At 70.3% G+C, this 230686-nt stretch carries 186 protein-coding genes, 2 tRNA genes, 3 rRNA genes, 3 pseudogenes and 1 riboswitch (2 of these 195 cut by a window edge); of the genes and pseudogenes, 72 read left to right on the top strand and 122 right to left on the bottom strand.

All coding sequences use genetic code 11. The features are described 5' to 3' along the window. A protein-coding gene (locus OG257_RS23535) for a bifunctional glycosyltransferase/CDP-glycerol:glycerophosphate glycerophosphotransferase (protein ID WP_329210425.1) crosses the window boundary here: on the bottom strand, window positions 1-514 show its start. The gene continues 1517 nt to the left of window position 1, outside the view; 514 of the gene's 2031 nt are visible here — the first part of the coding sequence; the start codon lies at window positions 512-514; its stop codon lies beyond the left edge, outside the window. 101 nt (window positions 515-615) lie between these two features. Here OG257_RS23535 and OG257_RS23530 point away from each other — a divergent pair, with 101 nt between their 5' ends. Then, on the top strand, window positions 616-4023 hold the full coding sequence (locus OG257_RS23530; RefSeq protein ID WP_329210423.1) for a CDP-glycerol glycerophosphotransferase family protein: 3408 nt from the start codon (window positions 616-618) through the stop codon (window positions 4021-4023). A gap of 27 nt (window positions 4024-4050) precedes the next feature. Here OG257_RS23530 and OG257_RS23525 read toward each other — a convergent pair whose 3' ends face one another. Continuing rightward, window positions 4051-4656 carry a TetR/AcrR family transcriptional regulator gene (locus OG257_RS23525; protein WP_329210421.1) on the bottom strand — a complete coding sequence of 202 codons (606 nt, stop codon included), beginning with the start codon at window positions 4654-4656 and terminating at the stop codon, window positions 4051-4053. Between the two features lie 141 nt (window positions 4657-4797). On the opposite strand from OG257_RS23525, the gene OG257_RS23520 reads away from it, so the two are divergent. Together OG257_RS23520 and OG257_RS23515 are read left to right on the top strand one after the other, a co-directional pair. Next, on the top strand, window positions 4798-5739 hold the full coding sequence (locus OG257_RS23520) for an ABC transporter permease (protein WP_329210419.1): 942 nt from the start codon (window positions 4798-4800) through the stop codon (window positions 5737-5739). A 10-nt stretch (window positions 5740-5749) separates the two neighbouring features. Beyond that, window positions 5750-6529: an ABC transporter ATP-binding protein gene (locus OG257_RS23515; protein ID WP_329215315.1), complete on the top strand. Its 780-nt coding sequence runs from the start codon at window positions 5750-5752 to the stop codon at window positions 6527-6529. Between the two features lie 69 nt (window positions 6530-6598). Here the strand turns inward: OG257_RS23515 and OG257_RS23510 are convergent, their stop codons facing one another. From OG257_RS23510 to OG257_RS23500, 3 genes are all read right to left on the bottom strand, one after another. Then, complete coding sequence (locus OG257_RS23510) at window positions 6599-11611, bottom strand: NAD-glutamate dehydrogenase (RefSeq protein WP_329210417.1); 5013 nt, start codon at window positions 11609-11611, stop codon at window positions 6599-6601. A 423-nt stretch (window positions 11612-12034) separates the two neighbouring features. After that, window positions 12035-12715, bottom strand: a complete 681-nt coding sequence (locus OG257_RS23505) for an HAD family hydrolase (protein WP_329210415.1) — start codon at window positions 12713-12715, stop codon at window positions 12035-12037. 30 nt (window positions 12716-12745) lie between these two features. Beyond that, a complete protein-coding gene (locus OG257_RS23500; RefSeq protein ID WP_329210413.1) occupies window positions 12746-13252 on the bottom strand; it encodes a DUF6912 family protein in 507 nt (168 codons plus the stop codon). Between the two features lie 287 nt (window positions 13253-13539). Between OG257_RS23500 and OG257_RS23495 the strand changes: the two genes are divergently transcribed. Next, on the top strand, window positions 13540-13968 hold the full coding sequence (locus tag OG257_RS23495; RefSeq protein ID WP_329215313.1) for an Rv3235 family protein: 429 nt from the start codon (window positions 13540-13542) through the stop codon (window positions 13966-13968). A gap of 349 nt (window positions 13969-14317) precedes the next feature. Here OG257_RS23495 and secA read toward each other — a convergent pair whose 3' ends face one another. Next, window positions 14318-17143 (bottom strand): preprotein translocase subunit SecA, encoded by a 2826-nt coding sequence (gene secA, locus OG257_RS23490; RefSeq protein WP_329210411.1) that lies wholly within the window; start codon window positions 17141-17143, stop codon window positions 14318-14320. 240 nt (window positions 17144-17383) lie between these two features. Here secA and OG257_RS23485 point away from each other — a divergent pair, with 240 nt between their 5' ends. Continuing rightward, entirely contained in the window at window positions 17384-17959 is a 576-nt protein-coding gene (locus OG257_RS23485; RefSeq protein ID WP_329210409.1) for a GNAT family N-acetyltransferase, read from the top strand. Window positions 17960-18035: 76 nt separating this feature from the next. Continuing rightward, a complete protein-coding gene (locus OG257_RS23480; protein ID WP_329210407.1) occupies window positions 18036-19211 on the top strand; it encodes a winged helix-turn-helix domain-containing protein in 1176 nt (391 codons plus the stop codon). 30 nt (window positions 19212-19241) lie between these two features. On the opposite strand, the gene OG257_RS23475 is transcribed toward OG257_RS23480, so the two are convergent. The 7 genes from OG257_RS23475 to mtnA all read right to left on the bottom strand — a co-directional run bounded on the left by OG257_RS23475 (window position 19242) and on the right by mtnA (window position 27756). Then, window positions 19242-19994 (bottom strand): response regulator transcription factor, encoded by a 753-nt coding sequence (locus OG257_RS23475; RefSeq protein ID WP_329210406.1) that lies wholly within the window; start codon window positions 19992-19994, stop codon window positions 19242-19244. Window positions 19995-20180: 186 nt separating this feature from the next. Then, the gene (gene hpf / locus OG257_RS23470) at window positions 20181-20870 is read right to left on the bottom strand and encodes a ribosome hibernation-promoting factor, HPF/YfiA family (protein WP_329210404.1); all 690 of its coding nucleotides are present in this window, start codon (window positions 20868-20870) and stop codon (window positions 20181-20183) included. A gap of 330 nt (window positions 20871-21200) precedes the next feature. Further along, window positions 21201-21920, bottom strand: coding sequence for a ComF family protein (locus OG257_RS23465; RefSeq protein ID WP_329210402.1), 720 nt, complete (start codon window positions 21918-21920; stop codon window positions 21201-21203). Window positions 21921-22041: 121 nt separating this feature from the next. Then, a complete protein-coding gene (locus OG257_RS23460; protein ID WP_329210400.1) occupies window positions 22042-23868 on the bottom strand; it encodes an LpqB family beta-propeller domain-containing protein in 1827 nt (608 codons plus the stop codon). A gap of 28 nt (window positions 23869-23896) precedes the next feature. Beyond that, a complete protein-coding gene (gene mtrB / locus OG257_RS23455; protein WP_329210398.1) occupies window positions 23897-25915 on the bottom strand; it encodes an MtrAB system histidine kinase MtrB in 2019 nt (672 codons plus the stop codon). 1 nt (window position 25916) lies between these two features. Next, a complete protein-coding gene (mtrA, locus tag OG257_RS23450; protein WP_187281934.1) occupies window positions 25917-26606 on the bottom strand; it encodes a two-component system response regulator MtrA in 690 nt (229 codons plus the stop codon). Window positions 26607-26610: 4 nt separating this feature from the next. Continuing rightward, on the bottom strand, window positions 26611-27756 hold the full coding sequence (gene mtnA / locus OG257_RS23445; RefSeq protein WP_329210397.1) for an S-methyl-5-thioribose-1-phosphate isomerase: 1146 nt from the start codon (window positions 27754-27756) through the stop codon (window positions 26611-26613). A gap of 140 nt (window positions 27757-27896) precedes the next feature. On the opposite strand from mtnA, the gene OG257_RS23440 reads away from it, so the two are divergent. From OG257_RS23440 to OG257_RS23420, 5 genes are read left to right on the top strand one after another with little or no spacing between them, the layout of a single operon-like run. Beyond that, window positions 27897-29114: a glycerophosphoryl diester phosphodiesterase membrane domain-containing protein gene (locus OG257_RS23440; protein WP_329210396.1), complete on the top strand. Its 1218-nt coding sequence runs from the start codon at window positions 27897-27899 to the stop codon at window positions 29112-29114. A gap of 4 nt (window positions 29115-29118) precedes the next feature. After that, window positions 29119-29811 (top strand): DUF4129 domain-containing protein, encoded by a 693-nt coding sequence (locus OG257_RS23435; protein ID WP_329210395.1) that lies wholly within the window; start codon window positions 29119-29121, stop codon window positions 29809-29811. Continuing rightward, window positions 29808-31049: a DUF4350 domain-containing protein gene (locus tag OG257_RS23430; RefSeq protein ID WP_329210393.1), complete on the top strand. Its 1242-nt coding sequence runs from the start codon at window positions 29808-29810 to the stop codon at window positions 31047-31049. Before OG257_RS23435 ends, OG257_RS23430 begins: the two co-directional genes overlap by 4 nt. Next, window positions 31046-32065 (top strand): AAA family ATPase, encoded by a 1020-nt coding sequence (locus tag OG257_RS23425; protein WP_443054470.1) that lies wholly within the window; start codon window positions 31046-31048, stop codon window positions 32063-32065. Before OG257_RS23430 ends, OG257_RS23425 begins: the two co-directional genes overlap by 4 nt. Window positions 32066-32075: 10 nt before the next feature. After that, complete coding sequence (locus tag OG257_RS23420) at window positions 32076-33389, top strand: DUF58 domain-containing protein (RefSeq protein ID WP_329210391.1); 1314 nt, start codon at window positions 32076-32078, stop codon at window positions 33387-33389. A gap of 103 nt (window positions 33390-33492) precedes the next feature. Here the strand turns inward: OG257_RS23420 and rrf are convergent. The 4 genes from rrf to OG257_RS23400 form a co-directional block, all read right to left on the bottom strand. After that, a 5S ribosomal RNA gene (rrf, locus tag OG257_RS23415) occupies window positions 33493-33609 on the bottom strand. Window positions 33610-33688: 79 nt separating this feature from the next. Further along, a 23S ribosomal RNA gene (locus OG257_RS23410) occupies window positions 33689-36813 on the bottom strand. Window positions 36814-37109: 296 nt separating this feature from the next. After that, window positions 37110-38635: ribosomal RNA gene (locus tag OG257_RS23405) — 16S ribosomal RNA — on the bottom strand. The 16S, 23S and 5S rRNA genes sit together here, the layout of an rRNA operon. 715 nt (window positions 38636-39350) lie before the next feature. Beyond that, entirely contained in the window at window positions 39351-40358 is a 1008-nt protein-coding gene (locus tag OG257_RS23400; RefSeq protein ID WP_329210390.1) for a stage II sporulation protein M, read from the bottom strand. 119 nt (window positions 40359-40477) lie between these two features. Between OG257_RS23400 and OG257_RS23395 the strand changes: the two genes are divergently transcribed. Then, a complete protein-coding gene (locus tag OG257_RS23395; RefSeq protein WP_329210387.1) occupies window positions 40478-41425 on the top strand; it encodes an RDD family protein in 948 nt (315 codons plus the stop codon). Here OG257_RS23395 and OG257_RS23390 read toward each other — a convergent pair. From OG257_RS23390 to OG257_RS23350, 9 genes are all read right to left on the bottom strand, one after another. Beyond that, window positions 41422-42039 carry a hypothetical protein gene (locus OG257_RS23390; RefSeq protein WP_329210386.1) on the bottom strand — a complete coding sequence of 206 codons (618 nt, stop codon included), beginning with the start codon at window positions 42037-42039 and terminating at the stop codon, window positions 41422-41424. The two genes, OG257_RS23395 and OG257_RS23390, sit on opposite strands and share 4 nt — an antisense overlap. 123 nt (window positions 42040-42162) lie before the next feature. Next, entirely contained in the window at window positions 42163-43620 is a 1458-nt protein-coding gene (gene ahcY, locus OG257_RS23385; protein WP_329210383.1) for an adenosylhomocysteinase, read from the bottom strand. A gap of 272 nt (window positions 43621-43892) precedes the next feature. Next, window positions 43893-44936: a cation diffusion facilitator family transporter gene (locus OG257_RS23380; RefSeq protein ID WP_329210381.1), complete on the bottom strand. Its 1044-nt coding sequence runs from the start codon at window positions 44934-44936 to the stop codon at window positions 43893-43895. Between the two features lie 87 nt (window positions 44937-45023). After that, on the bottom strand, window positions 45024-46190 hold the full coding sequence (gene manA / locus OG257_RS23375; protein ID WP_329210379.1) for a mannose-6-phosphate isomerase, class I: 1167 nt from the start codon (window positions 46188-46190) through the stop codon (window positions 45024-45026). A gap of 70 nt (window positions 46191-46260) precedes the next feature. After that, window positions 46261-47397, bottom strand: a complete 1137-nt coding sequence (locus OG257_RS23370; RefSeq protein WP_329210378.1) for an SIS domain-containing protein — start codon at window positions 47395-47397, stop codon at window positions 46261-46263. Window positions 47398-47437: 40 nt separating this feature from the next. Further along, entirely contained in the window at window positions 47438-47620 is a 183-nt protein-coding gene (locus OG257_RS23365) for a Trm112 family protein (RefSeq protein ID WP_329215309.1), read from the bottom strand. A 280-nt stretch (window positions 47621-47900) separates the two neighbouring features. Further along, the gene (locus OG257_RS23360) at window positions 47901-49268 is read right to left on the bottom strand and encodes a phosphomannomutase/phosphoglucomutase (RefSeq protein ID WP_329210377.1); all 1368 of its coding nucleotides are present in this window, start codon (window positions 49266-49268) and stop codon (window positions 47901-47903) included. A 62-nt stretch (window positions 49269-49330) separates the two neighbouring features. Continuing rightward, entirely contained in the window at window positions 49331-50947 is a 1617-nt protein-coding gene (locus OG257_RS23355) for an L-lactate permease (RefSeq protein WP_329210376.1), read from the bottom strand. A 164-nt stretch (window positions 50948-51111) separates the two neighbouring features. Next, window positions 51112-51489, bottom strand: coding sequence for a DUF3499 domain-containing protein (locus OG257_RS23350; protein WP_329210374.1), 378 nt, complete (start codon window positions 51487-51489; stop codon window positions 51112-51114). Window positions 51490-51808: 319 nt separating this feature from the next. Between OG257_RS23350 and OG257_RS23345 the strand changes: the two genes are divergently transcribed. Beyond that, the gene (locus tag OG257_RS23345) at window positions 51809-52237 is read left to right on the top strand and encodes a metallopeptidase family protein (RefSeq protein WP_329215307.1); all 429 of its coding nucleotides are present in this window, start codon (window positions 51809-51811) and stop codon (window positions 52235-52237) included. Window positions 52238-52261: 24 nt separating this feature from the next. Here OG257_RS23345 and OG257_RS23340 read toward each other — a convergent pair whose 3' ends face one another. The 3 genes from OG257_RS23340 to OG257_RS23330 all read right to left on the bottom strand — a co-directional run bounded on the left by OG257_RS23340 (window position 52262) and on the right by OG257_RS23330 (window position 58199). Further along, the gene (locus OG257_RS23340; protein WP_329210372.1) at window positions 52262-53824 is read right to left on the bottom strand and encodes a DUF5719 family protein; all 1563 of its coding nucleotides are present in this window, start codon (window positions 53822-53824) and stop codon (window positions 52262-52264) included. After that, window positions 53821-57678, bottom strand: a complete 3858-nt coding sequence (locus tag OG257_RS23335) for a glycosyltransferase family 2 protein (RefSeq protein ID WP_329210370.1) — start codon at window positions 57676-57678, stop codon at window positions 53821-53823. The genes OG257_RS23340 and OG257_RS23335 overlap by 4 nt, the downstream gene beginning before the upstream one ends. A 257-nt stretch (window positions 57679-57935) precedes the next feature. Further along, window positions 57936-58199, bottom strand: a complete 264-nt coding sequence (locus tag OG257_RS23330) for a WhiB family transcriptional regulator (protein WP_031093859.1) — start codon at window positions 58197-58199, stop codon at window positions 57936-57938. Window positions 58200-58850: 651 nt separating this feature from the next. Here OG257_RS23330 and OG257_RS23325 point away from each other — a divergent pair. Genes OG257_RS23325 through OG257_RS23315 form a run of 3 tightly spaced genes read left to right on the top strand, consistent with a single transcriptional unit; the run spans window position 58851 to window position 61723 of the window. Further along, the gene (locus OG257_RS23325; RefSeq protein WP_329210368.1) at window positions 58851-59393 is read left to right on the top strand and encodes a cysteine dioxygenase; all 543 of its coding nucleotides are present in this window, start codon (window positions 58851-58853) and stop codon (window positions 59391-59393) included. A gap of 57 nt (window positions 59394-59450) precedes the next feature. Further along, window positions 59451-60407 carry a 2-phospho-L-lactate transferase gene (gene cofD / locus OG257_RS23320; RefSeq protein ID WP_329210366.1) on the top strand — a complete coding sequence of 319 codons (957 nt, stop codon included), beginning with the start codon at window positions 59451-59453 and terminating at the stop codon, window positions 60405-60407. 50 nt (window positions 60408-60457) lie between these two features. Next, a complete protein-coding gene (locus tag OG257_RS23315; protein ID WP_383803549.1) occupies window positions 60458-61723 on the top strand; it encodes a coenzyme F420-0:L-glutamate ligase in 1266 nt (421 codons plus the stop codon). Between the two features lie 29 nt (window positions 61724-61752). On the opposite strand, the gene OG257_RS23310 is transcribed toward OG257_RS23315, so the two are convergent. The 3 genes from OG257_RS23310 to OG257_RS23300 form a co-directional block, all read right to left on the bottom strand. Beyond that, complete coding sequence (locus OG257_RS23310; RefSeq protein WP_329210362.1) at window positions 61753-62751, bottom strand: DNA-3-methyladenine glycosylase family protein; 999 nt, start codon at window positions 62749-62751, stop codon at window positions 61753-61755. Window positions 62752-62806: 55 nt separating this feature from the next. Then, window positions 62807-63898, bottom strand: a complete 1092-nt coding sequence (locus OG257_RS23305) for an NDP-sugar synthase (protein ID WP_329210360.1) — start codon at window positions 63896-63898, stop codon at window positions 62807-62809. Window positions 63899-63977: 79 nt separating this feature from the next. Next, entirely contained in the window at window positions 63978-65381 is a 1404-nt protein-coding gene (locus tag OG257_RS23300) for a peptidoglycan recognition protein family protein (RefSeq protein ID WP_329210358.1), read from the bottom strand. 139 nt (window positions 65382-65520) lie between these two features. On the opposite strand from OG257_RS23300, the gene OG257_RS23295 reads away from it, so the two are divergent. From OG257_RS23295 to OG257_RS23280, 4 genes are all read left to right on the top strand, one after another. Continuing rightward, entirely contained in the window at window positions 65521-66273 is a 753-nt protein-coding gene (locus OG257_RS23295) for a TIGR03089 family protein (protein ID WP_329210356.1), read from the top strand. 176 nt (window positions 66274-66449) lie between these two features. Beyond that, window positions 66450-67853, top strand: coding sequence for an LCP family glycopolymer transferase (locus OG257_RS23290; protein WP_443054469.1), 1404 nt, complete (start codon window positions 66450-66452; stop codon window positions 67851-67853). 222 nt (window positions 67854-68075) lie between these two features. Further along, a complete protein-coding gene (locus OG257_RS23285; protein WP_329210352.1) occupies window positions 68076-69785 on the top strand; it encodes an LCP family protein in 1710 nt (569 codons plus the stop codon). 49 nt (window positions 69786-69834) lie between these two features. Continuing rightward, window positions 69835-71520 (top strand): LCP family protein, encoded by a 1686-nt coding sequence (locus OG257_RS23280; protein WP_329210351.1) that lies wholly within the window; start codon window positions 69835-69837, stop codon window positions 71518-71520. 58 nt (window positions 71521-71578) lie between these two features. On the opposite strand, the gene OG257_RS23275 is transcribed toward OG257_RS23280, so the two are convergent. Continuing rightward, a complete protein-coding gene (locus OG257_RS23275; RefSeq protein WP_329210349.1) occupies window positions 71579-72601 on the bottom strand; it encodes a glycosyltransferase family 2 protein in 1023 nt (340 codons plus the stop codon). A gap of 190 nt (window positions 72602-72791) precedes the next feature. Between OG257_RS23275 and OG257_RS23270 the strand changes: the two genes are divergently transcribed. Then, window positions 72792-74294, top strand: coding sequence for an LCP family protein (locus tag OG257_RS23270; RefSeq protein WP_443054468.1), 1503 nt, complete (start codon window positions 72792-72794; stop codon window positions 74292-74294). A gap of 64 nt (window positions 74295-74358) precedes the next feature. Here the strand turns inward: OG257_RS23270 and OG257_RS23265 are convergent, their stop codons facing one another. Further along, a complete protein-coding gene (locus OG257_RS23265) occupies window positions 74359-74907 on the bottom strand; it encodes an acyl-CoA thioesterase (protein ID WP_329210348.1) in 549 nt (182 codons plus the stop codon). Window positions 74908-75026: 119 nt separating this feature from the next. Here OG257_RS23265 and OG257_RS23260 point away from each other — a divergent pair, with 119 nt between their 5' ends. Further along, window positions 75027-76310 (top strand): LCP family protein, encoded by a 1284-nt coding sequence (locus OG257_RS23260; protein WP_329210346.1) that lies wholly within the window; start codon window positions 75027-75029, stop codon window positions 76308-76310. 77 nt (window positions 76311-76387) lie between these two features. On the opposite strand, the gene OG257_RS23255 is transcribed toward OG257_RS23260, so the two are convergent. Continuing rightward, on the bottom strand, window positions 76388-77545 hold the full coding sequence (locus tag OG257_RS23255) for an acyl-CoA dehydrogenase (RefSeq protein ID WP_329215303.1): 1158 nt from the start codon (window positions 77543-77545) through the stop codon (window positions 76388-76390). A 174-nt stretch (window positions 77546-77719) separates the two neighbouring features. Here OG257_RS23255 and OG257_RS23250 point away from each other — a divergent pair, with 174 nt between their 5' ends. After that, a complete protein-coding gene (locus OG257_RS23250; RefSeq protein ID WP_329210344.1) occupies window positions 77720-79063 on the top strand; it encodes a UDP-glucose dehydrogenase family protein in 1344 nt (447 codons plus the stop codon). Window positions 79064-79210: 147 nt separating this feature from the next. On the opposite strand, the gene OG257_RS23245 is transcribed toward OG257_RS23250, so the two are convergent. From OG257_RS23245 to OG257_RS23235, 3 genes are read right to left on the bottom strand one after another with little or no spacing between them, the layout of a single operon-like run. Further along, window positions 79211-80404, bottom strand: a complete 1194-nt coding sequence (locus OG257_RS23245; RefSeq protein ID WP_329210343.1) for a dipeptidase — start codon at window positions 80402-80404, stop codon at window positions 79211-79213. An 8-nt stretch (window positions 80405-80412) separates the two neighbouring features. Continuing rightward, on the bottom strand, window positions 80413-80949 hold the full coding sequence (gene purE / locus OG257_RS23240) for a 5-(carboxyamino)imidazole ribonucleotide mutase (protein WP_329210341.1): 537 nt from the start codon (window positions 80947-80949) through the stop codon (window positions 80413-80415). Then, complete coding sequence (locus OG257_RS23235) at window positions 80946-82097, bottom strand: 5-(carboxyamino)imidazole ribonucleotide synthase (RefSeq protein ID WP_329210339.1); 1152 nt, start codon at window positions 82095-82097, stop codon at window positions 80946-80948. The genes purE and OG257_RS23235 overlap by 4 nt, the downstream gene beginning before the upstream one ends. A gap of 165 nt (window positions 82098-82262) precedes the next feature. On the opposite strand from OG257_RS23235, the gene OG257_RS23230 reads away from it, so the two are divergent. After that, a complete protein-coding gene (locus tag OG257_RS23230) occupies window positions 82263-82781 on the top strand; it encodes a GtrA family protein (protein WP_329210338.1) in 519 nt (172 codons plus the stop codon). A gap of 5 nt (window positions 82782-82786) precedes the next feature. On the opposite strand, the gene OG257_RS23225 is transcribed toward OG257_RS23230, so the two are convergent. Next, the gene (locus OG257_RS23225; protein ID WP_329210336.1) at window positions 82787-84052 is read right to left on the bottom strand and encodes an ATP-binding protein; all 1266 of its coding nucleotides are present in this window, start codon (window positions 84050-84052) and stop codon (window positions 82787-82789) included. A gap of 15 nt (window positions 84053-84067) precedes the next feature. Continuing rightward, entirely contained in the window at window positions 84068-84745 is a 678-nt protein-coding gene (locus tag OG257_RS23220) for a response regulator transcription factor (protein WP_329210334.1), read from the bottom strand. Window positions 84746-85232: 487 nt separating this feature from the next. On the opposite strand from OG257_RS23220, the gene OG257_RS23215 reads away from it, so the two are divergent. Further along, complete coding sequence (locus tag OG257_RS23215; RefSeq protein ID WP_329210332.1) at window positions 85233-86723, top strand: oligopeptide:H+ symporter; 1491 nt, start codon at window positions 85233-85235, stop codon at window positions 86721-86723. Window positions 86724-86898: 175 nt separating this feature from the next. On the opposite strand, the gene OG257_RS23210 is transcribed toward OG257_RS23215, so the two are convergent. Together OG257_RS23210 and OG257_RS23205 are read right to left on the bottom strand one after the other, a co-directional pair. Continuing rightward, window positions 86899-87390, bottom strand: coding sequence for an ATP-binding protein (locus tag OG257_RS23210; protein ID WP_329210330.1), 492 nt, complete (start codon window positions 87388-87390; stop codon window positions 86899-86901). A 197-nt stretch (window positions 87391-87587) separates the two neighbouring features. Next, window positions 87588-87956 carry an STAS domain-containing protein gene (locus tag OG257_RS23205; protein ID WP_329210328.1) on the bottom strand — a complete coding sequence of 123 codons (369 nt, stop codon included), beginning with the start codon at window positions 87954-87956 and terminating at the stop codon, window positions 87588-87590. A gap of 291 nt (window positions 87957-88247) precedes the next feature. On the opposite strand from OG257_RS23205, the gene OG257_RS23200 reads away from it, so the two are divergent. From OG257_RS23200 to OG257_RS23190, 3 genes are all read left to right on the top strand, one after another. Next, complete coding sequence (locus OG257_RS23200; protein WP_329210327.1) at window positions 88248-89213, top strand: RNA polymerase sigma factor SigF; 966 nt, start codon at window positions 88248-88250, stop codon at window positions 89211-89213. A 181-nt stretch (window positions 89214-89394) separates the two neighbouring features. Beyond that, window positions 89395-90543: a DegT/DnrJ/EryC1/StrS family aminotransferase gene (locus OG257_RS23195; RefSeq protein ID WP_329215301.1), complete on the top strand. Its 1149-nt coding sequence runs from the start codon at window positions 89395-89397 to the stop codon at window positions 90541-90543. Further along, on the top strand, window positions 90536-92707 hold the full coding sequence (locus OG257_RS23190) for a lipopolysaccharide biosynthesis protein (RefSeq protein ID WP_329210326.1): 2172 nt from the start codon (window positions 90536-90538) through the stop codon (window positions 92705-92707). The genes OG257_RS23195 and OG257_RS23190 overlap by 8 nt, the downstream gene beginning before the upstream one ends. Here OG257_RS23190 and OG257_RS23185 read toward each other — a convergent pair. The 10 genes from OG257_RS23185 to hutU all read right to left on the bottom strand — a co-directional run bounded on the left by OG257_RS23185 (window position 92682) and on the right by hutU (window position 105313). Continuing rightward, window positions 92682-93833: a glycoside hydrolase family 26 protein gene (locus OG257_RS23185; RefSeq protein WP_329210324.1), complete on the bottom strand. Its 1152-nt coding sequence runs from the start codon at window positions 93831-93833 to the stop codon at window positions 92682-92684. The genes OG257_RS23190 and OG257_RS23185 overlap by 26 nt on opposite strands. Next, on the bottom strand, window positions 93830-94252 hold the full coding sequence (locus tag OG257_RS23180; RefSeq protein WP_329210323.1) for a hypothetical protein: 423 nt from the start codon (window positions 94250-94252) through the stop codon (window positions 93830-93832). Before OG257_RS23180 ends, OG257_RS23185 begins: the two co-directional genes overlap by 4 nt. 18 nt (window positions 94253-94270) lie before the next feature. Further along, entirely contained in the window at window positions 94271-96157 is a 1887-nt protein-coding gene (locus tag OG257_RS23175) for a hypothetical protein (protein WP_329210321.1), read from the bottom strand. A gap of 173 nt (window positions 96158-96330) precedes the next feature. Then, window positions 96331-97152, bottom strand: a complete 822-nt coding sequence (locus OG257_RS23170) for a polysaccharide deacetylase family protein (protein WP_329210319.1) — start codon at window positions 97150-97152, stop codon at window positions 96331-96333. After that, window positions 97149-98426 carry a glycosyltransferase gene (locus OG257_RS23165; protein ID WP_443054467.1) on the bottom strand — a complete coding sequence of 426 codons (1278 nt, stop codon included), beginning with the start codon at window positions 98424-98426 and terminating at the stop codon, window positions 97149-97151. The genes OG257_RS23170 and OG257_RS23165 overlap by 4 nt, the downstream gene beginning before the upstream one ends. A 189-nt stretch (window positions 98427-98615) precedes the next feature. Beyond that, window positions 98616-99719 carry a GNAT family N-acetyltransferase gene (locus OG257_RS23160; protein ID WP_329210317.1) on the bottom strand — a complete coding sequence of 368 codons (1104 nt, stop codon included), beginning with the start codon at window positions 99717-99719 and terminating at the stop codon, window positions 98616-98618. A 125-nt stretch (window positions 99720-99844) separates the two neighbouring features. After that, entirely contained in the window at window positions 99845-101017 is a 1173-nt protein-coding gene (gene hutI / locus OG257_RS23155; protein ID WP_329210315.1) for an imidazolonepropionase, read from the bottom strand. Window positions 101018-101046: 29 nt separating this feature from the next. Next, a complete protein-coding gene (locus OG257_RS23150; protein ID WP_329210313.1) occupies window positions 101047-102414 on the bottom strand; it encodes a formimidoylglutamate deiminase in 1368 nt (455 codons plus the stop codon). Next, the gene (locus OG257_RS23145) at window positions 102405-103619 is read right to left on the bottom strand and encodes an allantoate amidohydrolase (protein WP_329215297.1); all 1215 of its coding nucleotides are present in this window, start codon (window positions 103617-103619) and stop codon (window positions 102405-102407) included. Before OG257_RS23145 ends, OG257_RS23150 begins: the two co-directional genes overlap by 10 nt. Window positions 103620-103648: 29 nt before the next feature. Then, a complete protein-coding gene (gene hutU, locus OG257_RS23140) occupies window positions 103649-105313 on the bottom strand; it encodes a urocanate hydratase (RefSeq protein ID WP_329210311.1) in 1665 nt (554 codons plus the stop codon). A gap of 304 nt (window positions 105314-105617) precedes the next feature. Between hutU and OG257_RS23135 the strand changes: the two genes are divergently transcribed. From OG257_RS23135 to OG257_RS23120, 4 genes are read left to right on the top strand one after another with little or no spacing between them, the layout of a single operon-like run. Next, complete coding sequence (locus OG257_RS23135) at window positions 105618-106019, top strand: hypothetical protein (protein WP_329210309.1); 402 nt, start codon at window positions 105618-105620, stop codon at window positions 106017-106019. Then, the gene (locus OG257_RS23130; protein ID WP_329210307.1) at window positions 106016-106822 is read left to right on the top strand and encodes a transcriptional regulator; all 807 of its coding nucleotides are present in this window, start codon (window positions 106016-106018) and stop codon (window positions 106820-106822) included. The genes OG257_RS23135 and OG257_RS23130 overlap by 4 nt, the downstream gene beginning before the upstream one ends. Window positions 106823-106860: 38 nt before the next feature. After that, the gene (locus OG257_RS23125; protein ID WP_329210306.1) at window positions 106861-107325 is read left to right on the top strand and encodes a roadblock/LC7 domain-containing protein; all 465 of its coding nucleotides are present in this window, start codon (window positions 106861-106863) and stop codon (window positions 107323-107325) included. 50 nt (window positions 107326-107375) lie between these two features. After that, window positions 107376-107750, top strand: coding sequence for a hypothetical protein (locus OG257_RS23120; RefSeq protein WP_329210304.1), 375 nt, complete (start codon window positions 107376-107378; stop codon window positions 107748-107750). 10 nt (window positions 107751-107760) lie between these two features. Here OG257_RS23120 and OG257_RS23115 read toward each other — a convergent pair whose 3' ends face one another. The 4 genes from OG257_RS23115 to OG257_RS23100 all read right to left on the bottom strand — a co-directional run bounded on the left by OG257_RS23115 (window position 107761) and on the right by OG257_RS23100 (window position 111114). After that, window positions 107761-108300: a hypothetical protein gene (locus tag OG257_RS23115; protein ID WP_329215295.1), complete on the bottom strand. Its 540-nt coding sequence runs from the start codon at window positions 108298-108300 to the stop codon at window positions 107761-107763. 141 nt (window positions 108301-108441) lie between these two features. Then, window positions 108442-109290, bottom strand: coding sequence for a MurR/RpiR family transcriptional regulator (locus OG257_RS23110; protein WP_329210302.1), 849 nt, complete (start codon window positions 109288-109290; stop codon window positions 108442-108444). A 117-nt stretch (window positions 109291-109407) separates the two neighbouring features. Further along, complete coding sequence (locus tag OG257_RS23105) at window positions 109408-110217, bottom strand: SAM-dependent methyltransferase (RefSeq protein ID WP_329215293.1); 810 nt, start codon at window positions 110215-110217, stop codon at window positions 109408-109410. 90 nt (window positions 110218-110307) lie between these two features. Continuing rightward, window positions 110308-111114, bottom strand: coding sequence for a maleylpyruvate isomerase family mycothiol-dependent enzyme (locus OG257_RS23100; protein WP_329210300.1), 807 nt, complete (start codon window positions 111112-111114; stop codon window positions 110308-110310). Between the two features lie 154 nt (window positions 111115-111268). On the opposite strand from OG257_RS23100, the gene OG257_RS23095 reads away from it, so the two are divergent. Then, complete coding sequence (locus OG257_RS23095; RefSeq protein WP_329210298.1) at window positions 111269-111694, top strand: hypothetical protein; 426 nt, start codon at window positions 111269-111271, stop codon at window positions 111692-111694. A gap of 345 nt (window positions 111695-112039) precedes the next feature. Here OG257_RS23095 and OG257_RS23090 read toward each other — a convergent pair whose 3' ends face one another. Then, a complete protein-coding gene (locus OG257_RS23090; RefSeq protein WP_329210296.1) occupies window positions 112040-113443 on the bottom strand; it encodes a cystathionine beta-synthase in 1404 nt (467 codons plus the stop codon). A 155-nt stretch (window positions 113444-113598) separates the two neighbouring features. Here OG257_RS23090 and OG257_RS23085 point away from each other — a divergent pair, with 155 nt between their 5' ends. From OG257_RS23085 to OG257_RS23075, 3 genes are all read left to right on the top strand, one after another. Further along, entirely contained in the window at window positions 113599-114669 is a 1071-nt protein-coding gene (locus tag OG257_RS23085) for an SGNH/GDSL hydrolase family protein (protein ID WP_329215291.1), read from the top strand. Window positions 114670-114853: 184 nt separating this feature from the next. Then, window positions 114854-116074 carry an acetyl-CoA C-acetyltransferase gene (locus tag OG257_RS23080; RefSeq protein ID WP_329210294.1) on the top strand — a complete coding sequence of 407 codons (1221 nt, stop codon included), beginning with the start codon at window positions 114854-114856 and terminating at the stop codon, window positions 116072-116074. A 263-nt stretch (window positions 116075-116337) separates the two neighbouring features. After that, complete coding sequence (locus OG257_RS23075) at window positions 116338-117207, top strand: hypothetical protein (RefSeq protein ID WP_329210292.1); 870 nt, start codon at window positions 116338-116340, stop codon at window positions 117205-117207. A gap of 36 nt (window positions 117208-117243) precedes the next feature. On the opposite strand, the gene OG257_RS23070 is transcribed toward OG257_RS23075, so the two are convergent. Further along, entirely contained in the window at window positions 117244-117561 is a 318-nt protein-coding gene (locus tag OG257_RS23070) for a hypothetical protein (protein ID WP_329210291.1), read from the bottom strand. 100 nt (window positions 117562-117661) lie between these two features. Here OG257_RS23070 and OG257_RS23065 point away from each other — a divergent pair, with 100 nt between their 5' ends. Then, window positions 117662-117892, top strand: a complete 231-nt coding sequence (locus OG257_RS23065) for a DUF4287 domain-containing protein (protein WP_329210289.1) — start codon at window positions 117662-117664, stop codon at window positions 117890-117892. A 99-nt stretch (window positions 117893-117991) separates the two neighbouring features. Here OG257_RS23065 and OG257_RS23060 read toward each other — a convergent pair whose 3' ends face one another. The 8 genes from OG257_RS23060 to OG257_RS23025 all read right to left on the bottom strand — a co-directional run bounded on the left by OG257_RS23060 (window position 117992) and on the right by OG257_RS23025 (window position 127329). Further along, window positions 117992-118879, bottom strand: a complete 888-nt coding sequence (locus OG257_RS23060; RefSeq protein WP_329210287.1) for a Bax inhibitor-1/YccA family protein — start codon at window positions 118877-118879, stop codon at window positions 117992-117994. Window positions 118880-119024: 145 nt separating this feature from the next. After that, window positions 119025-119111, bottom strand: a tRNA-Leu gene (locus OG257_RS23055). A gap of 248 nt (window positions 119112-119359) precedes the next feature. Continuing rightward, on the bottom strand, window positions 119360-121765 hold the full coding sequence (locus OG257_RS23050) for a glycoside hydrolase family 2 protein (RefSeq protein ID WP_329210285.1): 2406 nt from the start codon (window positions 121763-121765) through the stop codon (window positions 119360-119362). Next, window positions 121762-122655, bottom strand: coding sequence for an ATP-binding cassette domain-containing protein (locus tag OG257_RS23045; protein WP_329210283.1), 894 nt, complete (start codon window positions 122653-122655; stop codon window positions 121762-121764). The genes OG257_RS23050 and OG257_RS23045 overlap by 4 nt, the downstream gene beginning before the upstream one ends. After that, the gene (locus tag OG257_RS23040) at window positions 122655-123599 is read right to left on the bottom strand and encodes an ABC transporter ATP-binding protein (protein ID WP_329210280.1); all 945 of its coding nucleotides are present in this window, start codon (window positions 123597-123599) and stop codon (window positions 122655-122657) included. The genes OG257_RS23045 and OG257_RS23040 overlap by 1 nt, the downstream gene beginning before the upstream one ends. A 4-nt stretch (window positions 123600-123603) precedes the next feature. Beyond that, complete coding sequence (locus tag OG257_RS23035) at window positions 123604-124512, bottom strand: ABC transporter permease (protein WP_329210278.1); 909 nt, start codon at window positions 124510-124512, stop codon at window positions 123604-123606. After that, window positions 124509-125504 carry an ABC transporter permease gene (locus tag OG257_RS23030; RefSeq protein ID WP_329210276.1) on the bottom strand — a complete coding sequence of 332 codons (996 nt, stop codon included), beginning with the start codon at window positions 125502-125504 and terminating at the stop codon, window positions 124509-124511. The genes OG257_RS23035 and OG257_RS23030 overlap by 4 nt, the downstream gene beginning before the upstream one ends. 91 nt (window positions 125505-125595) lie before the next feature. Then, complete coding sequence (locus tag OG257_RS23025) at window positions 125596-127329, bottom strand: ABC transporter substrate-binding protein (protein WP_329210275.1); 1734 nt, start codon at window positions 127327-127329, stop codon at window positions 125596-125598. 222 nt (window positions 127330-127551) lie between these two features. On the opposite strand from OG257_RS23025, the gene OG257_RS23020 reads away from it, so the two are divergent. From OG257_RS23020 to OG257_RS23010, 3 genes are all read left to right on the top strand, one after another. Further along, window positions 127552-128571: a LacI family DNA-binding transcriptional regulator gene (locus OG257_RS23020; protein WP_329210274.1), complete on the top strand. Its 1020-nt coding sequence runs from the start codon at window positions 127552-127554 to the stop codon at window positions 128569-128571. Window positions 128572-128694: 123 nt separating this feature from the next. Next, entirely contained in the window at window positions 128695-129516 is an 822-nt protein-coding gene (locus OG257_RS23015; protein ID WP_383803473.1) for an ABC transporter ATP-binding protein, read from the top strand. Between the two features lie 60 nt (window positions 129517-129576). After that, window positions 129577-132111 (top strand): ABC transporter permease, encoded by a 2535-nt coding sequence (locus OG257_RS23010; RefSeq protein WP_329210270.1) that lies wholly within the window; start codon window positions 129577-129579, stop codon window positions 132109-132111. Window positions 132112-132180: 69 nt separating this feature from the next. Here the strand turns inward: OG257_RS23010 and OG257_RS23005 are convergent, their stop codons facing one another. The 14 genes from OG257_RS23005 to OG257_RS22940 all read right to left on the bottom strand — a co-directional run bounded on the left by OG257_RS23005 (window position 132181) and on the right by OG257_RS22940 (window position 149247). Further along, the gene (locus tag OG257_RS23005; RefSeq protein ID WP_329210268.1) at window positions 132181-133479 is read right to left on the bottom strand and encodes a cyclopropane-fatty-acyl-phospholipid synthase family protein; all 1299 of its coding nucleotides are present in this window, start codon (window positions 133477-133479) and stop codon (window positions 132181-132183) included. Window positions 133480-133733: 254 nt separating this feature from the next. Beyond that, window positions 133734-135119, bottom strand: a complete 1386-nt coding sequence (locus OG257_RS23000; RefSeq protein ID WP_329210266.1) for an NAD(P)/FAD-dependent oxidoreductase — start codon at window positions 135117-135119, stop codon at window positions 133734-133736. 448 nt (window positions 135120-135567) lie between these two features. Next, window positions 135568-136509, bottom strand: coding sequence for a Ppx/GppA phosphatase family protein (locus OG257_RS22995; protein ID WP_329210264.1), 942 nt, complete (start codon window positions 136507-136509; stop codon window positions 135568-135570). A 141-nt stretch (window positions 136510-136650) separates the two neighbouring features. Then, entirely contained in the window at window positions 136651-137181 is a 531-nt protein-coding gene (locus OG257_RS22990) for a DUF501 domain-containing protein (protein ID WP_329215289.1), read from the bottom strand. 45 nt (window positions 137182-137226) lie between these two features. After that, window positions 137227-137697: an FtsB family cell division protein gene (locus tag OG257_RS22985; RefSeq protein WP_329210262.1), complete on the bottom strand. Its 471-nt coding sequence runs from the start codon at window positions 137695-137697 to the stop codon at window positions 137227-137229. A 109-nt stretch (window positions 137698-137806) separates the two neighbouring features. Beyond that, window positions 137807-139093, bottom strand: coding sequence for a phosphopyruvate hydratase (eno, locus tag OG257_RS22980; protein WP_329210260.1), 1287 nt, complete (start codon window positions 139091-139093; stop codon window positions 137807-137809). Window positions 139094-139433: 340 nt separating this feature from the next. Then, window positions 139434-140123, bottom strand: a complete 690-nt coding sequence (locus OG257_RS22975; RefSeq protein WP_329210259.1) for a transglycosylase family protein — start codon at window positions 140121-140123, stop codon at window positions 139434-139436. After that, a riboswitch (cyclic di-AMP (ydaO/yuaA leader) is annotated at window positions 140124-140294 on the bottom strand. Between the two features lie 290 nt (window positions 140295-140584). Further along, window positions 140585-141547, bottom strand: a complete 963-nt coding sequence (locus tag OG257_RS22970; RefSeq protein WP_329210257.1) for a transglycosylase family protein — start codon at window positions 141545-141547, stop codon at window positions 140585-140587. Between the two features lie 105 nt (window positions 141548-141652). Continuing rightward, a complete protein-coding gene (locus tag OG257_RS22965) occupies window positions 141653-142960 on the bottom strand; it encodes a cytochrome P450 family protein (RefSeq protein WP_329210255.1) in 1308 nt (435 codons plus the stop codon). Further along, complete coding sequence (locus OG257_RS22960) at window positions 142957-143943, bottom strand: nucleoside triphosphate pyrophosphohydrolase (protein ID WP_329210254.1); 987 nt, start codon at window positions 143941-143943, stop codon at window positions 142957-142959. Before OG257_RS22960 ends, OG257_RS22965 begins: the two co-directional genes overlap by 4 nt. A gap of 58 nt (window positions 143944-144001) precedes the next feature. Continuing rightward, window positions 144002-144658 (bottom strand): SurA N-terminal domain-containing protein, encoded by a 657-nt coding sequence (locus OG257_RS22955; protein WP_329210253.1) that lies wholly within the window; start codon window positions 144656-144658, stop codon window positions 144002-144004. A 162-nt stretch (window positions 144659-144820) separates the two neighbouring features. After that, a complete protein-coding gene (locus tag OG257_RS22950; RefSeq protein ID WP_329210251.1) occupies window positions 144821-146392 on the bottom strand; it encodes a serine/threonine-protein kinase in 1572 nt (523 codons plus the stop codon). Further along, window positions 146389-146988: a hypothetical protein gene (locus OG257_RS22945; RefSeq protein ID WP_329210249.1), complete on the bottom strand. Its 600-nt coding sequence runs from the start codon at window positions 146986-146988 to the stop codon at window positions 146389-146391. Before OG257_RS22945 ends, OG257_RS22950 begins: the two co-directional genes overlap by 4 nt. Window positions 146989-147087: 99 nt before the next feature. Continuing rightward, window positions 147088-149247 carry an N-6 DNA methylase gene (locus tag OG257_RS22940; RefSeq protein ID WP_329210248.1) on the bottom strand — a complete coding sequence of 720 codons (2160 nt, stop codon included), beginning with the start codon at window positions 149245-149247 and terminating at the stop codon, window positions 147088-147090. Between the two features lie 200 nt (window positions 149248-149447). Between OG257_RS22940 and OG257_RS22935 the strand changes: the two genes are divergently transcribed. Further along, window positions 149448-150323 (top strand): DUF4190 domain-containing protein, encoded by an 876-nt coding sequence (locus tag OG257_RS22935; protein WP_329210245.1) that lies wholly within the window; start codon window positions 149448-149450, stop codon window positions 150321-150323. A gap of 69 nt (window positions 150324-150392) precedes the next feature. Next, entirely contained in the window at window positions 150393-151106 is a 714-nt protein-coding gene (locus OG257_RS22930; RefSeq protein ID WP_329210243.1) for a hypothetical protein, read from the top strand. Between the two features lie 54 nt (window positions 151107-151160). On the opposite strand, the gene OG257_RS22925 is transcribed toward OG257_RS22930, so the two are convergent. From OG257_RS22925 to OG257_RS22910, 4 genes are all read right to left on the bottom strand, one after another. Continuing rightward, window positions 151161-151907 carry an N-acetyltransferase gene (locus OG257_RS22925; protein WP_329210241.1) on the bottom strand — a complete coding sequence of 249 codons (747 nt, stop codon included), beginning with the start codon at window positions 151905-151907 and terminating at the stop codon, window positions 151161-151163. Between the two features lie 91 nt (window positions 151908-151998). Further along, window positions 151999-152325: a hypothetical protein gene (locus OG257_RS22920; RefSeq protein WP_329210240.1), complete on the bottom strand. Its 327-nt coding sequence runs from the start codon at window positions 152323-152325 to the stop codon at window positions 151999-152001. 44 nt (window positions 152326-152369) lie between these two features. Beyond that, entirely contained in the window at window positions 152370-153050 is a 681-nt protein-coding gene (locus tag OG257_RS22915) for an HNH endonuclease family protein (RefSeq protein ID WP_329210239.1), read from the bottom strand. A gap of 113 nt (window positions 153051-153163) precedes the next feature. Beyond that, window positions 153164-154030 carry an SCO6745 family protein gene (locus OG257_RS22910; protein ID WP_329210237.1) on the bottom strand — a complete coding sequence of 289 codons (867 nt, stop codon included), beginning with the start codon at window positions 154028-154030 and terminating at the stop codon, window positions 153164-153166. A 104-nt stretch (window positions 154031-154134) separates the two neighbouring features. Here OG257_RS22910 and OG257_RS22905 point away from each other — a divergent pair, with 104 nt between their 5' ends. Then, the gene (locus OG257_RS22905; protein ID WP_329210235.1) at window positions 154135-154758 is read left to right on the top strand and encodes a TetR/AcrR family transcriptional regulator; all 624 of its coding nucleotides are present in this window, start codon (window positions 154135-154137) and stop codon (window positions 154756-154758) included. Here the strand turns inward: OG257_RS22905 and mfd are convergent. The 3 genes from mfd to OG257_RS22890 all read right to left on the bottom strand — a co-directional run bounded on the left by mfd (window position 154736) and on the right by OG257_RS22890 (window position 161839). Continuing rightward, window positions 154736-158266 (bottom strand): transcription-repair coupling factor, encoded by a 3531-nt coding sequence (gene mfd / locus OG257_RS22900; protein WP_329210233.1) that lies wholly within the window; start codon window positions 158264-158266, stop codon window positions 154736-154738. The two genes, OG257_RS22905 and mfd, sit on opposite strands and share 23 nt — an antisense overlap. Before the next feature lie 205 nt (window positions 158267-158471). Beyond that, the gene (locus OG257_RS22895; RefSeq protein WP_329210232.1) at window positions 158472-161054 is read right to left on the bottom strand and encodes an ABC transporter permease; all 2583 of its coding nucleotides are present in this window, start codon (window positions 161052-161054) and stop codon (window positions 158472-158474) included. After that, window positions 161051-161839 (bottom strand): ABC transporter ATP-binding protein, encoded by a 789-nt coding sequence (locus OG257_RS22890; protein ID WP_329210230.1) that lies wholly within the window; start codon window positions 161837-161839, stop codon window positions 161051-161053. The genes OG257_RS22895 and OG257_RS22890 overlap by 4 nt, the downstream gene beginning before the upstream one ends. A gap of 360 nt (window positions 161840-162199) precedes the next feature. Between OG257_RS22890 and OG257_RS22885 the strand changes: the two genes are divergently transcribed. From OG257_RS22885 to OG257_RS22875, 3 genes are all read left to right on the top strand, one after another. After that, window positions 162200-163864, top strand: coding sequence for an MFS transporter (locus tag OG257_RS22885; protein WP_443054464.1), 1665 nt, complete (start codon window positions 162200-162202; stop codon window positions 163862-163864). A 232-nt stretch (window positions 163865-164096) separates the two neighbouring features. Then, window positions 164097-164567 (top strand): DUF485 domain-containing protein, encoded by a 471-nt coding sequence (locus OG257_RS22880; protein ID WP_329210227.1) that lies wholly within the window; start codon window positions 164097-164099, stop codon window positions 164565-164567. Next, window positions 164564-166213, top strand: coding sequence for a sodium/solute symporter (locus tag OG257_RS22875; RefSeq protein WP_329210226.1), 1650 nt, complete (start codon window positions 164564-164566; stop codon window positions 166211-166213). Before OG257_RS22880 ends, OG257_RS22875 begins: the two co-directional genes overlap by 4 nt. On the opposite strand, the gene OG257_RS22870 is transcribed toward OG257_RS22875, so the two are convergent. The 3 genes from OG257_RS22870 to OG257_RS22860 form a co-directional block, all read right to left on the bottom strand. Then, window positions 166182-167075 carry a cellulose-binding protein gene (locus tag OG257_RS22870; protein ID WP_329210224.1) on the bottom strand — a complete coding sequence of 298 codons (894 nt, stop codon included), beginning with the start codon at window positions 167073-167075 and terminating at the stop codon, window positions 166182-166184. The genes OG257_RS22875 and OG257_RS22870 overlap by 32 nt on opposite strands. A 200-nt stretch (window positions 167076-167275) precedes the next feature. Further along, complete coding sequence (locus tag OG257_RS22865; protein WP_443054569.1) at window positions 167276-169840, bottom strand: SUKH-4 family immunity protein; 2565 nt, start codon at window positions 169838-169840, stop codon at window positions 167276-167278. 5 nt (window positions 169841-169845) lie between these two features. Beyond that, window positions 169846-170823 (bottom strand): SMI1/KNR4 family protein, encoded by a 978-nt coding sequence (locus OG257_RS22860; RefSeq protein WP_329210221.1) that lies wholly within the window; start codon window positions 170821-170823, stop codon window positions 169846-169848. 260 nt (window positions 170824-171083) lie between these two features. Here OG257_RS22860 and OG257_RS22855 point away from each other — a divergent pair, with 260 nt between their 5' ends. Beyond that, entirely contained in the window at window positions 171084-171608 is a 525-nt protein-coding gene (locus tag OG257_RS22855) for a YwqJ-related putative deaminase (protein WP_329210220.1), read from the top strand. Between the two features lie 10 nt (window positions 171609-171618). After that, window positions 171619-172137: an SUKH-3 domain-containing protein gene (locus tag OG257_RS22850; protein WP_329210218.1), complete on the top strand. Its 519-nt coding sequence runs from the start codon at window positions 171619-171621 to the stop codon at window positions 172135-172137. Window positions 172138-172186: 49 nt separating this feature from the next. Here the strand turns inward: OG257_RS22850 and OG257_RS22845 are convergent, their stop codons facing one another. Then, on the bottom strand, window positions 172187-173512 hold the full coding sequence (locus OG257_RS22845; RefSeq protein ID WP_329210217.1) for a sensor histidine kinase: 1326 nt from the start codon (window positions 173510-173512) through the stop codon (window positions 172187-172189). Between the two features lie 156 nt (window positions 173513-173668). Here OG257_RS22845 and OG257_RS22840 point away from each other — a divergent pair, with 156 nt between their 5' ends. The 7 genes from OG257_RS22840 (at window position 173669) to OG257_RS22810 (ending at window position 179315) form a co-directional block, all read left to right on the top strand. Then, entirely contained in the window at window positions 173669-174532 is an 864-nt protein-coding gene (locus tag OG257_RS22840; protein ID WP_329210215.1) for a hypothetical protein, read from the top strand. Window positions 174533-174547: 15 nt separating this feature from the next. After that, window positions 174548-174619: transfer RNA gene (locus tag OG257_RS22835), tRNA-Gln, on the top strand. Window positions 174620-174727: 108 nt separating this feature from the next. Beyond that, complete coding sequence (gene glmU, locus OG257_RS22830) at window positions 174728-176176, top strand: bifunctional UDP-N-acetylglucosamine diphosphorylase/glucosamine-1-phosphate N-acetyltransferase GlmU (RefSeq protein WP_329210213.1); 1449 nt, start codon at window positions 174728-174730, stop codon at window positions 176174-176176. A 121-nt stretch (window positions 176177-176297) separates the two neighbouring features. Further along, window positions 176298-177278 (top strand): ribose-phosphate diphosphokinase, encoded by a 981-nt coding sequence (locus OG257_RS22825; protein WP_329210211.1) that lies wholly within the window; start codon window positions 176298-176300, stop codon window positions 177276-177278. Window positions 177279-177479: 201 nt separating this feature from the next. Beyond that, complete coding sequence (locus tag OG257_RS22820; protein WP_329210209.1) at window positions 177480-178070, top strand: 50S ribosomal protein L25/general stress protein Ctc; 591 nt, start codon at window positions 177480-177482, stop codon at window positions 178068-178070. A 105-nt stretch (window positions 178071-178175) separates the two neighbouring features. Beyond that, a complete protein-coding gene (pth, locus tag OG257_RS22815; protein ID WP_329210207.1) occupies window positions 178176-178769 on the top strand; it encodes an aminoacyl-tRNA hydrolase in 594 nt (197 codons plus the stop codon). Between the two features lie 75 nt (window positions 178770-178844). Beyond that, window positions 178845-179315 (top strand): hypothetical protein, encoded by a 471-nt coding sequence (locus OG257_RS22810; RefSeq protein ID WP_329210205.1) that lies wholly within the window; start codon window positions 178845-178847, stop codon window positions 179313-179315. 27 nt (window positions 179316-179342) lie between these two features. Here the strand turns inward: OG257_RS22810 and ppc are convergent, their stop codons facing one another. After that, window positions 179343-182072: a phosphoenolpyruvate carboxylase gene (ppc, locus tag OG257_RS22805; RefSeq protein WP_329210204.1), complete on the bottom strand. Its 2730-nt coding sequence runs from the start codon at window positions 182070-182072 to the stop codon at window positions 179343-179345. A 351-nt stretch (window positions 182073-182423) separates the two neighbouring features. Between ppc and OG257_RS22800 the strand changes: the two genes are divergently transcribed. The 3 genes from OG257_RS22800 to OG257_RS22790 all read left to right on the top strand — a co-directional run bounded on the left by OG257_RS22800 (window position 182424) and on the right by OG257_RS22790 (window position 184795). Further along, window positions 182424-183410: an acyl-CoA desaturase gene (locus tag OG257_RS22800; protein ID WP_329210203.1), complete on the top strand. Its 987-nt coding sequence runs from the start codon at window positions 182424-182426 to the stop codon at window positions 183408-183410. Beyond that, window positions 183407-184093: a TetR/AcrR family transcriptional regulator gene (locus OG257_RS22795; protein ID WP_329210201.1), complete on the top strand. Its 687-nt coding sequence runs from the start codon at window positions 183407-183409 to the stop codon at window positions 184091-184093. The genes OG257_RS22800 and OG257_RS22795 overlap by 4 nt, the downstream gene beginning before the upstream one ends. Before the next feature lie 99 nt (window positions 184094-184192). Further along, window positions 184193-184795 (top strand): Uma2 family endonuclease, encoded by a 603-nt coding sequence (locus OG257_RS22790; protein ID WP_329215287.1) that lies wholly within the window; start codon window positions 184193-184195, stop codon window positions 184793-184795. 16 nt (window positions 184796-184811) lie between these two features. Here OG257_RS22790 and OG257_RS22785 read toward each other — a convergent pair whose 3' ends face one another. Beyond that, window positions 184812-185609, bottom strand: a complete 798-nt coding sequence (locus tag OG257_RS22785; protein ID WP_329210200.1) for a trans-aconitate 2-methyltransferase — start codon at window positions 185607-185609, stop codon at window positions 184812-184814. An 89-nt stretch (window positions 185610-185698) separates the two neighbouring features. On the opposite strand from OG257_RS22785, the gene OG257_RS22780 reads away from it, so the two are divergent. After that, window positions 185699-186196: a MarR family winged helix-turn-helix transcriptional regulator gene (locus OG257_RS22780; RefSeq protein ID WP_329210198.1), complete on the top strand. Its 498-nt coding sequence runs from the start codon at window positions 185699-185701 to the stop codon at window positions 186194-186196. On the opposite strand, the gene OG257_RS22775 is transcribed toward OG257_RS22780, so the two are convergent. Continuing rightward, complete coding sequence (locus OG257_RS22775; RefSeq protein WP_329215285.1) at window positions 186155-186928, bottom strand: response regulator transcription factor; 774 nt, start codon at window positions 186926-186928, stop codon at window positions 186155-186157. The genes OG257_RS22780 and OG257_RS22775 overlap by 42 nt on opposite strands. A gap of 280 nt (window positions 186929-187208) precedes the next feature. Here OG257_RS22775 and OG257_RS22770 point away from each other — a divergent pair. After that, window positions 187209-187646 (top strand): annotated as a pseudogene (locus OG257_RS22770) (GNAT family N-acetyltransferase); the annotation flags it as partial. Here the strand turns inward: OG257_RS22770 and galK are convergent. The 3 genes from galK to galT are packed head-to-tail and all read right to left on the bottom strand — an operon-like array spanning window position 187636 to window position 190837. After that, window positions 187636-188820, bottom strand: coding sequence for a galactokinase (galK, locus tag OG257_RS22765; RefSeq protein ID WP_329210196.1), 1185 nt, complete (start codon window positions 188818-188820; stop codon window positions 187636-187638). The pseudogene OG257_RS22770 and the gene galK overlap by 11 nt on opposite strands. Next, window positions 188817-189797 (bottom strand): UDP-glucose 4-epimerase GalE, encoded by a 981-nt coding sequence (gene galE / locus OG257_RS22760; protein WP_329210194.1) that lies wholly within the window; start codon window positions 189795-189797, stop codon window positions 188817-188819. The genes galK and galE overlap by 4 nt, the downstream gene beginning before the upstream one ends. Continuing rightward, window positions 189794-190837 carry a galactose-1-phosphate uridylyltransferase gene (gene galT / locus OG257_RS22755; protein WP_329210192.1) on the bottom strand — a complete coding sequence of 348 codons (1044 nt, stop codon included), beginning with the start codon at window positions 190835-190837 and terminating at the stop codon, window positions 189794-189796. The genes galE and galT overlap by 4 nt, the downstream gene beginning before the upstream one ends. Before the next feature lie 236 nt (window positions 190838-191073). Here galT and OG257_RS22750 point away from each other — a divergent pair, with 236 nt between their 5' ends. Beyond that, window positions 191074-192744 carry a sodium:solute symporter family protein gene (locus OG257_RS22750; protein WP_329210190.1) on the top strand — a complete coding sequence of 557 codons (1671 nt, stop codon included), beginning with the start codon at window positions 191074-191076 and terminating at the stop codon, window positions 192742-192744. A 15-nt stretch (window positions 192745-192759) separates the two neighbouring features. Further along, on the top strand, window positions 192760-193047 hold the full coding sequence (locus OG257_RS22745) for a hypothetical protein (RefSeq protein ID WP_329210188.1): 288 nt from the start codon (window positions 192760-192762) through the stop codon (window positions 193045-193047). 36 nt (window positions 193048-193083) lie between these two features. On the opposite strand, the gene OG257_RS22740 is transcribed toward OG257_RS22745, so the two are convergent. From OG257_RS22740 to OG257_RS22720, 5 genes are all read right to left on the bottom strand, one after another. After that, window positions 193084-193779: a helix-turn-helix transcriptional regulator gene (locus OG257_RS22740; RefSeq protein ID WP_329210186.1), complete on the bottom strand. Its 696-nt coding sequence runs from the start codon at window positions 193777-193779 to the stop codon at window positions 193084-193086. Window positions 193780-193999: 220 nt separating this feature from the next. Beyond that, window positions 194000-195901 (bottom strand): outer membrane protein assembly factor BamB family protein, encoded by a 1902-nt coding sequence (locus OG257_RS22735; protein WP_329210184.1) that lies wholly within the window; start codon window positions 195899-195901, stop codon window positions 194000-194002. 85 nt (window positions 195902-195986) lie between these two features. Continuing rightward, on the bottom strand, window positions 195987-197882 hold the full coding sequence (locus OG257_RS22730; protein ID WP_329210182.1) for an outer membrane protein assembly factor BamB family protein: 1896 nt from the start codon (window positions 197880-197882) through the stop codon (window positions 195987-195989). A 357-nt stretch (window positions 197883-198239) separates the two neighbouring features. After that, window positions 198240-199973: an outer membrane protein assembly factor BamB family protein gene (locus tag OG257_RS22725; protein WP_329210180.1), complete on the bottom strand. Its 1734-nt coding sequence runs from the start codon at window positions 199971-199973 to the stop codon at window positions 198240-198242. 131 nt (window positions 199974-200104) lie between these two features. Then, entirely contained in the window at window positions 200105-201916 is a 1812-nt protein-coding gene (locus OG257_RS22720) for an ABC-F family ATP-binding cassette domain-containing protein (RefSeq protein ID WP_329210178.1), read from the bottom strand. A gap of 158 nt (window positions 201917-202074) precedes the next feature. Between OG257_RS22720 and OG257_RS22715 the strand changes: the two genes are divergently transcribed. Beyond that, the gene (locus OG257_RS22715) at window positions 202075-202728 is read left to right on the top strand and encodes a lipoprotein (RefSeq protein ID WP_329210176.1); all 654 of its coding nucleotides are present in this window, start codon (window positions 202075-202077) and stop codon (window positions 202726-202728) included. Between the two features lie 76 nt (window positions 202729-202804). Here OG257_RS22715 and OG257_RS22710 read toward each other — a convergent pair whose 3' ends face one another. From OG257_RS22710 to rsmI, 6 genes are all read right to left on the bottom strand, one after another. Further along, window positions 202805-203710: a 4-(cytidine 5'-diphospho)-2-C-methyl-D-erythritol kinase gene (locus OG257_RS22710; RefSeq protein ID WP_329210173.1), complete on the bottom strand. Its 906-nt coding sequence runs from the start codon at window positions 203708-203710 to the stop codon at window positions 202805-202807. Next, the gene (rsmA, locus tag OG257_RS22705; protein ID WP_329210171.1) at window positions 203707-204579 is read right to left on the bottom strand and encodes a 16S rRNA (adenine(1518)-N(6)/adenine(1519)-N(6))-dimethyltransferase RsmA; all 873 of its coding nucleotides are present in this window, start codon (window positions 204577-204579) and stop codon (window positions 203707-203709) included. Before rsmA ends, OG257_RS22710 begins: the two co-directional genes overlap by 4 nt. Window positions 204580-204588: 9 nt before the next feature. Continuing rightward, the gene (locus OG257_RS22700) at window positions 204589-205143 is read right to left on the bottom strand and encodes a ubiquitin-like domain-containing protein (RefSeq protein ID WP_329210169.1); all 555 of its coding nucleotides are present in this window, start codon (window positions 205141-205143) and stop codon (window positions 204589-204591) included. A gap of 117 nt (window positions 205144-205260) precedes the next feature. After that, window positions 205261-206127 carry a TatD family hydrolase gene (locus tag OG257_RS22695; protein ID WP_329210168.1) on the bottom strand — a complete coding sequence of 289 codons (867 nt, stop codon included), beginning with the start codon at window positions 206125-206127 and terminating at the stop codon, window positions 205261-205263. Window positions 206128-206159: 32 nt separating this feature from the next. After that, window positions 206160-206537 carry a hypothetical protein gene (locus tag OG257_RS22690; RefSeq protein ID WP_329210166.1) on the bottom strand — a complete coding sequence of 126 codons (378 nt, stop codon included), beginning with the start codon at window positions 206535-206537 and terminating at the stop codon, window positions 206160-206162. A 190-nt stretch (window positions 206538-206727) separates the two neighbouring features. Next, window positions 206728-207606, bottom strand: a complete 879-nt coding sequence (rsmI, locus tag OG257_RS22685) for a 16S rRNA (cytidine(1402)-2'-O)-methyltransferase (RefSeq protein WP_329210165.1) — start codon at window positions 207604-207606, stop codon at window positions 206728-206730. Window positions 207607-207659: 53 nt separating this feature from the next. On the opposite strand from rsmI, the gene OG257_RS22680 reads away from it, so the two are divergent. The 5 genes and pseudogenes from OG257_RS22680 (at window position 207660) to OG257_RS22660 (ending at window position 213006) form a co-directional block, all read left to right on the top strand. Beyond that, window positions 207660-209426: a dolichyl-phosphate-mannose--protein mannosyltransferase gene (locus OG257_RS22680; protein ID WP_329210164.1), complete on the top strand. Its 1767-nt coding sequence runs from the start codon at window positions 207660-207662 to the stop codon at window positions 209424-209426. 193 nt (window positions 209427-209619) lie between these two features. Beyond that, window positions 209620-209849, top strand: a pseudogene (locus tag OG257_RS22675) (tyrosine-type recombinase/integrase); the annotation flags it as partial. Between the two features lie 20 nt (window positions 209850-209869). Next, window positions 209870-210487, top strand: coding sequence for a hypothetical protein (locus OG257_RS22670; protein WP_329210163.1), 618 nt, complete (start codon window positions 209870-209872; stop codon window positions 210485-210487). Window positions 210488-210768: 281 nt separating this feature from the next. Further along, entirely contained in the window at window positions 210769-212403 is a 1635-nt protein-coding gene (locus tag OG257_RS22665) for a penicillin-binding transpeptidase domain-containing protein (RefSeq protein WP_329210161.1), read from the top strand. Window positions 212404-212496: 93 nt separating this feature from the next. Continuing rightward, window positions 212497-213006, top strand: coding sequence for a YbaK/EbsC family protein (locus tag OG257_RS22660; RefSeq protein WP_329210159.1), 510 nt, complete (start codon window positions 212497-212499; stop codon window positions 213004-213006). Between the two features lie 142 nt (window positions 213007-213148). On the opposite strand, the gene OG257_RS22655 is transcribed toward OG257_RS22660, so the two are convergent. Both OG257_RS22655 and OG257_RS22650 read right to left on the bottom strand, forming a co-directional pair. Beyond that, window positions 213149-213823 carry a hypothetical protein gene (locus OG257_RS22655; RefSeq protein WP_329210158.1) on the bottom strand — a complete coding sequence of 225 codons (675 nt, stop codon included), beginning with the start codon at window positions 213821-213823 and terminating at the stop codon, window positions 213149-213151. A 345-nt stretch (window positions 213824-214168) separates the two neighbouring features. After that, window positions 214169-214606: a hypothetical protein gene (locus tag OG257_RS22650; RefSeq protein WP_329210156.1), complete on the bottom strand. Its 438-nt coding sequence runs from the start codon at window positions 214604-214606 to the stop codon at window positions 214169-214171. Between the two features lie 297 nt (window positions 214607-214903). On the opposite strand from OG257_RS22650, the pseudogene OG257_RS22645 reads away from it, so the two are divergent. Together OG257_RS22645 and OG257_RS22640 are read left to right on the top strand one after the other, a co-directional pair. Beyond that, window positions 214904-215002: pseudogene (locus tag OG257_RS22645) on the top strand (YbaK/EbsC family protein); the annotation flags it as partial. Then, window positions 214999-215850, top strand: coding sequence for a DMT family transporter (locus tag OG257_RS22640; RefSeq protein ID WP_329210154.1), 852 nt, complete (start codon window positions 214999-215001; stop codon window positions 215848-215850). The pseudogene OG257_RS22645 and the gene OG257_RS22640, both read left to right, overlap by 4 nt. 36 nt (window positions 215851-215886) lie before the next feature. Here the strand turns inward: OG257_RS22640 and OG257_RS22635 are convergent, their stop codons facing one another. The 7 genes from OG257_RS22635 to OG257_RS22605 form a co-directional block, all read right to left on the bottom strand. Next, the gene (locus OG257_RS22635; protein ID WP_329210153.1) at window positions 215887-216483 is read right to left on the bottom strand and encodes a hypothetical protein; all 597 of its coding nucleotides are present in this window, start codon (window positions 216481-216483) and stop codon (window positions 215887-215889) included. Between the two features lie 51 nt (window positions 216484-216534). Continuing rightward, on the bottom strand, window positions 216535-217029 hold the full coding sequence (locus OG257_RS22630) for a GNAT family N-acetyltransferase (protein WP_329210151.1): 495 nt from the start codon (window positions 217027-217029) through the stop codon (window positions 216535-216537). Window positions 217030-217061: 32 nt separating this feature from the next. Continuing rightward, window positions 217062-217895, bottom strand: a complete 834-nt coding sequence (locus OG257_RS22625; protein ID WP_329210150.1) for an SDR family NAD(P)-dependent oxidoreductase — start codon at window positions 217893-217895, stop codon at window positions 217062-217064. Next, window positions 217892-219055, bottom strand: a complete 1164-nt coding sequence (locus OG257_RS22620) for a serine hydrolase domain-containing protein (RefSeq protein WP_329215283.1) — start codon at window positions 219053-219055, stop codon at window positions 217892-217894. The genes OG257_RS22625 and OG257_RS22620 overlap by 4 nt, the downstream gene beginning before the upstream one ends. A gap of 77 nt (window positions 219056-219132) precedes the next feature. Further along, window positions 219133-219900 carry an energy-coupling factor ABC transporter ATP-binding protein gene (locus OG257_RS22615; protein ID WP_329210148.1) on the bottom strand — a complete coding sequence of 256 codons (768 nt, stop codon included), beginning with the start codon at window positions 219898-219900 and terminating at the stop codon, window positions 219133-219135. Then, window positions 219897-220658: a cobalt ECF transporter T component CbiQ gene (gene cbiQ / locus OG257_RS22610; protein ID WP_329210147.1), complete on the bottom strand. Its 762-nt coding sequence runs from the start codon at window positions 220656-220658 to the stop codon at window positions 219897-219899. The genes OG257_RS22615 and cbiQ overlap by 4 nt, the downstream gene beginning before the upstream one ends. 1 nt (window position 220659) lies before the next feature. After that, window positions 220660-221751, bottom strand: coding sequence for an energy-coupling factor ABC transporter permease (locus OG257_RS22605; protein WP_329210145.1), 1092 nt, complete (start codon window positions 221749-221751; stop codon window positions 220660-220662). A gap of 181 nt (window positions 221752-221932) precedes the next feature. Here OG257_RS22605 and OG257_RS22600 point away from each other — a divergent pair, with 181 nt between their 5' ends. Next, the gene (locus OG257_RS22600) at window positions 221933-222340 is read left to right on the top strand and encodes an SsgA family sporulation/cell division regulator (protein WP_329210143.1); all 408 of its coding nucleotides are present in this window, start codon (window positions 221933-221935) and stop codon (window positions 222338-222340) included. Between the two features lie 161 nt (window positions 222341-222501). Here OG257_RS22600 and OG257_RS22595 read toward each other — a convergent pair whose 3' ends face one another. Together OG257_RS22595 and OG257_RS22590 are read right to left on the bottom strand one after the other, a co-directional pair. Further along, window positions 222502-224712 carry an MMPL family transporter gene (locus tag OG257_RS22595; RefSeq protein ID WP_329210141.1) on the bottom strand — a complete coding sequence of 737 codons (2211 nt, stop codon included), beginning with the start codon at window positions 224710-224712 and terminating at the stop codon, window positions 222502-222504. Window positions 224713-224840: 128 nt separating this feature from the next. Further along, the gene (locus tag OG257_RS22590) at window positions 224841-225413 is read right to left on the bottom strand and encodes a TetR/AcrR family transcriptional regulator (protein WP_329210139.1); all 573 of its coding nucleotides are present in this window, start codon (window positions 225411-225413) and stop codon (window positions 224841-224843) included. Between the two features lie 190 nt (window positions 225414-225603). On the opposite strand from OG257_RS22590, the gene OG257_RS22585 reads away from it, so the two are divergent. Continuing rightward, a complete protein-coding gene (locus OG257_RS22585) occupies window positions 225604-228957 on the top strand; it encodes a S41 family peptidase (RefSeq protein WP_329210138.1) in 3354 nt (1117 codons plus the stop codon). A gap of 365 nt (window positions 228958-229322) precedes the next feature. On the opposite strand, the gene OG257_RS22580 is transcribed toward OG257_RS22585, so the two are convergent. The 3 genes from OG257_RS22580 to OG257_RS22570 all read right to left on the bottom strand — a co-directional run. Beyond that, entirely contained in the window at window positions 229323-229544 is a 222-nt protein-coding gene (locus OG257_RS22580; protein WP_329210136.1) for a hypothetical protein, read from the bottom strand. An 86-nt stretch (window positions 229545-229630) separates the two neighbouring features. Further along, window positions 229631-230515: an SDR family oxidoreductase gene (locus OG257_RS22575; protein ID WP_329210134.1), complete on the bottom strand. Its 885-nt coding sequence runs from the start codon at window positions 230513-230515 to the stop codon at window positions 229631-229633. Further along, a protein-coding gene (locus OG257_RS22570; RefSeq protein ID WP_329210133.1) for an alpha/beta fold hydrolase crosses the window boundary here: on the bottom strand, window positions 230512-230686 show its final stretch. Its footprint extends 767 nt past the window's final position; only the last 175 of its 942 coding nucleotides appear in the window; its start codon lies off the right edge, out of view; the stop codon is at window positions 230512-230514. The genes OG257_RS22575 and OG257_RS22570 overlap by 4 nt, the downstream gene beginning before the upstream one ends.

The raw sequence follows: 230686 nt of genomic DNA, 5'->3' as shown, positions 1-230686 counted from the left end.
CGTCGTACGGCCCTTCGGTGAAGCGCAGTCCGTGAGCGGTCCAGAACGCACGGCGGAAGAGCTGCTTGTGGGCCGCGGGAAGGGCGTCTCCCGGCCGTACCTCGCCCCACCAGTCGACGCGGTCGTGGCCGAGGCTCAGCACGTCCGGCCGGTCCGCCGCCACCCGTTCGGCGATCTCCGCCAGCGCGCCCGGCAGCAGCAGGCCGTCCCCGTCGAGGAAGAGCAGGTAGGTACCGCGCGCCTCGGCGGCCCCGGCGTTACGGGCGGCGCCCAGCGCCTCGGGACCGCCCGGGTCCCCGGGAGCGTCCGGCTCTCCGGGACGGTCCCGGAGCAGCACGCGCACCCGGGCGTCGCGCTCGGCAAACTCCTGTGCGATGGCCAGGCCGCCGTCCGGCGGGCCGGTGTCGACGGCGATCAGCTCCCAGTCCCGTACCGACTGGTCGATCACGGACTCCAGGGCCGCCCTCAGGTACCCCTGAACGCGGTGGACGGGCACGACAACACTGAGGAGCATGGCAGCCGAGCGTAGTGCGGACCCCACACCCGCCGGGACGAACATTCACCCGTTCGGGTCAGCGCCGGTGACCCGGGGCGCTCACCCGGGTTGAGCCGTACATGAAGCCACTCCTCAGCGTCGTCGTCCCCGTGCACAACGTCGAGGAGTACCTGGAGGAGTGCCTCGCCTCCCTGGCCGGCCAGACCCTCGACGCGCTCGAAGTGGTGCTCGTCGACGACGGATCGACGGACGCCAGCCGCCGGATCGCGGAGGACTTCGCCCGCCGGGACCCGCGCTTCCGCTGCGTCCACCAGCCCAACGCGGGGCTGAGCGCCGCCCGCAACACGGGGGTTGCCCGCACCACCCCTGGCGTCCCCTACCTGGCGTTCGCCGACAGCGACGACATCGTCGTGCACGATGCGTACGAACGGATGGTGGCCTCCCTGGAGTCGACCGGCTCGGACCTGGCGACGGGCAATGTGTGGCGGCTCAACGAGCAGGGAAGGCAGCAGGCCTGGCAGTACCGGTGGCTGACCGCCGACCGCCCCCGTACCCACATCTCCCGCGACTCCCGGCTGCTGTCCGACCGGGTCGCCTGGAACAAGGTGTTCCGCCGTTCCTTCTGGGACCGGCACGCGTTCACGTTCCCGGTGGGCAAGCTCTACGAGGACACCCCCGTGATGATCCCGGCGCACTACCTCGCCGGATCGGTGGATGTGCTGCGCGAACACGTCTACTACTGGCGGGTGCGGGAAGGGTCGATCACCCGGCGGCGTACGGACGTGAAGGGCGTACGGGACCGGATCGAGGCCTGTGAGCAAGTCAGCGCGTTCCTGGCGGGACGCGACCCCGTGCAGCAGCGGCGGTACGACGCGTCCTGTCTGCGCGACGACTTCGTCTACTTCCTGGAGGGGCTCACGATGGGCGGCCCCGCCTACCGCACGGCGTTCATGGCCGGCGCGGGCTCCTTCCTCGACCGTGCGGGCAGCGCCGCGCCGGCCGGGCTGCCGGCCGAGGCCCGCATCAGGTGGCAGCTGGTGCGCGAGCGCAGGCTGGACGACCTGCTGGCCGTCCTCGCCTTCGAACGGAACGACGGAGCGGGGACGTTCGCGGTGGAGGGGCTGCCGGGGAGGCGCCGGGCGGTCCACCCGGGGGTCGCCGGCAGCATCGGCGCACGGCTGGGCCGGGGCGATCTCCCCGCGGTGGCGCGGCTGGTGGAGGCCTCCTGGGGCGAGGACGGGAAGCTGACACTCCGCGGGTACGCGTACATCCGCAACCTCCCGGCCGAGGCGGCCCGGCACTCGCTGAAGACGGGAGTGCTCCGTACGGCCGGAAGCAGACGGCTGCGTGCCGTGCCCGTACGCACGGTCCGGATGCCCCGGGCGACCGCCGACTCCGGTCAGGAACTGCACTGTTACGACTACGCGGGCTTCGACATGGTCCTGGACCCGGAGCGGCTGGGGCCCGGCAGCCGGATGGTGGGCGTGGTGGTGGCCGGACACGGCGTCGTGCGGCGGGCGGCCCTGCGCGCGGTGGACGCCGCAGCCGCCCAGCCGCTCGTCCACGACCTGGGGGACGGGCGGCGGGCGGTGCTCGGCTACCGGGACGGCAGGCTCGAACTGACCGTGACGCGGCTGCCCGCCCTGGCCCTCGCGCACGACGGCGGGCGCGACGCCCTGGAGCTGACCGGGCGGCTGTACGGGACCGCCCGGCCGACCGCCCTCGTACTGACCCGGGACGGGGCGGCCGAGCGCAGCGTCCCCGTGCGGTGCGGGGACGGCGGCCTGTTCACCGTCCGCATCCCCCTCGCAGAGCTGGCCGCCGAGCCGGCCGGTGCGCACCGCACCCCTCGCGAGGTGACCCCGGAGCCGGGAACCCGGTGGCGCGCCGCCCTCGTGACGGGCGGCGCCCGGGTCCCCCTCGCCGCTGCCCCGGACCTTCCGCCCCCGGCCCTCGCGGACGCGGCGGGCCACCTGGCGCTCGATGTGACCGGTCACCCGCTCGTGGACCACGCGGAGCCCGTGCCGGGCGGCGGACTGGTCGTCGAGGGGTCCCCGTACGCCCCCGGGGCGCTCGTCCTGCGGCACGGCACCCTGGGCGAGACGGTGGCCGTCCCCGCCGAACGGCGGGGCGACCGGTTCGCCGCGCTGCTCCCCCGCCCGCCCCGTGAGGGCGACTGGGAGGTGCACCTGGACGGCCGGCCCCTACGTGTGGGGGCCGCGCTCGCGGCCCGGCTGCCGGTCCGAGCCGCCAGCGCCGGGGCCGCCCCCGGGCCGACGGCCGGGTCCACCCCCGGGTTCCGGCTCGACCGCCGTCACGGCGACCGGCTGACCGTGCACGCGGAACCGGCGCTCGGCGAGTCCGAGCGGGGCGCGTACCGCCAGGGCCGTCTGCGTACGGCGCACTACCCGGCGCAGCGCGGGCTGCCGCTCCGGGACGCCATCCTGTACACCGGCGGTGACTCCCCACGTGCCGTGCACGCCGAGCTCGTACGTCGGAGCACCGATGTCGAGCACCTCTGGGTCACCGACGGATCCGCCGCGGGCGCCGACCGGGTACCGCCCACCGCCGTGCCCGTCGTTGCGCACGGCACCGCCTGGTACGAGGCGCTGGCGCGGGCCCGCCGGATCGTCACCGACGGTCCGCTGCCCCCGTGGTTCGAGCGCCGTCCGGAGCAGACGGTCGTACAGACCTGGCACGGCACCCCGCTGGGCCGGTTCGGTCTGGACCTGGCCGACACCCTGTACGCCGACCACCAGGACCTCGCCTCGCTGGCGCACCGCTCCGCCCAGTGGTCGGTCCTGGTCTCCCCCAGCCGCTTCGCCACCCCGCACCTGCGGCGCGCCCTGGCCTACGGCGGCGAGGTCCTGGAGGCGGGTTCACCCGCCAACGACCTGCTGTTCGCGGCAGGCCGGGACAAGACCGCCGAACGGGTACGCCGACAGCTCGGCATCCCGGAGGGCCACCGCGTGGTGCTGTACGCCCCGACGTACCGCGACCATCTCGCCCACGCGCCGGGCAGCCTCCCGGCCGGCTCGCCCCGGCTGTACCGCTGGGAGCCCGCGCTGGACCTGCCGGCGCTGGTGCGGTCGCTCGACGGCCGCACCACGGTCCTGGTCAGCAGGCATCCGCGGGTGACGGGCAGCCTGCCGGCCGGCCCGGCGCTGCGCGACGTCTCCGCGCACCCGTGCACCGCGGAGCTGCTACTGATCGCCGATGTCCTGGTCACCGACTACACGGGCCTGGTGTTCGACTTCGCACTCACCGGCCGCCCGGTGCTCTTCCACACCTACGACCTGGAGCACTACCGGGACACCGTGCGCGGCTTCTGCCTGGACTTCGAGACCCGTGCGCCGGGCCCCCTGCTCGTCACCACGGACGAGGTGGCCCAGGCCCTGCGGGCCACCCCGGCGTCGGCCGCCCTGCACGCGGACGCGCAGGAGAGCTTCCGGCGGGAACACTGCGACCTGGACGACGGCGGGGCGGCGGGCCGGGTCGCGGACCGGCTGCTCGACAGCGGCGCCTGAGCTCTGCCGGCCGTCCGGGCGGCCTTCTCAGGCCTTGAGCGCCCGGACCGCCGATGCAGCGAGGTCGTCGAGGTACCCCTTGGGCAGATCGCCGCGGACCACGACGAGGCGCCAGTAGAGCGGCCCGACGATCAGGTCCAGCGCCCGGTCCGGATCGCTGCCCTCGGGCAGTTCGCCCCTGGCCACTGCCGCCCGTACGACAACGGCGGCCATGCCCTGCTGCTGGTCCAGCAGGGCGGCCTTGATGGCGTCCGAGATCTCCGGGTTGCGTGCCGCCTCGACCAGCAGGTCCGGGATCACCTGCGAGGCGACGGGGTGGCGCAGGGCGTACGCGGCGAGTTCGAGCACGGCGCGCACGTCCCCGTACAGCGAACCGGTCGCCGGTGCGGGCATCCCCTGCGCGGCGACCGCCGCGACCAGGTCCAGGACAAGGTGGAGCTTGGACTTCCAGCGGCGGTAGACGGCGGTCTTGCCGACGCCCGCGCGCCGGGCGATGCCCTCGATGGACATCCGCGCGAAACCCACCGCGGCGAGCTCCTCGAAGACGGCGCCGCGGATGGCGTCGGTCACGTCCTCGCGCAGCACAGCGGCGCCTGCCGGGGTGCGGCGCCTGGTTCCCCGTTCGGTGGTCATGGTTCGCATGATAGTCCGTAACGACGAAACGGTTGCGTTGCGACGTACAAACGTCCTAGTGTCAGCGTTGCGACGATACGGTGCCGTCCCATCCGCCGAATCCGCCTCGCCCTGTTCCTCCTGCCTCCGTCGAAAGCGATCGTGGTGAGCCAGACAGCAGCCCCGCCGGCCCCGGTGGACCCCGCTTCCCCCCTCCTCCTCCCCGTCCACGCACCCGGTGAGCTGGCCGCGCTCGCCGCCCGGCACGGGCTGACCGTCAGCGGGGCCCGGCCCTCGCTCGGGGAGTACGTCCGGCAGCTCTGGGGGCGCAGGCACTTCATCACCGCGTTCGCCACCGCCAAGCTGACCGCGCAGTACAGCCAGGCGAAGCTCGGCCAGATCTGGCAGATCATGACCCCGCTGCTGAACGCGACGGTCTACTACTTCATCTTCGGCGTCCTGATGAACACCAAGCACGGAGTCCCCGACTACGTGCCCTTCCTCGTCACCGGCGTCTTCATCTGGACCTTCACCTCCAGCTCGATCACGGCGGGCACCCGGGCCATCAGCGGCAACACCGGACTCGTGCGCGCCCTGCACTTCCCGCGCGCCTCCCTGCCGATCGCCCTGGCCCTCCAGCAGCTCCAGCAGCTGCTGTTCTCGCTGGGCGCGCTCTTCATGATCCTGCTCGTGTTCGGCCAGTACCCGCGGCCGTCCTGGCTGCTGGCGATCCCGGCGCTCGCCCTGCAGGCCCTGTTCAACACGGGGATCTCCATGGTCATGGCACGGCTGGCCGCGAAGACCCCCGACATCGCCCAGCTGATGCCCTTCGTCCTGCGGACGTGGATGTACGCGTCGGGCGTGATGTGGAGCCTCGACACACTGCTGACCGGCGACCGGGTCCCGCAGTTCGTCCTGCTGGCCCTCGAGTGCAATCCCGCCGCCGTCTACATCGACCTGATGCGGTACGCGCTCATCGACAGCTTCACCGGGGCGCAGCTGCCCCCGCACGTGTGGGCCGTCGCGACGGGCTGGGCGCTCGTCTGCGGGATCGGCGGTTTCGTGTACTTCTGGAAGGCCGAGGAGCGGTACGGACGTGGCTGACACCCCCGAAATGGACATGCGAGTTCCCACCGTCGTCGTCGACGACGTCCACATCACCTACACGGTCAACGGCGCCCGCACCGGGAGGGGCAGCGCCACCTCCGCCCTGAACCGGATCGTGTCGCGCGGGCAGCCGCGCGGCGCCCGCCAGGTGCACGCCGTGAAGGGCGTCAGCTTCGCCGCGTACAAGGGCGAGGCCATCGGCCTGATCGGTTCCAACGGATCCGGCAAGTCGACGCTCCTCAAGGCCATCGCCGGTCTGCTGCCCCCGACGAAGGGCCGGGTCCACACCCAGGGCCAGCCCTCGCTCCTCGGCGTGAACGCCGCCCTGATGAGCGACCTGACCGGGGAGCGCAACGTCGTCCTCGGCGGGCTGGCCATGGGCATGACGCGCGAGCAGATCCGCGAGCGCTACCAGGACATCGTCGACTTCTCCGGCATCAACGAGAAGGGCGACTTCATCACGCTGCCGATGCGGACGTACTCCTCCGGCATGGGTGCCCGGCTGCGCTTCTCGATCGCAGCCGCCAAGAGCCATGACGTCCTCCTGATCGACGAGGCCCTGTCCACGGGCGACGCGAAGTTCCAGCGGCGCAGCAAGGACCGGATCCTGGAGCTCCGCAAGGAGGCCGGCACGGTCTTCCTCGTCAGCCACAGCAACCGGTCGATCACCGACACCTGCGACCGGGCGCTCTGGCTGGAGGCGGGCACGCTGCGGATGGACGGTCCGGCCAAGGACGTCGTGGCGGAGTACGAGAAGTTCACCGCCCCCGCGAAGTCCAAGAAGTGACACGACCGCCGGACGGGCCGATGGGCCCGTCCGGCGGTCGTGGTCGTGGCGGCCTGCGGCCGCCCTCCCTCACGCGTGCGTACGCAGCAGAGTCCTCATCGTCCGCATGGCCACCGACAGGTTCGCCAGGTCGAAGGAGTCCGAGCCCTGGATCTCCTCCAGGGTGGAGCGCGACCGCGTCAGGATCGCCGCGTTCTTCTCCTCCCAGTCCTTGAACCGCTGCTCGGGCGTCGACGTCCCGTTGCCGGCGGACAGTACGTCCGACGTCAGCGCGGCGTGCGCCGCGTACAGGTCCTCACGGATGGAGGCGCGGGCCATGGACTGCCACCGGTCGGCGCGCGGCAGTTCGATGATCCGGTCCATCAGCTGAGTGATGCCCAGCCGGTCCGCGAGGTCGTAGTAGACCTCGGCCACCGACAGCGCGTCCTTGCCCGTACGGTCCGCGATCGCCACGATGTCCAGCGCCGGGAAGGCCGAGGAGAACCCGGCCACCCGCACCGCCAGCTCCTCGGGGACCCCCACCGAGGTGAGTTCGTCGAGGATCGACCGGTACCACTCGAGGTCGGCGCCCCTGAGCAGCTTGGGCAGCTCGTTCCAGACCCGCCCGACACCGTCGCGGAAGAACTCGACGGTCTGCGCGATCTCGACCGGCTGCGGCCGGTTGCCGAGCAGCCAGCGCGCACCACGCTCGACGAGCCGGCGGGAGTGCAGGCGGATCCGGGTCTGCACATCGGCGGCCACCTGGTTGTCGAGCGCCTCGACGGCGTCCCACACCTGGGAGAGTCCGAAGATCTCACGGGCGGCGAACTGCGCCCGCACGATTTCCTCCAGCGACGCCCCGGTCTCCTCCCGCAGCCGGTGCAGGAACGTCGAACCCGCGGTGTTCACGGTGTCGTTGACCAGCACCGTCGTGATGATCTCGCGGCGCAGCGCGTGCCCGTCGACGGCCTCGGGGAAGCGTTCGCTCAGCTGCTCGGGGAAGTAGGCGTGCACCAGCTTCTGCAGATGCGCGTCGTCCGGCAGGCTGGTCGAGATCAGCTCGTCGGCCGCCGTGATCTTGGTGTACGCGATCAGCACGGCGAGCTCGGGCTGGCTCAGGCCCTTGCCGTGGTTGAGCAGTTCACGGATCTGCCGGTCGTTCGGCAGGAACTCGAGCGCCCGGTCCAGGTGCCCGTCGCGTCCGAGCCTGCGCATGAAGCGCTGCTGGGCGTGGAGCAGTGACGGTGCCTGGGCACAGGCGTTGGAGAGGGCGATGTTCTGCGCGTAGTTGTTGCGCAGGACCAGTCGGCCGACCTCGTCGGTCATCTCGGCGAGCAGCTTGTTCCGCTGCTTGACGGTCATGTCGCCGTCCCGGACCAGGCCGTTGAGCAGGATCTTGATGTTCACCTCGTGGTCGGAGGTGTCCACACCGGCGCTGTTGTCGATCGCGTCGGTGTTGATCCGGCCGCCGGCCCGGGCGAACTCGATGCGGCCGAGCTGAGTGGCCCCGAGGTTGCCGCCCTCGCCGACGACCCGGGCGCGCAGGTCCTCACCGTTGACCCGGATCGCGTCGTTGGCCTTGTCGCCGACATCGGCGTTCGACTCGGCGGTCGACTTGATGTACGTACCGATGCCGCCGTTCCACACGAGGTCGACCGACGCCTTGAGGATGTTCTGCATCAGCTCGGCGGGCGTCATCTTGGCGACCTTCGACTCGATGCCGAGGGCCTCCCGGATGTGCGCGTTGATCGGGATCGACTTCGCGGTACGCGGGTGGATCCCGCCGCCTGCGGAGAGCAGGTCCTTGTTGTAGTCGGCCCAGGAGCTGCGGGGCAGGTCGAAGAGGCGGCGCCGCTCGGCGTACGAGGTGGCGGCGTCCGGGTTCGGGTCGATGATGATGTGCCGGTGGTCGAAGGCGGCGACCAGCCGGATGTGCTCGGAGAGCAGCATGCCGTTGCCGAACACGTCACCGGACATGTCGCCGACGCCGACGACGGTGAAGTCCTCGGTCTGGGTGTCGTGGCCCAGCTCGCGGAAGTGCCGCTCGACGGACTCCCAGGCACCGCGGGCCGTGATGCCCATGCCCTTGTGGTCGTAGCCGGCGGAGCCGCCGGAGGCGAAGGCGTCGCCGAGCCAGAAGCCGTACGCGACGGCGACGTCGTTGGCGATGTCGGAGAACTTCGCCGTTCCCTTGTCTGCGGCGACGACGAGATAGGTGTCGTCCTCGTCGTGGCGCACGACATCGGCGGGTGCCACGACCTCGCCCATCACCATGTTGTCGGTGATGTCGAGCAGCGCCGAGATGAACGTCTTGTAGGAGGCGATGCCCTCCGCCATCCAGGCGTCACGGTCGACGGACGGGTCCGGGAGCTGCTTGGCGACGAAGCCGCCCTTGGCGCCGACCGGCACGATCACGGTGTTCTTGACCATCTGCGCCTTGACCAGGCCGAGGATCTCCGTACGGAAGTCCTCCCGCCGGTCCGACCAGCGCAGACCACCGCGGGCGACCTTGCCGAAGCGCAGGTGGACACCCTCGACACGAGGCGAGTACACCCAGATCTCGAACGCCGGGCGGGGCGCGGGGAGGTCCGGGATGGCCTGCGGGTCGAACTTCATCGAGATGTAGTCGTGCGGCTCGTGGTCGTCGGCCAGCTGGAAGAAGTTGGTCCGCAGCGTGGCCTTGATGACGGTGAGGAAGGAGCGCAGGATCCGGTCCTCGTCGAGCGAGGCGACCTGGTCCAGGGCCCCGTCCAGCTCCTCCAGCAGCCCGTCGATCAGCTCCGTGCCGGCCTTCTGGCGGCTCGGCGACATCCGGGCCTCGAAGAGGGAGATCAGCAGCCGGGTGGTGTGGACGTTGTTGTGGAGGGTGTCCTCCATGTAGTCCTGGCTGAAGGTCGAACCCGCCTGGCGCAGGTACTTCGCGTAGGCACGCAGCACCATCGCCTGACGCCAGTCGAGCCCGGCGCCCAGCACGAGGGAGTTGAAGCCGTCGTTCTCCGCCTTGCCGGTCCAGACGGCGGCGAAGGCCTCCTGGAAACGCTCCCGCGCGTCGTCGGCGAGGTAGCCGCCGTTGCCCGCGGCCTTGGGCATGCGCAGACCGAAGTCGTAGACCCAGGCGTGCGTACGGTCCGCACAGCGCAGCTCGTACGGACGTTCGTCGACGACCTCGACGCCGAGCCGCTGGAGCGCGGGGAGCACGGCGGAGAGGGAGACCTGCTCGCCGATTCGGTAGATCTTGAAGCGGCGCTCGCCGGGGCCGACACCGACCGGCTCGTACAGGCTGAGCGCGAAGTCCTTCCGCTCGCTCTTGAGCGCTTCGAGGTGGACCAGGTCGGCCACGGCGGCGCGCGGCGAGTGGTCGGCCTTGTAGCCCTCGGGGAAGGAGTGCCCGTAGCGGCGCAGCAGCTCGGCGGCGCGTTCCTCGCCGCACTCGGCGTTCAGTGCTTCCTGGAAGCCGTCGGCCCAGGAGCGGGCAGCCTCGACGAGGCGGGCCTCGATGCGGTCGGCGTCCGCGTCGGTGAGGTGCTGCAGCTCGGTGCCCGGCGGGACCCGGATGACGAAGTGCAGCCGGGAGAGGATCGACTCCGTGTTCCAGGCGGTGAAGTCGACGTTGGTACCGCCCAGTTCCTCCTTGAGGATGTCGATCAGCCGGAGCCGCACACCGGTGGTGTAGCGGTCGCGCGGCAGATAGACGAGCGCGGAGTAGTAGCGCCCGTACTCGTCCTGGCGCAGGTACAGCCGCAGTCTGCGGCGCTCCTGGAGGTAGAGCACGGAGGTGACGATGGAGCGCAGCTGGTCGACGGGCGTCTGGAAGAGCTCGTCGCGCGGGTACGTCTCCAGGATCTGCAGCAGGTCGCGGCCGTCGTGGCTGTGGGGCGTGAAGCCCGCGCCCTCGAGCACCTCGGCGACCTTGCGGCGCACGACCGGCACCCGGCGTACGGACTCGGTGTACGCGGCGGACGAGAACAGTCCGAGGAAGCGGCGCTCACCGATGACGTTGCCGTCGGCGTCGAACTTCTTCACCCCGACGTAGTCGAGGTAGCTGGGACGGTGGACGGTCGCGCGGCTGTTGGCCTTCGTCAGGACCAGCAGCTTGTGCTCACGGGCCTTGGCTCGGGCGTCGGCGGGCAGCCGGTCGAAGGAGGGGCTCACCGGGTGCGCCTCGTCCTCGCTGTGCGGCGGGTCGGAGCGCAGGATGCCGAGTCCGGTGCCGGCGACGACGGTCAGCGCGTCGCTCTCCCTGAGCTCGTACTCGCGGTAGCCCAGGAAGGTGAAGTGGTCGGCGGCGAGCCAGCGCAGCAGCTCGCGGGCCTCCTCGACCTCTTCGTCACCGAGCTCGTCCAGGGGCTCGGCGGGGAGCTCGTCGGCGATCCGCAGGGCGGCGTCGCGCATCTTCTCCCAGTCCTCGACGGTCTCCCGCACATCGGACAGGACGCGGAGCAGATCGGCGGTGATCTGCTTCAGGTCGGCGCGGTCGGTCTCCCGGTCGATCTCGACGTGGATCCACGACTCGACGAGCGCGTCGTGCGGCAGCTCGGCCTTGGCCTCCTTGCGGCCCTTGCCCCTCTTCACACCGGTGGCCCGGTGCCTGTCGTCGGCGAGGACCTCGATGAGCTTGCCCGTGACGTCGCGGCGGACGACGACCTGCGGATGGATCACGAGGTGGATGCCCCGGCCCTGCCGGGACAGCTCGTTGGTGACCGAGTCGACCAGGAACGGCATGTCGTCGGTGACCACCTCGACGACGGAGTGGCTGGACGTCCAGCCGTTCTCCTCGACCGTCGGGGTGTGCACCCGGACGTTCGCGGTGCCCTGCGGGCGGTTCTCCGCGAGGCGGTAGTGGGAAGAGGCAGCCCCGAAGAGATCGACCGGGTCGCGGCCGGTGACGTCCTCCGGAGCGGTGTGCAGGTAGTAGCGCTGGAGGTAGGCGAGCAGCATGTCCTGGCCCGGCCGCTCACTCTGATCGGCCCCGCTGCCGGCCTCGGCAAGGCGCACCCGGGGGGTACCCACCGGGCCGCCGACACCACCGCCCGGACTGTTGTCAGCTACCCGGGCCGCCCGTGCGAGCAGCTCGGCCTTGGCTTCGTCCAGCTTGGTCTGCATGTCCTCTGGCTCCTGTCGCGCGCCGTTGCGTGACGTAGGTGAGAAAAGACGACGTACCGCCACGACACGGGGTTTCCGGTCTCGGTCGACGCTATGCCGCCATGGGAGATACCCGGGACCATATTGGCCATTTTTGGCAGTCGGCCCGGGGTTCGGAGATCGCGGATCGCCCGGGTGCTGTAGCACTCCGGGCGTAGGCCGGGGGCTTCGCTGCCCCCGAGGCGTATCGCGCTGATCACGGCACCAGGCTATCCCCCCGGCACCCACAACCGTCATGAGCCGCATATGTACAAAATACGAACCCGAACTTTGACACTCTGGACATCGCGCCGGGGCGTTCCGGTACGTACCGGCCGAGGCGTCACGCCCCGCCCGCCGGATCCGGCCGACCCCACAGGCCTCGCGGGCCCGTCGGTCCCCCGCTCAGACACCCATCAGTTCGGCCAGTGCGACAGCCTCCGCCAGGGTGTCCACCACCGGCACCCCCGCCGCCTCCAGGCTGCTACGGCTGTGCGAACCACCGGTGTAGAGCACCGCACGCGCCCCGACATGGGCCGCGGCCACGGCATCGTCCACCGCGTCCCCGATGACCACCGCGCGCTCGGGCGATATCCGGGCGGTCTCCTCCAGTGCCACGAAGTGCCGCTCCATGTGCTCGGCCTTGCTCCCGCCGGACGGCCCGGTGCGGCCGTCGACGCGCACGAAGTGGCTCTCGATGCCGTACCCCCGCACCACCGGCACCAGCTGCTCGTGGCCGTACATGCTGAGCAGCGACTGGCTGTGGCCCGCCCGCCGCCACTGCGCCAGCAGCTCCTCGACGCCCTCGGTCAGCGCGCAGGCGACGCGCTGCTCGGCGTAGTGGCGGTGGAAGATGCCGTCCATGCGGTCCCACTCCGCCTCGGTGGGCAGCCGGCCGAGCAGACGCTCGTAGAACTTGGGTATCGGCACGCAGTACATCTCGCGGTACTGCTCCAGCGTGATCGGCGCCAGGTCGATCTCCGCGAAGGCGGCGTTCGTCGCCCCGATGACCGCGTGGATGTCGTCGAGCAGTGTGCCGTTCCAGTCCCAGACCAGATGAGTGTGTTGCGTACCCGGAGTCGCCATGGAAAGAAAAATACTCGCCGGGTACGACACTCAGCCGATCAGGCCGGGGATCTCCTGGATCCCGAACCACAGCAGCTCGTGGTCCTCCGCACCGTCCACCGTGAACTGCGCGTCGTCGTCACCGAGGTCCGCGGCCCCCAGGGCTGCCGCTGCCGCCGCGACGTCCTTCTCGGCGTCGTCGGCGTCCACATGCACGGCGGCGGCCTTCGACAGGGCCACGGGGTCCGCGATCCGCACCTCTCCGAGCGACGCCGCGTCCAGGATGTGATCCGGATCGGCGACCGCTGCCCCGTCCGCCACGTCGAGCGCGACGACCACCCGGCGCCGGGGCTCGTCGGGCTTCCCGGCGATCAGCCGCAGGGAGGCGGAGGCGGCCCGGTTGAGCGCCGCGTACTCCAGCTCCTCGATGTCGTCGGAGACGTACCACTCACGCAGCCCCGGAGTCACCGCATAGGCGGTCAGCGGCCCGGGACCGACCTCGCCCGCCCCGTGTGCCGCTGCGAGACCGGAGAGGGTCAGAGGGACGTACACACGCATGGCTGACCGCTTTCGTAGTCGACGACGTCCTCAGGATACGTGGGAGGTCCCCCATCGGGGTTCGCGAGCCGCCCCCTCCTGTCCACCCCGCAACGGCCGTCACCCCCGCCGTTCCCCTTGCGGCGCGGGGCCCGCCACCCGGATAGGTGATCTCTCCGGCGGCCCGTCCCGGCCCGGGAGCGGGTTGCGGGCCGGGGGGCCGTCCCCGTAGAAGGTCCCCAACAGAAGTTACCGCCCGGTATCGATCGGTATGCGACCGGGCTCCGGACAGCACGGGGGCTATGACCATGAGCACGGACAAGACCAGGCCCGCCGGACGACGCGACCGGTCCAGGCCGGGCACCGTACCGCCGCAGCGGGCACCCCACCGGCCCCGGCAGCCGCTGCGCCCGCACCAGTGGTTCGCAGAGCGCCTGCTCGCCGTCCTCAGCGGCCAGCGCCCGGTGCACTGGATGCTCGGCCACACGATCGGCGAGGCCTACGACCAGCTGGCCGAACTCGCTCCGGGCGCCCCGCTCGGCGCGGGGAGCAGGCGTCCCGTCGTACGCACCTGCCACGGCACCCAGCCGGCCACGGGGGTGGTCGAGGCCTTCGCCAGCATCGCCACCGGAGAACAGGTCCGCGCCATGGCCTTCCGCCTGGAACAGGGCCCCGACCTCCGCTGGCGCTGCGCCGCGGTGGACCTCGGCGGCGAACGCCTCACGGCCGTCGGATAGCCCTCACCCGCACCCGAGGACCGGGCAGGAGCAAATCAAGCCCGTCCGGCGATTGAGGACACGACAACCGCGTGCAGGCTCCCGCAACCCAGCACCACAACGCCACCCGGACCGCGGGGGCCAGCACGGGCCAGCACGGGCCAGCACGGGCCAGCACGGGCCAGCACGGGCCTGGCACGGGCCTGGCACGGGCCTGGCACGGGCCTGGCACGCGGGCCTGGCACGCGGGCCTGCGGGCAGGCACGCATGGGCCAACAGGCCCGGCGGCCACAAGGCCTCCACCGGCCCGCAGAAACGGCCTGGGCCGGACACCACGTGGTGTCCGGCCCAGGCCCTTCAACGATGAGCGCTACTTCTTGCGGCGACGCCCGCCGCCGCCACCGCTCTTCTGCGCCTTGCGGCGCTCCGCACGCGTCATCCCGTCACCCTCGGACCGGTCACTGTCACCGTTGGAGAAGTCGCCCTCGACGATGCCGCCCTCCCCGTCCACCGTGGGAGCGGAGAAGTGCAGCCGGTCCGGACGCTGCGGGGCGTCCAGTCCCTTGGCCCGGATCTCCGGACGCGCGGCGGCCGCCACAGGTGCTTCCTGCTTCGAGAGGGAGGTCCGCTCCGCCGCGTCCTGCACCGGAACCTCCTCGACCTGCTGCTCGACCTGAACCTCCAGGTTGAACAGGTAGCCGACGGACTCCTCCTTGATGCCCTCCATCATGGCGTTGAACATGTCGAAGCCCTCGCGCTGGTACTCGACCAGCGGGTCCTTCTGCGCCATGGCACGCAGGCCGATGCCCTCCTGGAGATAGTCCATCTCGTAGAGGTGCTCACGCCACTTGCGGTCCAGGACGGACAGGACCACGCGCCGCTCCAGCTCGCGCATGATGTCCGAGCCGAGCGACTTCTCGCGCTCCTCGTACTGCTCGTGGATGTCGTCCTTGACCGACTCGGCGATGAAATCGGCCGTGACCCCGGCCAGGTCACCCGCGGCGTCCTCGAGCTCGGCGACCGAGACCTTCACCGGGTAGAGCTGCTTGAAGGCACCCCACAGCCGGTCCAGGTCCCACTCCTCGGCGAAGCCCTCGGCGGTCTCCTGCCGGATGTAGTCGTCGATCGTGTCGTCCATGAAGTGACGGATCTGGTCCTGCAGATCCTCACCCTCCAGGACACGACGACGCTCGCCGTAGATGACCTCGCGCTGCCGGTTGAGCACCTCGTCGTACTTCAGGACGTTCTTACGCGTCTCGAAGTTCTGCTGCTCGACCTGCGACTGCGCGGAGGCGATCGCGCGGGTCACCATCTTGTTCTCGATCGGCACGTCGTCGGGAACGTTCGCCATCGACATGACGCGCTCGACCATCTGCGCCTTGAACAGCCGCATCAGGTCATCGCCCAGCGAGAGGTAGAACCGGGACTCGCCCGGGTCACCCTGACGGCCGGAACGACCGCGCAGCTGGTTGTCGATGCGCCGCGACTCGTGCCGCTCGGTGCCCAGGACGTAGAGCCCACCGAGGTCCTTGACCTCGTCGTGCTCGGCCTTGACGGCCTGCTCGGCCTTCTCCAGCGCGGCGGGCAGCGCCGCGGCCCACTCCTCGACGTGCTCGACGGGGTCGAGGCCACGCTGGCGCAGCTCCGCCTCCGCGAGGTCGTCGGGGTTGCCGCCGAGCTTGATGTCGGTGCCTCGTCCGGCCATGTTCGTGGCGACGGTGACGGCACCCTTGCGGCCCGCCTGGGCGATGATCGGCGCTTCCCTGTCGTGCTGCTTGGCGTTCAGCACCTCGTGCTGGACACCCCGCTTGGAGAGCTGCTGCGAGAGGTACTCGGACTTCTCGACCGAGGTGGTGCCGACCAGGATCGGCTGCCCCTTCTCGTGCTTCTCGGCGATGTCGTCGACGACCGCCGCGAACTTCGCGACCTCGGTGCGGTAGATCAGGTCCGACTGGTCGGCACGGACCATCGGGCGGTTCGTCGGGATCGGCACGACGCCCAGCTTGTAGATCTGGTGGAACTCGGCGGCCTCGGTCATCGCCGTACCGGTCATGCCCGAGAGCTTGCCGTAGAGGCGGAAGAAGTTCTGCAGGGTGATCGTGGCGAGGGTCTGGTTCTCGTCCTTGATGTCCACCCCTTCCTTCGCCTCGATGGCCTGGTGCATGCCCTCGTTGTAACGGCGGCCCGCGAGGATACGGCCGGTGTGCTCGTCGACGATCATGACTTCGCCGTCGATGACGACGTAGTCCTTGTCCTTCTTGAAGAGTTCCTTGGCCTTGATGGCGTTGTTGAGGTACCCGACGAGCGGCGTGTTCACCGACTCGTAGAGGTTGTCGATCCCGAGCCAGTCCTCGACCTTCGAGACACCGGGCTCGTGGATGGCCACGGTCCGCTTCTTCTCGTCGACCTCGTAGTCGCCGGTCTCCTCGATGCCCTTCAGCGGGTTGCCCGCCTCACCCTTGGTGAGACGCGTGACCAGCTTGGCGAAGTCCCCGTACCACTTGGTGGCCTGGTCGGCCGGGCCGGAGATGATCAGCGGCGTACGGGCCTCGTCGACGAGGATCGAGTCGACCTCGTCCACGATCGCGAAGTTGTGGCCGCGCTGGACGAGCTCGTCCTGGGACCACGCCATGTTGTCGCGGAGGTAGTCGAAGCCGAACTCGTTGTTCGTGCCGTACGTGATGTCGCAGGCGTACTGCTCACGGCGCTGCGCCGGGGTCATGTTGGCGATGATGCAGCCGACATCGAGACCGAGGAACTTGTGGACCCGGCCCATCATCTCGGAGTCACGCTCGGCCAGGTAGTCGTTGACCGTGATCAGGTGCACTCCCTTGCCGGAGAGTGCGTTGAGATAAGCGGGCAGGGTGCCGACGAGGGTCTTGCCCTCACCGGTCTTCATCTCGGCCACGTAGCCGAGGTGCAGGGCGGCTCCGCCCATCATCTGAACGTCGTAATGGCGCTGTCCGAGGACGCGCTTGGCGGCCTCACGGACGGTCGCGAATGCTTCGGGAAGCAGGTCGTCCAGGCTCTCGCCGTCCGCGTACCGTTCCTTGTACTCGTCGGTGAGCGCCCGCAGCTCGGCGTCGGAGAGGTTGACGAAGTCCTCTTCGATGGAGCTGACCTGGTCCGCGATGCGGTGCAGTTTGCGCAGGATCTTGCCTTCGCCTGCACGCATGAGCTTGTTGAAGACGGACACTGAGGCTGGTCTCCTTGCCGGTCGGGCCTGGCACTGGGTCGTGTAATGGACTCTGGCGCGGGCACGGCAGGTCGGCCCCACCGCAACGGCCATCGTAAGCGAGGACCCCGCCGCGCCGGGAGGGCTGCCACAGCGTTGCCCCCGCCGCACCCTTCCAGGACAACGGCCCAGAGGTGCGGAAGGTGCCGGGAAGCCCCAAAAGTGCTCGCTTCCCGGGCTCCGGAACACCACAATCCCCGCATGGAACCGATCACCCTCACCACGGAACGCCTGGTCCTGCGGCCCTTCGGGCCCAAGGACGCGGACAGGGCGTACACCGCCTGCCAGGATCCGGACATCCAGCGGTGGACGGTCGTTCCTTCCCCGTACACCCGCGCCGACGCGGAGCTCTTCACCGGAAAACTGTCCCCGGCCGGCTGGCAGGAGGACTCGGCGTACAACTTCGCCGTGGTGCTGCGGGACGACGGCCCGCTCGTCGGCGCCCTCGGCCTCACCCGGCTGAGCCACCCGGGAACGTACGAGGTGGGCTACTGGACGGCCCGGGAGCACCGCGGCCTCGGCCTCACGACGGAAGCGGTGCTCGGCGGTGCCCACTGGGCGTTCACCGCCCTCGCCGCGGACCGCCTCGAATGGCGTGCCGAGGTCGGCAACGACCCGTCCCGGGCGGTCGCCCGGCGTGCGGGCTTCCGTATGGAGGGCGAGCAGCGGTCCGCGCTGGTCAACAAGGGGATACGGCGCGACACCTGGACCGGGTCGCTGATCCCGGCAGATCTGGGACTGCCCGGCACCCAGCCGTATCTGCCGGCCCGCTCCTGAACCGGTCCCCCTCCGCGGCACAAGCAGTCCCGAGGACCCGGGCGGGATGTCAGTGCGGCCCTCTAGGGTTCGATGCATGACGTCTGCGCCGCCTCCCGTCCTCGAACTCTCCGCCGACCAGGCGCGCCGGATCGCCCTGCGGGCCCAGGGCTTCCTGGGGGCCCCCGACCGCCGGGGCGGAGTGCCCGGGGTGCTGCGCCACCTCGGGGCCGTCCAGCTCGACACGATCTCGGTCCTGGCCCGCTCGCACGAGCTCGTGCCCTACGCGCGTCTCGGCGCCGTCGGCCGGCGCACGGTCGACGATGCGTACTGGTCGGGTGGCCGCTCGTTCGAGTACTGGTCGCACGCCGCGTGCATCCTGCCGGTCGAGGAATGGCCGCACTTCGCGTTCCGCCGCCGCGCCTACCGCGCCCGCCCCCACTGGAACCACGACCTGCCCGACGGGGCGTACGACACGGTGATCAAGCAGCTGCGCACCGAGGGACCGCTGACGGCCACCGAGCTCGGCGGCGCGAAGAACGGCGGGGAGTGGTGGGACTGGTCGGCATCGAAGGTCGCCGTCGAACGGGCCCTGATGTACGGCGAGGTGGTGTGCACGGAGCGGCGCAGCTGGAAGCGCGTCTACGACCTGGCCGAGCGCGCGATTCCGGAGGCCGTGCTCCACGACGACCTGGACGACGCCGAGTGCCTGCGCCGGCTGGTGGCCCTGGCGGGCCGTTCGCTGGGTGTCGGCACCCGGGCCGACATCGCGGACTACCACCGGCTCAAGGGCGAGCAGTTCGACGCCGTGGTGGCGGACTCGGGGCTGGTCCCGGTGTCGGTGCGGGGCTGGACAAAGCCGGCCTGGGCGGACCCGGAGGCACTGGCCTCCGAGCCCCGCGGACGGCACCGTACGACGCTTCTGTCACCGTTCGACTCGCTGATCTGGGAGCGGGCCCGCACCGAGCGGATCTTCGGCTTCACCCATCGTCTGGAGGCGTACGTGCCCAGGCCCAAGAGGATCCACGGCTACTTCGCGATGCCCCTGCTGGCGGGCGGCAGTCTGCAGGGCAGGGTCGACCCGGCACGTGAGGGCACCACACTGGTCGCCCGCCAGGTGTCGCTGGAGAGCAGGAAGACCGTGCCCGCGATGGCCGAGGCGCTCGTCGAAGCCGCGTCCTGGGTCGGCTGCACGGATGTCCGGCTGGAGCGGGTCGACGCCCCGGAACTGCGGGAGCCGCTCACGGCGGAAATCGCCCGCATCCTCGCGTGAGGTCTGCGGGCGGGAGCCCGGCGCCGACCGCTATCTGATCTCGAGGATCTTCTCCCGCATGGCATAGACCACGGCTTCCATCCGGGAGTGCAGCTGGAGCTTCTCCAGAATATTGCGGACGTGGTTCTTGACGGTGTTCTCGGAAATGAACAATTCCTTGGCGATATCGCGGTTGTTCATCCCCGTCGCCACGAGCTTGAGAACTTCGAGCTCCCGCTCGGTGAGCCGCGGTGCCGGTACCAGCCGGCGCTCGTCGGTGCGCTGAATCATCGACTTGAACTCGGTGAGCAGTTTGGATGCCATCGACGGGCTGATCTGGGACTGCCCGTCCGCCACCGCGCGAATGGCCGTGGCCACCTCGTCGGTGGAGATCTCCTTGAGGAGATAGCCGGTGGCGCCCGCCTTGATCGCGTCGTAGAGGTCGGCCTCCTCATCGCTGATCGTCAGCATGATGATCTTTGCACTGGGTGCCACCTCCTTGATGGAGGTGCAGGCCTCGATGCCGCCGCGCTTGGGCATCCGTACGTCCATCAGCACGATGTCCGGCAGCAGATCCGCGGCCTTGTCGACCGCCTCCGCACCGTCGCCCGCCTCGCCCACGACCTGGATGTCCTCCTCCTGGGCGAGGACGATCTCCAGACCTCTGCGGAACAGCGCATGGTCATCGACCACAAGAACCCGGATGGGTTCCTTGCGGGAACTGCCGCCGTCCGCACCGGCATCCGCACCGGCTGCGTCGTCGGCAGCGTTCGTATCACGCACGGGCCCGAAGGTGTCCGCCATCGTTCCTCCCCCTGAAGGCCACGGCCTGAGGTCACAGGCTGTCCGCCAACGGCACTTCGCAGAACACCGATTGGCTTGGGACGCCATGATTTCATGCCTGGGCGCCGGTGCGGTGATCCTGTCGTCGCACGCGGGTGCCCCCGGGTGCGCGCAAGCGCTTCCAGGGGCACCACGAAAGGGATGGCGTCAGCCGCCGAGCGCACCGCCCGCGCCGCCCGCTTCGTCAGAGGCCAGCGGGTCGGTCCTCAGATGAATGACACCGTAGTCATAGGCGTGCCGTCGGTAGACGACACTGGGCTCCTTGGTCTCGGAGTCGACGAACAGGTAGAAGTCGTGCCCGACCAGCTCCATCTCGTAGAGCGCCTGGTCGAGCGTCATCGGTGCTGCGACGTGCGTCTTCTCGCGCACCACGAGCGGTCCCTCGCCCTGAACCTCGAGCGAACCGATCCTGGTGGTGGGCACGGCCGACGGCGTCTCTTCGGGGATCAGCTCGCCGTCCCCGTTGAAGGATGCGGCGCCCGGCACCACCTCGCCCACCTCGGAGGCGGACAAGCGGCCGTTGCCGCGCCTGCTGTAGCGCTTGTCGTGCTCCTTGCGCAGTCGCGCGTCCAGCTTGTCGGTGGCCAGGTCCAGCGCAGCGTACGGGTCGCCTGCCGCAGCTTCCGCCCGGATGACCGGCCCACGCGAGCGGAGCGTGATCTCCACCCGTGCCGCACGGTCGGCCTGACGGGGATTCGGCTCCTTGGACACCTCGACGTCGAGACTGATCACCTTGCCGTCGAACTTCTGGATCTTGTCCAGCTTCAGCTTCTCGGCCACGTGCTTGCGGAACCGCTCGGGCACCTCGGTCTTGCGGCCCTTGACGACGATGTCCACGCAGAACTCCGTTCCCGGATCGCTCCGCTTCAGCGGCGGAGCATCTCCCTTTTGCACCAGGCCCCGGTGATCGCCGGAGCCTCGGACTCGGTGACTTTCACCTCCTCCTCCCCCGTCGGCAAGGTCTCCACCCCACCGAACTTCCGTGCTTCTGGCCTACCGGTGAGTTACCTGCCCGAAACCTGGTGGTGCATTCATCGAGGTGCGGCATTCACCGTTCCTCACAACCGAACATAGCCTGCCCACCACCGTGTCGGCACCCGCTACTCGCGCGTACCTCCGATCAGGGCCCTTTACCCACTCACTACCTGCAACGATGCAATTCTTCTGTCAGTTCCGGTTTATTTCGAAAGCAGACGGAGAAGCTGAGACAACCGCAGCCCGCAGGGCCGGCGCCGCACCGTGTCCGGCACCCCCCGCCGCACGCACGGCGCGTGCCGCCTCGGCCAGTGACGCCCCCGTCGTGAGCAGGTCGTCCACGAGCACCACCCGGCCGCCCGCGAGCAGTCGCCGCGCACCCGCGGCGGCCTCCAGCGCATCTGCCAGATTCACCTGCCGCGCCCTGGCTCCGAGCCCCGCCTGGTCCGCCACCGCACGCCGCTGCCGCAGCACCGCGAGCACCCTGGCCGCGGTCCCCCCGCGCCGCAGCTCCGCCGCGGCGGCCAGCGCGATCCGCCGCGCGGGATCGTGGCCGCGCGCAGCCGTGGCACGCCGCGCCGACGGTACGGGCACCAGCAGCAGGGGCCCCACCTCTCCCGATTGCCCCGTCCCGGCCCTCACAGCGCCCGCCAGAGCCCCGCCGAGTGCTCCTGCCAGCCCGAGTGCCCCTCGCTCCTTGTGGGCCAGCAGCATCGCGCGTACCGCGTTCTCGTAGGGCGCCGCGGCATGGACCACCGGCAGCCCCGCGGGCGCGGGATCGGGCCGCACGCGCCGGGGCACTTCGGCCAGCGCCGCGGCACACTGCTCGCACAGCTCCGTGCGCGGCCTGCCGCAGCCACCGCAGGCCACCGGCAGGACCAGCCCGGCGATCTCCCGCCACCATGCCCGCACGGCCCCACTGTGCCCGGGGCACGAACAACCGGCCAGGCCTGTGGACAACTTCTGTGGACAACTCGAACCGCGTGCGGGCCGGGGCTCCGCCCGGCCCGCGTGATCAGCCCGGCCCGCGCGGTCAGCCCGGGTAGACCAGCGAGGATCCGTCCTTGAGCACCGTCTGCCAGTTGTCGCCGGGCGACAGCTTCACTATCCCGTCGACCTCGGTGTCCGCCATCAGCGGCAACTGCTCGTCGTCGGCGGCCGCGATCGCCGTCACCTGGTTCACACCGGGCAGGACACCGGAGGCCGACGTCGAACCGTCCGCCTGCACGTAGCGGACCTGCTGCACACCGCCCTCCTCCCTGCCGACCACCACGAGGCGGCTGCGGCCGGACCAGGAAACGGCAGTCACATCGGCCAGCTGGGGCGCCGCCTGGCGCAGATCCTGCACCGAGACCTGCTCGGCCTCCCCGGACCCGGTCCGCTCGACCCGCCCGATCTTCAGCGTCGTGTGCCCGTCCTTGAACACCCGCAGTGCGATCCGCACCCCGTCGGCCGACATCCGCAGCGCTTCGATCCTCCCGCCGTCCAGGCCGGGCACCTCGACCTCCTGCGGTGTGCCTTCCCCGTCCGTCAGCCGCAGCAGCCTGGGGCCGGCCGGATCACGGTCGGCAACCCACAGATCGCCCCGGCCGTCCCAGCTCGGCGCGGACAGCCGGTCCTGGGCCTTCTTGGCCCGGCTGCTCACCACGGGATCGGCCGGTTCGCTCTCCGCGACGATGGAGGACACATAGAGATCCTGCTGATTGGCCGAGACGGCGGCAGCCTGCTGTTCGTCCCGGGCCACACCGACGGCGCTCATCGCCACCTGCCCGGCGCCGAACGGGCCGACCACCGGCTCCGGGTCGCCGCTGCCCTTGGTGTCCCCGGGGATCCGCTGCACGTGCCCCTTGTCGTCCACGAAGTACTGGCTGTCGGAGGCACCGGAGTCGTTGTCCGAGGCGAACTCGTCGGCCTCGTCCGCCCCCAGCGAGCACAGCGGGCCCCGCGCACCCTGCAGCTCCACCTGGCCGACCCGCGCAGACGTCAGGTCCCGCAGGGTGAAGAGCACCTGGGCCGCCATCATCCGGCAGGCACCCTGGCTGACCTTGTCGGCCTTCTTGTTGAGCGGCACCTTCAGGACGTTCTGGTCGTCGGGCGCGAGCGAGGTGACCCCGCGCTTCAGCGCCGTACCGGTCGGGAAGCGGGAATCGACGACCGGCCGCAACCAGTTGGACGGCCCTTCGAGCAGCGTCCGGACGGTCTGGGTCGCCGTGTCCATCCGCGTGACCGGATCCGTCCGGTTGCGTACGTAGACGGGGTCGGCGACCAGCGCGGAGTCGCTGTCCGCCCGTCCTGCGGCGAAGTAGTACTTGTTCACGGACCGGTAGAGCCTCTTGAAGTCGGACTGCCCGAGCACCAGACCGTCAGGCACGATGTCGATGCGCCACTCCTGCTTCCCGTCCGCCCCCTTCTCGCGCACCAGATGCAGCATCTGGGAGTAGTCCGTCGGCGCGAGCGGCCGGTAGGAACTCTGCTCGTCAACGGATGCCACCTGCTCACCCGTGAGGGTGTAGGCGGTCTCCGCGCTCTTGCGCTCCTTGTCGTGGAGCGAGGGTCCGTTCCGGTTGGGCGCCTTGGCGAGCACCGTGGTGCCGTGGCTCGGCTTCCAGGTGCGGGCCGCCTCCTCGGTCAGGTACTTGCGGGTCGTCCTGAAATCGGGGTCGTCGCTCGTCATCGACTCCAGGAAGCCGTCGACGACCTCGATGGGCGCGGCGCCCTCCCTCGGCGGCACGGCGTACACCTGCACCTGGGAATCACCCGGCTGCGAGGCATCGACCGCCTTGACGTCACCGGTGACCGGCATCGCTCCGCACGCGGACAGGACCACGATGCCGCAGCCCAGCAGCGCGGAAACCCGCACCGCACGTCCATGCCCACCCCGGCGGCGGTCAGTTTCCACGAGTCGTGTCCTCCTGGTCCGGATCCTGCGTCTCCTGATCGCCCCCGGCCGGACGCGACACCACGCGTGCGCCATTGCCCGGCAGGGCAGCAGGATGCACCGAAACGGGAGCCTGACGCGGCGCCACCGGGGCGCGCGCCGGCACGGGCAGCTGCGACCGCGCCGTGGACCCGGTCTGGTTCGGTACGGACATCAACCGGTGGTCGGCCGGCGGCGGGGCCGCCTCGGCCCGTTCACGGTTCTCCCGGTTGCGCCGCGAATCCTCCGGCTCCAGCGGTATCGGCGACCCGCGCAGCGGCTCGTCCGCCGTACGGGGCAGGGTGAGGCGGAACTGCGAACCGCCACCGGGCTCGCCCCATGCCTGCAGCCAGCCGCCGTGCAGCCGCGCGTCCTCGACGGCGATCGAGAGGCCCAGTCCGGTCCCCCCGGTCGTCCGGGCACGCGCCGGATCGGCCCGCCAGAAGCGATTGAAGACCCGGGTCGCCTCGCCCGGCTTGAGCCCCACCCCGTAGTCCCGGACGGCAACGGCCACGGCACCCTGGGCAACCCCCATGCGCACCACGACGTCCCGGCCCTCGCCGTGCTCGACGGCGTTGACGACAAGGTTGCGCAGAACCCGTTCGACACGGCGCGCATCGGCCTCGGCCACCACCGGCTGCTCGTCACCGATCACCCTGATGCGGCTGCCCTTGCGCTCGGCCAGCGGCTCGGCACCGCCGATCACGCGCCGTACGACCTGACGCAGATCTATCGGTTCGGCTTCCAGGGCCGCCGCACCCGCGTCGAACCTGCTGATCTCCAGCAGGTCGGACAGGAGCGACTCGAAACGGTCGAGCTGGTCACCCAGCAGCTCCGCGGAACGCGCGGTCACCGGATCGAAGTCGACGCGCGCGTCGTGAATGACGTCGGCGGCCATCCGCACGGTGGTCAGCGGGGTCCGCAGCTCATGACTCACGTCCGAGACGAAACGCCGCTGCATCCGGGAGAGCTCCTCCAGCTGCTGGATCTTCAGCTGCAGGTTCTGCGCCATCTTGTTGAAGGCCTCACCGAGCCGGGCGATGTCGTCCTCGCCGGTGACCTTCATCCGCTCCTGGAGCCGGCCGGCGGAAAGCCGCTCGGCGATCCCCGCGGCCATGCGCACGGGGGTGACGACCTGGCGTACGACGAACCAGGCGATGCCCCCCAGCAGCACGACCACGAACAGCCCGGCGGTGGCCAGAGTCGTCGTGACCAGCGTCAGCGACTTCTCCTCCTGCGTGAGCGGGAAGAGGTAGTACAGCTCGTACGGATTGTGGTCGATGTCGTAGAGCCGCTTGCCCACGACAAGTCCGGGCTGCGGATCCTTGCCGTACGAGTAGCGGATCAGGGAGTACGTCTGGAACGCGCCGGGCCCCTTGTCCACGGCCTCGCGCAGACTCTGAGGCACGCTGGACGCCTCCACGCTGCCCGAACCGCGCGGCGCGCGACTGGTCGCACTCTGCGCCGCGGAGTCGGCACTGAGCGCCACCACGTTGAAGGCGTTCGTGCCACCGCTCGCGAGCTGATCGACCAGCTCGGTGCGCCAGGAGGTGTTGGCCGTCATGCCGTCGGCGCCCTCGTCGCCCTGGCCGCCCGGGACGAGCGGCGCGTTCGCGTTCGCCTGAGCGGCCGCGAACCCGCCGGCCGCCTGCGTCTGCGCGGCCTTGCCCTTCGCGTCGAGCAGGCCGTTGCGGACCTGCCCGATCACGACGAAGCCCAGCAGCAGCACCACGGCGATCGACATCAGCAGGGTGCCGGCGACGACCCGCAGCTGCAGGTTGCGCCGCCACAGCCGCACGGCGGGCAGCAGCGGGCGCCGGATCCACCGCATGAAAAGGCGCAGCACGGGACCGCCGGGCGTCCGGTCCTGGAACAACCGGCCGCCCTGCAGGAACCGGCTGTACCGGGATGACCTCCGTGCCGGACCGGCAGCCCGCTCCGTACGGACTCCCGGCCCCCCGGGTTTCGGAGCAGCGCTGCCCAGGGTCATGTCAGCTCGGTCCGGCCTTGTAACCGACACCGCGGACGGTCACAACGATCTCCGGACGCTCCGGGTCCTTCTCGACCTTGGAGCGCAGCCGCTGGACATGCACATTCACCAGACGGGTGTCGGCGGCGTGGCGATAGCCCCACACCTGCTCGAGCAGTACCTCGCGGGTGAACACCTGCCACGGCTTGCGGGCGAGCGCGACCAGCAGGTCGAACTCCAGCGGGGTGAGGGCGATCGACTGCCCCTCCCGCTTCACCGAGTGACCGGCCACGTCGATGACCAGGTCCCCGATCGCCAGCTGCTCCGGCGCGGGCTCTTCGGACCTCCGCAAACGTGCCCTGATCCGGGCCACCAACTCCTTCGGTTTGAACGGCTTGACGATGTAGTCGTCGGCCCCGGATTCCAGGCCCACCACCACATCGACCGTGTCGCTCTTGGCAGTGAGCATGACGATCGGCACACCTGACTCGGCCCTGATCAGCCGGCAGACCTCGATGCCGTCCCGTCCGGGCAGCATGAGGTCCAGCAGCACCAGGTCCGGCTTGGCCTCACGAAATGCAGCCAGTGCCTTGTCGCCGTCCGCTACGAACGACGGTTCGAAACCTTCTCCCCGCAGCACAATGCCGAGCATCTCGGCCAGTGCGGTGTCGTCGTCGACGACAAGGACGCGTCCCTTCATAAACGACATCATCCCATTAGCTAATCGTTACCTGCGATGACCTGGCACACAGCTCTGCCAGTCCGACCCCCGTGACCGGGGAAATAATGCCCTCCTCCGTGACGATCGCCGTGACCAGTTCGGGCGGCGTGATGTCGAATGCGGGGTTGTACGCCTGGGCTCCCGGGGGTGCCACCGACTGCCCGCCCCCCTCACCCCCGGTCGACACGATCCCCCGAGATGTGAGCTCCGTCACTTCTACCGCAGAACGCTGCTCGACAACTATGGATGTGCCGTCCGCCGTGTCCAGATCAACGGTCGTGGTCGGCGCCACCACGATGAACGGCACATGGTGGTACTTGGCAAGCACTGCCAACGGATAACTCCCCACCTTGTTGGCCACGGAGCCGTCCGCGGCAATGCGGTCCGCCCCGATGAGTACGGCATCCACCTCCCCCGCGGCAAACAGCGAACCCGCCGCGTTGTCGGTGAGCAAGCTGTACGGCATGCCGTTGCGTGCCGCTTCGAACGCCGTCAGCCGGGCACCCTGGAGCAGCGGGCGGGTCTCGTCCACCCACAGCCGCCGCAGGCTACCCGCCCGGTGGGCCCCCAGAGCCACCGCGAAGGCCGTGCCCTCGCCCCCGGAAACGAGCGCCCCCGTGTTGCAGTGGGTCAGCAGCCGATGCCCGCCGTCCGGCAGGAGCTCCGCAAGCAGCTCCAGACCGTACTGCGCCATGCGCCCGCTGGCGGCCGCGTCCTGCCGGTGCAGGGCCCGCGCCTCCGCCAGAGCAGCCCCTGCGGCCTCCTGGGGGCCGGCACCGTTCACGACAGCCGCCCCGTGCACCCGCGCCACACGCCGCGCCCCGTACCCGAGATTGACCGCGGTGGGCCGCGCCGCCTCCAGCAGCTCCGCGGCCTGCGCCACGTCCTCACCCCGCGCAGCGGCCAGTGCCACCCCGTAGCCACCGGCAATGCCCAGCAGAGGCGCACCACGCACCGCCAGCGTCCGGATCGCCCGGACCAGCGCGGGCACATCGGCGCACACCAGCTCGACCTCCTCCGAGGGCAGCCGGGTCTGGTCGAGGAGCACCACCGCGGGACCTTCCGGTGGCTCGTCCCAACGGAGTACGGAGAGGGCCGGAGGCTCGATGCCCACCGGCGATTGCGCGTCCTGATCAGCCATCTGCCCAGTCTGCCCGCTGAGCCGCCCGCACACGAAGGCGAGAAGGAGATACAGCGCCCGGCCCGCACCGGAGCATCGCGTGGCACGATGGCTGCCAACCTGCCGCCCCGATGAGCGGTCAGGACCGTGAAGGAGCGACAATGAACGACTCTCCGGGCTGGGCTTCGCCCGGATCTGCACCCTCCGACGGCCAGGAGACGGGCATCCCCCGGCCTTCTTCGCCCGTCGACGGAAGCGGCCCCGGCGGACAGTGGTCCCCTGCACAGCCGCCTCCGGGGCAGTGGTCCCCACCGAGCGCTCCCGGCAGCGGACCGGGCGCACCCCCGCCCGCCCCGGGCTGGGGCGGCACGCCCCCGCAAGGCCCGGGCCCCGGATGGGGCCGGCAGCCCATGGCGGCGAAGCCCGGAGTGATCCCTCTCCGCCCCCTGGGCGTCGGAGAGATCCTCGACGGCGCCGTGTCCACCATGCGCGCCCACTGGCGCACCGTGCTGGGCATCAGCCTCACCGTCTCCGTGATCTCCGAGATCGCCGTCATCCTCGTGCAGCGCTACCTCCTGCCGGAGGCGAAGTCGGTCGACCCGAACGCCGTCGGCGCCGAGGCCATCCGCCAGGCCGCCGACTCGGCGCAGTCGACGCTGCTCGCCAACGCCCCGGCCACGCTCATCTCGATGATCGCCACGCTCTTCATCACCTCGGTGCTCACCGTGGTGATCAGCCGCTCCGTGCTCGGCCGCAAGTCGACACTCTCCGACGCCTGGACCGAGGCCCGGCCCCGGCTCCTGCCGCTCCTCGGGCTGACGCTGCTCATGAGCCTGATGAGCGCCGCGCTGTTGATGGTGGGACTGCTTCCCGGCATGCTGCTGGGAGGCGGCGCCGGGATCGCACTCGCCTTTGTCGGCTTCATCGCCGCCTGCGTCGTCGTCGTGTGGCTGATGGTCCGCTTCGCGCTCGCCGCACCGGCGCTGATGCTGGAGCGGCAGTCCGTCCTCACCTCGCTGCGCCGCTCCGCGAAGCTGGTCAAGGGCACCTGGTGGCGGACCTTCGGCATCCTCGCTCTCACGTACCTGCTGGTCGTCGTCGTCGCCCTGATCATCGTGATCCCGTTCGGCATCATCGCCGTGACCGTGGACAGCGACGGCCTCAGCGAGTTCCTCAACAGCAGCTCCACCGATTTCGGCTGGCCCTTCCTCATCATCACGGGCGTCGGTGAAGTGATCATCTCGACGCTCACCTATCCGTTCACCGCAGGAGTGATCGCCCTGCTCTACGTCGACCAGCGCATCCGCCGCGAAGCGCTCGACCTCGACCTCGCCCGGGCCGCGGGCGTGCCCGGCTACGACGACACCCCCAGGAGCTGATGCGGTGACGGGGGCGGGGGGCACCACAGCAGCACAGCGGTTCATAAGGTCGGGCGAGGACATACCCGTGGACATCCCACGCGTCCCCGCCCGCGAAGCGGCACAGGACGAACTGTCCGACCCGATGTACCACGAACACGATCCGAACCTTCTCCAGCGCGGCCTCGACCGCTTCTGGGAATGGGTCGGCGACCTCTTCGAGGGTGCCACCGGATCCGCGCCTGGCGGCCCGCTCGGGCTCGTCGTCATCGCCCTCGTCGTCATCGCGCTGGGAGCCGCCCTCTGGTGGCGGCTCGGCACACCGCAGCGCACCGTCCGTCCGTCGGAAGCCCTGTTCGGCAGCAGCGCCCGCAGCGCGGCCGAGCACCGCACCGCAGCCGAGGCGCACGCGGAGGCCCACCGCTGGACCGAAGCCGTCCAGGAACGCATGCGGGCAGTCGTGCGCTCCCTGGAGGACCGGGCCGTGCTCGACCCGCGCCCGGGCCGCACCGCCGACGAGGCAGCCGCCGAAGCCGGCCGGCTCCTGCCCGCCCATGCCACCCGGCTCCGCACCGCCGCACGGGTCTTCGACGACGTCACATACGGGGGCCGTACGGCCGACCGGGCGGCGTACCTGAGCCTGCGCACCCTCGACCAGGACCTCGAGGACACCAAACCCCTGCTGACCGCTCCCACGTCCCCAGGGGCAGCCGGATGACCGAGGCCACGACCATCGCCACCACCTCCGCGTCCCGCACACCGCACCAGATCTGGCTCCGGGTCCGAGGCCTGCTCCTCGCCCTCCTCATTCTCGTCGTCGCGGGCATCACCTTCGCCGCTCTCAGCTCCGGCGACCAGCACGGCCGTCTCGATCCCCGCTCCGCGGACCCGTACGGCAGCCGGGCCGTCGCCGAACTCCTCAAGGACCGTGGCGTCTCCGTCAGCGTCGTCACAACGCTCGACGAGGCCACCGACGCGGCAGGGCCCGACACCACACTCCTCGTCGCCGGCCCCAACCTGCTGACCACGTACCAGCAGTACCGGCTCCGTACGGCCACCGGTGACACCGCGGGCCGCACCGTCCTCGTCGCCCCCGGCCCACCGTCCGTTGCCCGGCTCGCCCCCGGCGTGCGCGCGGTTTCCGCAAGCCGGGTGACCCCGCGCCCGCCGGACTGCGAACTCCCGGCCGCACGCACCGCCGGAACAGCCGACACGGGAGGCATCCGCTACACGACGGACGCCGACGGAGCCAACGCCTGCTACCCGGACGACGGGCTCCCCACCCTCCTGGTCCTCCCCGGCAGGGAAACCGGCGACACCGTCCTGCTCGGCTCCCCCGACATCCTCCACAACGACCGTCTCGACGAGGAGGGCAACGCCTCCCTCGCTCTCCAACTCCTCGGTTCCCGACCGCATCTCGTCTGGTACCTCCCCTCGCTGACTGATCCCTCCGCCGCCGAAGGCGGTGCGGACGACGGCACTGACGGCGGAAGCGAAGGCGGGGAGGACGAGTCGGCCGGCGAGAGCGGGTTCATCGACCTCATCCCCTCCGGCTGGCTCTGGGGAACGCTCCAACTCGCCCTCGCCGCAGTCCTCACGGCCATCTGGCGCGCTCGGCGCCTGGGCCCCCTGGTCACCGAGCGGCTGCCCGTGGCCGTCCGGGCCTCCGAGTCCACGGAGGGCAGGGCCCGCCTCTACCGCAAGGCGAACGCCCGCGACCGGGCCGCCGACGCACTGCGCTCCGCCACCCGCAATCGCATCGCTCCACTCCTCGGGGTGTCCTCCCGCGACACCGAGTCCCCCGAGGTCCTCCTGCCTGCCGTCTCCGCACGTCTCACCACCACGGACAGCGACCTCCGCACCCTGCTCTTCGGGCCGGCCCCGGCCGACGACGCCGCACTTGTACTCCTGACCGCCCAACTCGACGCCCTCGAAAGAGAGGTACGCACTTCATGAGCGCCCCGACCCCGGAGCCCAACGAGCCCGCGGTACCCGCAGGGGCCCCTGTGGCCCCCGCGATGCCCGACAGCGCCCGCGCATCCCTGGAAGCTCTGCGTTCCGAGATCGCCAAGGCCGTGGTCGGCCAGGACCCCGCCGTCACCGGACTCGTGGTCGCGCTGCTCTGCCGAGGCCATGTGCTGCTCGAAGGCGTCCCCGGAGTCGCCAAGACCCTCCTGGTCCGCGCCCTTGCCGCCTCCCTCGAACTGGACACCAAACGCGTGCAGTTCACGCCCGACCTGATGCCGAGTGACGTCACTGGCTCGCTCGTCTACGACGCACGCACCGCCGAGTTCTCCTTCCAGCCCGGACCGGTGTTCACCAATCTCCTGCTCGCCGACGAGATCAACCGCACCCCTCCCAAGACGCAGTCCTCCCTTCTGGAGGCCATGGAGGAACGCCAGGTCACCGTCGACGGCACCCCCCGTGCGCTGCCCGACCCCTTCCTCGTCGCAGCCACCCAGAACCCCGTCGAGTACGAGGGCACCTACCCGCTGCCCGAAGCCCAGTTGGACCGGTTCCTCCTGAAGCTGACCGTGCCCCTGCCCTCACGTGACGACGAGATCAGCGTCCTGACGCGTCATGCCGACGGGTTCAACCCCCGCGACCTCAAGGCGGCAGGCATACGGCCCGTGGCCGGCCCCGCAGATCTGGAAGCCGCCCGCTCCGCCGTCGCCAAGACCACGGTCTCCCCCGAGATCGCCGCTTACGTCGTGGATATCTGCCGTGCCACTCGTGAATCCCCCTCGCTCACCCTCGGGGCCTCCCCCCGAGGAGCAACCGCGTTGCTCTCCACAGCGCGCGCCTGGGCCTGGCTCACCGGCCGGGACTACGTCATCCCTGACGATGTGAAAGCCCTGGCACTCCCCACACTCCGTCATCGCATCCAGCTGCGACCGGAAGCGGAAATGGAAGGAGTCACCGCCGACTCCGTCATCACCGCTGTCCTCGCCCACGTCCCCGTCCCCCGATGAGGCGGTGACCATGGCCCTCACCGGACGAACCGCGCTGCTGGCCGCCCTGGGGTCACTCCCCGTAGGTATTTTTGCCCCCAGCTGGACAGGCATGCTCGCGGTCAACGCCCCTCTCTCCTTGGCAATTCTGTGCGACTACGCCCTGGCCGCGCCAGTGCGTACGCTGCAGTTCACCCGATCCGGTGATACATCCGTTCGACTCGGTGACGGCGCAGAAGTGCAACTCACCGTAACCAATACCTCGCGGCGCCGCCTTCGCGCACACCTCCGCGACGCCTGGCCCCCCAGCACCTGGAGCACCGAAGCCGAACAGGCTTCGTCCCGGCACGTGTTCACCGTCCCCGCCGGCGAACGACGTCGTCTCACGACGTTCCTCCGCCCTTCCCGACGTGGCGACCGCCGGGCAGAACGCGTCACCGTCCGGTCCTTCGGGCCGATGGGACTGGCAGCCCGACAAGGGAATCACCACGTCCCGTGGACGGTCCGGGTCCTGCCTCCCTTCACCAGCCGACGGCACCTGCCCTCGCGGCTCGCCAGGCTCCGCGAACTCGACGGCCGCACCAGCGTGCTCACCCGGGGCCAGGGCACCGAGTTCGACAGCCTGCGTGCATACGTACCGGGAGATGACACCCGGTCCATCGACTGGCGGGCCACCGCACGCCAGTCCGCTGTCGCCGTCCGCACCTGGCGCCCGGAGCGCGACCGCCACATCCTGATCGTCCTCGACACCGGTCGCACGTCGGCCGGACGAGTGGGCGATGTGCCCCGCCTCGATGCGGCCATGGACGCGACGCTGCTCCTCACGGCCCTGGCCACACGTGCGGGCGACCGCGTGAACCTCCTTGCCTACGACCGGCGCATCCGCGCCCAGGTCCTGGGCAGGGCCGCCGGGGGCGACGTCCTGTCGGCGATCGTCAACGCCATGGTCCCGCTGGAACCCGAGCTCGTGGAGACGGACGCCCGTGGTCTCAGCACAACCGCGCTGGCGACTGCACCGCGGCGCTCCCTGATCGTCCTGCTCACGAGCCTGGACTCCGCGCCCATCGAGGAAGGCCTGCTCCCGGTGCTACCGCAGCTCACCCAGCGGCACACGGTCCTGGTGGCCGCCGTCGCGGATCCTCATATCGAGGCGATGACTCGCGCCAGGGGCACAGTGGACGCGGTGTACGACGCGGCGGCCGGAACACGTACTCAGGCTCAGCGCCGCAGGACGGCGGATCAGCTCCGTCGTCATGGCGTCGTGGTCGTCGATGCCACTCCGGATGCGCTCGCACCGGCGCTGGCCGACGCCTACCTCGCGCTCAAGGCCGCCGGCCGACTTTAGTGCGGTGCCCGTGGTACCCGCGGCCCCTCAGGGGTCGCGGGTACGGGTTCTGAACGCAGAAAAGCCCCGTGCCACAAAGGCACGGGGCTTTCCCGGAATAATTGTTCGGCGGCGTCCTACTCTCCCACAGGGTCCCCCCTGCAGTACCATCGGCGCTGAAAGGCTTAGCTTCCGGGTTCGGAATGTAACCGGGCGTTTCCCTAACGCAATGACCACCGAAACACTATGAAATTAACCAACACCGGATGAAAACACGGCCGTTCGTTATTTCAGAACTAACACAGTGGACGCGAGCAACTGAGGACAAGCCCTCGGCCTATTAGTACCAGTCAGCTCCACCCGTTACCGGGCTTCCACATCTGGCCTATCAACCCAGTCGTCTACTGGGAGCCTTAACCACTCAAGGTGGTGGGAATACTCATCTCGAAGCAGGCTTCCCGCTTAGATGCTTTCAGCGGTTATCCTTTCCGAACGTAGCCAACCAGCCATGCCCTTGGCAGGACAACTGGCACACCAGAGGTTCGTCCGTCCCGGTCCTCTCGTACTAGGGACAGCCCTTCTCAATATTCCTACGCGCACAGCGGATAGGGACCGAACTGTCTCACGACGTTCTAAACCCAGCTCGCGTACCGCTTTAATGGGCGAACAGCCCAACCCTTGGGACCGACTCCAGCCCCAGGATGCGACGAGCCGACATCGAGGTGCCAAACCATCCCGTCGATATGGACTCTTGGGGAAGATCAGCCTGTTATCCCCGGGGTACCTTTTATCCGTTGAGCGACAGCGCTTCCACAAGCCACTGCCGGATCACTAGTCCCGACTTTCGTCCCTGCTCGACCCGTCGGTCTCACAGTCAAGCTCCCTTGTGCACTTACACTCAACACCTGATTGCCAACCAGGCTGAGGGAACCTTTGGGCGCCTCCGTTACTCTTTAGGAGGCAACCGCCCCAGTTAAACTACCCATCAGACACTGTCCCTGATCCGGATCACGGACCCAGGTTAGACATCCAGCACGACCAGAGTGGTATTTCAACGACGACTCCACAACCACTGGCGTGGCTGCTTCAAAGTCTCCCACCTATCCTACACAAGCCGAACCGAACACCAATATCAAACTATAGTAAAGGTCCCGGGGTCTTTCCGTCCTGCTGCGCGAAACGAGCATCTTTACTCGTAGTGCAATTTCACCGGGCCTATGGTTGAGACAGTCGAGAAGTCGTTACGCCATTCGTGCAGGTCGGAACTTACCCGACAAGGAATTTCGCTACCTTAGGATGGTTATAGTTACCACCGCCGTTTACTGGCGCTTAAGTTCTCAGCTTCGCACACCCGAAAGTGCACTAACCGGTCCCCTTAACGTTCCAGCACCGGGCAGGCGTCAGTCCGTATACATCGCCTTACGGCTTCGCACGGACCTGTGTTTTTAGTAAACAGTCGCTTCTCGCTGGTCTCTGCGGCCACCCCCAGCTCAGGAAGCAAGTTCCCTCACCAGTGATGGCCCCCCTTCTCCCGAAGTTACGGGGGCATTTTGCCGAGTTCCTTAACCATAGTTCACCCGAACGCCTCGGTATTCTCTACCTGACTACCTGAGTCGGTTTAGGGTACGGGCCGCCATGAAACTCGCTAGAGGCTTTTCTCGACAGCATAGGATCATCCACTTCACCACAATCGGCTCGGCATCAGGTCTCAGCCTTAATGTGTGACGGATTTACCTACCACACGGCCTACACCCTTACCCCGGGACTACCACCGCCCGGGCTGGACTACCTTCCTGCGTCACCCCATCGCTTACCTAGTACAAGTCTGGTTCATCGGCTCCACCACTACCCTCAACTCCGAAGAGATCGGGCCGGCTTCACGGACTTAGCATCGCCTGATTCAGTATTGGGCGTTTCAAAGCGGGTACCGGAATATCAACCGGTTGTCCATCGACTACGCCTGTCGGCCTCGCCTTAGGTCCCGACTTACCCTGGGCAGATCAGCTTGACCCAGGAACCCTTAGTCAATCGGCGCACACGTTTCTCACGTGTGTATCGCTACTCATGCCTGCATTCTCACTCGTGAACCGTCCACAACTCGCTTCCGCGGCTGCTTCACCCGGCACACGACGCTCCCCTACCCATCCACACGGGCGTTGGCCCTATATGTGTGAATGACACGACTTCGGCGGTACGCTTGAGCCCCGCTACATTGTCGGCGCGGAATCACTTGACCAGTGAGCTATTACGCACTCTTTCAAGGGTGGCTGCTTCTAAGCCAACCTCCTGGTTGTCTCTGCGACTCCACATCCTTTCCCACTTAGCGTACGCTTAGGGGCCTTAGTCGATGCTCTGGGCTGTTTCCCTCTCGACCATGGAGCTTATCCCCCACAGTCTCACTGCCGTGCTCTCACTTACCGGCATTCGGAGTTTGGCTAAGGTCAGTAACCCGGTAGGGCCCATCGCCTATCCAGTGCTCTACCTCCGGCAAGAAACACACGACGCTGCACCTAAATGCATTTCGGGGAGAACCAGCTATCACGGAGTTTGATTGGCCTTTCACCCCTAACCACAGGTCATCCCCCAGGTTTTCAACCCTGGTGGGTTCGGTCCTCCACGAAGTCTTACCTCCGCTTCAACCTGCCCATGGCTAGATCACTCCGCTTCGGGTCTTGAGCGCGCTACTAAATCGCCCTATTCGGACTCGCTTTCGCTACGGCTTCCCCACACGGGTTAACCTCGCAACACACCGCAAACTCGCAGGCTCATTCTTCAAAAGGCACGCAGTCACGACTGCTGTTCCGAAGAACAACAGCGACGCTCCCACGGCTTGTAGGCACACGGTTTCAGGTACTATTTCACTCCGCTCCCGCGGTACTTTTCACCATTCCCTCACGGTACTATCCGCTATCGGTCACCAGGGAATATTTAGGCTTAGCGGGTGGTCCCGCCAGATTCACACGGGATTTCTCGGGCCCCGTGCTACTTGGGTGTCTCTTAAACGAGCCGTTGATGTTTCAGCTACGGGGGTCTTACCCTCTACGCCGGACCTTTCGCATGTCCTTCGCCTACATCAACGGTTTCTGACTCGTCTCACAGTCGGCAGACTATGAAAAAGAGATCCCACAACCCCGTATGCGCAACCCCTGCCGGGTATCACACGCATACGGTTTGGCCTCATCCAGTTTCGCTCGCCACTACTCCCGGAATCACGGTTGTTTTCTCTTCCTGCGGGTACTGAGATGTTTCACTTCCCCGCGTTCCCTCCACACTGCCTATGTGTTCAGCAGTGGGTGACAGCCCATGACGACTGCCGGGTTTCCCCATTCGGAAACCCCCGGATCAAAGCTTGGTTGACAGCTCCCCGGGGACTATCGTGGCCTCCCACGTCCTTCATCGGTTCCTGGTGCCAAGGCATCCACCGTGCGCCCTTAAAAACTTGGCCACAGATGCTCGCGTCCACTGTGCAGTTCTCAAACAACGACCAGCCACCCATCACCCCGCCCTAACAGGCGAGTTCACTGGGGCCGGCAACCGAAGGCAGCCTTACGGCCATACCTTCAGATACCCAACAGCGTGCCCGACCCGACCGATCCTTCTCACTTTCCACGCCGAAGCAGTACTCGCAAAAACAACCTGTCGTGCCGAATAGTCAACGTTCCACCCATGAGCAACCACCGTCGAACATTTGCCGACGAAATGGTCTCTGGATTCCCCGAAGAGAATCTAGATGCTCCTTAGAAAGGAGGTGATCCAGCCGCACCTTCCGGTACGGCTACCTTGTTACGACTTCGTCCCAATCGCCAGTCCCACCTTCGACAGCTCCCTCCCACAAGGGGTTGGGCCACCGGCTTCGGGTGTTACCGACTTTCGTGACGTGACGGGCGGTGTGTACAAGGCCCGGGAACGTATTCACCGCAGCAATGCTGATCTGCGATTACTAGCAACTCCGACTTCATGGGGTCGAGTTGCAGACCCCAATCCGAACTGAGACCGGCTTTTTGAGATTCGCTCCGCCTCGCGGCATCGCAGCTCATTGTACCGGCCATTGTAGCACGTGTGCAGCCCAAGACATAAGGGGCATGATGACTTGACGTCGTCCCCACCTTCCTCCGAGTTGACCCCGGCAGTCTCCTGTGAGTCCCCATCACCCCGAAGGGCATGCTGGCAACACAGAACAAGGGTTGCGCTCGTTGCGGGACTTAACCCAACATCTCACGACACGAGCTGACGACAGCCATGCACCACCTGTATACCGACCACAAGGGGGGCACCATCTCTGATGCTTTCCGGTATATGTCAAGCCTTGGTAAGGTTCTTCGCGTTGCGTCGAATTAAGCCACATGCTCCGCTGCTTGTGCGGGCCCCCGTCAATTCCTTTGAGTTTTAGCCTTGCGGCCGTACTCCCCAGGCGGGGAACTTAATGCGTTAGCTGCGGCACCGACGACGTGGAATGTCGCCAACACCTAGTTCCCAACGTTTACGGCGTGGACTACCAGGGTATCTAATCCTGTTCGCTCCCCACGCTTTCGCTCCTCAGCGTCAGTAATGGCCCAGAGATCCGCCTTCGCCACCGGTGTTCCTCCTGATATCTGCGCATTTCACCGCTACACCAGGAATTCCGATCTCCCCTACCACACTCTAGCTAGCCCGTATCGAATGCAGACTCGGGGTTAAGCCCCGAGCTTTCACATCCGACGTGACAAGCCGCCTACGAGCTCTTTACGCCCAATAATTCCGGACAACGCTCGCACCCTACGTATTACCGCGGCTGCTGGCACGTAGTTAGCCGGTGCTTCTTCTGCAGGTACCGTCACTTGCGCTTCTTCCCTGCTGAAAGAGGTTTACAACCCGAAGGCCGTCATCCCTCACGCGGCGTCGCTGCATCAGGCTTTCGCCCATTGTGCAATATTCCCCACTGCTGCCTCCCGTAGGAGTCTGGGCCGTGTCTCAGTCCCAGTGTGGCCGGTCGCCCTCTCAGGCCGGCTACCCGTCGTCGCCTTGGTAGGCCATTACCCCACCAACAAGCTGATAGGCCGCGGGCTCATCCTTCACCGCCGGAGCTTTTAACCCCGTCCCATGCAGGACAGAGTGTTATCCGGTATTAGACCCCGTTTCCAGGGCTTGTCCCAGAGTGAAGGGCAGATTGCCCACGTGTTACTCACCCGTTCGCCACTAATCCACCCCGAAGGGCTTCATCGTTCGACTTGCATGTGTTAAGCACGCCGCCAGCGTTCGTCCTGAGCCAGGATCAAACTCTCCATGAATGTTTTCCCGTAATCGGGAGAGCACCATAAAAGAGCGGGACAACCAACCGGAATAGGGATGGTCATCCACAGCGTCCTCGCTGATGTTGCCTACCCGCCACATGGGCCAGTAGGACTTCAAAGGAACCACCAACCCACCGAAGTGGGCCGGGGTATCAACAAATTTGGCGTTGACTTTTGGCACGCTGTTGAGTTCTCAAGGAACGGACGCTTCCTTCGGTCCCGTTTCACCGGGGCCCTCCGGGCGCTTCCCTTCGTTCTTGCGTTTCCGACTCTATCAGACTCTTTCGTGTCCGATTCCCGGTCGAAGCGGGCCCCCTGCGAAGCAGGAGAATTGTTACTGCGCTTTCCAGTTCTTCGCTTTCGCGTTTCCCTTTCCAGCGGTTCCAACTTTACCAGACTCTTTTTCGTTCCGTTTCCGGTCCGAATTTGATTCCGGTGGCCTGTGGACTGGCCTTTGCCTTTCGGCTGACTCGACTTTATCAGAAGCAATTGAGCCGAAGCTAACCGGGTCAATGCTCGAAAGAGAGAAGAATCGATCGGCTCTTCGGGAATCTCGTCCCCGACAAGAGCGAGTTGAACTCTAACCGCCGCACCCGAACTTGTCCAGTTCGTTGCAACCGTTAAAATCTACCTCCCCACGCCGACTGTGTCAACAGTTTTTGCGGGCGAGGAGGACACTAGCAGGTCAGCAGGGGTGGACGCACATCGGCCTTCAGGCCGCAGAGGGCAACTCGGCGCTTCGTTCGACCGCTTCAAGATCACCCGTCTCGCCGGCCCTCACCGCTCGGCCCCCGAGGATGTAGACGTAAGCGAGAAAGAGCAGCTCAGCCGCGATCCCGATGGTGATCCGGGCCCAGGTGGGAAGCCCGGATGGGGTCACGAAGCCTTCGATGACTCCGGACACGAACAGGATCAGGGCGAGGCCGATGGCCATGCCAATGGCTGCCCGGCCCTGCTGGGCCAAGGCGGAGCGCCTGCTGAGAGGTCCTGGGTCGATCACGGTCCAGCCGAGGCGCAGGCCCGTACCTGCTGCCACGAAGACAGCGGTGAGCTCCAGCAGGCCGTGCGGCAGGACGAGCCCCAGGAACGTGTCCAAACGGCCGGCCGAGGACATCAGGCCGATGCCGACGGCAAGGTTGAGCACGTTGACGAAGAGGATCCAGATCACCGGTATGCAGAGGAACGCTCCCAGTACGAGGCACATCGCTGCGGCCTGGGCGTTGTTCGTCCACACCTGGGCGGCGAACGAGGCCGCCGGGTGGCTGGAGTAGTAGGTCTCGTACTCCCCACCGGGGCGGGTCAGGCTGCGGAGGTCCTCGGGGGCGGCTATCGCCGACTGGACTTCGGGGTGGGTGCCGATCCACCAGCCCATGACAGCGGCCAGAAGTACGGAGAGCACGGCCGTGGGGATCCACCAGTGCCGGGAGCGGTAGACCGCTGCGGGGAAACCGGCGGTCAGGAAACGTGCGGCGTCACGCCACGAGGCACGTCGGGTCCCCGTCACCGTGGAGCGGGCGCGGGCCACGAGCTGGGTGAGTCGCGCGGTGAGAAGGGGATCCGGGGCGCTGGACTGGATCAGGGAGAGGTGCGTCGCCGTGCGCTGGTAGAGGGCGACGAGTTCGTCCGCCTCGGCACCGGTCAGACTGCGCCCTCGGTGCAGAAGGTGGTCCAGGCGGTCCCACTCGGTGCGGTGGGTTGTCACGAAGACGTCGAGATCCATGGTCGGCTGCTGCTCCAGGCATGGGTGCGTACGGGTCCGTACTACTGCGGCGCGCTGCGGGTCAGCTTGGCAGACTGAGGTTCCGAGGGGCAGGGAAGGGCGGCGAAGGGTGGGCGGCGATGAATGAGCTCGTGACCGGGGATGCGGTCGTTCTGGGGTTGCAGCCGGCGAGACTGCCGAGCAGGGCGCTGGCGATCGCCATCGATCTTGCGGTGGTTCTGACAGTTTTTGTTCTGATATCCATCGGTCTCGCTGTGGCGACCGTGACGCTCGACGAGGCCGCGAGCGCGGCGATCGCCGTCGCCACCTTCCTCCTGGTGCTGGTGGGAGGGCCGATCGCCGTGGAGACGCTCAGCCACGGCCGTTCGCTCGGGAAGCTGGCCTGCGGCCTGCGCGTGGTGCGTGACGACGGCGGGCCCATCCGGTTCCGGCACGCGCTCGTGCGGGGGTCGATGGGTGTGGTCGAGATCCTGGGCACGTTCGGCGTCGTTGGATGCATCGCGTCGTTGGTGTCGGCGCGGGGACGGCGGCTGGGGGACGTGTTCGCGGGGACCCTCGTCGTACGTGAACGGGTCCCCACCGGGCGGGCGGTCGCCGTGCCGCCGCCACCGCCCTGGCTGGTGGGGCGCTTCGCACAACTGGATCTGTCCGCCGTGCCGGACGGCCTCTGGCTGGCGATTCGGCAGTACCTGACGCGGATGCACCAGCTCGACGCAGATGTGGGCGGGTCGATCGCGCAGCGGCTGGCGGACGATCTGGCCGGCCGTACGGGGGTCCCGGTTCCGCAGGGAGTTCCTGCGGCGGCGTACTTGGCGGCGGTCGTGAACGAGCGGCAGGCGCGGGACGTCCGGCGAGTCATGGCGGCTGCGCGGCGAGGTGCTCAGGGAACGGCACCGGCGCCGGTGCCGGTCCCGGTGCCGACGAACGCGGTACCCGCCGCAGGGCTCCTGCCCGCAGAGGTTTCCCGTCCCGTCGAGGGTGCAGCGTCCCCCGCGGTGCCGTCCGGTACGTCTCCGGCCGAGGCACCCGGCGGGCCGCCGGCGACCGGGTTCGCCCCGCCTGCCTAGTGGCTGCGCGGGGAGGGCGGGGTTTCCAGGTGCTCGAGCTCGATACCGGGAGCCGCGAGGACGACGTCCCCGGCGATGTGGACGGTGTGCCGGTCACCGGTGTCCAAGGCGCTTACCTGGTACTCGTCCACGATCAGGGACCCGTTGTCAGTGGCGTGCGCTTCACTCTTCACCAGGGCCCAGGACTGGTCGACAGTACGGGGGGCGAGGACCGGGTCCGTGAAGGTGACCAGGCGGACACGGGTCTCGGGGGAATCGGGGGTGAGGCGCAGGAGTCGTGCCGTGGCGACGAGGAACGCGGGGGACGTGCCGGAGAAGGCGTGGGCGCGGACATTGCCTTCGGTGGCGTGGGTGCCGCTCGGGTCGGTCCGTACCCAGGTGACGCCTTCGAGGGCGGCGCCGCGGATCTGCCAGCTCGCGGCGTGCAGTTGGAGGCGGATGGGGCGGCCGAGCTCGTCCAGGGCCAGGTCGACGGAGCCCAGGTGGTCGCCCGACGGGGCCGTGGTCTGGGATACGTAGCGCCAGCCGGAGGGGCCCGGGGCGCAGTGGAAGTGCTCTTCACCGAGGGGGGTGTGGTCGTGGAGGTCGTGGAGCGAATACCGGCCGCGGGGCATGGGGTCCTTCTGGTTCCTCGGGCTGTGCGGGGGCGGTACGGGGCAGGCCCCCGGCACGGGGGTGCGGGGGCCTGCGCTCGTACCTGCTGCCGATAGTCCGCCGGCCGGTGGCCGGCGGACCGCTCAGTAGCGGTAGAGGTCGGACTTGTACGGGCCTTCGACCGGTACGCCGATGTAGTCGGCCTGCTCCTGGCGCAGGGTCGTGAGCCGCACGCCCAGCGCGTCGAGGTGCAGTCGGGCGACCTTCTCGTCCAGGTGCTTGGGCAGCACGTAGACATCGGTCGGGTACGCCTCGGGCTTGGTGAACAGCTCGATCTGGGCCAGGGTCTGGTCCGCGAACGAGTTGGACATGACGAACGAGGGGTGACCGGTGGCGTTGCCGAGGTTCAGCAGACGGCCCTCGGACAGCACGATCAGGACCTTGCCGTCGGAGAACGTCCAGGTGTGGACCTGCGGCTTGACCTCGTCCTTGACGATGCCGTCGATCTTCGCCAGGCCGGCCATGTCGATCTCGTTGTCGAAGTGGCCGATGTTCCCGACGATGGCCTGGTGCTTCATCCTGGCCATGTCGCCGGCCATGATGATGTCCTTGTTGCCCGTGGTGGTGATGAAGATGTCCGCGGTCTCCACGACGTCGTCGAGGGTGGCGACCTGGTATCCGTCCATCGCCGCCTGCAGGGCGCAGATCGGGTCGATCTCCGTGATGATCACACGGGCGCCCTGGCCGCGCAGGGACTCCGCACAGCCCTTGCCCACGTCGCCGTAGCCGCAGACGACGGCGGTCTTGCCGCCGATCAGGACGTCCGTGGCCCGGTTGATGCCGTCGATCAGCGAGTGGCGGCAGCCGTACTTGTTGTCGAACTTCGACTTGGTGACGGCGTCGTTGACGTTGATCGCCGGGAAGAGGAGGGTGCCGTCGCGGTGCATCTCGTACAGCCGGTGCACGCCGGTCGTGGTCTCCTCGGTGACACCGCGGATCTCGGATGCCAGCTGGGTCCACTTCTGCGGGGACTCGCCGAGGGTGCGGTTCAGCAGGGTGAGGATGTACGCGTACTCCTCGCTGTCCGCGGTCGACGGGTCCGGGGCGGAGCCGGCCTTCTCGAACTCGACGCCCTTGTGGACGAGGAGGGTGGCGTCACCACCGTCGTCGAGGATCATGTTCGGGCCGCCGGTGGGGGTGTTGGGCCAGGTCAGAGCCCGCTCCGTGCACCACCAGTACTCCTCCAGCGTCTCGCCCTTCCAGGCGAAGACGGGCACGCCCGCGGGGGCGTCCGGGGTTCCGTTCGGGCCGACCGCGATGGCGGCGGCCGCGTGGTCCTGGGTGGAGAAGATGTTGCAGGAGGCCCAGCGGACGTCGGCGCCCAGGGCGACGAGCGTCTCGATGAGCACCGCGGTCTGCACCGTCATGTGCAGCGAACCGGTGATGCGGGCACCGGCCAGCGGCTGCGTGGCGGCGTATTCCTTGCGGATCGACATCAGGCCGGGCATCTCGTGCTCGGCGAGGGTGATCTCCTTGCGCCCGAAGGCGGCAAGAGAAAGGTCGGCGACCTTGAAGTCCTGGCGATTGGCGGCCGTCGTCATAACGGGCTGCTCCTCGTGATGGGTCGAGGGTGGGCTGGGCTGGCTCTGCGGCGGTGCGGGCACACGAATGCCCGGGTGATCCGCAGTGCAGTCCGTCGGAGGCCCTCTCTCCCTCGGCCGGCCCGCGCGTGCGAACCGATCGACCGCCATCAGCAGCGACGTCTGGTACTCCGACGAATCTACACCGAACGGCCCAGTGAGCCCCAGCCCGCCCGGGCATCGGGGGTCCCTCACGGGGCCGTCCGGCGCGATCCGGGCCGGTCCTCGACGGGTCAGTGGCCTGATTCGGCCGGGGAGTCCGGGGCGGACGGGGAGTCCGGGGCGGACGGACCATCGGGGCCCGCGGGGTCGACCGGTACCGGGCCGCCGGGGGACTTGCCCGGGTTGGTGCCGGCCTCGGCGGCTGCCTCGTTGTAGATGTCCGGCTCGAGGTAGATGACCCGGGCGATCGGGACGGCCGCACGGATCCGGGTCTCCGCCGCGTTGATGGCGGCCGCGACCTCGGTGGCGGACTCGTCGTGCCGGACCGCGATCTTGGCGGCGACCAGCAGCTCCTCCGGACCGAGGTGGAGCGTACGCATGTGGATGATGCGGGTGACGGTGTCCCCGTCGACCACCGCGCCCTTGATCTTCTCGACGTCCTCGACTCCGGCCGCCTCACCGAGCAGCAGCGACTTCGTCTCTGCTGCGAGGACGATCGCGATGACGATCAGCAGGATGCCGATGCAGAGGGTGCCGATGCCGTCCCACACACCGTCGCCGGTGGCCAGGGCCAGACTGACACCGACGAGGGCCAGGACCAGACCGACGAGCGCACCGAGGTCCTCGAGAAGGACGACCGGCAGCTCGGGGGCCTTGGCGCGGCGGACGAACTGCGTCCAGGAGAGCTTGCCGCGGGTCAGGTTGGACTCCACGATCGCCGTACGGAAGGAGAAGCTCTCGGCGATGATCGCGAAGACCAGCACGCCGACCGGCCAGTACCAGGCCTCGATCGCGTGCGGGTGCTTGATCTTCTCGTAGCCCTCGTAGATCGCGAACATGCCACCGACCGAGAACAGCACGATGGAGACGAGGAACGCGTAGATGTAGCGCTCGCGCCCGTATCCGAAGGGGTGCTGCGGAGTCGCTTCGCGCTGGGCCTTCTTGCCGCCGAGCAGCAGGAGGCCCTGGTTGCCCGAGTCCGCGAGCGAGTGGACGCTCTCCGCGAGCATCGACGACGAGCCACTGAAGAGGAACGCCACGAATTTGGCCACTGCGATCGCGAGGTTGGCGGCGAGTGCCGCCACGATCGCCTTGGTTCCGCCTGACGCGCTCATGGGTGCGTGGTGTCCCTTCCTCGGTGCTGCGGCACGGGCGCCGCGGTACGGCCGGACATTGTTGCAGCCGCTCGTGGGGACGTTACGTCAGACCACCACGGTGGCGCGGAAGACTGTTCCCGTACCGGACACTTCGACCGGTTCGTCCGCCGGGACGAAGACGGATTCGCCCGGTGCGAGGTCCAGTTCACCGATCCTGGGAGCGCCCGCCGTGCAGAGCAGGATCTGCGGGGTGGCAGCCGTCAGGGCGATGGGCGCTCCACCGGGCGACAGGGCGTAGCGCGACAGCCGGAATTCGTCGACCGGCGTCTCGTACAGCTCCTCGCCGGCGGGCGAGGCCTCGGGGCGCAGGATGCCGGGGTCGGTGGCCTCGAAGCGGACGATGCGCAGCAGTTCGGGGACGTCTACGTGCTTGGGGGTCAGTCCGCAGCGCAGCACGTTGTCCGAGTTGGCCATGATCTCGACGCCGAGACCGCCGAGGTAGGCGTGCGGCACGCCCGCACCGAGGAACAGGGCCTCGCCGGGCTGCAGTTGTACGTAGTTCAGCAGCATCGCCGCGATGACGCCCGGGTCTCCGGGGTAGTGATGCGCGATCTGGGCGTACGGGGCGTGGGCGCCGCCGAGCCGGTCGGCGGCCTCGGCCGCTTCGTGGACCGTGTGCGCCATCTCGTCCGGGTCGGCCGAAAGGATCGCGGTGAGGACCTCGCGCAGGGCCGCCTCCTCGGGGCGGGCGTGGAGCAGGTCCACGTACGGCTTGAGGGAGTCGACGCCGAGGGCCGCTATCGCCTCGGCCGCCTCCGCGGGCCTGCGGAAGCCGCACAGTCCGTCGAACGGCGTGAGCGCGCAGATCAGCTCGGGCTTGTGGTTGGCGTCCTTGTACGTGCGGTGGGGGGCGTCGATCGGGACGCCCCGGCTCTCCTCGTCCGCGTACCCCTGCTGTGCCTGTCCGAGGTCGGGGTGGACCTGGAGGGAGAGCGGCCCACCCGCCGCGAGCAGTTTCAGCAGGAAGGGGAGGCGGGGGCCGAACGCCGCGACGGCCGCCGGGCCCAGCTCGCGCTCGGGGTCGGCGGCGATGACGTCGGTGAGGGACTGCTCCGCGCCCGGGGGCCGGGTGAGACGGGAGGGGGCTCCGGGGTGGGCTCCCATCCACATCTCGGCCTGCGGTTCGCCGGTGGGGGCGATGCCGAGCAGCTCGGGGATGGCCGTGGTGGAGCCCCATGCGTAGGGGCGCACGGTGTTGGAGAGCCGGTCCATGGAAGTTTCGTCCTCGTATGGTGCGCGGGGCGGGTGGTGCGGGATGAGGAAGGGGCGAACAAGGGCTTTTTCAGGCCCGGTTGTCCGACGCCAGGGAGAGGTAGACGGCCGCGAAGTCGGTGACGGCGAGGAGCTCCGCGAGGGCTTCGAGTTCGCTGCCCTCCTCGGGTTCGAGCTCGCTGATGGCCGTCTCGTGGCTGAGGGCGAGTTCGCGGGCGGCCGGTCCTGCGGTGAGGCCGCCGGTGGGGCGGTCGCGGAGCAGGACGACCCGGGCTCTCATGGCTTCCGGCTCGTCCACCCGGTCCCTGAAGAAGTCGTCGGGATCGGCTCCCGCGGCGAAGGCCCCGGCGAGCAGCGCACCGTGGGAGGGAAGCGCCTCGGGCAGTTCGGCCACGAGGGCGGGGCGTCCGGCGAGTTCGGCCAGTACGGCTGCGAACCGGCGCCCGACGGGGCCCGCGGCGTCGCCCTCCGTCCAGAGGAGCGGCAGACTGTCGGCGAGTTCCGCGGCGAGGGTCTTGGCCGGGTTGCTGTACGTGGCGATGGCCGGGCCGCAACGCTGGGCCGTGCGGTCGAGGCGGTCGGCGACCTTCTGCAGCGCGTCGGCGGGCGCGTCGAGCAGGCCCACCCGGTCCAGCAGGGCGAGCAGCGGGGTGAGCAGGGCCCACAGGGTGCCGGGGCCCGCTGCCGAGGTCTCGGCGTCGTACTCGCCGTGCGGGGCCGTGGCCATCGGCACGACGAGTCCGTGGACGCCGTTGACGGCCTCGCGCAGCGGTGACCGGACGGGGGCGACGGCGACGACCGTGCAGCCGCGGCGGTAGGCCTGCTCGGCCAGCAGGGCGAGACCCGGTTCCGAGCCGTCGGCCGTGGCGATGAGCAGCAGGTCCAGGGAACCGGCCCAGCCGGGCAGTGCCCAGCGCAGGGCTCCGGCGGCGGGTGCGACCCCGGTGGGACGGATCTGGGTGACGGGTGCGGCGGCGCCCGCGAGGGCGCCGATCAGGTCGGCCACGCCCGCCGCGGCGGTGCCGGGGCCCGCGACGAGGACGGCGCGGGGCCGGCCTTCGGGGGCCAGCGCGCCGATGCCCGCCTCGGCGGCGTGCCGGGCGGCGGTACGGACGCGGGCGCCGGCCTCGGCGGCGCCGCGGAGCAGACCGCGCCGGTCGGCTCGGGCCAGGGCTTCCGGGGCGTCGAGCAACGACTCGTCGAGCATGGCGGTGGGCCTCCGATCACCGTGCTGATCAGCGTGCGGACTACGCGGGGCGGCGGGCTTCGTCGACCAGGAGGACCGGGATGCCGTCCCGTACCGGGTAGGCGAGGGCGCAGTCCGTGCCGGTGCACACCAGCTCGGGGCTGTCGGCTGCCGACCTGTCGTCGAGCGGGGAGTGACAGGCCGGGCAGGCGAGGATCTCCAGAAGGCCGGCTTCGAGCGGCATGGGGTGGGTCCCTTCGAACATGCGGTACGGATCGGGCGCGGACCTGGTTCGGTCCACGGAGCTGGAGCGTCGTCAGCCTACCGCCGGGCCGACAGGGGCGCGGCCCGGCGGGGCCTGACCGGCGGTGCATCCGGCGGCGAGTGTGCGGGAAGCCCTCGCGGCCGCTCTGCGGGCCCGGTCCGGTCGGGCCGCTCCGGATCGGCCAGGAACAGCCGTATCAGGAACCGGCGCGGATCGGGCAGCCGTGCCGGGCTCGTCGGCCCCGCACGACCCGGGAGGCCTAGGCGCGGACCAGCGCCAGCACCTCGTCGCGTACCGCCGTCATCGTCTTCGCGTCGCGTGCCTCGACGTTCAGGCGCAGCAGCGGCTCGGTGTTGGAGGCGCGGAGGTTGAACCACCAGTCCGCGTTCGTCGCCGTGAGCCCGTCGAGCTCGTCGAGGGTCACGTCGTCGCGGTCCCCGTAGGCCGCCTTGATCGCGGCCAGCCGGCCCGCCTGGTCGGTGACGGTGGAGTTGATCTCCCCGGAGCCCGCGTAGCGGTCGTACTGGTCGACGAGGCCGGAGAGCGGGCCCTCCTGGCCTCCGAGCGCGGCCAGGACGTGGAGGGCGGCGAGCATGCCCGTGTCGGCGTTCCAGAAGTCGCGGAAGTAGTAGTGCGCGGAGTGCTCGCCGCCGAAGATCGCGCCGTGCTCGGCCATCTCCGCCTTGATGAAGGAGTGGCCCACCCGGGTGCGGACAGGGGTGCCGCCGTTCTCACGGACGACCTCGGGGACCGACCAGGAGGTGATGAGGTTGTGGATGACGGTGCCGCTGCCGCCGTTGCGGGCGAGCTCGCGGGCCGCGACCAGGGCGGTGATCGCGGACGGGGAGACGCCCTCGCCGCGCTCGTCGACGACGAAGCAGCGGTCCGCGTCGCCGTCGAAGGCGAGGCCGAGGTCGGCGCCCTCGGCAAGGACACGGGCCTGGAGGTCGACGATGTTCTTCGGGTCGAGCGGGTTGGCCTCGTGGTTGGGGAAGGTGCCGTCCAACTCGAAGTACATCGGTACGAGGTCGAGCGGGAGGCCCGCGAAGACGGTGGGCACGGTGTGGCCGCCCATGCCGTTGCCCGCGTCCACGACGACCTTGAGCGGGCGGATCCCGGAGAGGTCGACCAGGCCCAGCAGATGTGCGGCGTAGTCGGTGAGGCTGTCGCGTTCGGTGACCGTGCCGGCCGCCGTGGCGGTCGTGGCCGGTGCGCCGTGTTCCGACCACTGCTCGACCAGGGTGCGGATCTCGGTCAGGCCGGTGTCCTGGCCCACGGGCGCGGCACCGGCGCGGCACATCTTGATGCCGTTGTACCGAGCCGGGTTGTGCGAGGCCGTGAACATCGCTCCGGGCAGGTCCAGTGCCCCGGAGGCGTAGTACAGCTGGTCCGTCGAGCAGAGGCCGATCAGGGTCACGTCGGCGCCGCGCGCCGTCGCTCCGCGGGCGAAGGCGGCGGACAGGCCGGGCGAGGACGGGCGCATGTCGTGGCCGATCACGATCGCGTCCGCGTCGGTGACCTGGACGAAGGCGGCGCCGAACAGTTCGGCCAGCGCTTCGTCCCACTGGTCGGGCACCACTCCGCGCACGTCGTACGCCTTCACGAGCTGCGACAGATCAGCAACCACGGCCGGTCCTCCTGGGGGTCTTTACGGACCGCCCAAACTACCCGGCGCTCCCCCGCCGTCCGTCAGGGGAGCATCCAGCCCAGCACCACCGTGCTCTGGGCCATCACGACGAGGCACATCACCAGCAGCAGGCCGAGGCTCCAGGGCAGGACCTTGCGCAGCAGATCGCCCTCTCTGCCGGCGAGGCCCACGGCCGCGCAGGCGATCGTCAGATTCTGCGGGGAGATCATCTTGCCGAGCACTCCGCCGGAGCTGTTGGCGGCGGCGAGCAGTTCGGGCGAGAGCCCGGATTCGCGTGCGGCGGACACCTGGAGGGCTCCGAAGAGGGCGTTCGCGGAGGTGTCGGAGCCGGAGACCGCGACGCCGAACCAGCCGAGCACCGGGGAGAGGAAGGCGAGGCCGGCGCCTGCCGCGGCGACGGACTGGCCGATGGTGGCGGCCTGTCCGGACAGGTTCATGACGTAGGCGAGGGCGAGCACGGAGGTCACGGTGAGGATCGCGTAGCGCAGTTCGTGCACGGTGGCGGCCCACTCCCGTACCGCGTCGCGCGACCGCACGCCGAGCACGACGGCGGTGATCAGGCCCGCGAGCAGGACGAGGGTGCCGCCGGTCGCGACGAGGGGAAGGGTGAAGGCGTTCGCGCCCACGGCCTCGCCGTCCGGGTTCGCGACGTCGAGGAACGGCCAGTCGAAGACGCGGGTCGCCTCGGCCAGCAGCCGCTTGACGGGCGGGATCTGGGCGACGGAGAAGACGACGACGATCAGGGCGTACGGGGCGTAGGCGCGCAGTACCTCGCGGCGCGGGTCCTCCTGGTCGAGGTCCTCGCTCCGTGCGCCGGTCAGCACGGATGCGCGTACGGGTTCGGCGGCGGGCCTGCGGGCACCGGGAACGGCGATCAGGGCCCCGGCGCCCACCAGTGCCGCCGCGATGTCGGCGAGCTGTGCCGAGACGTAGTTGGACGCGGCGAACTGGGCGACCGCGAAGGCCACCCCGCAGACGAGCGCGGGCAGCCAGGTCTCCCTCAGGCCGCGCCTGCCGTCCACCAGGAAGACCAGGACGAGCGGCACGACGAGGGCGAGCAGCGGCGTCTGGCGGCCGACGACCGATGCGACGTCGTCCAGCGGCAGTCCGGTGACCTGGGCGAGCGTCACGACGGGCGTGCCCATGGCGCCGAAGGCGACGGGCGCGGTGTTGGCGACCAGCGCGACGACGGCGGCCTTCACCGGGTCGAAGCCGAGCGCGACGAGCATCACCGAGCAGATGGCGACGGGGGCGCCGAAGCCGGCCAGCGCCTCCAGGAGCGCGCCGAAGCAGAAGGCGATGACGAGGGCCTGGATGCGGGGGTCGTCGGAGAGCCGGCCGAAGGAGCGCCGCAGGATGTCGAAGTGCAGGGTGCGGACGGTCATCCGGTACACCCAGAGGGCGTTGACCACGATCCACATGATGGGGAAGAGCCCGAAGAGGACGCCCTGGGCTCCTGCGGAGAGGGTCTGCCCGAGGGGCATGCCGTACGCGAGCCAGCCGACGAGCACGGCGACGGCGAGGCCGACGAGTCCGGCCCGATGGGCCTTCACCCGGACGGCGCCGAGCAGGACCAGGACCGTGACCAGTGGCAATGAGGCGACAAGTGCGGACAGGGCTAGCGAATCGGCTACGGGTTCGAGTTGCTGGACAAACACACAGACCTCCCCGGATTCCGTGATGCGGAAGCGATCTCTCGCGGGTGGGGGAATGGTCGTGTCCCCGACAAGTCGCAGTCAATGCCCTGTGCACGAAAAAATGCCCGGGCCGAAGAAAACTTGAAAGAGGAACCAACTTGGCCAGGAGCCGGAACGGCGGAGTGTCAGCTGTCCGGGGACCGGAGGACCCGCAGATGACCTCGGCGTGCGACCTCCACCGGGTCCGCGGCACGCGGCCCGCGGCCACCGCTGTCGCCACCCCGCTCGTGCGGCCTCGCCGCTTCCCGTACCGCGTTGGCGAGCGCTTCGAGATCGTCACCGCTGGGGCGCGTGGGGGCCGAGGGGTCGGAGAGCCTCACGACCTCCCAGCCGCGCGGCGCGGTCAGCCGCTCACCGTGCTCGGCGCAGAGGTCGTAGCAGTGGGGCTCGGCATAGGTGGCGAGCGGGCCGAGGACCGCGGTCGAGTCGGCATAGACGTACGTCAGTGTCGCGACGGCGGGACGGCCGCACGCGGTTCGCGAACAGCGACGTACAGGGCTCACGATGTTGGACGGTACCGCACTCTTGAGCGGGCTGCGACGACTCTCCCTGAGGTCACACCACCGTGTCGCCCCGCGAGGTCTCCCCCGACGGTCTCCGTACGGCCGCCCTGACCTGCGCGGCGGCCGGGACGTACCGACGTCCCCGGTTCCCTTCGGACGCCGGAGGGGACACAAGCGGTCACCCGACGGAGGGTCAACGGTCGCCGCAGGGGCCTGATACGGACTCAACCTTGGCCGGAATGCTCACGTGTGGACATTGGGCCCACCTGCGGAGCAGCCGTGATCCGTGGATCCTGCGGAGAGTTACGCTGCGTCGGTGATGGACAGTCCCGTACCGCCCCACCCGCCCGAGCCGCGGCACCGCCGCCGCGACCGCCATGGCCGCGGCATGCGCGGGCCGGTCGCCCCGCCCCAGGTGCCGCTGTCGGCCAGCAGGGGGGAGAGTTTCCGCGATCTCGTCCAGGACTCGGTGGAACGGCTGGAACGGCGCTGGCCGCAGCTGGCCGACGTCGACTTCCTCGTTCTCGATGTGCCGGGGGCACTGGAGGACACCGTGCCGCTGGGGCGTTCGGTGCCTTCGGCGAAGGGACAGCCCGCGCAGATCGTCGTGTACCGGCGCCCGGTCGAGATCCGCACCAAGAACCGTGACGAGCGGGCCATGCTGGTGCACGAGGTCGTCGTGGAACAGGTCGCGGAGCTGCTCGGGCTCTCACCCGAATCGGTGGACCCGCGCTACGGGCAGGAATGACGCCTGCCCGCGGCGCGGGGCACCTCAGTCGTCCAGGACCGAGAGGTCCTGCTCCGCCGCGGGCACCTCGACCGTGCCGCCGTCGTCCGGCAGCGTCTGGACGGTGAACATCTGGATGCCGTCCTGCGCGAGCGTCAGGGTGCGGGCGGCATACACCGGGCCGCCCGATTCCGTCTCGACCGTCAGCGCGTAGCCGCCCTTGAGCCCGGACGGGATCTCCGGGGTCACCTCGAGCGTCGTACCGCCCTTGACCGTGTACGTCTTGACGGTCGGTTCGCCGCCCCCGCTGCCCGCGGACGCCGTCACCTTGACCTTGGCGGATTCGCCGGGCGCGGTGAGGGAAAGCACCGATCCCTTCGCCCGGTTGTCGGCCACGCTCGCCCGCTCGCCCACCGGGCCGGTCGCCGGAATGTAGGCGATCTCCTGCTTGTCACCGGTGCCCCGCACCACGCGCAGCGCGGCCACGATCGGGGTCGTCGAGCCCTGTGCGGGCGACAGCCGGAGCGATCCGGGCTCCCCGCGCGTGACGTTCTTGAGGTCGATGCTCGCGGTCATCTGCGACTTGATGTGCAGGGTGTCGCTCCCGGCCGGTGAGAACGTCGCGCTCTTCCCCATCAGCTGCACCTTCACATCGGCGTCGTCGTCGCCGGGCGCGAAGGCCACCAGCCGTACGGAGGTGGCGTCGGCCGGGATGCCGGGCATCACGAGAGTGCCCGCCGGGTCCTCGGACGCCGCCAGCCAGTCACTGCCCGCCTTGTCGTCCGCGGCCTTGACGACGGCGCCGACGCGTCCCGTCCGGGTGGTGACATGGACGGTCACATCGTCGACGGCCTCTGTGCTCAGGGTCGAGATCAGCATCGGGACGCTCGACCTCGCCGGGACCGTGATGCCCTCGCCCACATCGGACTTGAGCGAGCCCTCGGGGCCGTACAGCTCGATGTCGGCGACGGCCGCGGTGTCGTCGGGGTTGGTCAGATGGACGTAGTCCTGGCGCGTCGCCGCGGTGCTCGCGCCCGGGAACCAGAAGTCCGTGTCCGGCCCGGAGCAGCTGACGCCGAGAAGGCCGCGGGAGCCGCCGGCGAGGGACGTGGTGGTCTGCTGGGCGGCCCAGCCGGGTGCCAGCCGGCCGGTGGCGGTGCCGACCAGTGCGGGAGCGTCGGCATCGGACGTCTCGGCGGTGGCCGGCTTGCCGGACTCCTTGAGCGTGATGACGGGCTTGTCGGCCGCGGCCTTCTCCTCGGCCTCGTCCTTCTCGCTCTCCTTGTCCTTCTCCTTGTCGGCCGGCTCGTCCTTCTCCGTGCCGGCCGGCGCCTCCTCGTCCACCGGGAGTGCCACGGACGGCTTCAGCTCGGCGGTGCCGGCCTCGCCGTCGCTCTCCCCCGCCGGGGTGAAGGACGTGTACGTCGTGTCCGACAGTTCGGAGCCGCCCGGCGAGGGGCAGAGCAGGCTGGAGCGCTCGACGGGGAGCCTGGCGGCGGACCCGGCCTCCGGGGTGTCCGCGTCGCCCGGCGCGGTGAGCGCGGCGAAGCCGGTGACGGCGGCGAGGGCGACGGTGCCCGCGATGAGGGACAGGGGGGTGGACTTCACTCGGACTCGCCTCGCGATGCGTTGCCGGACGGCCACGGGCCCTCGCCCGGAGCGTTGTTCTCGTCATGTGCGTCGTACGGGGCGCCTTCGCCCGTGCCCGGCGCCTGGGGCTGCTGCTGGGCATAGCCGTACGGGTCGTAGGCGCCCTGCTGGTACGGGTCCGGCTGGTACTGGCCGGTCCCGTACGGGTCGGCCCCTTGATACTGCTCGCCGCCGTACTGACCGGCGCCGTACTGGCCGGCGCCGTACTGGCCGGCGTCCTGCCCGCCCTGGTACTGCTCACCCTGGTACTGCTGGGCCTGGTACTGCTCGCCCTGGTACTGGCTGTAGTCGGCGCCCTGGTACTGCTGCGCGTCCCACTCCCCGTAGTTCTGCTGCGGGATCGCCGCGTACGTGCCGGTCCTGTCCTGGTCCTCGGGGGCAGCCGCGTACGGATCGGCGCTCTGCTGCGCCGGGATGTACTCCCCGGGCGCTCCTGCCGGCTCCGGGGCGGCCGGAGCGGCTGCGTCGTCCTGGCCGTACGGAACCTCGTACGGGGTCTCCGCGCCGTCCTCCCCCGCCGCCGCGGCCTCGGCCTCGGCCGCCGCACGGAGCCTGCGCGCCCGGCGTCCGTCTCCGGTGAGCGCCTCGGCCCCGGCGGCCACCGCCTCCTCGGGCAGGTCGTCGTCGATCTCCCGGCGGCGGCCCGGCAGTGCCAGGACCAGCAGGACGACGCCGAGCGCCACCTGCGCCCAGATCCAGGCGGTGTGCGTGACCGAGCTGTCGTACGTGAGGTCCAGCGTGCCGCCCCCGGACGGGAGCTCGAAGCCCTGCGCCCAGCCGTCCACAGTCTTGGGGGTCAGCGCACGGCCGTTCAGCGTGGCCTGCCAGCCCGGGTCCGCCGCGTCGGCGATCCGCAGGATCCGGCCGGAGCCGCCCTCCGGGATCTTGGAGTGGGCTTCGACGGCGAGCGAGCCGACCGGCACCTGCGCGGCCTCCTCGCCGCTCGCCCCGGACGACGGGACGATCATGACGCGGGCGACCTGGCGGTCGACGCGCCACAGGGCGCTGCCGTCCAGCTGGCTGAGCCTGCTCAGGCCCGGGGTGGAGTCGAGCACGCGGCTCATCTGGCGCGGTGCGCCGTCCCGCACGAGGACGTAGCGGATCGCGAAGCCGCTCAGCTGACCGCCCTGGTCGGCACCGGAGCCCGCGACCAGGTTGGCGACGACCTTGTCGAGGTGGGCGTTGCTGCCGCCCGCTTCGGTGAGCTCGGCGTCGCCGAGGCGGGCGCCCGAGCCACGGACCAGGCTGTAGGACACGGCGGCCGGTGACGTGCCGCCGAGGACCAGGGTGCGCGGCTGGTCGCGGGTGGTGCTCTCCTCCGCGACGAACGCGGGCACCTGCACCGGGTCCCGGCGCTCCAGCGGTCCGGCCGCGCCGCCGATCATCCAGCCGGCAGCGGCCAGCACGGGCGCGATTCCGGCAGCCAGGGCGATCAGTGCGGCGACCGGCTGACGCCAGCCGAAGCTGAGCGCGGTCACCCGTACGCGGGCGCCGTCGGCGCCGAGCAGCGCGGCGGCGATCAGCGCGGTCCCGTAGACGAGGGTGGCGGGGCCCGCCCAGGTGGAGCCGTTGGAGAGGCCGGCGAAGGCCAGCCCGACGAGCGCGGCGGCCCAGGCGGCACGGATCGCGAACTGCCTCTCCCCGCGCAGCAGGGCGGCCAGTGCCGCCAGCACGATGCCGAGCAGCAGGATGCCGCCCGCGGCCTTGGGGCCACCGGGGCTGATGCCGAGCAGGTCGAGCGCGGACGCCGTTCCCGTACCGATGTCGAGGCCGGCCTCCCTGAGGAAGCCGGACGGGCTGGAGAGCAGGGACAGCGACCAGGGCGCGAGGACCAGCAGCGGAGTGCCGACCGTGGCCAGGAAGCGCAGCCCGTACGCGGTGATGTCGCCCCGGCGCAGGACGAGCACCCCGATGCCGAGGGTCACGGCGAGCGGCCAGACGATCGGGGTGAAGGCCATCGCGAAGGTGATCAGCAGCGTGTACGCCCAGGTGGCACGCCAGCTGCCGCGCGCCGTTCCGCCGTCGCCGCGCAGCCCGTACGCGGCGACGGCCGCGCGGGCGATCAGCGGGAGCAGGACGGCCAGTACGGCGGTGCCGAGGCGGCCGGTGGCCAGCGCTCCGGTGGCGGCGGGCAGGAAGGCGTACGCGATGCTCGCCCAGGCCCGCAGCAGCCGGGATTCGATCAGCGGCCGGGAGGCGAAGTAGGCGGTGAGTCCGGCGAGCGGTACCGAGCAGACCAGCAGCAGGGTCAGCGCGAAGCCGGTGGAGCCGAGGAACAGTGCCGACAGTGCGGCGATCACGGCGAGGTAGGGCGGTGCGGTCTGCGTGCCGCCCGTGCCGACCGGGTGCCAGCCGTCCGCGTAGCGCCCCCAGAGGTCGGAGACGTCCGCGGGTGCGGGCAGCAGGGCGCCGCCCACGAGTGCGCCGCCGCCCAGGAGGCTGCGGCAGGCGACGAGCGAGACGAGGAGGAGCAGCACGAAGAGCACGGGGCCGGGCTTGCGGCCGATCCTCTTGAGCCGTGCGAACTGCTCGATCTCCAGGAAGTCGGCGTCGTCACCGCCGGGCCCGGACTCGACGGCTCCGTGCCGTGAGCCGCCGGAGTCGGAGTCGGTGCGGCTGCCGAAGTTGCCCGCGACCTGTTCGACGGTCGCGCGGACGGTCGCGCCGGGCGGCGGGAAGAGCGAACGCAGCTCGGCGGCGTCCACGGCTCCCTTTCCGCGGGCGCGGCGGGCCGAGAAGATCCGCCCGGGGCGCAGCAGGGTGCCGAAGAGTCCGGCGACCTCGTCGAGCGCCTGCCCGGGGACCTTTCCGACGAGGTAGGCGAGGGTGCGGAGCAGGGTGCCGAGAACGAGGCGGAGCAGGGCCCAGGGCAACTGCTTGCCGCGGGAGTTGACGAGCATCGTGTAGACCGCGCCCGCCTTGTCGACGCGGTGCGGGCTCGAGACGGAGCGTCCGGCGCAGTCGATGGGCCGGCGTTCCCTCGCGGAGGCCTCGGCGTGCCGCAGGATCGCGTCGGGTGCGACGAGCACCCTGTGGCCGGCCATGTGGGCCCGCCAGCACAGGTCGACGTCGTCACGCATCAGCGGGAGTCTGCGGTCGAAGCCGCCGAGCTCGTCCCAGACGTCGCGGCGGATGAGCATGCCCGCGGAGGAGACGGAGAGCACGGTACGGACCTGGTCGTGCTGGCCCTGGTCCTGCTCGCGCCGGTCGAGTCCGGTCCAGCGGCGTCCGCTGTTGGCGATGGAGACGCCGACCTCGAGCAGCTGCTTGCGGTCGTACCAGCCGCGCAGCTTGGGCCCGACGATCGCCGCGTGCCTGTCGTTGTCGACGACGCGCAGCATCTCGGCGAGCGCGTCCGGCTCGGGTGCGCTGTCGTCGTGCAGCAGCCAGAGCCACTGGACGGGTTCGCCGTGCGGGAGCTCCGGCATGTCGTACGCGTCGTCGCGCCATGTCCGGCTGACCGGGTCCCAGCCGCTGGGGCGCTTGAGGTACGGAAGGTCGTCGGGGGTGAGGACGCCGGCCGTGCGGCTCGCCTCGTCGACGGCCGTGCCGAAGTTCGTACGGCGTGCGAGGTGCAGGACGCGTTCGCCGCCCAGGGCCTCGGTGACCAGCCGTGCGGAGTCGTCGGCGCTCCCGGTGTCGGCGGCGACGACGTTCTGTACGGGGCGTTCCTGCCCGAGCAGCCCGGCGAGCACATCGGGCAGCCAGCGTGCGCCGTCGTGGGAGACGAGCACGGCGGTGACGACGTGCCGGGGGAACTCTGGGGCGGCGGCGACCGCGTTCGGCGCCGCCGAGGTGCTGTGCACGGACATCGAGGTACGGGCCCTCCGGCCGGGTCCGGAGGGGGATCCCCCCGGGGGCTGCATCGGTGTACACGCGCGCCCCGGCGGGGCGTTGGCGCGTCTCTCGGACGGGGCCCCACACTAACGGTACGGGTGTGCGCCCCGTGCCGAGCGGTTCGACGGCGGGAGCCGGAGGCGTCCGGACATGCCGGTGGCCCGTGGTTCGCGCCCTGTGCGCAGGGCGCGAACCACGGGCCACCGGCGTCCGTGGTCTGCGGTGGTGCGGTTCAGATGGCGGCCTTCTTGAGGCGTCGCCGCTCACGCTCGGAGAGGCCGCCCCAGATACCGAACCGTTCGTCGTTGTTGAGGGCGTACTCAAGGCATTCGGAACGGACTTCGCAGGCGAGACAGACCTTCTTCGCCTCGCGGGTGGATCCGCCCTTCTCCGGAAAGAAGGACTCGGGGTCTGTCTGCGCGCACAGTGCGCGCTCCTGCCAGCCGAGTTCCTCGTCCGCGTCCTCGACCAGCAGTTGCTGGAACAGCTCGGTCATGTGCGCCCCTCGTCTGTCTCTTGCGTCCCCGTGATGCAGCCGTTACCGATGCGGCCGAACGACACGAGTGAAATTACAAGTGTGTAGCTCCGGGCCAGTCAAGCGAAGATCTGCTATTGGCCCTGGTATTCACTCTGCGGAACCAAGCCTATGCGGAAAGTGTTCAAATCACCAAAAACCTGACATATGCCATCGGCCTGGCTCCGCGCCGCTTCTCACCGAGTGAGACGACCGGGGTTGCCCCGATGTTGCGATTCGATCACCGAAGGGATCAAGATCACAGTCGGGTCACGGATACTCAACCGCGTTTACTCATGCGGTTGATGCGCCACCTTGCCTGTCCCGCAACTGCCAAAACCTTTCTCCATCCACTGCAACCGGATGGGGTGAAACATTGCCGCCAATTCGGGCATTGGGTTGACAGAAGGACGAGCAAGCCGGTCTCCTTGACTGCATGCCAGCGATGACAGCCATGTACCCGACCCACGTCCGTGGGTTCCGTACGGCTGTCCAGGCCCGCTGTTGCTGTTCCAGCTGTCACAGCTGTTGAAGCCGTAGCGCTCCAGCTCTGATCCAGCTCTCTTTCCCCGCTTTCGGGTCTCCGCGACTCCCCCCGCACATGTATCCCCATGCCGAGGAACCACCGCACCCATGAACAGCAGCGACAGCGACCTCTCGATCGCCGGCGACATCCTCGAGGTTCAGCACCTCCTCCGGCCGGCCCGCACCCATCCCTCCACCGTGGCCGAGTTCGTCGGCATGGCCCGCTCCATCGCCGCGGACCGGTCCCGGTGGGCACACCTCGTCCGGTACGACACCACCACCCGCTGGTACCACCGGCTGCAGAGCGTTCCCGCGGCCCCCGGTTCCTCCCCGGCCGGGGATACCCCGCTCGGCTACGAGGTGTGGCTGCTCAGCTGGGTTCCCGGCCAGGGCAGCGGGCTCCACGACCACGGCCTGTCCTCGGGTGTACTCACCGTCCTGGAAGGCGAACTGACCGAGCGCACGGAGCGCGGGACACGGACGCTCGGCGCAGGCTCACAGCGCGTGTTCGCGCCCGGCTACGTCCACGAGGTCGTCAACGACTCGCTCGAACCGGCCGTCAGCCTGCACATCTACTACCCGGGTCTGACCGACATGCCGATGCACACCGCGCAGTGCGCCCCGGCGGCCCTGGACGCCGTACCCGCCTGACGCCGCAGTCCCCACCACCCCCACGAGGACCGGGCCCCGCCTGACAGACTGGTCCTCATGCGCATTGTGGTTCTGGCCGGCGGTATCGGTGGTGCTCGTTTCCTGCGTGGCCTCAAACAGGCCGCCCCTGACGCGGACATCACGGTGATCGGCAACACCGGCGACGACATCCATCTGTTCGGGCTGAAGGTCTGCCCCGACCTGGACACCGTGATGTACACCCTCGGCGGTGGCATCAACGAGGAGCAGGGCTGGGGGCGTACGGACGAGAGTTTCCAGGTCAAGGAAGAACTCGCGGCGTACGGCGTGGGACCCGAGTGGTTCGGGCTCGGCGACCGTGACTTCGCGACCCACATCGTCCGTACCCAGATGCTCGGCGCGGGCTATCCGCTGAGCGCGGTCACCGAGGCGCTCTGTGCGCGCTGGAAGCCGGGGGTCCGGCTGATCCCGATGTCCGACGACCGCGTCGAGACGCACGTGGCCGTCGACGTCGACGGCGAGAGCAGGGCCATCCACTTCCAGGAGTACTGGGTGAAGCTGCGCGCCTCCGTCACGGCGCAGGCGATCGTGCCGGTCGGCGCCGAGCAGGCGAAGCCCGCGCCGGGAGTGCTCGAAGCCATCGCCGAGGCCGACGTCATCGTCTTCCCGCCGTCCAATCCCGTCGTCTCGGTGGGGACCATCCTGGCCGTGCCCGGTATCCGGGAGGCGATCGCCGAGGCCGGGGTGCCGGTCGTCGGACTCTCCCCCATCGTCGGTGACGCACCCGTGCGCGGCATGGCCGACAAGGTGCTGGCCGCGGTCGGCGTCGAAGCGACGGCCGCGGCCGTCGCCCAGCACTACGGCTCGGGACTGCTCGACGGCTGGCTCGTCGACACCGTGGACGCCGGGTCCGTGGCCGAGGTCGAGGCTGCCGGGATCCGCTGCCGCGCCGTGCCGCTGATGATGACGGACGTCGACGCGACCGCCGAGATGGCGCGGCAGGCGCTGACACTCGCCGAGGAGGTACGGGCGTGAGCCGCGGACCTGCCGAGGCACCCTCGTACCGGGTGTGGGCGCTGCCCGGGATGCCAGAGGTGCGGGCGGGTGACGACATCGCCAAGCTGATCGCCACCACGGACCCGGGGCTCGTGGACGGCGACGTCCTGCTCGTCACCTCGAAGATCGTCTCCAAGGCGGAGGGCCGGATCGTCGAGGCGGCCGACCGTGAGGCGGCGATCGACGCCGAGACCGTCCGCGTGGTCGCCCGGCGCGGAACACTGCGGATCGTGGAGAACCGGCAGGGCCTCGTCATGGCCGCGGCCGGGGTCGACGCCTCCAACACCCCCGCCGGCACCGTACTGCTGCTCCCCGAGGACCCGGACGCCTCCGCACGGGCCATCCGGGACGGGCTGCGCGACACGCTCGGGGTCGAGGTCGGGGTCGTCGTCACGGACACCTTCGGGCGCCCCTGGCGCAACGGCCTGACCGATGTCGCGATCGGGGCGGCCGGAGTCAGGGTGCTGGACGACCTCCGGGGCGGCACGGACGCGTACGGCAATCCGCTGAGCGCGACCGTGGTCGCCACGGCCGACGAGCTTGCCTCGGCCGGTGACCTGGTGAAGGGCAAGGCGTCGGGGCTGCCGGTCGCCGTGGTGCGGGGGCTGGCCCATGTGACGTCCACGGCGGACACCGGGGGCGGCGCCCGGGACATGGTGCGGGTCGCGGCCGACGACATGTTCCGGCTGGGAACGTCCGAGGCGGTACGGGAGGCGCTGTATCTGCGGCGCACGGTGCGCGAGTTCACGGACGAACCGGTGGACCCGGGGGCCGTACGGCGTGCGGTGGCGGCGGCGGTGACGGCTCCGGCCCCGCACCACACGACGCCGTGGCGGTTCGTCCTGCTGGAGTCGGCCGACTCACGGACCCGGCTGCTCGACGCGATGCGGGACGCGTGGATCGCGGACCTGCGCCGGGACGGCCGGAGCGAGGAGTCCATCGCCAAGCGGGTGCGGCGGGGTGACGTCCTGCGCAACGCGCCGTATCTGGCGGTGCCGTGCCTGGTGATGGACGGCTCGCACACGTACGGGGACGAGCGCAGGGACGCCGCGGAGCGCGAGATGTTCGTCGTCGCGGCCGGCGCGGGCGTCCAGAACTTCCTGGTGGCGCTGGCCGGGGAGCGGCTCGGCTCGGCATGGGTGTCCTCGACGATGTTCTGCCGGGACGTGGTGCGCGAGGTGCTCGATCTTCCGGACTCATGGGATCCGCTGGGCGCGGTGGCCGTGGGGCACGCGGCGGGAGCGCCGCGCGAGCGGGGCCCGCGCGAGGTGGAGGAGTTCCTCGCGGTGAGGTGAGGCGGGCGGGGGTCTCCCCGCCCGGGCCCTCAGAGACGGGCGATGTCGCCCGGTGTCATGCGCGGGGCCCGGCGGGCCGGGGTGCGGCCCGACAGCATGATCAGGCGCGTCGCCCGGTGCCGCTGGCCCTCGTACGGGGCCAGGAGGGCCAGCATCTCCTCGTCGTCGGCGTTCCTGTTGCCCGCCAGGGCATGGCCGACGATGCCCGGGAGGTGGAGGTCGCCGACCGTGACCGCGTCGGCGGCGCCGTTCGAGCGCTGCAGGGTCTCCGCCGCGGTCCAGGGGCCGATGCCCGGGATCAGCTCCAGACGGGCCATGGCCTCGGGGAGTTCCATGGCGGCCGCTTCCTCCATCCGGCGGGCCACCCGGACGGCACGCAGGATCGTCGAGGAGCGCTTGGCGTCGACGCCCGCGCGATGCCATTCCCAGGACGGGATCAGGGACCAGGTCCTGGCGTCGGGCATGACGTACAGGCCATGGGCGCCGAACAGCCCGTCCTGGGGGCCGGGCGCCGGGGTGCCGTACCGGCGGACCAGCAGGCGCCAGGCGCGGTAGGCCTCGTCGGTGGTGACCTTCTGTTCGAGGATCGACGGAATCAGGGACTCCATCACCAGACCGGTGCGCAGCAGGCGCAGACCGGGCCGGCTGCGGTGGGTCGCGGCGACCAGCCGGTGGCGCGGGCGGAAGGCATCCGGGTCGTCGCCCTCGCCGAGCAGCGCCGGCAGCCGGTCCAGGAGCCACTGCGCACCAGGACCCCAGGCCGCCGCCTCGATCCGGCCGTCCCGGCCGGCCGTGACACGGAGGGTGCCGGGACCGGCCGGTGTGCGGGTGGCCCGCCAGAACGACCCGTCGGACAGGGAGCGGTACGTGGGGTCCACGGGGCCCCGCCGCAGGGGGCTCAGGACCAGCCGCAGATCCAGCGGACCCTGCGGGGTCCAGGTCCGGTCCCGGGGCGGGGCGGACGTGCCCGACGCCGCCGGCAGCTGGTGGGGCACGGCGGTGGTGCGGGGTACGAAGCGTCCTGCCACGGATGAGGTCCTCGGTCGTTGGTTGCCTTCGAGGGTACGGCCGACGGCACGGAACCTACTCGTCGGACGAGAAACGCACCGAGGCGTCCGGAAGGACGGCACCGCACCAGACGCGGACCCCGTCGCGCAGTTCGTTGTCGGCGCCGACCTGTGCGCCGTCCCCGATCACCGCGCCGGCGAGCACCGTACGGCTGCCGATCCTGGCGCCTGCCCCGACCAGCGAGTCGGTGATCACGGCCCCCGGTTCGACGACCGCGCCCGCCAGGACGGTGGAGCCCGTGATCCTCGCGCCCGCGCCGATCAGCGCGCCTTCGCCGATGACCGTGCCGCCGGTGAGTTTGGCGTCTGCGGCCACGGATGCCGTGGGCAGCACCAGGCGGTCGCCGCAGCGGCCGGGCACCGCCGGGGACGGGGCGCGGCCCAGGACCAGGTCGGCGGAGCCGCGTACGAACGCCTGCGGGGTGCCGAGGTCCAGCCAGTAGGTGGAGTCGACCATGCCCTGGAGATGGGCTCCGGAGGCGAGGAGTCCGGGGAAGGTCTCGCGTTCCACGGAGACCGGCCGGCCGGCCGGGATGGTGTCGATGACCGACCTGCGGAAGATGTACGCCCCCGCGTTGATCTGGTCGGTGACTATCTCCTCGGGCGTCTGCGGCTTCTCCAGGAAGGCCGTCACCCTGCCCGTGGCGTCCGTCGGTACGAGGCCGAAGGCGCGCGGGTCCTCCACCCTCGTGAGGTGCAGGGAGACGTCCGCTCCCGACGTGGCGTGCGACGTGACCAGGGCCCGGATGTCGAGACCGGTGAGGATGTCCCCGTTGAAGATGAGGACGGGCTCGTCCGGGCCGGAGGCCAGCCGCGACGCCACGTTGCGGATGGCTCCGCCCGTACCGAGCGGTTCGTGCTCGGTGACGTACTCGATGGAGAGGCCGAGCGACGAACCGTCACCGAAGTACGGTTCGAACACCTCCGCCAGGTAGGACGTCGCGAGCACGATGTGCTCGACCCCGGCTGCCCGTGCACGCGCCAGCTGGTGCGTGAGGAACGGGACGCCCGCCGCCGGAACCATCGGCTTCGGGGTGTGCACCGTCAGCGGACGCAGCCGGGTGCCCTTGCCTCCTACCAGGAGGATCGCTTCTCTTGCCTCTGTCACAGCACCGTCTCTGCTTCCTGCTGGGGCCGGGCCTCGTATCGGCTGGCCAGTGTATGCAGACCGTTCGGAGCTCTCCCGGTCAGCGGCCCTGCAGGTTGGCCGAACTGGTCCGGGCCGTGCCGAGCTTCTTGTAGAGACGGCTCCCGGGGCATTCGGTTGCGAAACCGTCGCGGTGACCGGAGATGACGTTGAGCTTGGCCTTCGCACCCTTCTTGTACTTGCCGCTGCCGCCCGAGACGAGAGTGACCTTGGCCTTGGGGTTACGGCCGAACAGACCGAGCTTCCAGGCGGTGAGCTTGGCGATCGCGGTCACGGAGGCGGCCGGCGGATTCTTCGAGCTGTACGTTCCGAGTACCGCGATGCCCATGCTGTTGGAGTTGAAACCGAGGGTGTGTGCCCCGAGGACGGCCTTCGTCACGCCTCCCGCGCGTCCTTCGTAGATGTTTCCGCACTTGTCGACGGCGAAGTTGTAGCCGAAGTCGCGCCAGCCACTGCTCTTGACGTGGTAGCGGTAGATACTGCGCAGGACCGAGGGCGCCTGGGCACAGGTGTAGTTGTTGCCCGTGGCGCTGTGGTGGATGAAGGCGGCCTTGACGGTCGTGGTGTACGCGAAGCTGCGCTCCCGCAGGCTCTCGTCGGCGCCCCAGCCCTTGCGCGTGACGATGCGCGGGCGTGGTCCCACGAACGGCTTGGCGCCCGCTGCCACGACGGCCTGTTCCTCGGACTCGGCCTTGCTGAGGGCGGGGATCTCGGTGGCGCCGAGCGGGGCGAGGTCGGCGTTCACGGCGGAGCTCTCGGCCGCCGCCACGGTGAGGGCGCCGGGGAGCGCACCGGGCTGGGGGGACGTGACGGGCGTGGCGGTGCCGGTGCCCGGGGTGCCCGCGGTGGGCTCCTGCGGGTCGTCGCCCGGGTCGACGAGTTCCACCCGCAGACCCTCGGGGAGCGGTGCCGACATACCGGCCCGGTCCTGCGCGGCCTCGGCCCGTACGCGTACCTCGACGCCGTCGGAGTCGCCGACCCAGAGCGGGGCGGTGGAACCGCGGACCGTGGCGGATTCGCGCTCGGCGCTCCCGGTGTCGGCCCCGTGGTCGGCGTTGTGTGTCTCGAGGTCCTGCCAGCCGGACCAGCGCGAGGTGCCGGTCGAGCGGGTGCGGACCTGGACGGTTCCGTGGAGTTCGGCGTCGGCGTCGTCCCAGACCACGCCGACGAGGGAGAAGCGGTGGGCGTTGTGCCTGCCCAGGCCCTGGGCCGAGTCGGGGGACAGTGATCTGGAGTCGGTGGGTTCACCGGTGGCCCGTGAGGTCGCGCCGGTGAGCGGTCGCAGGGGCAGGGACTGCGTCGAACCCGACGGTTCGGCAGCGGTTGCCGCAGCCGCCTGGGCGACCGGGGCGGAAGCGGGTGCGGCGGGCGCGGGCGCGGCGAGCGGCAGGGTGAGTGCCGCCGCGCAGGTGACGCCGATGGAGGTTGCAAGAAGTGCATGCATACAGGGAATCCTGGACAGAACCGACATCTCCGGCTACTGGAGTGTGGTCGCCCCCACTTGACGGCCCGTCTGCCGATCCGGTGTAAGCGGCACCCGTCGCGCCCCGCCCCGTCCGTACCGGCCGCGTACCCTTGCGCGGATGAACGCCAGTGATCGCACCCCCGCCGACCTGCTGCGATCCGCGCTCGCCGCGGACCCGGCCCGCCCCCTGGTCACCTTCTACGACGACGCAACCGGAGAGCGCGTCGAACTGTCGGTGGCCACCTTCGCCAATTGGGTGGCCAAGACCGCCAATCTGCTGCAGGGAGACCTGGCCGCCGAACCGGGCGACCGGCTGGCGCTGCTGCTCCCCGCCCACTGGCAGTCCGCGGTCTGGCTGCTCGCGTGCTCGTCGGTGGGCGTCGTCGCCGACGTCCAGGGCGACCCCGCCGCCGCCGATCTCGTCGTCAGCGGACCGGACACGCTGGACCGTGCCCGCGCCTGCCGCGGCGAGCGGGTCGCGCTGGCGCTGCGCCCCCTCGGCGGCCGTTTCCCGCAGCCGCCCGAGGGCTTCGCGGACTACGCGGTGGAGGTGCCGGGTCAGGGCGACCGCTTCGCCCCGTACGCACCGGTGGACCCCGCCGCACCCGCCCTGGCCGTGGACGGCGTCGAACTGACGGCGGACCGGCTCGTCGCACGGGCCCGCGAGGACGCGGCGGAACTGGGCCTCACGCCGGGGTCGCGCCTGCTGACGGGACGTTCGTACGACACCTGGGGAGGGCTCTCCGCCGGTCTCTTCGCCCCGCTGGCCGCCGGGGGCTCCGTGGTCCTGTGCCGCCACCTCGGCCTGCTCGACGAGGACGGCCTGGCCAAGCGCGTGGAGAGCGAGCGGGTCAGCGGCACCGCGGTATGACAAGCGCGCCGTGGGCCACCCGTCCGGCCCACGGCGGGCCGAGCCCCCGGGACTGAGCACCGGCTGCGGTACATGATCGGGCGGTACAGACCACTCCGTCTGAATGCACAACCAAGCGTGAGGTTCAGCCGTCTACTCCTGCGACCGGCGGCTCATCGCGCCGCCGAACGTGAAGGATGGACGCAGACGTGACCGACAGCTCCGGACCCCCTGCCGACCCGGACCGCCCGGACCAACCGGACCGCCCGGACTCCTCGGCCGAGGACGGGCCGAAGGAAGGGTCGCAGGACGATTCCGGGGCAACCCCGCAGGACGGCCCGCCCGCCCCCGGCGGCGACGACGGAAGTGCCGGGAGCGACAAGGGCGTCAAGAGCGACGGCGATGACGACGGGATCCGGACCTGGGCCGACCGGCCCAAGGGCGGCATCCCCGGGCACCGGCGGCACTGGCTCCGCTGGACCGCTCTCGCCGCCTCGTTCCTCGTGCTGGTCGCCGCCGGCGTCGGCTGGTGGCTGTACAAGAAGCTCGACGGCAACATCACGACCGACACGAGCGCCGCCGCCGAGCTCAAGGCGTACGAGAAGGAGCGCCCCACCGCGATCGCGATGGACGCGCAGAACATCCTGCTCATCGGCTCGGACACCCGGTCGGGCGACAACCGCAAGTACGGCAGGGACGACGGCGGCAGCCAGCGCTCGGACACCACGATCCTCCTGCACCTCGCGGCCGACCGTAAGAGCGCCACCGCGGTGTCCATCCCGCGTGACCTGATGGTCGACATCCCGAGCTGTCACCCCGCGGGCGGCAAGGCCACCAAGAAGCAGTTCGCCCAGTTCAACTGGGCCTTCGAGCTCGGCGGCACCGCCTGCACGATCCGCACCGTCGAGAACATGACGGGCATTCGCGTCGACCACCACATGGTCATCGACTTCAGCGGCTTCAAGGACATGGTCGACGCCGTGGACGGCGTCGAGGTCTGCCTCAAGGAGCCGGTCAAGGACGACGACGCCCATCTCGAGCTCCCCGCGGGACGCCAGAAGCTCGACGGCGAGCAGGCGCTGGGGTACGTACGGGCCCGCAAGTCGATCGGGGACGGCAGCGACACCGAGCGGATGGACCGCCAGCAGAAGTTCCTGGGCGCCCTCGTGAACAAGATGCAGAGCAACGGCGTCCTGCTCAACCCGACGAGGCTGTACCCGGTGCTGGACGCGGCGACGAAGTCGCTCACCACCGACCCGGGGCTGGACTCGCTCAGGGACCTGTACGACCTGGTGCGCGGCATGCGGAACGTCCCCACGGAGAAGGTGCAGTTCCTGACCGTGCCCCGGCAGCCCTACCGCGCCGACCGGAACCGGGACGAACTCGTCCAGCCGGACGCCGACCGGCTGTTCGAGCAGTTGCGCAAGGACGAGCCCGTCGCCGTGGTCCCGGCCGACGAGAACAATGCGGGGGATTCACAGCCGACTCACAGTTCCGAGAAGGAATCCACCGACGGAAAGCCCGGCAGTACGGACGGGAGTCCGACCCCGGCCCCCACCTATTCGGGGTCGAATGCTGCGGATGACCTGTGCGACCAGTAAAGCAATGGCCAAGCAATGGGCGGCAATCCGAGCGGAATAGGCAGAATGCCCGGTTATAAGACGCGTGGAATATGTCACGCACGCCGCCCATGGCCGAATCCGCCGGATAGTGTGACGCGATCCGGTGCCGACGGCCCCCTGGCCGCGCACTGCTGGAGCGACAGACCGAGCGCCCTGTCGGGGAGGCGCCTCGCCTGGCACCGACGGAGGATTCAGGAAACCGTGGACGCGCATAGCCGTGGGCGGGCGGACGAAATGGACGCCGCCGACCAGTGGGTGCTCAACCCGCAGACCGGCAATTACGAATTGCGACCGAGTCACTCCGGAACAGAGTCGTCCGGCGCTTCCCGTACGTCGGACCACTACGGCTCCGACAACAGGAACGAGCCCCTCCGCGAGGTCCCCGAGCAGCGGAACCGCCGTTCCGCACGGAGCGGGCACACCCGGGAGCAGCCGCAGGTGCCGGCCGGGCGCCGTAAGCGCACATCGCCGAAGGCGCGGCGGAAGAAGGCCCTGCTGTGGACCGGCGGCGTGATGGCCTTCGTGATCGTCGCCGGATCGGCGGGGGCGTACGCCCTCTACCAGAAGTTCGACGGCAACCTCGACACCGTCGACGTCGGTGACGCCGGCAGCAAGAGCGTCGCCGCCGAGGGGCCGCTGAACATACTGATCATCGGCACGGACAAGCGCACCGGCAGTGGCAACGAGGGCTACGGCGACAAGGGCAGCACCGGCCACGCCGACACCAACATCCTCTTCCACGTCTCCGCGGACCGCACCAACGCCACGGCGATGAGCATCCCCCGCGACCTGATGACGGACATCCCGGAGTGCACCACCAAGCAGCCGGACGGTTCGCAGAAGGTCATACCCGGCTCGCGGAACGTCCGGTTCAACGTCAGCCTCGGCCAGGAAGGGCGCGACCCGGGCTGCACGATGCGTACGGTCAAGAAGATCACCGGCCTCTCCGTCGACCACTTCATGATGGTCGACTTCAACGCGGTCAAAGAGCTCTCCACGGCCGTCGGCGGGGTCAAGGTCTGCCTGGCCAAGGCGATCAAGGACCCCGACTCGCACCTCGACCTGCCTGCCGGTGAGTCCACCGTCCAGGGCGAGCAGGCACTGGCCTTCGTCCGCACCCGGCACAGCTTCGGCAATCAGAGCGACCTCGACCGGATCAAGGTGCAGCAGCAGTTCATCGGCTCGATGATCCGGCAGATGAAGTCCGACGACACCCTGACGAGCCCCACGAAGCTCTTCAGCCTCGCGGACGCGGCGACCAAGGCGCTCACGGTCGACTCCGGCATCGGGTCGATCAAGAAGCTGACCTCGCTCGCACAGGAGCTGGGCAGGATCGACACCAAGAACATCACCTTCGTCACGCTGCCGGTGATCGACAACCCGGCCGAGCCGACGCCCATCACCGTGGTCGTGGAACCGCAGAAGTCGGAGCAGCTCTTCGCGATGATGCGCTCCGACACCTCCCTGACCGAGGTGAAGCAGAAGGAGACGGCGGCCAGGAGCAAGCAGCAGGCGGTGCTCAAGGGCGCCAAGGCCGATCCGGCCGACATACGCGTCGATGTCCTCAACGGCGGCAGCATCGCCGGTGCCGCGGACGCGACCGTCACCTGGCTGAAGACCGAACAGGGCGTGCCGGAGGCCACGAACAAGGCGAACGCCCCGGCGAAGATCGACCTGACGACACTGGCGTACGCGCCCGACCAGGCGGACCAGGCCCGCGCCCTCGCGGCGATCATGGGACTGCCCGCCACGGCACTCAAGCAGGGAACGGCCGACGCCGAGGGCCTTCAGGCGATGGTGCTGACCCTGGGAGCCGACTTCAAGGGCGCGGGGGTGCCCGTCACCGGCCCGGCCAAGGCACCGGAAGACATTCAGAAGGCCAGCGCCGACAAGGCAGAGTGCGCGAAGTGACGACGGGTCGTCGCGCCACAGCGAAAGTCTGAGCAGCAGGGGGGTCCTGGTGGGACGGAGCAGCACGCCTGGGGAGGGGACGCGGTCGCGCGTCCGGCACGAGGGCCCGGTCGACGGTGCCCTCGGGAGCGGTGACACGGAGGACGGCAGAACGGCAAGGGGCGGTCACGGCCGGCGGGAACGGTCCGCCCCGCCGGAGGGCGGGCACCGCCAGGGCGGGCCGAACCGCCGTTCCAGGCGGGCCGACAAACGCGGCAAACGGCGCGTACTGCGCTGGGTCGCGTCCGTTCTCGCCCTGCTGATACTCGGCACCGGCGGAGCCGGATACCTCTACTACAAGCACCTCAACGGCAACATCAAGAAAGAGGACCTGACCCTCGGCGACAAGGACATGGCCGACCACAAGGCCAACGCCGCCGGGCAGACCCCGCTGAACATCCTGATCATCGGGTCCGACGCCCGGGACTCCAAGGCGAACCAGAAGCTCGGCGGCGCCAAGGAGACCTTCGGGGGCACACCGCTCGCCGACGTACAGATGCTGCTGCACCTCTCCGCGGACCGCAGCAACATCTCGGTCGTGAGCATGCCGCGCGACACCATGCTGAAGATGCCCAAGTGCACCGACCCGAAAACCGACGAGGTGTACCCGGCCAGCACGAGGCCCGTCCAGACGAACGAGAGCCTCGGCCGTGGCGGGCCCGGGTGCACGGTGGCCACCTGGTACGAACTCACCGGCATCACGATCGACCACTTCATGATGATCGACTTCGCGGGTGTGGTCTCGATGGCCGACGCGATCGGCGGCGTCCCGGTCTGTGTCGACGCCAACATCCACTCGCACGGCAGGGACGGCAAGGGCTCCGGGCTGAAGCTGGAGGAGGGCACCACCGCCGTCAAGGGCAAGCAGGCCCTGCAGTGGCTGCGCACCCGCTACGGCTTCGAGGACAACACGGACCTCGGCCGCGCCAAGGCCCAGCACCAGTACCTGAACTCGATGGTGCGCGAGCTGCGCAAGGGCACCAAGCTCACCGACCCCGGAAAGCTGATGGGGCTCGCCGAGGCGGCCACCAGCGCGCTGACGGTCGACAAGGGCCTGGACACCGTCAAGAAGCTGTACGACCTGGCGGAGGAGCTCAAGAAGGCCCCGACCGACCGCATCACCATGACGACCATGCCGAACGTCTACGGAACGGGCGATCTGGCCGGCCGGGTGTTCCCCAAGGCCGGTGAGGCCGAGCAGGTGTTCCGGATGGTCCGTGAGGACATCCCGCTGGACGGCAAGGCGTCCAAGCGCAAGACACCCGTCACCAAGGACGTCGCCGCGCCCGTCGCGGAGATCCCGGTCAGCGTGCGCAACGCGACCAGCACCGACGGTCTCGGTCCGGCACAGGGCCGTGCGACCGCGGTCAAGGACCTGCTCACGGACGCGGGCTTCGCCAAGGCCTCGATCGACTCCCAGAACGTCGCGGCGGCCGGCCGGACCGGCATCCTCTACCCCAGCGCGGACATGGAGGCCGACGCCCAGGCGGTCGCCAAGGCGCTCGGGATCCCGGTGTCCCAGGTGCAGAAGTCGACCGATGCCTCGGGCATCGTGCTGGCCGTGGGTGCCGACTGGCGCGAGGACGGGGCGTACCCGGCCAAGGCCGTCGACGAGAAGACGCCGGAGTCGGCGGGGGCGCTCAACGGTGCGAACGAAGAGGCGTGCATGCACGTCAACCCGAACTACACCTTCTGACGCCCGTACGAGAAGGGGCCCCGCCGTCTCCGGCGGGGCCCCTTCCTGCGTTCGGCTGTCAGACCGTCTGTTCCCGCACGGCCGGGCGGCGGCTCGCGATGACCCTCTTCGCGAGCGACCGGGGGCTGGTCAGGAAGCCGTACCCCCACGACATGTGCATGGTGGCCAGCGCCACCGGGATCTGCGCGCGCGCCTTGAGCGGCAGGCCCTTGCCCGCGGGCAGCGAGCCGGCGACGATCGCCGCGACGTACCCGGCCGGCACGACGAAGGCCCACGGGGTGACCGCCGCACCGACGACGATGCCTGCCGCGATCGCGCAGACGGCGGTCGGCGGGGCCAGGTAGCGCAGGTTGATCGAGCCGGCGTGGTAGCGGGCCACGACGTGGCGCCAGCGGCCGTACTCCTTGTACTGCTTGGACAGGGCGCGGATGCTGGGCCGGGGGCGGTACTGCACCTTCAGCTCCGGCGAGAACCAGATCTGACCGCCGGCCTCGCGGATGCGGAAGTTCAGCTCCCAGTCCTGGGCGCGGATGAACTCCACGTTGTAGCCGTCGGCCCGCTCCAGTGCCTCGCGGCGGAAGACGCCCAGGTACACGGTCTCGGCGGGGCCCGCCTGGCCGCCGGTGTGGAAGGCCGCGTTGCCGACGCCGATCTTCGACGTCATCGCGGCGGCGACGGCGTCCTCCCAGGCGTTCTCACCCTCGGCGTGCATGATGCCGCCGACGTTCTGCGCGCCGGTCTCCTCCAGGAGGCGGACCGCGGTCGCAATGTAGTTCGGAGAGAGCATGCCGTGGCCGTCGACCCGTACCACGATCGGGTGACGTGAAGCCTTGATCGCGGCGTTCAGCGCGGCGGGGGTGCGGCCGGTCGGATTCGGCACGGTGTGGACCCGGGAGTCCTCCCGTACCAGCTCAGCGGCGATCTCGTCCGTACGGTCGGTCGAGGGACCGAGGGCGATCACCACCTCCATCTCACCGGCGTACTCCTGCTCCAGGATGTGCCGGACCGAGTTCCTGAGATGGCGTTCCTCATTGAGCACCGGCATGATCACGGAGACGGCGGGGTACTGCGCGGCAGACATGTGGTCCTCAGGGGGTCCTCGGGGGTGCCGGGGTTCCGAGGGGCTCTCGCACCCCGGGATGCGGCGTGATTCGGCCGCCACGTTACCGCGAATGGGGGACACCGGCGCGCGCCGCCGGGTCGCCTCCCGGTCTGCAGATCGTATGGGCCTACCGTGCGAAAGTCCTACTCGCACCGCGGAGGTGTCCCCCGTGCCCACGCCGCACCGATCGCCCCGTCCACCGCACCCCCGCACCGCTCCCACGCAGCGCAGAACCGCTCGGCAGCCCAAGGCGGGTACCAGGAACCGGCCCCGCAACGGCAGCCGGAAGGGGCCGCCCCGCTGGGGCATGCGGGTGGCCACCGGGCTGTCCGTGCTGGTGCTCGGCGCCGGCGGGATCGGCCATGCCGTGGTGAGCAGCCTGGAGACGGGGATCGACCGGGTCGATCCGTTCAAGGACATGAAGAACCGGCCCCAGGGCGGCCACGGCATGAACTTCCTGCTGGTCGGCACCGACGGCCGGGAGAAGATCACCAAGGCGGAGAGGAAGAAGTACAGGCTGGGCGGAGCGCCCTGTCACTGCACCGACACCCTCATGCTCGTCCACCTCTCGGCCGACAAGCAGCGGGCGAGTGTCGTCAGCCTGCCCCGCGACAGCTACGCCGAGATCCCGGCCCACACCGACCGGACCACCGGCAAGGAGCACTCCGCCCACCCGGTGAAGCTGAACGCCGCCTACGCGGAGGGCGGCCCGCACCTGACCGTGCGCACCGTCGAGGGCATGACGGGAATCAAGATCGACCACTATCTGGAGGTCGACTTCACCAGCTTCATGGAGACGGTCGACACCCTGGGCGGGGTGCAGATCTGCACCGCCAAGCCGCTCAAGGACCCCTACACCGGACTGAACCTGACCGCCGGCACCCACAAGCTCGACGGCGGCAAGGCCCTCCAGTACGTACGGTCCCGGCACATCGACGGCGCCGCCGACCTGGGCCGGATGCAGCGCCAGCAGAAGTTCATGGCCGCGCTGGTCAAGCAGACGACCAGCAGCGGTGTGCTGATGAACCCGGTGAAGTTCCAGCAGGTGGCCTCGGCGATGCTCAAATCGGTCCGCGCCGACAAGGGATTCGGCACGGATCAGATGCTGGAGCTCGGCAAGGCGATGCGTGGGTTCACCCCGGCCTCGTCGGAGTTCGCCTCCGTACCGATCCAGGACGGCGGTTACCCCGTCAAGGGCATCGGCTCCACGGTGAAGTGGGACACGAAGAAGTCGAAGAAGCTGTTCCGTGCCCTGCGCGAGGACAAGCCGCTCGCCTCCCACCTGCCCAAGCAGCCCAGGGCGACGGTCGTCGGCGTCGCCCCGGAGCAGATCCGGGTGCAGGTCTACAACGGGACGCCCAAGGACGGGCTCGGCCAGAAGGTGGACGCGGCGCTGCGCGGCACCGGTTTCAACACCACCCGCTCCCCCCTGAACGGCGGCCCGCGCGACCTCAAGCGGACCGTGGTCAGCTACGACCCCCGGTGGGACCGGTCGGCGAAGGCCCTGGCGACGGCGCTGCCCGGGTGCGAGCTGAAGGCCGTGAAGGGGCAGGGCGGGACGATGAAGGTGAAGGCGGGCTCCGACTTCACGAAGGTCCAGCGGGTCAAGGCCGAGGATCCGAAGCGGGGCGAGTTCGGCTCGGTGACGGGCGACCAGGTGGTCTGCCCGTAGCCCTCCTGGCGCAAGAAGACGGGGCGCCGGTCCGCGACCGGCGCCCCGTCTTCGGGTGCGGGCCTCAGTCGTCGATGCCCTCGGCGGCGCGCTGCTCCCGCAGCTCCTTGATCGCACGGCGCCGGGCGAGGCGGTGCGTACGCCGGATCTGAGCTTCCTGGTAGCGCCGCTTGTCGCGCTCCGTCTCCGGCACCACCTCGGGCACGCGGCGCGGCTTGCCGTCCTCGTCGACCGCCGCGAACACCAGATAGGCGCTCCCGACCTGCTGGGCCGGGGTCGACTCGTTCCACCGCTCGGCCAGGACGCGGACGCCGACCTCCATCGAGGAGCGGCCGGTCCAGTTCACCTGCGCGCGGACGTGAACAAGGTCACCGACGCGGACCGGCTCCAGGAAGACCATCTCGTCCATCGAGGCCGTCACGGCCGGGCCACCGGAGTGCCGGCCGGCGACCGCACCCGCGGCGTCGTCGACCAGTTTCATGATCACACCGCCGTGCACCGTACCCAGGAGGTTGGTGTCGCTGCCGGTCATGATGTGGCTGAGGGTGGTCCGGGAGGCCGCGGTCGGCTTGGCCGGAATCTCGCCCTCCGGTGGCTGGGCCTGATCTGTCATGCCCTCCACCTTATGCGGGGGCTTGCCCCCGGTTGCATTGCATCAGCTTCGCAACAGCCCTGGTCCGATTTCCGGTACACCCTGTAATACGTGCGGGCCGGGACGGCACACTGTTCCGCATGAACGATTGGCCCGAAGGACGGAACGGCGGACCCGGCGAGCGCTATGGGCAGGGCAGCGCGAACCCGCAGCCCGAGAGCGCCCGCGCCATGCCGCACGTCCGGCGGCGCCCCGCTCAGCCGCAGGGCGCACCGCAGGCCCCGCCCCGGATCCCGCCGCAGGGACAGGGGTACGCCGACGACGGTTACGACAGCGGCTACAACACGGGCCAGGTCTACGGCGGCGGCAACGGCGGCGGACAGGGCGGCGGCGGTTACGGCGGCGACGGCTACGGCGACCGCGGCTACGTACAGGGCCGCCCCACGCCCAACTGGGGCCGGCGCATCAAGGTCGGCGTACTGACCCTCGTCGTCGTGCTGGTCGCCGTCTCCATCGGCACGTACTTCTGGGCCGACGGCAAGCTCAAGCGTGAGGTCGACCTCTCCAAGGTCATCGAGCGCCCCTCCGAGGGCGACGGGACGAACTACCTGATCGTCGGCTCCGACAGCCGCGAGGGCATGACGGCCGAGGACAAGAAGAAGCTGCACACCGGCTCCGCCGAGGGCAAGCGCACCGACTCGATGATGATCCTGCACGACGGCTCCAACGGCCCGACGCTGATCTCCCTTCCCCGTGACTCGAACGTCGAGATCCCCTCGTTCGTCGGTTCCGAGTCCGGCAAGACGTTCAAGGGCACGGGCCGCACCACGAAGCTGAACGCCGCGTACGCGGAGGACGGCCCGGAGCTGCTGGTCCGCACCGTCGAGTTCAACACCGGGCTGCGCATCGACCACTACGTCGAGATCGGCTTCGGCGGCTTCGCCAAGATCGTGGACGCGATCGGCGGCGTGGAGCTGGACATCCCCAAGGCCTTCAAGGACAAGAAGTCCGGTGCCGACTTCCAGGCCGGCAAGCAGACGCTGAACGGCGAACAGTCGCTCGCCTTCGTCCGCACCCGGTACGCGTTCGCGGGCAGCGACCTGGACCGTACGAAGAACCAGCAGAAGTTCCTCGCGGCGCTGGCCTCGCAGACGGCGACGCCGTCCACGATCCTCAACCCGTTCAAGCTGTACCCGACGATGGGCGCCGGCCTGGACACGCTGATCGTCGACAAGGACATGTCGCTCTGGTCGCTGGGCAAGATGTTCTTCGCGATGAAGGGCGTCACGGGTGGCGAGGGCACGTCGATGAACATCCCGATCTCGGGCAGCACCGGCGGCAACCTGGTCTGGGACAAGGCCAAGGTCAAGCAGCTCGTGGAGCAGCTGAAGAACGACGAGAAGGTCACGGTCAAGGGCAACTGACCGCAGGCGCACGCGAAAGGTCCGGACGGTTCTCCGTCCGGACCTTTTCGCGTGCGGTGTGCGCCGAGAGCAGGCGGTTACGGCAGGTTGCGGGCCATGACGATGCGCTGGACCTGGTTCGTGCCCTCGTAGATCTGGGTGATCTTCGCGTCGCGCATCATGCGCTCCACCGGGTAGTCCCGCGTGTAGCCGTAGCCGCCGAGCAGCTGGACGGCGTCCGTGGTGACCTCCATGGCGACGTCGGAGGCGAAGCACTTGGCCGCGGCGCCGAAGAAGGTCAGGTCGCCGTCGAGGCGCTCGGACTTGGCCGCCGCCGCGTAGGTGAGCTGGCGGGCCGCCTCCAGCTTCATCGCCATGTCGGCGAGCATGAACTGGATGCCCTGGAAGTCGCCGATCGGCTTGCCGAACTGCTTGCGCTCCTGGACATAGCCCTTGGCGTAGTCGAGGGCGCCCTGCGCGATGCCGAGTGCCTGGGCCGCGATCGTGATGCGGGTGTGGTCCAGGGTCTTCATCGCCGTGGCGAAGCCGGTGCCCTCCTCGCCGATCATGCGGTCGGCGGGGATGCGGACGTTGTCGAGGTAGACCTCGCGCGTCGGGGAGCCCTTGATGCCGAGCTTCTTCTCCGGGGCGCCGAAGGAGACACCCTCGTCCGCCTTCTCGACGACGAACGCCGAGATGCCCTTGGAGCGCTTGGTCGGGTCGGTGACGGCCATGACCGTGTAGTAGTCGGAGACGCCGGCGTTGGTGATCCAGCGCTTCACACCGTTGAGGACCCAGAAGTCGCCGTCGCGGACGGCCTTGGTCTTCATGCCCGCCGCGTCGGAGCCGGCGTCCGGCTCGGACAGGGCGTACGAGAACATCGCGTCGCCCTTGGCGAGCGGGCCCAGGTACTTCTTCTTGAGGTCCTCGGAGCCGGAGAGGATCACCGGGAGCGAGCCGAGCTTGTTCACGGCCGGGATGAGGGAGGAGGACGCGCAGGCGCGGGCCACCTCCTCGATCACGATGACCGTGGCGAGCGCGTCGGCGCCCGCGCCGCCGTACTCCTCCGGGACGTGGACCGCGTGGAGGTCGGAGGCGACCAGGGCGTCCAGGGCCTCCTGCGGGAAGCGGGCCTCCTCGTCCACCTCGGCGGCGAACGGGGCGATCTTTGCCTCGGCGAGCGAACGGATCGTCTCGCGGAGCATGTCGTGCTCCTCGGCCGGACGGTAGAGGTCGAAGTCGGTCGAACCCGCCAAGACGTTCACTCCCCAAGGATGCTAACTACTGTTAAGTAACCCAATTTTAGTGGCCCGGCCCCGACCCGGCATACGGGCGGGGCACGTGAGCTTGCCGACAGCCGCAAAACGAGGTTTCGGCAGGCCCGGTTATGCTCGGCTCCGCACGTCTGTCCGCATCGTTCAGGAGCACCCATGGCCCTCAGGATCACTGTGATCGGCACCGGCTACCTCGGCGCCACCCATGCCGCGGCCATGGCTGAGCTGGGCTTCGAAGTCCTCGGACTCGATGTCGTGCCTGAGAAGATCGAGATGCTCTCGGCGGGCAGGGTGCCGATGTACGAGCCGGGGCTCGAGGAGATCCTGCAGAAGCACGTCGCGGGTATCGAGGGCTCCAGCGGCCGGCTGCGGTTCACCACCTCCTGGGAGGAGGTCGGCGACTTCGGCGATGTGCACTTCGTCTGCGTGAACACTCCGCAGAAGCACGGCGAGTACGCGTGCGACATGAGTTACGTGGACAGCGCCTTCGAGTCCCTGGCCCCGCAGCTGAAGCGGCCCGCGCTGGTGGTCGGGAAGTCCACCGTCCCGGTGGGTTCCGCCGCCCGGCTGGCGGCACGGCTGGCCGAGCTGTCGCCGGTGGGCACGGATGCGGAGCTGGCCTGGAACCCGGAGTTCCTGCGCGAGGGCTTCGCGGTGAACGACACCCTGCACCCGGACCGGATCGTCGTCGGGGTGGAGAGCGAGCGGGCCGAGAAGCTGCTGCGCGAGGTGTACGCGGGGCCGGTCGGAGAGGGCTCGCCGTTCGTGGTGACGGACTTCCCCACCGCCGAGCTGGTGAAGACCTCGGCGAACTCGTTCCTGGCGACCAAGATCTCCTTCATCAACGCGATGGCGGAGGTCTGCGAGGCCGCCGACGGCGACGTGGTGAAGCTGGCCGAGGCGATCGGCCACGACGAGCGGATCGGGAAGAAGTTCCTGCGGGCCGGGATCGGGTTCGGCGGTGGCTGTCTGCCGAAGGACATCCGGGCGTTCATGGCGCGCGCCGGTGAGCTGGGCGCGGACCAGGCGCTGACGTTCCTGCGCGAGGTCGACTCCATCAACATGCGCCGTCGCGGGCACATGGTCGAGCTCGCCCGCGAGGCGGTGGGCGGGGGCTCGTTCCTCGGACAGCGCGTCGCGGTGCTGGGCGCGACGTTCAAGCCGGACTCGGACGACGTACGGGACTCGCCGGCCCTGAACGTGGCCGGGCAGATCCATCTGCAGGGCGGCCAGGTCACGGTCTTCGACCCGAAGGGCATGGACAACGCCCGGCGGCTCTTCCCCACCCTCGCCTACGCGGACACCGCGCTGGACGCGGTGCGCGGCGCGGATGTGGTGCTGCACCTGACGGAGTGGCGCGAGTTCCGCGAGCTGGACCCGGCGGCGCTGGGCGAGGTCGCGGGGCGCCGGATCATCCTGGACGGCCGCAACGCGCTGGACCCGGCGGTGTGGCGTGAGGCGGGGTGGACGTACCGCGCCATGGGCAGGCCGAAGGCGTAACGCCTGGCGGGGCGGGGGCGGGTTGACCGGTTCCGCCCGGTGGTCGTCCTGTCCTCAAACGCCGGACGGGCCTGATCCGGCTCGGCCAGGGTGTTCGGGTGCGGCCGCCGGACGGGCCCGATGCGGCCCGCCCGGCGTTCGGCGCGGCTACACCGCGGGGCCGTCCAGCTCGTCGATCGTCGCGTGGGAGGGGCCGCGCCGTGCGCCGAGGTCGCGGGAGACCGCTTCCGCGTCCCGCAGGACCCGTACGGCGTTCTGCCAGGTCAGCTTGGCGAGGTCGGTGTCCGACCAGCCCCGGGTGAGCAGCTCGGCGATCAGGTTCGGGTAGCCGGAGACGTCCTCCAGGCCCGCCGGCAGGAACGCCGTGCCGTCGTAGTCGCCGCCGATGCCGATGTGGTCGATCCCGGCGATCTCACGCATGTGGTCGAGGTGGTCGGCGATCGTCGACACCGTGGCCATCGGGCGCGGGTGGACCGCCTCGAAGTCCGCGTGGATCCGCATCGCCGCCGCGGTCGTGTCCAGGTGGTGCAGACCGTGCTCCCGCATGTTGCGGTCGGCGGCGAGCGTCCAGTCGACGGCTGCCGGCAGGACGAACTTCGGCACGAAGGTCGCCATGGCCACACCGCCGTTGGCCGCGAGCATCCGCAGCACGTCGTCGGGGATGTTGCGCGGGTGGTTGCAGACCGCCCGGGCGGAGGAGTGCGAGAAGATCACCGGCGCGACGGAGGTGGCGAGCGCGTCGCGCATCGTGGTCGCCGCCACGTGCGAGAGGTCGACCAGCATCCCGATGCGGTTCATCTCCCGGACGACCTCGCGGCCGAACTCCGACAGGCCGCCGACCTGCGCGGAGTCGGTCGCCGAGTCCGCCCAGTCGGTGTTGTCGTTGTGCGTCAGCGTCATGTAGCGGACGCCGAGGGTGTGCAGGGCGCGCAGGGTGCCCAGGGAGTTGTTGATGGAGTGGCCGCCCTCGGCGCCCATCAGGGACGCGATACGCCCCTCGGCGCGGGCCTTCTCCATGTCGTCGGCGGTCAGGGCGCGCCGCAGGTCCGCCGGGTGGCGTTCCAGCAGCTCGGCGACCACGTCGATCTGCTCCAGCGTGGCGCTGACCGCGTCGTCACCGGTCAGACGGGTGGAGACGTACACGGACCAGAACTGGGCGCCGACGCCGCCGGCCCGCAGGCGCGGGATGTCGGTGTGCAGGGCGCCGGTCTGGTCGGTCGCGATGTCGCGGGCGTCCAGGTCGTAGCCGACCTGTTCGCGCAGGGCCCAGGGGAGGTCGTTGTGGCCGTCGACGACGGGGTTCTCGGCGAGGAGCAGCCGGGCACGGTCCAGGTTGTCCATGGGGGCGCCTACTTCCCGAAGCCGAACGAGTCCGAGCCCTCGACCTTGGCCCGGAGGCGTTTGCCCTTCTCCGTCGCCTGGTCGTTCAGCTCCTGCTGGAAGTCCTTCATCCGCGCCAGCAGCTCACTGTCGTGGGCGGCGAGGATCCGGGCCGCGAGCAGTCCCGCGTTGCGTGCGCCGCCGACCGAGACGGTGGCGACGGGGACCCCGGCCGGCATCTGCACGATGGAGAGCAGGCTGTCCATGCCGTCCAGGTACTTCAGCGGGACGGGCACGCCGATGACGGGCAGAGGGGTGACGGAGGCGAGCATGCCGGGCAGGTGGGCCGCTCCCCCGGCGCCCGCGATGATCGCCTTCAGGCCGCGGTCCGCCGCCTGCTCGCCGTACGCGACCATCTCGCGCGGCATGCGGTGGGCGGAGACGACGTCGACCTCGTAGGGGATCTCGAACTCGTCGAGTGCCTTCGCGGCCGCTTCCATGACGGGCCAGTCGGAGTCCGAGCCCATGACGATGCCGATGACAGGGGCGGTACCGGGGGAAGTCATTCGGTGATTGTTCCTCGCAGGTAGTCGGCCGCGTGCCGGGCGCGCTCCCGCACGTCCGCCAGGTCGTCGCCGTAGGTGTTGACGTGGCCGACCTTGCGGCCGGGCTTCACGTCCTTGCCGTACATGTGGATCTTGAGCTGCGGGTCGCGGGCCATGCAGTGCAGGTACGCCTGGTACATGTCCGGGTAGTCGCCGCCCAGGACGTTGCACATGACCGTCCAGGTGGCGCGCGGGCGCGGGTCGCCGAGCGGGAGGTCCAGGACGGCCCGCACGTGGTTGGCGAACTGGGAGGTGATCGCGCCGTCCTGGGTCCAGTGCCCGGAGTTGTGCGGGCGCATCGCCAGTTCGTTCACGAGAATCCCGGGGGTCCCGTCGTCGCTTCGGGTCTCGAACAGCTCGACCGCGAGGTGGCCGACCACGCCGAGCTCCGCGGCGATCCGCAGCGCGAGCTGCTGGGCCTCTCCGGCCAGCCGCTCGTCCAGGTCGGGGGCCGGGGCGATGACCGTGTCGCAGACGCCGTCGACCTGGATGGACTCGACGACCGGGTAGGCGACGGCCTGGCCGTGCGGCGAGCGGACGATGTTGGCCGCCAGCTCCCGTACGAAGTCGACCTTCTCCTCGGCGAGGACGGGGACACCGGCGCGGAACGGCTCGGCGGCGTCCGCCTCGGAGCGGACCACCCACACGCCCTTGCCGTCGTAGCCGCCGCGGACCGTTTTGAGGATGACGGGGAAGCCCCCGGCCTCCTCGGCGAACGCCGCGGCGTCCGCCGGGTCCGCCACGATGCGGTGGCGGGGGCAGGGCGCGCCGATCTCCGTGAGCTTCGCGCGCATCACCCCCTTGTCCTGGGCGTGCACCAGCGCGTCGGGGCCGGGGCGGACGGGAATGCCGTCCGCCTCCAGGGCCCGCAGATGCTCGGTCGGCACATGCTCGTGATCGAAGGTGATCACGTCGCAGCCGCGCGCGAAGGCGCGCAGCGTCTCCAGGTCGCGATAGTCGCCGATGACGACTTCGCTCACCACCTGGGCTGCCGAATCCTGAGGGGTGTCACTGAGGAGCTTGAACTTGAGGCCGAGGGGGATGCCCGCCTCGTGGGTCATACGGGCGAGCTGACCGCCGCCGACCATGCCGACTACCGGGAACGTCACGCGTCCAGGGTATCCGGCGCGCCGGGGCTTCCCCCACCCTCTCCGGTCACAGGCCCTCGTCACAGCCTCGCCACACCTCACCGGCAGCGCACAGGCATCACACGGGAGGGCTGGTTAGCATGGCCGGGTTGACGAATACCGAACGGACGGGGCTGAGCGATCATCATGAGCGAACGGGGCGCACTGCGGGCCCGGCTTGATCTGCTTGCCCGGGAGGTCGCCAAGTTCGGCGCGGTCGGCGCTCTGGGCCTGCTGGTCAACATCGCGGTCTTCAACCTGGTCCGGCACACCACGGACCTCCAGGTGGTCCGGGCCAGTGTCCTGGCCACGTTCGTCGCCATCCTCTTCAACTACATCGGCTTCCGTTACTGGACCTACCGGGACCGCGACAAGTCCGGCCGGACCCGGGAGCTGATGCTCTTCCTGCTGTTCAGCGCCGCGGGTGCGGTGATCGAGAACGGTGTGCTGTACGCGGCGACGTACGGCTTCGGGTGGAACAGCCCGGTGCAGAGCAATGTCTTCAAGATCGTCGGGATCGGGGTCGCCACCCTGTTCCGCTTCTGGTCGTACCGCACCTGGGTGTTCAAGGCGCTGCCCGCCGAGGAGGCCGTGCTGAACGCGGAACGATTTCTGGAGCAGCGACAAGCCGCCGACGAAGTAGCGCCCGACCCCGTACACCCCTGAGGCGCTCAGCGCACCGGGCGCTCCTGTTCCTTGCGGGTCGGGGCGATCCGGCTGAGGAAGAGGGCGAAGACCGGGGGCTGCTGCTGGAGCAGTTCGAGCCGGCCGCCGTCGGCCTCCGCGAGGTCACGGGCCACGGCGAGGCCGATCCCGGTGGAGTTGCGGCCGCTGATGGTCCGCTCGAAGATCCGCGCCCCGAGGTCGGCGGGGACGCCGGGGCCCTCGTCCGTCACCTCGATGACGACCTGGTTGCCGGTGACACGGGTGCGCAGCGCGACCGTGCCGCCGCCGTGCATCAGTGAGTTCTCGATGAGTGCGGCGAGCACCTGGGCGACCGCACCGGGAGTGCCGACCGCCTTCAGCCCGTGCTTGCCCGAGCAGACGACGGCGCGGCCGGCGCTGCGGTAGGCCGGGCGCCACTCCTCGAGCTGCTGCTTGACGACCTCGTCGAGATCGAAGAAGACGGCGGAGCCCGTACGCGCGTCCCGGGCGTTGGTCAGCAGCCGCTCCACCACGTCCGTGAGCCGCTCGACCTGGGTGAGCGCGATGCTCGCCTCCTCCTTCACCGTGTCCGGGTCGTCGGTGACGGAGATCTCCTCGATCCGCATCGAGAGCGCGGTCAGGGGGGTGCGCAGCTGATGCGAGGCGTCCGCTGCGAGACGCCGTTCCGCGGTCAGCATCCGGGCGATCCGTTCGGCGGAGGCGTCCAGGACGTCGGCGACCCGGTCCAGCTCCGTCACCCCGTACCGCTTGTGCCGGGGGCGGGGATCGCCGGAACCGAGGCGTTCGGCCGTCTCGGCGAGGTCGGTGAGCGGCGAGGTCAGCCGGTTGGCCTGGCGTACGGCGAGGAGTACGGCCGAGACGATCGCGAGGAGCGCCACCGCGCCGATGATGAGCAGGGTCCGGCCGACCTCACGGGTGACGGCGGAGCGGGACTCCTCGACGGTGACCTTCTCGCCCTGCTCGCCCGTCTCCGTACTGCGGATGACGCTGTCGTCGGGGCGCTCGCCGACCTCGATGGGGGGCCGCCCGGGGATCTCGACCCGTGCGTAGCGGCTGGGGTCGACCTGTTCGGACAGCACGGCGGGGGTGATCCGCTCCTCGCCGAGCAGCCGGCTCTCGACGACGCTGATCAGCCGGAGCGCCTCGGAGTCGACGCTCTCCTGGGCGCTGTTGCTGATGGTGCGGGTCTCGACGATGACGAGGGAGACGCCGAAGACGGCAATCACCACGAGCACCACGGCGAGCGTGGAGTTGATCAGTCGACGGCGCATGAGTGTTTCTGTACGTCAGCTCTTCTCGAAGCGGAAGCCGACGCCCCGGACGGTCGCGATGTAACGGGGATTGGCGGCGTCGTCGCCGAGCTTCTTGCGGAGCCAGGAGATGTGCATGTCGAGGGTCTTCGTGGAGGACCACCAGGTGGTGTCCCAGACCTCGCGCATCAGCTGGTCGCGGGTGACGACCCGGCCGGCGTCCCGGACGAGGACCCGCAGCAGGTCGAACTCCTTGGCGGTGAGCTGGAGTTCCTCCTCGCCCATCCAGGCCCGGTGCGACTCGACGTCGATCCTGACCCCGTGGGTGGCGGGCTGCGGGGCGGATTCGGTGGCGCCGCGGCGCAGCAGGGCACGGACCCGGGCGAGGAGCTCGGCGAGGCGGAAGGGCTTGGTGACGTAGTCGTCGGCTCCGGCGTCCAGGCCGACCACGGTGTCCACCTCGTCGGCCCGCGCGGTCAGCACGAGGATCGGCACGGCGTGGCCGTCGGCGCGCAGCCGCCGCGCGACCTCCAGGCCGTCCATCCCGGGCAGCCCCAGGTCGAGCACGACCAGGTCGACGCCGCCCTGGAGCCCGGCGTCGAGTGCGGTCGGGCCGTCCTCGCGGACCTCGACCTCGTAACCCTCTCGACGCAGGGCACGGGCCAGAGGCTCCGAGATGGATGCGTCGTCCTCGGCGAGCAGTACACGGGTCATGCAGTGATGGTAGTCCGCACAGGGCGCCCGAGGTGAGGCGCTTATGGAGACCTGCGGGTCAGGGTTACGAATCGGTCATCCTCCTTTGAATGTGTGACTCTGGTTCCACCACAACCTGTGATCCATGTCTCAAGTCCTTTCATATCCCCGTGTGTCGTGTCGTATGGTGGCTCGACGCCTGTTGCACTACTGAAGGACCTTTGGGCAGCGTTTCGCGCCAAGGGTCACTTTTATGTGCGGGCCGGTTCATGCCGGCCCTGATCAGTGAATGACCTGTGAGCCGGGCCCGGAGTGCGAGAAACGCGCACCGGGTGTGGATCCCGGTGCGGTCGGTCCCCCGACTCCGCCCCGACTCCCTGCGGAGCCGACGGCCGGAGCGAATCCCCTTGAGGCGTCGGGGGTGGGGCGCAGCCGTACCGGTGCCGGCTACCCCCCACCGGGCGCGTCACTCTCGCGAGGCACGCGTCCCGACCAGCAAGGATCGACCATGGCGTCCAGCCTGACGAAGGACTCGGCCAGTACTTCTGGTTCGCAGAAGACCTTCTTCGGCCACCCCCGCGGCCTGGCCACTCTCTTCATGACCGAGATGTGGGAGCGCTTCAGCTATTACGGCATGCGCGCCCTCCTCCCGCTCTACCTGATCGCTCCCAACGGGCTCGACATGGACCCGGGTACGGCCACCGCGATCTACTCGGTCTACCTGTCGTTGGTGTACCTGCTCGCCATGCCCGGCGGCTGGTTCGGCGACCGGGTCTGGGGCCCGCGCAAGACCGTCGCCATCGCCGGCGGCACGATCATGCTCGGCCACCTGACCCTGGCACTGCCCTCCGAGGGCACGTTCTTCGCCGGTCTCGGCCTGGTGGCCATCGGCTCCGGCCTGCTGAAGTCCAACATCTCGACGATGGTCGGCCACCTCTACGACGGCCCGGACGACCCGCGCCGCGACGGTGGCTTCACGATCTTCTACATGGGCATCAACCTGGGTGCCTTCGCCGCACCGCTCGTCATCGGCACCATCGGCGAGAACGTCAACTGGCACCTGGGCTTCGCCATCGCCGCGCTCGGCATGGGGCTGGGTGTCGCCCAGTTCCTGCTCGGCACGCGCCACCTGAACGAGCGCAGCCTGATCGTCCCGAAGCCGCTGAGCGCGGCCGAGCGTGCCTCGACCCTGCGCAAGGCCATGTTCTGGATGGCCGTCGCGGCCGTCTTCTACATCGGTACGGTCGTCACCGGCGTCTACACGCTGAACTGGCTGCTGGTCCCGATCACGATCGCGGGCCTGGTCATCCCGGTGCTGGTCCTGACGCGCATCAAGCGCGACAAGGAGCTCAGCGACACCGAGCAGAAGAAGATGTCCGGCTACATCTGGTTCTTCGTGGCCGCCGCCATCTTCTGGATGATCTACGACCAGGGCGGTTCGACCCTGGCGATCTTCGCCGACTCCTCGGCCGAGAACTCGGTCCTCGGCTGGGACTTCCCGGTCTCCTGGTACCAGTCGGTCAACCCGGTCCTGATCATGGCGCTGGCCCCGGTCTTCGCCGCCTTCTGGATGGCGCTGAACCGGCGGGGCAAGGAGCCCAGCACGATCGTGAAGTTCAGCTCCGGTCTGGTCCTGGTCGGCGCCTCGTTCTTCCTGTTCCTGCTGCCGCTGACCATCGCGGGTGACGGTCACAAGGCCGCGGCGATGTGGCTGGTCGCGATCTACTTCGTGCAGACCGTCGCCGAGCTGACGCTCTCCCCGGTCGGCCTCTCGGTCACCACGAAGATGGCTCCGGCCAAGTACGCCAGCCAGATGATGGGTGTCTGGTTCCTGGCGGTCACCGCCGGCGACTGCACCACCGGTCTGCTGTCCATCGCGGGTGTCGAACTCAACGGCACCGGGGTGGTGGCCCTCCAGGCCGCCCTCGCGGTGGCCGCGGGTGTCGCGATCTTCATGTACCGCGGCAAGGTCAAGACGCTCATGGGCGACGTCCGCTGACACGGACTGCTCCCCTGCCGAGGGCCGTCGCACCGATCCGGTGCGGCGGCCCTCCGTCGTAGCCCCCGGAAGCAGGGACGCACCCACGGGGGAACGGCGTAGGTACCCGCCGGGGAACGACGAAGAGCGCGCCCGACGGGCGCGCTCTTTCTACGGCGGGGCGGAGGCAAAGGGGCTACGCGGGCGCCGCCAGCTCCGCCCACACGGTCTTGCCCGGTTCGTCCGGCGTACGCATGACACCCCAGTCGAGGCAGAGCCGCTGGACGATGAACATGCCGTGCCCGCCGGGCCGCCCCGCGCGGTGCGGGGTGCGCGGCGCCGGCTGTCCCGCTCCGCGGTCGACGACCTCCACCCGCAGCACTTTGGGCGAGCAGGCGATACGGAGCTCCTCAGGACCGTCCGCGTGCAGGCAGGCGTTCGTGACGAGCTCGGAGACGACGAGAAGGACGTCCTCGGCGGCGGCACGGCGATCGGCGCCGGACGCCGGGAGCCAGCCCCAGTCGTGCAGGGCCTGCCGGGCGAAGTCCCGGGCCATCGGCACAATGCCACTGGCCTGCTTCAGGGAGAGGGTTCGCCACTGCCGGTCCGCAGGTACGGCAGAGGCAGCGCCCTTGCCGTCCGGCTCGCGGCCGAGGCCGCCCGGCGGATGCTGCCGGGTGGTGCTCATCAGCGCTTCACCTCACCGATTCACCGTGTTGCCATCGAACAGATACTGATCAGATACAGAGTGTGCCGGGTCCGTGACCCCACCGGGGTGTCTCCTGCCCTGCCGAATCGTGACAACACCCACTTCGGCTACGCCAACAGCGTGACGAGAGCGACACCCGGGGCCCAGGGGGCTGCAAAGACGCATAAAAGGCCCGGTCAGGCGCCCAGAGCCTCTTCGAGTGAGGCATGGACGGTGAAGACCGCCTCGGCCCCGGTGATCTCGAAGACGCGTGCCACCACGGGGAGCATTCCGGCCAGGTGGACCCCGCCCCCGGCCGCTTCGGCCTTCAGGCGGGCACCGAGCAGCACGTTGAGGCCCGTGGAGTCGCAGAACTCGAGCCTCGAGCAGTCGACCACCAGGCGCACACGCCCTTGCTCGACCGCGCCCTCCAGAGGTTCACGGAGCAGATCTGCGGTGTGGTGATCGAGCTCACCCACCGGCGTCACAACCTCGCTGCGGCCGTCCGTCCGGACATCGACCTGAAGCCGACCCCGGTTCGCACTGCCGACCGTCCCGCGGTCCATGCCGTCCCTCTTCGCCGTCCGTCACTGTCCGCGTCACCAGGAGCGCGGTTGTCTGCGCGGCTGCCGCCGACGTGCGTAAAACATTACGCGTTTCCCTCGCCACACGGTAGTCGGAGACCTCAACAAACCGGACATACAGGCGTATTTGGCGCTTGTAACTCGTGGTTGGAACCGGGTAAGGGTAGAAGGGACAGCAAAACCCGGAAACCGATCGGCTTTGGAGGCGCCGCTTCACCGCAGGAACACGTATGGGCATCGGCAGCCATATGCCGAGAACGATGGAGGAGAACCATGTCACCCCGGCTCGACGTATCGCGTACCCACAACGCCGCGTCGGCATGTCCTCAGGGACCGACCGATTCCGACTCCCCCGCCGCGAACGCCGTACCCGGCCCGCGCACCAGCAGCACCTCCCCCCGCAACGACCACGACAACGACCTTCTGAGCGAGGGCCCCGAGGAACTCCCCGAGATCCCGCCCTTCGCCGAAGTCGGCGCCCTGGACGCCAGAGCGCTGTCGAAGACACTCTTCGCACGGCTCGAGTCCCTCGAAGAGGGCACCCACGAGTACGCGTACGTCCGCAACACCCTCGTCGAGCTCAACCTCGCACTGGTCAAGTTCGCGGCCTCCCGGTTCCGCTCGCGCAGCGAACCCATGGAGGACATCGTCCAGGTCGGCACCATCGGCCTGATCAAGGCGATCGACCGCTTCGAACTCAGCCGCGGCGTGGAGTTCCCGACCTTCGCGATGCCCACCATCGTCGGTGAGATCAAGCGCTTCTTCCGTGACACCAGCTGGTCCGTGCGCGTCCCGCGCCGCCTGCAGGAGCTGCGCCTCGACCTCGCCAAGGCGGGCGACGAGCTGTCCCAGAAGCTGGACCGCGCACCCACCGTGGCGGAGCTGGCCGAACGCCTCGGCCTCACCGGCGACGAGGTCGTCGAGGGCATGGCCGCGAGCAACGCGTACACCGCGAGCTCGCTGGACGCCAAGCCCGAGGACGACGACAACGAGGGCGCGCTCGCGGACCGTATCGGCTACGAGGACCACGGACTCGAAGGCATCGAGTACGTCGAGTCCCTGAAGCCGCTCATCGCTTCGCTCCCGACGCGCGACCGCACGATCCTCTCGCTGCGGTTCGTCGCCAACATGACGCAGTCGGAGATCGGCGAGGAGCTCGGCATCTCGCAGATGCACGTGTCCCGGCTGCTCTCACGGACTCTGGTCAAGCTCAGGAAGGGCCTGACACTGGAGGAATGATCCGGTGGTCCACGGACCCCGAGACATCATTGCGGAAGGACCTGTCCCGGCAACGGGCAGGTCCTTCCGCATTGTTGACGAAGTGCCACGGACTGGGCCACATTGGACACTTGGGTTCTGGGGGGAACACATGGCTGATGGGGAGAGCGGTCCGGCAGCCCACGCCGCGGCGGAAGCGGCGATGCGCGCCCGGATCGGCCGCGAATGCCTCTACGTACCGTCGTGCAGGCTGGGCATCTACGTGGCGCTCCGGCACTGGTGCGAGCCCGGCGGCAGGGTCCTGATGTCTCCCGTCAACGACGACGTCATCCTCTTCGTCGTCCTCGCCGCGGGCCTGCGTCCCGTCCAGGCTCCGCTGTCCGCCACGGACGGTTCCATCGACGTGGACGCCGTGCCCGACTCCGTATGGAACGGGCTCTCCGCGGTCCTCACCACCAACCTGTACGGACACCCCGACCCCGCCCCGGAGCTGCGCGCGCGCTGCGACCGGCTCGGCATCCCGCTGATCGAGGACGCCGCGCACGCCATCGGCAGCGAGAGGGACGGGGAGCCGGTCGGCACCTTCGGGAACGCGGCCGTCTTCAGCCTCTCCAAGCACGTCGGCGCCAAGGCCGGGGGCTTCCTCGCCGTCGCCGACCCGGGGCTGCGCGCCCCGCTGGAGCAGGCCCGCGACGCCCTCCTCGACCCCGCCGCGCTCACCGCCGAACTCGCCTACGCCGTACGGCCGTACGCGGAGGCGGCGGTACGCGGACTGCGGCTCGCTCCCGCCGCCTGGTGGGCTCTGCGGCTCCTCGGGCTCCAGGAGCGCGAGGAGATCCGGATGCCGCTGCGGCCCGCCGCACTCCAGCAGGCCCTCGGCACCGCGCCCTCCCTGACCGGCTTCCACTCCTGGGTCCGTGTCGACATGCACGACTACCGGGTCGCCCCGGGCCGATTACGGCTGCGGCGCATCGAACGCCTGCTCGCCGGCCTCGACGACCGGCTCACCGCACACCGGGCAGGCACCGAGCGCCTCCTCGCCACCCGCTGGGCGGCGCCGCACCCTGCGGGCACCCCCGTACAGCCGCTGTTCCGGGTGCCCCTGCTGGTGGCCGACCGTGACGCGGCGATCGCCGCCCTCGCCCGGCACCGGATCACCGTCGGCTACCTCTACGACCCGCCGCTCGACACCTACGCCGGGGAACCGTTCACCGACCCCTCCGCCCACCCCGCCAACGCTGCCTGGTTCGCCCGGCACGCCCTGCCCGTCGACCCCCTGCGCGCCGGACGGGTCATCGATGTCCTCACCGCGGCAGGCATCGCGCCCGCGAGAGAGCTGCCCGGTGGCTGACACCACCAGAGTCGGCCCGCCGGCCGGAGGCGCCGACGCCGCACAGGGCCGTGCGGCGGACGCGCCCGTCCCGGCGGAACAGGACGGCGCGAGCGGCGACTCGATGTTCCGCAACGCCTACGCCCTGATGCTCTCCACCGGAGTCTCCGCCGCCCTCGGCCTCGGCTTCTGGCTGGTCGCGGCCCGCTACTACACCGAGGAGGCCGTCGGCCAGGGATCCGCCGCCATCGCCGCGATGCGGCTCCTCGCCTCGGTCACCGCGACGACGATGATCGGGGCCGTGGTGCGGTACGTGCCCCGGGCCGGACGCGCCACCGCGTCCCTGGTCGCCCGCACCTATCTGGCCAGCTCCGTCGTCGTCACCGTCGTCTGCGTCGTCTTCCTGCTCACCCTGGACCTGTGGGGGGACTCGTACGCCCCGCTGGGCACTGCCTGGGCCGGGCTCGTGTTCACCGGCTCGTGTGTCGCCTGGGCGATCCTCACCCTCCAGGACGGGGTACTGACCGGGCTGCGCAAGGCCTTCTGGGTGCCCGTCGGCAACGCCGTGTTCTCCATCGGCAAGCTGCTGATGCTCGCCGCCTTCGCCACCGCCCTGCCCGTACTCGGCGTGTTCGTCTCCTGGGCCGCGGCCATCGCCCTGTCCGTACTGCCGCTCGGCTGGCTGATCTTCCGCAGACTGATCCCGCACCAGGCCGGAGCCGACCGGGACCGCGAGCCGCCCGGGCTCCGGGAGATCGGCAGATTCCTGGCCGGGGACTCGGTCGGCGCCCTCTTCAGCCTCGCCATGATCAATCTGCTGCCCGTGATGGTCGCTGTCCGCTTCGACGCCGCGCACAACGGCTTCTTCTACATCGCCTACACCGTCGGCGGCACCATGGAGTTCATGGCCATCAACATGGCCTCCTCGCTCACCGCCCACGCCTCCCACAGCCCCGGCCACCTGGCCGAGGGCGTACGGGGGGCGCTGCGCCGGATGGCCCTGCTGCTGGTTCCCGTCGTCCTCGTGCTGGTCGTCTTCGCTCCGCAGATCCTCGCCCCGTTCGGCCACGACTACGCCGACCACGGCACGCTCGTCCTGCGCCTGCTGGCCGCCGCCGCACTCCCCCGGGTCCTGGTCGAGCTGTACATCGGTGTGCTGCGGGTGCAGGGCCGCACCGGTGCGCTGGCCGTCCTCCAGGGTGCGATGTGCGCGGCGGTGCTGGGCAGTGCGGCCCTGCTGCTCGGTCCGCTGGGGATCGCGGGGGCGGGCTGGGCGATGCTCCTGAGCATGACGGCGGTGGCGTCCGCGTCCGCCCTGGGACTGCGCGCCGCGCTGACGGGACGGCCCGTCCTCGGACGCGGGAGGCGGCAGCGGGCGCCGAAGGACGAGGAGTTCGGCACCAGTTGGGCCCGTACGGCGGCTCGGCGCACCCGGGAGCGGCGGGCCGAGGAGTACGGGGCGGACTGGACCACGGACACGGTGTATCTGCGCGGCGCCCACGACACGGTGACTCCCGCCTTCGGGATCCCCGTCCTCGTGCGCGACGGCTCACCGTCGGCCACGGACCGGACGGACGGCGAGTCCTGGCCGAACGCTGCGCTGTGGCTGCTGCTGGGGCTCGCCGCAGGGCTGTTCTGGGTGCCGTTGACGCGGGTCGCGCAGGCCGGCCACCACCGGCTGACGGGCACCGAGCTGATCCATGCGCTTCCTCCGGTCACCGTGACGGCGGGGGTGCTCATGATCGTCGTCTGCAGCGGAGCCGTCGCGCTCCACCGTTTCCGGCCCGCGCTGATCGGGTCGGCGCTGCTGGTGACCGTGGCGGCCCTGCACTCGGCCCCGCCGCTCCTCGGTGTCCGGCGCCCCGCCGCCTCGCAGGAGCTGCACGGGCCCCTCGCCCGCTTCCTGGCCGAGGCCGCAGGGCTGGACTCCCCGGCCGCGGTGCTCCTGGGGCTGCCGCTCGCCCTGCAGGTGCTCTGCCTGGGGCTCGCGGCCGTCCTGCTGCGGTCCGCGGGCGCCCCCCGTCGGGCTGTTGCCGCCCTGGTGTGGGCGCTCGCGGTGGCGGGGTGGGCGGCCCAGGACGCCTTCGCCGCTGCCGGACTGCCCGTGTTCTGCGGACTGTTCGCGGCAACGGCGGTGGCCCTCACCGTCCGCGGCAGGCTCAGCGGCCGGGGACCGGCTGCTTGAAGTAGTCGTCCTGTCCAGCGGTGCGATAACCCTCCAGCCCCGGGCCGTCGTTGACGGTGAGGTCGCAGCCCTCGCCCGGCACCGCACGGTTCCAGTGCACCAGCGCCCTGGCCCCCTTCATGGTCCGTACGACCTCGGGAATCTCCTCGTACCACTCGCGCTGGCGGTCCGCGTCGGCCGGATCCGGGACGGTGGCGAACTCGGCGAACATGACCGGCTTCTCCGCGCTGATGTGCGTGCGCAGCCAGTCGTACGTCGGCCGCTGGCTGCGGTCGAAGTCCTTCCAGTCCGTGGTGTCGTGGCAGGTGAAGTAGTTGTACTGGTCCATGCCGATCCAGTCGACGTAGTCGTCCCCCGGATAGAGCTGTTCGAAGAGCTCCCCCGACTGCAGGAAGCCGGAGACCGTCCACACCCACACCACGTTGTCCACACCCAGCTCCTCGAACCGGTCGTGGAGGTGGCGGTAGGCGGCGACGTACTCCGCCGGGGTGCCCGCGTCACCGACCCGGGCGTCGACCTCCTGGTCGAAGGAGAGGAACACCCGCTTCCCGTACGCCTTGATGCGACGTGCCTGGGGGTCGATGATCTCGCGGTCGTACGCCCCCGAGGCGACCTTCGCCCAGCCGAGCTGGTCCTCGGTGTAGTTCGCGTGGCGGGGCTCGCGCCACACCGTGGACTCCCAGGCCAGCATCAGCATCCGGTCCCGGCCGAGGACCTGCTCGTCGGGGGTGAGGAGCTGCCCGTCGAGCTTGTTGTTCGACATGTCGTGGTACGTGTACAGGAGGTCGAGCCTCCGGCCGATCTTCTTCTCGAACGCGTACACCGCGTCCTTGAGGGAGCCGTTCTCCGCGTGCGGGACGTAGGCGCCCCACCAGGCTCCGCACGGCGGTACGAGAGTGGCGGACGGGGCGCACGTGCCACCGGTCACCTCACCGGTGGCGGCATCGGCGGGCAGGTCGTTCGCGGAAGGTACGGGAGGGTCCCCGTCACCGGACGAAGGCGTACCGAACCAGGCGATGAGGCCGGTCAGCAGCGCCGCTACGGAGACCAGGGCGAGCGCCAGGTACGTACGGGGCCGGCGCAGCCGCGACACGGAGGCCGGCCACGGCGCAGGGCGTCCGGTCATCGGCGCTTCACGGGTTTGGCCCGGCCCCTCTCCGCGGCGCCGCGGGTGGCCGCGGGCAGCGGAAGGCCGGGGCACGCGGCCGCGACGGTGGTGAACGCCGCGAGCGACACCAGGAACGCGGTCGCCGAGAACGCCTCGGCCAGGAACAGCGACGTGGCCGCGAGAACGGCGAGGGAGAGGCCGAAGGGCGCGGCCAGCGCCAGCGCTTCGAGGCGGGCCGCGGGCCGGAGCATCCCGGGCTGTGGGTACAGCAGGGCGAATCCGGGGCCGACGCAGACGAACAGGAACACCGGTATCCAGCGCAGGGGCGAGCCGCCCGGCAGTGCGGTCGCGGCGAGCGCCACCCACCCGGAGAGCGCCACAGCGGCTCTGATCAGGGTCTGTGGCCCCGGTGCTGTCGGTTGCCGGTTCTCTGACACGGTGGCGGCCTTCCTCGTCTAGGGCCCGGTGTACTGCAGGACGACTCCGTGCTCGGTGCGCTCGACCACACGGAAGAGCGGCGAAGCGGTGAGGTCCCTGGTCAGCCGGGCGAAGCCGCCGGGCGGCAGGAGCCCCTCACCGGCGGTGTAGATGTCCTGGGTGTGCGTGAGGATGACGAAGGCGGTGGCGCCGGGCGGCATCCGGGTCGAGAGATAGCGGGCGGGGTCCTTGAGCATCGCCACGTTCTCGGGAAGCTCCTGCTCGGCGAAGAACCAGTGCTCCAGGTGGTCGTAGCGGTGCAGTGCCCGCGGGAAGGAGCCGGTGGTGGCCAGGATCAGCGCCCCGTCGGGGGCCCGGTCGATGGCACGGGTGACGAGCGCCGTCTCTTCGGGCGGTGTGTAGTTCATCTGCTCCTTGCCGTAGTACGACGGCATGAAGCCCACCAGCAGGGCGACCAGCGACAGGGGCAGCGCTACCGCGCAGATCCTCCGTACGGCCGGCCGCACCCGGTGCACGCCGCTGCCCCCGGCCGCGGGCACGAGCGCCGCGGCTGCGAAGAACGCGGCACCGGGCAGTGCGAACAGGTAGACGCGGAAGAGCATTTCGCCGCCGTAGTCGTTCACGACGAAGAGCGGTACGGGGGCGAGGGAGGCCAGCAGCAGCGGCAGTGCGCTGTGCACCAGCCGGCGGCGCAGCAGCAGGGCCGTCCCCGCCAGGGCGGCCACGGCAAGCACCATCAGGATGTTGGCCCGCCCGGCCAGTTCCGGGCCGGCCCCGGTGAGCTGACCCGCGTACCCGGCACGGGAGTTCTGGGTCAGCTCACCCAGCGAGTCGCGCAGGGTGCCCAGCGTCTCGGTGAACAGGGGACGGCCCATCGTGAGGTCCCAGGCCAGCATGAGCAGACCGGCCACGACGAGCAGCCCGGGGTTGCGGTAGCGGCGGGTGAGGTTGAGGGCGAGCAGGGTGACGCAGAGCATCACCGGGGTCAGCTGGTGCACCGCGTTGACGGCGGCGATCACCGGCATCAGGACCACCACGCAGATCGCGCGCTGCCGGGTGCCGGTGGGCGGCGGGACGACGGCGGCGGCCGGGTCGAGGTAGGCGCGGGAGCGCAGCCGTCCCGCGGAGCCGGGACGCACGAAGTGCCGTACGACGACGGCGAACACGGCGAGGTGGAGCAGGAAGGCGAAGCCCTGCGGGGCGAGGTAGTCCTGACCCACCCAGTTGGCGAGCTGGAAGATCCAGACGGCCGTCCAGACCAGGCGCCAGTCCTCGCTGAAGGTGCGGTAGATCAGGATCAGGACCGGCATCATCAGCAGACCGAGGACGATGGGTGCCCAGTTGAGGTACGTGGCGGCACTTTCGACCCCGAAGGCGCGGACGAGCCCGCCGTTGAGGGTGAAGAAACCGGGCCACTGGTCGTAGGCCGACATGTTGCCGGACAGGCCCTCGTTCGGGCGCAGTTCGCCGTTGGCCAGCAGATGGTCGATGACGGCGTCGTGCTTGGACGCCCAGGGGTAGCGCTCGGAGTCGTACAGCACGGCGGGGACGCCCTTGAGGGCCATCAGCAGGCCGGCGCAGTAGAGGGCCGGCCACCAGGGCGCCGTACCCGCGCGGCGCAGGCCGGCCAGGAAGCCCGCGGTCAGGGCGAGCAGGGAGAGGTAGTACGTGACCGGCAGCCGGTCCAGCAGGCCGTACTCGCCCATCGACCGGAATCCGATGTGCGGCAGGGCGTGGATCCAGAGTGCGGCCGCCAGGAGCAACGGCAGCCAGGTGAGCAGCGGCTGAGGTCTCAGCGCGCCCGGGACACGGCTGCGGGACGGTTCGCGGGGCGGGGTGCCGGACGGCCCGGCCGGGGGTGGCGTGGAGCCGCTGCTCCCTGCGGTGTCCCCTGCGACCGGCACAGGAACAGGCTGCTGCACAGTGCGACTCCCCCCACGGATGTGGTCGCGGCCGTCACGCCGCTGTCCCCTTAAGCGAAGTATAGGAATGTGCTTCGCCTTTGTACGGCTCTCGCTCGATCCGGCACCCCGTCACACCGCCCGCCCCCGCCCCGCCCGCCCCCGCCCCGCTCGCCTCACCCCGCGAACACCGGTCCCCGTACCGCCGCCCGGGCCCGCCGGTACCACCGCCAGCCGATGGTCGGCAGCGAGTCGGGGAACGGAGCCACCGGAGCGCCGCCGCCCGCCATCCACTCCTCGATGTCCCGCACCGTGTGCCCCCGCCGGAGAATCAGCCGCGCGATCCGGTACGGCTCGTCCCGCGCGGAGCTCAGCGCGTGCCGGACGGCCACCGCGCTCTCGTACCCGGCGGCACGGGCAGCGCGGCGCACAGCCGCGCTGTTGTACCCGTGCGGGTAGGCGAGATGGGTCACCTCGTGGCCCAGCACATCCTCCAACGCCCTCTTGGAGTCGGTGAGCTCGCGCCTCAGAGCAGCACCGGACAGTGTGTCCAGCTGGCAGTGGGTGACGGTGTGCCCGCCCACCTCCATGCCGTACTGCTCGAGCAGCGGAGCCTGCTCCAGGCTCATCATCGGGCCGGGCGGCAGCAGACTGCGGCCGTCGGCCGCCAGCGCGCCGGTGGTGAGGTACGCGGTGGCGGGCATCGAACGCCCGGCGAGCGCCTCGGCGGTGGGACCCGGCAGATCCGCGAAACCGTCGTCGAAGGTGAGGACGACGGGACGGTCCGGCAGCGGGCCGCGCCCCGCGAGATGGTCGACGAGGGCACTGATCGGGACGGCGGTGCGCCCACTGGCGGCGATCGCGTCCAGCTGGGCGGCGAACGCGCGCGGCCCCACGGTGAACTCGGCGATCCACTGCGGGGGGTCGTCCATCACCGCGTGGTAGAGCAGCACGGGTATCCGGGACGCCCCGGAGCTGCCGGATCTGTGAGCGCTCATCTCCCCTCCCAGGGACGTGGTTCGCCTCGGACGGACAGCCGGGCGCGTACGTATCCGACCGGGCCGTACAGCAGGCCGCGCCGCTCCAGACGGGACAGATGCCGGGGCCACGGGTAGGTGTACGTGCCGTGCTCGCCGGGAACGCCCCGTCGGCCGGCCGCGTCCGTGGCGCGCGAAGCCGTCATGGTGCGGGCGTGGGCGAGACCGCGCGGCAGCCGGGCGAGCAGGGCGGGCAGCAGGGCGGGGCGCCGGACCAGGAGTGCCGTGAGACAGGCGGTGAACCCGGCCCCGTACCCGTACGCCTGCCCGCACAGGTCCTCCCAGCGCTCCCGGTGGTGGTGCCAGACGATCGCGTCGGGTGTGTAGAGCAGGGGGTGGCCACCGGCGAGGATCCGTACGAAGGCGTAGAGGTCGTCGCCGCCCCTGGCAGGGGTACCGGTGCCCGTGGCGGGGTCGAAGCCGCCGACGGCCCGCAACGGTCCCGCACGGAAGGCCATGTTGGCGCCGGACCCGAACCGTCCGGCCGTGAACGGGAAGAGCGGTTCGTCGGCCGGCGGGTGCGCGGGGTCGTAGCGGCGCCCGGCGAACCCCTTGGCGAAGCCGCCGTGGCTCTCCAGCAGGGTCTGCGCAGGGGTGTTCAGCCGCGCGGGCAGGATCAGGCCGGTGACACAGCCGAGCCGCGGGTCCGCGGCGAACGGCAGGGTGAGGGCGGTGAGCCAGTGCGGATCGGCGATGACGTCGTCGTCGGTGAAGGCGAGGACGTCCGCCTCGGCGGCGGCGATCCCCCGGTTGTGGGCGGCAGCCAGACCGGGCACGGGTTCCAGGACGTGGCGGACGCCTCGGTGCGCGTAGCCGGCCGCGACGAGATCGCGGGTGGCGGTCGTGGCAGGTGCGTTGTCGACGACGACGATCTCGAAGTCCGGGTGGTCCTGGGCCAGCAGTGAGTCGAGCGCGCGGGCGAGCTGCTCGGGGCGCTCCCGGGTCGCGACGACGACGGTGGCCCGGGGGGCGTCGCCCGGCAGGGACTCGGGCAGCGGCTCCGGCAGGTCGATCTCGTCCACCGCCTGTCCGGCGAGTACGGAGGCCGGGTCGTCGCCCGCCCGGATCCGGCCGACGACCGTGCCGACCGGGCGCCCGCGCAGCCGCACGAGCGCGAAGACCCGCTGGTCCTCGCCCTCGTGCGGGCCGTCCTTGAACGGTGGGCCGCCGGGGGCGGGGGTGATCCGTGCGCCCGCCCCGTCCGGTGCCCCGAGCTCCAGCTCGGCCACGGCCACACCGGCGAGGTGGCGGATGTCGGGTAACTGCGTTGCTGCTCGGTCTTTTTGTGTCCTGTACGGCATCCGGTCCCATCCCCCACGTCGTCGTGACGCCACGGCCGCCCGTTGTGAACTGCGCGTGCTGCAGCCGCCGCGCCGGTTGCTGTGACGCCGATACGGCCGCTGCGGCCGTTACGGCTGCTTCGGCTACTTCGGCTGCTTCGGGTTGCGCAGCCTGCCCGCCCGTTCGAGTCCGCGCTGTGCCACACCCGCCAGCCGGGGCCGCTTCCGTACGAAGCTGTGGGCCCTGCGCGAGGGTTCACGGCCGAGCCACTGGAGGGCCGCGCCCGCACCCGGCCTGACCGAGGCGCCCTCGTGGACCGTCAGCTCGCCTGTCTTCAGGGCGTCCTTGTACTCGGCCGCCCCGCGCCCCATGTCGAGCATCCCGATGCCGTCGTCCGCGGCAGCCCGCGCCATCCGCAGATGGAGGATCAGCCCGGGAGAGAACTTCGCGAACTCGGGGTCGTACGACGGGAACCAGCACGAGAGCACGGTGCGCGAACGCAGCCCGAAGTGGGCGGCCACGGGCTTGTCCCCCGCGTACAGGACCGAGAGCAGACCCGAGCACCCGGGTGCCCGGGTATGGAACAGGAACTCCACCAGGTCGCGGATCCACTTCTTCGCGAAGCGGTCGCGGCGTCCTGTCCTGCGGTACTGGGCGGACTTCCACTCCATCAGGGTCCGCAGCACCGCCGGATCCCGCTCGTCGAGGACGAACCGCACCTCACCCGCCTGCCGGCCGAGCTTGCGCTCCTTCGCCAGGGTGGTTCTGAGGAACTTCGGCGAGCGTGCGCGCAGTTCCGTCTCGTAGCTCTCGTAACCGTCACCGACGTCGATGACGTACGAGGGGTACGAACGGGCGGCGTCCGCCTCGAACAGTTCCTGACCCGCCTCGAGGTTGTCGAACTCCCATGCGGAGATCCCGCAGGCCCGCAGGAGCGTCCTGGCGTCGAGCGGGAGACCCGGTCGCAGCACCGCGCCCTGGAGGTCGGAGACCCCGAAGCCGATCGCCCTGCCGTGGCCGCCGAACCGCCCCCGCTCGAAGGGGAAGTAGCCGCCTGTCCCCTGCGCTTCGTCGCTGATCACGGCCACCCGTGCGCGCGGCCGGACGCGGCCGACGGCAAGGGTGAATTCCGGTTCCATGAACGGATGGGCCGGAGCGCCGGACTTCGCCCGCAGCTCCCGCCAGGTCTCGATGTCCCCCACGCCCAGATCCCCGGGCCTGACCACACGTATGCGCCGACTGCTCACCAGACCCCCCGGTCCACCCCCTGAGCCACGCTGCCCAGAACGGTACCGGGCACGGTCACTCCGCGGTAGGCACCCGCGACATCTTGTGACCGACCGGTGAAAATCGGCTCCTCCCGCTTCGGCCGTTACGCGGCCTGTTCCCCGCGCCGCCACACCTTGCTGACCAGCGGAACTCCCGGCCGGTAGGCGAGGTGGACGTGGCTCGGGGCGTCCAGGAGCACGAGGTCGGCGCGGGCGCCGGGCGTGATCCGGCCGATGTCGTCACGGCGCAGGGCGGCTGCGCCGCCCGCGGTGGCGGACCAGAGCGCCTCGTCGGGGGTCATGCCCATGTCCCGTACGGCGAGGGCGATGCAGAACGGCATGGAGGAGGTGAACGAGGAGCCCGGATTGCAGTCGGTGGAGAGTGCGACGGTGGCGCCGGCGCCGAGGAGGCGACGGGCGTCGGGCCAGGTCGCGCGGGTGGAGAACTCTGCGCCGGGGAGCAGCGTGGCCACGGTGTCGCCCTGGCCGAGGGCGTCGAGGTCGGCGTCGGTGAGGTGGGTGCAGTGGTCGGCCGACGCGGCGTCGAGCTCGACGGCGAGCTGGACTCCGGGGCCGTGGCCGAGCTGGTTGGCGTGGACGCGGGGGTGCAGGCCCCTGGCCTTGCCCGCGGTGAGGACGGCGCGCGCCTGGTCCCCGTCGAAGGCGCCCTTCTCGCAGAAGACGTCGATCCAGCGGGCGTGCGGGGCGCAGGCGTCCAGCATCGGCCCGGTGACCAGGTCCACGTATCCGGCGGGGTCGTCGGCGTACTCGGGCCCCACGATGTGCGCGCCGAGGAAGGTGACTTCGTCCGTGTGGCGGGCGGCGATGCGCAGGGCGCGGGCCTCGTCCTCGACGGTGAGGCCGTAGCCGGACTTGGTCTCGAAGGTGGTGGTGCCCTGGCGCAGCGCCTCGGCGAGGTAGCGCGCGACGTTGGCCGAGAGCTCGTCGTCGGAGGCGGCGCGGGTGGCGGAGACGGTCGTGCGGATGCCGCCCGCGGAGTAGGGGAGGCCCGACATGCGGGCGTTGAACTCGTGGGTGCGGTCGCCCGCGAACACCAGGTGGGAGTGGGAGTCCACGAAGCCGGGGATCATGGCACGGCCGCCCGCGTCGACGGCGTTGTCAGTGGCGGGTGCTTTGCTCGATTCACCGGTCCAGACGATGCGGTCGCCCTCGATGACGACGGCCGCGTCCTGGATCAGGCCCAGGGGGGTCCCGTTTCCGAGGGAGGGGTCATTGGTGACCAGGCTGGCGATGTTGGTGACGGCGGTCGTCGTCATCTGGGGTGTGCTCTCCTCGTGTTCGGGGATCAGCCGTGCAGGGCGGCGATGGCGGAGGCGAGTGCCGCGGGGACGTCCTGCACCTGTGTGTGGTGACCGTCCCGTACGAGATGCCGGCCTGCCACGACCGTGTGCCGCACATCGGCGGCGGAGGCGGCGAATACGGCTGCTTCTGCTGCCAGCCGTGGCGCCGGCCCCGCTGTTCTGACGGAGTCCAGTGCGACGGTGGCGAAGTCGGCCGGCGCACCGGGTTCCAGCGTGCCCGCGTCGGGGCGGCCGAGCGCCGCGTGCCCGTCGGCGGAAGCGGCTCTGAGCAGGGCCGCAGCCGTCCAGTGGCCGCGTACATGGGTGCGCAGGCGCTCGTTGAGCTCCATCGCCCTGGCTTCCTCGAAGAGGTCGATCACCGCGTGGCTGTCGCTGCCCAGCGAGAGCGGGGAGCCCGCCCGTTGGAGGGCTGCGGCGGGCCCGATGCCGTCGGCGAGGTCGCGTTCGGTGGTGGGGCACATGCAGGTGCCGGTCGTGGAGCCGCCCAGCAGGGTGATGTCCTCGGCGGTGAGGTGCGTGTTGTGGATGCCGGTGGTGCGCGGGCCGAGGACCCCGTGGTCGGCGAGGAGCCGGGTGGGGGTGCGGCCGTGGGCGGCGAGGCAGGCGTCGTTCTCGGCGGTCTGCTCGGAGAGGTGGACGTGGAGGGGCGCTTCCCGCTCCTCGGCCCATTTCGCGACGGTGGCCAGCTGCCCGGCCGGGACGGCGCGCACGGAATGGATGGCGGCGCCGATCAGCGTCCGGTCGTCGCCCTTGAGGAGGGAGGCGCGCTCGGCCCAGGCGTCGGCGGTGGTGTCGCTGAAGCGCAGCTGGTGCTGGTTGGGCTTCTCGCCGAATCCGGCGGCGAGATAGGCGGTGTCCAGCAGGGTGATGCGGATGCCCGCCTCGGCCGCCGCCGCGATGAGGGCCTCACCCATCGCGTTGGGATTGTCGTAGGGCGTGCCGCCGGGCGCGTGGTGCAGGTAGTGGAACTCACCGACGGCGGTGATGCCGGCCAGGGCCATCTCGGCGTAGGTGGCACGGGCCAGGTCGTAGTAGGTGTCGGGAGTGAGCCGGGAGGCCGCCCGGTACATCAGCTCGCGCCAGGTCCAGAAGGTGCCGGACCCGACCTGGACGGTGGAGCGCAGGGCCCGGTGGAAGGCGTGCGAGTGGGTGTTGGCCAGGCCGGGGACGGTCAGGCCGCGCAGTGCGGTGGCGCCGGGCGGCGGTGTGTCGATGCCCGTACGGACACCGGCGATGCGCCCCGCTGCCACGTCCAGGGCGACGCCCGGCTCGACGTGGGTGCCGAGCCAGGCGTGGGACAGCCAGTAGGTGGCGGTGACCGGTGTGCCTGTGGGTTGCGTAGTCAGCTGCACGCGAGGCCTTCCAGTACGTCGGCGAGTGCGATCACCCCGGCCACGCAGTCGTCCTCGGCGGCGTGTTCGGCCGGCGAGTGCGAGATCCCGGTGGGGTTCCGTACGAACAGCATGGCGGTGGGCACCGAAGCGGACAAAATACCCGCGTCATGGCCCGCCCCCGTGCCGAGGACGGGGACGGTGCGCCCCGTGTCGTCCGGGCCGCGCTTCCCCAGCACCCGGCAGATCTCGTCGCGCAGGGCGTGCTGGAACTCCACGACGGGCGTGAACGACTCGCGTACGACGTCGAGGTCGATCCCGGCCCGCCCGGCGTGCTCCCGGGCGGCCCGTTCGATGCCGCCGACGACGGCGTCGAGGGTGGCCTGGTCGGCGGCCCGTGAGTCGAGCCAGCCGCGGACGAGGGAGGGGATCGCGTTGACCCCGTTCGGCTCGACAGCGATCTTGCCGAAGGTCGCGAGACCTCCTGCGAGCTCAGCCTCGCGCCGGGCCGCCAGCACGGTCTCCGCGTACGTGAGCATCGGGTCGCGCCGGTCGACGAGCCGGGTGGTACCGGCGTGGTTGGCCTCGCCCCGGAAGTCGAACCGCCACCGCCCGTGCGGCCAGATGGCGGAGGCGACACCGACCGGGTCACCGCTCAGGTCGAGTGCCCGCCCCTGTTCCACATGGAGCTCGACGAACGCACCGATACGGGCGAGCCGTTCGGGGTCGGGCCCGATGGTGCCGGGGTCGTATCCGGCGGCCTCCATGGCCTGCGGCAGCGTGACACCGTCCCCGTCGCGGAGCTGGTGCGCCTTGTCGACGGTCAGCTGCCCGGCGGCGAGCCGGGACCCCGCGCAGGCGAGCCCGAAGCGGGCCCCTTCCTCGTCACCGAAGTTGCTGATGGCGAAGGGCCTGGTGAACTCCACTCCCCTGCGGCGGAGTTCATCGAAAGCGGCGAAGGAGGAGACCACACCGAGGGGCCCGTCGAAGGCGCCCCCGTCCGGCACGGAGTCGAGATGCGACCCCGTGACGACGGCGTCCCCGGCGAGCGGATCGCCGTACCAGGCCCACTGGTTGCCGTTCCGGTCGACCTCGTGGGCGAGTCCGCGCGACTCGGCCTGCTCCCGGAACCAGGCCCGGCACTCCACATCGGCCCCGGTCCAGGCGTAACGCCGGTACCCGCCGCTGCCCGCATGGCGGCCGATGGGCGCGAGGTCGCGCCACATCGACTGGAAGGACGGCTGCGCCGTCTGCGTCACGGCTGCTCGCCCTCCGCCATGGGAACCCGCACACCCTTGTCCGAGGCGACGGACTCCGCGATGTCGTAACCGGCATCGACATGCCGGATGACCCCCATGCCCGGGTCGTTGGTGAGCACCCGGCGGATCTTCTCGCCCGCCAGCTTCGTACCGTCGGCGACCGTGACCTGTCCCGCGTGGATGGAGCGGCCCATGCCCACGCCGCCTCCGTGGTGGAGGGACACCCAGGAGGCCCCCGACGCGACGTTGACCATGGCGTTCAGCAGCGGCCAGTCCGCGATCGCGTCGGAGCCGTCGAGCATCGCCTCGGTCTCGCGGTACGGGGAGGCGACCGAGCCGCAGTCGAGGTGGTCGCGGCCGATGGCCAGCGGTGCGGCCAGTTCGCCGCTCGCGACCATGTCGTTGAAGCGCTCGCCGGCCTTGTCGCGCTCGCCGTAGCCGAGCCAGCAGATGCGGGCGGGGAGGCCCTGGAAGTGGACGCGTTCGCCGGCCATCTTGATCCAGCGGTGCAGGGACTCGTTCTCCGGGAAGAGCTCCAGCATCGCCTTGTCGGTCTTGTGGATGTCGGACGCCTCGCCGGAGAGGGCGGCCCAGCGGAAGGGGCCCCTGCCCTCGCAGAAGAGGGGCCGGATGTAGGCGGGGACGAAGCCGGGGAAGTCGAAGGCGCGGTCGTACCCGGCGAGCTGGGCCTCGCCGCGGATGGAGTTGCCGTAGTCGAAGACCTCGGCGCCGGCGTCCATGAAGCCGACCATGGCCTCGACGTGGCGGGCCATCGACTCGCGGGCGCGCTGGGTGAAGTCGGCGGGCTTCTCGGCGGCGAGGTCCGCCATGTCGTCGAAGTCGACGCCGAGGGGGAGGTAGGCCAGCGGGTCGTGGGCGCTGGTCTGGTCGGTGACGATGTCGATCGGCGCGCCCTCGGCGAGCATGCGGGGCAGCAGCTCCGCCGCGTTGCCGAGGAGACCGATGGAGAGCGGTCGGCGTGCGTCCCGCGCCTCGACGGCGAGCTGGAGGGCGTGCTCCAGGTTGTCGGCCTTGACGTCAAGGAAGCGGTGCTCGATGCGGCGCTCGATGGCGCGCGGGTCGCAGTCGATACAGATGGCGACGCCGTCGTTCATGGTCACGGCGAGCGGCTGGGCGCCGCCCATGCCGCCGAGCCCGGCCGTCAGGGTGATCGTCCCGGCCAGGGTCCCGCCGAACTTCTTCGCGGCGACGGCGGCGAACGTCTCGTACGTGCCCTGGAGGATGCCCTGCGTACCGATGTAGATCCAGGACCCCGCGGTCATCTGCCCGTACATGGTGAGCCCGAGGGCCTCCAGCCGGCGGAACTCCTCCCAGTTGGCCCAGTCGCCCACCAGGTTGGAGTTGGCGATCAGCACGCGCGGCGCCCACTCGTGGGTCTGCATGACGCCGACGGGCCGCCCGGACTGGACGAGCATCGTCTCGTCCTGCTTGAGCGTCCGCAGCGTGCGGACCATGGCGTCGTAGGACCGCCAGTCCCGGGCCGCCTTGCCCGTACCGCCGTAGACGACGAGCTTGTCCGGGTGCTCGGCCACCTCGGGGTCGAGGTTGTTCTGCAGCATGCGCAGGGCGGCTTCCTGCTGCCATCCCAGGGCACTCAGTTCCGTACCGCGCGGTGCCCGTACGGGGCGGGGTCCTGACATGGGGAATGCCTCCTCGCGACTGCGACCGTCCTGCCTGTGACTGTTCTATTCACATCCTGCTGGTCTGAATACTCCTAGTCAACAGGGAGCGCCCGCCCTTCCGGTCCGGCCGCCCGGCGGACCGGAATCTCCGCGCGGCCACCACCGGCCGGGGAGGAAACCCCGCGCGAGCACCGCCGCCCGGAGCCCCTTTACACGGCCGACCGCATGTACCAATGGAAAATGCCAGAACTCCCACCTGCCGCAAGCACGTTGCGTAGCCTCTCCATTACAGCCGTACGCCACGTCGGGAGGGGAGTCCGCGTTGCCCGGAATCGACGAGTGCCTGCTCGAAGTCATGAGGCTGCCCGGTGCCCGGGGCGCCGCGGTGGTCGACTGGACGAGCGGTCTCGCCCTCGGCACCATCGGCGACTCGCCCGGCGGTGACCATGAGGCGACCGCCGCCGAGACGGCCGAGGTGGCGAGGATGGCCGCGGAACAGCCGGTCTTCGCGCAGTCACAACCACAGGACTTATCCGCCCCGCCCGGACCGGCCGTCGAGGACGTCATCGTCACCACCCCGCCCGGCTACCACATTCTCCGTTTCGTCGAGACGGACTTCGACAGCAGCGTCTTCCTGCACCTCTGGCTGGACCGCGCGGAAGGCAACCTCGCCCTCGCCCGCATACGGCTCGGCGAGATCGCGGAGCGGCTGGTCCTGGCATGAGACCGACCGCCACCCGGCCGGACACCGCCGAACAGACCGCCCCTTCGGTCCCCTCCCCCATGCTCCAGCGGCTCGCGGCCGAGCGCGCAACCGGCGCATTGATGCGCGACCGCGGCACCCTGTACCTCGCCGACGGCCAGATAGTCCACGCCGAAAGCCCCGCCACACCCGGGATCGACGTCCTGCTCATCACCGGCGGAGCGCTGCGCACCGAGGGCTGGTGGGACGCGGTCGCCCAGGCGGGCGCCGGACAGCGGGTCGGCCGCTACCTCGTGGACAGCGGCCGGGTGCCCGGCGGCGCTCTGGAGCTGTGCCACCTGGGTGCGCTGTACGACGCGGCCTTCTTCGCCCTGGCCCCGACCCGCACGCCGGCCCGCTTCCGCTACGGGGTCTCCCACTGGATCGGCCCCGTCCACCCCGTCCCCGTGGACGCCGTGCAGCGCGAGACGCTCCGGCGCCGGGAACTGCTGGACCGGATCTGGCCGGACGCGCTCACCGACAGTGCCCCGCTCACCCCTGCGGCGCACCCCGTCGACGCCCCGGTCCCGCCACGCCAGCGCCGCGTCCTGGACCTGGTGGACGGTGCGCGTACGGCCACGGACATCGCCCAGGAGCTGGGCCGCTCGGCCTTCCACATCCTGGTCGACCTGCGCCGGCTCGCTGCGGCCGGACTGGTCGGCACGGCCCGCCGGACCTCGGCCCCATCCGCTGCCACGGCCGGCCGGATCACGCTGCCCGAGGTCACGGCCGACCCCGACGTCGCCCTGCTGCGCCGGCTCAGAGACGCATTGGAGGCCCTGTGATTCGCGCGCTCAGACAGCGTGCCGGGAGGAGACAACTGATGGTGCCCGAGGCCGAAGTGCAGGATGTCCTCGACGAGCTCCAGCGGTTACGGGCCCGGGTCCCGCTCCTGTCCGGCGCGCTGGCGGCCAGTACCGACGGCCTGGTGCTGGCCCAGGACACCCCGGGTGTCGAGGCCGAGGGCGTCGCCGCGCTGACCGCGGCCGCGCTCGGCGTGTCCATCCGGATGACCGACGCCACCGGCCGCGGCGGTTTCCGCGAACTCCTGGTCCGCGGCGAGACCGGCTACATCGCGACGTACGCGGCAGGGGCCTCCGCCGTACTCACCCTGCTGGCCGAGGACCGCATCAACGTCGGCCGGCTGCACCTGGAGGGACGCCGCGCGGGCGCCCGCATCGGTGAGGTGGTCGACGCCGCGCTGGAGCGCGCCGACCGCCCCGCGCCCCCGGCACGCGCCCCGCAGGCCCGCGCACTCCCCCGTCGCCCCACACAAGACCCCAGCTGACACACACGAATCCGGCCCGCCCGGGCCGGCCAGGAAAGGAACGAGCACTCATGGCCAACACCGAAGCGTCACTGAAGGACGCGATGACGTCGATCGAGGGCACCCTCGGTGTCGCACTCGTCGACTACACCAGCGGCATGGCACTCGGCACCCTCGGCGGTGGCAAGGACTTCAACCTGGATGTCGCGGCAGCGGGCAACACCGACGTCGTACGCGCCAAGCTCCGCACGATGGAGCACCTGGGGATCAAGGAAGAGATCGAGGACATCCTGATCACCCTCAGCGGCCAGTACCACCTGATCCGCCTGCTCAAGACCCGCGGCAACAACGGCCTGTTCCTCTACCTGGTACTGGACTCGGGCCGCGCCAACCTGGCGATGGCCCGCCACCAGCTGAAGAAGATCGAAGCCGAACTGGAGGTCTGACGCCCCGGCATCAGCGGCTGCGACGCCGCGCCCCTCCGGGCGCGGCGTCGCCCGCCGCGGGCCCGGTCGTCCGGTACGCCTTCACCTGCTTGCCCGCGGGCCTGCCGCGCACCACCCAGTCGGTGCGCACCCAGTACAGGACGTCGTCCCGCCGCTCCCGCCGCCCGATCCGCACGGCCTTGGCCCAGAGCCCGGCCCCGGACCCGGCGAGCACGAGCCCGCCGGCCCCCGGCACGAGGAAACCGCTCGCCACGGCCGCCACGAACGCCCCCAGCAGCCACCACCGGTGCCCCCGCCGCCAGTTCCGCACGGTCACGGCCCGGTCCTGCAGGAAGTCGCTCCGTCCGGCCCGTGCGGCCCCCTCGGCGAGCTCCGCGTACCGCCCCGTACGCAGCAGAGCCACCACGGCCGCGGCCACGAGGAAAAGCGCCGCCCCGGCCAGCAGCCCGACCCGCCGCCCGGTCAGCCCCGGTACGAATGCCCCGACTGCCGCCGCCAGCAGGCCCGGCCACCACAGAGGTGCCGCCCCCGCCCGCACGATCACGGCCACCCTCGCCAACGACTGCGCTCCGCGCCCCACGTCCGTACCCCTCTCCACGACTCCCTGTGGACCTTCCTGGGCGCGGAGATTAATGGGCACAGATGAGCGACACCTGAGAATCGCCAAAAAACGAGGGCAGTCAGCGGATCCCTACTCGACGAACAGCCCCCGCGCCGCCGCCCGCGCGTCGAACTCCTCCAGCCGGGCCTGCGCCTCCGGCAGCCCGTCGCACATCGCCTCCAGCAGCACCCGCCCCAGCAGCATCGGCGCACAGGCCGTGTCGAAGGCGAGCCCGGTCCCGACGGCGGCCGGAATCAGCACGTCGCTGTGCTTGGCCACCGGGGCGAAGGCCGAATCGGCAACGGTCACGACGGTCAGCCCCTGCGCCTGCGCGTACCCGAGCGCGTCCACGACCTCCCTCGGATGCCGGGGCAGCGCGAAACACATCAGCGCAGTGGCCCCCGCCCGCCGGGCGGCGTCGATCCGGTCGTGCAGCATGCTGCCGCCCTCGTCGAGCACGCGGACGTCCGGGTGCACCTTGGCGGCGAAGTACCCGAACCCCCGCGCCTGCGACGAGGCCGCCCGCAGGCCCAGCACGGGCAGCGGGCGCGATCCGGCCAGCAACCGGCCCGCCCGCTCCACCGGGCCCTGATCGGCGAGGAGTTCGGCCAGGTGCTGCAGGTTCTCGATCTCCGCCCGGACCGCCTGCTGGTACTCGTTGAGGGTCTCCTCCACGCCACCCCCGCCGGCCGCTCCGTCCGGTGCGACCTCTCGCAGGTGCTTGCGGAGGGCCGGATACCCGTCGAAGCCGAGCGCGACGGCGAACCGGGTAACGGACGGCTGGCTGACCCCGGCCAGCTCGGCCAGCTCCACACTGGACAGGAAGGGAGCGTCGGCGGCCCGCCGCACCATGGAGTGCGCGATCCGCCGCTGGGTGGGCGTGAGCCGCTGCCCTTCGAAGAGCCGCTGCAAGCGCGCAGCCGGGCTGCTCCCGTTCATGCTGGTCCCTCCGGAATCCGTCGCACCGCACGGCGCCGACGAATCTATTCAGCCAGCAAGCGGACTGTATGTCCATATACAGGACCGTCGTCCGGGACGGTCCTTCGAGCGACACCCTCAGGGCTTGCGTGCGACTCCACTGAACATGGCCACCTCGTCCGGCAGGCCGTCCGTGTCCGCATCGGGACGCCACCGGTTGCACGACACCACGCCCGGGTCCAGGAGCTCCAGGCCGTCGAAGAACCGGGCGACCTGGTCAGGGGTGCGCTGGGTCAGCTTCGGGGTTCCGTGCTCGTTCCAGAACGCCACCGCCGCGTCCACATCGGGCATCGCCGGATCCGTGATCGTATGGGAGAGGATCAGGTGGCTCCCGGACGGCAGGCGGTCCATCAGGCGGCGCACGGTTCCGTACGCCTCCTCGCTGTCCTCGAGGAAGATGACCACGCCGAGCAGGACGAGCGCCACAGGCTCGCTGAAGTCCAGCGTCTTCGCCGCGTGCTCCAGGATGCGGTCGATGTTGCGCAGGTCCTCGTCGAGGTAGTCGGTCCTCCCCTCGGGCGTACTGGTGAGCAGGGCGCGCGCGTGGGCGAGCACCAGCGGGTCGTTGTCGACGTAGACGATGCGGGACTCGGGCGCCAGCCGCTGGGCCACCTCGTGGGTGTTGTCGGCCGTGGGCAGGCCGGTTCCTATGTCGAGGAACTGCCGGATGCCGCAGTCGGCGACCATGTGCCGCACGGCCCGCCCGAGGAACAGCCGGTCGGCCTGCGCGTAGTCACCGATGCCGGGGTGCAGTGTCCGTATCTGGTCGCCGGCCGCCTGGTCGACCGGGTAGTTGTCCTTGCCGCCGAGCCAGTAGTTCCAGATACGAGCCGTATGCGGCTGCGTGGTGTTGATCCTCGCGTGCTGCTCGGGCGCATCGGAAGGCATCGGCTGCTCGGCCACTGGGTCTCCTCATGGAGTCGAACGCACTGCAAGGTCAACAAGCAGCCTACATAGCCGAGTTGCCACGCACGGGGGTCAGAACACGACACGCGCCGCCATGAGCGCCGCCCGCGCGTCGTCGTCGCCGTCCAGCTCCAGCGGCCCGCGCGGAGGGCGGCCCGACACATGGCGGGCGAAGGTGATCGCGTCCGCGCGGAGCCTCGCCGCGGGGGCGCCGATGCCCAGGAGGAGGCAGTTGCCGCCCGCGGGGCCGTGGAGGTCGATCTCCACCGCGGGGCCGGTCCAGGCGAGCGCGAGGTCGAGCACCACCTGGTCCACGATCTCGCGGTCGTGCCCGTCGAGGAGCAGCTCCGCTCCCGTCGCGTCGCTGAGCTCCACCCGGTGCATCCAGGTGTCCCGGGCGATGAGCACCCGGTTCAGGTAGTCCATCGAGTCGTCGGGAAGGGCCCTGGCCTCCGGGTAGAGCAGGCTGAGCCGCATCTTCCGGCGGACGGGCGCGGGTACGCGGCGCAGTGCGCGCAGGCCCTGGGGGGCGTAGTGGGCGAGGGCGCCGATCAGCTCCCTGCCCGGCACGGCCCGCCTGTCCTCGATCTGGCTCTCGTTGTGACCGTCGAGCCGGCCCAGGTGCGGATGAGTCCGCCCCGCCTGCCGGATCCGCCGTACGGAGACCCAGGGCCTGGGGAGCTCCTCGTACTGGCCGACGATGTGGGCGAGCATGTCGCGGACCGTCCAGCCCGTGCAGGTCGTCGGGCGCTGCCAGTCCTCGTCGGACAGCTCCCGGAAGGTGGACAGCGTGGCGCGGAGCTCTGCCTCGTTGACCTCACGCGCCCGCTCCTCGGACGTGCGGGGGATGGTGCGGGCGGAAGGTGTCGCGGTGGTCATGAACCGGCTCCCCTCTTCGCCCGGTCAACGCTACGCCGATGAGCCCGGCCCCGCCCGGCATGGGGATGAGCCGTCCCGCCCGGCAGGGACACGGGCGGAAACAGGGGGGCTAACCCCACTGACCCGGGCGCCCGCGATTCGTACCGTAGGACGCATGGAAGCCCGTGACTCCGAGCTCAAGCGAGAGCTCGACGCGACCCTGCAGGCCCGTAGCGAGCTGGGCCCCGAATACGAGTCCGCACTCATCGACTCGTTCCTGGAGAAGGTCGAGCAGCGGCTCGACGGCACCCTCGACCGGCGGGTGCGGCGGCATTTCGCCGAGCAGCAGATGGTGGTCGCCCGGGGCGGTACGCAGCCTGTCCGGACGGGCGGGACCTTCGGGGAGCGCTTCGGCTTCGGGGTCGTCTCGCTGGTGCTGGCCATCCCGCTGTCGGCGATCGGCGTCGCGAATGCCGGGATCGACGGGCTCGTCGTGGCCTGGCTCGGGATCGTCGGGGTGAACGCGGTGCACGCCGCCCGTGGGTGGCCGTGGTTCCGGGACAAGCAGCGCGGGAGGACCTCGTCCGACTGGGAGGCCTGACGGCTGCGGGCTGCGGGGGCGAGTGCCGCCGGTCCGCTCGCATCCGCGTGCCACGGATCGCAGCGATCTCCGCGCATGGATATGTCGCGGGGACCGCCGCACCCCCGGTTTCCCGGAGGGCGGGACGACGGCGGTCCCCGCGAGGGACGCGCTCCCGGGTCAGGGCCGGGTATCGCGTCCTGGCGACGGTGGAGGTCCGGGAGCCGCTCCGTAGTCCGTGTCGCCGTATCTGGTGCCGGCGGGGTTTCCCCTGCCGACATCCACTACTGTGCCGGAGCCGTGTTAAGCCGGTGCTGCGTGCACGTGTCGCGCTCGTACCGGTTTCGCGAAGCCCGGAAATCCGGCCTACGGCTTCGGTGTCGCGTCCTTCGCGAGGAACGCCAGCAGGTCCTGCCTGCTCACCACGCCCTTCGGCTTGCCCTCGACCAGCACGATCGCCGCGTCGGAGCCGTCCGTACCGCTGAGCGCGGCCATCAGGTCCTCGACCGGTTCACCGGAGCCGACCTGCGGCAGCGGTGCCGACATGTGCTTGTCCAGCGGGTCGGAGAGCGAGGCGCGCTGCGTGAACAGGGCGTCCAGGAGCTGACGCTCGACCACGGAACCGATGATCTCGGCGGCCATCACGTCCGGGTGGCCCGCGCCCGGCTTCACGATCGGCATCTGGGAGACGCCGTACTCGCGCAGTACGTCGATGGCCTCGCCGACCGTCTCGTCCGGGTGCATGTGGACGAGCGTGGGGATCGGGCCCTCCTTGAAGTCGAGGACGGCACCGACCTGGGCGGAGGTGCCGGTGTCCTCCAGGAAGCCGTAGTCGGCCATCCACTCGTCGTTGAAGATCTTGCTCATGTAGCCGCGGCCGCTGTCCGGCAGCAGGACGACCACCACGTCGTCGGGGCCGAGCCGCGCGGCGACCTCCAGGGCCGCGACGACCGCCATGCCGCAGGAGCCGCCGACCAGCAGACCCTCCTCCTTGGCGAGGCGCCGGGTCATCTGGAAGGAGTCCTTGTCGGACACCGCGACGATCTCGTCCGTGACCGTGCGGTCGTAGGCGCTCGGCCAGAAGTCCTCGCCGACACCCTCGACCAGGTACGGGCGTCCCGATCCGCCGGAGTAGACGGAGCCCTCCGGGTCGGCCCCGATGACCTGCACGCGGTTGTCGCTGATCTCCTTGAGATAGCGGCCCGTGCCGGAGATCGTGCCGCCGGTGCCGACGCCGGCGACGAAGTGGGTGATCCTCCCGTCGGTCTGCTCCCAGAGCTCGGGGCCCGTCGTCTCGTAGTGCGAGCGCGGGTTGTTCGGGTTGGAGTACTGGTCGGGCTTCCAGGCACCGGGCGTCTCGCGGACCAGGCGGTCGGAGACGTTGTAGTACGAGTCCGGGTGCTCGGGGTCAACGGCCGTCGGGCAGACGACGACCTCCGCGCCGTACGCCCGCATGACGTTGATCTTGTCCGCGGACACCTTGTCCGGGCACACGAAGATGCACTTGTAGCCCTTCTGCTGGGCGACGATGGCCAGGCCGACGCCCGTGTTGCCGCTGGTCGGCTCCACGATCGTGCCGCCGGGCTTGAGTTCGCCGCTCTGCTCGGCGGCCTCGATCATGCGCAGCGCGATGCGGTCCTTCACCGACCCGCCGGGGTTGAAGTACTCGACTTTGGCCAGGACCGTCGCCTGAATGCCTGCCGACACATTGCGCAGCCTCACCAGCGGGGTGTTGCCGACAAGACTGATCATCGAATCGTGGAATTGCACCGTGTACTCCGGGGTCTCCGAGATGGTCAAGCAAGACTATGCGTACGGGGAGGACATTGGACGAAGCGATTGGGCTACGCCCCGCACGGGGCAGGTAGTGCTGTGTACAGCTGCACAGCAAGGAGGAGGTGGACCGGACTGTGTCGAGGGCGAGGGTGGCACGGCGGATCGCGGCGGGCGCAGCCTACGGCGGCGGAAGCGTCGGGCTGATCGGTGCGGCGACGGTGGGTCTGGTGCTGGCGGAGGTACAGCTGGCAAAAAGGCAGGTGGGCGGTGGTACGGCGCCGGTCCCACCGAGTGCGAACGGACGGTACGGGGTGGCCTTCGCCGGCCCCACCGATCCGTTGCGGTTCGTGATGCTGGGTGACTCCACGGCGGCCGGGCAGGGGGTGCGCAGGGCCGGTCAGACACCGGGGGCGCTGCTCGCGTCCGGGCTGGCGGCGGTGGCCGAGAGGCCGGTGGATCTGCGGAACGTGGCGTTGCCCGGGGCCCGCTCGGACGATCTGGACCGGCAGGTGTCGCTGGTCCTGGCCGATCCGTCGGGGGTGCCGGACGTCTGCGTGATCATGATCGGCGCGAACGATGTGACCCACCGGATGCCGGCGACGCAGTCGGTGCGCTGTCTGAGTACGGCCGTACGGAGGCTGCGTACGGCCGGCGCCGAGGTGGTCGTGGGCACGTGCCCGGACCTGGGCACGATCGAGCCGGTCTACCAGCCGCTGCGGTGGCTGGCGCGACGGGTGAGCCGCCAGTTGGCGGCGGCCCAGACGATCGGTGCGGTGGAGCAGGGCGGGCGGACGGTGTCGCTGGGCGATCTGCTCGGGCCCGAGTTCGAGGCGAATCCGCGTGAGCTGTTCGGCCCCGACAACTACCACCCGTCGGCGGAGGGGTACGCGACCGCGTCGATGGCGATGCTGCCGACGCTGTGCGCGGTGCTGGGGCTGTGGCCGGAGTCCGACCATCTGGACGGGTCGCGGCGCGAGGACATGCTGCCGGTGGCGAAGGCGGCCTCCCAGGCGGCACGGGAGGCGGGTACGGAGGTCACGGGGGCACGGGCGCCGTGGGCCCTGCTCAAGCACCGCAGGCGGCGGCGCCTGCCCGCGCACACGGAGCCGGCGGACCGGCACGGCGTGGACGCCGCGGACGGCGGGCTGCCGCCGTCCGGGCCGCCGCCGTCCGGGTCGGGGTCGGGGGCCACATGGCGGCCCGCACGGGAGCGGCCCTGACGGCCCGGGGGTGAGGGTGGCCCGGCGGTGGCGCGGACCGGCGGTCCCCCGCGGGAACAACCCGGGCGACTGAGCGGTTGCTTAGAAAAGAGGTCCGCATCACACAGCCTGTTGGGTGACCTCAGCTATACGTCCGGGTAACTTCCAAGTCAGCCCAGTCTTCCAGCCCTCATGGAGCCGCGTGATGCCCGAAGCCGTGATCGTTTCCGCCGCCCGCTCGCCCATCGGCCGGGCCTTCAAGGGGTCCCTCAAGGACCTGCGCGCGGACGACCTGACCGCCACCATCATCCAGACCGCGCTGGCCAAGGTCCCCGAGCTGGACCCCAGGGACATCGACGACCTGATGCTCGGCTGCGGCCTCCCCGGCGGCGAGCAGGGCAACAACCTGGGCCGCATCATCGCCGTGCAGATGGGGATGGACCACCTCCCCGGCTGTACGGTCACCCGCTACTGCTCGTCCTCGCTGCAGACCAGCCGCATGGCGCTGCACGCCATCAAGGCCGGCGAGGGCGACGTCTTCATCTCCGCCGGTGTCGAGATGGTGTCCCGCTTCGTCAAGGGCAACTCCGACAGCCTCCCGGACACGCACAACCCCTTCTTCGCCGAGGCCGAGGCCCGTACCGCCGCCCGCGCCGAGGAGAGCGGTGCGAGCTGGACCGACCCGCGCGAGGACGGCATCGTCCCGGACGCGTACATCTCCATGGGGCAGACCGCGGAGAACCTGGCCCGGACCAAGGGCGTCACCCGCCAGGACATGGACGAGTTCGGCGTCCGGTCGCAGAACCTCGCCGAGGCGGCCATCAAGAACGGCTTCTGGGAGCGCGAGATCACCCCGGTGACGACGCCGGACGGCACGGTCGTCTCGCAGGACGACGGCCCGCGCGCGGGCGTCACCCTGGACGGCGTGCAGGGCCTGAAGCCGGTCTTCCGCCCCGACGGCCTCGTCACCGCGGCCAACTGCTGCCCGCTCAACGACGGCGCCGCCGCGCTCGTGATCATGTCCGACACCAAGGCGCGCGAGCTGGGCCTGACCCCGCTGGCCCGGATCGTCTCGACCGGCGTCTCCGGCCTGTCCCCCGAGATCATGGGCTACGGACCGGTCGAGGCCAGCAAGCAGGCGCTGAAGCGTGCCGGCCTGACCATCGACGACATCGACCTGGCCGAGATCAACGAGGCGTTCGCCGCCCAGGTCATCCCGTCCTACCGGGACCTCGGCCTGCCGCTGGACAAGGTCAACGTCAACGGTGGCGCGATCGCCGTCGGCCACCCCTTCGGCATGACCGGCGCCAGGATCACCGGCACGCTGATCAACAGCCTGCAGTTCCACGACAAGCAGTTCGGCCTGGAGACCATGTGCGTGGGCGGTGGCCAGGGCATGGCCATGGTCATCGAGCGCCTCAGCTAGGCCCGGGCACAGGGCCTGGAGAGCGACTCGCCCTCCCTCGGAGGGGCTGTTTTGAACCCGGCCGAGCCCCGAACGTGACCGAATCTCCCCCAGGATGTGATCTGCGTCCCGGGGGAGAGTCGTTTCCGCAGGTCACACCAGCCACAGGGCTAAACATCAGGCCCAAAGACCTGTCCAATTCGTGACGTAATGCACTGACAGCAGGCACGAGTACAGGACAAGCTGAGGTAGGAAGTCGGGGGTGTCGATTTGAAACCGGGAGTATGTCAGTGAGCGCCATGTCATTTGCCCTGTTGCTGACCACCGCCGCTGCCACGGCTGTCGGCGCCGCTGCTCTGCACGCCGCTCACGGGCTGCGCAAGCAGGTCGCGGCTCTGCGGACGGAGCTGGCGGAGGGACGGAGCCTCAGCGCGTCCGTGCCCGAACAGCAGAACCGGAGCGCCGCCGTCTCCGCCTCCGCCGAGGAGATACGCGTTGCGGTCGCCGACGCACTCGCCGAGGAGCGGGAGCGCGAGCTGGCCGAAGCCCGTGCCTTCTGGGCCGCCCAGGAGGCGCGCGACGCCGCCGACGCCCCGTCCCTGCTCGGCGGGCTCGCCGGCCTCGGCGAGGACGCCCCGTTCTTCATGCCCCGCCAGGCCGATTTCGCCGGCCTCGAGGCGATGGACCTCGAAGCCACCGAGGCCATGGAGGAGCTGATCGAGCTGACCGATCTGCCCGAGGTCGCCGAGATCTCCGAATTCGCGGAGTTCGCCGAGGACTCCCCCGAGCTGGCAGCGGCACGTCGCCGCCACCCCTCACACCCGGACTTCGTCCCGGTGCAGACACCGGTTGTCACTGACCATGAGCGTACCGTGAACCGGCTGGAGCGGCTCGCCGACACCGGTACCGAGCTCACCGACGTCCGCCCCGGCCCGCTCGGGACGCTCGATGTCTATGTCTTCGCCGACGGCACCACGCTCTGTATGACCCCCGGGCACCGCGAGACCGCCGAGCGGCTCTCCGATTCGCTGCGCGCCGGCGAGCAGCCGGTGCTGCTGGGTGGTTCCGGTGTCTCCGGCGCCTACGCACTGACGTTCTCGTGCGGCAAGGAGAACGTCTACATCCTCGCCGACCGCGTCATCGCCTCGTTCTAGTACGCGGTACGCACGCCCGCTCCGGCCCGCGCGGGCTCAGGAGAACGCCCGCGCCGCCGCTGCGTCGACGAATCGCACGGCCTCGTCCAGCTCCGCGGACGAGGCCGTTTCCAGTGCCACCGCCAGATCGCGGCCCGCGACGGCGAGCTGGTCACCGACCGCGAATATCCCGGCGTCCGGCATGACGCGCGGCTCCCGGTCCGGTGCCTCGGCACGCTGGGCCCGTGCGGTCAGCTCCCTGGCCGTGGCCAGGGCACCGGCGGCGGCACCGCGCTGCAGCCGGCTCTGCGGGGCGCTGCGCAGACGGTCGGCGAATCGGTCCACGGCGGTGATCAGAGGCGTCGTATCGAGCACGCCGTGACCCTACGCGCCCCCGCAGGATGGTTGCCAACGGGCCGAAGCTCGGGCACGGTGTCGGGAAGGACCAGCAACGCGCACTGCGTCGGAGGCGCCGATGTCTCAAGTCTTCTCCGAAGAAACCCATCGCAACCTGCTCTCCCGGATCCCTCAATGCACCGGTCGTGACATCGCCGACTGGCTTCGCACCGTCGACGACGGCCCCTCCCTCTTCCGTTTCGAGGAGAAGGTCAGCTGGCTGCGGAGCGAACACGACCTCACCTACGGCCATGCCAAAGCGATCATCCACGAGTACGACCTGAGGCGGGCAGCCAGAAGGCTCCTGTGACCCCGCAGCACCCCGGCAACAGACGGAACGGCCCGCAGGCAGTGCCTGCGGGCCGTTCCGTCGAGCCGGGTCCGGAGGGATCCCGGGGATCCCCGCGGGTCAGTCGTCCCCGTTGAGGATGGAGAGCAGGCGCAGCATCTCCAGGTAGATCCACACCAGGGTCAGGGTGAGGCCGAAGGCCGCCAGCCAGGACTCCTCGCGCGGGGCTCCGAAGTTGACGCCGTCCTCGACCTGCTTGAAGTCCAGGGCCAGGAAGCACGCACCGAGGATGATGCCGATGACTCCGAAGAGGATGCCGAGGCCGCCGCTGCGGAAGCCCAGGCCGTCACCGCCGCCGAACACGGAGACCAGCAGGTTGACCATCATCAGGAGCACGAAGCCGACGGCCGCTGCCATCACGAAGCCGTAGAAGCGGCGGGTGACGCGGATCCAGCGCATCTTGTACGCGATGAGGACACCGGCGAAGACACACATGGTGCCCATCACCGCCTGCATCACCGTGCCGGGGCTGATGTAGGTGCTGACCGCGCTGGAGATCACTCCGAGGAAGACACCCTCGAAGGCCGCGTACGCGAGGATCAGCGCCGGGGACGGCTTGCGCTTGAAGGACTGGACCATCGCCAGGACGAACGCCACCAGGGCGGCGCCGATGGCGATGCCGTAGGACTTGCCCAGGTTGGCCTCGTCGACCGGCAGAAGGGCCCACGAGAGCGCGGCGGTGAGCACCACGGTGCCCAGCGTCATCGCCGTACGCGTGACCACGTCGTCGATCGTCATCGCGCCGGAGCGCGCGGGCGCCTGCGGGGCGCCGTACTGGGCGTCCGGCTGGGCGTAGGGGTTCGTGGCGTACGGGTTGGCGGCGGCGCCCTGCGCGTACGGGTTGGCACCCGCTGCGGGGGCCCCGGCCTGCGGTGCCGCGTTGAAGCCCGCATAGCCGTTGTCGCGGCTGAAGCCCCGTCGCGAGAAGACCGGGTTGCTGCTCCTCATTTCACTCCTCCATGGCCACCCTGCGTGGCCTTGCCACAAGAGTAATGGGTAGGCAAAACAATGACTCTAGTGCCAGAGGAGGATCTTTGAGAGAAGTTGACCACTGAAGTATTGTGCGCCCGATCGGGCCCCACCGACTGTGCGGTGGTGCCCGGAGCCGGACTCGAACCGGCACGCCCCCGAGGAGGCAGCGAGGTTTAAGCTCGCCGTGTCTGCATTCCACCACCCGGGCGTGGGCGCGCGGCTCCGCGTTGGCACAAGACCCTATCCGGGGGCCTCCCTCGAACAGCGGAACAGCGGCTCGATGTTGTCTTATTTTATTGACCGTTTGAGGGTGCGTCAGACGGTGCGTACAGCATCAGCACATGCCCGGACGGGGTAACGGGAGCGAAGCCCCGCAAACCGGAATGACGGAAACTCGCCGCACCCCAACGGCCGAGCAGCCACGGCCGCGCCACCGATCGCCAGGGCATCGCCATCTCAGGGTGCGACGGCGTCGTTGACGCACCTCAGAACCGGTCCGGATCCCAGTGCCTCCGGGTCCTTCAGGACGGCACCGGTGACATGGAACACCGCGCTCTCGCCCGGCAGCAGGGTGACGAGCATGTCGTCCACCTCGGCCGCCGGATCCAGCCGGTCGGGGAAGAGCGCGAGGTCCCGCAGGAGCGTCCGCGCCGTCACGGTGACCCGGTAACCGATACCGGACTCGTCACCCTGTGTGACCGACACGTCGTACCGTGCCGGCGGCAGCGCGACCCGGGTGTCCTCCTCGTAGAACTCGACCGCCCTCACCTCGCCCAGCCGCGCCACCAGCACCTCGCGGGCGCTGTCCCCCGGCAGGGCGACGGACGGCGGGAGGTCGACGCGGGTGACGCCGCGCGCGGCCGTGCTCACCGCGATCTCCTCCTCGGCCAGGACCGCCCCGTCCAGCCCGTGCCGGGTCAGCCGCAGGTTTCCCTCCCAGACACGGGCCGAGTCGTTGACCAGGTGCAGGGCGCCGTCCCGTACGGCCAGCAGACGGTCCGCGTACACCTTGCGCAGCGCGTACCAGAGCGGCTTGCGGCGGCCGTCGCCGTCCACGGCGGCCCAGGACACGACCGGCCAGCAGTCGTTGAGCTGCCACACGATCGAGCCCGTGCAGTACGGGGTGTGCGAGCGGAAGTGCCTGATGCCGAAGGCGACGGCGCGGGCCTGGTTCAGCTGGGTGAGCCAGTGCCAGTCGTCGAAGCCGGACGGCTGCGGGAGATGGTCGCCCAGGCCGCGCAGCAGTTTCGCGTCGCCGTCCTGGGCCTTCTGGTGGTGGGCGACCAGCGGGGCGTCCGGGGCGAGCGGGCCGCTGACGGCCCGGCGCAGGGTGGCGTACGCGGGCGGTCCCTGGAAGCCGAACTCGGCGACGAAGCGGTGGGCCGTGTCGGCGTAGTGGCGGTAGTCGACACGGTTCCAGACCTCCCAGAGGTGGACCGTGCCCAGGGCCGGGTCGTTCGGGGGAAGCTCCGGAGAGCCCGAGTAGGGCGACCCCGGCCAGTACGGGCGGGTGGGGTCGGTCTCGGCGCACAGGGCGGGCAGCAGCTCGTGGTAGTAGCCGTGGCCCCAGGTCCGGCCCTGGAGCTCCTCCTGCCAGCCCCAGTCCGCGTGGCCCTCCAGGTTCTCGTTGTTACCGCACCACAGGACCAGGGAGGGGTGCGGGGCGAGCCGTACGAGGTTCTCGCGCACCTCGGCGGCCACCTCGTCGTACAGCGGCTGCTCCTCGGGGTAGGCGGCGCAGGCGAACGGGAAGTCCTGCCAGACCAGCAGGCCCTTCTCGTCGGCCAGCTCGTAGAAGTCGTCGCTCTCGTAGAGGCCGCCGCCCCAGACCCGGACGAGGTTGACGCCCGCGGCGATCGCCTGGTCGAAGCGGTCGGAGATCCGCTGCCGGGTGACGCGGGCCGGGAAGCAGTCGTCGGGGATCCAGTTCACCCCGCGTACGAAGACGGGCTCGTCGTTGACGGAGAGGCCGAACGCCTCGCGCTCCAGGGTCACTCCCCGGAAGCCGGTCCTGCCGGTCCAGGCGTGGTCGCCGAGGCGCACGGTGACGTCGTACAGCGGCTGCTCGCCATGGCTGTGCGGCCACCAGCGACCGGCCCCGGGTACGGGCAGGGTGACGGCCGCGCGGTCCTCTCCCGCGGGGACGGTGAGCACGGCCCGTTCGCCGGCCACCTCCACCGAGGCCTCCAGCGGCCCGTCCCCGGCCCGGTCGACGTCGAGGGTGAGCGCGAGGCGCGGCACCCCGTCGCCGTCCAGGTCGGCGAGCACCTTCACGCCGGCGATGCGCGGGCCCGTCCAGGACTCAAGCGCGACCGGGCGCCAGATGCCGGAGGTGACCAGGGTCGGCCCCCAGTCCCAGCCGAAGTTGCAGGCCATCTTGCGGATGAAGGCGTACGGCTCCGTGTACGCGCCCGGCCGGTCGCCGAGCTTGTCGCGCAGCGCCTCGGCGTAGGTGTACGGGGCGGTGAAGCGTACGTCGAGGGTGTTGGCGCCCTCGCGCAGCAGCGGCCGGACGGGGAAGCGGTAGCTGCGGTGCTGGTTGGCGGTGCTGCCGGCCTCGGTGCCGTTGACCAGGACGGTGGCGACGGTGTCGAGGCCGTCGAAGCACAGATCGGTGAACGTGTGCTCGTCGGCGGACCAGTCGAAGGTGGTGCGGTACGTCCAGTCGGTGCGGCCGATCCAGCCCAGCCGGGTCTCGTTGTCGTCCAGATAGGGGTCCTCGATCAGTCCGGCGGCCAGCAGGTCGGTGTGGACGCAGCCGGGGACGGCCGCCGGAACGCCTCCTGCGGGGAGCCCCACGGGCACGGGGCCGTCGGCGTGAAGCGTCCAGCCTTCGTGCAGGGGCAGGTGGCGCAGGGTCACGTGAGGGTCCTTCCGCAGTCGGGGAGCCCGGCGCAGGCGACGAAGTGGCCCGGTTCGGTCTCGTACAGGTCGTCGCCGGACGCCGGGCCCTCGTGGTAGGCGCAGGTCTCCACGGGGACGGCGGCCGTCCAGGGCTGGTTGAGGCGGGGCACGGCGGCCAGGAGGGTGCGGGTGTAGGGGTGCAGCGGGTTGCCGAAGACCTTCTGCGTGTCACCGCGTTCGACGACACGGCCGCTGCGGAGCACCACGGTCTTCTCGGCGAGGTAGGTGCCGAGCGAGAGGTCGTGGGTGATGTAGAGGACGCCGAGGCCGCGTTCCTTGAGGCCGGCGAGGAGGTTGAGGACATCGATGCGGGTGGAGGCGTCGAGCATGCTGGTGATCTCGTCGGCGACCAGGAAGCGCAGATCCAGCAGGAGGGCGCGGGCGATGAGCAGGCGCTGCAGCTGGCCGCCGCTGAGCTGGTGCGGGTAGCGGCCGAGGACCTGTCCCGGGTCCAGGCGTACGTCGCGTACCGCGCTCTCGACCCGGTCGGCCCACTCCTTGTCCGAGAGGCCCGGGTGGTAGGAGCGGCGGACGAGTGCGAAGACGCGGTCGGCCTTGAAGACCGGGTTGTAGCAGCTGAAGGGGTCCTGGAAGACGCCCTGGACGCGGCGGTAGAAGTCCTTGCCGGGCTTGACCTGCTCGCCGTCCAGGGTGAGGCTGCCGCCGCTGGCCCTGGTGAGGCCGAGGACCATCCGGCCGATGGTGGACTTTCCGCTGCCGCTCTCGCCGATGAGGGAGACGAGCTCGCCGGGTGCCGCTTCGAAGGACACCCGGTCGACGGCGGTGACGGAACCGCCGCCGAAGGCACCGGCCCGGAAGGTCTTGGTGACACGGTCGAGAGTCAGCATCAGGCCGCCTTCCAGCATGCGACGGTGTGGCGGGGGGCTATCTCGACGACGGGCGGCTCCTGCTCGCACCGGCTGTCGGCGAGGGGGCAGCGGTCGCGGAAGCGGCAGCCGGCCGGCGGGTTCAGCAGGGAGGGCGGCGATCCCTTGATGCCGCTGAGCGGCTTGTCCTTGTACCGGGCGCCCACCTGGGGCAGCGAGCCGATCAGCATCTTGGTGTACGGGTGGCGGGGCTCGGTCGTCAGGGCCTTCGTGGGCGCCTTCTCGGCGAGCTTGCCCGCGTACATCACCATGATCGAGTCGGCGATGTGCGAGGTCAGTCCGAGGTCGTGGGTCACGAAGATCATGCTCGTGACCAGGCCCTTGTCGCGGAGTCCGGTGAGGGCGCCGACGACGGCCTGCTGGTTGGAGACGTCCAGCGCCGAGGTGACCTCGTCGGCTATCAGGACCGAGGGGTCCAGGAGCGTGGAGATCACCATGACGGCGCGCTGCTTCATGCCGCCGGAGAGCTCGATCGGGTAGCGGTCCAGGACGTCGGGTTCCAGGCCCACGAGGGCCAGCCGGCGGTGCAGTTCGCCGGTGTCGACGCTGACGCCGCGCGAGGCGAGGAGCTCACGGATCATGCGGCCGATGCGGCGGGTCGGGTTGAGCGCGCTCATCGAGTACTGGGGGACGAGCGAGACCTTGTGGAAGCGGTAGGCGTTCATCGCGCGGTCGTCGGACAGCGGCAGTTCGTCGCCGTCCAGGGTGACGGTGCCGCCCACGTGCCGCATCCGGCCGTCGAGCCGGATCAGGGATTTGCCGAGGGTGGTCTTGCCGCAGCCCGACTCGCCCGCCAGGCCGAGGATCTCGCCGTCCGCCAGGTCGAAGCTCACACCGTCCAGCGCCCGGACCTCGCCACGCAGCGTGCGGTAGTGGACCCGCAGGTCGTTGACGGTCAGGGTCATGTGCTCACGACTCCCTCAGCTTCGGGTTGAAGACCTCGTCGAGGCCGACGTTGGCGACGTAGAGCGCGCCGACGATCGCGGTGATCCCGGCGCCCGGCGGGACGAACCACCACCACATGCCGAGTTGGAGCGCGCTCCACTGCTGGGCGCTCTGCAGCATCAGGCCGAGCGAGACGCCCTCGGTCGGGCCGAGCCCGATGAAGTCCAGCGAGGAGGCGATGAGGATGGACCCGCCGAAGAGCAGGATGAACATCATGAAGAGGTACGAGCTCATGTTGGGCGCGATCTCGCGGAAGACGATCCGCCAGGTGCCGCTTCCGCTGAGCCGGGCGAGGTCCACGAACTCCCGGGTGCGCAGCGAGAACGTCTGCGCCCGGATCGCGCGGGCCGCCCAGGGCCACGAGGTGAGGCCGATGAACAGGCCCTGTACGGCGACGCTGCGCACCCCCATGTACGCGTTGATGATCAGCAGGACCGCGAGGGCCGGTATCACCAGGACGACGTTGGTGAGCATGTTCAGGACCTCGTCGACGAGGCCGCCCCGGTAGCCGGCGATGAAGCCGACGAGCATGGCGATGACGGCGGCTATCGCACCGCCGACGACACCGACCAGGAACGTGGCGCGGAGCCCGTGCACGAACTGCGCGTACACGTCCTGGCCGAAGGTGGTGGTGCCCATCCAGTACGTGCCGTCGGGTGCGGAGGCCTGGGGGCCGACGTACTCGTTGGGGTTGCCGTTGTCGAGCAGCATCGGGCCGACGAGGCCCACGGCGAGCAGGACCGCGACGACGACGGCGCCGATGATCAGCTTCGGGTTGCGGACCGCGTAGTGCAGCCACTCGCTGCCGGGCCTGGCCGCGGGCGGCTCCGCCGTCACAGCGGTCTCGGGTACCGGTTCGGGCAGCGTGCTCATGAGGTGCCTCCTGCCATGCCCGTACGGGTGCGGGGATCGACGACGACGTACACGATGTCGATGAGGAAGTTGGCGATGAGTACGCCGATGACGATGAACAGGAAGGCCCCCTGGAGCAGGAAGAAGTCCTGGTTCTGGATGGAGGCGAGGATCAGTGAGCCGAGCCCCGGATAGGCGAAGACGATCTCGGTGACGAGTGCTCCGGCGACGAGCACGCCCAACTGGAGGGCGAGGCCGGTGACCTGGGGCAGCACGGCGTTGCGGAAGGCGTAGCGGCGGATGAGGCGCTGCGGTGCGCCGAGGGCCGCCAGATAGGAGGAGTAGTCGGACTCCAGCTCGTAGATGATCATGTTGCGCATGCCGATGGCCCAGCCGCCGAGCGCGACGAGGAAGAGCGAGAGGAACGGCAGCACCCAGTGGTGCAGCGCGTCCAGTACGAAGTCGGCGTTCCAGCCGGGCTGGATGTCCAGGCTGTAGCCGCCCGACAGGGGGAACCAGCCGGCCTTCGCGCCGAGCGCCCAGGCGAGGATGACGGCGATCCACATGTACGGCATCGCGGTGAGCAGATAGCCGGCCGGCAGCACGGTGTTGTCGAGGACCTTGCGGCGGGCGGAGAGCGCACCGATCCAGTTGCCGACGAACCAGCTGAGCAGCACCGACGGGATCATCAGGGCGAGGGTGTACGGGAGCGCGTCTAGCAGGACGTCGCCGACGGGCGTGGGGAAGACCCAGATCGAGATGCCGAAGTCGCCCTGGAGCAGGGCTCCCCAGAAGTGCAGGTACTGCTGCCACAGCGGCTCGTCGAAGCCGAACAGGTTGTTGTAGTACGTGCGCATCGCCTCGGCGGCCTCGGGCTGCGAGACGCGGGCGCGGGCCACCATGGCCGCCACCGGGTCACCGGGCATGAAGCGCGGGATCATCCAGTTGACGGTGACGGCGACGACGAAGGTCAGTGCGTAGACGAGAAGTTTGCGTGCGAAGTAGCGGCGCAAGGGTGCTCCCCTGGTGGAGAGCCCCGCCGTGCGCTCACCTGTCAGGTGGGCGTGCGCACGGCGGGGCGGTCATCGAGTCAGAACTGCCGTGTCACTTGGCGGGCTTGAGCTGGGTGAGCGTCTCGAAGCCGCCCAGCTCCAGCCAGTTGCGCCACAGGGCCGGTGCGGTCTTGGGAGCTCCCGCGGCGTCGGACGGCCAGTTCTTCCAGGTCCCGGAGGTGGACTGCGACCAGAGGCCGTTGTACCAGAGCGGGATGATGGGCATCTCGGTGAGCTGGATGTCCTGGATCTTGGAGATGGCGGTCTTCATGCCCGCGACGTCATCGGTCCTGACCCCGCCGAGCTCCTGCACCAGTTCCCAGGCCTTCGGGTTCTCGTACCGCCCGAAGTTCACCGTGTTCTGCTGCTTCTGGACGGGCATCTGGAAGATGTAGTCGTAGTACGTCCACGGGGTGCTGGACAGCTGACGCTCGTTGTTGATCACGAGGTCGAAGTCCCCGTTGCCGCGCTGCTCGTTGAGCGCGTTCTGGTCGGGGAACTCCGTGCTGACCTTGATGCCCGCCTCCTTGGCGCCGGCGGCGATGACCTTGGCCGCCTCCATCCAGTCGGTCCAGCCGGAGGGCACGGCCAGCTTCAGACTGAGGGCGGAGCCGTCCTTGTTCTCGACGAGGCCATCACCGTTCTTGTCCTTGTAGCCGGCGTCGGCGAGTTCCTTCTTCGCCGCGGCGACGTCGTGCGTGAAGCCCTTCTCGGCGATGAGGGCCTTGTCCTCGAACTGCTCCCACTGCGGCAGGAGACCGGTCGGGCTGGCGGGCTTGACCAGGTCTCCGTACACCCCCTTGACGATCTTCCCGGTGTCGACGGACGCGGCGAGTGCCCTGCGGAAGGCGGCGTCGTTCATCGGCTTCTTGGTGGTGTTGGGCACCAGCCAGGCGGTATTGGCCGAGAGCATGTACGGCGCCTTGTCGTAGTACGACACGACCTTCTTGCTCTTGATCAGCGAGGAGGCGCCGGGCAGGAAGTTGTTGCTGAGGTCGAGCTGGCCCTGGCCCAGCTGGCCGATGACCACTTCGTTGCTCGGGTTGGAGACGTCGACGATGTAGCGGGGAGCGGGCGTCATGCTCAGCGCCTTGGTGCCCCACCAGTCCTCGCGCCGCTCCCACACGACCCGGTCCTGGGACTTGCTCTTGAGCTTGTACGCGCCCGTGCCGACCGGCTTGTCGTTGACGCCGTTGAGGATGTCCTCGTCGGTGCGCGAGCTCCAGACGTGCTCGGGGACGATCGGCTGGCCGTAGAGGGTGAAGTCCCACTCCTGGTAGCGGGCCTCCTTGAAGGTGAAGCGGACGGTCGTCGCGTCCACCGCCTTCGCGTCGGAGAGCCAGCTCCACAGGGAGTGGAAGGCGGAGGCCTCGATCTTGCCGAGGCCGTAGGAGTACGCCACGTCCTTGGCGGTCAGCGGCTTGCCGTCGGCCCAGGTGATGCCCTGGCGCAGCTTCACGTCGTACGTCTTGTCACCGGTCCAGCTGCCCGACTCCGCGAGCCAGGGCGTCAGCTTGCCCTCGTTGGGGTCGAAGTGGAACAGCGTCTCGTAGACCAGGCCCTTGGTGCCGGTCGCGTGGTCCCAGTTGCGCAGCGGGTTGTAGTTGGCCGGCGGCCCCCACTGGGTGCCGGTCGTGTACAGCGTCTCGTTGCGCGGCAGAGCGCCGCCCTTGCCGGCGGGCCCGGTGGAGCCTCCCGACGACGAACCGCCACCCGTGCACGCGGTCGCGGCGAGTCCGAACACGGCGAGTGCGACGGTGATCCGCACCCGGGTACGCGTACCCATAGCCCCTCCTTTTCCCCCGCCGTCCCTGCCGAGCGGAGTTACTGAACCGGGTAAGTGCCGTGAAGGTATGGGTGCCCCAGGGTCGTGTCAAGGGTGCGGGAGCGCTCCCAATCCAGTTTTTTCGGATGATTGCGAGGGGGTCCGGACCGGGAAGAGGAAGACACAGGTCAGGGAGCTGTAGTTAGGATGTCCCCTGAACACGAACCGGTTAAGCGAGGTCGCATGTCCAAGCACCGCCCCACGATCGCCGACATCGCGCGCCGGGCCGGGGTCTCGAAGGTCGCGGTGTCCTACGCACTGAACGACCGCCCCGGCGTCTCCCCCACGACCCGTGCCTCCATCAAGGCCATCGCCCAGGAGATCGGCTGGCGGCCCAACAGCGCGGCCCGCGCGCTGACCCACGCGCGGGCGGACACCGTCGGCCTCGCCCTGTCCCGGCCGGCCAGGATGCTCGGCGTCGAGCCGTTCTTCATGGAACTGATCAGCGGCATCGAGACCGAGCTGGCCACCCGCGACTGCGCCCTGCTCCTCCAGGTCGTCACCGACCCCGTGCAGGAACTGGAGATGTACCGGCGCTGGTGGGGAGAGGGCCGGGTGGACGGGGTGTTCCTCGCCGACGTGCGCTCCCCGGACCCGCGCATCGAGGGCGTCGCCGAGCTGGGCATGCCGGCCGTGGTGATCGGCCATCCCTCGGCGGCCGGCCGCCTCACCCCCGTGTGGTCGGACGACTCGGCGGCACTGCGGGACACCCTCACGTATCTGAGCGCGCTCGGCCATCGCAGCATCGCCCGGGTGGCCGGGCTGCCCGACCTGATCCACACCCGGATGCGCGACCGGGCCCAGCACGAGATCTCCGCGGAACTGGGCCTGGACGAACCGGTGGTGGTGCACACCGACTACTCCGGCGAGGAGGGCGCACACGCGACGCGGCGGCTGATCAGCTCGCCCGGGAGGCCCACCGCCGTCATCTACGACAACGACATCATGGCCGTCGCCGGGCTCTCCGTCGCCCAGGAGATGGGGCTCGACGTGCCCGCCGACCTCTCGCTCGTCGCCTGGGACGACTCACAGCTGTCCCGGGTCGTCCGGCCGCCGCTGACCGCGCTGAGCCGCGACATCCCCGCGTACGGCGCCCATGCGGCGCGCACCCTGCTGGCGATGGTGGCGGAGGGCTCGGCGCCCGGATTCGAGGATTCCGCGGCCCGGCTGGTGCCCCGCGGATCGACCGCGCCGCCCCGCTGAGGACGGACGCCGTCGGGGTCGGTGTCATACCCGAGGAGTACACCGCGGTGCCGCCGATGCGACTCAAGAGGGCCCCAGGAACCGGTACGGGGGCTGACGTCCGGGCGCGATCCGGCGGCGACGATGGAGGGGTCCCGCGAACCCCGCCGCATCGCCGCCCGAACCAGGAGTACCCCTGTGACCACCACCACCGTTCACCGCACCACCGCGGTCGCCGCCCGCGCCACGGAGCTGTCGAAGGTCTACGGCCAGGGTGAGACCCAGGTGGTCGCCCTGGACCGGGTGACCGTGGACTTCCCGCAGGGCGAGTTCACCGCGATCATGGGCCCGTCGGGCTCCGGCAAGTCCACCCTCATGCACTGCGTGGCCGGTCTGGACAGCTTCAGCAGCGGATCCGTGCGCATCGGCGACACCGAGCTCGGATCGCTGAAGGACAAGCAGCTGACGCAGCTGCGCCGGGACAAGATCGGTTTCATCTTCCAGGCGTTCAACCTCCTGCCGACGCTGTCGGCGCTGGAGAACATCACCCTGCCGATGGACATCGCCGGCCGGAAGCCGGACGCCGCGTGGCTGCAGAAGGTCATCGACATGGTGGGCCTCTCCGACCGGCTGAAGCACCGTCCGACCGAGCTCTCCGGGGGCCAGCAGCAGCGCGTCGCGGTGGCCCGCGCCCTGGCCTCCCAGCCGGCGATCATCTTCGGCGACGAGCCGACCGGAAACCTCGACTCCCGCTCCGGCGCCGAGGTGCTCGGCTTCCTGCGCAACTCGGTGCGCGAACTCGGCCAGACCGTGGTGATGGTGACCCACGACCCGGTGGCCGCCTCCTACGCGGACCGCGTGATCTTCCTCGCGGACGGCGCGATCGTCGACCAGATGATGCACCCCACCGCGGACGGGGTCCTCGACCGGATGAAGGCGTTCGACGCGAAGGGCCGCACCAGCTGACCCGCTGGTAGCCGGCTGCCCGTCCCCCTCCTCCCGACCCTCATCCCAGGACACAACACCATGCTCCGTACCGCCTTGCGCAACGTGCTCGCGCACAAGGCCAGGCTGCTGATGACCGTGCTCGCCGTCATGCTCGGCGTCGCCTTCGTCTCCGGCACCCTGGTCTTCGCCGACACCCTCTCCAACGCCTTCCGCAGCCAGTCCGCGAAGAGCTATGACGACGTCGCGGTCGCCGTCACCTCGTACGCCGACCCGAACTCGGCCGAGAAGGAGCCCGGCCTCTCGCAGGAGACGCTCGACAGGATCGCCGGGCTGGACGGCGTCACCGCCGTGCACGGCCGTGTCGACGGCTTCGCCGGGGTCGCGGACCCCGACGGCAAGCTCATCGGCGGCACGTTCGGCAGCCCCAAGGGCTCCAACTTCGCCCCCGGCAAGGACGGCAAGGACGCCGCCTACGACTTCACCGACGGCTCGGGCCCGCTGAGCGCCGGTCAGATCGCGCTGGACAAGGGCACCGCCGCCAAGGGCGAGTACGAGGTCGGCGACCGGGTCCGGGTCGCGACCAACGGGCCGGTCAAGGAGTTCACCCTCAGCGGCGTCTTCACCACCGACGACGGCGAGGTGAACGCGGGCGGCAGCCTCGTGCTCTTCGAGACGGCTGCGGCCCAGGAGCAGTACCTGAAGCCGGGCTACTACCAGGAACTCACCGTCACCGCCGCCCCCGGCGCCGCCGACGCGAAGATCCTCGACGCGGTCGAGCCGTTGCTGCCGGAGGGCGCCGTGGCGCAGACCGGCCAGGCGCTCGCCGACCAGCAGGCGAAGGACATCGAGCAGGGCCTCGGCGCCCTCAAGCAGGTCCTGCTGGGCTTCGCCGGAATCGCGCTCTTCGTCGGTGTCTTCCTGATCTCCAACACCTTCTCGATGCTGGTCGCCCAGCGCACCAAGGAGCTCGCGCTGATGCGCGCCGTCGGTGCCTCGCGCAGGCAGATCACCCGCTCGGTGCTCGTCGAGGCCGCGATCGTCGGCGTGATCGCCTCGGTGATCGGTTTCGCCCTCGGCATCGGTCTGGCGGTCGGACTGCGCTCGGGGATGGCCGCGTTCGGCATGAAGGTGCCCGGAGGACCGCTGGTGCTGTCGGCGACACCGGTGCTCGCCGCACTCGCCGTCGGCGTGCTGATCACGATGTTCGCCGCCTGGCTGCCCGGCCGCAGGGCCGCGAAGATCCCGCCCGTGGCGGCGATGAGCAGCGTCCACGCGGTGGCCACCACCAAGTCCCTGGTGGTACGGAACTCCATCGGCGCGGTCATCACCGCGATCGGTGCCGTGGGCATCGTGGCGGGCGCCGACCGCGGCGGCGACGAGGGCCGGATCCTCATCGCAGCCGGCGCGTTCTTCGCGCTGATCGGCATCATCGTCCTGATCCCGCTGCTGTCCCGGCCCGTCATCGCGCTCATCCGCCCGCTGCTCGTCGGCCCCTTCGGGGTCGCCGGCAAGCTGGCGGGACAGAACGCGGTCCGCAACCCGCGCCGCACCGGCGCCACCGCCTCGGCGCTGGCGATCGGCCTGACCCTCGTCACCGGTCTGTCGGTGCTCGGTGTCACGGTCGGCGCGGCACTCGACAAGATGACCACGGACAACATCAAGGCCGACTACATGGTCTCGATGGCGAGCGGCGGCGACCTGGACCAGTCCGCGCTGACCGCCCTGGAGAAGGCCCCGGGTGCCGTTGCGGTCTCGCCGCAGCAGTCCTCGTACCTCGAAGTCGACGGCAAGTTCGCCTCGGCCTCCGCGGTGACTCCCGGCGCCATCGAGAAGGTCCTGAACGTCGAGGTCGTCAGCGGCAGCATCGGCTCGCTCGGCCAGGGGCAGATCGCCGTAGCCGAGAAGACGAGCAAGAACAAGGGCTGGAAGGTCGGCGACAGCCTGCCCGTCACCTTCGACGACAAGAAGAAGGGCACCCTGACGGTCGGAGCCGTCTTCAAGGACAGCGAGTTCCTCTCTCCCGTCCTCGTCTCCACGTCGGTCGTCAACCCGCACGAGGTGAGGCCGTACATCCCGCAGATCTTCGTGAAGATGGACGGCGGCCCGACCGAGGCCAACGAGAAGGCCGTGCTCGGCGCCCTCGGCGAGAACCCTGCCATCAGCGTGATGGACCAGCAGGACATCCGCGACGAGTTCGGCGGCACGATCAACCTGATGCTGAACATCCTGTACGGCCTGCTCGCGATGGCGCTCATCATCGCCGTCCTCGGCGTCGTCAACACCCTGGCGATGTCCGTCTTCGAACGGCAGCACGAGATCGGCATGCTGCGCGCGATCGGCCTCGACCGGCGCCGGGTGAAGCGGATGGTCCGGCTGGAGGCCGTGGTCATCTCCGTCTTCGGCGCGTTGATCGGCATCGGCCTCGGCTCGTTCCTCGGCTGGGCCATCGGCGAGTCCATCCGGAGCAGCATCCCGGGCTACGCGCTGGTCCTGCCCTGGGACCGGATCGGGATCTTCCTGGTGCTCGCCGCTCTGGTGGGCGTCCTGGCCTCGCTCTGGCCGGCCCGCAGCGCCGCGAAGCTGAACATGCTGACGGCCATCAAGACGGAGTAGCCACGCCGCACGAAAGGGGCCGGTGTCCGCGACACGGACACCGGCCCCTTTCGTCTGTCCCGCGGGCCGTCAGCCCGACGCCGGCCACTCGCGGGCCCGCAGCGGCATGCCCGCGGGGCCGCCCTCCTGCGGACGTACCGCGAGGACCTGGTTCACGCCTATGCGGTTGTGCTCGAAGGAGAGCGCGGAGGCCGCCATGTAGAGCCGCCAGACCCTGGCGCGTCCGGGCGAGGTGACCCGTACCGCCTGCTTCCAGTGCTTCTCCAGATTGGCGACCCACTGGCGCAGGGTCAGCGCGTAGTGCTCGCGGATCGCTTCGACGTCCCGGACCTCGAAGCCGGCCTCCTCCAGGGTGGCGACGGTGCGGCCCACCGGGGCGAGCTCCCCGTCGGGGAAGACGTACGCGTCGATGAACTCGTCCACGTGGTAGGCGGACTCGTCCTTCTCGGGGCGGCGGGCGATCTGGTGGTTGAGCAGCCTGCCGCCGGGCCTGAGGAGTGCGTAGAGGTCTTCGGCGTACTCGCGGTAGCGGACCGAACCGACGTGCTCGGCCATGCCGATCGACGAGATGGCGTCGTACGGGCCGTCCCTGACGTCCCGGTAGTCCTGGACGCGGATCTCGATCCGGTCGGTGAGGCCCTCCTCGGCGATGCGCTTGCGGGCGAAGGCGGCCTGTTCGGTGGAGAGGGTGATCCCGGTGACCCGGGCGCCGTACTCACGGGCCGCGTGGATGGCCATGGAGCCCCATCCGCAGCCGACGTCGAGCAGGCGGTCGCCCTCCTTCAGCGCGAGCTTGCGGGAGACGAGGTCGAGCTTGTCGCGCTGGGCGTCCTCGAGCGTCCCGCCGTCCTGCCAGTAGGCGCAGGAGTAGACCATGGACGGGCCGAGGACCAGTTCGTAGAAATCATTGCCGACGTCGTAGTGGTGGCTGATGGCCTCCTTGTCGCGGCGCCTGGTGTGCAGCGCTCCGGAACGGCGGCGGACCTCCTCCGCGGGCGGAGGCGGCGGCGGCCAGGGTCCGGCGAGCTGGACGAGGCCCCGGGCGAACGCGCGGACCTTCGGGTCACGGACCGGATGGACGGTGTCCTTCGCGTCGGCTCCCCGCTCCCAGAGGAGTCCGGCCAGATGGTTCAGTGCCGCGTAGAGGTCACCCTCGATGTCGATCTCACCGGCCACCCAGGCGCGGGCCAGGCCCAGTTCGCCCGGCTTCCAGAGCAGCCGGCGCACGGCGCGGCGGTGGCGCAGGACGAGGACGGGCGCGCCCGGCGGCCCGGATTCGCTGCCGTCCCAGGCCCGGATCCGTACGGCCAGGGGTTCTCCCAGCAACTCTTCGGCGAGAGCGGTCAGCCGCGATGCGGCGTCTGGCATGGCGCACACCTCCGTGGTGGTGTTTCCCGACGTGCCTAAATTCGCATATACACGTGCCTGAACCGGGCGGCGACACCTCGGAGTCACCGCCGGGTACACCTGCGTCAACGCCGTCGGCCCGGCATGCCATCCCGCTCCACGGCAACGGAACGGCAAAATACTTGCACACCCCATCTACTTGGCGCGCCGGAGACATGCCGAAGGGGCCGTCCGCACCACGGATGGCGGACGACCCCTTCGGTGACGTACAGGTACTAGGAGGCCTTGGCCTTCTCACCCTCGGCCTTGGCTGCGACCGGTGCGGGATGCGGCTTGGCGGCCTCGTAGAACTCCTCGCGCGGCGTCTCCATGGCGCCGAGCGAGACGACCTCGCGCTTGAGGAACATCGCGAGCGTCCAGTCGGCGAAGATCCGGATCTTGCGGTTCCAGGTCGGCATCGCCATGCCGTGGTAGCCACGGTGCATGTACCAGGCGAGACGGCCCTTGAGCTTGATCTTCACCTTGCCGACGACGATCATCGCGACGCCCTTGTGCAGGCCCAGACCGGCGACCGCACCCTTGTTGGCGTGGCTGTACTCCTTCTGCGGGAAGCCCCGCATGCCGGAGATGACGTTGTCGCCGAGGACCTTGGACTGGCGCAGTGCGTGCTGGGCGTTCGGCGGGCACCAGGCGTTCGGGTTGCCGGCCTTGCGGCCGACCAGGTCCGGAACCTGGGCGTTGTCGCCCGCGGCCCAGATGTAGTCGGTGCCCTGCACCTGGAGCTTCTCGGAGGTGTCGACGTGACCACGCGGACCGAGCGGCAGACCGAAGCGGGCCAGCGCCGGGTTCGGCTTCACGCCGGCCGTCCACACGATCGTGCTGGAGTCGACCTCGAGGCCGTTCTTCAGCACGACGTGGCCGTCGACGCACGAGTCCATGGAGGTGGAGAGGTAGATCTCCACGCCGCGGCTCTCGAGGTGCTCCTTGCCGTACGCGCCCAGCTTCGGGCCGACCTCGGGAAGGATCTTGTCGGCGGCGTCGACGAGGATGAAGCGCATGTCCTCGCGCTTCACGCTCGTGTAGTACTTCGCCGCGTCGCGCGCCATGTCCTCGACCTCGCCGATGGTCTCCGCGCCGGCGAAGCCGCCGCCCACGAAGACGAACGTCAGCGCCTTGCGGCGGACGTCCTCATCGGTCGTCGAGTCAGCCTTGTCCAGCTGCTCGAGGACGTGGTTGCGCAGACCGATGGACTCCTCGATGCCCTTCATGCCGATGCCCTGCTCGGCGAGGCCGGGGATCGGGAAGGTGCGGGAGACCGCGCCCATCGCGATGACCAGGTAGTCGAAGGGCAGCTCATAGGCCTCGCCGACGAGCGGCGCGATCGTGGCGACCTTGCGGTCCTGGTCGATGGTCGTGACACGGCCGGTGAGAACCTCTGCCTTGGGCAGCACGCGTCGCAGCGGGACGACGACATGCCGAGGCGAGATGCTGCCGGCAGCAGCTTCGGGGAGGAAGGGCTGGTACGTCATGTACGAGCGAGGGTCGACGACCGTGACGGTCGCCTCCCCGTACCGCATCTTCTTCAGAATGCGACGAGCTGCGTACAGGCCTACGTACCCACCGCCTACAACGAGGATCCTGGGACGCTCCGTGGTGCTCATGCCATCGAGTATCCACCCCCCTCGGGGGGCACGCTCGTGAGCCCCTTCACAAGGTATGCGCCACCCTCTGCTACACTTCGCCGCCCACGTGACCCAGGTCATGGCGCCGGAGGGGAACCACGACACTCCGGCGAACGTTGTTCACCGCTTGTGAGCTGGCCCTTGTGCCGCCGGCCGGGCCGAACCACCGCCCCGCTTCACATGCGCGCCACACCCCCGAAACCTCCCCGCAGCCCCGCATCGGGGCCCTGCGGGGTGCACGCACGGCCCCTCGGGAGCCGAACTTCACCCAGTGGAGCCGAATTCCTTGTGAAGAAGTTCACGAAGTTCGTCGCGGCGCCCCGCCGGAGGCCTCCGCCAACCGGCCCCAAGAGCCCCCGGGAGGCTCAAAGGTGCAGGCCGGAGTGCGCATGAGCGTGATCTCACCGATCGGCCCACGGCGCTGTGATCACGCTGCCGACCAGGCGATTCCATCGAGGATGTCGTGCTCACTGACGACGACCTCCCGCGCTCCGGTCCGTTCCATCACCGCGAGCAGGACAAGGGCTCCCGCGGTGATCACATCGACCCGGCCGGCGTGCATCGCGGGGATCGCCGCGCGCTCCTCGTGCGTCGAGGAGAGCAGCCGTCCGGTGATGTCCCGGACCTGGTCGAAGGAGACCCTGGAGTGGTGGATCGCCTCGGAGTCGTACTCCTGCAGACCGAGCGCGATCGCGGCGACGGTGGTGACGGTGCCGGCCAGGCCGACGAGTGTGGCCGCCTCGGCGAGCGGCACGGTCTCCTCGGCCAGGTCGAGGGCCGCGTCGATGTCCGAGCGGATCGCGGCGACCCGGCCGGGCGTGGGCGGGTCGACGACCGTGCCGTCCTCGACGAGATGGCGCTCGGTCATCCGTACGCAGCCGACGTCCACGGACCGGGCAGCGCGGACGGCGTCGTCGCCGACGACGAACTCGGTGGAGCCGCCGCCGATGTCCACGACGAGATAGGGCTTCTCCAGATGGTCGCTGCCCGTCAGCTCCTTGGTGGCGCCGTCGAAGGAGAGCTGCGCCTCCTGGTCACCGCTGACGACCTCGGGCTCGACACCCAGGATGTCCAGGACGCCCTGGACGAACGCGTCGCTGTTCTCCGCGTCGCGGGAGGCGGAGGTGGCGACGAAGCGGATCCTCTCCGCGCCCAGCTCCTTGATCACCGCGGCGTACTCGCGGCAGGCGGCGAACGTGCGCTCCAGGGCTTCCGGAGCCAGCCGGCCGGTGCGATCGACGCCCTGGCCGAGCCGCACGATCTGCATCCGGCGGTCGAGCTCGGTGAAGCTTCCGGACGCGGGGTCCGCGTCGGCGACGAGCAGGCGGATGGAGTTGGTACCGCAGTCGATGGCGGCAACGCGGGTCATGGGAGCTCCTGTGGTGGTGGTTACGGGGGCTCCGCCCCCGGACCCGCTCCTCCAGCGCGGGAGGGCTCGGCACGTACGTCCGAGCCCCTCCTGCCTCTCGAGGGCCGGGGTTGCGGGGCCGAAGCCCCGGGGTGCGGGAGGTCAGGCCCCTTCGTCGCCGCACGGCGACACGCACGGACCCTTCGCCCACCACTGCGGCAGCATCGCGATGGCCTCGTCGCCCAGCGGGTTGACGCCGGGCCCGGCCGCCAGCGAGTGACCGACCAGCACGTGCAGGCACTTCACCCGGTCCGGCATGCCGCCGGCACTGGGGAAGCCCTCCAGGACCTCGATGGCATCACGACGCGCGATGTAGTCCTCGTGCGCGGCACGGTACGCGGCGGCCAGCTCCGGGTCCGTCGTGAGGCGCTCGGTCATCTCCTTCATGACCCCGTTGGCCTCCAGCGTGCCGATCGCGGACGCGGCACGCGGACAGGTCAGGTAGAACGTCGTCGGGAACGGCGTGCCGTCCTCCAGACGGGGCTGCGTCTCGACCACGTCCGGGTTGCCGCACGGGCAGCGGTGCGCGATGGCGCGCAGCCCGCGCGGCGGCCGGCCGAGCTGCTGCTCGAACGCGGCGATGTCCGCCTCGGTGGGCGCGGTGGATTCGGTCTGCGGAGGGGGCGTGTCCATGCCTGCCTTGAATGTCATCGGTCGGTCTGTGTGTACGGGACGGGGTCAGCCGCGGTCTGCGCTGTCGACGCCGTCCCAGAGGTTCGAGTGCCAGGGCCTGCCCGTCGCACCCGGTTCACCGCGGCGCACCTCGGCCGCGTCCGGGTCGATCACCGTATAACCGGTCTCCCCGGGCGAGACGTAGTGGAGGTGCTCACGCGCAAGTCGCCGGATGTACGCGTCGTCCTTGAGCCGCGCCTTCTCGTCGCGCAGCTCCTCGGTCCGCCGGTGCGCCTCCTGCGTGAGCCTCTCCTGATCGGCGATCTCGTCGCGCTGGGAGATGTACTGCCGCATCGGGTAGGCGAGGGCGACGACCAGGGAGCAGACGATCAGAGCCAGGAACGCGGCCCTGCCGGTGAGCCGGGAGCGGCGGGCCTGGCGGCGGTTCTGGGACCGGTACACGCGGGCCGCGGTCTGCTCCCCGAGCAGCCGCAGCCTGGTCGCGGTGGAGAACCGGTCGCGGTCCTTCCCGGCCATCTCGCCTCCCCATTACGCACGTCCGTCCCCGCACACGGTACGGGACCGAGTGCGGGGACGGACGGAGGCTGGTGCCGCGAAGCGGGGCTCAGCTCCTGCTGCCGGGCGCTCAGCCCTCGAAGCGGAACCGCGGGAACGCCGAACGGCCCGCGTACACCGCGGCGTCGTCGAGGATCTCCTCGATGCGCAGCAGCTGGTTGTACTTGGCGACACGGTCCGAGCGGGCCGGGGCGCCGGTCTTGATCTGGCCGCAGTTCACGGCGACGGCGAGGTCGGCGATGGTGACGTCCTCGGTCTCACCGGAGCGGTGGGACATCATGCACTTGAAGCCGTTGCGCTGGGCCAGCTCGACGGCGTCCAGGGTCTCGGTCAGCGAACCGATCTGGTTGACCTTGACGAGCAGGGCGTTGGCCGAGCCCTCCTCGATGCCACGGGCCAGGCGCTCGGGGTTGGTGACGAACAGGTCGTCACCGACGATCTGCACCTTGCCGCCGAGCTTGTCGGTGATGACCTTCCAGCCGGCCCAGTCGTCCTCGTACAGCGGGTCCTCGATGGAGACCAGCGGGTACGCGGAGACGAGCTCCTCGTAGTACTCGGTCATCTCGGCGGCCGAGCGGGACTTGCCCTCGAACTCGTACTTGCCGTCCTTGTAGAACTCGGACGCGGCAACGTCGAGGGCGAGCGCGATGTCGCGGCCCGGAACGTAGCCGGCTTCCTTGACGGCTTCGAGGATCAGGTCCAGGGCGGCGCGGTTGGACTCGAGGTTCGGGGCGAAGCCGCCCTCGTCACCGAGACCGGTGGACAGGCCCTTGGTCTTGAGGACCTTCTTCAGCGTGTGGTAGATCTCCGCGCCCCAGCGAAGGGCCTCGGAGAAGGACTCGGCGCCGATCGGCGCGATCATGAACTCCTGGATGTCCACGTTGGAGTCGGCGTGCGAGCCGCCGTTCAGGATGTTCATCATCGGAACGGGCAGCAGGTGCGCGTTCGGGCCGCCGAGGTAGCGGAAGAGCGGCAGGTCGGACGCCTCGGACGCGGCGTGGGCCACGGCCAGCGAGACGCCGAGGATGGCGTTGGCGCCGAGGGAGCCCTTGTTCTCGGTGGCGTCGAGGTCGAACATCGCCTGGTCGATGAGGCGCTGCTCGGTGGCGTCGTAACCGACGAGCTCCGGGCCGATCTGCTCGATGACGGCGAGGACGGCCTTCTCGACACCCTTGCCGTGGTACCGGTTGGGGTCGCCGTCGCGAAGCTCAATGGCCTCGAACGCACCGGTGGAGGCGCCGGACGGAACAGCAGCACGTCCCGTGCTGCCGTCGTCGAGGCCAACCTCGACCTCGACCGTGGGGTTGCCCCGGGAGTCGAGGATTTCCCTGGCTACGACGACGTCGATGGACGGCACGAGGCATCTCCTTCTGGGATATGACGCTGGTTGTGCAGGGTCACTGTGGCCTTGCGCCACGAGCCTAACCGGCTCGGCCCCCTGCGTCGGCCGACCGCCCGTCCCCTGGGACGAAAAAGGACCCAAGGGCCTGCATTCCGGGCAAAGGTCCAGAAATCTACTGACGAGTAACCACAATAGTTGAACGATCACGCACGCGGCGCGGCCGTGCGGCGCACCGCGGACACGACCCCGGCCCGGCGCACACGGGGGTGAGTGCGCCGGGCCGGGAGGGAACGCGTGGGGTGCCGCCGGACACCCCTACGCGGCCCCGAAGCCTTCGGGGAGGAGAGACCCGGGACTACTTCAGGTGGAGCTGCTGACCCGGGAAGATCAGGTCGGCGTCCTCGACGATGTCGTCGTTGAGCTTGAACAGCTTCTGCCAGCCGCCCTTGACCTTCTTCGCCTCGGCGATCGTGCTCAGGGTGTCGCCGGCCTTCACCTTGTACTCGCCGTCACCCTTCTTGACCTTGTCCCCGGTCGGGGTCGTGACGGTCTTCGAGGCCTCGGGGGCGGTGCGCTTCTCGCTGCGCGTGGTGGGCTGCTCGGCCTTGCGCTCCGGCTGGGCGGCCTTGTCGGCGCTCGGCGCGGAGGCGTCGACACCCGGGTCCACACCGTCGTTGGCGAGGCCGCCGGCACCGGCGCACGCCCAGGCGCCCGGGCCCTGCAGGTCGAGGAGCTTCTCGGCGGCGGTGATCTGCTGAGCCTTGGAGGCCAGGTCGGCGCGGGCGGCGAACTGCGTGCCGCCGGCGGCTGCCCAGCTGGACTGCGAGAACTGCAGGCCGCCGTAGTAGCCGTTGCCGGTGTTGATGGACCAGTTGCCACCGGACTCGCACTGCGCGACGGCGTCCCACGTGGCGACGGAGGCGGCGGAGGCGCCGGTCGCACCCATCAGCGGAACGGCGACTGCGGCACCGGTGACGCCGGCCAGGGTGGCGATACGGACGGCCTTGGACGGGCGACGGTGCTTGCCCTTGCTCGAAAGCAGCATGGTTCTCCTCACCGACGCCTACGAGGTGAGCTGTCGGGTTCGGGCCTGTGAGTTGCCCGGTCGCTCGCACTGGCAAGCGACTTCACCCCCAGCCGGCCCTCACCCGTCTTCCGACGGCCGGGTCCGGCACTTACCTGGGTCCCCCGCTCCTGCCTACGGCGCTTTACGCGTCGAATCCCTTCGGCCGACGGCAGGATTCGGCGTGACGGTCGAAGGTGCCCGCGGTGCGAGCGGTTCCGACCGTAAACATAGGCAACCCCCACATTCAAAGATGGACATCACGGACAATCAGGCCTTACCCGCAACTGGCGAAGGATCGTTTTCGCAGGTCGGAGGCGTCATCGGCGAACCGGGCGGACGAGAAGCGTGAGTTGACGCAAAGAGACCCATGTCTCACTTAGACATAAGTGGACATAGGCCTCTGAACTGCCCCCGATTATGGGGTGTTTTCCCGAATTGGATCAGTTGCCCGCGGCGGCTTCCGCACCGGCCCCGGCGGTCTTTTCGTCCGCCTTGGCACCCAGGTCGAGGCCCAGGTCGAGGTTCTGCCCGGGAAGGATCAGGTCCGGGTCGGAACCCAGCTCGTCCTTGTTGGCCTCGTAGAGCGCCGTCCAGCCTCCGGGCAGCTCCTGCGCGTCCGCGATCGCCCAGAGGTTGTCGCCCGCGCGGACGGTGTAGGTGCCGTCGCCGCCCTTGCGTGCGTCGGCGTCCCCGCGCGAGGCGTGCCGGCCGGACTCGCGCCCGTCCGTCGAGCCCGTGCCGGCCTCCGGGGCCGGCGTGCCACGGTGCTTGCCGCCCGGCGCCTCCGTCGAACCGTCAGAGGTCTCGGACGCCTCCGGCGAGGGAGAGGCCGAAGGATCAGCCTTGTCCGATCCGGTCGACTTGTCGGCTTTGGCGGTTTCGCTGCCCTTGTTGTCCGTGTTCCGGTTCCCGCTCGCGTCGTCCGACGCATCGGACGAGGGGGTGGCGGACGCATCGTCGGACGGGGTCGCGGTGTCCGACGGCTCGGCGGTCGGCTCACTGCCCGGGTCGACACCCGGGAGCGTGTTGTCCAGCGCGAGCCCGGAGATCACCGCGCAGCTGGCCCACGCCGTCACCCCCTGGTCGTCGAGCACCTTCTCCGCCACGGATATCTGCTGCGAGCGGCTGGCCAGGTCGGCGCGGGGCGCGAACGCCGTACCGCCGTAGGCCGACCAGGTGTCCTGCGAGAGCTGCAGGCCGCCGTAGTAGCCGTTGCCGAGGTCGGCGCTCCACATGCCACCGCTCTCGCACTCGGCGACCCGGTCCCAGGTCGAGGCGTCGGCTGCGTGCGCGCCGGTCGCACCGAGCAGCGGAATGGCGATGGCCGACCCTGTGACGCCTGCGGCGACGACGATGGCGGGTGCCTGCCGAGGGCGACGGTGTCTGCCGTTCGCGGAGCCCATGGGATTGCCTTCCGTGTGACTGACGTGTGACTGGTGAGTCGAACGGTGAACCTAGCCGTACTCGAACGTGTGTCACAAGTCGATGCAGCGGAGATCACGTGAAAGTCACAGAGTTGACAGAGTGTCACTTTTTTCGGAGCGCTGTCCGGGATCGAACTCCACGGGAAGAGTGCGAAGTCCGCGCATGATGAGCCCGCCCCGCCACCGCAAATCGGTAGGTTCCGCAGCAAGCCGCAGGTCGGGGAGGCGTCGCAACAGCGTCGCCAACGCCGCCTGGCCCTCCAGCCGGGCCAGCGGCGCACCCAGGCAGTAGTGGATGCCGTGCCCGTACCCGAGGTGCTGATTGTCACTCCGTGCGAGATCCAGCGTGTCCGCATCGCGGAAGCGCTCCGGGTCCCGGTCGGCGGCGGCCAGCACCACAAGAACGGGGTCCCCGGCCTCGATGCGCTGTCCGCCGAGCGTCACGGGTTCGGTGGCGTAGCGCCAGGTGGCGAGCTCCACCGGGCCGTCGTACCGCAGCAACTCCTCGATTCCCGTGGCCAGCAGCTCCGTCTCCCCGGCCTCGACCGAGCGCTGGAGCAGCTCGCGCTGTTCCGGATTGCGCAGCAGGGCGTAGGTGCCGTTGCCGATGAGGTTGACCGTGGTCTCGAAACCGGCGAACAGCAGGATGAACGCCATCGCCGCGGCTTCGTTCTCGGTGAGGTGCTCACCGTGGTCACTTGCCCGGATGAGTCCCGAGATCAGGTCGTCGCCGGGATTCTCCCTTTTGCGGTGGATGAGTTCGGCAAGGTAGCCGCGCATCTTCTTGACCGACCTGGCCACCCCGCCGCGCGGTCCGCCGCCGTGCCTGATCATCATGCCCGCCCAGTCCCGGAAGTCGTCCTGGTCCTCCGGAGGCACCCCCAGCAGGTCACAGATCGCGTAGATGGGGAGCGGGAAGGCGAAGTCGTGGATGAGGTCCGCCTTCCCCTCCTCGATGAACGTGTCGATGAGGCGGTCCGTCAGCTCCTGCACGCGCGGCGCGAACTCGGCGACCCGGCGCGGAGTGAACGCCTTGGAGACGAGCCGGCGCAGCCGGGTGTGGTCCGGCGGGTCGATGTTCAGGAGGTGCGTCATCAGATCCGCCTTGCGCTCCCCCGGGATGCCCGTCTTCCCCTTGGCGTTCGCCGACCCGGCGTGGTGCGCCGGATTCTTGGAGAGCCGGGTGTCGGCGAGGGCCTGCCTGGCATCCGCGTACCGGGTCACCAGCCAGGCCTCGACGCCGCTGGGCAGCGCGGTGCGGTGCACGGGGCTGTGCTCGCGCAGCCAGGCGTAGGCGGGGTACGGGTCGGTGGCGAACTCCCACGTGAAGAGTTCGGGCGCTTCGTCCGGCGTCTCGCCGGGCGCGGGGGTGTCGGCGGGGCTGTCGTTCACTCCTCGACGTTATCCGGAGCGCCCCCGTGCCCCTCCACCGCCCGGATCGCGTCCCGGTAGGCACGGGCGGCGGCCCGCAGGGCTGCCTCCGGGTCGGTGCCGTCCTGTTCGGCGCGTACGGCGAGGGCGAGGAGCCGGTAGCCGACCGAGTCGCCCGCCGGGAGCGCGACATCGAGCCCTGCGGCACGGGCCCGGCTGCCCAGCTTCGCGGCCAGGGCCAGACCGGGCTGGCCGAGCGGCACCCCGTCGGTGACCGAATCGCGCTGCTTCTCGATCGCCTTCGTCCGCAGCCAGTGCGCGTGGACGTCCTCCGGGGTCTCCGCGGTCTCGTCGCCGAAGACATGCGGATGACGGTGGATCAGCTTCTCCACGATCGTGGCCGCGACATCGTCGATGGCGAAGGGCTCGTCCGGGTCCTCCTGCGCGATCCGGGCGTGGAAGACGACCTGGAGCAGCACGTCCCCGAGCTCCTCGCGCAGCTCCTCACGGTCGCCGTCCTCGATCGCCTCGACCAGTTCGTACGCCTCCTCGATGGCGTACTTCGCGAGGCCCTTGTGCGTCTTCTGCGAGGTCCACGGGCATTCCCGCCGGATCCGGTCCATGACCTGGACCAGATCCAGGAGCCGGGCGCCCGGCAGGTCGTAGGAGCCGGGCAGCAGTTCCAGGTCCGGCATCTGCACCCGGCCCGAACCGCCGAGCCGGGCCAGGCCGTCGGTGAGCGGCTGATTGCCCTCGCCGCCCACGAGCACCACCACGGTCCGTCCGCCCGCGCAGGCGTCGACGAGCTCCTCGGCCGACGGTGCGACGTGCTCGACCATGACTCCGGCCTCGCGCAGATACGGCAGTTGCGGATGGTCCCGCTCGGCGCAGAGCACCCCGTCGGCGGCCTGCAGCGTCTGCCAGGCGGGCCAGGACAGCAGACCGGGCGCGACCCGGTGGCTGGCGGTGAGCAGGACGATACGGCCGGGGGCTTCAGCGTTCACCCTCCGAACCTACCCCGGCCGGGGCCCTCCCGGTCCTGGCTCCCCGTCCCGGCCCCGGTCAGGCGCCCGACTGGGGTTCCTGCTCCTGGAACTTGGTGACCTGGTTGATCCACGGAGCCTTGTAGGTGCTCAGCTGGACCTGCTTGTCGTCCCAGGTGCCGAAGCGCGGGTTGACGTCGACGTGCAGGGCCTTCGACGCCTTGGTGAGGGCCTCGCCGACGACCTGCTGTCCGGCGGGGGTCTGCAGGTCGACGCCGAGCGCCGCGGCCAGCTTCGGCAGCTGGACCTCCTTGCGCAGATCGCCCTCGATCTGGTCCGGGGCGACCCAGCGCTGCTCAAGCATCACGGTCTGCAGGCCCTTGTCACCGCCGTACTGCGCGGCGGCCTGCTGACGGATCTGCTGGATCTCCTTGCGGCTGACGCTCACCCCCGCGTCCTTCGCGGCCCGGTCCAGGACCATCCCGAACACGATCCCGTGCAGCTTGGCCCGGGTGAGCTGCCCCGACTTCTTCACCAGCTGCGCGGACTGCTGCGAATCCTCCTGCGCACTGCGCACCTCCGCCGCCTGCCCCTGGACCGTGGACATGTCGACCCGGTCCCCGCCGACCACGGCTGCGGCGCCTGGGTGCGCCTCGTTGCCACAGGCGGTCAGGAGGGGCGCCGCGACGAGCGTGGCGACGGATACGGCGAGCGCGGTGCGACGTCGGCGGTGCAAAGGAGCCTCCCGGGGAGAGTTTGTGCATCAGTGCACAAAGCCTTGCGGTGATCGATGTTAGGCAGTGGAAGGGGTTCGGGCCACTGATTCGACCAACGATTCGGGAGGAGTTGGGGATGCGGTGCGGCGACGGGCCTCTCGGGGCGCCGCAGGGGCCGGATCTCAGCCGCCGCGCACGTCCTGCTGATGGGTGAGCTGCCTGCGCAGTTCGACGGGGAGCGGATGGTGTGGACCGTACGTGCGCTCCGCGTCGTAGAGCAGCCCCTGCAGCTGCCGGCGCCCCGCCGCGTGGTCGCCCACCGCGAGCAGCAGGTGCCCGATGCGGTGCCGGATGTCGAAGGCCCGGGAACGGTCCGGGGGCGGCGCCCCGTAGGGGTTCTCGTAGTACGGGAGGACCGCGCGGTACTCGGTGAGTGCCGCGGCCGCCTCGCCGAGCTGCTCCAGGCACTGCGCCGCGTCGTAGCGGAACTGCAGGGTCTGGGCGTCGGCCGGGCCCGCCTCGGCGGTGCGGTCGTCGGCGAGACGGCGCAGCTCGGGCAGGGCACGGCGGTACTGCCCGTCGTCCATCAGCGTGGCCGCGTACTGCTTGCGCAGGATCCGGACGACCGGGGAGTGCTCCCCGTGCTCGGCCGCGGCCGCCGGGAGGATCCCGCCCAGGATGTCCACGGCCTGGGTGATCCGGCCCTCGCCGATGAGCTGCTTCACCTCGTCGACCGCCTGCGCGACATCCCGGCGGGCGGGCGGCGCGTGGGTCGCCGCCGTCTGCTGTGCGGGCAGGGGCACCGGGGCGGGCACGGGCGCGGACGCCGGGGTGGCCGCCCGGTCCGGCCAGGGTGCGTGGGGCCTCAGGAAGGGCCGGGTCGGGTCGAGCGGGCCTGCCGGTGCGCCCCCGACGGGCAGCAGCGGGCGAAGCGACTCGTACACCTCCTGGGCCGAGGCCGGGCGGTGCTGCGGGTCCTTGGACAGGAGCCTCAGTACGAGGGCCTCAAGCGCCTCGGGAACCTCGGGCCTGAGATGGCGGACCGGGAGGGGCGGCTCGTAGAGATGGCGGTGCAGCACACCGAGGGCGGTCGAACCCGCGAACGGAACGTCGCCGCTGAGCAGTTCGTGGAGGAGCACCCCGAGTGCGTACAGATCGGTGTATGGGCCGACGGCGCCGCCCATCGCCTGCTCGGGCGCCATGTAGGCCGGGGAGCCGATCGGCGAGCCCGTGTGCGTCAGGCGGGTGGTGTCGGTGTCCAGGACGGAGGCGACACCGAGGTCGAGCACGATGACCGTGCCGTCGGGCCTGACCATCGCGTTGCGGGGCTTGAGGTCGCGGTGGACGATCGGCACCGCGTGCACCGCGGAGAGCACGGCGCAGAGCTGCGCCGCGATCGCGACGGCCCAGGGCCACGGGTACGGGGCGTGCTCGGCCAGGTGGTCGGCGAGGTCGGCTCCCTCGACGTACTGCATGACGAGGTAGAGGTCGTCGTCGTCGCTGCCCGCGTCGTGGACCGTGACCAGACCGGGGTGGTCGACCTGGGCGGTGACCCGGCACTCCCGGACGAACCGGCGGCGCAGTTCGTCGGCGGCGTCGCTGCCGGAGGGCCCCGCGACCCGGTCGGGGCGCAGGAGCTTGACCGCGACCCGGCGGTCCAGGCGCTGGTCGTACGCGGTCCAGACCTGGCCCATGCCGCCCTGGCCGAGGATGGTCGCCAGCTCGTACCGCCCGGCGATGACACGCCCGTTCACTGGCTGCCGCCCTCCTTGCGGAGGTAGTCGCTCAGCTCGTCGAGCTCGGCGCGCACCTGGTCCAGGCGCTGCGGCGAGGCGGGCGAGGGCACGGCGGGCGGTGGTGTCGCGGCGGGCGGGGGTGTCGCGGCCGGCGGAGGCGTCGGGACGGGCGGGTAGCCGTAGGTGGGCGCGGCGGGCGGGGTCTGCTGCTGCACGTAACCGCCGTACGGGAGCGGGGACGGCCCCGGGTGCGGGCCGCCGTACGGTCCGAAGTGGCGTATCTCGGCGTACAGGTAGTAGGTGATCGTGCCCACGACGACGACGAACAGCCAGCCGATGCCGAGGAATGCCTCCGAGTCCGTCATGTCGTCGGCGTCCTCGGGCAACATCCCGAAGAACACGATGAGTCCGACGTTCAGCGCGAACACGAGGGCGAGCAGATACCAGTCGCGCTTCCTGCGGGTGACGATCGCCAGCCGCAGCATGGCTGCCCAGGCGAGGAACCCACAGCTCAACATGGTGAGCGCCACGAAAAGCACGCGCAGCGTGATCAGCGTCGCCGGGGACGGGCGGCGCCTCGGTTGCTGCTCCGGCGGATAGCCGTAGCCATGCATGTGCTGCTCCTGGAAGGGCGTGTGTCGGACGGGTGGTGTGAGCGTATACACCGACACGGACAACGGGTCCCTGGTTGTGCACAACCGTTGTGCTTCACATCACTTCGGCGCGACCGTGCCGTCCGTGAGCCCGTCGTACATGCCCTGGACCAGCCGGCCGCCGAGCCGTCCGGCCGTGCGCAGCGCATCCTCGAAGGCGGCGAGGGCGCGGAACTGCTCGCCGTACCTCTGCTGTTCGGCCAGCGGCAGCCGCGGCAGCTGGAGACGACGGGCGTCGAGCCGCGTGGCGGTGGACGCGTAGCTGCTGGCCTGCCGGTTGTTGGCGGTGCCGCGCAGGAACCCGGCGAGGAACCAGGGGTCGAGCGCGGCCGGATCGGGGCGCAGCAGTTGGAGGTTGCGGCCGAGCGCGGCACCCGCGGTGGCGTCGTCGACGACCCGGGCGACCGAGCCGCCGCCCAGTACGGGCACGACGACGTCGCCCGGTTCGAGAAGGAGCGCCTCGTCCTCCGAGGGTGCGGCCGGGGCGGTGGGTGAGCCGCTGGGTGCCGTGCCGGCGAGCACGTCGTGCTCGGTGAGGACGGGTGCGGTACCGGTGGCGGATCCGCCGGTACGCAGCTGCAGGGCTCCCGCGCGGGCCAGTTCGCCGACCGTGGTGAGGGGCCGCCGGACCAGGTCGGAGGGGGCTGCCGGCGGCGGGGTGAGGCGGGCGGTGAGCTTCAGGGTGTCGTCCAGCCGCTCCCGTACGCGGATCAGCTCGGCCGCGCCGCCGCCGGAGGCCGGGGACGGCAGATGGCGGGCGGGGGCCAGGTCCACGTCGTCGTCGAGGAGCTCGATGACGGGGACGGCGCGGCTGACACCGGGGCGGTCGACACGGTCCGCCCGGCTCTTCCCGCCCGTACCGTCGCTCCCCTCGGTCCCGTGGTCCTCGGTGAACGCGTTCCAGGCCCCGAGTGCCGCGCTCCGTACGGCCGTCCAGTCGATCCGGTCGCGGCCCCCGGCTGCCGGGGATGCCGCGCCCGTTGCCGGTTCGGCGCTCTCGGCGGTGTCGACGAGCAGGAGTTCGGGCGTGGGGCGGTGCCCTGCGCCCGGCTTGCGCAGGACCCACAGGTGGAGAGGGATGCCGTACGGGGGTGCGGCGCCGGCCGGCAGTGCGACGACGGCGCGCAGGGCGCCCCGGCGCAGCAGGTCGGCGCGGATCCGGCGGCCCGAACGGCGCGAGGCGGCGGCCGGGGGCATCAGCAGTACGGCGGTCCCACCGTCGCGGAGGCGGGCCAGGGCGTGCTGGACCCAGGCGAGTTCGGATTCGGTGCGGGCGGGGACGCCGTACTCCCAGCGGGGATCGTAGGCCAGCTCGTCGTGGCCCCAGTTGCGCTCGTTGAACGGCGGGTGGCAGAGCACCGCGTCCACGGTCAGCCGGGGGAAGGCGTCGGCGCGCAGGGTGTCGCCGGTACGGACCGTGAGCGCGCCCCCGTCCGTCCCCGCGGGGCCCTCGGAGTGCAGCGCGAGCCGGAGCGCGGTGAGCGCGGCGAGCTCGGGGTCGGCCTCCTGCGCGTACAGCGCCGTGGGGCCGCTGACCGCGCGCAGGAGGGCGCCTGTTCCGGCGGCGGGGTCCAGGACGGCGCGGGCGGGCCGCGCTCCGCTCCGCCGGCCGGCGGCCCTGTCCTGCTCCGCCAGATCGGCCATCAGCTCGGCCAGATCGGGCGGCGTGAGGGTGTACTGGCGTGGATTGGCGTCGAGCTGCCGGACGAAGAGGAACTCGAAGGCTTTGCGGACGCCCGTCCCGGCCGCCAGCTCGGCGGCGGCGCGCAGGAGCGGGACCGAGGGCGCCAGGTCGGCGGCGTCAGGGGTGTGAACCGCGCGCTCGGGCCCGAAGTGCGCCGTCAGTACGTCGTCCAGAGCGCCCGGGAGGACACGGGCCATCCGGGCGTCCGAGACGGCGGTGATCTCCAGCCAGGCGGTGGGCCTGTCCCGGACGAGCAGCAGGGCGCAGCCTGCGTGGATCAGAGCGGTGACAGCGCCGGCCGGATGGCCGGACAGCTGCTGCCAGACCCGCTCGCGGAGCGGGACTTCGGCAAGTTTTCCCTGCTCGCGCAGCCACTGTTCGACCTCGGGCAGGGCGAAGGACGGGCTGGTCTCGGTGCCGCCGACCGGCTTGGGGAAGTCCGCGTGGCGACGGCGCCAGTTGCTGACGGCCGCACGCCCCACCCCTGCGAGCCGTGCGATCCCGGCCGCGGTCACCTCAGTCGAGCTCTCCGGCACTGGCTGTCTCCCCGCTAGATCCGTCCTGCCGGCGAGCATACCGACTGGTTGCCGATCCACCGGTTCACACTGTTGACGAACCTGTTCCGATTCAAATGCTGTTGACTCGGTTCACAGGCTCTGGTCTTATTGACCTGTCGCCGCTCGATGTGGCGCACAGAACCGCTCACACATCCCCGCATGTCGCCGGAGGCACAGCCATGTCCCAGTTCACGCAGCCGCCGCAGCCCCAGCAGCCGTACGCCCCCGCCCAGGAACCCGGCCTGCGTCCCGTCCGCAACGGCCTCGGCACCGCCGCCCTCGTCCTCGGCATCATCGGCGCCGTCTCCGGTCTGATCCCGTTCATGTTCTGGCTGGCGGGCATCCTCGGCGTCATCGCCCTGATCCTGGGCCTCGCGGGGCGGGGCCGCGCCAAGCGCGGCGAGGCGAGCAACAAGGGCGTGACCACGTTCGGGGCCGTGCTCGGCCTGGTCGCGCTGATCCTGTCGGTGGTCGGCGCGGTGCTCACCTTCAAGGCCGTGGACGACGTGGTGAACGACATCAACAAGTCCGTCGCGGACAGCTCGGCCTCGGCGAAGCCGGGCGGGGCTGACGACGCGAAGGGCGACGCCAAGGACGACGCGAAGGACGGCGCGAAGGGCGACACAGCCGACGCCCCGAAGACCGATGACGAGCCCGCCGCCGGCGAAACCCTCGCGGGGCGTGACACCGCCGTGTACGACGACGGTCTCGAGGTCACGGTCAGCAGCGCCGCCGCGTACACACCCGACGCGTACGCCGCGGGGCACACCAAGGGCAATCGCGCCTACAAGGTCTCCGTCGTCATCGAGAACAAGACGAAGGAGAAGTTCGACTCCGCACTCGTCAGCGTCGACGCCCGCGCCGGTGACGACGGCGTCAACGCCGAGCAGATCTTCGACGGGAAGGTCGGCGAGGGCTTCAGCGGCACGGTCCTGCCGGGCAAGAAGATCACCGTGCAGTTCGCCTTCGACGCCCCGGCGGACGCCAAGAACCTGAGCGTCGAGGTCAGCCCCGGCTTCGACTGGGACGCCAGCCAGTGGGACCTGAAGCTCTGACCCACCCGGCCCTGCCGCCAGGGCCGAGCCACTCCCGTACCCGCCCCTGACACCCCGGAGCCTCGTCCCGTGCGCAGCCTCTCAGCCCGCATCTCCGCAGCCGCTCTCTGCGCCGCGGCGGCACTCGGCCTCACCGCCTGTGACGCGTTCGCCAACGACCCCGGGGCGCAGGCCCCGTTCTCCGGTCTCACCGGCCCGGAGGTCACCAACAAGGCGGTCGCGGCCACCCGGGCGGCCGCGACCGTACGTCTGACCGTGACCACGGAGTCGGCGGACGGCCCGGTCCAGGCGTTCGTCGCCTCGGGCGCCAGGGGCGCGTGCACGGGAACGTTCTCGCTGGGATCGGCGGGCACGATGGAACTGATCCGCGCCGACGGCGCCGTCTACACGAAGTCCGACAAGGCGATGCTCCGCGCGGCGGCCGTGGACGGCCCGGTCCGGGACGCCGACGTCAACAGGCTCGCGGGCCGCTGGGTGAAGGCCCGCCCGGACGACCACCGCACGGCCCAAAGCCTGCGCTTCTGCGACCCGAAGGCTCTCCTCGACCGTCTCGCCGCGACGAGCGCGACCACCCGCAAGGGCAGGCAGGCAACGATCGCCGGCACACCCTGCCTGACTCTGACCGGCGGAACGGGCCGGGAGAAGTGGACGGCGAGCGTTGCCACGGAGGGGAAGCCCCACCTCCTGAAGATGCGCCTCACCGACGGCGCGGAGAAACCGCTCACCGTGGAGTTCTCGGAGTTCGGCGCCCCGCTCACCGTGAAGAGACCGGTAACCGACTGACCCGCCCGCCGTGCGGCCGGCCCCCCGTCCACGGACAGGGGGCCGGCCGCACTGTCACACCCGGTGCCGCACCCACACATTCGGCTCGACGTACACCGCGTACCCGTGCTCGGTCGAACAGTGCACCGGCACCAGTGCTCCCGGCACCACCACCGGCCCCTCGGCATCGAAGGGCAGCCCCGTCCAGGCCCGCCACTGCGCGAGCGAACCGCTGACCGTCATGGACGTGGGCGCCACCGCCTCGATCACCCCGCCCGCCCGCACGTGGACCCGCAGCCACGGGTCGCGGGGCAGCCCGTCCTCGTCCCTGGTCCGCCTGGCGTACTCCTCCATCGGGGCCAGGGGATCGGTGTGCTTCGCGCTCGGCCGTACCGGGGCGACAAGCTCCCCGAAGCCCAGCCGTCCGGCGTTCTCCCGCATCGCGGCCACCATCCGGCCGGAGATGCCCCGCCCGATGTGCCCCTCGGCGACCGTGATCTCGATCGCGCTCACGGTGTCGGGGGTGCGCCCGCGCCGCAGGTCGGAGAACGCCCACAGAAGCACCTGGTCCCACCCGTTGACGGGCAGCCTGCCCCTGCCCGGCGCCTCCAGGGCGAACGGCACGCTGTACCCCCGCGCGACCACAGCACCGTCCGGGTCGGTGGCGACGAGCACGTACTCGGGGAACTCCACGGCGATCCGCGGGAAGTTCGCCCAGCCGACCAGGTCCTCGAGTACGAACTCGGGCCAGGTGTCCGGCATCTCGTCCATCGCCCGGGCCAGCTCGGGCCGTGCGGCGAGGGTGGTGATCATCAGGTCCATCCGGCCACGCTAGACACGCCGCCCCCACCCGCCAACCGATTTCCCGGGCAGCACCGGCGCGGGGCGGCCGGTGCCCCGGTGATCGGCCGCGTCACACGGAGCCGGCGACGATGAGCGCGAGCGTGGGCACGAGTGTCAGCAGGACACCGGCCGGCCAGTACAGAAGAGGGTCCAGCCGCACCCTGCGCCGTACCGGGCCGTTGGCGAGCCACCACAGAATCCCGAACACCACCACGACCGGCACGACGATCACCAGCCACAGCATCATGCCGTCGTTCTCCGTCGCCTCACGCCGGGTGTAGCCCATCTCCGCGAGCGGGCCGTTGGACACGAAGTACCAGAGGAGCCACACCGGAACGATTCCGGGTATGCCGAGCAACAGGTTCACGCCGACGGCCGTCAATCGCCATTTCCACATGCGCCCAGCATTCACATCGGGGTGTCCCCGGAGCCCGTCGCCGGTCAACGCCCGGTGCTCTCGGTGGGATTGCCGCCCGCCGGAAGCTTCTGGTCCGGGCAGGCCGCCAGCACCTTCGCCATCGCGTCCCGCTCGGCCCGCGTCACCCACAGCCCGTACTTCTTCTTGACCGAGACCTGTCCCGCCACGTACGTACAGCGGTACGCCTTGTTGGGAGGCAGCCAGGTGGCGGTGTCACCGTCCCCCTTGCGGCGATTGGCCGAGGAGTCCGCGGCGACCAGGTTGAGCGGATCGTTCGCGAAGGCGCGCCGCTTGCTGTCGTTCCACTGCTGCGCGCCCTTCTGCCAGGCGTCGGACAGGGCGACGAGATGGTCTATGTCGACCTTGCTGCGCCCTCGTTCGAACGTGATGCGCGTCCCCGTGTACGGGTCGGGGTCGAGCACCCCGCGCAGCACCTTGCACCCGTCGGCCGCACGGGAGACATCGCTCAGCTGGTCCGCGAGGATGTCGTCCCGGGTCCCGCAGCCGTTGCGGTCGGTGTCCAGCCAGGCGGAGCCGAACTCGTCCCGCTCGTAACCTGTTCTGGGGGCCCGCCCCTTCACGGTGAGTCTCTCGACGGCCTGCATCGCCGATCCGCCCGCGGCGGGCGCGGTCCGGGACGGAGGGTCGGGGGACAGGCTCCCGGCGTCACACCCGGCGAGGGCGAGCGAGCCCGTCAGTGTCACCGCCGCGAGTGGGAGCAGGCGGATTCGGTGGCTTGCTGCACGATGAGATGTCACAGCGGTACAGAGTAGGCGCCCGGACGTCTTCTCAGACCTTCCCGATACCCGGCCTCATCTCAGACCTTCCCGATGCCCAGCGTCGTCTCGGACGGCAGCAGCCCCGAGCCGAGCACCTCCACCCACAGCGGCCCCAGCAGCTCCACGAGCCGCTCCCGCTCCTCGGGTTCGAGCACTTCCCAGGGACCCGAGGCCTGTTCGTCCGTGCGCCGTTCCACCCGCGCGCGCAGGGCCCGCCCGGCGTCCGTGGCCGTCCCGTCCGCCTCCAGCAGTCCACGTTCCGCCAGCCGTTGCCGGCCCGCCGCCCACTCCGCCCCGCTCCACCCCCGGCTCGCGAACACCTCCGGGCGGGCGGCGCCGACGGACGCGAAGGAGACCAGCGACTCGACCGGGTCGAGGCCGGCCTCGACGAGCGCCGCGAGGTGGCCGTCCCCCCGGTGCTCCCGCAGGACCGTCGCGGCATGCCAGAGCTCCAGGTGCGGTGCGTCCGGCCAGGGCAGAGCGGCGTTGGCCTCCGCCAGCGGGCGGCCCGAGACGTCCGCGGCCAGGGCCGCGCGCCGCGCCAGCACGGCCGCCTCGGCGAACTCGGGGCCGCGCACCCGGTCGCCGAACAGCCCCCGGTACGCCCGGTCGACGGCCCTCGTGCGGGCCGCGAGGACCGCCTCGGGACCGGCCACGGACCAGCCGGCCGGGACGTACCTTCCGGTCATCCCGGGGCTGAAGCTGTAGAACGTCCCGGTCACCCGGTCGGCGCCCACCGCCCCCAGCGGCGCGGCGCGCCAGGCGAAGTAGCTCGGCCAGCGCTCGTCGACCGCGTGACCGAGCCCGGCGGCCTCCTCGAAGGCTTCCGGCGCGTAGTAGAGGACGGCGTGCAGGGGCTCCAGCAGGTGCCACATCTGGCGTACGCGACCCAGCTCGTCGGACATGTCTCCGCCTTCCGCAGAACGGCTCATCTTGTCACTGACTAGATCCCAGCGTGCTCCTCGACGAAGAACTTGTCAATGACTAGATACGGCGTACTGTGCTGACCATGACCAGTGAGCGCACCTACCACCACGGCGACCTGCGGCGCGCCGTCCTGACCGCCGCCCTCGACGTCGTCGCCGCCGAAGGCCCCGACGCGCTGAGCCTGCGCGACCTGGCCCGCCGGGCCGGTGTCTCGCACGCCGCGCCGGCCCATCACTTCAAGGACCGGACGGGCCTGCTCACCGCCATCGCCGCCGAGGGCTACACGCTGTTCGCCGACGCCCTCGCCGCCGCGCCGGACCTACGGGAACGGGGCGTGGCCTACGTACGGTTCGCGGCCGGGCACCCCGCGCACTTCCAGGTGATGTTCCGCCCCGAGCTGCACCACGCCGACGACCCGGAGCTGCTCGCCGCGAAGGCGCGCGCCACCGAAGCGCTCCGCACGGGGATCAGCGGCCTTCCCGAATCGGGGCGCGGCGCCGACGACCGGCTCGCGGGCATCGCCGCCTGGTCCCTCGCCCACGGTTTCGCCACCCTGCTGCTCAGCGGCAACCTGGAAGGGCCGGTGGACGGCCGGGACCCCGAGGAGGTCTTCCGGACGCTCACCGGCATGCTCTTCAACCCGGAGACCCCGGACGGGGCGTCGGCTACGACCACGGCTTCCGCTACGACCCCAGAATCGTCGTGAGGAACTCCCCGGTCCACGAAAGGAGTTCACGCCCGACCACCGGCTTGCCGCCGATCCGGCCCGCCGTCGGGCGCGGCACCAGGATCTGGTGGGCGGCCGGCTTGATGACCGTCTTCGGGTGGAGCCGCTTCAGCCGCAGCTCCTGCGACTCGCGCAGCTCCACGGGGGCGAACCGGATGTTCGCACCCTGCAGCACGATCTCGCCCACCCCGCAGGCCCGGGCCAGCATGCGCAGGCCCGCGACCAGCAGGAGGTTCTCCACCGGCTCGGGAAGCTTCCCGTAGCGGTCGGTGAGCTCCTCACGGACCGCCCTGATGTCGTCCTCGGTGTTCGCGGAGGCGATGGCCCGGTACGCCTGGAGGCGCAGCCGCTCCCCCGGGGCGTAGTCGTGCGGGACGTGCGCGTCGACCGGGAGCTCGATCTTGACCTCCAGCGGCGGCTCCTCCTCGACCCCGCCGTCCACGGCCGCCCGGTAGTCGGCCACCGCCTCGCCGACCATCCGGATGTACAGGTCGAACCCGACCCCCGCGATATGACCGGACTGCTCACCGCCCAGCAGGTTTCCGGCGCCACGGATCTCGAGGTCCTTCATGGCCACGTACATGCCCGCGCCCATCTCGGTGTGCTGGGCGATGGTCGCCAGCCGCTCGTGGGCGGTCTCGGTGAGGGGCTTCTCCGGCGGGTACAGGAAGTAGGAGTAGCCCCGGTCCCGGCCCCGCCCGACCCGGCCGCGCAGCTGGTGCAGCTGGGACAGGCCGAAGTTGTCGCCGCGTTCCACGATCAGCGTGTTCGCGTTGGAGATGTCGATGCCGGACTCGACGATCGTCGTGGAGACGAGCACGTCGAACTTCTTCTCCCAGAAGTCGACGACGACCTGCTCCAGCGCGCTCTCGCCCATCTGGCCGTGCGCCGTGGCGATCCGGGCCTCCGGCACGATCTCGCGCAGCCTGGCCGCCGCACGGTCGATGGACTCGACCCGGTTGTGGATGTAGAAGACCTGTCCCTCACGCAGCAGTTCACGCCGGACGGCCGCGCCGATCTGCTTCTCCTCGTACGGTCCGACGAAGGTGAGGACGGGATGCCGCTCCTCCGGAGGCGTCGTGATCGTCGACATCTCGCGGATGCCGGTGACGGCCATTTCGAGCGTACGGGGAATGGGCGTCGCGGACATCGTGAGGACGTCGACGTTGGCCCGGAGCTTCTTCAGCTGCTCCTTGTGCTCGACGCCGAAGCGCTGCTCCTCGTCGACGATGACCAGGCCCAGGTCCTTGAACCTCGTCTCCGACGAGAACAGCCGGTGCGTGCCGATGACCAGGTCCACGGAGCCCTCGCGCAGCCCCTCCAGCGTCGCCTTCGACTCGGTGTCCGACTGGAAGCGGCTTAGGGCCCGCACGTTGACGGGGAACTGGGCGTACCTCTCGGTGAACGTACCGAAGTGCTGCTGGACCAGCAGCGTCGTCGGTACGAGGACGGCGACCTGCTTGCCGTCCTGGACCGCCTTGAACGCCGCGCGGACCGCGATCTCCGTCTTGCCGTAACCGACGTCGCCGCAGACCAGGCGGTCCATGGGGACGGACTTCTCCATGTCCTCCTTGACCTCGGCGATCGTGGACAGCTGGTCGGGCGTCTCCGCGTACGGGAAGGCGTCCTCCAGCTCGCGCTGCCAGGGGGTGTCCGGGCCGAAGGCGTGCCCCGGGGCCGCCATCCGCGCGGAGTACAGCTTGATCAGGTCGGCGGCGATCTCCTTGACCGCCTTCTTGGCCCGCTGCTTGGTCTTGGTCCAGTCGGCGCCGCCGAGCCGGTGGAGGGTGGGCGCCTCGCCACCGACGTACTTCGTGACCTGCTCCAGCTGGTCGGTGGGGATGTAGAGGCGGTCGCCGGGCTGGCCGCGCTTGGCGGGGGCGTACTCGACGAGGAGGTACTCGCGGGTCGCGCCCTGCACGGTGCGCTGCACCATCTCGATGTAGCGGCCCACACCGTGCTGCTCGTGGACGATGTAGTCGCCCGCCTGGAGGGTCAGCGGATCGACGGACTTGCGGCGCCGGGCCGGCATCCGGCCCAGGTCCTTGGTGGCCGTGCGCTGCCCGGTCAGGTCCGTCTCCGTCAGCACGGCCAACTTCAGGCCCGCATCGATGAAGCCGTAGTCGATGGCCCCGCACGAGACGTGCACGAGCGACGGCGTGATCTCTCGCAGATCCTGGTCGAGGCGGGCCGCGATGCCCTCGCCGCCGAGCACCTCGACGGTGCGGGAGGCGGGCCCCTGCCCCGCGGTGACGTACACCGTGCGCCAGCCGTCGGCGAGCCATCCCTTGGTGTCGGCGAGCGCACGCGCGGTGTCGCCCCGGTACGCCTCCGGGGCGCGCATCCCGAGCTTCAGGGTGTCCTCGTCCAGCTCGTCGTCCGCCGCGAACGGGGAGACCGACCACCACATCATGCCCAGCTCACGGGCATGATCACGGACATCGGCGATGCCCCGCAGCGAGGCCGCGCCGACATCGATGGGGGCCTCGCCGCCGCCCGCGGTGGCCGCCCAGGACGCCTGGAGGAACTCCTGGCTGGTGGCGACCAGGTCGGTCGCCCGGGTCCGCACCCGCTCCGGGTCGCACACCACCGCCATCGAGCCCTTGGGCAGGACGTCCAGGAGCAGTTCCATCTCGTCGACGAGCACCGGGGCGAGGGATTCCATGCCCTCGACGGCGATCCCCTCGGCGATCTTGCCGAGCAGCTCCCCCAGCTCGGGATGGGCCTCCGCGAGGAGCGCGGCCCTGCCCCGTACGTCCTCGGTGAGCAGCAGCTCGCGGCAGGGCGGCGCCCACAGCCCGTGCTCGGCGACCTCCAGCGACCGCTGGTCGGCGATCTTGAAGTAGCGGATCTCCTCGACGTCGTCGCCCCAGAACTCCACCCGAAGGGGGTGCTCCTCGGTCGGCGGGAAGACGTCCAGGATGCCGCCGCGTACGGCGAATTCGCCCCGCTTCTCGACCAGTTCGACGCGGGAGTACGCTGCCGCGGCGAGCGCGTCCACGACCTCGCCCAGATCGGCGGTCTGCCCGCTGGTCAGCGCCACGGGCTCCAGGTCACCGAGCCCCTTGACCTGCGGCTGGAGCACCGAGCGGATCGGCGCGACCACCACGGCGACCGGGCCGGTCTCCGGGTCGTCCTGCCGCGGGTGGGCCAGCCGCCGCAGCACGGCGAGGCGCCGGCCCACGGTGTCCGAGCGGGGCGAGAGCCGTTCGTGGGGCAGGGTCTCCCAGGACGGGAACTCCGCGACGGTGTCCGGGGGCAGCAGGGTGCGCAGCGCTGCTGCCAGGTCCTCGGCCTCGCGCCCCGTCGCGGTGACGGCGAGCACCGTACGCCCCGCCTCACGGGCCAGCGCGGCCACCGCGAAGGGCCGGGCGGCGGGCGGGCCCACCAGGTCGACATGGGTGCGGTGGCCGTCGGTGGCGGCCTTCACCGCTTCGGAGAGCGCCGGATCGGTGACGACTACGTCCAGCAGACCGTGCAGGCTCATGAAGGCATTCCGTCCGGTGGGGCGAGGAGTGAGCAACGCGAAGGGCCCGACACGTAGGACGGGCCGGGGCTTCCAGCGTACGACTCCGGTGTGACAGCCGCCCCCGCAACAAGGCTCCCGGCCACCGTCACGGGGAACGGAACCGGCCCCGGGGCGTTTGGAGGAACGCCCCGGGGCCGGATCAGTCATCCTACGACGCGCATGCTCACCCGTCGGTGGCGATCGCGTTCAGGACGTTCATCCGGCCGGCCCGGAAAGCGGGGACCAGCGCCGCGAACAGTCCGACGAAGGCCGAGGCGACGAACACCGTGAGGATCGTCGGCCACGGGATCTCCAGGACGCCGAGACCCTCCAGGGCCAGCAGCTTCTGGGCCGAGGTGCCCCAGCCCATGCCCAGGCCGAGCCCGAGCAGGGCGCCGAACAGGGCGATGACCACGGACTCCAGCCGGATCATGCGCCGCAGCTGGCGCCGGGAGAGGCCGATCGCCCGCATCAGGCCGATCTCACGGGTCCGCTCGACCACCGACAGGGCCAGGGTGTTCACCACACCGAGCACCGCGACGATGATCGCCAGGGCGAGCAGGCCGTACACGATGTTCAGCAGCTGGCCGATCTGGTCCTTCAGGTCCTGCTTGAAGTCGGCCTGGTTCTGCACCTTGTACTGCGGGTACGCGGCGAGCGCGCTCTTGAGGGCCGTGTACGCCTCCTTCTCCTTGCCGTCCTTCGCCTTGGCGAACATGATCATGTTCTCGGGCATCCGGTCGGCGGGGAGGTACTGCTCGACGGTCGTGATGTTGGTGTACATCGCGCCCTTGTCCACGTTCGTCTCGTCCGAGGTGATCGCGGCGACCTTCAGCTTCGCCGTCTCACCCGCCTTGAACGCGACCGTGATCTCGTCCCCGACCTCGATCCCGTGCCGGACGGCGTAGTCGTCGCCGACCGACATGGCGTTCTTGCCGTACGCGTCGCCGAGATCACCGGCGACCGTCGTGCGCCGCAGATCCTGCTGGTACGTCGGGTCGGCGGCGACGACGCCCTCGTCCTCCGTCTTTCCGTCGGGGGAGGTGAGCTTCGCGCTGACGGACCTGTAGTCGGTGACGTGCTCGATGCCGGGCACGTTCTTGATGGCCTGTGCCGCCTGCGGCACGACCAGCTGGCCGGTGCTCGACTGGACGATGAAGTCCGTGCCGACCGACTTGTCCAGCTCCTCGGTGGCCGAGGCGACCATGGAGGAGCCCACGACCGAGAGGCAGGCCACCAGGGCCAGGCCGATCATGAGTGCCGCGCCGGTCGCTCCCGTACGCCGCGGGTTGCGCAGCGCGTTGCGCTCCGCCAGCCGGCCGACGGGGCCGAAGAGCCGCAGTACGACGACGCTGAGCGCCCGCACCACCACGCCGGCCAGCAGCGGGCCGATCACGATGAAGCCGATGAGGGTGAGGACCACGCCCAGGCCGAGGAAGAGCGAGCCCTCGCTCGCCTTGTCCGCCTGCGTCGTCGCCCACAGGGCCGCCGCGCCCACACCGGTGAGGACCAGGCCGATGGCGGCCCGGATCCAGCCGGACTTCGCGTCCGCCGGGGTACCGGCGTCGCGCAGGGCCGCCATCGGGGAGACCTTGCCGGCCCGGCGGGCCGGGATGTAGGCGGCGAGGACGGTCACGATGACGCCGAGCGCGAGCCCGATGACCGGAGTCGTCCAGGCGATGGTGAGGTCCTTGGTCGACAGCTCCATGCCCATGGCGCTCATGAGCTTCATCAGCCCGACGGCCAGGCCGACCCCGGCGCCCACACCGAGGACCGAGCCGACGATGCCCAGGAGTACCGCCTCGACCAGCACGGACCGGTTGACCTGCTTGCGGCTGGAGCCGATGGCCCGCATCAGGCCGATCTCGCGGGTGCGCTGGGCGACCAGCATCGAGAAGGTGTTGACGATCAGGAAGATGCCGACGAGGAAGGCGATCCCTGCGAAGCCGAGCATCGCGTACTTCATGACGTCCAGGAAGGAGCCCATGGAGTCCTTGTTGGCCGCGGCGGCCTCGTCCTGGGTCTGCAGCTTGTACGTACCCGGGTCGCCCAGGGCCGCGGCGACGTTCTTCTTCAGCTGCTTGTCGTCGACGCCGGGTTCGGCCTGGACGGAGATGTGGGTGAAGACGCCGGGCTTGCCGAGCAGCTTCTGCTGGGCGGTGGCCGTGTCGAAGTAGACAACGGCCGCACCCGGGTTGGTCACGGTGAAGGCGGTGATGCCGCTGATCCTCGCCTTGATGTCACCGGTGACGGCGACGGTCCGCAGCTCGTCACCGATCTTCAGGTGGTGCTTCTCGGCGGTGTCGGCGTCGACCATGACCTCGGTCGGGCCGCGCGGCGCGTGGCCGGAGGTGATCTCCATGGAACGCAGGTCGTTGCGCGTCCAGTTGCCGGCGATCGTCGGGGCGCCGGTCTCGGAGCCCATGTTCTTGTTGTGGCTGTCGACGACCGTGACGGACATGCTCATGACTCCGCCCTCGGCCCCCTTCACGCCGTCGGCCTTCTCGACCTCTGCGAGGACGGAGGCGGGCAGCGCTTCGGGCCGGCCGTTCTCCGGCAGCTCGTCCGCGCCCTCGGCGGTCTTCGGGCTGACGGTGACATCGGCCGACGACGCCGCGAACAGCTTGTCGAAGGTGGTGTTCATCGTGTCGGTGAAGACGAGCGTGCCGCACACGAACGCCACCGACAGCAGGACCGCGACGGCGGAGAGCGCCATCCGTCCCTTGTGCGCGAAGAAGTTGCGCATCGAGGTCTTCCAGACGGTCATGAGGTCCGCCCGCGCGCGTCGAAGTCCTTCATCCGGTCCAGGACCTGATCGGCCGTCGGGTTCTGCATCTCGTCGACGATGGAACCGTCCGCGAGGTACAGCACCCGGTCCGCGTAGGACGCGGCCACCGGGTCGTGCGTGACCATGACGATGGTCTGGCCCAGCTCGTCCACCGACCTGCGCAGGAACGACAGCACCTCGGCGCCGGCCCGCGAGTCCAGGTTCCCGGTGGGCTCGTCACCGAAGATGATGTCGGGGCGGGCGGCCAGGGCACGGGCCACGGCCACACGCTGCTGCTGACCGCCGGAGAGCTGCGTCGGCCGGTGCTTCAGCCGGTCGGCGAGACCGACGGTCTCGACGACCTGCTGCAGCCATGCCGCGTCGGGCTTGCGGCCCGCGATGTCCATCGGCAGCGTGATGTTCTCGATCGCGTTGAGCGTCGGAAGCAGGTTGAACGCCTGGAAGATGAAGCCGATCCGGTCCCGGCGCAGCTGGGTGAGCTTCTTGTCCTTGAGCTTGGTGATCTCGATGTCGGCGAGGTGGATCTCGCCCGAGGTCACGGTGTCCAGACCGGCCAGGCAGTGCATCAGGGTCGACTTGCCGGAGCCGGACGGACCCATGATCGCCGTGAACTGCCCGCGTGCGATGTCCACATCGACATGGTCGAGCGCGACGACCCGGGTCTCCCCCGCGCCGTACGCCTTGACGACCTGCCGCGCTCGCGCAGCGACGGCCGTACGCCCTCCAGTGCCCCCGTGCCTGGGAATGGTTACAGCCGTTGTCACGGTTTTTCTCCTATGTCGGTCGATGCCCGGACGTCTCTGTGTACGTTCAAAGTCTCGTGTGCGGAGGGGGTCCCGCGCGCTGGTGCCCAGCGCAGTCTTCAGGTGGGGTTTTCCCCACCCCGCCCTCTGCGGTCAGCCGCACTCGCGGCGTAAGAACACCGTAAGGAACGGGGCAGTCGTGGCACGTCCTCCGCCGGGAGGAACGACCCCTGGCCAGAAGTACGGAGCTCCCCCTAGGGGTCTGCGACCCCGGGGGGAGACCTGGGTAGGGGATCTCATCCCTCGGCCGCATGCTGCCGACCGGCCTCCTGCGGTGAGACAGTGTCCCCAGAATTTAGATGCATAGGGAAAGGAAACCCTGTGGGCGGCACGGGCAGCGCGGGCGGGACGGACAGCGGTTCCGCGGCAGCATCCGGACCTACCGGAGGGGGAGCCGGAACGGGAACGGGCCCCGGGGCAGGGCCGGGTACGGGGCCCGGGGCCGGGTACGGAGGCACCGCCACGACCGCCTCCGACCGCGGCAGGCGCCCCGTGGTCGCCGCACTCATGCTCGGCATGGCGCTCGCCGCCATCGACGGCACCATCGTCGCCACAGCCGTCCCGCAGATCGTCGGCGACCTCGGCGGCTTCGCCGTGTTCTCCTGGCTCTTCTCCGGCTACCTGCTCGCCGTGACCGTCACCCTCCCGGTGTACGGGAAGCTCTCCGACACCTTCGGCCGCAAGCCCGTCCTCATCGCGGGCATCATCCTCTTCCTGGCCGGCTCCGTACTCTGCGCCGCGGCCTGGAACATGGCCGCCCTGATCGCCTTCCGGGTCGTCCAGGGCCTCGGCGGCGGCGCCCTCCAGGGCACGGTGCAGACCATCGCGGCCGACCTCTACCCGCTCAAGGAACGCCCGAAGATCCAGGCGAGGCTGTCCACGGTCTGGGCCACATCGGCCGTCGCGGGCCCGGCGATCGGCGGGCTGCTCGCCGCGTACGCCGACTGGCGCTGGATCTTCCTCATCAATCTGCCGGTCGGCGCGATCGCCCTGTGGCTGGTGGTCCGCCACCTCCACGAACCGGCCCGCCCGCGCCCCGCCACCCGCCCCCGTATCGACTGGGCGGGCGCCCTCGCGGTCTTCGCCACCGGTGCGCTCCTGCTGACCGCGCTCGTCCAGGGCGGGGTCGCCTGGCCGTGGCTCTCCGCCCCCTCGCTCGGGCTCCTGGGTGCGAGCGCGGCCATGGCCGTGCTGACCGTCCTCATCGAGCGGCGCGCCGCGGAACCCGTCATCCCCGGCTGGGTCTGGCGGCGCCGCACCATCGCCTCGGTCAATCTGGCCCTGGGCGCGATGGGCCTGCTGATGGTCGCGCCGACCGTGTTCCTGCCCACGTACGCCCAGTCGGTCCTCGGACTCGGCCCGATCGCCGCCGGGTTCGTCCTCTCCGTCATGACGCTGAGCTGGCCCGTGGCCGCCGCGTTCTCCGACCGCGTCTACAACCGCATCGGCTTCCGCCGCACCGCGATCACCGGGATGACGGGCGCCCTGCTGATCCTGCTCGCCTTCCCCCTGCTGCCCTTCCCCGGCGCTCCGTGGCAGCCCGCCCTGATCATGCTGCTGCTCGGCGCCGCACTGGGCCTCTTCCAACTGCCCCTCATCGTCGGGGTCCAGTCGACGGTCGGCTGGTCCGAGCGCGGCACGACGACCGCGTCCGTCCTGTTCTGCCGCCAGGTCGGCCAGAGCCTGGGCGCCGCGCTCTTCGGCGCCGTCGCCAACGGAGTGCTCGCCTCCCGGCTGGCCGCCGCCCCCGTTCCCGGACTGCCCGGCGACCTGGACGCGGTCTCGCACGCACTGGAGAATCCGGCGGCCCTCTCCGCCGCCGCGACGGACTACCTGCGCCGGGCCGTCGACACAGCCGTCGACTACGTGTTCGTCGGCGCCGCGGGGGCCGCCGCACTCGCCCTGCTGGTGCTCGTCGTCGTCGCCCCACGGCGTTTTCCGGTCCTCGAGGAGCGCGAAAGCCCCTCCCCGGAGTTCAAGGACTAGACAACTGGAAGGTTACCGAAGGTAGTTCGGACGTAACCCTCCCCAGCAGCGATACCCACGAGTAACGTTCGCGCTCCCTGAGCGCACCCGCGCTCCTGCCTTGCAGTCCGTCCCCGGACCCGAGCCATGCAAGGAGCAGCACCCGATGTCGTACGACAACCCGCACCAACCCCCCTACCCACCGCGGCGGCAACCCCCGCTCCCGCCGCAACCCGCCTTCCCGCCACCCCGCATGCGCCCTCCCCGGCCACCGCGACAGCGCCCCCAGCCACCCCCGTACCCGGGCGAGTACCTCCTGCCCTGGCAGAGCTCGTCACCGCAGCCACCACCGCGCTGGCCGGCCCCCGCAACCACCCCCGTCCCCGCACCCGGCCACCACGGCGACCTGCGCAGACTGCGCACCGCCTACCGGGTGCTGCGCCGCGTCGCGACACTGACCGCGCTCGGCTACTTCACGCTGTTCCTGCTCCTGTCCGGATACGCACCCGGCCTGATGACCGACCCCGTGGGCGACGGCGGCCTCACGACGGGCCTCCTCCTCGGCCTGTGCCAGCTCCCCGTCACCCTCGTGGCCATCGCCGTGTACGAGTGGACCGCCCGGCGCACCGTCGACCCGCTCTGCGCCGGACTGCGCAACCGGGGCGCCCACCACGACAGGGGCGACGGACCGACCGAACGCCGCCGGACCGGAGCAGGCCGATGAACGGATTCGACGAGTCCGCCCAGACCATGTCCCTCACGGCGTTCATCGCCGTCGCCAGCGTCACCCTGCTGCTCTGCGTCATGACCGGCCCGGACCGCGACGACCTCGACGAGTTCTACACCGGCTACCGCTCGCTCTCCCCGCTGCGCAACGGCCTCGCCATCGCCGGCGACTACTTCTCCGCCGCCACCGTGCTCGGCACCACCGGCGTCATCGCCCTCACCGGCCACGACGGCCTCGTCCTCGCCCTCAGCACCGTGCTCTCGCTCGTCCTGCTGATGTTCCTGCTCGCCGAACCCCTGCGCAACGCGGGCCGGTTCACCATGGGCGACATGCTCACCCGCCGGGCCCCCGGCCGGGCCGCACGCATCGCCTCCTGCACGGTCACCCTCGCCGCCCTGGTACCGCTCATGGTCGTCCAGCTCGCCGGCAGCGGCAATCTGCTCTCCTTCATCCTCGGCTTCGACAGCTCCGGATTCCGCACCGGCTCCATCATCACCCTGGGCGTCGTGATGATCAGCTACGCGGCGATCGGCGGAATGAAGGGCACCGCCCTCATCCAGATCATCAAGACCGTGGTGCTCCTCGGCGCGGGACTCCTCGTCTCCGTCCTCGTCATGAACCGCTTCGACTGGGACACCGGCGCCCTCCTGGCCGCCGCCGAACGCGGCAGCGGCGCGGGCGCCGCCTACCTGCACTCCGGACTGCAGTTCGGCGGCAGCGACCTGGACATGATCAGCTCCGAACTGACCGTCGTCCTCGGCGCCGCCTGCCTGCCCCACATCACCATGCGGATGTCGAGCGTCCGCAGCGCACAGGCCGTCCGCCGCTCCCTGTCCTGGGCGGTCTGCGTCGTCGTCGGACTCTGCCTCCTGCTCGCGGTCATCGGCTTCGGCGCCGCGGCACTCGTCGGACACGACCGCATCACCGCCGCCGGCGCCCAGGGCAACAGCGCGATCCTCCAGGTCGCCGGAGCCGTCGCAGGCGGCGGCGCGATCGGGGCACTCGTCGTCACCACCATGACCACGGCCATCTTCCTGACCCTGCTCGCCTCCGTCGCCGGAATGATCCTGGCCTGCGCCAACTCCCTCGCCCACGACCTGTTCGCCCACGGACTGCACGGCATACGCGACCGGGGCAAGGAACCCGTCGCGGGCCGCACCGAGATGGGCACCGCGCAGGCGGCCGCCGTCGGCGTCGGAGCACTCGCCGTCGTCCTCGCCGTACTCGCCCGGCACTGGAACGTCCAGGCGCTCGTCACGCTCTCGTTCTGCATCGGCGCGTCGGCGATCGCCCCCGCACTCGTCTACAGCATGTTCTGGCGGCGCTTCACCCGCACCGGACTGCTCTGCACGCTCCTGGGCGGCACCGCCTGCGTCCTCGTCCTCATCACCGGCACCAACCTCGTCTCCGGATCACCCGGTTCGGTGTTCCCCGGACGCGACATCAACTGGTTCCCGTTCACCACGACCGGGCTCGTCTCCATCCCGTTCGGATTCCTCGCCGGCTGGCTGGGAACCGTGCTCGGCCGGGGCACCGACAACGAACAGCGCCGCCAGTACGAGGCCGTCGAACCCTGGATCCTGGCCGGCGCCCCACCCGCGAGCCGCCCGGTCAGTTCTCCGCAGGAGCCGTACGCCCGGTGAGCGCCGCCAGCGAATTGCGTACGTGCGCCATGTGCGCCCGCACCTCCTCGCAGCCCTCCTCGTGCTCACGCAGAACCCGCTCCGTCTCCCGGACCACACGCTCCCGGACCGCCCCGGCCGCGGACAACAACTCCGCGGCCCGGGCATCGGCGTCCTCCTGGCCGTGCCGGACAGCCTCCTCCGTCTCCGAGAGCCCCCGACGCGCCTCCGCGAGCAGCGCCTCGCCCCGCGCGGTCAGCTCCGCCTCGTACGCCACCGCGGCAGCCTCGGCCGCGGCGATCCCGTCCTCGGCCGCCTTACCCCGCTCGGCATGCTCCTGCTCCTGATGGGCCAGCACACCCGCGGTACGGCGACGCGTCTCCTCCATCGCCGCCTCCGCGACCGCACGCACCTCACCGGCCTCCTTGCGCGCATCCTCCGCAAGACCCCCGGCCGTCCCCCGCGCCCCGGCCAGCACCTCCTGCGCACCGGCCTCGGCAGCCGCCCGCACAGCCGCCGCATCCTCACGCGCCGCCTCACGGAGCGCCCGGCCCGCCGCATCCGCCGCGTCCCGCAGCACCTGCGCCTCCTCGGCCGCCCCACCCAGCGCCGCCTCCGCCTCGGCCTCGGCGAGCGCCAGGATCCGCTGGGCCCGCTCCCCCAGCGACACATACGTCTGCGGCGCGAGCCCAGCCACCGCCTCACCGAGCCGCGCCGACTCCACCGTCAGCTCCTGCGCCAGAACCGTCAGCCGGGCGAGCCGCTCCCGGGCCCCGTCCCGCTCCGCCGACAGGGCGGCCACGGTGCGGTCCACCTGCTCCGGCCGGTAACCACGTCCCCGAACACCGACAAAACCGTGCGCGGACACCGGTCCACCACTCATCCCTGAAGCCTCTTTCCCGCTCTCCGACTCCCCGACCACCAAGCAATACGTCAAGGATGCGGTAATTGGTGCCAGAAGTCGGAATCGATCAGCTGCATTCAGGACGGAAGCGACGGGCATCACAGACCCCGACACAACCGGACACAAAAGGCGCCCGGCCCCCTGCCGGGGTCCGGGCGCCTCACACAGCACACGTCAGGTCAGAGCAGTCCGTCCCACATCTGCTCCAGCAGAACCGACCACCAGCTCTCCGGCGACGCGAGCGCCGCCGGGTCCAGAGCCACCAACTGCGCCTGGAAATCAACCGTCCAACGGCCGGCCTGCTCCGGATTCAACCCGAACCGCAGCCGCCACATCCGGCCCAGCAACGCCATGGACCGCACGAACTCCGGCAGCCCCGTGTTCACGAACTGCGGCGGCACCGGCTGCCCACCCGGACCCGGCTCGACCGGCACGGCCACGATGTTCGCCGTGCCGTACTGCACACAGATCGCCCGGCCGAAGTCCGACCCCATCACCAGGTACGAACCCGCGTCCGACGCCGGCTGCACCTGACGCTGCGCGGCCAGCTCGGCCAGCGTCGGCACCACCGGCTGCCCCGGCTGCGCCCAGAAGAACGGCCCGAAATCAGCGGGCAGACCCGCCCACACGAGCGTCCGCCCCACCACCTCGGGCACACCCTGACGGGACACCGCACGCTGATCGAAGCGGAGCACACCCTGCGGACCGAACGCCTGCAGCAACTCCTCCGCGAGCGCCTCGGGCGGCACGGCGCCGGCCGGCGGCATCTGCGGCAGCGGAGCCCGCACCGGAGCCGGCCGCGCCGGACCGTCGGCGACCTGGTGCAACTCACCCTGGTGCGTCAGCAGATGCTGCATGCCCTGCTGCCGGCTCGCATGGTCCGTCCCGTACGGGGCAACGCTCGTGATCCGCACCTGCGGCCAGGTCTCCCGGATCATCCGCGCGCAGTAACCACCGGGCAGCTCACACGACTCCAGCTCCGTGTGCAGCTCGATGACCTGCTGCGGCGGCACGTTCATCGCCCGCAGCTCGTGCAGCATCTGCCACTCCGGGTGCGGAGTACCGGGCGCCGAACGGCGGATCAGCTGCTGCTCACTGCCGTCGGGCGCACGGAAGCGCAGCACGGCCTGGTAGCCCGGGCCGACCGTCGGCTGGCCGGGCAGCTGCTGCGGATAGCCGTACGCCGGAGGCGGCGGAGTGTGCGGACCCGGCATCCCGGGCGGACCCGGAGGACCGGGCGGCTGCGGCGCACCCGGGCCGACCTGGCCCGGGCCCGCCATCATGGTCGCGGCGTGATGGACACCGCCGCCCGGAGGCGGCGTGGAGCCGAACGGGGCGGGCGGCTGCGGCGCACCGGGCGCGCCGGGGGGCTGCGGCGCGCCCGGGCCGCCGATGCTCGAGTCGGCGAACATCGTCGCGGCATGATGCACCCCGCCACCCGGAGGCGGCGTCGCACCAGGAGGACCAGGAGGACCGGGAGGACCAGGAGGCCCCGGAGGAGCAGGCTGCTGCGGAGCACCCTGGGCGCCCGGAGCACCGGGCGGGCCCGGGGGCCGCGGAGCGTTCGGGCCGCCGATGCTCGAATCGGCGAACATCGTCGCGGCATGATGCACCCCGCCACCCGGAGGCGGCGTCGCACCGGGAGGACCGGGAGGCCCGGGAGGACCAGGCTGCTGCGGAGCACCCGGAGCACCGGGCGGGCCGAGCTGCGACACGAGCTGCGTCGGTACGTAGCCACCGGCCGGCGCACCGGGCGCACCCGGCCCCGACGGCGGCGGAGTCGCACCGGGCCGCGCACCCGGAACACCGGGTGCGCCGGGCGGCGGCGGAGTCGTCGAACCGGTCCCACGCGCACCGCGCGACACCACGGCCTTGCTGGTCGCCGCGTCCGCGATGTCACCCGCACTGCTCCCCGGAGCCGGGGTCCGGTCCGGAGCCGCAGGAGTCCCGACGGCCCCGGCCGAAGGCCCGCCCGGAGCACCGGGCTGCGGGTTCAGCCCGGGAACGATAGAGGTCCTGGGCAACTGGCTGCCCCCCGACATCAACGCCGTGGGCGCCTCCGCCGACACGACCGGCGGCGGCGTCCCGTCGTCGTCCGACCCGGAGAGCGGCGGCGAGAACACCGTCGCGGGCAACGGCACCGCACCGTCGTCCGAGTCCGCGTTCGTGTCCGTACCCGCCCACGGCGTAGCGCCCGCGGGCACCCCGTCGGACGCGGTCGGCTCGTAGTCGCGCTGCCCGCCCGCAGCAGGCCACCCGGCCCCACCCGAATCGGCCGGACCGGACGGAGCCGGCGTCGGGATGGGAAGCGGAGCGGGAACCGGATCCGGTACGGACGGCGCCTCCGGGGCAGCCTCCGCACGCCGGTCCGGAATCCCCAGCTTGTCCGCCGCCTCCTGGAGCCACTCCGGCGGGCTCAACAGGAACGACGTCTGATTCAGGTCGATACGCGCCGGCGGCTCCGGAGAAACAGGCGCCGCGTCGGACACCCCGTACTCCTCCTCGTACCGCCGTATCACCTCACCCACGGGCAGCCCCGGCCACAACGTGGCCTCACCGCTGTCACGGGCGATCACCAGCCGCTGACGGCCCCCGTCCGAAACAGGGCCCTCCGCACGGTCCTCGGCCCACACCACGAAACCCAGCTCGAACTCACGGACCCGCACCTCACGGTGCTGATACGCGGGCACGTCACCGTTGACCCACTCGTCCGCCCGCTCCTGTGCCTGCGCGAAGGTCACCACCGCGCTCACCCCTCCACCGGGACGGCCTGCGCGAAGCCACCGTCCACCATCAGATTCGCCACGGTCTCCAGCTCCGGCGGATTACCCGCCAGACGCTGGAGGAAGGCGTCGAAGTCCGCACCGCAGGGAAGCAGCAGCCGGTCCACGCGCTCCTGCACGCTCCAGCCGTCCTGGTCCCTGGCATCGTCGTACGCGCAGAACCACACCGATCCCACATCGCCGCCCCGCACCTTCACAGCGATGATGCCGCCCTGGACGAAACCGACGCCCAGATAGTCCTTCGTGAAGTGGTCCCGCAGGCACTTGTTGACGTACACCAGGTCGTTCATGGCCGCCTCCTCACGCACCGTGAAGAACGGCTGGTCGACCAGCAGCCCGAGCTCCGCGTCGAGCGCCGCACCCACCGGAGCCGCACCGCCCGCCGCCTTCAGGAACGAGCGGTACGCACCCGGAAGCCGGTAACCGAGATCCTCCTCGACGCCCAGGACCTGCTGCTCGCTCACCGCGACCGCGCCCTTCGGCAACCGGAAGTGGGCCGGCCGGGTCTCCTGCAACGGCCGCGTACCCCGCCGGTTCTGGTCCACCTCGGTCGTCGCCAGACCGCCGTGATGACGCAGCAGCGCCTTCACCTCGACCGGAACGAGCTCCATCCGCCGGCCACCCGCCACGTGATGCCACGTCCAGCCGTGCGGGGTCGCCACGGCCGGGATCGTGTCCCACAGCTCATGACCGCTCGCCGCCATGGCCGCGTTCGCCGACACGTAATCCGTGAGCCTCAACTCGTCGATACCGAACCCCGGCGGGGGATCAGCGATCTCCGCGGCGGCACGCGCGTACGGCGAAAGCTCCGGACGGCCGTCCTCGTCCACGCGCACACCTCTGGGGTGGCGGGACGCCCGGACCGGATCCGGGAAGTGCACGACCTGCCCGGCATAGGCCGCGTTCGGTGGCGCGGCTTGCTGCCCGAGCCGACCTGTCGTCATGGCGGTTGCCCCCTGCTGCGTCTGGTGTTCAGCACAGCCTATGCGGTGGCGCAACAAGGGGACCCGCCCCTCCGATTCACTCACCGAACGTCACTGCCGCGTGACGGACGTGCGACGGTCGGGCCACCGATCCGCGACACGCAGACACGTTTCACCGCCCCAGCTTCCCCAGCGCCCCGCACATTTGGCAGGCTGTCCCCGCAACGCGGGGGCGTGCACGGCTGCAGCTGCCGCTGCGGGCACGGGAGGGACACCAGCACATGCACACTGCACAGACAGTCACATCAGGAGATCCGAGACTCAGCTGGAGCGCCACCGGAGCCAGCACCGCACCCCAACTCCAGCACCGCCGCGACGGCATCCTGCCGGCCGTGGCCGCAGCCCTGTCCGTACGCGGAGAGACACTCACCTGCACGGCCGGCAAAGGGGACCAGCCGCCCGTGCTCCACCCACTCGTGCAGGACTTCCTCGACACCCTCACCAGCGGCCAGCGCGAGCGCTTCACCGGACGCTGCCCCGAAGCCATACTGCTCTCCCGGCAACTCACCGCCGCCGACACCGGCCGCTCCAAGCGCGCCCAGCGCAAACCCCTGACCAACGGCGAAGCCCGCCGCGTACTCAAACACGCCCGCCTCACCGCCCGCCGCATCCGCGAGGACGGCGACCCGCTGCACGGCAGCTACGCACCGCCCTGCCGCTCCTGTACGGAGATGCTCGCCCACTTCGGCGTACGCCCCGTCGACCTCACCGCATCCGGTGCAGCGACCACCGCCGAGAAGGGCTGACCGCAACAAGATGCACGACCGAACCGAAGTCCCCGCCCAACAGGACCGCAGCGCCACCACCCGCTTCCCCGCCGCCGTCGACGCCGCACTGCGCGAGGCCGGGTGGCAGCCCGGACGCTGGGACATCCGGCAGGCCGAGGAATGGGCCGACGCCCTGCGCTCCCACGCCTCGCCCGCCGGACACCAGCACGCCGTCTTCCCGGCCGCGGTCGAGGCATGGGCCGAGTTCGGCGGACTGCGCATCACCGCCTCCGCACCCGGCCGGCAGATCGCACCCGCCGCCGTACGCATCGACCCCCTGAGCGGACTGCACCTGGCACGGACACTCAGCGACCTGGGACGCGCACTGGGCACGGAGGTCGCCCCGCTCGGCGAGGAGGGCGACGGACAGGCGGTACTCGCGATCGACAACGAGGGACGCGTCTACTCCATCGACCACACCGGGGACTGGTACCTCGGACCCGACATCGACGGAGCCCTCGCGACACTCGTCAGCGGAGTACAGCCGGAGCGGCTCACCTCGGGCTGAACAGCCCGGCCCGCTCCGGCGCCGCCCTCAGGCCGTCCTCACGCCGTCCTCACGCCGCAGACGGCCCCGACGCGTCCGGCAGAACCGCGGAGACCCGGAAGCCACCCGCATCCGTCGGACCCGAGACGAAGACACCGCCCAGACCCAGCACCCGCTCCCGCATCCCGATCAGACCGTTGCCACCGCTCGGCAGACCCGCATCCGCCGTCGCACCGTCCGTCGGACCGTTCTCCACCTGCATCGCGACCTCCGCACCACGATGCGCCAGCCGCACCCAGGTCTTCGCACCCGCCGCGTGCTTGTGCACGTTCGTCAGGGCCTCCTGCACCACCCGGTACGCCGTCTGCTCGACCTCGGGGGCGTACGGGCGCAGCTCACCGTCCACCGAAAGCTCCACCGTCATACCGGCCTCACGGGACTGCGCGATGAGCACCTCCACCTCCCGCAGCCGCGGCCCGTCCTCCACGGCCGCAGCGGCGGCCGCAGCCGCCGCCCGCCGCACCGACGCGAGCGGCACCCGCCCCTCCGGAGGGGCGATCAGCGCGTCCCCGGTACGCAGGACCCCGAGCATCTCCCGGAGCTCCGTCAGCGCCTGCCGCCCCATGTCGCCCACCAGCGCCGCGTTGCGCACCGCCTTCGCCGGATCCTTCGGAGCGACCGCCTGGAGCGCCGCCGCGTGCACCACCATCAGGCTGACCCGGTGCGCGACCACGTCGTGCATCTCACGGGCGATCCTGGTCCGCTCCTCGGTACGCGCCCACTCGGCCCGCTCCTCGGCCCGGTCCGCCAGCAGCGACAGCTCCCGCTCCAGCGAGTCGGCCCGCTCCCTCAGACTCTCCATGAGCCGCCGCCTGGCCCCGATGTAGAGGCCGAACAGCACGGCCGGCGCCGTCATCCCCAACGACATGAAGAGCGACAGCAACGGCACGTACCAGACGCCCGGCCCGAAGTCGGCGTGGTCGTTGACGCTCTGCCGCAGCCGTACATAGGTGACGATGAACGTGCCGACGAGCGTCATCCCCGTGAGGACGACGGTGATCCTGCGCGGTACGTCGGAGGCGGCCAGCGTGTACAGGCCGACCAGCCCCATCAGGAAGCCCATCTCGGCGGGCGTCGTCGCGATCGACACCAGCACCACGGCGATCGGCCAGCGCCGACGCACCACCAGCACGGACCCGGCCAGCAGTCCGAACAACACCCCGATCGGCACCGGCATCCCGGTGTCCCCGGCGAACGCCACCCCCTCCAGCGCACACTCCAGCGCCGAGACCAGCGCCAGTCCTACGTCCAGGGCGACACTGCGCCGCCGTTCCCACCACCAGTAGCTGCGGGTGGTCGAGCCCGCCGCTCCCAGGTCTGCCCCCGTTGCGGTCATGGCATCCAGACTACGGGCGGACGCATCCCATTTTCGGGCGACTCCGTCAGCACACGAAGTCACCGGCCGGGCGGCGAATGGTGCGCAGATCCCACGATCCGGTGAACCGCTCATCGTTCCGGGCCGAACGTCCGCATTCCGGACGATCGTTTTCGTATGACACATGCCAGAGGCACGTACGAGAACTTCGAAGAGCTCCGGGAGCAGGCGGTGGCGCTCCGGCGCGAGGGGCTGAGCCGCCGCCAGATCCGCGACCGGCTGCTCGTCCACAACAACGACATCCTGAACCGCCTCCTGGAGGGCGAGCCGGCCCCCGAGTGGACGAAGCGCCCGAACGCCAAGGACGACCTGCGCGCGAAGGCCCGGGAGCTGCGGCTGCAGGGCATGACGTACGACGCGATCCAGGTGGAGCTGGGGTGCTCCAAGGGCTCGATCTCGCTGTGGGTGCGGGACCTGCCCAAGCCCGTCCGGAGTCGCACAGCCATCGAACAGGCGCGGCTCGCAGGGCGGATGCGCTGGGACCACGAACTGGCTGTGCGGGACGCCGAGCGGCAGCGCACGAAAATGACGGCCAAGGAGGAGATCGGCGCTCTGGCCGATCGGGATCTCTTCCTTGTCGGTGTTGCCCTCTATTGGGCCGAGGGTACGAAGGACAAGCCTTACGACCGTCGAGAAAATGTCACCTTCATCAACAGCGACCCGGGAATGATTCAGGCATACCAGGCATGGCTGACTCTGCTCGGAATCACACCGGACCGACTGTCCTACCGACTCGCCATTCACGAGTCCGCAGACGTCGAGACCGCCAAGCTCTACTGGGCCGAGCTGGTCGGAGTCGATGTTGCCGTCTTCCAGAAGACGACGCTGAAGAAGCACAACCCGAAGACCGTCCGGAAGAACGTGGGCGAGGACTACCGAGGGTGCCTGGTGATCCGTGTTGCGCAAGGTGCTGAGTTGTATCGTCGAATCGAGGGCTGGTGGCACGGAATCGTGGAACAGGCCCAACTCCACCTCAGGTAGGGTCTGACGCAGTGATCCGCCGTGGGGTAGCGGCATCCCGCAGGCCTTTGGAGCCTTGAGACGCTGGTTCGAATCCAGCCGGCGGAGCCCACGCACCGGGCCCCGACCTCACCGGTCGGGGCCCGCGCTCGTTTCGTGCGGAAACACCCCCGGTATCCTGCGGGTGTCCACCACCCGAAGCCGAAGGGCACATCCGTGAGCGCCAACAGCCCGGCAGCCGTCGTCGTCCTCGCAGCGGGTGAGGGCACCCGCATGAAGTCGAAGACACCCAAGGTCCTGCACGAGATCTCCGGGCGCTCGCTCGTCGGACATGTCGTCGCCGCCTCCCGTGAGCTCGACCCCCAGCACCTCGTCGTGGTCGTCGGCCATGCGAGCGAGCAGGTCACCGCACACCTCACCGCCGGGGACACCCCCGTGCGCACCGCCTACCAGGCCGAGCAGAACGGCACCGGGCACGCCGTGCGGATGGCGCTCGAGGAGCTCGGCGGCACCGTCGACGGCACCGTGATCGTCGTCTGCGGCGACACCCCGCTGCTGTCCGGCGAGACGCTCTCCGCGCTCGCCGGGACGCATGCCGCCGACTCCAACGCCGTCACCGTGCTGACCGCCGAGGTCCCGGACTCCACCGGCTACGGCCGGATCGTCCGCGACGCGGCCACCGGCGCGGTCATCGAGATCGTCGAGCACAAGGACGCCACCGAGGACCAGCGGGCGATCCGGGAGATCAACTCCGGCGTCTTCGCGTTCGACGGGCGGCTGCTCAGCGACGCGCTCGGCAAGGTCCGCACCGACAACAGCCAGGGCGAGGAGTACCTCACCGACGTCCTGTCGATCCTCCGCGCGGCCGGTCACCGGGTGGGCGCCTCGGTCACGGGTGACCACCGGGAGATCCTCGGCATCAACAACCGTCTCCAGCTGGCCGAGGCCCGGCGGCTGCTCAACGAGCGGCTCCTGGAGCGCGCCATGCTGGCGGGCGTGACGGTCGTGGAGCCGGCCTCGACCCTGATCGACGCGACGGTCACGTACGAGCGTGACGCGGTCGTCCACCCGGGAACCCAGCTGCTGGGTACGACCCACCTCGCGGAGGACGCCGAGGTCGGCCCGAACTCCCGGCTGACGGACACCGTCGTGCACGCGGGCGCCCGCGTGGACAACTCGGTCGCGACCGGGGCCGAGGTGGGCCCCGGGGCGACGGTCGGCCCGTTCGCGTATCTGCGGCCGGGTACCAGGATGGGTACGAAGTCCAAGGCCGGTGCGTACGTGGAGATGAAGAACACCACGATCGGCGAGGGCACCAAGGTGCCGCACCTGAGCTACGTCGGTGACGCGACGATCGGCGACTACACCAACATCGGTGCGGCGAGCGTCTTCGTGAACTACGACGGTGTGGCCAAGCACCACACGACGATCGGGTCGCACTGCCGGACCGGGTCCGACAATATGTTTGTGGCGCCTGTCACGGTCGGGGACGGCGTCTACACCGCGGCCGGTTCGGTCATCACCAAGGACGTGCCGGCCGGTTCGCTGGCCGTCGCACGGGGCCAGCAGCGGAATATCGAGGGCTGGGTGGCCCGCAAGCGTCCCGGCAGTGCCGCGGCGCAGGCCGCTCAGGCCGCCGCCCAGGAGGCCGACAGCGAAAGCTGACCGGAAACAGGTGCGCCTGACTCGGCGTACCGTGATAGATGCTCACCCATTTCGGCTGGCTCGTTGCACATCGGGACACACATGCGTGCAGCGCCAGGAACACGTCTGAGGAGACTGTGCTGTGACCGGGATCAAGACGACCGGCGAGAAGAAACTGATGTTCTTCTCCGGCCGCGCCCACCCCGAGCTGGCCGAGGAGGTTGCGCACCAGTTGGGTGTCGGCCTCGTGCCGACGAAGGCCTTCGATTTCGCCAACGGTGAGATCTACGTACGTTTCCAGGAGTCCGCCCGCGGCGCCGACTGCTTCCTGATCCAGAGCCACACGGCTCCGATCAACAAGTGGATCATGGAGCAGCTCATCATGCTGGACGCGCTGAAGCGCGCTTCGGCCCGTTCGATCACGGTGATCGTGCCGTTCTACGGCTACGCCCGCCAGGACAAGAAGCACCGTGGCCGCGAGCCGATCTCGGCCCGCCTGGTCGCGGACCTGATGAAGACGGCGGGTGCGGACCGCATCCTCACCGTCGATCTGCACACGGACCAGATCCAGGGCTTCTTCGACGGCCCGGTCGACCACCTGTTCGCCCTGCCGATCCTCGCGGACTACGTGGGTGCCAAGGTCGACCGTTCGAAGCTGACGATCGTCTCCCCGGACGCCGGCCGTGTGCGCGTCGCCGACCGCTGGTGCGACCGTCTGGACGCCCCGCTGGCGATCGTGCACAAGCGCCGCGACAAGGACGTACCGAACCAGGTCAGCGTCCACGAGGTCGTGGGCAACGTCGAGGGCCGGGTCTGTGTCCTGGTCGACGACATGATCGACACGGGTGGCACCATCTGCGCGGCCGCGGACGCCCTGTTCGCGCACGGCGCGGAGGACGTCATAGTGACGGCGACGCACGGTGTGCTCTCGGGCCCCGCCGCGGACCGTCTGAAGAACTCCAAGGTCAGTGAGTTCGTCTTCACGGACTCCCTGCCGACCCCGGGTGAGCTGGAGATCGACAAGATCACGGTTCTCTCGATCGCTCCGACCATCGCGCGTGCGGTGCGCGAGGTCTTCGAGGACGGTTCGGTCACGAGCCTCTTCGAGGAGCAGGGCGACTGACGCCTTCGGACCACCTGCGGGTGATCCACTTTGGGATGCGGCCTCCCCGCCGGGTAGACTCACGGAGTTGCTCGGCGAGGGAGGCCGTTCTCATGAGTTCTCATGGGAGCCGCCGGTCCGTTATCGACGCGCTCTTCGTAGCAGGCCTGTCGTGGGCCGGGTGACCATCCGACTTTTTCGTCACCTTACGAGGAGTGCATCATGGCCGAGATCAAGCTCGCCGCCGAGGCCCGTACCGAGTTCGGCAAGGGCGCTGCCCGCCGTACCCGTCGTGCCAACCTGGTCCCCGCGGTCGTCTACGGCCACGGTGCGGACCCGGTCCACATCACGCTGCCGGGCCACGAGCTGCAGCTCGCGCTCCGCACCGCGAACGTCCTGATCGGTCTCGAGATCGACGGCAAGAACGCCCTGGTCATCCCGAAGGCTGTCCAGCGCAACGCCATCAAGGGCAACATCGAGCACGTCGACCTCCTCACCGTGAAGCGCGGCGAGAAGGTCGAGGTCGAGATCGCGGTGCACGTCGAGGGCGAGCTGGCCCCGGGCGGCAACCTTCTCGAGTACGTGCAGAACACCCTGCTCGTCGAGGCCGAGGCCACGCACATCCCCGAGTCGGTCACGGTCTCCATCGCGGGCCTCGACGCCGGTGACTCGATCCTCGCCAAGGACATCCCGCTGCCCAAGGGCTCCGTGCTGGCCGGTGACGAGGACGCCGTCGTGCTCCAGATCGTCGCCGCGCAGGCCGAGGAGCCGGCTGCGGAGACCGCCGCCACCGAGGCGACCACCGAGGCCTGAGCCTCACCGCACCTGCTTGACTGACGGGGTGGCGGTTCCCTTCCGGGGATCCGCCGCCCCGTTTCCCTGTATCCCACTCGTCCGTACGCGAGGAGACCCAGCGCGATGTCCGACGCCACCGACCCCTGGCTGATCGTGGGCCTCGGCAACCCCGGCCCCGAGTACGCGGCGAACCGGCACAATGTCGGGTTCATGGTCGCCGACCTGCTGGCCGAGCGCGTCGGCGGGAAGTTCAAGCGTGCGCAGAAGGCCCAGGCGCAGGTTCTGGAGGGCCGGATCGGCCCGCCCGGTCCTGCGAGCCGTCGTGTGGTCCTGGCGAAGCCGATGTCGTACATGAACCTCTCGGGGGGTCCTGTGACGGCGCTGCGTGACTTCTACAAGGTGCCCACGGACCATGTCGTGGCGATTCATGACGAGCTGGACATCGATTTCGGGATGCTGCGGCTGAAGCTGGGCGGCGGTGACAACGGGCACAACGGGCTGAAGTCGATGACGAAGTCGATGGGTGCGGAGTATCACCGGGTGCGGTTCGGGATCGGGCGGCCGCCGGGGCGGATGCAGGTCGCCGACTTCGTGCTGAAGGATTTCTCGTCCACGGAGCGCAAGGAGATGGGCTATCTCGTGGACCGGGCTGCGGACTCGGTGGAGTCGTTGCTGGCGGACGGGCTGGAGCGGGCGCAGTCCACGTACAACTCCTGACATTCCCCCTGGTTCCAGGGGCATTTTCGGCCACAGGTTGACCGAGGGCATCGCTCTGCCCAAGGATCGGCCCCCATGAAGCGGAGTTCCTCCCACCGGCTGCTGGCCCACGGCCGCATGTTCGCCGCGGGCTGCCTTGTCCTGCTGGTGCTCGTCGCGGGCGCGTGGACGTCGTGGAACACCGCGCACCACATCGTCCTGGCCAAGGGCCGTGAACACGGCACGATGTCGGTCACGGGCTGTGGCGAGGACGTGTGTACGGGGTCGTTCGCACCGGACGCGGAGTCCGGGAAGCGTCCTGGCGTGACGATCGAGAGGTCTGTCGCGGTGAAGAAGGGGGACCGTTTCCCCGTCGTGGTGAAGCCCGGCACCGGTGACGTCGTGCGTACCGGAACGCCGGGCTTTCTGCATGCGTGGGTGCCGCTGGGCGGTGCGCTGGTGCTGGCCGCCCTGGTGATCGGCGGCGGTATGCGGCTGACCCGGACCGCGTGGGGCACCGGGATCGCGGGTGCGGCCCTGCTGGTGGCGACGTTCATCGCCCTCTAGGCAGGGCCGCACCCGCTCACCGGGGACTCAGCCGGTGTTGCGCAGGCCGGCGGCGACACCGTTCACGGTGAGCAGCAGGGCCCGGGCGAGCAGCGGGTCGGCTTCCTCGCCGCGCTCGGCCGCCTGGCGCTGGCGGGCGAGGAGCGATACCTGGAGGTAGGAGATCGGGTCCAGGTAGGCGTCGCGGATGGAGAAGGTCTGCTGGAGCGCCGGGCTGGTGCCGAGCAGTTCCTTGCTGCCGGTGACCTTGAGGACTTCCTGGACGGTGAGATCGTGCTCGGCCCGGATGTCGTCGAAGATGTGCTTGAGCTCGTCGGGCACGAGGGTGTCGACGTAGTGCTGGGCGATGCGCAGGTCGGTCTTGGCGAGGGTCATCTCGACGTTGGAGATGAAGTTCTGGAAGAAGTGCCACTGTTCGTGCATTTCTTCCAGCACGGTGCCGAGGCCGGCCTCGCGCAGTGCCTTGAGGCCTGAGCCGACGCCGAACCAGCCGGGGACGATCTGGCGTGACTGGGTCCAGCCGAAGACCCACGGGATGGCGCGCAGGCCGTCGAGCGAGACGCCCGAGCCGGGGCGGCGGGAGGGCCGCGAGCCCAGGTGCAGGTCGGCGAGCTGGTCCACCGGGGTGGAGGCGAGGAAGTACGTCGGCAGGTCGGGGTCCTCGACCAGCTTGCGGTAGGCCGCGTGGGCGGCGTCCGAGACGGTGTCCATGGCCGCGTCCCAGCGGGCGAGTGCCTCGTCGGACTGGCGGGGCGCGGTGTGCAGCGCGGAGGCCTGGAGGGTGGCCGCGACGGTCAGTTCGAGGTTCTCCCGGGCGAGTGCCGGGATGAGGTACTTGTCGGAGATGACCTCGCCCTGTTCGGTGACCTTGATCTCGCCCTCCAGGGTGCCCCAGGGCTGCGCGAGGATCGCGTCGTGCGAGGGGCCGCCGCCGCGGCCGACGGTGCCGCCGCGGCCGTGGAAGAGGCGCAGGCGCACGCCGTAGCGGTGGGCGACGTCGCGGAGGCGGCGCTGGGCGCGGTGGATCTCCCACTGGGAGGTGGTGATGCCGCCGAACTTGGAGGAGTCGGAGTAGCCGAGCATGACCTCCTGCACGTCGCCGCGGAGGGAGACGAGGAGGCGGTAGGAGGGGTCGGCGAGCATCTCGTCGAGGATGACGTCGGCGGCGCGCAGTTCGTCGGTGGTCTCCAGGAGCGGGACGATGCCGATCTTGGCCCAGCCGCCGTGCAGGTCGAGGAGTCCGGCCTCGCGGGCGAGGACGGCGGCGGCGAAGACGTCGTCGGCGCCCTGGCACATCGAGATGATGTAGGACTCGATGACTTCGGGGCCGAAGCGCTCGAAGGCTTCCTTGATGGTGTGGAAGACGCCGAGGGTCTTCTCGCCGGCGGCGTCGAGCGGGGCCGGGGTCGGGGCGAGCGGGCGGCGGGAGCGGAGTTCCTTGGCGAGGAGCTTCTGCCGGTAGTCGCGGGGCATGTCGGCGTAGCGCCAGGACTCCTCGCCGAGCCGGTCGAAGAGCTGGCCGAGCGCGTGGTGGTGGGCGTCGGCGTGTTCGCGTACGTCCATGGTGGCGAGCTGCAGGCCGAACGCGGAGAGCGTGCGGATGGTGCGGTCCATGCGGCCGTCGGCGACGATGCCGCCCTTGTGCTTGCGCAGCGAGGTCTGGATGAGGGCCAGGTCGGCGATGAGCTCGGCGGTGCCGAGGTAGTCGCAGCCGGGTCGGTGCGGGGTGCCGGAGGCGAGGCGCTCCCGGGTGTTGACGAGCTTCTGCCGGATGCAGGTGGCCTTGAGCCGGTAGGGCTCCTCGGCGTTCAGCCGCTTGTAGCGGGGGCTGATCTCGGGCAGGCGCTCCAGGTCGGTCTGGAGGGAGGTGAGGAGCTCGTCGGTGGCTCCGGTGTAGCGGATGGAGTTGGAGAGGAGTCCGCGCAGCTGGTCGACGAGTTCGAGGGCGTCGGTGATGCCGTGCTCGTGCTGGAGGATCAGCACCTCCCAGGTGACGGCGGGCGTCACGTTGGGGTTGCCGTCGCGGTCGCCGCCGATCCAGGTGCCGAAGGTGAGGGGGCGGGTGCCTGCGGGCAGTTCGACGCCGACGCGCTCCAGCTCGGCGGCCAGGTCCTCCAGGACGTCGCCCACGGCGTTGGCGTGGAGCTCGTCGAGGTAGTAGATGGCGTTGCGGGCCTCGTCGGCGGGTTCCGGGCGGACGACGCGCAGTTCGTCGGTCTGCCAGATGAGGTCGATGTTCTCGGCGAGCCTGATGTCCTGGCGGCGCCGGTCGGCCTCGATGACCGGGGTCTCCAGGAGTGCGGCGATGCGGCGGAGCTTGTTGAGTACGGAGCGGCGTGCGGCTTCCGTGGGGTGCGCGGTGAAGACCGGTCGTACGTTGAGGTTCTTGACGGTCTCGCGCAGGTGTTCGGGGTCCGCGTCCTTGAGCCGGTCGGCGGTGCGGGCGAGGAGCCCGCCCTCGGCGGCCCGGCGGTCGCGCATCTCGTGGGCGCGGTGGACCTGCTCGGTGACGTTGGCGAGGTGGAAGTACGTGGAGAAGGCGCGCACGAGCTGCGCGGCGGTCTCCAGGTCCGTGTCGCCGAGGAGCTGGGCCGCCGCTTCGCCGTCGGTGCGGGTGAGGGCGCGGACGCGCTCGACGAGGTCGAGGAGGTCCTGGCCCTCCTGGCGTACGAGGGTCTCGCCCAGCAGGTCACCGAGGCGGCGGATGTCGGCCCGGAGTTCGGGGCTGGCGGCAGGGGTCTGGTCGGCACTGCTCACAGTGTGCGGCTCCTTGCAGTGGTTGAGCACTTCTGTCACAGGGGGTCCGGGGCTGTCGCGGTGTTCACGTCACCCCCGGGAAAGCAGAGTGCGGACCGCGCTGTCCGACCCACCCAGGATAGGTGTCCGGGGGATGGGCGTGCTCGTTGCCCTGGGAGGCGATCCGGATCCGGGGTATGCGAAGGGTGTGGGCCCCGTCCCTCCGGGGTTGTCCACCCGGCAGCTCCGAGGGACGGGGCGGTGCCGCTCTCGTGTTGCGGGCCTCTTCACTGCCATACTTACGTAGCCGTAGGTTACGGATGCGTAGCCCGGTCATTCCGCCATATTTACTCACCTCACAGGGGACTCCCCATGCCCACCAGCCCCGATGTGATCAACGACGGCCTGCCGCCGGCGGCCGGAGGTTCCGCACTCCCGCCCGCGACGCTCGGCGGCGACAAGAAGCGTTCGGTCGAGCAGATCGCCCTGCTGCTGTTCATCGTGGTGCCGTTCGCGGCTCTGGTCGCCGCCGTGCCGCTGGCCTGGGGCCGCGGGGTCAGCTGGCTCGATCTGGGTCTGCTGATCGGGATGTACTACCTCGGCTGCCACGGCGTCACGATCGGCTTCCACCGCTATTTCACCCATGGATCGTTCAAGGCGAAGCGTCCGCTCCGTATCGCCCTGGCCGTCGCGGGTTCGATGGCGGTGGAGGGTCCGGTGGTGCGCTGGGTCGCCGACCACCGCAAGCACCACCGCTTCTCCGACGCCGAGGGCGACCCGCACTCGCCGTGGCGGTTCGGTGAGACCCTTCCGGCTCTCATGAAGGGCCTGTGGTGGGCCCACATCGGCTGGATGTTCAACGAGGAGCAGACGCCGCAGCAGAAGTACGCCCCCGACCTGGTCAGGGACCCTGCGATCCGTGCCGTCTCGCGTCACTTCCTCACCTTCACGATCATCTCGCTGGCGATCCCGCCGGTGGTCGGCGGTCTGGTCACGATGTCGTGGTGGGGTGCGTTCACCGGGTTCTTCTGGGGTTCGCTGGTCCGCGTCGCGCTGCTGCACCATGTGACCTGGTCGATCAACTCGATCTGCCACGCGGTGGGCAAGCGGCCCTTCAAGTCCCGTGACAGGTCCGGGAACGTGTGGTGGCTGGCGGTGCTGTCGTGCGGCGAGTCGTGGCACAACCTGCACCATGCGGACCCGACGAGCGCACGGCACGGGGTGATGAGGGGCCAGATCGATTCGAGCGCCCGGCTGATCCGCTGGTTCGAGAAGCTGGGCTGGGCGTACGACGTGCGGTGGCCCGATGCTTCACGTATCGACTCCCGGCGCAAGACCGTGGCCGCCGACCCGGCATGATTGACGACGTGGCGACCGACGGAAGCACCAGCGGCGAGAAGAGCAGGCCTGCCCCCACCCGCCGGACCCGGCGGGTCCGGATGACCGGCAAGGAGCGCCGCGAACAGCTTCTGGACATCGGGCGCACCCTTTTCGCCGACAAGGGCTTCGAGGGCACTTCCGTCGAGGAGATCGCGGCGCGTGCCGGGGTCTCCAAGCCGGTGGTCTACGAGCACTTCGGCGGCAAGGAGGGCCTGTACGCCGTCGTGGTGGACCGCGAGATGCGCCAGCTGCTGGATCTGGTCACCGGCGCCCTCACGGCGGGTCACCCGCGTGAGCTGCTGGAGCAGGCGGCGTTCGCGCTGCTCGACTACATCGAGACGTATACGGACGGCTTCCGGATCCTCGTCCGCGACTCCCCGGTCGCGCAGTCCACGGGCACGTTCGCGTCGCTGATCAGTGATATCGCCACGCAGGTCGAGGACATCCTGGGCCTGGAGTTCAAGGCCCGGGGCTTCGACCCGAAGCTGGCCCCGCTGTACGCGCAGGCGCTGGTCGGCATGGTGGCGCTGACCGGCCAGTGGTGGCTGGACGTCCGCAAGCCGAAGAAGGCGGAGGTCGCGGCCCACCTGGTGAATCTGGCCTGGCACGGGCTGGAGAACCTGGAGTCGAAGCCGCGGCTGATCGGCCACCGCAAGAGCTGATCGGCCCGCCGTCGAGTGATCACCCGTTGTGATGACGGGAGCGCGAAACGGCCCTTACTGTGGTCGTGCAGGACCAGAATCCCGTCCATGGGAGGAATCATGACCGCCGAGCCGATCACCGGGCACAGCAGCCGCTGGCCGGTGCCGCCCCAGGACGGATACACGGTGGACGATCTGTTCACCTTGCCCGATCTCCCGCCGCACACGGAATTGCTCGACGGGAGCCTGGTTTTTGTGAGTCCGCAGCGAGACTTCCACACCACGATGATCGACCTTCTGGTGACCGGGCTTCGGCGCAGCGCGCCGCCGGGCCTGAAGGTGCGCCGGGAGATGACCGTGGTCCTCGACCGGCGCAACGGCCCCGAGCCGGATGTCTCGGTGGTCCGGGCGGATGCCGTCACGGGGCCCGAACTGACCCGTTTCCAGGCTGCCGACGTCGTCCTCGCGGTCGAGGTGGTCTCCCCCGACTCCGAGGCGCGCGACCGCGAGACCAAGCCGCACAAGTACGCGACCGCCGGGATCGAGCACTTCTGGCTGGTGGAGATGACCGGCACCGACCAGCACCCTGTGGTGCGGGTCTACGAGCTGGACCCGGTGACGAAGGCGTACGCGCTGACCGGAATCCATCACGACCGGCTGAAGACGGGCGTGCCGTTCTCCGTCGACATCGACATCTCGGCGGAGGCCCTGGCCGCGCTGTGACAGCCGGCCGGGGCGCTCAACCGGCGGTGCGGGCCACGGCGAAGATCCGGCGGAACGGGAAGACCGTGCCGTGCGGGCCTGCTGGGTAGGCGGTGCGCAGCAGGTCGCGGTATTCGGCGACGAAGGCGTCCCGGGCCTCGGGTTCCTCGGCCAGGGCGGTCAGGACGGGGCGCAGGCCGGTGCCTTTCACCCAGTCGAGGACCGGGTCCTCGCCTTCCAGGAGATGCAGGTACGTGGTCTCCCAGACGTCCACCGTGCGTCCGGGTGCGGTCAGGCGTTCCAGGTACGCGGCCGGTTCGAGCACTGCGTCGCCGTGGCGGAGCAGGCCGTCGAGGCGGGTGCGCCAGCGCGGGGAGGCGGCCAGTTCGCGCATGAGGACGTGGCTGGGTGCGTCGAAGTTGCCGGGGACCTGGAAGGCGAGGGTGCCGCCTGGGGTGAGGGCGTCCAGCCAGCGGGGGAAGCGGTCGGCGTGGCCGGGGACCCACTGGAGCAGGGCGTTGGAGACGATCAGGTCGTACGTCTCGCCGGGCGTCCAGGTCGCGGCGTCGGCCTCGGCGAAGTCCAGCCGGGGTCCTGCGTGGGCCTGGGCGCGCTCCAGCATCTCGGGGGAGCTGTCGTAGCCGGTGATACGGGCCGGCGGCCAGCGCCGGGCCAGCAGGGCGGTGACGTTGCCGGCGCCGCAGCCCAGGTCGGCGATCCGGGGGGCGTCGTCGTGGGGCAGGGGTCCGATGCGGGCCAGGAGGTCGTGGAAGGGGCGGGTGCGGTGGTCCGCGTGGCGCAGGTACTGCTGCGGATCCCAGGTGGGTGCGGTCATGGGGTCCAGGATCAGCCCAAAATTATCTTGATGTCAAGACACTTGAATTCAAGAGACTTCATGTCGAGGGACCATCTACACTGATCGACATGGAGGACGAGGTCGACCGACTGGTCGCTGCATGGCGCCGAGAGCGCCCCGACCTCGACGTGGAACCACTCGAGGTACTGAGCCGCGTCTCCCGCCTGGCCCGCCACCTCGACCGGGCACGCAGGATCGCCTTCGCGGAGCACCACCTGGAGCCCTGGGAGTTCGACGTCCTGACGTCGCTGCGCCGCGCGGGCGCCCCCTACCAGCTCTCCCCCGGCCAGCTCCTCACCCAGACCCTGGTCACCTCCGGCACGATGACCAACCGCATCGACCGGCTGACCAAGAAGAACCTCGTCGAGCGGCTGCCCGATCCCAGCGACCGGCGCGGCGTCCTCGTACGGCTGACCGCGGAGGGCCGCGACAAGGCCGACCAGTCACTGGCCGGCCTGCTCGACCAGGAGCGGGCCATCCTGGCCGAACTGTCCCGCGGACAGCGGGGTGAACTGGCGAACCTGCTACGCCAGTTGACCGCCCCGTTCGACAACGTCCCCGGATAGCGCGGCCGGACCCACCCCGGCCCGCCTGGCCAGCGCCACGGCAGCCAGCGTCGAGTGCACGCCCAGCTTCCCCAGCACGTTCTGCATGTGCGTACGCACCGTGTGCGGGGAGAGGAAGAGCCGCTCCGCGACCGCCTTACGGCCCAGACCCGCCACCATGCACCGCAGCACCTCGCGCTCGCGCGGCGTCAGCGACTCCACGAGCTGCTCGCTCTCGGTGCGGTGCTTGCGCGCCGTGGTCAACTCCCGCAGGACGCCTGTCAGCAGCGCGGCGGGCAGATGGGTCTCGTCCCGCAGCACGCCCCGTATGACCGTCAGCAGGCGCTGCAGCGAGCAGTCCTTGGCGACCCAGCCCGACGCGCCGGCCTGCAGCGCGAGCGCCGCCCTGCGCGGGTCGTCCTTCTCGGCGAGCACCACCGTACGGACGGACGGCTGGCCCGAACGCACCCCGGCCACCAGCGAGATGCCGTCCACCAGAGCGGTCCCGTTCGGGCCGCTGTCCGGTACGGGCACGGCCCGGGCCCCACCCGTGGCCAGGATGCCCAGCTCGGCGTCGATCAGCATCACGTCGTAGCGGCGCCCTTCGGCGGCCGCGCGCTCCAGGCATCGCAGCGCGGCGGGGCCACTGCCCGCCGCCGACACGTCGACGTCCGGTTCGGCGGCGAGGGCCGCCGCGAGGGACTCGGCAAAGATGCGGTGGTCGTCGACCACGAGAACTCGGATACGAGCCACGGACACCCCCATGCTGCGTCAGCTCCTTGGGGTGCCCCTGTGCGGCCTCCCCGACGGGGACCGACCACGGCGGACACGACGCCCGGAACACTGAGGTGAGCAGTCGTTCCACGGCCGCCGCCGTGTCCGACCGCCACCCGCCCCGGGCGTCGTATCCGACTGTCTCGTCCCCTGAATCAGCACCGGCCCCCACCGGTGCTGTGCATCAGCGTACGGCGGGCGGTCGACGGCGGAAGGCAATTCACAGAACTGACTGTCCAAGGTGTTTAGGGTGTGCTTCATGTTCCGTCTTGAGACAGAAGTAGACAAGGAACGTCGTATTCTGCTGGGCCGGCGGCTGCACGACGACAACTGGGACGGATCACCGCACCTGCGGGCCCTGGCCGGCACCTCCGCCGAGCACGAACTCCCTCTCGAGGTATGGCTCCTGGACGAACAGGGAGCCCTCGCCGGCGGGCTGACCGGACGGACCTGGGCCTACTGGCTCCATGTGGATCTGCTCTGGGTGGACGCCGGCCACCGAGGCCGGGGCCTCGGGGCGCGGCTGCTCACCGAGGCGGAACGCCTCGCCCACGAGGGCCGGGCCTGTACCCGCTCCCGGCTGGAGACCTGGGACTTCCAGGCCCCCGCCTTCTACCGGAAGCAGGGGTACGAGGTGGTCGGCGAGGTCGAGAACTACCCGCCGGGAGTGACCGAGTTCATCCTGGTCAAGCGGCTGGACCGACCCGCCGGGCGCCCGCCGAAGGAACGGCGGGGAAGACGCCTGGGGTGGCGTAACCGGCCGAAGTGAAGGCCTCCAGCACGGACTTGGTGACCGTGTCCGCCGCGGCCTCCTCCACCAGCACGATCGCCGAACCGCCGAAGCCGCCCCCGGTCATCCTGGCCCCGAGCGCCCCGGCCGCGTTCGCCGCCGAGACCACCAGGTCCAGCTCCGGGCAGGAGACCCGCAGATCGTCGCGGAGCGAGATGTGCCCCTCGTTGAGCACCGGGCCCGCCGCGCGCACCTCCCCCGCGTCGAGCAGCGCGATGACCTGCTCCACACGGTGGTTGTCGCTCACCACGTGGCGCACGTAGCGCACGACCGACTCGTCCTCGCCCGCCGCCTCCAGCGTCGCCAGCGCGGTGCCGAGGCCCTCGTACGGGAGGTCGCGCAGCGTGCCGATGCCGAGGGCGCGCGCCCCCGCCTCGCAGCCGGACCGCCGCTCCGCGTACGCCCCGTCGCCCAGGGCGTGCTTGACCCGGGTGTCGACGACCAGGAGCTGCAGCCCGTGCGCGGCCAGGTCGAAGGGGACCTGGCGCTGGGTGAGGTCGCGGGTGTCGAGGTACAGCGCGTGTCCCTCGGTGCAGCAGGCCGAGGCCATCTGGTCCATGACGCCGCACGGCACGCCGACGAAGGCGTTCTCGGCGCGCTGGCCGAGCACCGCGAGCTCCGAGGCGCCGAGGCCCAGTTCGAAGAGGTCGTTCAGCGCGAGCGCGGTGACCACTTCGAGGGCGGCGGACGAGGAGAGTCCGGCGCCGACGGGGACGGTGGAGGTGAGCTGGATGTCCGCACCGGTGACGGCGTGGCCGGCCTCGCGCAGGGCCCAGACCACGCCGGCCGGGTAGGCCGCCCAGCCGTGGCCCGAGTGCGGGGTCAGTCCGTCGACCCGCAGCGACACGACGCCGCCCGGTACGTCGGTGGAGTGCAGGCGCAGTTCGCCGTCGGTGCGGCGGGCCACGGCGGCGCGTGCGGCGTGCGGAAGGGCGAGCGGCATGACGAAGCCGTCGTTGAAGTCGGTGTACTCACCGATCAGGTTCACTCGTCCGGGCGCTGCCCAGATTCCCTCCGGGGCTCTTCCGTACAGCTCGGTGAAGGAGGCGGCCAGAGCGCTGTCGTCCAGGGGCTCGTTCATGGGGTGGTGGGCTCCTCTCGGCGGGCGAACGTCCAGGCGTCGGCGACGATTCCGGCCAGGTCGGCGCGGGACGGCTGCCAGCCGAGCCGCTCCCTGGCGGTGGTGGCGGAGGCGACGAGGACGGCAGGGTCGCCGCCGCGCCGGGGGGCCGGGGTCTCGGGGACGGGGTGGCCGGTGACCTGCCGGACGGTCTCGATGACCTCCCGTACGGAGAAGCCGTTTCCGTTGCCGAGGTTGCAGATCAGGTGCTCGCCCGCGGTGGCCGCGTCCAGCGCGAGCAGGTGGGCGTCGGCGAGGTCGGCGACGTGGATGTAGTCGCGTACGCAGGTGCCGTCCGGGGTCGGGTAGTCGTCCCCGTACACGGAGATCGACTCGCGCCGGCCGAGCGCGACCTGGAGGACCAGCGGGATCAGGTGCGACTCGGGGCTGTGGCGCTCGCCGATGCCGCCGTAGGCCCCGGCGACGTTGAAGTAGCGCAGGGAGACGGCGGCCAGGCCGTGTGCGGCCGCCTCACCGGTGATCATGTGGTCGACCGCGAGCTTGGAGGCGCCGTACGGACTGGTGGGCGCCGTCGGGTCGGACTCCGTGATGGGGCTGGAGACGGGCTCGCCGTAGGTCGCCGCGGTGGAGGAGAAGACCAGGGTCCGCACCCCGGCGTCGCGCATCGCGGCGAGCAGGGCGGTGGTTCCGCCGACGTTGTTCACCCAGTACTTCTCGGGGTTGACGACGGACTCGCCGACCTGGGAGTACGCGGCGAAGTGCAGCACCCCGTCGTAGGAGGGGTCCAGCCATTTGGCGGCGTCCTGGATGCGGCCTTCGATGAACTCGGCGCCCTCGGGCACCCCCTCGCGGAAGCCGGTCGACAGGTCGTCGAGGACGGTCACGGTGTGACCTGCCTCCAGCAGATGCGCGGCGACGACGCTGCCGACGTATCCCGCGCCGCCCGTCACCAGGTACTTCTTACCGGGGTTGCTCACTCGCTCGCTACCTCTCGCAGTCGCTGGGCCGCGGCCTCCGGCGGCACATCGTTGATGAACACACTCATGCCGGACTCGGAGCCCGCGAGGAACTTCAGCTTGCCGGACGTGCGTCGGATGGTGAAAAGCTCCAGGTGCAGACCGAACTCCTCCCGCCCGGCGATCCCGAACGGTGCCTGGTGCCAGGCGGAGATGTACGGGGTCGGCGGCTCGCCGGGGCCGAAGATCCGGTCGAATCGCCTCAAGAGTTCCAGATAGATCTGTGGGAACTCTGTGCGGGCGGCGTCGTCGAGCTCCCGCAGGTCGGGGACGCGGCGGCGCGGGTGCAGGTGGACCTCGTAGGGCCAGTGCGCCGCGTACGGCACGAAGGCGACCCAGTGCTCACCCTCCAGGACGACACGGGTTCCGTCGGCCAGCTCGCGGGCGACGACGTCGTCGAAGAGGTTGCGGCCGGTCTCCTCACGGTGGGTCTGCGTCGAGCGCATCATCAGCTCGGTGCGCGGGGTGACGAAGGGGTAGCCGTAGATCTGCCCGTGCGGGTGGCCGAGCGTCACGCCGATCTCGGCGCCCCGGTTCTCGAAGCAGAACACCTGGGTGACCTGCGGGTGTTCGGCCAGCTCGGCGGTGCGGTCGGTCCATGCCTCCAGGACCAGGGCGGCCTGCTCCTCGGTGAGTCCGGCGAAGGACACGTCGTGGTCGGAGGTGAAGCAGACGACCTCGCAGCGGCCGGAGTCCCCGGCGAGCGAGGGGAAGCGGTTCTCGAAGACGGCGACGTCGTAGTGGTCGTCGGGGATCTCGCTCAGCCGGCCGTCCCGCGAGGGGCAGAGCGGGCACTCGTCGGCCGGCGGGTGGTACGTGCGCCCCTGCCGGTGCGAGGCGATGGCCACCGAGTCGCCGAGCAGTGCGTCGCGACGGATCTCCGAGGATGTCGAGACGGCGTCCAGCGGCCGCAGGTCCACGGCGTCGCGGACGGTGTCGTCCGCGGAGTCGTAGTAGATCAGCTCACGGCCGTCGGCGAGGGTCGTAACCGTCTTCTTCACCAGGCTCCTCAAGGTAACCGCCCTCCAACAGAATCGCACATAACAAATCACAAGCCAACAGGCGAGTCAATGCCGCCAGAGTTTGTGACGGGGCTATGCGCCGACGCCGTCAGATCAGGACATTCCACCCCGTCCGATCACGATCAAACAAAGAACGCCACTCAAACTGTTCAGTTTCTGAACACAAAGGCGTAGGTTCCGACGGGTTCAGTTCGGCAACGAAGCGAGTACCCCCCATGCAATATCTGGCCGAAGGGCTCCGGCTCCCCACGAACGGGCTCGATTACACAATCCTGGCGATCTACTTCGTCGTGGTGCTCGGCATCGGCTTCGCCGCCCGGGCCAGTGTGAAGACGAGCCTCGACTTCTTCCTCTCCGGACGGTCACTGCCCGCCTGGGTGACCGGTCTGGCCTTCGTCGCGGCGAATCTCGGGGCCACCGAGATCCTCGGCATGGCGGCGACCGGCGCGCAGTACGGCGTCGCGGTCGTCCACTGGTACTGGATCGGCGCCATCCCGGCCATGGTCTTCCTCGGCCTGGTGATGATGCCCTTCTACTACCGGTCGAAGGTCCGCTCCGTACCCGAGTACCTGCTCCAGCGCTTCGACAGGTCGGCGCACCTGCTGAGTTCCATACTCTTCGCCTTCGCGGCGATCCTGATCGCGGGCGTGAACCTCTACGCCCTGTCGATCGTCGTGGAGGCGCTGCTCGGCTGGCCCCAGTGGGTCGCGATCGTCGTCGCGGGGCTCTTCGTCCTCATCTACATCACCATCGGCGGTCTCTCCTCGGCGATCTACAACGAGGTGCTGCAGTTCTTCGTCATCCTCGCCGCACTGATCCCGCTCACCGTGCTCGGCCTCAAGCGCGTCGGCGGCTGGGACGGGCTGACCGGGTCGCTGGAGAAGAGCCACGGCGAGGACTTCCTCTCCGCCTGGGGCGGCACGGGCATCGGTGACGCCAACCCGCTCGGCGCCAACTGGCTGACGATCATCCTCGGCCTCGGCTTCGTGCTCTCCTTCGGCTACTGGACCACCAACTTCGCCGAGGTGCAGCGCGCCCTGTCGGCCAAGAACCTCTCGGCGGCCAAGCGCACCCCGCTCATCGCCGCGTACCCGAAGATCTTCATCGTCTTCGCCGTGATGATCCCGGGCCTGGTCGCCGCCGCCGTCTTCCCGGAGATCGGCACGCCCGGTTCGGACCTCACGTACAACGACGCCATCCCGCTGCTGATGCAGGAACTCCTGCCCAACGGTGTGCTCGGCATCGCGGTGACCGGTCTGCTGGCCGCGTTCATGGCCGGCATGGCCGCCAACGTGTCCTCGTTCAACACGGTGTTCACGACGGACATCTGGGCGCGGTACGTGGTCAAGGACAAGCCCGACGCGTACTACCTGCGCTTCGGCCGGTTGATCACCGCGGTGGGTGTGCTGGCCTCCATCGGCACGGCGTTCATCGCCGCCAGCTTCTCCAACATCATGACGTACCTGCAGACGCTGTTCTCGTTCTTCAACGTCCCGATGTTCGTGGTCTTCATCATCGGGATGTTCTGGAAGCGCGCCTCGATGAAGTCCGGTGTCTGGGGCCTCGTCGCGGGCACGACGGCCGCGATGGTCAACTACTTCGTCGTCTACAAGCAGGGCATCATCGACATCCCGACCGACCAGGGCGCCAACTTCGTCTCCGCGATCGTCGGATTCGTCGCCGGCGCGGTCGTCATGGTCGCCGTCACGCTCTTCACCGCGCCCAGGCCGGAGGCCGAACTGGCCGGTCTGGTGTACGGAACCGAGTCCCCCGACGCGGACGAGGTCCCGGAGGAGGGCGACAGCGCCTGGTACCGCAGCCCCGCCCTCCTGGGCTGGGGCGCCATCGTCCTCGCCGCCCTGTGCTACCTGCCCTACTCGCTCTGATCGGAGGCACTCACCATGTCCGACCTGCACAAGGAAGTCTCCGAGCTGGAGCGCAAGTCCGCGACCGCGGCCCGGCTCTTCGACATCCGGCGGATCATCGGCGGTCTCTTCGTGGTCTACGGAGTGATCGTCACCATCGCCGGTGTCAACCCGTCCGACGCCGACCTGAAGAAGGCCGAGGGCGTCCACATAAACCTCTGGACCGGCCTGGCCATGCTGGCCCTCGGGATCTTCTTCCTGGCCTGGATGAAGCTGCGGCCGGCCCAGGTGCCGGACGAGGCCCCCGGTACACCGGAGAGCTGACCGCGACACCCTTGCGGGGGCCGGACCGTCACGCGTTCACGCGAGACCGTCCGGCCCCTGCGTCATTCCCACCGCCGCCCGGTCCAGCAGTCCGGTACGGGCCGCGAGCGCCGCGGCCTCCAGCCGGGAGCCGACGCCCAGCTTCATCAGGACCCGCTGCACATGCGTACGCGCGGTGCTCGGCGCGATCCCCATCCCGGCCGCGATCAGCCTGGTGTCCTCGCCCTCGGCGACCCGTACCAGCACCTCGACCTCGCGCGGGGTGAGCATCTGCAGCAGCCGCTGCCCCTCGTCGTCCGGCTGCACCGCCGGGTGGAGCAGCTCGGCGAACGCGCCCCGCAGGAGCTGCGGTACGACCGCGGCCTCCCCCGCACGGGCCTTGATCATCGCGCGTTCGACGCCCTCTATGCGCTCGTCGTGGCGGACGTAGCCGGCCGCCCCAGCGGCGAAGGCCGCCGCGATCCCGCGCGGGCTCGGCACCGGGCCGAGCACCACGACGGCCACCTGCGGGCGCTCCCGCCCGATCCGCACGATCGGGTCGAAGGTGCCGGGTTCGGCAGGTGTCGCCGTACCGAACAGACAGACCTCCGGTGCCCTGCTGACCACCAGTTCCGCGGCCCCGGACGTCGGCGCTGCTGCCGCGAGCACCCGGTGCCCGCGCAGTTTCAGCGCCGAGGCCAGCGCCTCGGCGAGCAGACGGTGATCATCGATCACCATGAGCCGCACGCCCATCGAGCAACCCCCATGTACCGCTGTATAGCCCTCGAACAGGCCCCCCGGCCCTCTGACCCGGCAAGCTACACGCTTGTTCGACGTGGCGCGCCCCTTACAGGGCAGAAGCCCCCCAGAATGCCGAATTCTGCGTCATTCAGGGCTACTTGCCGGACGGAAAACGATCGGCCCTGCCGGCTGAATGATCAACCGACAGGGCCGCTGCTCACCCGCGGACGGGTCAGCCGGTGGTGAAGCTGACGACGAGGTACTGCTTGTCGTCCAGCGTGCTCTCGCGGGGCTCACTGATCATCTTCTCGGAGATGAACAGCCGGCCCTTGTCGTAGATGTACTCGGCGTAGTACCCGCTGAACCCGGTCTCCGCGTCGCGCACCGCCTCGTCGCTCGGGTTCTCCATCAGCACGGTCTCCTTGAAGGTGGAGCCGTCGATGGAGACGATCTGGCCGCCCTTGTCGTACGGGGGCTCCTTGTACGCGATGACGTTGGTGCCGTCCATGCGCAGCGGGGTCAGCGTGTAGCGGTCGCCCGCGTCCGCCTTGCCGCCGACGAGCTTGCCGGTGGCCAGGTCGAAGGCGACGATCTCGTTCGTGTCGCCGTACTCGCCGCCGCCCTCGTGCTCCTCGGTCGGCACGTAGAGCTTGTTGCCGCCGACGGCCAGGGACTGGCACGTCTCGACCTCGGTGGAGCCGCAGCGGCCCGCGTACTTGTCCGCGTCGGCAGAGATCCGGACGATCAGCTTGCCGGTGGCCGCGTTGATGGAGAAGAAGTCCGAGATCCCGCTGCCGTCACCGGCGGTGTCGCCGACGTCGGCCGCGACGACGAGCGGCTTGGTGGAGACGATGCTCGCGTACTCCACACCGGCCGGCATGTTGTACGAGGACAGCGGGGCACCCGTGGCCGGGTTCAGCGCCTGGATGGTGAGCTGCGGCGCGTCGTAGGTACCGCACTTGCGGACCACGGCGAGGGCCTCGCCGCCGCCGTACCCCTTGTCGTAGCAGCCGTTGGTGTCGGTCTTCGGCCTCCACAGCTCCGCGCCGGTGGCGAGGTTGAACGCCGCGCCGCCGCTCGTGCCGCCGGCGGCGACCGTGGTCCCGCTGAGCGTGACCTCGCTGAACCTGATGGGCTCGTCACCGCTGGAGCTGGAGGTGACCGACTTGCTCCACATCAGCTTGCCGGTGTTCAGGTCGAGGGCGCCGACCTGGTTGCACGACGGGTACTTGTCCGCCTTGGTCGGCTTGCCCTCCTCGAAGACGATGGCCGTCTTGAAGTCCTTGCTCATGTGCCGGGAGGCGGCGCAGAGCTGGCCGGGCAGCGGGATGGACCAGAGCTTGGTGCCCTTGGCCGGGTCGTAGCCGGCGATCTCGTACACACCGGTCTTCACGAACGCCTTGTCGGTGAGCCAGGAGCCCGTGACCGTGGTGGTGTCCGTGACCTTCGGCTGGGGAAGCTGGAAGCCGACCTTGGACTTGATGTCGGCCGGCGCCTTCTCGCTTCCGCCGCCGAGTCCGCTGCCTTCGCCGCCCTTGCCCTCGCCGCCGTTGGTGCCGGCCGAGGACGCCTCGTCCTTCTTGCCGCCGTCGTCACCGCTGCTGGAGGCGTAGATGACTCCGCCGCCGACGATCAGCACCACGGCGACGACCGCCGCGACGATGATCTGCATCTGGGTGCTGAACTTCTTGCCTCCGTTGCCGCCCGGCTGCGGTGCCAGGTACTGCGGCTGCATCGGCGCGGTCGGGTAGCCGTACCCCTGCTGCGGGGGCATGCCGGGCTGTCCGGGCGGCGGTCCCTGCGGGAAGCCGTACCCGGGCTGTCCCGGCGGCGGGGCCTGCGGATAGCCGTACGCGGGGTTCTGCGGCGGCTGGCCGGGCGGCGTCTGGGGGGTGCCGTAGCCACCGGGGGGCGGCTGCGGAGCACCGTAGCCACCGGCGGGCGGGGGCGGCGGGCTTCCGTAGCCACCGGCGGGCGGGGTCGGCGGTGCGGCCGGCGGTGCGGCCGGGGGCTGCTTGGAGAAGCCGTCGGAGGGGGGCGGCGTCGGCGCGCCGAATCCGCCGGGAGGCGGGTCCTGCGGGGCGCCGAATCCGCCCTGGGGCGGCTCGTTGGGCGGCTGGGGCGGCTGCGTCATGGCGTACGTACCTCTGAGGAGTCTGTGGAGAGGGGGCTGCGGGTGCGGCGGAGGGGCCGGGTCCCTCGGATGCCGTCGTGGTCCGTCACTTGCCGAAGGCCATCATCGTCTTCTGGGCCTTCTCCTCCTCGTCGTTCGAGGCGCTGACGCGTCCGCTGACGATGAAGGAACGGCCGCCCGCGTAGGCGATCTTCGACGTGAAGAAGGAACTCTCGATCCGGGTCGTCGAGTCCGGGTGCTTCAGCACCACCTTGGGCGCGCCGCCGGCCGGTGCGAGCGTCGCGATCGCCCCGCCCTTGTCGTACGTGGCCTCCAGGTAGAGCAGCACGTTGCCGCCCTCCATGCGCAGTGGCTTCATGACGCGCTCGGCGGGAGCAGCCGCCTTCCACTTGGGCTTGCCGGTGTTCAGGTTGAACGCGACGACCTTGTTGGTGCGGCTCGTGCCGCTGGTGTCGTCCTCGGTCGCCATGTAGAAGGTGTTGGCGTCGGCGGCGACACCGGTGCAGCCCTCGAGCTGCTCACCGAAGATCGCGAAGTCGTGGCCGCAGTCGACGGAGAACTTGTCCTCCTTGTCGCCGACCAGCTGGGAACGGAGCGTGCCGTTCTCCTTGATGGCGAGGATGGACCACTTCTTCTCCTTCCGCTGGGTCAGCGAGACGACGAGCGGGCTCACCGAGTAGACCTTGTCGATCTCCCAGCCGCGCTGGGGCTTGTAGGTCCACTTGGGCTTCCCGGTGGCCGGGTCGATCTCCTGGACCTGGTGCTGCGGGTTGTCCAGGTCCTCGGTGCGGCAGCTGGACGCCGCGATCAGCTTGGGGCCGCCGGCGAACGCGAACGGCTGGCAGTTGCCCGCCTGCTTGCCGAACAGCTCCTTGCCGTCGCTGACCCGGTAGCCGTTGGAGTTGCTGGTGCGGCCGACGGTCACGGTGTCACCGCTGATCGCCAGGCCGATGTCGGACATGAGGTCCCACGTGCTGTTCTTGGTGATCGTCTTCTTCCAGCCGGGCTTGCCGGTGTTGAGGTCGATCATCTGCAGGACCGAGCAGTCCGCCTTGTCCGTGGTGCCGTTCTTCACGCCGATGACGATCTTGCCGTCGGTGGTGGCCGTGCCGGGCGCCGCGCACATGTCGGCGGGCAGCGGAAGGGTCCACTTCTGCTTGCCGTCGGCGGCCGAGTAGCCGGAGACCGTGCGGTACATGCCCTTGACGACCGTGTCGCCGACGATCCACGGGCCGTACACGTCAGCGCCGTTGCGCGGGAGGTCGACGTCGTTCGTCGTCAGCCACAGGACCTTCGCCTCGCCGGGCTTGCGCCCGGCGTTCAGGTCGTCGTCGACCTCGCGGCCGTCGCCGTTGCCGTCACCCTCGTCGACGGTGGGCGAGTCGGTCGGCCCGGCGGGCCCGGTGCTCTCCTTGGCGACGGGCTTCTTGTCGTCGTCGCTGCCGCTCGTGGCGAACCAGACGCCGCCGCCGACGACCAGCAGTGCGGCCACGGCCGCGCCGATGATCATCGCGGGCTTGCCCTTGAAGGGGTTGCCGCCGGAGCCGCCGGGGGCGGGCGCGCCGGGGTACTGCTGCTGCGGGTAGCCGTAGCCGCCGGGCTGCGTCGGCTGGCCGTACGGGCCCGCCTGCTGACCGTACGGGCCGGGCTGCTGGCCGTAGGGGCCGGGCTGCTGGGCGTACGGCCCGGACTGCGCGTCGTACGGGCCGGGCTGCTGGGCGTACGGGCCCGGGGCCTGGCCAGGCGCCTGCGGGTAGCCGTAGCCGGGGGCGCCGCCGGCCGGTGCCTGCGGGTAGCCGTAGCCCTGTCCGCCCGGGGGCGGCGTCTGCGGAGGGGCCGGCGGCATCTGCGGCGGGGCGGCGGGCGGCGGTGTCTGGGGCGGGGACGGCTGGTTCTGGGGCGGCTGAGGAGTTCCCTGCGGCGGCTCCTGCGGAGCCCCGAAGCCTCCCTGCGGCGGTTGCTGGCTGGGCGGCTGGGTCATCAGCACGTCCCCCTTCGTGCGGTGCGGTCCGGTGTCCGGTTCGTTCTCCCCCGCGATTCCGCTGGGCTGAATTCCCCTCGGAAAGGAGCGAATCGGGCATGGCTTCCGCGGCGTTACGACAGTCGAGCGGGGCTTCTTTGTACCACCCGCAAGACATCGAACAGGGGATCGGTCCACCCCCTGTTCCCAAGGGAGAACCGGCCCGTGATGCCGCCGTTACGCGCCTGCCCGGGCCGTTCGGGGCAGGCGTCACAGACGTTGCGTCAACTTGCCCCGTAGCGGGCGCCTTTCACGGACCCTGCACTTTTTGCGCGGTGCCGCTGCGTGACGCCCCGGCCCGGCGCGCACACGGAACCCTCACTTACCGAAGACCATGAGGGCCGTCATCGCCTTTTCCTCCTCGTCCTCGTCCGAGCTGATCCGGCTCGGCAGGACGAAGGAACGGCCCCCCGCGTAAGCGGCCTTCGGCGCGAAGATCAGGGACTCCGTCGCGGCTCCCGACGCCGGGTGCTTCAGCAGGGTCCTGGGTTCTCCCCCGGTCGGCGGGATCAGGGCGAGCCCGCCGCCCTTGCTGTACGAGGCCCTCACATGGACCAGTACGTCGGTGCCCTCCATGCGCAGCGGCCACATGACCTGGTTGGCAGGCGCGGGCGCCTGCCACACGGTCCGGCCGGTGGCCAGGTCGAAGGCGACGACCTCGTTGGTCATCGCCTTCGCGGTGCTCAGGGACTCGGTCGACAGGTAGAGCCTCTCCTTGTCGGCCGCGACCCCGACGCAGCTGTCGAGGTTGCTGCCCTCCTCCACGGACTCCTCGGTGCACCTCGCGGTGTAGTCCTCGGTGCCGGCGACCAGTTGGGATCGGTAGGTACCGTCCTCGTTCAGGATGACGACCGCCCACTGCTCGTCCTTCTTGACCGAGATGACGAGCGGACTCGACGAGTACACGTGCGCGACCTTCCAGCCCGCCTTCGCCTCGTACGTCCATTTCGCTGCTCCGGTGGCCGGGTCGACCTCCTGGACCTGCTGCCGTACGGGGTCGACGGGCCCGGCCTGGCAGCTGACGGCGGCGATCATCCGGGGGCCGCTCGTGAAGGCGAACGGCTGGCAGAGGCCCTCCCGCTTGCCGAACACCTTCTTGCCGTCACTGATCCGGAACGCGTCGGTGTTGCCGGTCCGCCCGAAGGTCACCGTGTCCCCGTTGACCGACATAGCGACGTGCGACAGCCCGTCCTGGATGTCGGTGCGGTCGACGGTCTTCTTCCAGCCCGCCTTGCCGGTGCGCAGGTCGATCATCTGCAGGACCGAGCACTCCGCCTCCTGCTCCGAGACGTTGTCCTCGATGCCGACGACGATCTTGCCGTCGGCGGTGGGCAGCGTCGGTGCCGCGCAGAGATCGGTGGGCAGCTTCAGGGTCCACTTCTCGGACCCGTCGGCCACCGAATAGCCGGAGACGGAGCGGAAGATGGCTTTGACGACCGTGTCGCCCGCGAACCAGGGGCCGTACTGCTCGTCCCCGTACTGCGGAAGGTCGATCCCGCTCTCCCGGAGCCACAGCACCTTCGCCTCGCCGGGCTTGCGCTTGGCGTTGAGGCCGGCGGCGGTCGGAGCGTCGCTCTTCCCGTCCTCCTTGCCCGTCGTGGGCGAACCGCTCGGCTTCCCGGTGCCGCCGCCCGAGACGGGCTGCTTGCCGCTCCCGCCGTCGCCGCTCGTGGCGAACCAGACGCCTCCGCCGACGAGCAGCAGGACGGCGAGCACGGCCCCGATGATCAGCGCGGGCCTGCCCTTGGACGGCCCGCGCCCGGACCCGGATCCGCCGACGCCCGGCCCGGAGGGCTGCGGGTACGGTCCGGGCTGCTGGGCGTAGGGGCCTGGCTGGGCATAAGGCCCCGGCTGCTGCCCGTACGGCCCCGGCTGCTGCCCGTACGGCCCCGGCTGCTGGGCGTAGGGGCCTGGCTGGGCATAAGGCCCCGGCTGCGCACCCGGTGCGCCCGCTGCGGGCGGGTAGCCGTACCCCGGAGCGGACGCCGACGGGGGATCGTACGGTGCCCCGAAGCCCCCCTGCGGCGGTTGCTGGCCGGGCGGCTGGGTCATTCGGCACGTCCCCCTTCGAGCGGTACGTCTACCGCAAGGTCACAACGATTCGCGCGGGCCTTCTTTCTACCATCAGCCCCACGCGCCGCTGCCGCCCCACCTGCGGTGCACCTCCCGCCGTGCCCCAGCGGTCAGGCGTCCTCGGCCAGTTCGAGCCAGCGCATCTCCAACACATCGCGCTCCGCGACCAGTTCACGCAGCTCGGCGTCGAGTTCGGCCACCTTTCCGAAGTCGGTGGCGTTGTCGGCGATCTGCGCGTGCAGCGCGGTCTCCCGGGTGGACATCTTGTCGAGCTGCCGCTCGACCTTCTGCAGTTCCTTCTTCGCCGCACGCGCCGCCTGCGGCGAAACGGTCTCGGCCGCGGCGGTCTTCGGCGCGAACGCGGCGGCGGACGGGGTGGCCGCCTCCTCCATCCGCTGCCTGCGCTCCAGGTACTCGTCGATGCCGCGCGGCAGCATCCTCAGCGACTGGTCGCCGAGGAGCGCCATCACCCGGTCCGTGGTCCGCTCGATGAAGAACCGGTCGTGGGAGATCACGATCATCGACCCGGGCCAGCTGTCGAGGAGGTCCTCCAGCTGCGTCAGGGTCTCGATGTCCAGGTCGTTGGTGGGCTCGTCGAGGAAGAGGACGTTGGGCTCGTCCATCAGCAGACGCAGGATCTGCAGCCGCCGCCGCTCGCCACCGGACAGGTCGCCGACCGGGGTCCACTGCTTCTCCTTGGAGAAGCCGAACTGCTCGCAGAGCTGGCCCGCGGTCATCTCGCGGCCCTTGCCGAGGTCGACCCGGTCGCGTACCTGCTGAACCGCTTCCAGCACCCGCAGGTTCGGGTTGAGCTCGGTGACCTCCTGGGAGAGGTACGCCAGCTTCACGGTCTTGCCGACGATCACCTTCCCGGCGGCCGGCTGCGCGTCGCCCTGCGTACGGGACGCCTCGGCGAGCGCCCGCAGCAGGGACGTCTTGCCCGCGCCGTTCACGCCGACCAGGCCGATCCGGTCGCCGGGGCCGAGCTGCCAGGTGAGGTGGGTGAGCAGGGTCTTGGGCCCGGCCTGGACGGTCACGTCCTCCAGGTCGAAGACGGTCTTGCCGAGGCGGGCGTTGGCGAACTTCATCAGCTCGCTGGTGTCGCGCGGGGGCGGCACGTCGGCGATCAGTTCGTTGGCCGCCTCGATGCGGTAACGCGGCTTGGACGTACGGGCGGGTGCGCCGCGCCGCAGCCAGGCCAGCTCCTTGCGCATCAGGTTCTGCCGCTTGGACTCCTCGGTCGCGGCGATCCGCTCCCGCTCGGCCCGGGCGAACACGTAGTCGCTGTAGCCGCCCTCGTACTCGTGGACCGAACCGCGCTGGACGTCCCACATGCGGGTGCAGACCTGGTCGAGGAACCACCGGTCGTGGGTGACGCAGACGAGTGCGGAGCGCCGGGCCCGCAGATGGCCGGCCAGCCAGGAGATGCCCTCGACGTCGAGGTGGTTGGTGGGCTCGTCGAGGACGATCAGGTCGGGCTCGCCGATGAGCAGCTTGGCCAGCGCGATCCGGCGCCGCTCGCCGCCGGAGAGCGGGGCGATGACGGTGTCCAGGCCGTGTTCGAAGCCCGGCAGGGCGAGCCCGCCGAAGAGGCCGGTGAGGACGTCACGGATCTTGGCGCTGCCCGCCCACTCGTGGTCGGCGAGGTCGCCGATGACCTCGTGCCGGATGGTGGCCTTCGGGTCGAGCGAGTCGTGCTGGGTGAGGACACCGAGGCGCAGCCCGCCGTTGTGGGTGACCCGGCCGGTGTCCGCGTCCTCCAGCTTGGCGAGCATCCGGATGAGCGTCGTCTTGCCGTCGCCGTTGCGGCCGACGACGCCGATCCGGTCGCCCTCGGACACCCCGAGGGATACACCGTCGAGCAGGGCACGGGTGCCGTACACCTTGCTGACCTGCTCGACATTGACCAGATTGACGGCCATTTCACTCCTGTTTCGGGGATCCCAGCGTCGGGGACCGCTCTACGTACGCTCGACGTCCCAGGGTAGTCGCCGCGGGAGGTGCGATAGCGTGCGGCGATCGATCATGGGACAGAACCCCTGGTCGGAGCGGTTCGGATCATCTCTGGGGTGGGGACTTCATGATGCGCGGTGGGGTACGGACGCTGATTCCGGCGGTCCTGGCGGCGGTGGCACTGGCCGGCTGTTCGTCGTCCGGCAGCGGCACGTCCGGGACGGAGCCGGTGAGCGGGGCGACGGACTCGGCGGACAGCGGCGGCACGGATGCGGCGAAGCCCGTCGCCAAGGGCATGACTCTCGGCGGCGCCGGCTCGCCCTGCGCGCTGCCCGTCACCTTCGACCTCGCCGCGGACTGGAAGCCGGCGGCCGTCGAGGTCGAGCCCGGCTCCGACCTGGCGGCGCTGGGTGAACAGGGCCCCGTCACCATGGTCTGCGAGATCGACGCGAAGCCGGCGGGGAACATCGGCTACCTCCGGGTCTGGCAGGGCAAGCCCTCCGACGGCGACCCGCGGAAGGTGCTGGAGGCGTTCGTGGCGGCCGACCCGAACGCGGCCGAGGCGACGTACACGCAGGCGAAGGCCGGTTCCCTGGCCGCCGCCGAGGTCGGTTACACGGTGAACAGCGAGCTAGTGGACGAGCCGAAGACCGAGCGCGCCTTCGCGGTCTCCACACCCGAGGGCCCGGTCGTTGTGCACCTGGGCGGGCTGGACTCCGAGGAGCACCAGCAGATGCTTCCGGCGTACGAGCTGGCGAAGAAGACCCTGAAGCTCGGCTGACGGGCGGGCGGCGACGCGGCGGCCCGTGCCGCCGCTGCCGCTCCTGCCGCTACGGCCGCTACGGCCGCTACGGCCGCTACGGCCGTTGAACCGATGCCCCCGGTGCCGGGGACACAGCGGCCCGGGCGCTGCGGCAGGTGCCCGACGTCAGCAGCGCGTCGGCCACCTTCTCCGCGGACCCCGCGTCCGCCACCAGGAACGCGGTGGTCGGCCCGGAACCCGAGACCAGCGCGGCCAGGGCGCCCGCGGCGGTGCCCGCCGCCAGGGTGTCGGCCAGCGACGGCCGCAGTGAGAGCGCGGCGGCCTGGAGGTCGTTGCTCAGGGCGCCGGCGAGCGCGGCGGAGTCCCCGGCGCGCAGCGCGTCGAGGAGCGCGGCCGACGCCGTCGGCCCGGGCACCTGCGTACCGGCGGTGAGCCGGTCGAACTCGCCGTACACAGCGGGGGTGGAGAGTCCGCCGTCGGCCACCGCGAAGACCCAGTGGAAGGTGCCGCCGACGTCGACGGGGGTCAGCTGTTCACCGCGCCCGACCCCGAGGGCCGCCCCGCCGACCAGGCTGAACGGCACGTCGCTGCCCAGTTCGGCGCAGATGGCGAGCAGCTCCTCCCGGGTCGAGCCGGTGGACCACAGGGCGTCGCAGGCCAGCAGGGCGGCTGCCCCGTCGGCGCTGCCGCCCGCCATGCCGCCCGCGACGGGGATGTCCTTGGCGATGTGGATGTGCACATCGGGGGCGATGCCGTGCCGTTCGGCCAGGGCGATCGCGGCACGGGCCGCGAGGTTGGTGGCGTCGAGCGGTACCTGGGCGGCGTCGGGGCCCGAGCAGGTGACGCGCAGGGCTTCGGCGCGGGTGACGGTGACCTCGTCGTACAGGCCGACGGCGAGGAAGACATTGGCCAGGTCGTGGAAGCCGTCGGGGCGCGCCGCGCCCACCGCGAGCTGCGCGTTGACCTTGGCGGGGACGCGGACGGTGACGCTGCGGGTCATGCGGAGGGCTCCGGCCTGTTCTCGGCGATGGCGGCGAACTCCTCGACCGTCAGCGCCTCGCCGCGTGCCTGCGGTGAGACTCCCGCGGCGACCAGGGCGGCCTCGGCGGCGGGCGCGGAGCCCGCCCACCCGGCGAGGGCCGCGCGCAGTGTCTTGCGGCGCTGGGCGAAGGCGGCGTCGACGACGGCGAACACCTCGGCCCTGCTCGCCGTGGTCCTGATCGGCTCGGTCCGCCGCACCAGGGAGACCAGCCCCGAGTCGACGTTCGGCGCGGGCCAGAAGACCGTGCGCCCGATGGATCCGGCGCGCTTGACGTGGGCGTACCAGTTGGCCTTGACCGACGGCACTCCGTAGACCTTGTTGCCCGGTCCGGCGGCCAGCCGGTCGGCGACCTCGGCCTGCACCATCACGAGCGTCCGCTCGATGGTGGGGAAGCGCTCCAGCATGGTGAGCAGGACCGGTACGGCGACGTTGTACGGAAGGTTCGCGACCAGCGCGGTGGGCGCGGGGCCGGGCAGTTCCGTCACGAGCATCGCGTCCGAGTGGACCAGTGCGAAGCGGTCGGCCCGCCCCGGGAGCCGGGCCGCGACGGTGGCCGGCAGCGCGCCCGCGAGCACGTCGTCGATCTCGACGGCGACGACCCGGTCGGCCGCCTCCAGCAGGGCCAGGGTCAGGGAGCCCAGGCCGGGCCCGACCTCGACCACCACGTCGTCGGGCCGCACCTCGGCGGTCCGGACGATCCTGCGGACCGTGTTGGCGTCGATGACGAAGTTCTGGCCGCGCTGCTTCGTGGGGCGTACGCCCAGTGCTGCGGCCAGCTCGCGGATGTCTGCGGGGCCCAGGAGGGCGTCGGGCTCTGTGGTGCTCACCCGTTAAGCCTACGGCCGCTGCGGGGGCCGGGGCCCGCCCCCCGCTGCCGGCCGGGTCTCGCGGTGCACGACGACCTCGTCGCCGTTGTCGAGGCCGGTGCCGGGGGCCGGTGCGACGAGGTCGCGGGCGCCGACCGCGACGCCCCGGTCGTCCAGGAGTTCACCGACGTCGTCCGCGAAGGTGTGCACGGTGCGCGGCTCGCCGTCGATGCTGAGCTCGATGGCCTTGTCCTGGGCGAGGAACGCGGAGGTGCCGCCGGCCAGGACGGCCACGACGAGAGCCTGCGTGAGGAGCCCCTGCAGGCTCTCGGGGGCGCTCCGGTGCCTGGCGGCCGCCGCTCGCCGAGCGGCCCTGCGCCCCGTCGTCGGGTCAGGGGCCGTCGTCTGCCGGGGCACCAGGGGTGTGTCGAGCACCGTCGGGTCGTGCACCGGCAGGGCGCCCGGCCAGATTCCGGCGACGATCGTCCGCTCCTCGTGGAGGGAGCGCGGTGCCGCCGGGGCCGGGACCTCCTTCGTCCGACGACCGGCGCGTGGTGCGCGATGACTGCCCTGCGAATGGCCCACGACGCTCCAGGAGTTCCGGCCGGCCGACCCGTTGCGCGGGGACGATAGCGGAGCTTCGGTCACTGTCCAAAGTTGTATGACCGCACAGCGTGGCGAAGCGGCTGCGTCCGGGTCCCGTCAGAAATCGAACGCGCGCGCCGTGTTGTCGTAGACCGCGGCGGCCAGGGCGTCCTCGTCCGTCCCCCGCACCTCGGCCATCGCACGGAGCGTCACCGGAATGAGGTAGGGCGCGTTGGGCCGTCCGCGGTACGGGGCGGGGGTGAGGAAGGGCGCGTCCGTCTCGACGAGGACGAGCTCCGTCGGAGCGGCGGCCAGGGCGTCGCGCAGCGGCTGGGCGTTCTTGAAGGTGACGTTGCCCGCGAAGGACATGAAGTACCCGGCCGCCGCGCAGATCCGGGCCATGTCGGCGTCACCGGAGTAGCAGTGGAAGACGGTCCGCTCCGGTGCGCCCGCGTCGGCGAGGATGCGCAGCACGTCCGTGTGCGCGTCGCGGTCGTGGATGACCAGGGCCTTGCCGTGCCGCTTGGCGATCTCGATGTGGGCCCGGAAGGACTCCTCCTGGGCGGCCATGCCCTCGGGGCCGGTGCGGAAGTAGTCGAGCCCGGTCTCTCCGACGCCGCGTACGTGGTCGAGGGCGGCCAGTGCGTCGATCTCGGCGAGCGCCTCGTCCAGTGCCGCCCTGCCGCCCGGCTCCCGGACCCCCTGGCGCGCCGAGCCGTCCGGGTCCCCGTGCACGATGCGCGGCGCCTCGTTGGGGTGCAGGGCGACGGAGGCGTGCACGGAGGCGTGGGCCGCCGCGGTCTCGGCGGCCCAGCGCGAGCCCTTCACGTCGCAGCCGACCTGGACGACCGCGGTCACATTGACCGCCGCGGCCCGGGCCAGGCCCTCCTCGACGGTTCCGTCCTGCATGTCCAGGTGGGTGTGCGAATCGGCGACCGGAACCCTGAGGGGTTCGGGCAGCGGCGGGGCTTCCGTACGGCTCATGCCCACGACTCTACGAGGGCATGAGCCCGGTCTCACCGCCGGTGGAAGGGATGCAGCAGATCGGAGAGCTGCCAGTGGTGCGTTGCCGTGCCCGGTGCCAGTACGGCGGCGGGTACGGGCTCTTCCTCGACGGTCTTCTCGGGGTGCGCGGGCTGCTGACGGAGCAGCTGCTGCACGGTGGAGACCCGGCCTGCCCGCATGATGCGGACCACATGGCCGCCGCAGTTCGTGCACGTCGGAGTGGACAGCGGCGAGGGGACGCGCTCCCCGTCCGCCTTGTACACCACGTACGCGTGGCCGGAGCCGTCCACGTGGTGCTCTATGTCGTAGGCCTGTTCCCAGCCGTACCCACACCTCATACAGGCGAACGCGTACGCCTCGTGCACGGTGGATGCTGCGATGTCACTCATGCCTGCTCCTCTTGTCCGCCGGACAAGCACTCCGGACAAGCACTCCGGGAGGTGCGTTCCACTCTCCAGTGGACGCCTTTCCCGGCGGCAACGCACCAGGTCTGCCGAGTATTGGAACGGTCTTGGCCCATCCATGGACTGGGGGCCGGGTACGCGGCTCGGGCTTTACATTTCAGGTTAGTCCTTTGCCCTACGCGGGGCCGGTCCTGGCCGCGTTCTTTGCCGCGACGACCGCATCGAACACCTCGCGCTTGGGCAGGCCCACATCGGCGGCGACCGCCGCGATGGCCTCCTTGCGCCGCTCCCCCGCCTCCTCGCGCACCTGCACCCTGCGCACCAGCTCGGCGGCGTCCAGCCCCTCGTTCCCGGTGTCGGTGGCGCCCTCGACCACAACGGTGATCTCGCCGCGCACTCCTTCGGCCGCCCACTGCGCCAGCTCGCCGAGCGGCCCGCGCTTCACTTCCTCGTACGTCTTGGTCAGCTCACGGCACACGGCGGCCCTGCGGGCCGCGCCGAACACCTCGGCCATCGCGGCCAGGGTGTCGTCCAGCCGGTGCGGCGCCTCGAAGAAGACCATCGTGCGGCGCTCCCCGGCGACCTCGCGCAGCTTCCCCAGCCGCTCGCCGGCCTTGCGGGGCAGGAAGCCCTCGAAGCAGAACCGGTCGACCGGCAGGCCGGACAGCGCGAGCGCGGTCAGTACCGCGGACGGCCCCGGTACCGCGGTGACCTTGATGTCCTTCTCCACGGCCGCGGCGACGAGCCGGTACCCGGGGTCGGAGACGGACGGCATTCCGGCGTCGGTGACCAGCAGGACACGCGCGCCGTTCACCAGCGCCTCGACGAGTTCCGGCGTACGCGCCGACTCGTTGCCCTCGAAGTAGGAGACGACACGCCCCGTCGTATGGATGCCGAGCGCCTGGGTGAGCCTGCGCAGCCTCCGGGTGTCCTCGGCGGCCACGACATCGGCCGTCTCCAGTTCGGTGGCGAGGCGTGGCGGGGCGTCCGCCACGTCGCCGATGGGGGTCCCTGCCAGTACGAGCGTTCCAGTCGTTCCAGTCACATCGGCCATCCTCCCAGCACGGGCGGCACCACTCGCACAGATGCGTTCCCTACGATGGCGCGGTGACGAGTACTGCGCCCGAAGCCCAGCAGGGCCACGACGCCGGGAACGACGCCGGCGACCAGCCGCCTTCCTGGCAGCAGCGGCTGCGCCGCTTCGGCCATTCCCCGCGGCCGGGAACGGGGCTGCGCGAGCGGCTGGTTCCGCCGTACACCCGCCCGGGAGGCCAGTTCTGGGACGTGCTCGCCGTGCCCCCGACCTTGGCGAACCACCTGGTCCGCTGGTCCGCCTGGGGCGGGCCGCTGCTGGTGGCACTGGTGGCCGGGGTGCTGCGGTTCTGGAACCTGGGCAGCCCCAAGGCGGTGATATTCGACGAGACGTACTACGCCAAGGACGCCTGGGCGCTCGTCAACCAGGGGTACGAGGGCGCCTGGCCCAAGGACGTCGACAAGCTGATCCTCAAGGACCCGTCCTCGGTGGACATCCCGGTGGACCCCGGCTACGTCGTGCATCCGCCGGTCGGCAAGTGGATCATCGGTTTCGGCGAGCAGGTCTTCGGCTTCACACCGTTCGGCTGGCGGTTCATGGTGGCGCTGCTCGGCACCGTCTCCGTGCTGATGCTGTGCCGCATCGGCCGGCGGCTCTTCCGCTCGACGTTCCTGGGCTGTCTCGCGGGCACGCTGCTGGCCGTGGACGGGCTGCACTTCGTGATGAGCCGCACGGCCCTGCTCGACCTCGTGCTCATGTTCTTCGTGCTCGCGGCGTTCGGCTGCTTCCTCATCGACCGTGACTGGGCCCGCCGCAGGCTGGCCGCCGCGCTGCCGGTCGACGAGGACGGCGTACTGCGCCCGGACGCCCATGTCGCCGAAACGCTCCGCCTCGGCTGGCGCCCGTGGCGGATCACCGCCGGCGTGATGCTCGGCCTGGCCTTCGCGACCAAGTGGAACGGGCTGTACATCCTCGCCGCGTTCGGTGTGATGGCGGTGCTGTGGGACGTGGGCGCGCGGCGCACGGCGGGTGCGGCGCAGCCGTACCGGGCCGTGGTCCTGCGGGACCTGCTGCCCGCGTTCGTCTCGACGGTGCCGGTCGCGATCGGCACGTACCTCGTCTCGTGGACCGGCTGGATCGTCACGGACAAGGGCTACTACCGCAACTGGGCGGCCACCGAGGGCAAGGGCGGCAGCTGGACCTGGCTGCCGGACTGGCTGCGCAGCCTGTGGCACTACGAGAACCAGGTGTACGAGTTCCATGTCGGCCTGACCTCGGGCCACACGTACCAGTCCAATCCGTGGAGCTGGATCGTCCTGGGCCGCCCCGTCTCGTACTTCTACGAGGAGAAGACGGGCTGCCTCACGTCGGAGACCGGCAAGTGCGCCCGCGAGGTGCTGGCGATCGGCACCCCGCTGCTGTGGTGGGCGGGGTGCGTGGCGCTGCTGTACGTGCTGTGGCGCTGGTTCTTCCGCCGCGACTGGCGCGCGGGCGCGATCGCGTGCGGTGTGGCGGCGGGCTGGGTGCCCTGGTTCTTCTACCAGGAGCGGACGATCTTCCTCTTCTACGCGGTCGTGTTCGTGCCGTTCCTGTGCCTGGCGGTGACGATGATGATCGGCGCCCTGCTGGGCCCGGCGGCCGGCACCGGGACCAAGCACGAACTGGGCCTGAGCACCGGTGATCCCACCGGCGAGCGCAGACGGACGCTGGGAGCGATCGCGGCGGGCGTGCTGGTGCTGTTGATCGTCTGGAACTTCGTCTATTTCTGGCCGCTCTACACGGGGACATCGCTTCCGGAGAACTCCTGGCGGGACCGGATGTGGCTGGACAGCTGGGTGTAGCTGGGCGGGAGCACCAAGAGGGCGCGGCCTATGGCCGCGCCCTCTTGGTGGTTGTCGGCCACCATCGGTGACCATTGGCCACCCTCGGACGGCCCACAGACGGCCCGACCATCGACGTCACGAGGGTCCTGACACCACCCGTGACGCCGCCTGACACCTCCGACAGTTCCTCTTGCCCCGCGCGGCCTAGGAAGGTGAGCGCTACTCTTCCGCGCTTCAGCACGGGATGCACGCCCTGCGGCACCTCTAAGCCTCGGTCCTGCTGGACGCAGGCGAGAACATCCGAGCCTTGAGCCAGTACCTCGGACACGCTGATCCGGGCTTCACCCTCAGGACGTACACAAACACCTCATGCCGAGCAGCGAGGGACGAACACGAAAGGCGATCGAGGAGGTCTTCAAAAGGCCTGTCCCGGAGTCCTGAGGCGCCATATCGTCAGCGCCATGGACGGGCAGTGGGCCGTAGTCGTAGGGGCGGGGCTTGGCGCCAGCGGAGCGATTGTTGGCGCCCTGACTACGTGGGCAAGCTCGCGGCTCCAAGCCCGCTCACAACTGAACGTGGTACGTCTACAACACGGTGCGGCCCACGATGCCGAGACGATCGCCCGCAAGCGCGCCGCCTACTCAGATCTGGTCCTTTCCGTCGATACGGTCCGCCGCCAGATGCGGATCGTCCGACAACACGTTCAGGGCACGCTTGGCACCGACAGCGAACTCCAGACCAAACGGGACGCTGTTCACGACCGGATACGCGAGATGCAGGCTGCCGAATGGGTCCTGCGGCTCATGCTCTCCGACGACGAGCAAGCAGCGGTGACCGGTCTCGCGAATGCGGTCTACACCGCCCATCACGCACTCATCGAGGATGTTGACGAGTGGCTGGAGCGTACGCCAGCGAGCGGGATACGCGAGGCGCAGGACACATCACGCTATAGCCACACAACAGCTGCTCTTCAGGCTCAGATGATGATGTTTGCGGGCATTGCGCACTCTCGGCTTTACGCCCAAGGAGTGCTCGAGGCAGGCACGACGGCCCAGAGGCGGCCCCAGCGCCGCCCGTAGCCCTTCCAGCAGCCATACGCCCCGCTCAGGAACGTGAGCTCGCGGACCGCGAGACTTCGTCTATTTCTGGCCGCTCTACACGGGGACATCGCTTCCGGAGAACTCCTGGCGGGACCGGATGTGGCTGGACAGCTGGGTGTGAGGACGGGAGAGAGCGCTCTCGCCGAGATCGTCGCCGTCCGATAACAACCTCCTCAGTCGTCACACCTGTCCCGTACAGTGCCGAGGACATCCCCCCTTGAACGCGTTCAAGGGGGACTCCTGGGGAGGGGACTGCACAGATGCGCAGTGGAGCGAAAGTCGCCGTTGTGGGCGGGGTGTTCGTGCTTGTGGCCGGAGGACTCGGCTACGGCGTGTACAACGTGGTGCTGGGGGGCGGTGAGGCCGGCGGTACGGAGTCCGCGTCGGCGTCCTCCGAGGTGCGGACGGGACCGCCCAGCAAGTCCGAGATCGAGGAGACCGCGAAAGGGTTCCTCAAGGCATGGGCGTCCGGCGACGCGGCGGCCGCCGCCCTGCTCACCAACAACGAGGACGTCGCCGGGCCGCTGCTGACCGGCTACAGCGAAGCGGCCCACGTCACCAAGGCGGTGATCACTCCGGGCCCGGCCGTCGGCACGAAGGTCCCGTACACGGTGAAGGCCACGGTGTCGTACGAGGGGAAGACCAAGCCCTGGTCGTACGCCTCCGAACTGACCGTCGTACGCGGCCTGACCACGGGCAAGGCCCTCGTCGACTGGCAGCCCACGGTGATCCACCCCCAGCTGACCGAGGGCGCGTCGCTGAAGACCGGCGAGTCCTCGACGGCGGCGATCGAGGCCGTCGACCACAACGGCAAGGTGCTCGACAAGGAGAAGTACCCGTCGCTCGGGCCGATCCTGGACAGCCTGCGCGAGAAGTACGGCGACAGCACCGGCGGCTCTCCGGGCATCGAGACCTGGATCGAGCCCGCGGACACGCAGCTTCCCGACACGACGCTGCTGACCCTCGCCAAGGGGAAGCCCGGCCGGCTGCAGACGACGCTCGACGCCGGCGCCCAGGCGGCGGCCGAGAAGGCGGTCAAGCAGTTCAGCGGGGCGTCGGTGGTCGCTGTGAAGCCGTCCACCGGGTCGATCCGCGCGGTGGCCAACAACCCGGCGACCGGCTTCAACGCGGCGATGCAGGGCGAGCAGGCGCCCGGTTCCACGATGAAGATCGTGACGGCCGCGATGCTCATCGAGAAGGGGCTCGCCTCGGCGAACAGCCCGATCGAGTGCCCCAAGGACGTGATGTACCAGGGGAACACCTTCCACAACCTGAAGTACTTCTCGCTGCCGGACACGGACACGTTCACCACGAGCTTCGCCCGCTCCTGCAACACGGCCTTCATCAAGAAGATCGACGATGTGAACGACGACGCCGCGCTCGCCAAGGAGGCCCGGGACGTCTTCGGGATCGGCCTCAACTGGAAGACGGGTGTCGTCTCGGTCGACGGGAGTGTGCCCGAGGCGAGCGGTGGAGTGGCGGCGGCTCAGTACATCGGCCAGGGCACCGTCCAGATGAACGCGCTCAACATGGCGTCCATCACCGCCACCGCCCGCAACGGAACGTTCCGCCAGCCCGTCCTCGTGCCGCGCGAACTGGACGACCGTCAGCTCGCCGTGGCCTCCCGCTCGCTGTCGCAGAACGTCACCCGGCAGCTGAACGACATGATGCGGGCCACCGCCTCCTGGGGCACCGGCAAGGCGGCCATGTCCTCGGTCCGCGGCGACAAGGGCGCCAAGACCGGCTCCGCCGAGGTCGACGGGCAGGGCACGTCCAACAGCTGGTTCACCGGCTTCAACAACGACCTCGCGGCCGCCGCGGTCGTCCAGTCCGGCGGCCACGGCGGCGACGCGGCCGGTCCGGTGGTGGCGGCGGTCCTGCGGGCCGGTTCCTGACCGGGCCTCAGTCGTCCGGTCCGTCCCCGCCCCGGCGGGGACGGACCGGAACTGCCTGGTGCGGGAGCCGGGCCTTTCAGTAGCGTGCCGGGCATGAGCACATCCGACATGACCCCCACCGCGACCCCGTCCGACGCCCACCCCCGGTTCGCCGAGGCCCTGCGTGAGCTGGGTCTCGACGTCGAGGTACGCCGCTTCCCCGACGCCACCCGCACCGCGGTCGAGGCCGCCACGGCGATCGGCTGCGAGCTCAGCCAGATCGTCAAGTCGCTGATCTTCGAGGCGGACGGCGCCCCGGTCCTCGTCCTCATGGACGGTTCGTCCCGGGTGGACGTCGAGCGCGTACGGAGCGAGCTGGGCGCCGGAAAGGTCAAGCGGGCCGGGGCCGACCTGGTCCGGGAGACCACGGGGTACGCGATCGGCGGCGTACCGCCCTTCGGCCACGTCACGAGGACCCGGGTACTGGCCGACCGCGGCCTGCTCGACCACGCGGTGGTGTGGGCCGCGGCGGGCACCCCGCACACCGTCTTCCCGCTCGACCCGAAGCGCGTGATCGAGTACGCGGGCGGCACGCTGGTGGACGTGCGCGAGCGGACGAAGTGACGGTGCGTCGGTCGCCGTCCTGATAGCCGCGACACACACGCCAGGGCGCCAGGACAGGCGGTGGCGACCGTGCTGCGAGCCGGGTCCTGAGCCTGCCTTGTGCCCTGGAACCATCGCCCGTTTGCTGAAGCGTCCTGTCACGTCAGCCCTGCGAAGTGATCTGCCGAGCCTCGGCGATTTTGGAGACATGCGCCTTCTCGAGCTTCTCGAGCTCCTCGGAATGCTGGGCAATCCTGTCCTTCTGGATGTCCGCCTCTACCGAATACCAGATCTGCAGCAGCCAGGTCCTGGACTTGCAGTCGAGATCGGCCTGAGCGGTCTCTATTTCCTGATTGGTGACCTCCTTTCCCAGGAAACGCTTGTCCCCCAACGAAGCCATCGGGTCGGGATAGGAGTAGCTATGCTCGGCCATGCACGATGACCACCGGTTTACGGCGGCCCGCACCCGCCGGTCCTGCCTGGATTCCTGGTAACTGCGGTTGGCGATATCGCTCGCGATCTCCGCGCCGACCGTATATCGGTGCTTCGACGACAATGCCTCGACGGCTTGGCCTCGGCAGCCGCGCGGGGGGACCTTCCCTTTCGGTGCGGGATTTCCCGTGGAGCCTGAAGATCTGCCGTACAGGGCTGACAGCGTCTCGGCGCTGAGGCCCTCATGCGGATCGAACAAAGGCTCGGGCGGCAGGTGGTAGCCGTAGCGGGCTGCGTCGTCCGCACTCGACAGCCCGTACCTTCGATCGGACGCCCGGGACGTTTCGGGGATTGGGACAGCCCGGTAGGGCATACCGAGCCCTCGCATGCACTGCTCGGTCAGCACATCCTCCGCGCTCCTGATCACGGCATCCTCCACCTCCGTATAGGAGTACTTCGCTATGGGGAGCCGAAATGTGTAATCGCCTGTAACCGCTGGGGACGGACTCGCGGAATCGTTCGACCGCCTGTGGGCCTCGGACCCGTCGGCGGTATGTTCGCTCTGCGAATCACCGCAACCGGCGAGCAGGCCGAGAAACGCCACCGTCGCTGCACTCGCGAGCAGTCGACGGTCTCCAAAGAAGAGTTGATGCTTATTCACCGAGTGCCGTTCCCGTGCGCAGAAGCATGACATGGCGTAGCCATGCCCGCACCAGGATGGTGGTGCGGGCATGGCTACACCGCGAAATCATCAGAATTTATAACAGGAGGACGAGGTGTAGTTGAACTTGAAGGACGCGTTATTGTTGTACGTGTTATGCAACTGAGAAGCGATGGCGTAGTCCGTGAGCGTGTCGCAGGATCCACCGTAATTGCTGTTGTAGAATATCGTGGTGGGGTTCGGTGAAACGTTGTCCCCCGAGGCGGCGTTATTCTTCACACCCAGACCCTTCCCGGAACCCGCACCCAGGAAAGTGTACGGCGCGAAGTCGGAAACGTTACTCCCGTAAAAGTAAACGTAGGAACCGGTTCTGTTGCTGTTATAGAAAAGCCTTAGGCATCCGGTACCGGAACTGACATCACAAGAGGTTCCCGTAGCCGCCGCCGCTTGGGGCGCCGCCACAAAAAGAGTAGCAACAGTAAGCGGAGCAGAAAGTGCAGCTGCGATGCGAACACGAGAGAACTTCATTCATCATCCCTTAACGTAGCGCGAGTTGGTCGATCAATCTTAACGATCACCACCATCAGGCCGCAAGCTCTTCATCGCCACCTGTCGAACCAATGGATGACCGGTAACGACCCCATTCCGCCCTATTCCACGCATCTCACATTTGCCATTCTCGGATTTAGTGCAATTCGCCTGATGGGCTACCTTGTCTCGCAATGAGGGAACTGTTGTTCGGTCAACAGCCCGGACAGGATGGCGGTCCGGGTACCGGCCCCATGGTCTCCAAATGACTGCGCTAGCGTGCGAACCATGAGCACAGCCGAAGGCATCCCGCACACCGTCTTCCCGCTCGACCCGAAGCGCGTGATCGAGTACGCGGGCGGCACGCTGGTGGACGTGCGCGAGCGGACCGCGTGACCCCGCTGGTGGCGGCGGCCGTCCTGGCCGCCGCGATCACGCACGCCAGCTGGAACGCGATCGCGCACGCGATACGCGACCAGCTCCTGTCCTTCACCCTGATCTCCGGCGGCGGGGCGCTGATCGGGGTTCTCGTGGCCTGCTTCGTGCCGCTCCCGGCGGCCGGGGCCTGGCCGTACCTGTTCCTGTCCGCGGGCCTGCACGTGGCGTACATGGTGCTGCTGATGCGGTCGTTCACGCTGGGCGACTTCGGCCAGATGTATCCGATCGCCCGGGGCACGGCCCCCCTCGTGGTGACGGTCCTGGCCGCCCTCTTCCTCGGTGAGCGCCCGGACGCCTGGGCGACCGCGGGCGTCGCGGTGGCCTCGGCGGGGCTCGTCGGGCTGGCCCTGTGGGGGATCCGCGGTTCCGGCAGACGGCCGCACGGGCCCGCGGTCCTGGCGGCCCTCGCGACGGGTCTGGCGATCGCCGGGTACACGACGGTCGACGGGGTCGGGGTGCGCGCCTCGGGGACACCGCTCGGCTACATCGCCTGGCTGATGATCGTGCAGGGTGTGGCGATCCCGGCGTACACGTACTGGCGCCGGCGCGGTGAACTGGCCGCCCAGCTCTCCCCGTTCATGGCGCGTGGACTGGTGGGCGCGAGCCTGTCCTTCGCCGCGTACGCGCTCGTCCTGTGGGCGCAGACGAAGGCTCCGCTCGCCCCGATCGCCGCGCTGCGGGAGTCCTCGATCATCGTGGGAGCCGCGATAGGGACGCTGTTCTTCAAGGAACGCTTCGGCGCCCCACGGATCGCGGCCGCCGGGCTGATGGTCGTGGGCATCGGGCTCATGCTGCACACGAGTTGAGCCGGGGAGACGCAGCAGGGCGGGGCGGGGGCGGCCTCAGAACTTCCCCGACTGCTCCTCCGTGCGGTGGCCCAGCTCCCTCCGGAACTCCGCGAGGAAGCGCACGCTGAGCGGCGGCCACCCCCAGAAGTCGAACGCGAGCGCGCCGAGGTCGAATCCGGACCCGAAGTCCCACTCGGTGACCGGCGAGGAGACTCCGCAGGCGGAGCAGGGCGCTGTGCCCTCGCCGGTCTCCTTCCAGGTCCTGATGCCGTCCCTGAACGGCTGCCAGACCTCCTCGTCCGGCTCGAACTCCTCCGGGTAGTCGATGACCACGGTCCTCGTCCCGCACCGGGGGCAGGTGGCCGAGTCCGCGGTGTCCGCGCCCTGTCCGCCGACGTGGTAGTCCCGGCCGACGATGACCGCCACCGGGGCGGGGATCCACGTCGGGTCGGAGGCGTCGGCCACGGCCCGCGCCCAGTCGGGGCCGGGCACATGGCCCAGGTCCACGTTCATGCTGTACATCGCGTCGCCGGACAGCTCACGGGTGATCAGCCCCTGGTCGACCATCCAGTCGACCATCCGCGCGGCGAGCGGCCCGGCCTCCTCGCCGGTCGCCTCCAGATCGACGATCCGCTCGAAGAAGTCACCCATCGACGTCACCCCGTGTCTTCAGCACCGCTTCCTCCAGGGCCGGTCACTCTGTCACACGGGTCCGACAACCGCGTCCCGTGCGGGCAGTTCGACGACCACCTCGTCGTCCTCGACGGCGTCCGTGGGCCGGAAGCCGAGAGAGGTGTAGAGCGTTGCCGCGGCGGTGTTGCCCGGGGCGTACGACAGCCGGACGACCTCGCAGCCGTCCTGTTCCGCGAGCCAGGCGGTGAGCGTGCGCATGACCGCGCGCCCGATGCCCTTGCCCTGCTCGGGGCCGTCGATCAGCATGCCGCCGATCCAGTACGAGCCGTCGTCGTCCCGGGCCCACATCACATGCCCGAGCGCCGGGTCGCCGGCGTGGACGGCCAGCGAGTGCCAGGTGTCCTCGCGCATCGACAGCAGGAGGTACCGGGCAGCCAGCGCGGGGACGTGGTCGCGCTGGCTGTCCAGGGGGGCCACATCGGCGACCGCACGCCAGTTGCCGCTGTCCACCTCGCGCAGGGTGACGCGCCGGCCGGTCCGGTCCGAGAATCCGTGATCAATCATCGAGGGAGGTTAGGACACGGCTCGCGCCCCGGCTAGCGAGTTTCCCCGACCTGCGACAACGCGTTGCGGAAGCCTGTGTTGACGCCGAGCAGTCCGCCGTCCACCCGCAGTGTCGTCCCCGTGATCCAGGACGCGTCGCGGGAGGCGAGGAACGCGACGGCGGACGCGATGTCGTCCGGGGCGCCGAGCCGGCCGAGCGGGTAGAGGGCGCTGGCCCGCTCCAGTTCGGCGTCGCGGCCGGCCCAGGCCTCCGTGCGGATCGTGCCCGGGGCGATGAGGTTGACGCGCACCCCGCGCGGGCCCGCGTGGCCGGCCAGCGTCCGGGTCAGGCTCGCCAGGCCCGCCTTGGCGGCGCTGTAGGCGTGGCCGCCGAAGTCCTGTTCCCCGTTGACCGAGCCGATGTTGACGATCGCGCCCCGCCCGGACGCCACCAGGTGCGGCAGCGCGGCGCGGGAGCAGCGGTAGGGGCCGGTCAGGGTGATGTCGAGGGTGTGGTCCCAGAATTCGTCCGCCTCGTCCTCGAAGAGGGGGGCGTCCTCATGGTTGGCGTAGGCGTTGTTGACCAGGACGTCGAGCCGGCCGAAGGCCGTGACCACGTGGGCGACAGCCGCCTCGACGGCGGCCCGGTCGCCCACGTCGCAGGCCAGGGACTCGGCGGTGCCGCCCCGTTCCCCTATCTCCTTCGCGGTGTGCGCGGCCCGGCCGGCGTCCAGGTCGGTGACGAGTACGGCCGCACCCTCGGCCGCCAGCCGGTGGGCCGTGGCCGCGCCGATGCCCCGGCCGGCGCCCGTGAGGAGTACGGCGTACCCGTCGAAGCGTGCAGCGGAAGGAGCGGCAGGGGAAGCACCGGCGGGAGAAGAAGTCATAGAGCCGAACGTACTGCCCTGACCAGGGCCTGGGCACGGGGGTCGGCGGTGACTCCCTTCTGCAGGCCGTTCGTCACATAGCCGAGCGCGATGCCCGATTCCGGGTCGGCGAAGCCCAGCGAGCCGCCGCGGCCGGGGTGGCCGAAGGAGCCGGGGGCCAGGAGCGGGGCGGCCGTGCCGTGCAGCATGTACCCGAGGCCGAAACGGGTGTTGACGACCAGGACCCGGTCCGGTCCCTCGGACTCCTCGGTGCGGGCGAGGGTGAGCGTGGCCGGGGCGAACAGCCGGTGGCCGTCCACCTCACCGATCATCGCCGCGTAGCAGCGGGCGAGTCCGCGCGCGGTGGCGACACCGTTGGACGCGGGCAGTTCGGCCGCACGGTAGGCGGGGTCGTTCTCGTCGGGGAAGGGGTCGATGGCCCCGAAGGCACGGCGGGTGAGCGTGGCGGGGTCCCGGTAGGCCTCGACCACGGAACGCTTGGGGCGCATGCGCAGGGCGCCCCCGTTGTGCTCGGTCGCGGGCGGCTCGACGGGGCCGATCCGTCCGATCCGGTGCGCCTCGTCCGCCGGGAGTCCGAACCAGAAGTCCAGGCCGAGCGGGCGGGCGATCTCCTCGGCGATCCAGCGGCCGATGGTGCGTCCGGTGGTCCTGCGCACCAGTTCACCGATGAGCCAGCTGTAGGTCTGGGCGTGGTACCCGTGGTCGGTGCCGGGCTCCCACAGGGGCCGCTGGGCGGCGACCGCCCGCGGACCGGAGGTCCCGTCGGCGGCCTCCTCGGGCGTCAGCGTCCCGTCGAGTGCGGCGAGTCCGGCGCGGTGCGCGAGGAGATGGCGTACGAGGACGCGTTCCTTGCCGTTCGCCTTGAACTCGGGCCAGTACGTACCGACCGGGGCGTCCAGGTCCACCTGGCCCCTCTGGTGCAGCAGCAGCGGCACGGCCGCGGCGACGCCCTTTCCGGCCGAGCGGACGACCTGGACGGTGTCGACCGCCCACGGTTCGGCCCCGTCGACATCTCTCGTACCGGCCCACAGATCCACGACCTTGCGCCCGTGACGGTAGACGGCCACGGCCGCTCCCCGTTCCCCGCGCTGTTCGAAGTTACGGACGAAAGCATCCCGTACCGCCTCGAACCCGGGCGTCACCGTGCCCCGTACATCCACGCCTGCTCCCGCGCTCCCGCTCATCCCCCCATGGTGCATCCCGCCGCAGGTCGGGCGGCTGGCGGGTCACCCCATGTTCACGTATGCGGAACGGACACGGAACGCGGGTCGAAGCCGAAGGGCAGCTCCAGCCGGTGGCTGCGCATCAGTTCCTCGTCGCAGAGGAGGTCCTGTGTGCGGTTGTCGGCGGCGATCACCCCGTCGCTGAGGATGACGGCCCGCGGGCAGAGTTCGAGGGCGTACGGCAGGTCGTGGGTGACCATCAGCACCGTGACGTCCAGGGAGCGCAGGATGTCCGCGAGTTCGCGACGGGAGGCCGGGTCGAGGTTGGAGGAGGGCTCGTCCAGGACGAGGATCTCGGGCTCCATCGCGAGGACGGTGGCGACGGCGACCCGGCGGCGCTGGCCGAAGGAGAGGTGGTGCGGGGGACGTGCCGCGAACTCCTCCATGCCGACCTGCTCGAGCGCGGCCATGACCCGCTGCTCCAGCTCCGGGCCGCGCAGTCCGGCCGCGGCGGGTCCGAAGGCGACGTCCTCGCGGACGGTCGGCATGAAGAGCTGGTCGTCGGGGTCCTGGAAGACGATGCCGACCCGGCGGCGGATCTCGGCGAGGTGGCGTTTCTGCACGGGCAGCCCCGCGACCCGGACGCTGCCGGCGCCCGCGTCGAGGATGCCGTTGAGGTGCAGGACGAGGGTGGTCTTGCCGGCGCCGTTGGGGCCGAGGAGGGCGACCCGTTCGCCGCGGGCCACGGTCAGGTCGACGCCGAAGAGGGCCTGGTGACCGTCGGGGTAGGCATAGGCGAGGCCACTGACCTCGAGGGACGGTGCGGCGGTGTACGGGCTCATACGGTCCATCCCAGCAGACACACGGCGAGGGCGATCAGGGGGAGTGCCGAGGCGTACGCCCACTGGGTGCGGGAGGCGGTCACCTCGTCGATGACGGGCATGGTGCCGGTGTAGCCGCGGCTGACCATCGCGAGGTGGACCCGTTCGCCGCGCTCGTAGGACCGGATGAACAGGGCACCGGCCGTCTTGGCCAGGACACCCCAGTGCCGTATGCCGCTCGCCTCGAATCCGCGGGAGCGGCGTGCGATCGACATCCGCCGCAGCTCGTCGGTGATCACATCGCCGTACCGGATCATGAAGGAGGCGATCTGGACGAGCATCGGCGGCAGCCGGAGCCGCTGGAGCCCGAGCAGCAGGGAGCGCAGCTCGGTGGTGGAGGCCAGGATGACCGAGGCCGCCACGCCGAGGGTGCCCTTGGCGAGGACGTTCCAGGCGCCCCAGAGGCCGGGCACGCTGACGGAGACGCCGAGGAGCTCGGTCTGCTCGCCGGGCACCACGAACGGCATCAGCAGCGCGAACGCCACGAACGGCACTTCGATGGCCAGCCGCTTCAGCAGGAACCCGGCGGAGATCCGGGCCAGGCCCGCGACGACGCCGAGCAGGACCGCGTACAGGGCGAAGGCCCACACGGCCTCGCGCGGGGTGGAGACGACGACCACGACGAAGCACAGGACGGCGGCGAGCTTGCAGTGCGGGGGGAGGTCGTGGACCGGTGAGTGCCCGTGCCGGTAGAGCTTGTGTGCGTGGCCGGCGCCCATGTCAGACGGCCCCGGTGACGGGGGTGGCCGGCGCTTCGGAGGTACGGCGTCGGCGCACCGCCCAGAAGACTCCGGTGCCGACGGCGACGGTGGAACCGACCCCGATCACTCCGGCGAGACCGCCGGAGATCCGGGCGTCACTGATGTCCTTGACGCCGTAGTCGGCCAGGGGGGAGCCGGCGGCGCCGTGCTCCTGGACCTTCTCGTCGATGCCCTTGTCGGCGGCGACCTTCTCCAGGCCGTCCGGGTTCGCGGAGGCGTAGAAGGAGACGAAGCCCGCGAGGACGAGGGCGGCGGCCAGGCCGGTGGCCCAGACCTTGCGTGTGGAGCGGGCCGCGACGGCGACGGGAGTGGGAGCGGCGGCCGGGGCGTCGATGAGCTCGCCGCCGACGCGGAGCTTGAGCGGGGCCGCGAGTCCGCGGGCGCCGTACACGAGGTCCGGGCGCACGGCGATGACGGCACCGACGGTCAGCGCGGTGATCGCGGCCTCACCGATGCCGATCAGGACGTGGACGCCGACCATCGCGGTCAGAACCTTGCCGATGGGGACGTCGGTGGTCCCGCCGATCGCGTAGATCAGGGTGAAGGCGGCGGCAGCGGCCGGTACGGAGACCAGGGCGGCCACGAAGGACGCGACGGTCGTCCCGCGGCGCCCGCGGGGCAGCACACGTGTCAGCCCGCGGAAGAGGCCGTAGGCGACGACCGTGGTGACGACGCCCATCACCGTGATGTTCACGCCGAGTGCGGTGAGACCGCCGTCGGCGAAGAGGATTCCCTGCATCAGCAGGACGACCGCTATGCAGAGCACTCCCGTGTACGGCCCGACCAGGATCGCGGCCAGTGCCCCGCCCAGGAGATGGCCGCTGGTGCCGGCGGCGACCGGGAAGTTCAGCATCTGCACGGCGAAGATGAAGGCGGCGACCAGACCGGCCAGCGGGGCGGTGCGCTCTCCCCCGCCCCCGGTTCCGTCCGAGAGGGAGGCGCCGCCCAGTTCTCGCCGAGCACCCCGGAGGCTGACGGCGACCGCGCCTGCGGCGACGACGCCGGCGACGGCGGAGACGGGTGCATTGATGAATCCGTCGGGTACATGCATGGAGTGGCTCCGCTTTCGGGCGTTTTCGCGGGCGGGGTCGGGAACCGCTCAATGATAGTGCCCTGTTGCAAACAGTTCGCAAGAGCGTACGCGACACAACTGCTCACGCCTCCCAACGTGCCCAATATGGGACATATGGCACATTGGAGGGGAGAGATGCATACACAGGAGGAGCCGGCCCATGTCCCTCGTGATCCAAGAACATGCCAGAGCCCGGCTCATCACCGACGGACCCGACCCACGGCTGGTCCCCGTCGAGCTCACCTGCGACACCGACGCCCCGCAGACCGTCCACGTCCGGCTTCCCGGCGGCGTCGACTGGGCGTTCGGCCGCGACCTCCTGGAAGGCGGACTCCGCGCCCCCGTCACACGCGACGACATACGGGTCTGGCCGTGCGGCCGCGCCCAGCTGGTCCTGGAACTGCACTCCCCGGACGGCGTCGCCGTGTTCCAGTTCGACGTCGCGCCGCTGATCCGCTTCCTGCACCGTACGCACGAGGCCATCGAGCGCCGGACCCCCGCCCCCGCTCCTCCCCCCGCCGCCCCTGCCCCGGCCCCCGCCCCGGCCGCCTCCGTCACCCGCGCATGACGCCGGGCGGCGCCGGACCGCACTGCATGACGAAAGCCCCCGTGCCGCGTGCACGGGGGCTCTCTGTCGCCCCGGTCCCCCGTCCCCACAGGTAACCGGTGCACCGGGGCCGCGCTCCGCTCAGACGCGGACCCCGGGGTACGTGCGGCTCGGACCGCGGATCAGACGCGGGCCAGTTCGCGCTCCTCGCCGTCCGCCGGGCCGTCGGCCAGGCCCTTGCGCAGGCCCTCGCCCTCCACGTCCACGTTCGGCAGTGCGCGGTCCAGCCAGCGCGGCAGCCACCAGGCACGCCGGCCGAGCAGGGCCAGCACCGCCGGCACGATGGCCATGCGGACCACGAAGGCGTCGAAGAAGACGGCGATGGCCAGCGAGAAGCCGATCATCTTGATCATCGACTCGTGGGAGCCGATGAAGCCCGCGAAGACCGCCATCATGATCACCGCGGCGGCCGTGACCACCCGGGCACCGTGCCGGAAACCGGTGACGATCGCCTGGCCGGGCGTCTCCCCGTGGACGTACGCCTCACGCATCCGGGTGACCAGGAAGACCTCGTAGTCCATCGCGAGGCCGAAGACCACACCGACCATGAAGATCGGCATCATGCTCATGATCGGTCCGGTCTGCTCGACCCCGAAGAGCGAGCCGAGCCAGCCCCACTGGAAGACCGCGACGACCGCGCCCAGGGCCGCTACGACCGAGAGCAGGAAGCCGAGGGCCGCCTTCAGCGGCACCAGCAGCGAGCGGAAGACCACCATCAGGAGCAGGAAGGCCAGGCCGACGACGAGCGCCAGATAGGGCAGCAGCGCGTCGTTCATCTTCTGCGAGAAGTCGATGTTCATCGCCGTGGCACCGGTGACCAGCACCTCGGCACCCGTGTCGCTCTTGATGTCCGCACCCGCGTCACGGATCGCGTGGACGACCTGTTCCGTCTCGGTGGAGCTCGGACGGTCCTTCGGGATGACGGTGATGGTCGCGGCGTCGCCGGCCTTGTTGAAGGTGGCCGGGGTGACGGCCGCGACATGGCCGATGCCCTCGATCTCCTGGGAGACCTGGTCGACCGCGGTCTTGCCGTCCGAGCTGCCCTTCGTGTCGACGACGACCAGCAGCGGACCGTTGAACCCGGGACCGAACCCGTCGGACAGCAGGTCGTAGGCCTGGCGCTGCGTGGTGCTCTTCGGCTGGGAACCGTCGTCCGGCAGGCCCATCTCCAGCGAGGCCGCGGGTACGGCGATGACTCCGAGGCCGATGACCCCGGTGAGCAGGACCCACACCGGCTTGCGCAGCACGAACCGCGCCCAGCGGGTGCCCATGTTCGGCTTGGCCTCGGGCTTGTTCTCCGCCTCGGCGGCCTTGCGCGCCCTGCGCCCCATGACCCGCTTGCCCGCGAAGCCCAGCAGCGCAGGGACGAGGGTGAGCGCGATGAGGACGGCGATCGCGACCGTGCCCGCGGCGGCGAAGCCCATCTTCGACAGCATCGGGATGTTGACGACAGCGAGGCCGACCAGGGCGATGACGACGGTCAGACCCGCGAAGACGACCGCGGACCCGGCGGTGCCGACGGCCCGGCCTGCGGCTTCCTCACGCTCCCGGCCCTCGGCCAGTTCGGCGCGGTAGCGGGAGACGATGAAGAGCGCGTAGTCGATGCCGACCGCGAGGCCGATCATCATCGCGAGCGTGGACGTGGTGGAGCCCAGGTCGAACACGTTCGCGAGGGCCGTGATCAGCGAGACGCCGATCCCGACGCCGATGAGCGCGGTGAGCAGCGGGAGCCCGGCCGCGATCAGCGAACCGAAGGTGATCACGAGGACCACCGCGGCGATGGCGACACCGATGATCTCGGTGGCCCCGGTCTCCGGCATCACCTGGAGCGCGTCACCGCCGATCTCCACGGTCATTCCGCTGCTCTGCGCGGCCTCGCCCGCTTCCTCGAGCGCCTCGCGCGTCCCGTCGGTGAGCTCCATCGAGCTGACGTCGTAGGAGACGGAGATGTACGCGGTCGAGCCGTCCTTGCTGACGGCGTTCGCCGCGAACGGGTCGGCGACGGAGGCGATCTGGTCCGAGCCGGACTTCAGCTCGGCGACGATCTCCTTGACCTCGGACTTGTTGGCGGCGTCGGTCACCTTCTGGTCGCCGGGTGCCTTGAAGACGACCCGGGCGGTCGCGCCGTCGGCGCTGCCCCCGGGGAAGCGCTGTTCCAGCAGGTCGAAGGCCTTCTGGGCCTCCGTACCGGGGATGGAGAACGAACTGGAGGTGGCGGTGGACGCGGAGGCGGCACCGAATCCGGCGAGCGCCAGCAGTGCCACCCAGACGAGGGCGACATAGCGGCGGCGCCGGAAGGCAAGCCGGCCGAGCTTGTAAAGGAATGTGGCCACGGAGGGGTACTCCCGGTCAGGTCGTTGAGTGGAAAAGGGCGTGAGGAACCGGCCCGACGACGAGAGCGGCGTGTCAGGTGGAGCTTCGGGGAGGGGTCCTCGGCAAAGAAGGAAAAAGAAAGGGGACGTCAGACGCCGAGGGCGGGGAACACCACGGCTTCGACATAGTCGGTGAGGAACGCCCGGTCGACCGAGCGGTCGTCGACCATCTCACGGGCGGCGAAAGCGCCGATCATCATGTGCGGTACATACGGGAGCGCCGGATTGTCCGGACGCACCTCACCCCGGTCCACGGCCCGCTGGAGCAGCACCCCGAGACCGGTCATCTCCGGCTCGATCAGCAGCTCGCGCAGCGCCTGGAACAGATCGGGATTCTCATGAATGGCATGGGTCAGGCCCCGCATCAGCGCGGAGTTCTTCTCCATCTGGCAGTCGTCGGTGCGCAGCAGTACGGCGTTGAAGTCGCCGCGCAGCGAACCGGTGTCGATCTCGGCAAGGTGCACCGGCTTGTCGTGCCGGAGTGCCTTGACGACCAGCTCGGCCTTGCTCCCCCACTGGCGGTAGAGGGTGGCCTTGCTGGAACGGGTGCGGGCGGCAACGGCGTCCATGGTCAAGGCCTCGTATCCGACCTCGCCGAGCAGGTCGAGCACGGAGGTGTACAGCTCGCTCTCGCGTTCCGGCGTGAGCCGACTGCGTGCCATGTCCCGACCTCCTTGTCCGTTGCGCCTGCTGGATCGTACGTCGGCGGCCGGTCATCGGGATGATCAACCAAACGAACGAAACTGTTTCGTACACCTGAAGGTACTCCCCCGACCTAGCGAAACGAGACAGTTTCGCTTGTGTCCTGCACCACAAGTTGCCGGAGCCCCTTCGCACGGAAAGCATTGGGGGGTGAGTGACGACGTCGCGTATCTCCGTTTCCCGCACCTCCACAAGGACTTGCTCTGCTTCGCGGCCGAGGACGACCTCTGGGTCTCCCCCCTCGTCCCGGCGGGGCAGCGGCCCGGCCGGGCGTGGCGGCTGACTGTCGACCGGACCAGGGTCAGTCATCCGCGCTTCTCGCCCGACGGGAGCCGCATCGCCTACACGACCTGGCGCACGCTCGACCCAGAGATCCATCTGGCCCCCGTGGACGGCGGGCCCGCCCGCAGACTCACCTACTGGGGCTCGACCGACGCCCGGGTCTGCGGCTGGAGCCCCGATCCCGGCGACTCGTCCCAGATCCTCGCCGTGTCCTCGCACAACCAGCCGTTCTCGTACTTCTCGTGGGCCTACAGCGTCCCCACCGACGGCAGCCCCGGCGGCAAGCTCCCCTGGGGCCCGGTCTCCGACATCGCGGTCGCCGACATCGACGGCGAGCGGCGCACCCTCCTGCTCACCGGCAAGCCGCCGCACGAGCCCGCCGCGTGGAAGCGGTACCGGGGCGGGGCGACCGGGCGGCTGTGGCTGCACGGCGAGCGCCTGCTGCCGGACATCGGCGGCCATCTGGACTCACCGATGTTCGTCGGGCGCCGGATCGCGTTCCTGTCCGACCACGAAGGGGTCGGCAACCTGTACTCCTGCCTGATGGACGGCAGCGATCTGCGCCGCCATACGGACCACGACGCGTTCTACGCCCGCCACGCCTCCAGCGACGGGCAGCGGGTCGTCTACCAGTGCGCGGGCGATGTGTGGCTCGTCGACGACCTGGAGTCGCCGGACGCCGTACCGCGGAAGCTGGAGGTACGGCTCGGCGGGCCCCGGGCGGGGAGGCGCACGTACCAGGTGCCGGCCGCCAGCAACGTGGACTCGCTCTCCGTGGACGAGACGGGCCGGGCGAGCGCCGTCTCCGTACGCGGCAGCCTCTACTGGCTCACGCACCGCGACGGGCCCGCCCGCACGATCACCGACACCCCTGGGGTGCGGGTCAGGCTGCCGGAGATGCTCGGCAGCAGCGGCAAGGTCGCGTACGTGACGGACGCGGACGGCGACGACGCGATCGAGATCGCCTACCTCCCGCGGGCCAGCGGCGACCGCGAGCCGGTCCGGCTGGCCTCCGGTCAGCTGGGCCGGGTCCAGGAGCTCACCTCGGACCCGGAGGGCGAGCGCCTGGCCATCGCGGCGAACGACGGCCGTCTGCTCCTGCTGGACACAGCCGTGGAGGCGGAGACGGAGACGGCCGTGGAGGGCGAGGACGGGTCCGAGGACGCCCCGCCGGTCCCCCAAATCCCCGCGGAGGACGTGGTCACCGAACTCATCCGCTCCGTCAACGGTCCGGTCCGCGATCTGGCGTTCTCGCCGGACGGAGCGTGGCTGGCCTGGTCCCACCCGGGCGTGGGCCGGTCGCTGCGGCAGATCAAGCTGGCGAGGATCTCCGGTCCCGACGCCCCGGTGATAGTGGATGTCACCAACGGCCGCTTCGAGGACGAGAACCCCGTCTTCACGGGTGACGGCCGCTACCTCGCGTTCCTCTCCTGGCGCGGTTTCGACCCCGTGTACGACGTCCATACCGGCGACCTCTCCTTCCCGCTGGGCTGCCGCCCCTATCTGGTCCCGCTCTCCTCGGCCACCCCGTCCCCCTTCGCCCTGCTGCCGGACGGGCGGCCGGCGGCGGGCGGACTGGACCCGGTGGACATCCCCGAAGGCACGGTCGAGGGGACGACGGTCACCGTCGAGTTCGAGGGGCTGGAGAGCCGGGTGACGCCGTTCCCGGTCTCCGCGTCGAAGTACTCGGGGCTGCAGCCGGTCAGCGGCGGCGGCCTGGTCTGGCTGCGCTGGCCGATCTCCGGCGCCCTGGGCGAGACCTTCGCCAACCCCTCGGACATGTCGGGCCGGCCCACGCTGGAGCACTTCAACATCGCGAAGGCGCGCAAGACCGAACTCGTCGACCACCTGGACTGGTTCGCGGTCAGCGGGGACGCGAGCCGACTGGTCGTGATGGACGACGGCGAGCTGCGCGCCGTGCCGTCCAACGAGCCCGGCGACAACGATTCGACGGTCTTCCTCGACCTTCGCCGGATCCTGCACGATGTCGACCCGGCGGCGGAATGGCGTCAGGCCTACGGGGAAGCGGGGCGCATCATCCGGGCCTACTTCTGGGAACCGGACATGTGCGGCATCGACTGGGACGGCGTGCTCGACCAGTACCGGCCGCTCGTCGAACGGGTCGCCTCGCCCGACGAGTTCGCGGACCTGCTGCGGGAGGTCCTGGGCGAACTGGGCACCTCCCACGCGTACGTCTCGCCCGCCCGCAGGAACGAGGGCCCGCCGCACTACCAGCGGGCGATCGGGCTGCTGGGCGCGAACCTCGTGTGCCGCGACGGCGACTGGACGGTCCAGCGGATCCTGCCCGGTGAGTCCTCGGACTCCAAGGCCCGTTCACCGCTTGCCGGTACGGGCATCCGGGAGGGAGCGGTCCTCACCCATGTCGACGGGCGGCCCGTCGACCCGGTGGCCGGACCGTACCCGCTGCTGACGGCGGCGGGCGGCACCACGGTGGAGCTGACGTTCCGGCCGGCCGGGGGCGAGTGCGGCGGCCGGTCCCGGCGCATCGCGATCGTCCCACTGGTCGACGAACGGCCGCTGCGCTACCAGGACTGGGTGGCCAAGCGCCGCGAGGTCGTACGGGAGCTGAGCGGCGGCAAGTGCGGGTATCTGCACATCCCGGACATGGGCGGCTCGGGCTGGGCGCAGTTCAACCGCGACCTGCGCCTGGAGGTCTCCCGCCCGGCCCTGATCGTCGACGTACGCGGCAACGCGGGCGGCCACATCAGCGAACTGGTCGTCGAGAAGCTCACCCGAACGATCCTCGGCTGGGACCTGACCCGCAACGCGCAGGCGGTCAGTTACGCGTCCAACGCTCCGCGGGGTCCCGTGGTGGCGCTGGCGGACGAGGCGACCTCCTCCGACGGCGACATGATCACGGCCGCGTTCAAGCTGCTGAAGCTGGGGCCGGTGGTGGGTCAGCGCACCTGGGGCGGGGTGGTCGGCATGACCGGGCGCCACCGGCTCGGCGACGGCACGGTGATCACGGTGCCGATGAACGCGGCCTGGTTCGACACGTACGGCTGGTCCGTCGAGAACCACGGCGTCGGCCCGGACCTGGAAGCCCTGCGCACCCCCCTGGACTGGGCCGAGGGCCGCCACGCGGTCCTGGACGACGCGGTAAGGGTGGCCCTGGACCTCCTGGCGGTCCACCCCGCGGCCACACCCCCCACCTACGCAACAGCCCCGGTCCTGCGCCGCCCCCCACTACCACCACGCTGACCCGACAACCCGGATACCTCCGCTCCACCCCGACAACCCCAGCCTGCCAGGCACTTGAGGGCACCCTTAGAGCTGCCCGCTCGAGGGCACCCTTCGAGCCCACCCCGAACAACCTCAAGCCCGCCCGGCACTTGAGGGCACCCTTGAGCCCGACCACCCCCAGCCCGCCCGGCGCTTGAGGGCGTCTTTGAGCCCGTCCGGCGATTGAGGACCGGGGGCCCGGGGGCAGAGCCCACGGTTTCGGGAAGGGGCGGGTAGGGGACAAGCCCCGCGCACGCGAAAGGGGCGCACCCGGTACTCCGGATGCGCCCCTCAGCAACGCAGCAACGCAGACGCGTCAGACGCCCCGCGCCGCCGAGCTCACGTCAACGGTCGAAACGCTCGCGCGCCTGGTCCGAAGCGCCCTGCGCCCGCTCCCGCACGCCGGACTGACCGGCGGGACGAGCGGCACGGTCCGCACGCTGCTCGTCGGCGTCGGACGGGCGGTCGTGCCGCTCGTCCCGCCGGCCGCCGGCCTTCTTCTGCTGCTGCTTGGCCTGGTCGGCAAGCTCCTGCGCCTTGTCCTTGAACTGGTCTGCGATGCCCATGCTGTTCACTCCTATGTGGGTGCGTGGGGTTGGCCCCGGTGGGGCCTCGCTCAGACTTACACACCCGGACATTCATCGCATTTCGATCATTGACGCTCGGCCCGCGCCGCCCTGTCCGCCTCGCCGCCGGCCCCCACGAGCCCCTTACTGACGCCCTCGAGCCGCGGCCCGAACCGCTTCATCTCCCGCTGCCCGACCGCCCCGATCAGCATGGGCAGGTACCCGCGCACCGACTGCATCCCGCGCAGCCACCACTGGGCGTACACATGCGCGGACCGCCGCTCGATACCGGCAACGATGCGGTCCACGGCCGGACCCAGCGGATACGTACGGTTCGTCGGCCACGGCAGCCGCCCCCGCAACTCCCGCATGACGTCGTCCTCGTCGGCACCGCGCACCATGTCCGTGTCGGTCCAGGACAGATAGCCGACCCCGACCTTCACCCCCCGGTAGCCGACCTCCGCACGCAGGCTGTGCGCGAACGCCTCCACGCCCGACTTGGACGCGCAGTACGCGCTCATCATCGGCGCCGGGGTGATCGCGGCCAGCGAGGCGATCTGGAGGAAGTACCCGCGGCTCTCCATGAGCACCGGCAGGAACGCCCGCCCCGTCACCGCGCCGCCGATCAGGTTCACCTCGATGACCCGCCGCCAGGCGACGGGGTCGGAGTCCACGAACGGACCGCCCGAGGCGACCCCGGCGTTGGCGACGACGACGTCGACCTTGCCGAACCGTTCCTTGACCTCGCGGGCGACCTGGGCCATGGCCTCATGGTCGGTGACATCCGCGTACCAGTGGTCGCTCTCCCCGTGCAGCCGCTCCGAGACCTTCTTCAGCTCGTCCGGCTCCAGCCCCACCAGTGCCAGCGTGGCACCGCGCGCCGAGAGCTTGCGGGCCAGCAGCTCGCCCACACCGCGGGCCGCGCCGGTGACGACCACGACCTGCCCTTCGAGACTCCGCCTGCCGCTCATGCGACCTCCTCCTCGTGCACGGCCTGCGCCGCACTGTCCGCGGTGACGTACCGGGCCACCAGTTCCCGGAGTTTCGCGGTGACCACCTCGGGCGCCTCGACCGGCGTCATATGACCCATACCCGTCAGCTCCGTGAGCCCGAGGCTCTGGGGCAGCGCCGCCTCGATGGCC

Origin of the sequence: Streptomyces sp. NBC_00683 (assembly GCF_036226745.1) — a bacterium.
Lineage (GTDB): Bacteria > Actinomycetota > Actinomycetes > Streptomycetales > Streptomycetaceae > Streptomyces.
The sequence above is the reverse complement of the archived record's forward strand: the minus strand, read 5'-3'. Positions and strand labels throughout refer to the sequence as shown.

Excerpts from the sequence above, each read along its gene's own strand:
- OG257_RS23260 (WP_329210346.1), top strand. The coding sequence starts at position 75,027 with ATGAACGATTGGCCCGAAGGACGGAACGGCGGACCCGGCGAGCGCTAT.
- OG257_RS22795 (WP_329210201.1), top strand. The coding sequence starts at position 183,407 with ATGATTGACGACGTGGCGACCGACGGAAGCACCAGCGGCGAGAAGAGC.
- OG257_RS23065 (WP_329210289.1), top strand. The coding sequence starts at position 117,662 with ATGTCTCAAGTCTTCTCCGAAGAAACCCATCGCAACCTGCTCTCCCGG.
- cofD (WP_329210366.1), top strand. The coding sequence starts at position 59,451 with ATGCGCATTGTGGTTCTGGCCGGCGGTATCGGTGGTGCTCGTTTCCTG.
- OG257_RS22615 (WP_329210148.1), bottom strand. The coding sequence starts at position 219,900 with ATGAGCCCGTACACCGCCGCACCGTCCCTCGAGGTCAGTGGCCTCGCC.
- OG257_RS22990 (WP_329215289.1), bottom strand. The coding sequence starts at position 137,181 with ATGGACACGCCCCCTCCGCAGACCGAATCCACCGCGCCCACCGAGGCG.
- OG257_RS23505 (WP_329210415.1), bottom strand. The coding sequence starts at position 12,715 with ATGGCGACTCCGGGTACGCAACACACTCATCTGGTCTGGGACTGGAAC.
- mtnA (WP_329210397.1), bottom strand. The coding sequence starts at position 27,756 with ATGGCTGATCAGGACGCGCAATCGCCGGTGGGCATCGAGCCTCCGGCC.
- OG257_RS22905 (WP_329210235.1), top strand. The coding sequence starts at position 154,135 with ATGACCAGTGAGCGCACCTACCACCACGGCGACCTGCGGCGCGCCGTC.
- OG257_RS22820 (WP_329210209.1), top strand. The coding sequence starts at position 177,480 with ATGGCCGAGATCAAGCTCGCCGCCGAGGCCCGTACCGAGTTCGGCAAG.
- OG257_RS22720 (WP_329210178.1), bottom strand. The coding sequence starts at position 201,916 with ATGGCCGTCAATCTGGTCAATGTCGAGCAGGTCAGCAAGGTGTACGGC.
- OG257_RS23220 (WP_329210334.1), bottom strand. The coding sequence starts at position 84,745 with ATGACCCGTGTACTGCTCGCCGAGGACGACGCATCCATCTCGGAGCCT.
- OG257_RS23400 (WP_329210390.1), bottom strand. The coding sequence starts at position 40,358 with ATGGATCTCGACGTCTTCGTGACAACCCACCGCACCGAGTGGGACCGC.
- OG257_RS22985 (WP_329210262.1), bottom strand. The coding sequence starts at position 137,697 with ATGGCCGGGAAGGACCGCGACCGGTTCTCCACCGCGACCAGGCTGCGG.
- OG257_RS22925 (WP_329210241.1), bottom strand. The coding sequence starts at position 151,907 with ATGGACCTGATGATCACCACCCTCGCCGCACGGCCCGAGCTGGCCCGG.
- OG257_RS23440 (WP_329210396.1), top strand. The coding sequence starts at position 27,897 with ATGAACGACTCTCCGGGCTGGGCTTCGCCCGGATCTGCACCCTCCGAC.
- OG257_RS23430 (WP_329210393.1), top strand. The coding sequence starts at position 29,808 with ATGACCGAGGCCACGACCATCGCCACCACCTCCGCGTCCCGCACACCG.
- OG257_RS22660 (WP_329210159.1), top strand. The coding sequence starts at position 212,497 with ATGAGCACATCCGACATGACCCCCACCGCGACCCCGTCCGACGCCCAC.
- OG257_RS23525 (WP_329210421.1), bottom strand. The coding sequence starts at position 4,656 with ATGACCACCGAACGGGGAACCAGGCGCCGCACCCCGGCAGGCGCCGCT.
- OG257_RS23205 (WP_329210328.1), bottom strand. The coding sequence starts at position 87,956 with ATGGACCGCGGGACGGTCGGCAGTGCGAACCGGGGTCGGCTTCAGGTC.
- OG257_RS23230 (WP_329210338.1), top strand. The coding sequence starts at position 82,263 with ATGAGCGAACGGGGCGCACTGCGGGCCCGGCTTGATCTGCTTGCCCGG.
- OG257_RS22625 (WP_329210150.1), bottom strand. The coding sequence starts at position 217,895 with ATGACTTCTTCTCCCGCCGGTGCTTCCCCTGCCGCTCCTTCCGCTGCA.
- OG257_RS22800 (WP_329210203.1), top strand. The coding sequence starts at position 182,424 with ATGCCCACCAGCCCCGATGTGATCAACGACGGCCTGCCGCCGGCGGCC.
- OG257_RS23345 (WP_329215307.1), top strand. The coding sequence starts at position 51,809 with ATGGACAGTCCCGTACCGCCCCACCCGCCCGAGCCGCGGCACCGCCGC.
- OG257_RS22910 (WP_329210237.1), bottom strand. The coding sequence starts at position 154,030 with ATGTCCGACGAGCTGGGTCGCGTACGCCAGATGTGGCACCTGCTGGAG.
- OG257_RS22750 (WP_329210190.1), top strand. The coding sequence starts at position 191,074 with ATGCAATATCTGGCCGAAGGGCTCCGGCTCCCCACGAACGGGCTCGAT.
- OG257_RS23335 (WP_329210370.1), bottom strand. The coding sequence starts at position 57,678 with ATGTCCGTGCACAGCACCTCGGCGGCGCCGAACGCGGTCGCCGCCGCC.
- OG257_RS23145 (WP_329215297.1), bottom strand. The coding sequence starts at position 103,619 with ATGTGGCGCGACCTCGCGCCCATCGGCCGCCATGCGGGCAGCGGCGGG.
- OG257_RS23110 (WP_329210302.1), bottom strand. The coding sequence starts at position 109,290 with ATGAACGGGAGCAGCCCGGCTGCGCGCTTGCAGCGGCTCTTCGAAGGG.
- OG257_RS23300 (WP_329210358.1), bottom strand. The coding sequence starts at position 65,381 with ATGCATGCACTTCTTGCAACCTCCATCGGCGTCACCTGCGCGGCGGCA.
- OG257_RS23325 (WP_329210368.1), top strand. The coding sequence starts at position 58,851 with ATGAACAGCAGCGACAGCGACCTCTCGATCGCCGGCGACATCCTCGAG.
- OG257_RS22605 (WP_329210145.1), bottom strand. The coding sequence starts at position 221,751 with ATGCATGTACCCGACGGATTCATCAATGCACCCGTCTCCGCCGTCGCC.
- OG257_RS23120 (WP_329210304.1), top strand. The coding sequence starts at position 107,376 with ATGGCCAACACCGAAGCGTCACTGAAGGACGCGATGACGTCGATCGAG.
- OG257_RS22695 (WP_329210168.1), bottom strand. The coding sequence starts at position 206,127 with ATGAGCCGTACGGAAGCCCCGCCGCTGCCCGAACCCCTCAGGGTTCCG.
- OG257_RS23210 (WP_329210330.1), bottom strand. The coding sequence starts at position 87,390 with ATGAGCACCACCCGGCAGCATCCGCCGGGCGGCCTCGGCCGCGAGCCG.
- OG257_RS22670 (WP_329210163.1), top strand. The coding sequence starts at position 209,870 with ATGGACGGGCAGTGGGCCGTAGTCGTAGGGGCGGGGCTTGGCGCCAGC.
- OG257_RS23495 (WP_329215313.1), top strand. The coding sequence starts at position 13,540 with ATGAGCACGGACAAGACCAGGCCCGCCGGACGACGCGACCGGTCCAGG.
- OG257_RS23245 (WP_329210343.1), bottom strand. The coding sequence starts at position 80,404 with ATGGACAACCTGGACCGTGCCCGGCTGCTCCTCGCCGAGAACCCCGTC.
- OG257_RS22725 (WP_329210180.1), bottom strand. The coding sequence starts at position 199,973 with ATGACCCAGCCGCCCGGCCAGCAACCGCCGCAGGGGGGCTTCGGGGCA.
- OG257_RS22945 (WP_329210249.1), bottom strand. The coding sequence starts at position 146,988 with ATGCATGGCTACGGCTATCCGCCGGAGCAGCAACCGAGGCGCCGCCCG.
- mtrA (WP_187281934.1), bottom strand. The coding sequence starts at position 26,606 with ATGATGTCGTTTATGAAGGGACGCGTCCTTGTCGTCGACGACGACACC.
- OG257_RS23015 (WP_383803473.1), top strand. The coding sequence starts at position 128,695 with ATGGAGGGGTCCCGCGAACCCCGCCGCATCGCCGCCCGAACCAGGAGT.
- OG257_RS23365 (WP_329215309.1), bottom strand. The coding sequence starts at position 47,620 with ATGCCGCTCGAAGCCGGCCTTCTGGAGATCCTCGCCTGCCCGGCCTGT.
- OG257_RS23265 (WP_329210348.1), bottom strand. The coding sequence starts at position 74,907 with ATGACAGATCAGGCCCAGCCACCGGAGGGCGAGATTCCGGCCAAGCCG.
- OG257_RS22735 (WP_329210184.1), bottom strand. The coding sequence starts at position 195,901 with ATGACGCAGCCGCCCCAGCCGCCCAACGAGCCGCCCCAGGGCGGATTC.
- OG257_RS23185 (WP_329210324.1), bottom strand. The coding sequence starts at position 93,833 with ATGACCGGACGCCCTGCGCCGTGGCCGGCCTCCGTGTCGCGGCTGCGC.
- OG257_RS23395 (WP_329210387.1), top strand. The coding sequence starts at position 40,478 with ATGAATGAGCTCGTGACCGGGGATGCGGTCGTTCTGGGGTTGCAGCCG.
- OG257_RS22875 (WP_329210226.1), top strand. The coding sequence starts at position 164,564 with ATGAACGGATTCGACGAGTCCGCCCAGACCATGTCCCTCACGGCGTTC.
- OG257_RS23040 (WP_329210280.1), bottom strand. The coding sequence starts at position 123,599 with ATGACCCTGACCGTCAACGACCTGCGGGTCCACTACCGCACGCTGCGT.
- OG257_RS23045 (WP_329210283.1), bottom strand. The coding sequence starts at position 122,655 with ATGCTGACTCTCGACCGTGTCACCAAGACCTTCCGGGCCGGTGCCTTC.
- OG257_RS23125 (WP_329210306.1), top strand. The coding sequence starts at position 106,861 with ATGGTGCCCGAGGCCGAAGTGCAGGATGTCCTCGACGAGCTCCAGCGG.
- OG257_RS23295 (WP_329210356.1), top strand. The coding sequence starts at position 65,521 with ATGAACGCCAGTGATCGCACCCCCGCCGACCTGCTGCGATCCGCGCTC.
- mtrB (WP_329210398.1), bottom strand. The coding sequence starts at position 25,915 with ATGACCCTGGGCAGCGCTGCTCCGAAACCCGGGGGGCCGGGAGTCCGT.
- OG257_RS23500 (WP_329210413.1), bottom strand. The coding sequence starts at position 13,252 with ATGCGTGTGTACGTCCCTCTGACCCTCTCCGGTCTCGCAGCGGCACAC.
- OG257_RS22690 (WP_329210166.1), bottom strand. The coding sequence starts at position 206,537 with ATGAGTGACATCGCAGCATCCACCGTGCACGAGGCGTACGCGTTCGCC.
- manA (WP_329210379.1), bottom strand. The coding sequence starts at position 46,190 with ATGGACCGGCTCTCCAACACCGTGCGCCCCTACGCATGGGGCTCCACC.
- OG257_RS23330 (WP_031093859.1), bottom strand. The coding sequence starts at position 58,199 with ATGACCGAGCTGTTCCAGCAACTGCTGGTCGAGGACGCGGACGAGGAA.
- OG257_RS22850 (WP_329210218.1), top strand. The coding sequence starts at position 171,619 with ATGCACGACCGAACCGAAGTCCCCGCCCAACAGGACCGCAGCGCCACC.
- OG257_RS23225 (WP_329210336.1), bottom strand. The coding sequence starts at position 84,052 with ATGCGCCGTCGACTGATCAACTCCACGCTCGCCGTGGTGCTCGTGGTG.
- cbiQ (WP_329210147.1), bottom strand. The coding sequence starts at position 220,658 with ATGGGCGCCGGCCACGCACACAAGCTCTACCGGCACGGGCACTCACCG.
- OG257_RS22895 (WP_329210232.1), bottom strand. The coding sequence starts at position 161,054 with ATGACCGTCTGGAAGACCTCGATGCGCAACTTCTTCGCGCACAAGGGA.
- OG257_RS23095 (WP_329210298.1), top strand. The coding sequence starts at position 111,269 with ATGGAAGCCCGTGACTCCGAGCTCAAGCGAGAGCTCGACGCGACCCTG.
- OG257_RS23315 (WP_383803549.1), top strand. The coding sequence starts at position 60,458 with ATGCCAGAGGTGCGGGCGGGTGACGACATCGCCAAGCTGATCGCCACC.
- OG257_RS22780 (WP_329210198.1), top strand. The coding sequence starts at position 185,699 with ATGGAGGACGAGGTCGACCGACTGGTCGCTGCATGGCGCCGAGAGCGC.
- OG257_RS23370 (WP_329210378.1), bottom strand. The coding sequence starts at position 47,397 with ATGCTCGACGAGTCGTTGCTCGACGCCCCGGAAGCCCTGGCCCGAGCC.
- OG257_RS23510 (WP_329210417.1), bottom strand. The coding sequence starts at position 11,611 with ATGCAGACCAAGCTGGACGAAGCCAAGGCCGAGCTGCTCGCACGGGCG.
- OG257_RS23480 (WP_329210407.1), top strand. The coding sequence starts at position 18,036 with ATGACGTCTGCGCCGCCTCCCGTCCTCGAACTCTCCGCCGACCAGGCG.
- hutI (WP_329210315.1), bottom strand. The coding sequence starts at position 101,017 with ATGACGACGACCGCCGTCACCAACATCGCCAGCCTGGTCACCAATGAC.
- OG257_RS22650 (WP_329210156.1), bottom strand. The coding sequence starts at position 214,606 with ATGAAGTTCTCTCGTGTTCGCATCGCAGCTGCACTTTCTGCTCCGCTT.
- OG257_RS22580 (WP_329210136.1), bottom strand. The coding sequence starts at position 229,544 with ATGGGCATCGCAGACCAGTTCAAGGACAAGGCGCAGGAGCTTGCCGAC.
- OG257_RS22730 (WP_329210182.1), bottom strand. The coding sequence starts at position 197,882 with ATGACCCAGCCGCCCAGCCAGCAACCGCCGCAGGGAGGCTTCGGGGCT.
- hutU (WP_329210311.1), bottom strand. The coding sequence starts at position 105,313 with ATGTCAGGACCCCGCCCCGTACGGGCACCGCGCGGTACGGAACTGAGT.
- OG257_RS22880 (WP_329210227.1), top strand. The coding sequence starts at position 164,097 with ATGCGCCCTCCCCGGCCACCGCGACAGCGCCCCCAGCCACCCCCGTAC.
- rsmI (WP_329210165.1), bottom strand. The coding sequence starts at position 207,606 with ATGGCCGATGTGACTGGAACGACTGGAACGCTCGTACTGGCAGGGACC.
- OG257_RS22970 (WP_329210257.1), bottom strand. The coding sequence starts at position 141,547 with ATGGGCTCCGCGAACGGCAGACACCGTCGCCCTCGGCAGGCACCCGCC.
- OG257_RS22740 (WP_329210186.1), bottom strand. The coding sequence starts at position 193,779 with ATGGGCGTGCGGCTCATGGTGATCGATGATCACCGTCTGCTCGCCGAG.
- OG257_RS22975 (WP_329210259.1), bottom strand. The coding sequence starts at position 140,123 with ATGCTGCTTTCGAGCAAGGGCAAGCACCGTCGCCCGTCCAAGGCCGTC.
- OG257_RS22855 (WP_329210220.1), top strand. The coding sequence starts at position 171,084 with ATGCACACTGCACAGACAGTCACATCAGGAGATCCGAGACTCAGCTGG.
- OG257_RS22745 (WP_329210188.1), top strand. The coding sequence starts at position 192,760 with ATGTCCGACCTGCACAAGGAAGTCTCCGAGCTGGAGCGCAAGTCCGCG.
- OG257_RS23130 (WP_329210307.1), top strand. The coding sequence starts at position 106,016 with ATGAGACCGACCGCCACCCGGCCGGACACCGCCGAACAGACCGCCCCT.
- OG257_RS22995 (WP_329210264.1), bottom strand. The coding sequence starts at position 136,509 with ATGACCCGCGTTGCCGCCATCGACTGCGGTACCAACTCCATCCGCCTG.
- OG257_RS23105 (WP_329215293.1), bottom strand. The coding sequence starts at position 110,217 with ATGCCTTCCGATGCGCCCGAGCAGCACGCGAGGATCAACACCACGCAG.
- OG257_RS23390 (WP_329210386.1), bottom strand. The coding sequence starts at position 42,039 with ATGCCCCGCGGCCGGTATTCGCTCCACGACCTCCACGACCACACCCCC.
- pth (WP_329210207.1), top strand. The coding sequence starts at position 178,176 with ATGTCCGACGCCACCGACCCCTGGCTGATCGTGGGCCTCGGCAACCCC.
- OG257_RS22635 (WP_329210153.1), bottom strand. The coding sequence starts at position 216,483 with ATGGGTGACTTCTTCGAGCGGATCGTCGATCTGGAGGCGACCGGCGAG.
- OG257_RS22665 (WP_329210161.1), top strand. The coding sequence starts at position 210,769 with ATGCGCAGTGGAGCGAAAGTCGCCGTTGTGGGCGGGGTGTTCGTGCTT.
- purE (WP_329210341.1), bottom strand. The coding sequence starts at position 80,949 with ATGACTTCCCCCGGTACCGCCCCTGTCATCGGCATCGTCATGGGCTCG.
- ahcY (WP_329210383.1), bottom strand. The coding sequence starts at position 43,620 with ATGACGACGGCCGCCAATCGCCAGGACTTCAAGGTCGCCGACCTTTCT.
- OG257_RS23170 (WP_329210319.1), bottom strand. The coding sequence starts at position 97,152 with ATGAGCGCTCACAGATCCGGCAGCTCCGGGGCGTCCCGGATACCCGTG.
- OG257_RS23515 (WP_329215315.1), top strand. The coding sequence starts at position 5,750 with ATGGACATGCGAGTTCCCACCGTCGTCGTCGACGACGTCCACATCACC.
- OG257_RS23060 (WP_329210287.1), bottom strand. The coding sequence starts at position 118,879 with ATGAGGAGCAGCAACCCGGTCTTCTCGCGACGGGGCTTCAGCCGCGAC.
- OG257_RS22715 (WP_329210176.1), top strand. The coding sequence starts at position 202,075 with ATGATGCGCGGTGGGGTACGGACGCTGATTCCGGCGGTCCTGGCGGCG.
- OG257_RS23250 (WP_329210344.1), top strand. The coding sequence starts at position 77,720 with ATGGCCCTCAGGATCACTGTGATCGGCACCGGCTACCTCGGCGCCACC.
- OG257_RS22630 (WP_329210151.1), bottom strand. The coding sequence starts at position 217,029 with ATGATTGATCACGGATTCTCGGACCGGACCGGCCGGCGCGTCACCCTG.
- OG257_RS22935 (WP_329210245.1), top strand. The coding sequence starts at position 149,448 with ATGTCCCAGTTCACGCAGCCGCCGCAGCCCCAGCAGCCGTACGCCCCC.
- OG257_RS22575 (WP_329210134.1), bottom strand. The coding sequence starts at position 230,515 with ATGAGCGGCAGGCGGAGTCTCGAAGGGCAGGTCGTGGTCGTCACCGGC.
- OG257_RS22920 (WP_329210240.1), bottom strand. The coding sequence starts at position 152,325 with ATGTGGAAATGGCGATTGACGGCCGTCGGCGTGAACCTGTTGCTCGGC.
- OG257_RS23215 (WP_329210332.1), top strand. The coding sequence starts at position 85,233 with ATGGCGTCCAGCCTGACGAAGGACTCGGCCAGTACTTCTGGTTCGCAG.
- OG257_RS23475 (WP_329210406.1), bottom strand. The coding sequence starts at position 19,994 with ATGGCGGACACCTTCGGGCCCGTGCGTGATACGAACGCTGCCGACGAC.
- OG257_RS23035 (WP_329210278.1), bottom strand. The coding sequence starts at position 124,512 with ATGAGCACGCTGCCCGAACCGGTACCCGAGACCGCTGTGACGGCGGAG.
- OG257_RS23020 (WP_329210274.1), top strand. The coding sequence starts at position 127,552 with ATGTCCAAGCACCGCCCCACGATCGCCGACATCGCGCGCCGGGCCGGG.
- OG257_RS22840 (WP_329210215.1), top strand. The coding sequence starts at position 173,669 with ATGACACATGCCAGAGGCACGTACGAGAACTTCGAAGAGCTCCGGGAG.
- OG257_RS23530 (WP_329210423.1), top strand. The coding sequence starts at position 616 with ATGAAGCCACTCCTCAGCGTCGTCGTCCCCGTGCACAACGTCGAGGAG.
- OG257_RS22600 (WP_329210143.1), top strand. The coding sequence starts at position 221,933 with ATGTCCCTCGTGATCCAAGAACATGCCAGAGCCCGGCTCATCACCGAC.
- OG257_RS23380 (WP_329210381.1), bottom strand. The coding sequence starts at position 44,936 with ATGAGCGCGTCAGGCGGAACCAAGGCGATCGTGGCGGCACTCGCCGCC.
- OG257_RS22870 (WP_329210224.1), bottom strand. The coding sequence starts at position 167,075 with ATGAGTGGTGGACCGGTGTCCGCGCACGGTTTTGTCGGTGTTCGGGGA.
- OG257_RS23485 (WP_329210409.1), top strand. The coding sequence starts at position 17,384 with ATGGAACCGATCACCCTCACCACGGAACGCCTGGTCCTGCGGCCCTTC.
- OG257_RS23010 (WP_329210270.1), top strand. The coding sequence starts at position 129,577 with ATGCTCCGTACCGCCTTGCGCAACGTGCTCGCGCACAAGGCCAGGCTG.
- OG257_RS23290 (WP_443054469.1), top strand. The coding sequence starts at position 66,450 with ATGGACGCAGACGTGACCGACAGCTCCGGACCCCCTGCCGACCCGGAC.
- OG257_RS22790 (WP_329215287.1), top strand. The coding sequence starts at position 184,193 with ATGACCGCCGAGCCGATCACCGGGCACAGCAGCCGCTGGCCGGTGCCG.
- OG257_RS22785 (WP_329210200.1), bottom strand. The coding sequence starts at position 185,609 with ATGACCGCACCCACCTGGGATCCGCAGCAGTACCTGCGCCACGCGGAC.
- OG257_RS22810 (WP_329210205.1), top strand. The coding sequence starts at position 178,845 with ATGAAGCGGAGTTCCTCCCACCGGCTGCTGGCCCACGGCCGCATGTTC.
- OG257_RS23000 (WP_329210266.1), bottom strand. The coding sequence starts at position 135,119 with ATGAGCACCACGGAGCGTCCCAGGATCCTCGTTGTAGGCGGTGGGTAC.
- galK (WP_329210196.1), bottom strand. The coding sequence starts at position 188,820 with ATGAACGAGCCCCTGGACGACAGCGCTCTGGCCGCCTCCTTCACCGAG.
- OG257_RS23100 (WP_329210300.1), bottom strand. The coding sequence starts at position 111,114 with ATGACCACCGCGACACCTTCCGCCCGCACCATCCCCCGCACGTCCGAG.
- OG257_RS23080 (WP_329210294.1), top strand. The coding sequence starts at position 114,854 with ATGCCCGAAGCCGTGATCGTTTCCGCCGCCCGCTCGCCCATCGGCCGG.
- OG257_RS22860 (WP_329210221.1), bottom strand. The coding sequence starts at position 170,823 with ATGACGACAGGTCGGCTCGGGCAGCAAGCCGCGCCACCGAACGCGGCC.
- OG257_RS23005 (WP_329210268.1), bottom strand. The coding sequence starts at position 133,479 with ATGCCAGACGCCGCATCGCGGCTGACCGCTCTCGCCGAAGAGTTGCTG.
- OG257_RS23200 (WP_329210327.1), top strand. The coding sequence starts at position 88,248 with ATGTCACCCCGGCTCGACGTATCGCGTACCCACAACGCCGCGTCGGCA.
- OG257_RS22710 (WP_329210173.1), bottom strand. The coding sequence starts at position 203,710 with ATGACCCGCAGCGTCACCGTCCGCGTCCCCGCCAAGGTCAACGCGCAG.
- OG257_RS22845 (WP_329210217.1), bottom strand. The coding sequence starts at position 173,512 with ATGACCGCAACGGGGGCAGACCTGGGAGCGGCGGGCTCGACCACCCGC.
- OG257_RS23195 (WP_329215301.1), top strand. The coding sequence starts at position 89,395 with ATGCGCGCCCGGATCGGCCGCGAATGCCTCTACGTACCGTCGTGCAGG.
- OG257_RS23420 (WP_329210391.1), top strand. The coding sequence starts at position 32,076 with ATGGCCCTCACCGGACGAACCGCGCTGCTGGCCGCCCTGGGGTCACTC.
- OG257_RS23275 (WP_329210349.1), bottom strand. The coding sequence starts at position 72,601 with ATGTCTGCCGCGCAGTACCCCGCCGTCTCCGTGATCATGCCGGTGCTC.
- OG257_RS22590 (WP_329210139.1), bottom strand. The coding sequence starts at position 225,413 with ATGGCACGCAGTCGGCTCACGCCGGAACGCGAGAGCGAGCTGTACACC.
- OG257_RS23075 (WP_329210292.1), top strand. The coding sequence starts at position 116,338 with ATGTCAGTGAGCGCCATGTCATTTGCCCTGTTGCTGACCACCGCCGCT.
- mfd (WP_329210233.1), bottom strand. The coding sequence starts at position 158,266 with ATGAGCCTGCACGGTCTGCTGGACGTAGTCGTCACCGATCCGGCGCTC.
- OG257_RS23025 (WP_329210275.1), bottom strand. The coding sequence starts at position 127,329 with ATGGGTACGCGTACCCGGGTGCGGATCACCGTCGCACTCGCCGTGTTC.
- OG257_RS23425 (WP_443054470.1), top strand. The coding sequence starts at position 31,046 with ATGAGCGCCCCGACCCCGGAGCCCAACGAGCCCGCGGTACCCGCAGGG.